The organism is Methylobacterium sp. 17Sr1-1, assembly GCF_003173775.1.
In the GTDB taxonomy this organism is placed as follows: Bacteria; Pseudomonadota; Alphaproteobacteria; order Rhizobiales; family Beijerinckiaceae; genus Methylobacterium.
This window is the reverse complement of record NZ_CP029552.1, coordinates 6,310,663-6,538,086: the sequence shown is the minus strand read 5'-3', so window position 1 is coordinate 6,538,086 and position 227,424 is coordinate 6,310,663. Positions and strand designations below refer to the sequence as shown.

190 protein-coding genes, 1 tRNA gene and 7 pseudogenes (2 of these 198 cut by a window edge) are annotated in these 227,424 nt (G+C 71.5%); 86 read left to right on the top strand and 112 right to left on the bottom strand.

Annotated elements, in window-relative coordinates; translation table 11 throughout:
* The 3 genes from DK412_RS29865 to DK412_RS29855 all read left to right on the top strand — a co-directional run.
* Positions 1-474, top strand: the 3' portion of a protein-coding gene (locus DK412_RS29865) for a hypothetical protein (protein ID WP_109974964.1). 309 nt of this gene lie to the left of the window's left edge; the window shows 474 of its 783 coding nt (coding positions 310-783); its start codon lies beyond the left edge, outside the window; its stop codon occupies positions 472-474.
* Between the two features lie 53 nt (positions 475-527).
* Entirely contained in the window at positions 528-1,637 is a 1,110-nt protein-coding gene (locus DK412_RS29860) for a GTP-binding protein (protein WP_109974963.1), read from the top strand.
* A gap of 118 nt (positions 1,638-1,755) precedes the next feature.
* The gene (locus DK412_RS29855) at positions 1,756-2,712 is read left to right on the top strand and encodes a GNAT family N-acetyltransferase (protein ID WP_109974962.1); all 957 of its coding nucleotides are present in this window, start codon (positions 1,756-1,758) and stop codon (positions 2,710-2,712) included.
* A gap of 14 nt (positions 2,713-2,726) precedes the next feature.
* On the opposite strand, the gene DK412_RS29850 is transcribed toward DK412_RS29855, so the two are convergent.
* The 5 genes from DK412_RS29850 to DK412_RS29830 all read right to left on the bottom strand — a co-directional run bounded on the left by DK412_RS29850 (position 2,727) and on the right by DK412_RS29830 (position 6,765).
* Positions 2,727-3,056 carry an HPr family phosphocarrier protein gene (locus DK412_RS29850; RefSeq protein WP_099904387.1) on the bottom strand — a complete coding sequence of 110 codons (330 nt, stop codon included), beginning with the start codon at positions 3,054-3,056 and terminating at the stop codon, positions 2,727-2,729.
* A gap of 166 nt (positions 3,057-3,222) precedes the next feature.
* Positions 3,223-3,624, bottom strand: coding sequence for a PTS sugar transporter subunit IIA (locus DK412_RS29845; protein ID WP_093570933.1), 402 nt, complete (start codon positions 3,622-3,624; stop codon positions 3,223-3,225).
* 88 nt (positions 3,625-3,712) lie between these two features.
* Positions 3,713-4,162 carry an HPr kinase/phosphatase C-terminal domain-containing protein gene (locus DK412_RS29840; protein WP_109974961.1) on the bottom strand — a complete coding sequence of 150 codons (450 nt, stop codon included), beginning with the start codon at positions 4,160-4,162 and terminating at the stop codon, positions 3,713-3,715.
* Between the two features lie 4 nt (positions 4,163-4,166).
* Positions 4,167-5,876: a sensor histidine kinase gene (locus DK412_RS29835; protein WP_245572002.1), complete on the bottom strand. Its 1,710-nt coding sequence runs from the start codon at positions 5,874-5,876 to the stop codon at positions 4,167-4,169.
* A gap of 172 nt (positions 5,877-6,048) precedes the next feature.
* Positions 6,049-6,765, bottom strand: a complete 717-nt coding sequence (locus DK412_RS29830) for a response regulator transcription factor (protein WP_048430384.1) — start codon at positions 6,763-6,765, stop codon at positions 6,049-6,051.
* Positions 6,766-7,075: 310 nt separating this feature from the next.
* Between DK412_RS29830 and DK412_RS29825 the strand changes: the two genes are divergently transcribed.
* From DK412_RS29825 to DK412_RS29815, 3 genes are all read left to right on the top strand, one after another.
* Positions 7,076-7,843 carry a DUF2470 domain-containing protein gene (locus DK412_RS29825; RefSeq protein WP_109974960.1) on the top strand — a complete coding sequence of 256 codons (768 nt, stop codon included), beginning with the start codon at positions 7,076-7,078 and terminating at the stop codon, positions 7,841-7,843.
* 227 nt (positions 7,844-8,070) lie between these two features.
* On the top strand, positions 8,071-9,681 hold the full coding sequence (locus DK412_RS29820; RefSeq protein ID WP_109974959.1) for a phosphoenolpyruvate carboxykinase: 1,611 nt from the start codon (positions 8,071-8,073) through the stop codon (positions 9,679-9,681).
* Positions 9,682-9,778: 97 nt separating this feature from the next.
* Positions 9,779-10,864, top strand: a complete 1,086-nt coding sequence (locus DK412_RS29815; protein WP_109974958.1) for an NAD(P)/FAD-dependent oxidoreductase — start codon at positions 9,779-9,781, stop codon at positions 10,862-10,864.
* A gap of 46 nt (positions 10,865-10,910) precedes the next feature.
* On the opposite strand, the gene DK412_RS29810 is transcribed toward DK412_RS29815, so the two are convergent.
* Both DK412_RS29810 and DK412_RS29805 read right to left on the bottom strand, forming a co-directional pair.
* Entirely contained in the window at positions 10,911-14,459 is a 3,549-nt protein-coding gene (locus DK412_RS29810; protein WP_109974957.1) for a molybdopterin cofactor-binding domain-containing protein, read from the bottom strand.
* On the bottom strand, positions 14,456-15,001 hold the full coding sequence (locus DK412_RS29805; RefSeq protein WP_109974956.1) for a (2Fe-2S)-binding protein: 546 nt from the start codon (positions 14,999-15,001) through the stop codon (positions 14,456-14,458). The genes DK412_RS29810 and DK412_RS29805 overlap by 4 nt, the downstream gene beginning before the upstream one ends.
* Before the next feature lie 238 nt (positions 15,002-15,239).
* On the opposite strand from DK412_RS29805, the gene DK412_RS29800 reads away from it, so the two are divergent.
* From DK412_RS29800 to DK412_RS29780, 5 genes are all read left to right on the top strand, one after another.
* A complete protein-coding gene (locus DK412_RS29800; protein WP_109974955.1) occupies positions 15,240-15,473 on the top strand; it encodes a type II toxin-antitoxin system Phd/YefM family antitoxin in 234 nt (77 codons plus the stop codon).
* Positions 15,470-15,853 carry a type II toxin-antitoxin system VapC family toxin gene (locus DK412_RS29795; RefSeq protein ID WP_109974954.1) on the top strand — a complete coding sequence of 128 codons (384 nt, stop codon included), beginning with the start codon at positions 15,470-15,472 and terminating at the stop codon, positions 15,851-15,853. The genes DK412_RS29800 and DK412_RS29795 overlap by 4 nt, the downstream gene beginning before the upstream one ends.
* Positions 15,854-16,309: 456 nt before the next feature.
* Entirely contained in the window at positions 16,310-16,846 is a 537-nt protein-coding gene (locus tag DK412_RS29790) for a hypothetical protein (RefSeq protein ID WP_109974953.1), read from the top strand.
* A gap of 176 nt (positions 16,847-17,022) precedes the next feature.
* Positions 17,023-17,787 (top strand): histidine phosphatase family protein, encoded by a 765-nt coding sequence (locus tag DK412_RS29785; RefSeq protein WP_109975568.1) that lies wholly within the window; start codon positions 17,023-17,025, stop codon positions 17,785-17,787.
* Positions 17,784-18,674, top strand: a complete 891-nt coding sequence (locus tag DK412_RS29780) for an NAD(P)H-hydrate dehydratase (protein WP_109974952.1) — start codon at positions 17,784-17,786, stop codon at positions 18,672-18,674. The genes DK412_RS29785 and DK412_RS29780 overlap by 4 nt, the downstream gene beginning before the upstream one ends.
* A gap of 782 nt (positions 18,675-19,456) precedes the next feature.
* Here DK412_RS29780 and DK412_RS29770 read toward each other — a convergent pair.
* The gene (locus DK412_RS29770) at positions 19,457-21,127 is read right to left on the bottom strand and encodes a methyl-accepting chemotaxis protein (RefSeq protein WP_109974950.1); all 1,671 of its coding nucleotides are present in this window, start codon (positions 21,125-21,127) and stop codon (positions 19,457-19,459) included.
* Between the two features lie 334 nt (positions 21,128-21,461).
* Between DK412_RS29770 and DK412_RS29765 the strand changes: the two genes are divergently transcribed.
* Positions 21,462-21,743 carry a hypothetical protein gene (locus DK412_RS29765; RefSeq protein WP_109974949.1) on the top strand — a complete coding sequence of 94 codons (282 nt, stop codon included), beginning with the start codon at positions 21,462-21,464 and terminating at the stop codon, positions 21,741-21,743.
* A 43-nt stretch (positions 21,744-21,786) separates the two neighbouring features.
* Here DK412_RS29765 and DK412_RS29760 read toward each other — a convergent pair whose 3' ends face one another.
* Positions 21,787-22,488 (bottom strand): alpha/beta fold hydrolase, encoded by a 702-nt coding sequence (locus DK412_RS29760; protein WP_109974948.1) that lies wholly within the window; start codon positions 22,486-22,488, stop codon positions 21,787-21,789.
* Positions 22,489-22,568: 80 nt separating this feature from the next.
* Positions 22,569-23,732: an acyl-CoA dehydrogenase family protein gene (locus tag DK412_RS29755; protein ID WP_109974947.1), complete on the bottom strand. Its 1,164-nt coding sequence runs from the start codon at positions 23,730-23,732 to the stop codon at positions 22,569-22,571.
* Between the two features lie 334 nt (positions 23,733-24,066).
* Here DK412_RS29755 and DK412_RS29750 point away from each other — a divergent pair, with 334 nt between their 5' ends.
* Positions 24,067-25,116 (top strand): PAS domain-containing protein, encoded by a 1,050-nt coding sequence (locus DK412_RS29750; RefSeq protein ID WP_245447352.1) that lies wholly within the window; start codon positions 24,067-24,069, stop codon positions 25,114-25,116.
* Positions 25,117-25,225: 109 nt separating this feature from the next.
* On the opposite strand, the gene DK412_RS31490 is transcribed toward DK412_RS29750, so the two are convergent.
* From DK412_RS31490 to DK412_RS29730, 4 genes are all read right to left on the bottom strand, one after another.
* On the bottom strand, positions 25,226-27,190 hold the full coding sequence (locus tag DK412_RS31490) for an acyltransferase family protein (RefSeq protein ID WP_162596349.1): 1,965 nt from the start codon (positions 27,188-27,190) through the stop codon (positions 25,226-25,228).
* A 618-nt stretch (positions 27,191-27,808) separates the two neighbouring features.
* The gene (locus tag DK412_RS29740) at positions 27,809-29,896 is read right to left on the bottom strand and encodes a carbohydrate porin (RefSeq protein ID WP_109974945.1); all 2,088 of its coding nucleotides are present in this window, start codon (positions 29,894-29,896) and stop codon (positions 27,809-27,811) included.
* A 134-nt stretch (positions 29,897-30,030) separates the two neighbouring features.
* Positions 30,031-31,236 carry a fumarylacetoacetate hydrolase family protein gene (locus DK412_RS29735; protein ID WP_109974944.1) on the bottom strand — a complete coding sequence of 402 codons (1,206 nt, stop codon included), beginning with the start codon at positions 31,234-31,236 and terminating at the stop codon, positions 30,031-30,033.
* 208 nt (positions 31,237-31,444) lie between these two features.
* On the bottom strand, positions 31,445-33,418 hold the full coding sequence (locus DK412_RS29730) for an EAL domain-containing protein (RefSeq protein WP_109974943.1): 1,974 nt from the start codon (positions 33,416-33,418) through the stop codon (positions 31,445-31,447).
* A gap of 260 nt (positions 33,419-33,678) precedes the next feature.
* Here DK412_RS29730 and DK412_RS29725 point away from each other — a divergent pair, with 260 nt between their 5' ends.
* Together DK412_RS29725 and DK412_RS29720 are read left to right on the top strand one after the other, a co-directional pair.
* On the top strand, positions 33,679-33,942 hold the full coding sequence (locus DK412_RS29725) for a hypothetical protein (RefSeq protein ID WP_109974942.1): 264 nt from the start codon (positions 33,679-33,681) through the stop codon (positions 33,940-33,942).
* Positions 33,943-34,093: 151 nt separating this feature from the next.
* The gene (locus tag DK412_RS29720; protein WP_109974941.1) at positions 34,094-34,678 is read left to right on the top strand and encodes a metallophosphoesterase; all 585 of its coding nucleotides are present in this window, start codon (positions 34,094-34,096) and stop codon (positions 34,676-34,678) included.
* Between the two features lie 212 nt (positions 34,679-34,890).
* On the opposite strand, the gene DK412_RS29715 is transcribed toward DK412_RS29720, so the two are convergent.
* Positions 34,891-37,182, bottom strand: a complete 2,292-nt coding sequence (locus DK412_RS29715) for an NADP-dependent malic enzyme (RefSeq protein ID WP_109974940.1) — start codon at positions 37,180-37,182, stop codon at positions 34,891-34,893.
* A gap of 244 nt (positions 37,183-37,426) precedes the next feature.
* On the opposite strand from DK412_RS29715, the gene mutS reads away from it, so the two are divergent.
* Positions 37,427-40,204: a DNA mismatch repair protein MutS gene (mutS, locus tag DK412_RS29710; protein ID WP_109974939.1), complete on the top strand. Its 2,778-nt coding sequence runs from the start codon at positions 37,427-37,429 to the stop codon at positions 40,202-40,204.
* A 130-nt stretch (positions 40,205-40,334) separates the two neighbouring features.
* Here mutS and DK412_RS30485 read toward each other — a convergent pair whose 3' ends face one another.
* The 4 genes from DK412_RS30485 to DK412_RS29695 all read right to left on the bottom strand — a co-directional run bounded on the left by DK412_RS30485 (position 40,335) and on the right by DK412_RS29695 (position 43,850).
* Entirely contained in the window at positions 40,335-40,577 is a 243-nt protein-coding gene (locus tag DK412_RS30485) for a hypothetical protein (RefSeq protein ID WP_162596348.1), read from the bottom strand.
* Positions 40,578-40,845: 268 nt separating this feature from the next.
* Positions 40,846-42,171: a S8 family serine peptidase gene (locus tag DK412_RS29705; RefSeq protein WP_109974938.1), complete on the bottom strand. Its 1,326-nt coding sequence runs from the start codon at positions 42,169-42,171 to the stop codon at positions 40,846-40,848.
* Positions 42,172-42,399: 228 nt separating this feature from the next.
* On the bottom strand, positions 42,400-42,816 hold the full coding sequence (locus DK412_RS29700; protein ID WP_109974937.1) for a response regulator: 417 nt from the start codon (positions 42,814-42,816) through the stop codon (positions 42,400-42,402).
* A complete protein-coding gene (locus tag DK412_RS29695; RefSeq protein WP_280954000.1) occupies positions 42,813-43,850 on the bottom strand; it encodes a PAS domain-containing protein in 1,038 nt (345 codons plus the stop codon). Before DK412_RS29695 ends, DK412_RS29700 begins: the two co-directional genes overlap by 4 nt.
* Before the next feature lie 334 nt (positions 43,851-44,184).
* On the opposite strand from DK412_RS29695, the gene DK412_RS29690 reads away from it, so the two are divergent.
* Positions 44,185-45,522, top strand: coding sequence for an AmpG family muropeptide MFS transporter (locus tag DK412_RS29690; protein WP_109974935.1), 1,338 nt, complete (start codon positions 44,185-44,187; stop codon positions 45,520-45,522).
* A gap of 83 nt (positions 45,523-45,605) precedes the next feature.
* Positions 45,606-46,579, top strand: a pseudogene (locus tag DK412_RS29685) (EcsC family protein).
* 6 nt (positions 46,580-46,585) lie between these two features.
* Here the strand turns inward: DK412_RS29685 and DK412_RS29680 are convergent.
* From DK412_RS29680 to DK412_RS29665, 4 genes are all read right to left on the bottom strand, one after another.
* Positions 46,586-47,962: a leucyl aminopeptidase family protein gene (locus DK412_RS29680; RefSeq protein WP_245447350.1), complete on the bottom strand. Its 1,377-nt coding sequence runs from the start codon at positions 47,960-47,962 to the stop codon at positions 46,586-46,588.
* A 130-nt stretch (positions 47,963-48,092) separates the two neighbouring features.
* Complete coding sequence (locus tag DK412_RS29675; protein ID WP_109974933.1) at positions 48,093-48,794, bottom strand: tRNA (guanine(46)-N(7))-methyltransferase TrmB; 702 nt, start codon at positions 48,792-48,794, stop codon at positions 48,093-48,095.
* Positions 48,795-48,952: 158 nt separating this feature from the next.
* Positions 48,953-50,131, bottom strand: coding sequence for a methionine adenosyltransferase (gene metK / locus DK412_RS29670; RefSeq protein WP_109974932.1), 1,179 nt, complete (start codon positions 50,129-50,131; stop codon positions 48,953-48,955).
* Between the two features lie 98 nt (positions 50,132-50,229).
* Complete coding sequence (locus DK412_RS29665; protein WP_109974931.1) at positions 50,230-50,679, bottom strand: helix-turn-helix transcriptional regulator; 450 nt, start codon at positions 50,677-50,679, stop codon at positions 50,230-50,232.
* A 232-nt stretch (positions 50,680-50,911) separates the two neighbouring features.
* On the opposite strand from DK412_RS29665, the gene DK412_RS29660 reads away from it, so the two are divergent.
* On the top strand, positions 50,912-51,316 hold the full coding sequence (locus DK412_RS29660) for a diguanylate cyclase (protein WP_109974930.1): 405 nt from the start codon (positions 50,912-50,914) through the stop codon (positions 51,314-51,316).
* Positions 51,317-51,408: 92 nt separating this feature from the next.
* Complete coding sequence (locus DK412_RS29655; protein ID WP_109974929.1) at positions 51,409-51,879, top strand: MgtC/SapB family protein; 471 nt, start codon at positions 51,409-51,411, stop codon at positions 51,877-51,879.
* 43 nt (positions 51,880-51,922) lie between these two features.
* Here DK412_RS29655 and DK412_RS29650 read toward each other — a convergent pair whose 3' ends face one another.
* Both DK412_RS29650 and DK412_RS30480 read right to left on the bottom strand, forming a co-directional pair.
* Positions 51,923-52,165 (bottom strand): hypothetical protein, encoded by a 243-nt coding sequence (locus DK412_RS29650; protein WP_109974928.1) that lies wholly within the window; start codon positions 52,163-52,165, stop codon positions 51,923-51,925.
* Between the two features lie 130 nt (positions 52,166-52,295).
* Entirely contained in the window at positions 52,296-52,646 is a 351-nt protein-coding gene (locus DK412_RS30480) for a hypothetical protein (RefSeq protein ID WP_162596347.1), read from the bottom strand.
* A gap of 423 nt (positions 52,647-53,069) precedes the next feature.
* Here DK412_RS30480 and DK412_RS29640 point away from each other — a divergent pair, with 423 nt between their 5' ends.
* The 4 genes from DK412_RS29640 to DK412_RS29620 all read left to right on the top strand — a co-directional run bounded on the left by DK412_RS29640 (position 53,070) and on the right by DK412_RS29620 (position 57,998).
* A complete protein-coding gene (locus DK412_RS29640) occupies positions 53,070-53,450 on the top strand; it encodes a hypothetical protein (protein ID WP_109974926.1) in 381 nt (126 codons plus the stop codon).
* 2,111 nt (positions 53,451-55,561) lie between these two features.
* Positions 55,562-56,365: a DNA-binding protein gene (locus DK412_RS29630; protein WP_109974924.1), complete on the top strand. Its 804-nt coding sequence runs from the start codon at positions 55,562-55,564 to the stop codon at positions 56,363-56,365.
* A gap of 5 nt (positions 56,366-56,370) precedes the next feature.
* Positions 56,371-57,849 (top strand): M48 family metalloprotease, encoded by a 1,479-nt coding sequence (locus DK412_RS29625; protein WP_109974923.1) that lies wholly within the window; start codon positions 56,371-56,373, stop codon positions 57,847-57,849.
* A 75-nt stretch (positions 57,850-57,924) separates the two neighbouring features.
* Positions 57,925-57,998: transfer RNA gene (locus DK412_RS29620), tRNA-Gly, on the top strand.
* 170 nt (positions 57,999-58,168) lie between these two features.
* On the opposite strand, the pseudogene DK412_RS29615 reads toward DK412_RS29620, so the two are convergent.
* Positions 58,169-59,456, bottom strand: a pseudogene (locus tag DK412_RS29615) (transposase).
* 781 nt (positions 59,457-60,237) lie between these two features.
* On the opposite strand from DK412_RS29615, the gene DK412_RS29605 reads away from it, so the two are divergent.
* Positions 60,238-60,462 carry a hypothetical protein gene (locus DK412_RS29605; RefSeq protein WP_109974921.1) on the top strand — a complete coding sequence of 75 codons (225 nt, stop codon included), beginning with the start codon at positions 60,238-60,240 and terminating at the stop codon, positions 60,460-60,462.
* A 280-nt stretch (positions 60,463-60,742) separates the two neighbouring features.
* On the opposite strand, the gene DK412_RS29600 is transcribed toward DK412_RS29605, so the two are convergent.
* The 23 genes and pseudogenes from DK412_RS29600 to DK412_RS31600 form a co-directional block, all read right to left on the bottom strand.
* Positions 60,743-61,552 (bottom strand): ABC transporter ATP-binding protein, encoded by an 810-nt coding sequence (locus tag DK412_RS29600; RefSeq protein ID WP_109974920.1) that lies wholly within the window; start codon positions 61,550-61,552, stop codon positions 60,743-60,745.
* The gene (locus DK412_RS29595) at positions 61,546-62,541 is read right to left on the bottom strand and encodes an ABC transporter permease subunit (protein ID WP_109974919.1); all 996 of its coding nucleotides are present in this window, start codon (positions 62,539-62,541) and stop codon (positions 61,546-61,548) included. Before DK412_RS29595 ends, DK412_RS29600 begins: the two co-directional genes overlap by 7 nt.
* A gap of 10 nt (positions 62,542-62,551) precedes the next feature.
* On the bottom strand, positions 62,552-63,628 hold the full coding sequence (locus tag DK412_RS29590; protein WP_109974918.1) for an ABC transporter substrate-binding protein: 1,077 nt from the start codon (positions 63,626-63,628) through the stop codon (positions 62,552-62,554).
* Positions 63,629-63,671: 43 nt separating this feature from the next.
* Positions 63,672-64,220, bottom strand: coding sequence for an OsmC family protein (locus tag DK412_RS29585; protein ID WP_109974917.1), 549 nt, complete (start codon positions 64,218-64,220; stop codon positions 63,672-63,674).
* A 267-nt stretch (positions 64,221-64,487) separates the two neighbouring features.
* Positions 64,488-64,770, bottom strand: a pseudogene (locus DK412_RS31285) (helix-turn-helix domain-containing protein); the annotation flags it as partial.
* Between the two features lie 185 nt (positions 64,771-64,955).
* A complete protein-coding gene (locus DK412_RS29575) occupies positions 64,956-65,936 on the bottom strand; it encodes a cysteine synthase family protein (protein WP_109974916.1) in 981 nt (326 codons plus the stop codon).
* 95 nt (positions 65,937-66,031) lie between these two features.
* Positions 66,032-67,063 (bottom strand): LLM class flavin-dependent oxidoreductase, encoded by a 1,032-nt coding sequence (locus tag DK412_RS29570; RefSeq protein WP_109974915.1) that lies wholly within the window; start codon positions 67,061-67,063, stop codon positions 66,032-66,034.
* Between the two features lie 4 nt (positions 67,064-67,067).
* A complete protein-coding gene (locus DK412_RS29565; protein WP_109974914.1) occupies positions 67,068-68,027 on the bottom strand; it encodes an ABC transporter substrate-binding protein in 960 nt (319 codons plus the stop codon).
* A 16-nt stretch (positions 68,028-68,043) separates the two neighbouring features.
* A complete protein-coding gene (locus DK412_RS29560; RefSeq protein ID WP_109974913.1) occupies positions 68,044-68,967 on the bottom strand; it encodes an ABC transporter substrate-binding protein in 924 nt (307 codons plus the stop codon).
* A 37-nt stretch (positions 68,968-69,004) separates the two neighbouring features.
* Positions 69,005-70,771 carry an amino acid ABC transporter permease/ATP-binding protein gene (locus DK412_RS31485; protein WP_109974912.1) on the bottom strand — a complete coding sequence of 589 codons (1,767 nt, stop codon included), beginning with the start codon at positions 70,769-70,771 and terminating at the stop codon, positions 69,005-69,007.
* 37 nt (positions 70,772-70,808) lie between these two features.
* Complete coding sequence (locus tag DK412_RS29550; RefSeq protein WP_109974911.1) at positions 70,809-71,330, bottom strand: GNAT family N-acetyltransferase; 522 nt, start codon at positions 71,328-71,330, stop codon at positions 70,809-70,811.
* A gap of 20 nt (positions 71,331-71,350) precedes the next feature.
* Positions 71,351-72,529: a M20 aminoacylase family protein gene (locus DK412_RS29545; RefSeq protein WP_109974910.1), complete on the bottom strand. Its 1,179-nt coding sequence runs from the start codon at positions 72,527-72,529 to the stop codon at positions 71,351-71,353.
* Entirely contained in the window at positions 72,526-73,872 is a 1,347-nt protein-coding gene (locus DK412_RS29540) for an LLM class flavin-dependent oxidoreductase (RefSeq protein ID WP_109974909.1), read from the bottom strand. Before DK412_RS29540 ends, DK412_RS29545 begins: the two co-directional genes overlap by 4 nt.
* Before the next feature lie 17 nt (positions 73,873-73,889).
* Entirely contained in the window at positions 73,890-74,879 is a 990-nt protein-coding gene (locus tag DK412_RS29535) for an MsnO8 family LLM class oxidoreductase (RefSeq protein WP_109974908.1), read from the bottom strand.
* A gap of 384 nt (positions 74,880-75,263) precedes the next feature.
* Positions 75,264-76,580: an NtaA/DmoA family FMN-dependent monooxygenase gene (locus tag DK412_RS29530; protein WP_109974907.1), complete on the bottom strand. Its 1,317-nt coding sequence runs from the start codon at positions 76,578-76,580 to the stop codon at positions 75,264-75,266.
* A 78-nt stretch (positions 76,581-76,658) separates the two neighbouring features.
* Positions 76,659-77,279, bottom strand: coding sequence for a GNAT family N-acetyltransferase (locus DK412_RS29525; RefSeq protein WP_109974906.1), 621 nt, complete (start codon positions 77,277-77,279; stop codon positions 76,659-76,661).
* A 572-nt stretch (positions 77,280-77,851) separates the two neighbouring features.
* Complete coding sequence (locus DK412_RS29520; RefSeq protein WP_109974905.1) at positions 77,852-79,225, bottom strand: LLM class flavin-dependent oxidoreductase; 1,374 nt, start codon at positions 79,223-79,225, stop codon at positions 77,852-77,854.
* Positions 79,226-79,349: 124 nt separating this feature from the next.
* Complete coding sequence (locus tag DK412_RS29515; RefSeq protein ID WP_109974904.1) at positions 79,350-80,222, bottom strand: ABC transporter permease; 873 nt, start codon at positions 80,220-80,222, stop codon at positions 79,350-79,352.
* Entirely contained in the window at positions 80,222-81,025 is an 804-nt protein-coding gene (locus DK412_RS29510) for an ABC transporter ATP-binding protein (RefSeq protein WP_210207991.1), read from the bottom strand. The genes DK412_RS29515 and DK412_RS29510 overlap by 1 nt, the downstream gene beginning before the upstream one ends.
* Before the next feature lie 74 nt (positions 81,026-81,099).
* Positions 81,100-82,134 (bottom strand): ABC transporter substrate-binding protein, encoded by a 1,035-nt coding sequence (locus tag DK412_RS29505; RefSeq protein WP_109975565.1) that lies wholly within the window; start codon positions 82,132-82,134, stop codon positions 81,100-81,102.
* Positions 82,135-82,317: 183 nt separating this feature from the next.
* Entirely contained in the window at positions 82,318-83,523 is a 1,206-nt protein-coding gene (locus DK412_RS29500) for a YeeE/YedE family protein (protein ID WP_109974903.1), read from the bottom strand.
* Positions 83,520-84,506 carry a sulfurtransferase gene (locus tag DK412_RS29495; RefSeq protein ID WP_245447349.1) on the bottom strand — a complete coding sequence of 329 codons (987 nt, stop codon included), beginning with the start codon at positions 84,504-84,506 and terminating at the stop codon, positions 83,520-83,522. Before DK412_RS29495 ends, DK412_RS29500 begins: the two co-directional genes overlap by 4 nt.
* A gap of 421 nt (positions 84,507-84,927) precedes the next feature.
* Positions 84,928-85,020 (bottom strand): annotated as a pseudogene (locus DK412_RS31600) (ABC transporter substrate-binding protein); the annotation flags it as partial.
* Between the two features lie 636 nt (positions 85,021-85,656).
* Here DK412_RS31600 and DK412_RS29485 point away from each other — a divergent pair.
* The gene (locus DK412_RS29485; RefSeq protein ID WP_109974902.1) at positions 85,657-86,514 is read left to right on the top strand and encodes a hypothetical protein; all 858 of its coding nucleotides are present in this window, start codon (positions 85,657-85,659) and stop codon (positions 86,512-86,514) included.
* Here the strand turns inward: DK412_RS29485 and DK412_RS29480 are convergent.
* Together DK412_RS29480 and DK412_RS30475 are read right to left on the bottom strand one after the other, a co-directional pair.
* Entirely contained in the window at positions 86,498-86,950 is a 453-nt protein-coding gene (locus DK412_RS29480) for an Rrf2 family transcriptional regulator (protein WP_109974901.1), read from the bottom strand. The two genes, DK412_RS29485 and DK412_RS29480, sit on opposite strands and share 17 nt — an antisense overlap.
* Before the next feature lie 97 nt (positions 86,951-87,047).
* Positions 87,048-87,449, bottom strand: coding sequence for a hypothetical protein (locus DK412_RS30475; protein WP_162596057.1), 402 nt, complete (start codon positions 87,447-87,449; stop codon positions 87,048-87,050).
* On the opposite strand from DK412_RS30475, the pseudogene DK412_RS31260 reads away from it, so the two are divergent.
* The 5 genes and pseudogenes from DK412_RS31260 to DK412_RS29450 all read left to right on the top strand — a co-directional run.
* Positions 87,382-87,549, top strand: a pseudogene (locus DK412_RS31260) (monooxygenase); the annotation flags it as partial. The gene DK412_RS30475 and the pseudogene DK412_RS31260 sit on opposite strands and share 68 nt — an antisense overlap.
* A gap of 176 nt (positions 87,550-87,725) precedes the next feature.
* Positions 87,726-88,703 (top strand): ABC transporter permease, encoded by a 978-nt coding sequence (locus DK412_RS29465; RefSeq protein WP_109974900.1) that lies wholly within the window; start codon positions 87,726-87,728, stop codon positions 88,701-88,703.
* Between the two features lie 23 nt (positions 88,704-88,726).
* Positions 88,727-89,617, top strand: coding sequence for an ABC transporter permease (locus tag DK412_RS31255; protein ID WP_109974899.1), 891 nt, complete (start codon positions 88,727-88,729; stop codon positions 89,615-89,617).
* Positions 89,614-90,588 carry an ABC transporter ATP-binding protein gene (locus DK412_RS31250; RefSeq protein WP_109974898.1) on the top strand — a complete coding sequence of 325 codons (975 nt, stop codon included), beginning with the start codon at positions 89,614-89,616 and terminating at the stop codon, positions 90,586-90,588. Before DK412_RS31255 ends, DK412_RS31250 begins: the two co-directional genes overlap by 4 nt.
* Complete coding sequence (locus tag DK412_RS29450) at positions 90,585-91,604, top strand: oligopeptide/dipeptide ABC transporter ATP-binding protein (RefSeq protein ID WP_109974897.1); 1,020 nt, start codon at positions 90,585-90,587, stop codon at positions 91,602-91,604. Before DK412_RS31250 ends, DK412_RS29450 begins: the two co-directional genes overlap by 4 nt.
* On the opposite strand, the gene DK412_RS29445 is transcribed toward DK412_RS29450, so the two are convergent.
* Entirely contained in the window at positions 91,582-93,168 is a 1,587-nt protein-coding gene (locus tag DK412_RS29445; RefSeq protein ID WP_109974896.1) for an ABC transporter substrate-binding protein, read from the bottom strand. The genes DK412_RS29450 and DK412_RS29445 overlap by 23 nt on opposite strands.
* A 118-nt stretch (positions 93,169-93,286) precedes the next feature.
* Between DK412_RS29445 and DK412_RS29440 the strand changes: the two genes are divergently transcribed.
* Positions 93,287-93,703, top strand: a complete 417-nt coding sequence (locus tag DK412_RS29440; protein WP_109974895.1) for an OsmC family protein — start codon at positions 93,287-93,289, stop codon at positions 93,701-93,703.
* Between the two features lie 13 nt (positions 93,704-93,716).
* Here DK412_RS29440 and DK412_RS29435 read toward each other — a convergent pair whose 3' ends face one another.
* From DK412_RS29435 to DK412_RS29405, 7 genes and pseudogenes are all read right to left on the bottom strand, one after another.
* A complete protein-coding gene (locus DK412_RS29435) occupies positions 93,717-95,309 on the bottom strand; it encodes a rhodanese-like domain-containing protein (RefSeq protein ID WP_109974894.1) in 1,593 nt (530 codons plus the stop codon).
* Positions 95,310-95,349: 40 nt separating this feature from the next.
* Positions 95,350-96,594 (bottom strand): acyl-CoA dehydrogenase family protein, encoded by a 1,245-nt coding sequence (locus tag DK412_RS29430; RefSeq protein WP_109974893.1) that lies wholly within the window; start codon positions 96,592-96,594, stop codon positions 95,350-95,352.
* A gap of 99 nt (positions 96,595-96,693) precedes the next feature.
* Positions 96,694-98,061: an NtaA/DmoA family FMN-dependent monooxygenase gene (locus DK412_RS29425; protein WP_109974892.1), complete on the bottom strand. Its 1,368-nt coding sequence runs from the start codon at positions 98,059-98,061 to the stop codon at positions 96,694-96,696.
* 34 nt (positions 98,062-98,095) lie between these two features.
* On the bottom strand, positions 98,096-99,109 hold the full coding sequence (locus DK412_RS29420) for an NrtA/SsuA/CpmA family ABC transporter substrate-binding protein (protein ID WP_109974891.1): 1,014 nt from the start codon (positions 99,107-99,109) through the stop codon (positions 98,096-98,098).
* A gap of 35 nt (positions 99,110-99,144) precedes the next feature.
* Positions 99,145-99,840, bottom strand: coding sequence for an ATP-binding cassette domain-containing protein (locus DK412_RS29415; RefSeq protein ID WP_109974890.1), 696 nt, complete (start codon positions 99,838-99,840; stop codon positions 99,145-99,147).
* Positions 99,837-100,697 carry an ABC transporter permease subunit gene (locus DK412_RS29410; protein WP_109974889.1) on the bottom strand — a complete coding sequence of 287 codons (861 nt, stop codon included), beginning with the start codon at positions 100,695-100,697 and terminating at the stop codon, positions 99,837-99,839. The genes DK412_RS29415 and DK412_RS29410 overlap by 4 nt, the downstream gene beginning before the upstream one ends.
* Positions 100,698-101,067: 370 nt before the next feature.
* Positions 101,068-101,889 (bottom strand): annotated as a pseudogene (locus DK412_RS29405) (NAD(P)H-dependent oxidoreductase).
* 91 nt (positions 101,890-101,980) lie between these two features.
* On the opposite strand from DK412_RS29405, the gene DK412_RS29400 reads away from it, so the two are divergent.
* A complete protein-coding gene (locus DK412_RS29400; RefSeq protein ID WP_109974888.1) occupies positions 101,981-102,901 on the top strand; it encodes a LysR family transcriptional regulator in 921 nt (306 codons plus the stop codon).
* A gap of 73 nt (positions 102,902-102,974) precedes the next feature.
* Here DK412_RS29400 and DK412_RS29395 read toward each other — a convergent pair whose 3' ends face one another.
* The 4 genes from DK412_RS29395 to DK412_RS29380 all read right to left on the bottom strand — a co-directional run bounded on the left by DK412_RS29395 (position 102,975) and on the right by DK412_RS29380 (position 107,821).
* Entirely contained in the window at positions 102,975-104,936 is a 1,962-nt protein-coding gene (locus DK412_RS29395; RefSeq protein WP_109974887.1) for a family 2A encapsulin nanocompartment cargo protein cysteine desulfurase, read from the bottom strand.
* Positions 104,923-106,314, bottom strand: a complete 1,392-nt coding sequence (locus tag DK412_RS31480; RefSeq protein WP_109974886.1) for a family 2B encapsulin nanocompartment shell protein — start codon at positions 106,312-106,314, stop codon at positions 104,923-104,925. The genes DK412_RS29395 and DK412_RS31480 overlap by 14 nt, the downstream gene beginning before the upstream one ends.
* Before the next feature lie 403 nt (positions 106,315-106,717).
* Entirely contained in the window at positions 106,718-107,587 is an 870-nt protein-coding gene (gene cysE / locus DK412_RS29385; protein WP_109974885.1) for a serine O-acetyltransferase, read from the bottom strand.
* A gap of 27 nt (positions 107,588-107,614) precedes the next feature.
* Complete coding sequence (locus tag DK412_RS29380) at positions 107,615-107,821, bottom strand: hypothetical protein (RefSeq protein WP_109974884.1); 207 nt, start codon at positions 107,819-107,821, stop codon at positions 107,615-107,617.
* Positions 107,822-108,091: 270 nt separating this feature from the next.
* Between DK412_RS29380 and DK412_RS29375 the strand changes: the two genes are divergently transcribed.
* The 5 genes from DK412_RS29375 (at position 108,092) to DK412_RS29355 (ending at position 110,922) form a co-directional block, all read left to right on the top strand.
* The gene (locus DK412_RS29375) at positions 108,092-108,520 is read left to right on the top strand and encodes a YeeE/YedE thiosulfate transporter family protein (protein ID WP_109974883.1); all 429 of its coding nucleotides are present in this window, start codon (positions 108,092-108,094) and stop codon (positions 108,518-108,520) included.
* Positions 108,520-108,951, top strand: coding sequence for a DUF6691 family protein (locus tag DK412_RS29370; RefSeq protein WP_109974882.1), 432 nt, complete (start codon positions 108,520-108,522; stop codon positions 108,949-108,951). Before DK412_RS29375 ends, DK412_RS29370 begins: the two co-directional genes overlap by 1 nt.
* 29 nt (positions 108,952-108,980) lie before the next feature.
* Positions 108,981-109,274 carry an oligopeptide/dipeptide ABC transporter ATP-binding protein gene (locus DK412_RS29365; protein WP_109974881.1) on the top strand — a complete coding sequence of 98 codons (294 nt, stop codon included), beginning with the start codon at positions 108,981-108,983 and terminating at the stop codon, positions 109,272-109,274.
* A gap of 193 nt (positions 109,275-109,467) precedes the next feature.
* On the top strand, positions 109,468-109,689 hold the full coding sequence (locus DK412_RS29360; RefSeq protein ID WP_109974880.1) for a hypothetical protein: 222 nt from the start codon (positions 109,468-109,470) through the stop codon (positions 109,687-109,689).
* A gap of 285 nt (positions 109,690-109,974) precedes the next feature.
* Positions 109,975-110,922, top strand: coding sequence for a sulfonate ABC transporter substrate-binding protein (locus DK412_RS29355; RefSeq protein ID WP_109974879.1), 948 nt, complete (start codon positions 109,975-109,977; stop codon positions 110,920-110,922).
* Between the two features lie 25 nt (positions 110,923-110,947).
* Here DK412_RS29355 and DK412_RS29350 read toward each other — a convergent pair whose 3' ends face one another.
* Complete coding sequence (locus DK412_RS29350) at positions 110,948-112,300, bottom strand: LLM class flavin-dependent oxidoreductase (RefSeq protein ID WP_109974878.1); 1,353 nt, start codon at positions 112,298-112,300, stop codon at positions 110,948-110,950.
* 421 nt (positions 112,301-112,721) lie between these two features.
* Between DK412_RS29350 and DK412_RS29345 the strand changes: the two genes are divergently transcribed.
* Entirely contained in the window at positions 112,722-113,672 is a 951-nt protein-coding gene (locus DK412_RS29345) for an aliphatic sulfonate ABC transporter substrate-binding protein (protein ID WP_109974877.1), read from the top strand.
* A gap of 189 nt (positions 113,673-113,861) precedes the next feature.
* Here DK412_RS29345 and DK412_RS29340 read toward each other — a convergent pair whose 3' ends face one another.
* Positions 113,862-114,467, bottom strand: coding sequence for a TetR/AcrR family transcriptional regulator (locus tag DK412_RS29340; protein WP_109974876.1), 606 nt, complete (start codon positions 114,465-114,467; stop codon positions 113,862-113,864).
* A gap of 76 nt (positions 114,468-114,543) precedes the next feature.
* Between DK412_RS29340 and DK412_RS29335 the strand changes: the two genes are divergently transcribed.
* Positions 114,544-115,497, top strand: coding sequence for an alpha/beta hydrolase (locus DK412_RS29335; protein WP_109974875.1), 954 nt, complete (start codon positions 114,544-114,546; stop codon positions 115,495-115,497).
* A 39-nt stretch (positions 115,498-115,536) separates the two neighbouring features.
* Here the strand turns inward: DK412_RS29335 and DK412_RS29330 are convergent, their stop codons facing one another.
* From DK412_RS29330 to crtD, 14 genes and pseudogenes are all read right to left on the bottom strand, one after another.
* A complete protein-coding gene (locus DK412_RS29330) occupies positions 115,537-116,916 on the bottom strand; it encodes an FAD/NAD(P)-binding protein (protein WP_109974874.1) in 1,380 nt (459 codons plus the stop codon).
* A 13-nt stretch (positions 116,917-116,929) separates the two neighbouring features.
* Positions 116,930-117,055, bottom strand: coding sequence for a hypothetical protein (locus DK412_RS31475; RefSeq protein ID WP_280953966.1), 126 nt, complete (start codon positions 117,053-117,055; stop codon positions 116,930-116,932).
* A 65-nt stretch (positions 117,056-117,120) separates the two neighbouring features.
* Positions 117,121-118,743 (bottom strand): chaperonin GroEL, encoded by a 1,623-nt coding sequence (gene groL, locus DK412_RS29325; protein ID WP_109974873.1) that lies wholly within the window; start codon positions 118,741-118,743, stop codon positions 117,121-117,123.
* A 30-nt stretch (positions 118,744-118,773) separates the two neighbouring features.
* Positions 118,774-119,064, bottom strand: coding sequence for a co-chaperone GroES (gene groES, locus DK412_RS29320; RefSeq protein ID WP_109974872.1), 291 nt, complete (start codon positions 119,062-119,064; stop codon positions 118,774-118,776).
* A 558-nt stretch (positions 119,065-119,622) separates the two neighbouring features.
* Positions 119,623-120,978: a metallophosphoesterase gene (locus DK412_RS29315; protein WP_162596346.1), complete on the bottom strand. Its 1,356-nt coding sequence runs from the start codon at positions 120,976-120,978 to the stop codon at positions 119,623-119,625.
* 328 nt (positions 120,979-121,306) lie between these two features.
* Positions 121,307-121,633: a hypothetical protein gene (locus tag DK412_RS29310; RefSeq protein ID WP_109974870.1), complete on the bottom strand. Its 327-nt coding sequence runs from the start codon at positions 121,631-121,633 to the stop codon at positions 121,307-121,309.
* Between the two features lie 83 nt (positions 121,634-121,716).
* Positions 121,717-122,628 carry a lipase family protein gene (locus DK412_RS29305; RefSeq protein WP_109974869.1) on the bottom strand — a complete coding sequence of 304 codons (912 nt, stop codon included), beginning with the start codon at positions 122,626-122,628 and terminating at the stop codon, positions 121,717-121,719.
* Positions 122,629-123,225: 597 nt separating this feature from the next.
* The gene (locus tag DK412_RS29300) at positions 123,226-125,298 is read right to left on the bottom strand and encodes a pyridoxamine 5'-phosphate oxidase family protein (protein ID WP_109974868.1); all 2,073 of its coding nucleotides are present in this window, start codon (positions 125,296-125,298) and stop codon (positions 123,226-123,228) included.
* 60 nt (positions 125,299-125,358) lie between these two features.
* A complete protein-coding gene (locus DK412_RS29295) occupies positions 125,359-125,973 on the bottom strand; it encodes a glutathione S-transferase (protein ID WP_109974867.1) in 615 nt (204 codons plus the stop codon).
* A gap of 574 nt (positions 125,974-126,547) precedes the next feature.
* The gene (locus DK412_RS29290) at positions 126,548-126,865 is read right to left on the bottom strand and encodes a cell wall-binding protein (protein WP_109974866.1); all 318 of its coding nucleotides are present in this window, start codon (positions 126,863-126,865) and stop codon (positions 126,548-126,550) included.
* On the bottom strand, positions 126,862-127,194 hold the full coding sequence (locus DK412_RS29285; RefSeq protein ID WP_109974865.1) for a hypothetical protein: 333 nt from the start codon (positions 127,192-127,194) through the stop codon (positions 126,862-126,864). The genes DK412_RS29290 and DK412_RS29285 overlap by 4 nt, the downstream gene beginning before the upstream one ends.
* A gap of 543 nt (positions 127,195-127,737) precedes the next feature.
* Positions 127,738-128,265, bottom strand: a complete 528-nt coding sequence (locus DK412_RS29280) for a phosphate-starvation-inducible PsiE family protein (protein WP_109974864.1) — start codon at positions 128,263-128,265, stop codon at positions 127,738-127,740.
* A 59-nt stretch (positions 128,266-128,324) separates the two neighbouring features.
* Positions 128,325-129,218 carry a carotenoid 1,2-hydratase gene (locus DK412_RS29275; RefSeq protein ID WP_109974863.1) on the bottom strand — a complete coding sequence of 298 codons (894 nt, stop codon included), beginning with the start codon at positions 129,216-129,218 and terminating at the stop codon, positions 128,325-128,327.
* Between the two features lie 2 nt (positions 129,219-129,220).
* Positions 129,221-130,701: pseudogene (gene crtD / locus DK412_RS29270) on the bottom strand (1-hydroxycarotenoid 3,4-desaturase CrtD).
* A 113-nt stretch (positions 130,702-130,814) separates the two neighbouring features.
* Between crtD and DK412_RS29265 the strand changes: the two are divergent.
* The 13 genes from DK412_RS29265 (at position 130,815) to DK412_RS30740 (ending at position 142,639) form a co-directional block, all read left to right on the top strand.
* A complete protein-coding gene (locus tag DK412_RS29265) occupies positions 130,815-131,690 on the top strand; it encodes a polyprenyl synthetase family protein (protein WP_109974862.1) in 876 nt (291 codons plus the stop codon).
* A gap of 313 nt (positions 131,691-132,003) precedes the next feature.
* The gene (locus tag DK412_RS29260) at positions 132,004-133,158 is read left to right on the top strand and encodes a methyltransferase (protein ID WP_204165467.1); all 1,155 of its coding nucleotides are present in this window, start codon (positions 132,004-132,006) and stop codon (positions 133,156-133,158) included.
* Between the two features lie 110 nt (positions 133,159-133,268).
* Positions 133,269-134,204 (top strand): chlorophyll synthesis pathway protein BchC, encoded by a 936-nt coding sequence (gene bchC / locus DK412_RS29255; protein WP_109974860.1) that lies wholly within the window; start codon positions 133,269-133,271, stop codon positions 134,202-134,204.
* Positions 134,201-135,205 (top strand): chlorophyllide a reductase iron protein subunit X, encoded by a 1,005-nt coding sequence (locus tag DK412_RS29250; RefSeq protein ID WP_109974859.1) that lies wholly within the window; start codon positions 134,201-134,203, stop codon positions 135,203-135,205. The genes bchC and DK412_RS29250 overlap by 4 nt, the downstream gene beginning before the upstream one ends.
* A gap of 2 nt (positions 135,206-135,207) precedes the next feature.
* The gene (gene bchY, locus DK412_RS29245; protein ID WP_109974858.1) at positions 135,208-136,755 is read left to right on the top strand and encodes a chlorophyllide a reductase subunit Y; all 1,548 of its coding nucleotides are present in this window, start codon (positions 135,208-135,210) and stop codon (positions 136,753-136,755) included.
* Complete coding sequence (gene bchZ, locus DK412_RS29240; protein WP_109974857.1) at positions 136,755-138,230, top strand: chlorophyllide a reductase subunit Z; 1,476 nt, start codon at positions 136,755-136,757, stop codon at positions 138,228-138,230. Before bchY ends, bchZ begins: the two co-directional genes overlap by 1 nt.
* An 89-nt stretch (positions 138,231-138,319) precedes the next feature.
* Positions 138,320-138,529 (top strand): hypothetical protein, encoded by a 210-nt coding sequence (locus tag DK412_RS29235; protein WP_109974856.1) that lies wholly within the window; start codon positions 138,320-138,322, stop codon positions 138,527-138,529.
* Positions 138,530-138,753: 224 nt separating this feature from the next.
* Positions 138,754-138,984 (top strand): light-harvesting antenna LH1, beta subunit, encoded by a 231-nt coding sequence (pufB, locus tag DK412_RS29230; RefSeq protein ID WP_093569676.1) that lies wholly within the window; start codon positions 138,754-138,756, stop codon positions 138,982-138,984.
* 16 nt (positions 138,985-139,000) lie between these two features.
* Positions 139,001-139,183, top strand: coding sequence for a light-harvesting antenna LH1, alpha subunit (gene pufA, locus DK412_RS29225; protein ID WP_109974855.1), 183 nt, complete (start codon positions 139,001-139,003; stop codon positions 139,181-139,183).
* Positions 139,184-139,287: 104 nt separating this feature from the next.
* A complete protein-coding gene (gene pufL, locus DK412_RS29220) occupies positions 139,288-140,112 on the top strand; it encodes a photosynthetic reaction center subunit L (protein WP_109974854.1) in 825 nt (274 codons plus the stop codon).
* Between the two features lie 49 nt (positions 140,113-140,161).
* A complete protein-coding gene (pufM, locus tag DK412_RS29215) occupies positions 140,162-141,142 on the top strand; it encodes a photosynthetic reaction center subunit M (RefSeq protein WP_109974853.1) in 981 nt (326 codons plus the stop codon).
* Complete coding sequence (gene pufC / locus DK412_RS29210) at positions 141,139-142,185, top strand: photosynthetic reaction center cytochrome PufC (RefSeq protein ID WP_109974852.1); 1,047 nt, start codon at positions 141,139-141,141, stop codon at positions 142,183-142,185. The genes pufM and pufC overlap by 4 nt, the downstream gene beginning before the upstream one ends.
* 277 nt (positions 142,186-142,462) lie before the next feature.
* A complete protein-coding gene (locus tag DK412_RS30740) occupies positions 142,463-142,639 on the top strand; it encodes a hypothetical protein (protein WP_177303150.1) in 177 nt (58 codons plus the stop codon).
* A 193-nt stretch (positions 142,640-142,832) separates the two neighbouring features.
* Here DK412_RS30740 and DK412_RS29205 read toward each other — a convergent pair whose 3' ends face one another.
* Complete coding sequence (locus tag DK412_RS29205) at positions 142,833-143,855, bottom strand: alpha/beta fold hydrolase (RefSeq protein WP_109974851.1); 1,023 nt, start codon at positions 143,853-143,855, stop codon at positions 142,833-142,835.
* Positions 143,856-144,070: 215 nt separating this feature from the next.
* Here DK412_RS29205 and meaB point away from each other — a divergent pair, with 215 nt between their 5' ends.
* Positions 144,071-145,048 carry a methylmalonyl Co-A mutase-associated GTPase MeaB gene (meaB, locus tag DK412_RS29200; protein WP_109974850.1) on the top strand — a complete coding sequence of 326 codons (978 nt, stop codon included), beginning with the start codon at positions 144,071-144,073 and terminating at the stop codon, positions 145,046-145,048.
* Positions 145,049-145,249: 201 nt separating this feature from the next.
* On the opposite strand, the gene DK412_RS29195 is transcribed toward meaB, so the two are convergent.
* Positions 145,250-145,858, bottom strand: a complete 609-nt coding sequence (locus tag DK412_RS29195; RefSeq protein WP_109974849.1) for an NAD(P)-dependent oxidoreductase — start codon at positions 145,856-145,858, stop codon at positions 145,250-145,252.
* Between the two features lie 135 nt (positions 145,859-145,993).
* Here DK412_RS29195 and DK412_RS29190 point away from each other — a divergent pair, with 135 nt between their 5' ends.
* Complete coding sequence (locus tag DK412_RS29190) at positions 145,994-146,356, top strand: helix-turn-helix domain-containing protein (protein WP_245447345.1); 363 nt, start codon at positions 145,994-145,996, stop codon at positions 146,354-146,356.
* A 284-nt stretch (positions 146,357-146,640) separates the two neighbouring features.
* On the opposite strand, the gene DK412_RS29185 is transcribed toward DK412_RS29190, so the two are convergent.
* A complete protein-coding gene (locus DK412_RS29185; protein ID WP_109974847.1) occupies positions 146,641-147,690 on the bottom strand; it encodes a hypothetical protein in 1,050 nt (349 codons plus the stop codon).
* A 163-nt stretch (positions 147,691-147,853) separates the two neighbouring features.
* Between DK412_RS29185 and DK412_RS29180 the strand changes: the two genes are divergently transcribed.
* The 6 genes from DK412_RS29180 (at position 147,854) to DK412_RS29155 (ending at position 153,891) form a co-directional block, all read left to right on the top strand.
* Positions 147,854-149,170 (top strand): replication-associated recombination protein A, encoded by a 1,317-nt coding sequence (locus tag DK412_RS29180; RefSeq protein ID WP_109974846.1) that lies wholly within the window; start codon positions 147,854-147,856, stop codon positions 149,168-149,170.
* Positions 149,171-149,274: 104 nt separating this feature from the next.
* A complete protein-coding gene (locus DK412_RS29175; RefSeq protein WP_109974845.1) occupies positions 149,275-150,105 on the top strand; it encodes a ParA family protein in 831 nt (276 codons plus the stop codon).
* 79 nt (positions 150,106-150,184) lie between these two features.
* The gene (locus DK412_RS29170; protein ID WP_109974844.1) at positions 150,185-151,753 is read left to right on the top strand and encodes an RluA family pseudouridine synthase; all 1,569 of its coding nucleotides are present in this window, start codon (positions 150,185-150,187) and stop codon (positions 151,751-151,753) included.
* A gap of 156 nt (positions 151,754-151,909) precedes the next feature.
* On the top strand, positions 151,910-152,347 hold the full coding sequence (locus tag DK412_RS29165; protein ID WP_109974843.1) for a hypothetical protein: 438 nt from the start codon (positions 151,910-151,912) through the stop codon (positions 152,345-152,347).
* Positions 152,348-152,396: 49 nt separating this feature from the next.
* Positions 152,397-153,059, top strand: coding sequence for an HAD-IA family hydrolase (locus tag DK412_RS29160; RefSeq protein ID WP_109974842.1), 663 nt, complete (start codon positions 152,397-152,399; stop codon positions 153,057-153,059).
* Between the two features lie 43 nt (positions 153,060-153,102).
* Positions 153,103-153,891: an ATP12 family protein gene (locus DK412_RS29155; RefSeq protein ID WP_109974841.1), complete on the top strand. Its 789-nt coding sequence runs from the start codon at positions 153,103-153,105 to the stop codon at positions 153,889-153,891.
* Between the two features lie 174 nt (positions 153,892-154,065).
* Here DK412_RS29155 and DK412_RS29150 read toward each other — a convergent pair whose 3' ends face one another.
* Entirely contained in the window at positions 154,066-154,356 is a 291-nt protein-coding gene (locus DK412_RS29150) for a hypothetical protein (protein WP_109974840.1), read from the bottom strand.
* A gap of 89 nt (positions 154,357-154,445) precedes the next feature.
* The gene (locus DK412_RS29145) at positions 154,446-154,763 is read right to left on the bottom strand and encodes a hypothetical protein (protein ID WP_245447344.1); all 318 of its coding nucleotides are present in this window, start codon (positions 154,761-154,763) and stop codon (positions 154,446-154,448) included.
* Positions 154,764-155,208: 445 nt separating this feature from the next.
* On the opposite strand from DK412_RS29145, the gene DK412_RS29140 reads away from it, so the two are divergent.
* The 8 genes from DK412_RS29140 (at position 155,209) to DK412_RS29105 (ending at position 165,760) form a co-directional block, all read left to right on the top strand.
* Entirely contained in the window at positions 155,209-156,399 is a 1,191-nt protein-coding gene (locus tag DK412_RS29140) for an aminotransferase class V-fold PLP-dependent enzyme (protein ID WP_109974839.1), read from the top strand.
* Positions 156,400-156,729: 330 nt separating this feature from the next.
* Entirely contained in the window at positions 156,730-157,668 is a 939-nt protein-coding gene (locus tag DK412_RS29135) for a D-2-hydroxyacid dehydrogenase (RefSeq protein WP_109974838.1), read from the top strand.
* An 80-nt stretch (positions 157,669-157,748) separates the two neighbouring features.
* Positions 157,749-158,609: an NADP-dependent methylenetetrahydromethanopterin/methylenetetrahydrofolate dehydrogenase gene (locus tag DK412_RS29130; protein ID WP_109974837.1), complete on the top strand. Its 861-nt coding sequence runs from the start codon at positions 157,749-157,751 to the stop codon at positions 158,607-158,609.
* Positions 158,609-159,259, top strand: a complete 651-nt coding sequence (fchA, locus tag DK412_RS29125) for a methenyltetrahydrofolate cyclohydrolase (protein ID WP_109974836.1) — start codon at positions 158,609-158,611, stop codon at positions 159,257-159,259. The genes DK412_RS29130 and fchA overlap by 1 nt, the downstream gene beginning before the upstream one ends.
* A gap of 127 nt (positions 159,260-159,386) precedes the next feature.
* Positions 159,387-160,556: a malate--CoA ligase subunit beta gene (locus DK412_RS29120; RefSeq protein ID WP_109974835.1), complete on the top strand. Its 1,170-nt coding sequence runs from the start codon at positions 159,387-159,389 to the stop codon at positions 160,554-160,556.
* An 11-nt stretch (positions 160,557-160,567) separates the two neighbouring features.
* On the top strand, positions 160,568-161,467 hold the full coding sequence (sucD, locus tag DK412_RS29115; protein ID WP_109974834.1) for a succinate--CoA ligase subunit alpha: 900 nt from the start codon (positions 160,568-160,570) through the stop codon (positions 161,465-161,467).
* 314 nt (positions 161,468-161,781) lie between these two features.
* The gene (locus DK412_RS29110) at positions 161,782-164,541 is read left to right on the top strand and encodes a phosphoenolpyruvate carboxylase (RefSeq protein ID WP_109974833.1); all 2,760 of its coding nucleotides are present in this window, start codon (positions 161,782-161,784) and stop codon (positions 164,539-164,541) included.
* Positions 164,542-164,818: 277 nt separating this feature from the next.
* Entirely contained in the window at positions 164,819-165,760 is a 942-nt protein-coding gene (locus tag DK412_RS29105) for a metal ABC transporter substrate-binding protein (protein WP_109974832.1), read from the top strand.
* 9 nt (positions 165,761-165,769) lie between these two features.
* Here DK412_RS29105 and DK412_RS29100 read toward each other — a convergent pair whose 3' ends face one another.
* From DK412_RS29100 to uvrC, 4 genes are all read right to left on the bottom strand, one after another.
* Entirely contained in the window at positions 165,770-166,813 is a 1,044-nt protein-coding gene (locus DK412_RS29100; protein WP_109974831.1) for a DUF3616 domain-containing protein, read from the bottom strand.
* A gap of 179 nt (positions 166,814-166,992) precedes the next feature.
* A complete protein-coding gene (gene moaD, locus DK412_RS29095) occupies positions 166,993-167,244 on the bottom strand; it encodes a molybdopterin converting factor subunit 1 (RefSeq protein WP_109974830.1) in 252 nt (83 codons plus the stop codon).
* Positions 167,245-167,251: 7 nt separating this feature from the next.
* On the bottom strand, positions 167,252-167,851 hold the full coding sequence (pgsA, locus tag DK412_RS29090; RefSeq protein ID WP_109974829.1) for a CDP-diacylglycerol--glycerol-3-phosphate 3-phosphatidyltransferase: 600 nt from the start codon (positions 167,849-167,851) through the stop codon (positions 167,252-167,254).
* Between the two features lie 79 nt (positions 167,852-167,930).
* Positions 167,931-169,982, bottom strand: coding sequence for an excinuclease ABC subunit UvrC (gene uvrC / locus DK412_RS29085; protein ID WP_109974828.1), 2,052 nt, complete (start codon positions 169,980-169,982; stop codon positions 167,931-167,933).
* Between the two features lie 108 nt (positions 169,983-170,090).
* Here uvrC and DK412_RS29080 point away from each other — a divergent pair, with 108 nt between their 5' ends.
* Entirely contained in the window at positions 170,091-171,200 is a 1,110-nt protein-coding gene (locus DK412_RS29080) for a glycosyltransferase 61 family protein (RefSeq protein ID WP_109974827.1), read from the top strand.
* Between the two features lie 246 nt (positions 171,201-171,446).
* Here the strand turns inward: DK412_RS29080 and DK412_RS29075 are convergent, their stop codons facing one another.
* Positions 171,447-172,163: a chemotaxis protein gene (locus DK412_RS29075; RefSeq protein WP_109974826.1), complete on the bottom strand. Its 717-nt coding sequence runs from the start codon at positions 172,161-172,163 to the stop codon at positions 171,447-171,449.
* A 257-nt stretch (positions 172,164-172,420) separates the two neighbouring features.
* Here DK412_RS29075 and DK412_RS29070 point away from each other — a divergent pair, with 257 nt between their 5' ends.
* The gene (locus tag DK412_RS29070) at positions 172,421-173,371 is read left to right on the top strand and encodes a L,D-transpeptidase (protein ID WP_245447343.1); all 951 of its coding nucleotides are present in this window, start codon (positions 172,421-172,423) and stop codon (positions 173,369-173,371) included.
* A 127-nt stretch (positions 173,372-173,498) separates the two neighbouring features.
* Here DK412_RS29070 and DK412_RS29065 read toward each other — a convergent pair whose 3' ends face one another.
* Positions 173,499-174,251 carry a DUF2076 domain-containing protein gene (locus DK412_RS29065; protein WP_109974825.1) on the bottom strand — a complete coding sequence of 251 codons (753 nt, stop codon included), beginning with the start codon at positions 174,249-174,251 and terminating at the stop codon, positions 173,499-173,501.
* 268 nt (positions 174,252-174,519) lie between these two features.
* Between DK412_RS29065 and DK412_RS29060 the strand changes: the two genes are divergently transcribed.
* Positions 174,520-176,694, top strand: a complete 2,175-nt coding sequence (locus tag DK412_RS29060; RefSeq protein WP_109974824.1) for a malate synthase G — start codon at positions 174,520-174,522, stop codon at positions 176,692-176,694.
* Between the two features lie 295 nt (positions 176,695-176,989).
* Here DK412_RS29060 and bcsS read toward each other — a convergent pair whose 3' ends face one another.
* The 6 genes from bcsS to DK412_RS29030 form a co-directional block, all read right to left on the bottom strand.
* Positions 176,990-177,727: a cellulose biosynthesis protein BcsS gene (bcsS, locus tag DK412_RS29055; protein WP_245571998.1), complete on the bottom strand. Its 738-nt coding sequence runs from the start codon at positions 177,725-177,727 to the stop codon at positions 176,990-176,992.
* A gap of 264 nt (positions 177,728-177,991) precedes the next feature.
* Positions 177,992-180,466: a response regulator gene (locus tag DK412_RS29050; RefSeq protein ID WP_109975561.1), complete on the bottom strand. Its 2,475-nt coding sequence runs from the start codon at positions 180,464-180,466 to the stop codon at positions 177,992-177,994.
* 171 nt (positions 180,467-180,637) lie between these two features.
* Positions 180,638-180,961: a transcriptional regulator gene (locus DK412_RS29045; protein ID WP_109974822.1), complete on the bottom strand. Its 324-nt coding sequence runs from the start codon at positions 180,959-180,961 to the stop codon at positions 180,638-180,640.
* Between the two features lie 67 nt (positions 180,962-181,028).
* The gene (locus DK412_RS29040; protein WP_162596345.1) at positions 181,029-182,267 is read right to left on the bottom strand and encodes a UDP-phosphate alpha N-acetylglucosaminyltransferase; all 1,239 of its coding nucleotides are present in this window, start codon (positions 182,265-182,267) and stop codon (positions 181,029-181,031) included.
* Positions 182,264-184,267, bottom strand: a complete 2,004-nt coding sequence (locus DK412_RS29035) for a GumC family protein (protein WP_162596344.1) — start codon at positions 184,265-184,267, stop codon at positions 182,264-182,266. The genes DK412_RS29040 and DK412_RS29035 overlap by 4 nt, the downstream gene beginning before the upstream one ends.
* Positions 184,268-184,499: 232 nt before the next feature.
* Entirely contained in the window at positions 184,500-185,678 is a 1,179-nt protein-coding gene (locus DK412_RS29030) for an acyltransferase (RefSeq protein WP_162596343.1), read from the bottom strand.
* Positions 185,679-185,897: 219 nt separating this feature from the next.
* Between DK412_RS29030 and DK412_RS29025 the strand changes: the two genes are divergently transcribed.
* Positions 185,898-186,152 carry an acyl carrier protein gene (locus tag DK412_RS29025; protein WP_109975560.1) on the top strand — a complete coding sequence of 85 codons (255 nt, stop codon included), beginning with the start codon at positions 185,898-185,900 and terminating at the stop codon, positions 186,150-186,152.
* A gap of 273 nt (positions 186,153-186,425) precedes the next feature.
* Here DK412_RS29025 and DK412_RS29020 read toward each other — a convergent pair whose 3' ends face one another.
* From DK412_RS29020 to nth, 5 genes are all read right to left on the bottom strand, one after another.
* On the bottom strand, positions 186,426-186,803 hold the full coding sequence (locus DK412_RS29020) for a hypothetical protein (RefSeq protein WP_204165466.1): 378 nt from the start codon (positions 186,801-186,803) through the stop codon (positions 186,426-186,428).
* A 23-nt stretch (positions 186,804-186,826) separates the two neighbouring features.
* The gene (locus DK412_RS29015) at positions 186,827-189,964 is read right to left on the bottom strand and encodes an efflux RND transporter permease subunit (RefSeq protein ID WP_109974818.1); all 3,138 of its coding nucleotides are present in this window, start codon (positions 189,962-189,964) and stop codon (positions 186,827-186,829) included.
* Between the two features lie 13 nt (positions 189,965-189,977).
* Positions 189,978-191,720, bottom strand: coding sequence for an HlyD family efflux transporter periplasmic adaptor subunit (locus DK412_RS29010; RefSeq protein WP_109974817.1), 1,743 nt, complete (start codon positions 191,718-191,720; stop codon positions 189,978-189,980).
* Between the two features lie 87 nt (positions 191,721-191,807).
* On the bottom strand, positions 191,808-192,254 hold the full coding sequence (locus tag DK412_RS29005) for a hypothetical protein (protein WP_109974816.1): 447 nt from the start codon (positions 192,252-192,254) through the stop codon (positions 191,808-191,810).
* Positions 192,255-192,303: 49 nt separating this feature from the next.
* Positions 192,304-192,990 carry an endonuclease III gene (gene nth / locus DK412_RS29000; RefSeq protein ID WP_109974815.1) on the bottom strand — a complete coding sequence of 229 codons (687 nt, stop codon included), beginning with the start codon at positions 192,988-192,990 and terminating at the stop codon, positions 192,304-192,306.
* A gap of 104 nt (positions 192,991-193,094) precedes the next feature.
* Here nth and DK412_RS28995 point away from each other — a divergent pair, with 104 nt between their 5' ends.
* Positions 193,095-193,631 (top strand): DUF2244 domain-containing protein, encoded by a 537-nt coding sequence (locus DK412_RS28995; RefSeq protein ID WP_109974814.1) that lies wholly within the window; start codon positions 193,095-193,097, stop codon positions 193,629-193,631.
* 277 nt (positions 193,632-193,908) lie between these two features.
* Here DK412_RS28995 and DK412_RS28990 read toward each other — a convergent pair whose 3' ends face one another.
* The 3 genes from DK412_RS28990 to DK412_RS28980 all read right to left on the bottom strand — a co-directional run bounded on the left by DK412_RS28990 (position 193,909) and on the right by DK412_RS28980 (position 197,919).
* Complete coding sequence (locus tag DK412_RS28990; RefSeq protein WP_109974813.1) at positions 193,909-196,203, bottom strand: ATP-dependent RecD-like DNA helicase; 2,295 nt, start codon at positions 196,201-196,203, stop codon at positions 193,909-193,911.
* An 81-nt stretch (positions 196,204-196,284) separates the two neighbouring features.
* Entirely contained in the window at positions 196,285-197,130 is an 846-nt protein-coding gene (locus DK412_RS28985) for an FkbM family methyltransferase (protein WP_109974812.1), read from the bottom strand.
* Positions 197,131-197,277: 147 nt separating this feature from the next.
* Positions 197,278-197,919 (bottom strand): DedA family protein, encoded by a 642-nt coding sequence (locus tag DK412_RS28980; RefSeq protein WP_109974811.1) that lies wholly within the window; start codon positions 197,917-197,919, stop codon positions 197,278-197,280.
* A 289-nt stretch (positions 197,920-198,208) separates the two neighbouring features.
* On the opposite strand from DK412_RS28980, the gene DK412_RS28975 reads away from it, so the two are divergent.
* The 8 genes from DK412_RS28975 (at position 198,209) to DK412_RS28940 (ending at position 213,261) form a co-directional block, all read left to right on the top strand.
* A complete protein-coding gene (locus DK412_RS28975) occupies positions 198,209-199,603 on the top strand; it encodes an MdtA/MuxA family multidrug efflux RND transporter periplasmic adaptor subunit (protein ID WP_109974810.1) in 1,395 nt (464 codons plus the stop codon).
* A 223-nt stretch (positions 199,604-199,826) separates the two neighbouring features.
* Positions 199,827-202,946 carry an MdtB/MuxB family multidrug efflux RND transporter permease subunit gene (locus DK412_RS28970; protein ID WP_109974809.1) on the top strand — a complete coding sequence of 1,040 codons (3,120 nt, stop codon included), beginning with the start codon at positions 199,827-199,829 and terminating at the stop codon, positions 202,944-202,946.
* A gap of 205 nt (positions 202,947-203,151) precedes the next feature.
* On the top strand, positions 203,152-206,436 hold the full coding sequence (locus tag DK412_RS28965; protein ID WP_109974808.1) for an efflux RND transporter permease subunit: 3,285 nt from the start codon (positions 203,152-203,154) through the stop codon (positions 206,434-206,436).
* Positions 206,437-206,674: 238 nt separating this feature from the next.
* Positions 206,675-208,132, top strand: coding sequence for an efflux transporter outer membrane subunit (locus DK412_RS28960; RefSeq protein WP_245447342.1), 1,458 nt, complete (start codon positions 206,675-206,677; stop codon positions 208,130-208,132).
* A 73-nt stretch (positions 208,133-208,205) separates the two neighbouring features.
* Positions 208,206-209,825, top strand: coding sequence for an ABC transporter ATP-binding protein (locus DK412_RS28955; RefSeq protein ID WP_109974806.1), 1,620 nt, complete (start codon positions 208,206-208,208; stop codon positions 209,823-209,825).
* Positions 209,822-211,030, top strand: a complete 1,209-nt coding sequence (locus DK412_RS28950) for a phosphopentomutase (protein ID WP_109974805.1) — start codon at positions 209,822-209,824, stop codon at positions 211,028-211,030. The genes DK412_RS28955 and DK412_RS28950 overlap by 4 nt, the downstream gene beginning before the upstream one ends.
* A 125-nt stretch (positions 211,031-211,155) precedes the next feature.
* On the top strand, positions 211,156-212,541 hold the full coding sequence (locus DK412_RS28945) for a cytochrome P450 (RefSeq protein WP_245447341.1): 1,386 nt from the start codon (positions 211,156-211,158) through the stop codon (positions 212,539-212,541).
* Positions 212,542-212,622: 81 nt separating this feature from the next.
* Entirely contained in the window at positions 212,623-213,261 is a 639-nt protein-coding gene (locus tag DK412_RS28940) for a TetR/AcrR family transcriptional regulator (protein ID WP_109974804.1), read from the top strand.
* A 165-nt stretch (positions 213,262-213,426) separates the two neighbouring features.
* On the opposite strand, the gene DK412_RS28935 is transcribed toward DK412_RS28940, so the two are convergent.
* A complete protein-coding gene (locus tag DK412_RS28935) occupies positions 213,427-214,902 on the bottom strand; it encodes a SulP family inorganic anion transporter (protein ID WP_109974803.1) in 1,476 nt (491 codons plus the stop codon).
* 576 nt (positions 214,903-215,478) lie between these two features.
* Complete coding sequence (locus DK412_RS28925; protein ID WP_109974802.1) at positions 215,479-218,124, bottom strand: MMPL family transporter; 2,646 nt, start codon at positions 218,122-218,124, stop codon at positions 215,479-215,481.
* A gap of 403 nt (positions 218,125-218,527) precedes the next feature.
* Here DK412_RS28925 and ispH point away from each other — a divergent pair, with 403 nt between their 5' ends.
* Positions 218,528-219,493, top strand: coding sequence for a 4-hydroxy-3-methylbut-2-enyl diphosphate reductase (gene ispH, locus DK412_RS28920; RefSeq protein WP_245447340.1), 966 nt, complete (start codon positions 218,528-218,530; stop codon positions 219,491-219,493).
* Positions 219,494-219,615: 122 nt separating this feature from the next.
* Entirely contained in the window at positions 219,616-220,770 is a 1,155-nt protein-coding gene (gene hpnH / locus DK412_RS28915; RefSeq protein WP_048449925.1) for an adenosyl-hopene transferase HpnH, read from the top strand.
* Here hpnH and DK412_RS28910 read toward each other — a convergent pair.
* From DK412_RS28910 to DK412_RS28900, 3 genes are all read right to left on the bottom strand, one after another.
* Positions 220,693-221,433 (bottom strand): phosphorylase, encoded by a 741-nt coding sequence (locus tag DK412_RS28910; RefSeq protein WP_109974800.1) that lies wholly within the window; start codon positions 221,431-221,433, stop codon positions 220,693-220,695. The two genes, hpnH and DK412_RS28910, sit on opposite strands and share 78 nt — an antisense overlap.
* Before the next feature lie 107 nt (positions 221,434-221,540).
* Positions 221,541-221,747: a hypothetical protein gene (locus DK412_RS28905; protein WP_109974799.1), complete on the bottom strand. Its 207-nt coding sequence runs from the start codon at positions 221,745-221,747 to the stop codon at positions 221,541-221,543.
* Positions 221,748-221,846: 99 nt separating this feature from the next.
* Positions 221,847-222,740, bottom strand: coding sequence for a 3'-5' exonuclease (locus tag DK412_RS28900; RefSeq protein WP_109974798.1), 894 nt, complete (start codon positions 222,738-222,740; stop codon positions 221,847-221,849).
* A gap of 471 nt (positions 222,741-223,211) precedes the next feature.
* On the opposite strand from DK412_RS28900, the gene ada reads away from it, so the two are divergent.
* Together ada and DK412_RS28890 are read left to right on the top strand one after the other, a co-directional pair.
* Positions 223,212-224,330, top strand: coding sequence for a bifunctional DNA-binding transcriptional regulator/O6-methylguanine-DNA methyltransferase Ada (gene ada, locus DK412_RS28895; protein WP_109974797.1), 1,119 nt, complete (start codon positions 223,212-223,214; stop codon positions 224,328-224,330).
* Positions 224,331-224,554: 224 nt separating this feature from the next.
* Positions 224,555-224,770, top strand: coding sequence for a hypothetical protein (locus tag DK412_RS28890; RefSeq protein WP_109974796.1), 216 nt, complete (start codon positions 224,555-224,557; stop codon positions 224,768-224,770).
* Between the two features lie 10 nt (positions 224,771-224,780).
* On the opposite strand, the gene DK412_RS28885 is transcribed toward DK412_RS28890, so the two are convergent.
* The 3 genes from DK412_RS28885 to DK412_RS28875 all read right to left on the bottom strand — a co-directional run.
* Positions 224,781-225,497: a ribonuclease activity regulator RraA gene (locus DK412_RS28885; RefSeq protein WP_109974795.1), complete on the bottom strand. Its 717-nt coding sequence runs from the start codon at positions 225,495-225,497 to the stop codon at positions 224,781-224,783.
* A gap of 472 nt (positions 225,498-225,969) precedes the next feature.
* Positions 225,970-226,446, bottom strand: coding sequence for a hypothetical protein (locus DK412_RS28880; protein ID WP_109974794.1), 477 nt, complete (start codon positions 226,444-226,446; stop codon positions 225,970-225,972).
* Positions 226,447-226,527: 81 nt separating this feature from the next.
* On the bottom strand, positions 226,528-227,424 hold the 3' portion of the coding sequence (locus DK412_RS28875; RefSeq protein WP_109974793.1) for a dipeptide ABC transporter ATP-binding protein. The gene runs 717 nt beyond the window's last position; only the last 897 of its 1,614 coding nucleotides appear in the window; the start codon falls outside the window, past its right edge; it ends in the stop codon at positions 226,528-226,530.

Genomic DNA, 227,424 nt, shown 5'->3' with positions numbered 1-227,424 from the left:
TGGGACGTCGCCGCGCGCCGTGCCGGTCGCCTGCATGCCACCCTGTGCGGCTCGCTCGCGGTCGGTCCGGCGGCGGAGCCGGCGCTCACGCCGGCGCAGCGGACGGCGCTCGCCGGCTTCGGTCCGGTCACGGTCGAACTGCGCGGCCTGTTCTCGGGTAATGTCAATCTCGGGCGGCTCTACCTGCGGGTCTATCCCGAGTGCCGCGACGGGGTGGACCGGCTGGCGGACATCCAGCGGATCATGGGCCGCCCGCCGAGCGGCCTCTACGTCGTCGGCCTGCACGCGCTGACGGACGACCTCGATCGGCGTGAGGCCGCGAGCCTCGCCGCGCTCATCGAAAGCTGGTGGGACCGGCCGATCCTGCGCCTCACGCTCGACGCGCTCTGGCTGCTCTGGGCCACCGACGACCAGGTCCTCGACGGCGGGGTGCTGGAGCGGGTGCCGCTCACCGGTACCGCGGACCGGGATTGACGTTCCGCGGCCGGATGCGCAGTTCGCGGAGTCACAGTCCGACGAGACCACCCATGACCGACGCCTCCGGCCGCCCGGCCCCGATCCCGCTCACAATCCTCACCGGCTTCCTCGGCGCCGGAAAGACCACTTTGCTCAACCGGCTGCTGCGCGCGCCGGAACTCGCCGACACGGTGGTGATCGTCAACGAGTTCGGCGAGGTCGGGCTCGACCACCTGCTGATCGAGACGGTGGACGAGGGGATGATCCTGCTTGGGGCCGGCTGCCTGTGCTGCACCGTGCGGGGCGACCTGATCGCGACGCTGGAGGACCTGCTGCGCAAGCGCGACAACGGTCGCATCCAGCCGTTCCGCCGGGTGGTGATCGAAACCACCGGCCTCGCCGATCCGGCGCCGATCCTGCACGCGCTGCTCTACCACCCCTACGTGGCGATGCGGTACGCGCTCCAGGGCGTGGTCACGGTGGTGGACGCGGTCAACGGCGACGGCACCCTCGACGCGCATCCCGAGGCCCTGCGCCAGGCCGCCGTGGCGGACCGGCTGGTCGTGACGAAGGCCGACCTCGCGGGCCACGAGGCCGACGCCCTGCGCGCGCGCCTCGCCCGGATCAACCCGGGGGCCACGATCCTGGCACCGGACGCGCCGGCGGACGCGCTGCTCGGCGGATTGTTCGACCTCGACGGCAAGGTCGCCGACGTGCGGGCCTGGCTCGGGGCGGAGGACAGGCACCACGACCACCACCATCACGGTCACGACCACCATCACGGCCACCACCATCACGACGTCAACCGGCACGACGCGGCGATCCGGGCCTTCCACCTGGTGAGCGACGAGCCGGTGCCGCGGGCGGCCTTCGAGATGTTCCTCGACCTGCTGCGCTCGGCCCACGGCCCCAAGCTCCTGCGCCTGAAGGGGCTGGTGGCGCTCGCCGACGATCCCGGCCGGCCGGTGGTGGTGCACGGGGTGCAGCACGTCGTCCACACGCCCGCCACCCTGCCGGCCTGGCCCGACGGCGACACCCGCTCGCGGCTGGTCTTGATCGTGCGCGACCTCGACCCCGCCTTCGTGCGCCGGCTGTGGGACGCCTTCCTGGGCCGGCCGGCGATCGACGCGCCGGACGCCGCGGCGCTGACCGGCAACCCCCTGGCGATTCCGGGCGGCTGATCGCGGGGGGCTGATCCCGCTCCGGGCCGGCACGGCGCTTGAACCGTCTCGTCCGGCGCGGCCGCTGGGGCCGCGCCGCCGTCCCATTTCAGGACGGGTGACCCGGAACGAGGCTGCGATGGGCACTTCCTTGACGCTGATCGAGGGCGGGCTGACCGGTGCGGTGGGCCTGCGGGCAGAGCTGCGCCACCCCGCCTCGCTGCGCGAGCCCGAGGTCGAGGCGTGGCGCAGCCTGATGGCGAGGTCGCTCGAGCCGAGCGTCTACGCCGATCCCGACTTCACCCTGACGATGGCGCAACACCTCGCCGACGGGCAGACCCTGGTCCTGCTGATGGTGTGGCAGGACGGCCTGCGCGCCCCGACCCTGCGCGGCGTGCTGCCGCTGCGGCTGCCGGCGCGCCAGGGCCTCGCCGGAAGCGCCCGGCTCTGGCGCCTGCCGCTCGCCGGCACCGCCGAGGCGGCGGTCGATGCCGGCCACGCCGCCGCGGTGCTGCGCGCCGCCCTCGACCACCTGCGGGGATCGCGGCTGCGCCTCGTCGACCTGCACTGGCCGGACCTGCGGCCTGTTTCAGGGCTGGCGGTCGCCCTCGGCGAGGCCGCGGGCGCGACCGGACGGCGCCTCGCGATCACCGACCAGGCCGAGGCACCCGCGCCCGAGCCGGTCCCCCTGACCCTGCCGGCCGGCCGGACCTCGCTGGAGCGGGTACGCGATCCGGCGCGCCTGCGCGACGCGGTCGAGCATTTCCTGGTACTCGATGCGCGGCGCGGCACCGGCAGCCTGCTCGCCGAGCCCGCGGCGGCGACGGCGTTCCGGGTGGTGACCCGGCGCTTCGCCCACCGCCGGCAGGCCTGCGTCGATCTGGTGCGGCGGGACGGGGAGGTGGTGGCGGCGGCCGTGCACCTCGCGACCGGGCGGCACGACACGATCTGGCGCCAGGCGGGCCTGTGCCTGGCGCAAGGCCCGGTGCCGATGAAGGCGCCCGCCCGCGTCGAGGCCGTGGTGACGGTGGAGGCGCTGGCCGCCGTCCGGCCGAAGCCGACGGGCCTGCACCGCCTGATGCGCCTGCGGGCCTGAGCAGGCGGTAAAGGCTACTCGTCCTCGCCGAAGCGGTTGGCGAGGAGGGCGGTGATCGCCTCCATGCAGGAATCCTGGTCCGGCCCGAGCGCCGTGACCCGGATGCTGGTGCCCTGCGCCGCCCCGAGGGTGAGCAGGCCCATGATCGAGCGCCCGCCCACCGTCTCGCCACCCCGGCTCACCGTGACCTCCGAGCCGAATTTCTCCACCGTCTGCACGAACTTGGCGGAGGCCCGGGCGTGCAGGCCGCGGCGGTTGATGATCGGCAGGTCGCGGGCGCTGGCGCCCTCGGGCACCGGCGGCAGCTCGCCGTCCTCGTCGTCTGTGTCGGCAAAGGGCGTCATCGTGGGGGGCACCTGCTCGGACCCGGTTCGGACCTGCCTGAGGGTCGTCCGGCTCTCGCGCGCATCATCGGGAAACGGCCGGTCACGGTAACCGGACGCCCGCAGAAAGCTAGAGCGGATGGCGCGGGAATCGAGGCGGGGGCGATGGCGCAGCCGCTCGCCCGGCCTACTTGCCGGCGAGCACCCGCGAGGCGACGTTGATGTACTTGCGCCCCGCCTCCTGGGCGTGGAGCACCGCCTCGCCCAGGGATTCCTCGTCGCGCACGCTGGCGAGCTTGATCAGCATCGGCAGGTTGATGCCGGCGACCACCTCGACCGAGCCGCCGTTCATGCAGGAGAGGGCGAGATTCGAGGGCGTGCCCCCGAACATGTCGGTCAGCACGACGACGCCCTCACCGGTATTCACCCGGCACACCGCCGACATGATGTCCTTGCGACGGACCTCCATGTCGTCCTCGGGGCCGATGGTGATGGTCTCGAGCTGATCCTGCGGCCCCACGACGTGCTCCAGCGCGGCCTTGAATTCCGTCGCGAGCAGGCCGTGGGTGACGAGCACCATTCCAATCATCGACACGAGTTCCGACGCCCCGTTGGAGCCGAGCCGCCATTTTGTGCAGCGCAAAGGCGAGCGCAAGAGCAATGCGGCGAAATCCGCATCAATCGGTCATCATCATGACACGGAGGCGGCGCCAGCGCCACATCACCGTTGCGGCCCGGCCGGGGTCCGGCGACAGGACCATTCTCGGGAGGGCCACTCCCTGGAGACGGATCGTCTCCGCCCCCTCCTCGGGCATCCGCGGGGCGGCCTCCTGGAGGTCGACGACGAGGCGCAGGACCGCGGAAGGCACCGTGGCGTCAACGGGTTGCAGGCCGAGGCCGCGGATCTCCAGGAGCCCCGCGAGAGCCGGGTGCGGGGCGGCGACGAGGCGTCCGTGCCGCGGCGTCAGGGTCACGCGGTCGTCGCCGACGAGAGCCGCGAAGACGCCGGAGATAGCGCCGAGTCCCAGGAGGTCACGCACCAGGGTCGATTTGCCGCTCCCTGCCGGCCCCCGGATCAGGATGCCATCCTCGCCCAGCACGACGCAGCTGGCGTGAACGGCGCCCACGGCGCTAGCGGCTCCGGGCCGGGATGCGGACGATGAAGCGGGCGCCGAGCAGGGCCGGCTCGCCGTCCTCCCCGAGCGGCCCGAGGCGGTTCTCGGCCCGGATCGTGCCGCGGTGGGCCTGGACGATCTGGCGGGAGATCGAGAGGCCGAGGCCCGAATTCTGGCCGAAGCCCTGCTCCGGCCGGTCGGTGTAGAAGCGCTCGAAGATCCGCTCCAGGGCGTGGGGCGGGATGCCCGGCCCGTCATCCTCCACGGTCAGTTCGACGGCGTTGCGCCGGCGCCGCAGCGCCACCCGGACGCTGGCGCCCTTCGGCGAGAACGAGCGGGCATTGTCGAGCAGGTTGTTGACCACCTGGCCGAGCCGGCTGTCGTGGCCTAGGATCGCGAACGGATCGTCGAGGCCGGCCGGGGCCGGCTCGACCGTGAGGTCGATCGCCGCGTCGCCCCGGCGCCGGCGCTCGTTGGCGACCGACACCACCGTGGTGATCAGCTTCTTCAGGTCGACGCGGCCGGCCTCGGCCCGGGCGAGTTCCGCGTCGAGGCGCGAGGCGTCGGCGATGTCGCTGATCAGCCGGTCGAGGCGCTTCACGTCGTGCTGGATCACCTGCATCAGCCGGCCGCGCGATTCGTCGGTCTTGGCGAGCGGCAGGGTCTCGACGGCGCTGCGCAGGGAGGTCAGCGGGTTCTTCAATTCGTGCGAGACATCCGCCGCGAAGTTCTCGATCGCGTCGAGGCGGCGGTAGAGCGCCTGGGTCATGTCCCGCAGCGCCCCCGAGAGGTGGCCGATCTCGTCGGTGCGCCGGGTGAAATCGGGGATCTCCTGGCGCGACTTGATGCCGGTGCGCACCCGTTCCGCGGCTTCCGCCAACCGCCCGACCGGGCCGACGATCTGGCCGGCGACCAGCATCGACAGCACCACCATCACGAGCGCCGCGATGATGAAGACCTGCAGGAGCGAGAAGCGCTCGGCGGCGATGATCTTGTCGATGTCGCCTTCCTGGGTCGAGAGCAGCAGGGCGCCCCGGACGGTGCGGCCGCGCTGGATCGGCACCGCGACCGACACGATGGTCTCGCCCGGGCCGTTGCGGCGCACCAAAGTGCCGCGGGCGCCGGCCAGCGCCCGCTGCACCTCCGGCAGGGTGCGCCCGTCGGCGGGGCCCGGCTCGTCGGCGGAGGAGGGGCGGCCGAGGCCCGGCACGTGGCTGCGCACCGCGTTCCAGGCCTGCTCGATCAGGTTCGGGCTGTCCTTGCGGGCTGGCGGCGGGTCGCGGCTGAGGTCGCCGCGGATGTAGAGGCCGCGCGAATCGATCAGCATCGTGCCGTCGCGGTCGTAGACCCGGGCGCGGGTGCCGGTCGGCGTGATCAGGCGGCGCAGGAGCGGGGCGACCCGCTCCGGGTTGAGGGAGAATTCCAGGCCCGACGGGGCCTCGTCGCCGTAGGCCCCTGCCTCGCCGGCCTGGAGCTGGAGCAGGCGGTCGGGATCGATGGTGATCGCGTCGGTGTCGACGGTGGCCGAGGCCGCGATGGCGCCGGCGATGATGTCGCCCTGCGTCAGCAGGCTCTGCACCCGCGCCTCGATCAGGCCCTGGCGGAACTGGTTGAGGTAGAGGAAGCCGATCAGCAGCGCGATCAGCCCGGCGAGGTTCAGGACCACGATGCGCCGGGTCAGGCTCGAAGCGAAGCGCTGGGCGATCCAGCGCCGGACCGTCCGCAGGCCGAACGGCTCGCGCGCGGCCTCGGCGTCGGGGTCGATCTCGCTCGACGGCCTCGGGCCCGCACCGCCGAGGAGGCGGCCCCGGGTCAATCCCTTGTTGGCGAGCAGGCGGCGCACGGCGCCGAGAGCCGATCCGTCGCTCACGCGGTCACATCTCTGCTGGTCAAGCGACTCACATTTCCTTGAAACGGTAGCCGACGCCGTACAGCGTCTCGATCATGTCGAAGCTGTTGTCGGTCACCTTGAACTTCTTGCGAAGGCGCTTGATGTGGCTGTCGATGGTGCGGTCGTCGACGTAGACCTGGTCGTCGTAGGCCGCGTCCATCAGGGCGTTGCGGCTCTTCACGACGCCGGGGCGCTGGGCCAGAGCCTGCAGGATCAGGAACTCGGTCACGGTAAGCGTCACCGGCTCGCCCTTCCATGTGCAGGTGTGGCGCTCCGGGTCCATCATCAGCTGGCCGCGCTCGAGCGAGCGGGCGGCGGCGGCCTCCGCCTCGCGGGCCGAGGCGCCGGGCCCGGCCTCCTTGGCGGCGAAGCGGCGCAACACCGCCTTGACCCGCTCGACCAGCAGGCGCTGCGAGAACGGCTTCCGGATGAAGTCGTCGGCGCCCATCTTGAGGCCGAACAGCTCGTCGATCTCCTCGTCCTTCGAGGTCAGGAAGATCACCGGCAGGTCGGATTTCTGGCGCAGGCGGCGCAGGAGCTCCATCCCGTCCATGCGCGGCATCTTGATGTCGAAGATCGCGAGGTCGGGCGGCGAGTGCTTCAGCCCGTCGAGGGCGGAGGCCCCGTCGGTGTAGGTCTGGATCCGGTAGCCCTCGGTCTCCAGGGCGATCGACACGGAGGTCAGGATGTTGCGGTCGTCATCGACGAGGGCGATGGTCGGCATGGGCGTTCCCTGGGGCTCGGGCGTCGCTCGCAGGACATACCGGCCCTGCTGAACGCCACCCGACTGAAACCGGTTCCGGGGCAGATCTCGTGAGCCGCCGCCCCCGTCCGGAAAAAGGCTGGACAGTGGCGACGACGCCACGATTCGGACTCCCTTAAGGCCATCCCGCCGAAAAAGCGAGCACCCGTGGCGAGGCGGCCACAGGCGGAGCAGGTCCGGCCCGGCTCGCCGCGGCGTCCCGCGGCCTGGACGGGCCCGTCCGCCGACGCCAAGGTAGGGCACGAGGCACGCAGGGCGCGAGAGGGACGACATGGCGGAGGGAGAGAGGAAGCAGGCCGCGCCGCTGCCGGCCGCCGAGGCGCCGTTCGACGCGATCGGCCTCGCCAAGTCCTTGCTGCGAACAGTGCGCTCGGGCGCCCTCGCGACCCTGGAGCGAGAGGGCGGCGCCCCCTTCGCGTCGCTCGTCACCGTGGCGACGGATTCCGACGGGACGCCGCTCCTGCTGCTCTCGCGCCTCTCGGCCCATACCCTCAACCTGGAGGCCGATCCGCGCTGCTCGCTGCTGCTGAGCCCGGGCGGCAAGGGCGATCCGCTCGCCCATCCGCGCCTGACCGTGACGGGCGTGGCGGAGCGGACGACCGAGGCGCGGGTGCGGACGCGCTTCCTCGCCCGCCACCCGAAGGCCGCGCTCTACGCCGATTTTCCGGATTTCGCGTTCTTCCGCCTCGCGGTCCGGGCCGGCCACCTCAACGGGGGCTTCGCCCGGGCCGCGACGCTGACGGCTGGGGAACTCCTCACCGACCTCTCGGGGCTCGACGGGCTCGCCGAATCCGAGCCGGGCGCCATCGCCCACATGAACGAGGACCATGCCGACGCCGTCGCGCTCTACGCCACGCGGCTCGCCGGCGAGGAGCCCGGACCGTGGCGCCTGACCGGGTTCGACCCGGAGGGGCTCGACCTGATGGCCGGCGACCGCACCGCCCGGGTCGTGTTTCCGGAGCGCCTGGCGAGCCCCGCCGCCCTGCGCCCCACCCTGGTGGCGATGGCGGCGCAGGCGCGCGCCGTCCCCGGCTCCTGACACAAAGTCGAGCCTGTCAGGGGCGCTCACGGCGAATTCGATTGAACCGTGAAGGTTCGCCACCTACTAAAGCAGCCTATCGAGGCCCCTTGATCGGCCTCGGCGCGGGGGCGCGCGACCTGCTAGGACAGGCACGGTCGCCGCGCCGGACGCGAGCGTGAAGTCATTCGGCCCGATCCGGACCGGCGACGCCGGGTTCTCCAAGGTCGGCGCCAGGAGGAACAGGCGTGAACGACATCGGCGTATTCAACGAGGCGTTCGGCGCCGACAAGATCGGCTTCCGCAACCTCAAACGCGTCAACTGGAACCTGGAGGCCCCGAGCCTCTACGAGCACGCGCTGCAGCGCGGCGAGGCCCAGCTCGCCGCCGGCGGTGCCCTGGTCGCCGAGACCGGCATCCATACCGGCCGCTCGCCCAAGGACAAGTTCGTGGTCCGCGACGCGGACACCGAGAACGAGGTGTGGTGGGAGAACAACGGCGGCATCACCCGGCCCCAGTTCGAGACCCTGCTCGAGGATTTCCTGGCCCATGCCGAGGGGCGTGAGCTCTTCGCCCAGGATCTCGTCGGCGGCGCCGAAGCCGGCCACCGGGTCCGCGCCCGGGTGTTCACCGAGTATGCCTGGCACTCGCTGTTCATCCGCAACCTGCTGATCCGCCCGGAGCGCGAGACCCTCGCGAGCTTCGAGCCGGAGCTGACCATCATCGACCTGCCGAGCTTCCGCGCCGACCCGGCCCGGCACGGCTGCCGCACCGAGACCGTCATCGCGGTCGACTTCTCGCGCAAGATCGTGCTGATCGGCGGCACCTCCTACGCCGGCGAGATGAAGAAGTCGGTCTTCACCTACCTGAACTACGTGCTGCCCAAGGCCGGCGTCATGCCGATGCACTGCTCGGCGAATGTCGGCCACGAGGGTGACTCGGCGCTGTTCTTCGGCCTGTCGGGCACCGGCAAGACCACCCTGTCCTCCGACCCGAACCGGGTGCTGCTCGGCGACGACGAGCACGGCTGGAGCCCGAAGGGCATCTTCAACTTCGAGGGCGGCTGCTACGCCAAGACCATCCGCCTGTCGAAGGAGGCCGAGCCCGAGATCTACTCCACCACCGAGCGCTTCGGCACCGTGATGGAGAACGTCGTCATCGATCCGGTCACCCGCCTGCCGGATTTCGACGACGCCTCGCGCACCGAGAACACCCGCTGCGCCTACCCGCTGCCCTTCATCAGCAATTCGAGCGCCACGGGCCAGGCCGGGCACCCGAAGAACATCGTCATGCTGACCTGCGACGCCTTCGGGGTGCTGCCCCCGATCGCCAAGCTGACCGGCGCCGAGGCGATGTACCACTTCCTCTCGGGCTACACCGCCAAGGTGGCCGGCACCGAGAAGGGGCTGAAGGGTCCGGAGGCGACCTTCTCGACCTGCTTCGGCGCGCCGTTCATGCCGCGTCACCCCTCGGTCTACGGCAACCTGCTGCGCGACCTGATCGCCCGCCACCACGTCGATTGCTGGCTGGTCAACACCGGCTGGACCGGCGGCGGCGTCGGCACCGGGCGGCGCATGCCGATCCGCGTCACCCGCCGGCTGCTGACCGCGGCTTTGGACGGTTCGCTCGCCAAGGCGGATTTCCGCCGCGACCCGTATTTCGGCTTCGCCGTGCCGACCTCGGTGCCGGGCGTCGAGCCGCACATCCTGTACCCGGTCAAGACTTGGGCCGATAAGGCCGCCTTCGCGGAGACGGCCAAGAGCCTGGTCGAGATGTTCCAGAACAACTTCAAGCGCTTCGAGGCCCACGTCGATGCCGACGTGCGCGCCGCCGAGCCGACCATGTCGATCGCGGCTTAAACAGCCGGGGTTCGGTGAACCTGAGGGCCCCTCTCCCCTGGAGAGGGGCCCTTTTGCGTCGTAGAAGCCCACACGAAGAAACAGGGAGGAGCGGCCGATGATGGTGCTCGTCGTCGGTGCCGGCGTGGTCGGCCTCGCGATCGGTCGGGAACTGGCCCTGCGCGGCCACGAGGTGATCGTCGCGGAGGCGGAGGGCGGCATCGGGACCGGCGTGTCCTCGCGCAATTCCGAGGTGATCCATGCCGGGATGTACTATCCCACGGGCTCACTCCGGGCGCACCACTGCGTCGAGGGCCGGCGCCGGCTCTACGCCTTCTGCCAGAGCCACGGGGTGCCGCACGCGAAGATCGGCAAGCTGATCGTCGCGGCGACCGAGCCCGAGGGGCCTAAGATCGCGGCGATCCACGCGCAAGGCGTCGAGAACGGCGTCGAGGGCCTGTCGCTCCTCGACGGCCGGCAAGCGCGGCGCCTCGAGCCGAACCTGACCTGCAACGCCGCGCTCCTCTCGACCGAGACCGGCATCGTCGACAGCCACGCCCTGATGCTGGCGCTGCAGGGCGACATCGAGGATGCGGGCGGTGCCCTCGCCTTCAACACTCCGATCTCCCGTCTGACCCGCCCGGGCGAGGGCTGGACCGCACATTTCGGCGACGACGCCCTCGCGGTCGACGCCGTCGTCAACACCGCGAGCTTCGGCGCGCAGACCCTCGCCCGGGCGACCGAGGGCTACCCCGAAGCGCGGGTGCCGCGCCTCGTGCTCGCCAAGGGCAATTACTTCGGCTGCACCGGGCGCCCGGCCTTCTCGCGGCTGATCTATCCCGCCCCGGTCGAGGGGGGATTGGGCATCCACCTCACCCTGGATCTCGCCGGCCGGATGCGTTTCGGCCCCGACGTCGAGTGGATCGACGCGCCCGATTACGAGGTCGATCCCGGCCGTGGCGCCTTGTTCTACGCCGCCATCCGCCGCTACTGGCCCGCGCTCCCCGACGGCGCCCTGGTGCCCGACTATGCGGGCATCCGCCCAAAACTGTCCGGCCCGGGGGAGGGGGCCGCCGACTTCCTCATCGACGGCCCGGCCGAGCACGGGCTGCCGGGGCTGGTGCACCTGTTCGGCATCGAGAGCCCGGGGCTGACCTCGAGCCTGTCGCTGGCGCAGGACGTGGCGGACCGGCTGGGGGCGTGAGGCGGCCTGTCGCGGGGAGCGCCCGTCACCCCGGCGCGGCGAACCGTCACCACGCGGCGTGCGGCTTCAATCCCCGCACCCGCGCCACCGCTGCTTCCAGCCCCGGCCATTCCGGCGCATCCGGCGCGTAGCGGGCGCGGGTATAGGCGACGACCTCCGCCACCTGCCGGTCGGTGAAGGTGTCGCGGAAGGCCGGCATCGCGGCGGGGGGCGCCGAGGGGTCGGGGGCGGGGAAGCGCTCGGCGGCGGCCGCGATGCCGTTGAGCACCGCCTGGATCAGGTTGTCCGGATGCGCGCTGTGGACGGCCGTGACGAGGCCGAGCGGCACCAGCTCCCCGCCGGCCCCGCCCTCGTGGCAGGAGGCGCAGGCGCCCTGGAACAGGGACGAGGCGCCGGGCGCAGGTACGCTCGCGCTCGCCGCGACAGGGCCGGGGGCCGCGCGGGCGAGGCTCGCGAGGTAGATCGCCATGGCGCGGATGTCGGAATCCGGCAGGGGGCCTAAGGAGGCGACCACGTCGGCCATCGGGCCGGCGGCGCTGCCGTGGCGGGGCGAGCGGCCCGTCCGCAGGTAGGCGAAGAAGTCGTCCTCGCTCCAGGGCAGGGGCGAGCGGGACAGGCCCGCGAGGGCCGGCGCCTCCCAGCCGTCGGCGAAGCCGCCGGTGAGGCGCGCCCCGTCCCGGCTCTCCGCCCCGAGCGCGTTGCGCGGGGTGTGGCAGGCGCCGCAATGGCCCAGGGCCTCGACGAGGTAGGCGCCGCGGTTCCAGTCCGGGCCGCGGGCCGGATCGGCGAAGGTCGGCGGGCGGTGGAAGAGCGCGTTCCAGCCCGCCATCAGCGGCCGGAGGTTGAACGGAGCCCGCAAGGCGGTCTCGGGAACCGTCGCCGCCACCGGTCCTTGCGCCATCAGGTAGGCGTAGAGCGCCTGCAGGTCGCGCTCCGAGACGCCGGCGAAGCTGGTATAGGGATGGGCCGGGTAGAGGTGGTGCCCGTCCCGCGACACGCCCTCGCGCATCGCCCGCGCGAAGGCGGGGTAGGACCAGGCGCCGATGCCGCTTTCCACATCCGGCGTGATGTTCGAGGCGTAGACGAGGCCGAACGGCGTCTCCAGCCCGCGCCCGCCGGCGAAGGACCGGCCGTCGGGCCCGACATGGCAGACGAGGCAGGCGCCCGCCGCCGCGACGAGGCGCCCTTGCGCGATGGTGGCGGCGGAATAGGCCGCCGGGTCCGGCCGCTCGATCGACGGATAGGCCGGGCGCCAGGGCAGGAGGGTGGTGGCGAGCGCGAGCGCCCCGGCGCCGGCCCCGAACAGGCCGGCGAGGACGCCGCGGCGGCGGCGCGGCGCGGGATTGTCGGGCCCGGCGATCCGCGGCGGGTTGAGGGCGGCGCGGACGGCCTCGGCCGTGAGCGGGAGTTCGCGGAAGCGGATCCCGGTGGCGTCGAACAGCGCGTTGGTGATCGCTGCGGCACTCGGCACCGAGGCGGATTCACCGGCCCCGAGCGGCGGCTGGTCCTGGCGCGGCAGCATCAGCACGTCGATCTCGGGGACCTGCGGGAAGGCGAGGATCGGGTAGCTGCCCCACTCGCGGCTCGTCACCCCGGTGGCGTCGAAGCCGACCGATTCCTTGAGGACCCGGCTCGTCGACTGGATGACGTTGCCGTGGATCTGGTGGCGCACCCCGTCGGGGTTGATCATCAGCCCGGAATCCTGGCCCACCACCACCCGGGTCACCGCGACCTCGCCGGTGACCCGGTTGACCGCCACGTCCGCCACCCAGGCGGCCCAGGCCGCGGCCTTTCCGGGGAACGGCCCGTGGACGTAGACCGCGTAGGCGAAGCCCCGCCCGTAGAGGATGTCGCCGGATCCGCCATGGGTGCCGGGCACCGTGTGCGGCACCCAGGCCGCCCGCTCGGCCACCGCCCGGACGAGGTCGGCGGCGCGGGGATCGCCCAGGTAGCGGAGGCGGTACGCGATCGGGTCGACGCCGGCGGCAGTGGCGAGTTCGTCGATGTATGATTCGTGCGCGAAGGTGTTGGGCAGGGCCGAGACGCCGCGCATCCAGGAGGCGCGGGCGATCGGCGGCATGTCGTGCACCGTCACCCGGGCGTGGCCGAAGGCGTAAGGCGGCACCGCCGTGCGGTCGCCCATCGGGTAGGTCGCCGGCGTCGCCGACACCTTGCCGGTGAGGATCAGCGCGAGCGTCGGCGCGCCGTTCGAGGGGTAGCGGGTCTCGAAATCGTAGGCCGCCGGTCCGCCCTCGGCATCGAGGCCGCCGCGCACGTCCATCACCTGCGCCGCGCCCTTCGGCTCCCAGGCATGCTCCTGCTCGCGGGTGAGCTGCACCCGCACCGGCCGGCCGACCGCCCGGGCGAGGAGAGCGGCGTCGGCCGCGACGTCGTCGGCGCAGTTGCGGCCGTAGCAGCCCGCCGCCTCGTGGCGCTCGATCGCGATCCGCTCCTCGGGCAGGTCGAGGAGGAGCGCGAGGTCGCTTTGCAGGACGTGCGGGTTCTGGGTGCCGGACCACACCACGAGATCGCCGTCACGGAACTCGGCCACGGCGCAGGACGGGCCGATCGAGCCGTGCATCTGGTAGGGCCAGACATAGGTCCGGTCGAGCCGCGCCTCGGCGTGGGTCAGCGCCCGCTCGACGTCGCCGCGGTCGAGGAGCCTGCGCGCCGTGGCGGGGTTGGCGCGCAAGGGCGCCTCGGGCCGGTTGAGGTCGGGGAGGTCTTCTCCGGGCCGCCAGGTCACGGACAGGCAGCGCGCGGCTTCCGCCGCGTTCTCCTCGCGCGCGGCGACCACGCCGACGAAGTCCCCGACGACGACCACCGCGATGAGGCCCGGGATATGGGCGACCGAGGCTTCGTCCACCGAGACCAGCATCCCGCCCAGACCCGTGTCGACCCCGGCACAGGGCGGCCGGACCACGCGGCCATGCACCATGCCGGGCACCCGCACGTCATGGACGTAGGTCCAGGCGCCGACGGCCTTGTCCGGGATGTCGACCCGCGGCACCGGCCGGCCGACGAGGGTGTACTCCGCCACCGGCTTCACCGCCGCATCGGGATCGAGGGTCACCTCGGTGCGGCTTCCCCGCACCAGCGCGCCGTAAGCGATGCTCAGGTCCGGCTCCGCCGCGACCCGGACGGTGCCGGCCTCGACGACGAGTTCCGCGACGCCGCGGTTGAGCCGGCGCGAGGCCGCCTCGACGAGGTGGCGGCGGGCGGTGGCGGCGGCCAGGCGCAGGGGAATGGCGGCGATCTGGATCGTCTCGCTCGCGATGGTGCCGCCCTGGTCGGGGGCGGTGGCGGTGCTGCCGAGCTCCATCGCCACGTGGGCGAGCGGCACGTCCAGCTCCTCGGCGACGATCTGGGCCAGAGCGGTACGGATGCCGGTGCCGAGATCGACGTGGCCGTTGAAGGCGGTGACCCGGCCCTCGGCATCGACCGCGAGGTAGAGCGCGCGCTGCGGCCCCACCGCCAGCGCCGCACCCGGCGCATCGCCGAGGCGGGGCGGGCGGCCCATCGTCTCGCGGTAGACCAGCAGCAGGTCGTCCGCCTCCTGCCAGTGGCGACGGTCGCTTGCGGGCTCCCGGGTCATGCCTCGTCTCCCAGGGATCGGGATTGTGCGTCGGTCCGCATCCGCGATGCTGCGGCCTGCACGGCGCGCAGGATCTCGATATGGGTGCCGCAGCGGCACAGGTTGTTCTGGAGGCTGGCTCGGATCTCGGCCTCGCTCGGGTCGGGATTGGCCGACAGGAGCGCCACGGTGGTCATGATCATGCCGTTCAGGCAGTAGCCGCATTGCGCGGCGTTCTCGGCGATGAAGGTCTCCTGCACCGGGTGCAGCCGCCCGCCCTGCGCCAGCCCCTCCAGGGTGGTGATCCGCCGCCCGACCGCGGCGCGCAGCGGAATCGCGCAGGAGCGCAGGGCCCGGCCGTCGACCAGCACCGTGCAGCTGCCACACTGGCCGAGGCCGCAGCCGTATTTCGGTCCGTTCAGTTCCAGGTCGTTGCGCAGGACGTAGAGGAGGCGGGTGCCGGGGGCGGCCTCCACCGCCACGCTCCGGCCGTTGACGGTGAGCACGTGGCGGATCGCCGCCAGCCGCGCGTCGTTGGCGATCGGCCGCCGATCGTCCTGCATGAGGTGCCTGCCCCGCCCCGGCCCCGGCTGTCCCGCCGGCTGCCGCTTGTTCTCACAGATTTCGGCGGGGTCCGGAACCCCGCCGCGCCTGTCGCAGCTTGCAAGAGCTTGGCCAGATCGGTGCAGGGGGCGGCGATCCTTCGCGGCGATCCGCCGGCATGTGGGCCGGTCCATGATCAGCTAACTTGACCAACTCAAGCCTTCGATAAGAGCCTGCTCGCGGATCAGGATCCCCGGCATGAGGCAGGTCACCGTCCACGCGGCCAAGACCCATCTCTCGAAGCTCATCGAGGCCGCGCTCGGCGGCGAGGACGTCGTGATCGCCAAGGGGCGCAAGCCGGTTGTCCGCCTGGTGCCGATTCCCCAGCAGCCGTTCAAGATCGGCCCGCTGGAGGGCGAGCTCGGGCACGGTCCTGATTTCTTCGAGCCGATGCCCGACGACGAGCTGGATCTCTGGGAAGGGGACCGGTGACGTCGGTCCTGCTCGACACGCATGCCTGGGTCTGGAGCCTGTCCGGGGACGAGCGCCTGTCGAGCCGGGCCACCGCGGCGATCACGGCGGCGGAGCGGGTCTTCGTCAGCCCGATCAGCTTCTTCGAGATCGCCCGGAAGGTTCGGATCGGCAAGTGGCCCGGGATGGAGCCCCATGTCGCGCGACTGGCCGGGCTCCTCGGCCAGCAGGGCGGCCTGGCGATCGCGCTCGATCCGGACATCTGCGTCGCGGCCGGCCTGATGGACTGGGCCCACCGCGACCCGTTCGACCGGTTGCTCGCCGCGACGGCGCGGCACCACCGCCTCCCGCTCGTCTCGGCCGACGCGATCTTCGACGGCATCCTCACCCGCGTGTGGTGAGGGGAGCGCCCGACAGCCCGCATCCCGTGGCGACGATACGGGAGCCGGCGGATCGCTCGGTCCTGTCGTCGCCCCGCGACGCCGTTGCGCGCAGGCTCGGAGCCTGCTCGGTTCACCCGACAGTATTGATACCCGCCGGGTCATTCCGGGGCCGGGAAAGCGGAGCCCGGAATCCAGGCACGCAGGTCATGCAGATGGAAGCGAAACGTCGTTCGCCCTCTTCCGAGACGTCAGCGGCTCTGGATTTCGGGCTCCGCTACGCGGCCCCGGAATGACCCTGAGCGCGTTAGACCTGTTGCCATCATCTAAATAGGCTTTTGCGCAAATTAAGGACAATATTAAAACTGCAGCAGTCTTCGCGCCGCAGTACGACTTAAATATGTTAATGAATTACGGTTAAACCAATGTAAAATTTCACAAAAAGCAATCGATCATCATGATATTGGAGGATGAAGAGTGTCCAGCGAACTCACCCAAAGTGGTACGCCGGAAGGCGAGCCCGAGGTCGCGGCGGCCGATGCCGGCGACGCGGGGGCGGGCAGCATCGCCGTCGGCGAGGACGGCGTCTCGGTCTCGGTCGCCCCCGACACGGCACCGCCGAGCCTGTTCCGCCCGACCATGCGCGACGTCGGCGCCTCGGCCTCGGAGGTCGGCACCACGGTCGCGCCGCAGCCGCTGATGCCGTTGGCGCCCGTCGACGACGAGGCAGCGCCCTGCCGCGAGCCGGACGCGGCGGCCGACCAGGCCCTGATCCTCGGCTCATCGGACGCGCAGGAGACCGGCACCACGGGCCCCGTCGCGGAGGCGGAGGGCGGCACGCCGGCCCTCGCGCCGACGGAGGTTCTGGCCGACGGCACCAACCTGTTCGGCGACCGGGCGGCGATGTGGTCGGGCGACCCGTCCGAGGTCGGGACGGCGTACGGCCTCGATCCGGCGCACGAGGAGGTCTGCCTGTGCGACGAGGTCACCCTGGCGGCCGCCGAGACCGTCTGATGCCCTCGCTCCGGCGCTGATCCCGCCGGGACGGGGAGCGGGGAGACCGCCGCGACCGGCGGTCTCCCCGCGCATGACGACGCCGCAGGCCGCGGGCGAAAGACGCCGCAGGCCGCGGGCGCTTGCGGAGCGCCCCGCCTCCGCTACCTCCCCGAGGCTTGAGGGGGGTTATGTCCATGCAGCAGCGCTGGCCGGACCGGATCTGGATCGTGCGGCACGGCGAGAGCGCCGGCAACGTCGCCCGGGACGCCGCGGACGCGGCGGGACACACCCATATCGACATCGCCGAGCGCGACGTCGACGTGCCGCTGAGCCCGCTGGGCGAGCGCCAGGCCGCGGCGGTCGGGCGGTGGTTCGCCGAGAAACCGCTGTCGGAGCGGCCCGACGTGGTGCTGACCTCGCCCTACCGCCGGGCCGAATCCACCGCCCGGCTGATCCGCGACGCCGGCGGCGTCGCCGATCCCCTGCTCGACTACGTCGCCGACGAGCGCCTGCGCGAGAAGGAATTCGGCATCCTCGACCGGCTCACCCGCGAGGGCATCACCCAGCTCCATCCCGAGCAGGCCGAGCTGCGCCGCCTCCTCGGCAAGTTCTACCACCGGCCGCCGGGCGGGGAGAGCTGGTGCGACGTGATCCTGCGGCTGCGCAGCGCCCTCGACACGGTCTCGCTGCACTACGGCGGCCGGCGCGTGCTGGTGGTGGGCCACCAGGTCGTGGTGCTGTGCCTGCGCTACCTGCTCGAAGGGATGACCGAGGACGAGATTCTGGGCGTAGACCGCGAGGGCGACGTCGCGAACTGCTCGGTCACCGAATACGCCTTCGACCCGAGCCTGGGCAGCAGCGGCAAGCTCGTGCTGCAGCGCTACAACTTCGTCGCGCCGCTGACCCGGGCCGGCGCCCCGGTGACGGCCGAGCCGGACGCGACGGGAGCCGCCCGATGACAACTGAGATCACCGCCGAGGCCCTGCGCGGCCTGCCCCTGCCGGACCCGTCGGGCGGCAGCAAGGAGGCGCGCGGCAGCGCCCTCGTCATCGCCGGCTCGGTCGAGGTGCCGGGTGCGGCGATCCTGGCCGGCACCGCGGCGCTCCGGGCCGGCGCCGGCAAGCTGCAGATGTCGATCGCCGCGAGCACGGCGCCGCACGCCGCGCTCGCGGTGCCGGAGGCCCTGGTGGTGCGCCTGCCGGAGGGGGAGGGCGGCCATGTCGACCACGCGCAAGCCGCCGCGGTGCTGCTGCCGCGCACCGAGCGGGCCGCCGCGATCCTGATCGGTGCCGGCATGGCCTCGGGCGAGCCGACCCGGGCGCTGACCGCCGCCCTCCTGACCGGCCCGGCGGACGGACCCTTCGTCCTCGACGCGGCGAGCATCGACGGGCTGTGCGAGCAGGCCGACGCGGTGCGCGCCCGCGGGGGCCGGGTGGTGATCACGCCGCATGCCGGTGAGATGGCCCGCTGCCTCGGCTGGGAGCGCGACGCCGTCGAGGCCGATCCGCTCGCGGCGGCACGCCGGGCCGTCGAGCTCCTCGGCGCCGTCGTGGTGATGAAGGGGGCCGAGACCTGGATCGTCGATCCGGCCGGCGACGTCCGGCACTATCGCGGCGGCGGCGCCGGGCTGGCCACCTCGGGCTCGGGCGACGTGCTCGCCGGGATCATCGTCGGGCTGCTCGCCCGCGGAACCCCGCCGGCCGAGGCCGCGGCCTGGGGCGTCTTCCTCCACGGCGAGGCGGGGCGGCGCCTGGCGCAGAGGGGCGGTCCGATCGGCTTCCTGGCCCGCGAGCTGCCCGGCGAGGTGCCGGGGCTGATGCGGGACGTGGCGGAGGGCAGGGCGTGAGGCACATTCCGGCGACGACTTTACCGAAAGATGAATTTGACAATCGAGCCTAGGACATATCCCATGATGTAGAGAATGCTGATGGTCGCTGGAACGAATATGACGTAAGCAGAGAGCCAGCTGATGTTTCGCAAAAATTGCGACATGCCGACGCTGTCGAGAAGTGCCATCATGGGGATAAGTGGCAATTGCAGAAAGACGAAAGCGCCCTTCGGATCGGATGCCGCTGCGAAAGCTATCACGGTGCACAAAATTGTGATCGTTGCGTAAAGTACGCATAAAATCACGCCCGTGTACGATATTGCTGCTTTTGGGAGTTTCATCTGACTGATTTAATCTCTATGGCGATATTTTGATCGCGATATTTTGCGGCGGAAATGTGAGTTTTTCGAGAGCTTGTTTGATTGAGTCTCAAAGAAATCGCACCCTCAACACCATTTGGGGTCGTGCAGCAGATACAAGAATGATCATTGAGTGTGTTCAGACTGTCTTGCCAGTCACATGGGCTCTCTAGAGCATTTTCCGACCAAGTGACCTCCGGTTGGGCGAAAGAAATGCAGCAAAATCACGAATCTAGAGCGGTGCCCAATTGCAACGTGATCGGGCGCTACTCTAGGAAGACTGGTGAAGCCTGAGCTGACTGCATGAACGTCCAAGATCGTCTTGCGCAGCGAAGCCGGCTTCAAGTCTATGAAGCCGGTCGAGGGAAAGGCCCGGCGAGGTGCCGGGCCTAGTGTGCGACGTGGCGGAGGGGGCGATCTGACGCCGGCGCGGGTCGCCGCTCAGGCCGCCCGCACCGTGGCGAGGAAGCGGTGCACCTCCGCCGAGAGGTGCTCAGATTGCCGCGACAGGTCCGCGGACGAGGCGAGCACCTGATGGGCTGCCGCGCCCGTCTCCTCGGAGGCCTGCGCCACCCCCGCGATGGTGTGCGTCACCGCGCCGGCGCCGGTCGCGGCCTCGGCGACGTTGCGCACGATCTCCCGCGTCGCCGCCCCCTGCTGCTCGACCGCGCTGGCGATGCCCGCCGTCACCGCGTCGATCTCGCGGATGCGCCCGGCAATCGTGCCGATCGCCGCGACGGCCTGATCGGTCACCCCCTGGATCTCGCCGATCTGACCGGTGATCGCCTCGGTGGCCCGTGCGGTCTGGTCGGCCAGCCCCTTCACCTCCGCGGCGACCACCGCGAAGCCACGGCCGGCCTCGCCGGCGCGGGCGGCCTCGATCGTGGCGTTGAGCGCCAGGAGGTTGGTCTGCCGCGCGATCGTGGCGATCAGGCCGACCATCTCGCCGATCCGTCCCGACGCGGTCTGCATCACCCCGACGAGTTGCGCGGTCTCGTCGGCCTCGGCGACGGCGTGCCGGGCGAGGCCGGTCGAGCCCTGGACCTGCCGGCCGATCTCGGCCACCGACGCGCCGAGCTGCTCGGTCGCCGCCGCCACGGTGGTCACGTTCGCGGCGGCCTCCTCCGCCGCGGCGGCGACCGTGCCAGATCGCGCGGCGGTGTCGGCCGCGGTCCCGCTCATCTGCTCGGCCGTGGCCTGCAGCTCCGTGGCCGCCGACGAGACCAGGGTGACGATGCCGCCGACTGCCGCCTCGAACCCATCGGCCATCTGGCGCATGCCGGCCTTGCGCTGCTCCTCGGCTGAGGCCCGCGCCAGTGCCGTCTCCTCCTCCAGCTGCCGCATCCGGACCATGTTCGCGCGGGATGCCTCGATCCCGCCCGCGATGGCGCCGACCTCGTCGCCGCGGCCGAGATGGGGCACCGGCGCGGCGAGGTCGCCGGCGGCCAGGCCGTGCATCCGCCGGACCAGGCGCTCGATCGGCCGCACCACGGCGACGACGATGGAGGCGACGCCGGCGAGGCCGATGACGAGCGCCACGGCGCAGAGCAGGCCGGTCAGCCGGAGGGCGTCGGAATAGAGGGTCGCGGCCTCGTGCCGCGCCCGGTCGCTGCCGGCCATGTTCAGCGCCGCGCCGTGGTCGAGGCGGTCCAACGCCGCGTCGAACGGCCGGCGCGAGGCCTGGAAGAGGGCGTTGAGCGCGGCCGTGTTCCGCTCCCGGGCGGCGGCGACGATCCGGTCGCGGGTGGCTAGGTACTCCGCCCAGTGTTGCCGGAACGCGGTCCAGAGGGTCCGCTCCTCGTCGCTGGAGATCAGCGGCTCGTAGCGGCGCGCCACGGCCTCCACGTCGTCGAGGCGCCGGCTCGAGACGGCGTCGAGCTCCACCACGGGTTCGATCGCCGTGACGTAGCGGGCATCGACCAGGCGCAGGCGCGTGACCTTGTACTTGAGCTCGCCGAGGTCGCGCACGCTCGGCAGCCAGTTCTCGGAGATCTCCAGGGCCTGGGCATTGACGCGGCGCAGCTGCGTTACGCTCAAGATCCCCTGCGTCAGAAGGCCGAAGGCGAGCAGGGCGATCAATCCGCCCAGCGCGTGAGAGAGTCTGATTGCCATCGCCCTGCCTTGGTGACCGGACATAAACTGCTCATCTCGCGATAAACATTCGGTAAAGCGGGTGCGGATGACGTCAATTTAGTTCTGAATGTAGGAAAATTTGCACGCCTGGCGTCGTCGTTGCTACGGATCGGCGGCGATGCGCCGGCTGGTTCCGGTTCATCCCGCGCGAGGGATCGCCGAGGCGGCGTCTTGCGCGACACGAGCCTGTGGCCGGCCTCGTTGCTCGCGGACAGGACGATCCCGGGACGGCCGCGCCGCGAAGTCCCGGGCTTCGCCGAACCCGGGCGGCGCCCGGGTGTTGACGGCCGACCGCTTCCGCACGGACAGGCCGATGATCAGACTCACTCTCGCGCTCGCCCTCACGCTGGGCGCCCTCGGCGCCGCCGAGGCCCAGACCGCCCGGGTGCCGCCGGCGAGCGACGCCGTCGGCGCGCCGGGCCCCGGCACCGGGACGAAGCCGCCCGCCTCGCGCCCGACCACCACTCTGCCGGGCAACCCGAGCGGCAATTCCGTGCCCGGGACCAATCCGGGCGTATGGATCGGCGGCAGCCCGACCGCGGGCCCGCCCGGCTCCGGCGGCACCGCGGGCGGGCCCGCGGCGGGGAACCGCTGAGGCCGGCCCGGGAGAGACGGTCGGCCGAGCCGGACCCCGCGCCTCAGGCCGCCAGCCACTCCCGCAGCAGCGCGCTCGTCTCGTCGGGCCGCTCCAGGGGCGGCAGATGCCCGCATGCGGGCAGGACGTGCAGGTGCGCGCCGGCGATGCCCTGATGGATCTCGCGGGCGAGGGCCGGGGGCGTCAGCACGTCGTCGGCGCCCACCGCCACCAGGGTCGGCACCCGGATCGTCGCCAGGACCGAGCGGCTGTCGGGCCGGTCGAGGATCGCGCGCTGCTGGCGCAGGAAGGCGGCGCCGCCGACCCGCTCGGCCATCGCCTTCACGGCCTCGCCCACCGGCCCGTGCACGTGCGAGGCGTGGACGAGCCGCGGCAGCAGGCGCGTCGTGACTCCGGCGAAGCGACCGACCTTGAGCTGATCCATGCCCTGGCGCCGCGTGGCGGCGCGCTCCTCGTTCTCCGGACCGGCAGCGGTGTCGAACAGGGCGAGCCGGGTGACGCGCTCGGGCGCTTGGCGCAGGATCTCGAAGGCGACGTAGCCGCCCATCGACAGGGCGACGAGGCCGAAGCGCGGCGGCGCGGCGGCAAGCGTCCGCCGCGCCATCGCCGCGACGTTGTCGTCGAGGGTCAGGTCCGCCACCGCGGCGGCGGCCCTGTCGGCGAGCGCGTCGATCGGCGCGCGCCACAGCACGGCGTCGTTGAGGAGGCCGGGCAGGAACAGCAGCGGGGCGAGGTCCGGGGTCATGGTTTGCCCCTATGGCCGGATCCCCGCTCCGGCGCCACCGGGCTTTTTTCTCGGACGATGAGCCCGGCGGCGCCGATCGATCAGTACGACCGCGGCATGCCGAGCACGTGCTCGGCGATGTACGACAGGATCAGGTTGGTGGAGATCGGCGCCACCTGGTAGAGCCGGGTCTCGCGGAACTTGCGCTCGACGTCGTATTCCTCGGCGAAGCCGAAGCCGCCGAAGGTCTGGATGCAGGCATTGGCCGCCTCGAACGAGGCGTCGGCGGCGAGCATCTTGGCCATGTTGGCCTCCGCCCCGGGATTCGCCCCGGCCTCGTAGAGGCGAAGCCCCTCCTGCACCATCAGCTCGGCGGCGCGCATGTTGGCGTAGGCCTTGGCGATCGGGAACTGGATGCCCTGGTTCTGGCCGATCGGCCGACCGAAGACCTGGCGCTCGCGGGCGTAAGCCGACGCCTTGGCGATGAACCACTTGGCGTCGCCGATGCACTCGGCGGCGATGAGCAGCCGCTCGGCGTTCATGCCCGACAGGATGTAGCGGAAGCCCTTGCCCTCCTCGCCGACCAGGTTCTCGGCCGGCACCTCCATGTTGTCGAAAAAGACCTCGCAGGAATTGTGGTTCATCATCGTGCGGATCGGCCGGATGGTCAGGCCGCGCCCGAGCGCCTCCCGCATGTCGACGATGAAGGTGGAGAGCCCGTCGGTCTTCTTCGCGACCTGGTCGCGGGGCGTGGTGCGGGCAAGGAGCAGCATCAGGTCGGAATGCTCGGCCCGGCTGGTCCAGATCTTCTGGCCGTTGACGACGAACTTGCCGCCCTCGCGCCGCGCGGTGGTGCGCAAAGCCGTGGTGTCGGTGCCGCTCGTCGGCTCGGTGACGCCGAAGGCCTGGAGCCGCAGGCGCCCGGCGGCGATCTCGGGCAGGTAGCGCTCCTTCTGCGCCGGCGTGCCGTGCCGCAGCACCGTGCCCATCGTGTACATCTGGGCGTGGCAGGCGGCACCGTTGCAGCCGGAGCGCTGCACCTCCTCCAGGATCGCGGCGGCGGCCGAGAGCGGCAGGCCGGAGCCGCCATACTCCTCCGGGATCAGCACCGAGAGGTAGCCGGATTCGGTCAGCGCATTCACGAAGTCGGTCGGGTAGGCGCGATCAGTATCGAGCCGGCGCCAGTACTCGTCGGGAAAACGGGCGCAGAGCTTGGCGACCTCCTCGCGGATCTCGGGGTGCTGGAGTGCGTCGGTCTCGGTCATCGGGCGTCTCCATCCTGGCGCGGCGCTTGCGCGGGCGCTGCGTCCCATCGGTTCGTTGCCGTCAGGCTACACAATCCGCGGCCGCGGGTGTCATGCCATGAGGACCTGTCTGCTATCACGGGCCGCATCGGCCGCCACGAAGCCTGCCGCCGCAGGCGAAGCGTCGATGCCACAGGCCAGGTTTGCGAGGCCAGGTCCGCGAGGCCACGTCTGCGACGACAGTCCAAGCCGGGCGGTCTTGCCCCGCGGGGCGGCATGGCCTGTATTTATTCCTGCGGGCGACGGCGCGGTGAAGCGGCGAGCCATCGGGCGGGGACAGACCCGGCGAGGATCCATGCGGCAGGACCCGATGCGGCGACAGGCGATGCGGGCGCCCGATCCGTTCTTCGCGCCCGCCGATTTCCTCCGGCTGACCGAGACGGCCGGCCTGACCGGAAGCTGGGCCTGGCTCTTCGCCTCCGACCGGCAGACCTGGTCGCCCGGCCTGTTTCGCCTGCTCGGGCTCGACCCCGCGCGGACGCGGCCGAGCTACGACCTGCTCACCGCGCTCGTCCATCCCGACGACCGACCCAACCTGGCGAGCGCCGCCGACCTGGTTCAGGGCCACGCCCTGCCCGAGCGCCAGATCCGGATCGTGCGGCCGGACGGGACCCTGCGCACGCTCACGATGCGCACCGAGATGCACCTGACCGCGGAGGGCCGGCCGCGGGCGGCCGCGGGCCTCGTCCTCGACGTGACCGACTCGGCGGCCCTGCTGCGGCTGCGCCGGATCGACCAGCGCCAGCGCAGCGCCTGGTTCGCCGCGACCCGCATGCTGTTCGTCCCCGTCGACCTCGACGGGCGCTTCCGCTTCCCGCCCGAGGCGGCGCAATTCGCCGGACGCCCGATCGAGGAGCTCGACGCCGATCCCTTCGCCGACGTGGTGCCGGAGGAGCGCGCGGCGTTCCGCGAGAGCGTCGCGCGCCGCGCCGCCGGAGGCGTGTTCCACGCCGCGCCGCTGCTCCACCACCGCAACCGTCAGCCCGAGCGGTACCGGGTGCTGTCCGTTCCGGTCCACGACGAGCGCGGCCGCCTGGTCGAGCGCCACGGTCTCGTCTACCCCGCCGCCCTCGCCGCCCCCCTGATGGCGCCCGAGCCCCTGCGCGAGGGCCTGGAGCAGGCGGTGGCGGGCCACCACCTGCGCGCCGCCCGGGCGCTGCTCGACTGGTCGATGACCACCCTGGCGGAGGCGAGCGGCCTGTCGCTCTCGACGGTGCGGCGCCTCGAGGAGGATGCCGAGGGCAACGGCGCCCGCTCCCGCCACAAGGCGATCGCGGCCCTGCGCGGCGCGGGCATCCGCTTCCTCGTCCTCGACGACGGCGCGGTCGCCGTCGCCCGTTCGTGATCCTAAGCAGACTTGCGTTGGCAGGCCAACGCTTCGCCCGCTTAGCTTCTTGTTTTGTCGCAGATTTTTGTCGCAAAACCGGCGGCCACTTTTGCGAAATCTGCTTAGGTCACGGGACGGCCGCGGCGGAGCGGGCCGGGGCGAGCAGCCCGGCCGCGAGGAGGCGCTCGACCGCGAGCGCCGCTCCGGCCGAGGAGAAGTGGCCGGAATCGGCGTAGAGGAACGTATCGCCCTGGGCATAGGGGCAGGTGTCGCCCGCGCAGAGGGCGGCGCGCGGATCGACGAAGGTCGCGCCCGCCGGCAGCGCCGCCCGCAGGGCCTCGTTCAGGGAGCCGGTCTCGACCGGGCGCCAGCGGCCGGCGGCGTCCGGCGGGTCGTGGCGCTGGTGATAGGCCATGAAGGCCGGGTCGAGAGGGAATTCCGGCGATTGCCCGACGACGTGGACGCGGGCCCCGAGGGCAGCGATCTGCGCCACCGTCTCGCGCAGGCGCTCGGGCACGGAGCGGTCGCGCTGCGCGCCCCAGCGGGCCGCCAGCACCACGTGGCGGATCCCGAGCCGGCGGATCAGCGCCAGGGCGTTGTCGTTGAAGGCGCGGCAATGCGGCACGACGTGCGAGGCGGTGCCCAAAGTCGGCTGGCACCCGGCCGCCGTGTACTGGACGAGGCGGCCGGGCAGCCGATCGGCGTGGCGGATCAGGCCCGGCACGTAATGCGCCGCGAAGCTGTCGCCCCACAGCAGCACGCGGTCGTTCCCCGCCATGCCGTCCCCGGCCGCGGTGCGGGTGCAGCCCTCCAGGTCCCAGGCCTGCCAGGTCTGGTCGGCGAACAGGAAGCAGGTGCGGTGGTTCCAGGTCTCGGTGCCGGGGATCGACCGAAGGCGGAAATCCGGGAAGCGGCCGGGCAGGCCGCCGCTCGCCACCCCGGCCCAGCCGAGGCCCGCCATCGCCAGGGTGGCGAGGAGGCCCGAGGCGAAGACCGGGCCGAGCCGTCGCGGCTGCGATCGCACCGGCAGGTGCGGCCGCCGGAAGGGCTGCTCGACGAAGCGGTACGACAGGGTGGCGAGGACGAGCGTCGCGGCAATCACCGCGACCGTCTCGGGGGTGGTGAAGTCGCGCATCAGGGCGATCCGGCCGAGCACGATCAGCGGCCAGTGCACCAGATAGGCCGAGTAGGAGATCAGCCCGACGGCGACGAGGGGAGGGAGCGCCAGCAGGCGGGTCGCCGCCGCGCGGGGGCCCTGCGTCTCGCCGAGGCGGATCAGCAGGGCGGCGCCGAGGCAGGGCGGCAGGGCGCCCGCGCCGGGGAAGGGCGTGGCCTCGGTGTAGAGCAGGGACGGCGCCAGGATGCCCGCGAGCCCGGCGAGGCCGGCGAGCTGACGCAGGACCGGGTGGCGGAGACGCGCCGGCAGCGGGCGCGTCGCGGCGTGCGGCGCCATCGCCAGCAGGGTGCCGACGAGGAGTTCCCAGGCCCGGGTCGGCAGCAGGTAGAAATTCGCCGTCGGCGCGTGGCGGCCGGCATAGAGGCTCAAGCCGAACGAGAGGAGGGCGATCGCCGCGAAGGGCAGCCAGAGCCGTCGCACCCGCAGGCGCACCAGCAACAGCAGCGACACCGGCAGGACGAAGTAGAACTGCTCCTCGACCGAGAGCGACCAGGTGTGCAGCAGCGGCCGGTACAGTGCCGCGGCGTCGAAATAGCCCGAGGCGCGCCAGAAATACAGGTTCGCCACCGACAGGGCCGAGGCCGCCGCGCTGCCGGCGTATTCCTCGAGCTGCGGCGGCAGCAGGATCCAGTACGCCGCCAGCGAGGTCAGGACGAGGGTCGCGACCAGGGCCGGCAGGATGCGCCGGATGCGCCGCGCGTAGAAATCCGCGAGGCCGATCCTGCCGCCGGCGGCCTCCCGCATCAGCCCGCGGGTGATGACGTAGCCGGAGATGACGAAGAACACGTCGACCCCGACGAAGCCGCCCGGCATCCAGGGCGCGCCGACATGGTAGAGGATCACTGCCAGCACGGCGACGGCGCGCAGGCCGTCGATGTCGGGCCGATAGCCCGCGGCCGTCGTCTGCCCGGTCATAGCAGGTTGCATGGTTCGCGCCCTCGAATGACGGCCCGTTGTCGTCGTCCTGCCATGAGTGCGGATTTTCGCTCTCGGCGAGCGAAGGTGTTCAAGCAGGTGTCCGACACGTGCGGGCGTTTTGCTCGTCCTCGGCAGCCGCAATCTAGAAAGATCGTGGGCAAGATGCAGTGCATCCTTTGTTAGTAGGGCGGTCCGGGCTGCGGGATCGTCGATCGTCGATGATGCAGGGTGTGCGGCGCGGATCGGCAGACTGTCCGCATGCGACGAGGCGGAGTATTCGGACACCCGGCGATGCCGGCATCGCAGCGAAACACGCCCGCTCTCCTGCGCGCGGCAGCATTCGGGAGCGGGGGTGAGCGCTCGTGCAGGTGAGCTCAGGCCGATTCGCCGCGAGCTTGACGGTCGAGGTCTGGTCCGGGCCGTCACGACCCCCGCGCGGAATCTTCGTCCCCGGTGTCCTCGTCCGGCTCGGGAGAAGGAAACCTGCTGCATGTCGTGATCGACGAGCTGGAGCGGCCCGGCGCTCCGCAACGGGCTCGGACGAGGACCGGGTCCCGCGCGGCGGCAGGACGGGGTCGACTGCCCGCGGCTTCATCCCCCGAAAGGTGCAGGCCTTTAGAAGTCCGCGTGCAGGCGGGTGCCGAAGAAGTTGGCGGGGCCGCGGTCGCGGTTATAGGCGGGGTTCACCACCAGCTGATAGTTGAACGACACCGTCACCGCCTTGGTGAGGCTGAGCGCGTAGTAGGTCTCGAGGGCGCGCTCCGTCCCGTAGTTCAGGCGCCCGTCGCCGATCAGCAGGCCGAGGCCCCCGTTCGCGAAGAACGCCCGGTGCGACGGCGACAGGCCGTTGATCGCCGCGCCGATGCCGAGCGTGTCGCTGGGCCGCTCCCAGGCGGTGCCCTTGAGCGAGAACCCGCCCGACAGGCTGCGGTCGATGTCGGTGAAGGACAGGCTCTCGTTGCGCCCGTCGGAGACGCTGGCCCGGGCGAACAGGCCGAGATCCGGCGTCAGCGCCTGCTCCAGGTTGATGTAGGCGCCGGTCTTGCGCCGGGGCCGGCGCGTCGCGGCCGCCGCGTCGTTGATGTCGTCGTAGAGCCCGCTCTGGGTCAGATCGACCACCTGGCGGTAATTGGCGGTGTTGCCGACATTGCTGAACAGGCCGATGCGCAGCTTGCCCGGCTGCTCCAGCCCGGGCAGGACGTGGCGCTCCTCGAACTCGATGTTGGTGCCGGCGCGCTCGAACACCCGCGGGTCGAGCACGTCGTTCGAGGGCTGCTTGGGCACCTGGGTGTAGGCGGCCCGGATGGCGAATTCCGGCCTGTTGTACTCGACCATCACGCCTTGGGTGAATCCGGGGAGGTTCGCCGGGAAGTCCCAGGCCGAGGAGCCCCAGATCGACCAGTTCATGAAGTCGACCCGCGGGTCGTGGGCGTAGACGTTGCCGTCGAAGAAGTCGCCCAGCGCGAACTTGCCGGCCACCACCGTGACCCGCTCGATATCGCGGGTCATCGCCACCTGGTTGACGCCGTCCGGCACGTCCTCCGTCGCGCCGCCGAGGCCGAAGGTCTGGCGGACGAAGTAGCGGTTCGAGCGCAGCTTGGGGAACGGCGCGCCGGCCTTCTGGGCCTCGCCGTTGACGAAGCCGGCGACGCCGAGCGTGCGCGACAGGCCGAAGCCCTGGGAGAATTCCGGGTTGTAGTAGAGCTCCGTGCTGTCGGTCAGCTTCACGCCGAGGAACAGGGTCGCGGTGGTGGTGGACTGGACCTGGTTCGGGACCAGGCTGTTCTCGCCGCGATAGGGCGCGCGGAAGCCCGGCACGCCCTGGGTCACGAAGGTGGTCTGGCCGTGGAAGGAATAGCGGCCGGTGTCGCGGCTCGCCGGCGCGTCCTCGGCCACCTCCGCCGGCAGCTTCAGGCCGTAGGGATACCAGGACAGCCGCGCCATCATCTGGTGCGAGGAGAAGGCGGCCTGCGTCGTCACGGGCCCGAGGCCCGGCACGCTGCCCAGATCGAAGCGGCCGGAGCGGCCGAGATCGACGTAGCGGTAGTCGAGGCCGAGCGCGAGGTTCGGGGTGATGGCGTATTGCACGCCGGCGCCGAGGGTGAAGCCGAGGAACGACAGGTCGCGCCGCGCGCTCGCCACCGCGCCGGTGGCGAGGTCCGGATAGGTCGCCAGCACCCGCGCATTGGCCCCGGCGAGCCCGAAGGTGGCGTAGACGAGGTAGCTTTCGAACGAATAGCCGAGGCGGGCGCGGAGCGCGCCGTAGAGATCGGTCTTGCCGCGGATCACGCTGAAGGGCGGGTCGACATCCTCGTAGCCGAAGCCGACGACCGTCGAGGGCACCGGTCGCTTGAGGTTGGCCCCGTAGAGGTCCGCCTCCAGGCCGTAGAGATACGGCCCCGTCTGCCAGTTGTAGCCGCCGAACAGCCCGCCGACCGCCGTGGTGGCGGTGCGGCCGGTATCCGAGCGCCGCGTCGAGTCGCCGCTCTGGAAGGCCGGGATGGTCCGGCCGCCGATCGTGCTCGGCCCGAAGCGGTAATTGCCGAACGAGGCGCCGGCGCTGCCCTCGATCCCGAGATAGGGGCCGGACCAGTCGACGAAGGTGGGCGTGGCAGGGGCGGGAGGGCGCAGGTCGGCCGCCTGCGCGAGGCCCGCGCAAAGCCCGAGTGCCACCCCGATCCCCGCTCCGCCCATCCGCCGCATCGCCCACGTCCCCTGCTGTTCCGGCGCCAGGTATAGCCAATGCTATAATCCTGGCAACCGGCCACGCTTGTCCGGGATGGCGTCTACGGTTTCCGTGACGGGAATGTCACGGCCGCGCCGTCATGAACGGCTTCTCAACCGTTCAGGAGCCCGCGGGCGGCGAGGTTGCGCATCAGCGCCGCCGCCCCGAAGGTCCAGGGCTCGCAATCCTGGCAGTGGCGCATGCGGTTGACCAGCGCCCCGAGGCCCGGGCTGCGGATCACCACCCGGTCGCCGACCTTGTGGGTGAAGCCCTGGCCCGGGGCGCCGCGGTCCTCGACCGGCGCGAACATCGTGCCGAGGAAGAGCACCGCGCCGTCCGGGTACTGGTGGGTCCCGCCCATCATCGCCGCGACGAGGTCGGCCGGGTCGCGGCTGATCTCGGCGAGGGGCGAGGTCCCGGCGAGGGTGAACCCGTCCTCGCCCGTCACCTCCAGGCTCACCACCGTGCGGCGGACATGGTCGAGGCTGAAAGCCTCGTCGAACAGGCGCACGAACGGCCCGAGCGCGCAGGAGGCGGCGTTGTCCTTGGCCTTGCCCAGCAGCAGGGCCGAGCGGCCCTCGAAGTCGCGCAGGTTGACGTCGTTGCCGAGCGTCGCCCCGACGATGCGCTGGTCGGAGGCGACCACCAAAGCCACTTCCGGCTCCGGGTTGTTCCACTGCGAGCCCGGATGCAGGCCCGCCTCCTGGCCGCAGCCGACGGAGGAGAGCGGCTGCGCCTTGGTGAAGATCTCGGCGTCGGGGCCGATGCCGACCTCGAGGTACTGGCTCCAGGCGCCTTGCGCCACGAGCACGCTCTTCAGCGCCATCGCCTCGGGCGAGCCGGGCTTCAGCCGGCGCAGGTCGTTGCCGACGAGGCGCCCGACCTCGACCCGGATCGCCGCCGCGGCGTCCGGGTTGCCGCGGGCCCGCTCCTCGATCACCCGCTCCAGCATCGAGACCGCGAAGGTCACGCCGGCGGCCTTGACCGCCTGGAGGTCGATCGGCGCCAGGAGCCAGGGCTTGGAGGCGTCGCGGGTGTCCGGGGGCGTGTTGGCGAGCACCGCGTCGAGGGGGCCGACCGTCTCGCCGGCGGCGCCCCGCAGGGCGCTCGCCGGGTCGGGCGTCTCGCACAGGTCGCGGATGGTCGGGAAGGCGCGGGTGATGTCGACGAGTTCCGGCCGCCCGTCGGCGCCCGGCCGCACCGCGACGGTGCTCGGGCCGTTCAGCTCCGGCCGCCAGACGCGGCCGGCCAGCGCACCGGCGAGGCCGTCCTCCGGCAGAATGGCGTGGGCATCGAAGGTGTCGAGAATCGGCTGCATGGTCTGGTCTCCTCCCGGGGCCGGCGCCCGTTCGGCGGGCGCGCGGCATCGAGAGGAGACCTAAGCCGATCGGGTGCGGCGGGAAAGCGGATCCTGCCGGCTTCTCCCGACGGAATCGACGCCCGCGGTCGTCCCGGCGCCGCGGCCGCCGCGCACGGGCCATGAAACACCCGGGCTGGACTTCACCGGGGATGGGCGACGGATGTGGTCAGGCCGCGTCCGGGCGGCAGGCCAGGACCTGCCGGAGCGCCTGATCGGCGGGGACCGGGCGGCCGAGATGGTAGCCCTGCACGAACGGGCAGCCCAGAATCCGCAGGCTGGCGAGGTCCTCGGCGGTCTCGACGCCCTCGGCCACCACTTCGAGGCCGAGGGCCCGGCCGAGACCCAGCACCGCCTGGACCAGCCCGCGCTTGTCGTCCGAGGCCGACAGGCCGGTAACGAGGCTGCGGTCGATCTTGACCCGGCCGGCCCGCAACTGGCGCAACGAGGCCAGCGACGAGTAGCCGATGCCGAAATCGTCCAGCGCCACCCGGATCCCGGCACGGGAGAGGGCCGCGAGCTTGCCCTGCACCGCCTCGATGTCGAGGGCGGTCTCCTCGGTGATCTCGATCTCGAGGAGGGCGGGGGCCAGCCCGAGCGCCCGCAGGCGGTCGAGCACGATCTCGTCGACCGGGATCTGCGCCATCTCCCGCGGCGAGACGTTCATCGCCACCCGGATGTCGGGGACGCCGCCGGCCCGCAGGGCCTGCATCGCGCCGCAGACCTGCTCCAGGATGAAGCGCAAGAGCGACTCGGTCAGGCCGGCCCGGGCGGCGGCGGCGACGATCTCGCCCGGCGGGATCCAGCCGTGGACCGGGTGGTTCCAGCGCACCAGGGCCTCGAGGCCGGCGACGCGGCGGCCGCCCTCGCCGAAGATCGGCTGGAACCAGACCGCCAGGCCGTTCTCGGCCAGCGCGTGGGAGAGGTCGCGCTCGCTGTCGCGCCGCATCTCCAGGCGTCCGCGCAGGCCCTCGTCGAAGATCCGGAAGCGGTTCCGCCCGGCGGCCTTGGCGGCGTAGAGCGCCTCGTCGGCGCAGGTCAGCATCTCGGTCAGGCTCGGCCCGTGGGCGTGGCACAGGCCGATGCTGATGCCGAGGCGGCCGGTATCGAAGCTCTCGAACGGCTCGACCACGGCCTGGATCAGCGCCGCCGCGAGATCGGCCGGCGACGGGCCGGCGGCGGGATCGTACAGGACCGCGAACTCGTCGCCGCCGAAGCGGGCCGCCAGCGCCTCCGCCGGCAGGGTCCGGCGCAGGCGCCGCGCCACCTCGATCAGCACGCGGTCGCCGGTCGAGTGGCCGTAGACGTCGTTGACCGACTTGAAGCCGTCGAGGTCGAGCAGCATCAGGCAGGCCGCCGGCCCCGGACGCAGGATCCGCGCTTCCGCTCCTTGCGCGAAGCCGGCCCGGTTCATCAGCCCGGTGAGGGCGTCGTGGGTGGCGCGCCGGCGCATCTCGTCGGCCAGCGCGCTCGCGGCCGCATGCGCCTCCTGGCGGGCGCGGGCGAGCGCCGTCGCCTCGTTCTTCAGCCGGGAGGTGCGGCGAAAGCCCCGCTCGGTCTCGACGGCGCTGCGCAGGAGCGCCGCGAGGTAGAGCAGCACCGTGAAGGCGAGTCCGATCCGGTCGATCTCGCCGGCGACGGCGAGGCAGCCGGCCACCGTCAGGAGCGGCGGCGTGATGAAGCTCGCGGGAATCGCCGCGAAGGCCATGCCGTGGGTGACGGCTCCGGCGGTGATGCCGCAGACGACCACGAGGTAGAACAGGGTCTGGGGCGCCGTGTAGCCGTCGCACAGGAGCGCCACCAGCGACCAGACCAGGCCCGACAGGAAGGCCGTCAGGGTAGCGAGGCGCAGGTGCCGGTCGATCGCGCGCGCACCGGCTCGTACCTGCTCGGGCGGCGCGCCCTCGGGGACGGCGAGGCCGGCGCAAGGGGCCCGGCACAGGCCGAAGCGGGTGAGGTTGACGACCGACGACACCGCGAACCACGCGAGGCCGGCGGCGGCGTGCCCGGCCTGCGCGGCGACGAGGGCGCTGGTGGCGCCGAGGATCGCGTTGACCGGCATCGCGTGCCGGACGCTGCGGCGCACCGCGTCGAGCTGGTCGCGCCGGATCGAGGCGCGCAGGTCCGGGCCGTCGCCCGGCATGTCGGAGCCTGGTCCCTGGCTGCCTGGTCCTGACATGTCACCTCGGTGGGTCAACCCTGCTGCCGTAACAGCGGATGGTAAAGAATCGTTGACCACGGTTCGGGTCAAGCCGGCCGGGGTCAATACGGCCAAGGTCATGGCACCAGGCGTCACCGTACCGGAGCGAGGACCGCCCCTGGCATGGCCCGTCGCGTGATGCCGCGGCGGAACGGTGGCCGAGCCTGGCGGTTAATTGCATCACGAGAGCGCGAGGAGGCATCATGCGGAACGTGGCGAAGGCGGCTGTGGTGGCGGTCGTGACGCTGATGGGCGTCGGCGCGGCCGAGGCGAAGGGCTGCATCAAGGGCGCGATCATCGGCGGCATCGCCGGACATTACCTGGCCGAGCGCGGCGTCGTCGGTGCGGTGGCGGGCTGCCTCGCCGGCCGGGCGCTCGCCAAGCGCGGGGCCCAGCGCGACGTCGATTACGGCGCCCGCGTGCGCCCGCGCGACGGCTACGGCCCGGCCCGGGGCTACAATTACTGAGGCTCGGCGTCCGGCGGTCCCTCGACCGCCGGGACCACCCGCCCTGCGATGGCGGGCGGCGAATCCGCCGGCGCGGCGATCCGTCCCGTGCCGGCGCGTCCGCTCGCCCCATCTGTTCCCGCATCCGTCACGCGGGCGAACCTGAACACGCATGGCCGTCTTCTTCACCGCCGACACGCATTTCGGCGATGCCCACATCCTGCGCCAGCGCGGCCGCCGGTTCGCCTCGCTCGCGGAGCACGACGAGACCCTGGTGGCGAACTGGAACGCCGTGGTCGGGCCCGAGGACGAGGTCTGGCACGTCGGCGACTTCGCGGCCCATGCCGAGCGCGAGCATTGCGCGGCGGTCTTTTCCCGGTTGAACGGCGTCAAGCGCCTGGTCCGCGGCAACCACGACAGCAATCGCGTGCTCGACCTGCCCTGGGCCGACCCGCCGGTCGAGAGCGCGCGGATCACCCTGCGGGAGGACGGCCGCGAGTGGCGGCTGTTCCTCGCGCACTACGCCCACCGGGCCTGGCCCGGCCTGTGGCGCGGCACCCGGCACCTCTACGGGCACACCCACGGCACGCTGCCCGACACCATCCGCTCCTGCGATGTCGGGGTCGATGCCTGGGAGTACCGTCCGGTGCGCCTCGCGGCGCTCGCCGCGCGCCAGGACGCCGCGACGCTGGTGCCGGAGGAACTGGCCCGGGACCGGGCGCGGGAGGAGGCCGCCCGCGCGGCGGGCGGCGATTGAGAGTGTCGAGTCAAAGAGTTTTTCCCCACCCACGACCTCATCCTGAGGCGCCGCGTAGCGGCCTCGAAGGAGGCCTCCAGAAGCCTCTGCGATCCCTGGAGGCCTCCTTCTAGGTCAGTCGATCTGCGATCGTGCGCGATCTCCGATCGCCGACACCTCAGGATGAGGGGGTGGATGGGGGAAACGGAGCCCATCGGGCTCCGGGCCGGCGATCACCCGCCGATGTTGTACGCCGCCAGCGCCGCCATGTTGACGAGGTCGGAATCGGTCGCCCCGAGCGGGACGATCTGCACCGCCTTGTCGAGGCCGACGATCAGCGGCCCGAGCACCTGGGCGCCGCCGAGCTCCTGCAGCATCTTGGTGGAGATCGAGGCCGAGTGGAAGGCCGGCATCACCAGGACGTTGGCCGGCTGCTTGAGGCGGCTGAACGGATACTGGGCGAGCAGGTCCTTGTTCAGCGCCACGTCGGCCGCCATCTCGCCGTCATACTCGAAGTCGACCCGCATGCCGTCGAGGATCTTGACTGCCTCCTGCACCTTCTCGGCGCGCTCGGCCTTGGGGAAGCCGAAGGTCGAGAAGGACAGCATCGCCACCCGCGGCTCGTAGCCGAGGCGGCGCGCCACGCCCGCCGCCTCGATGGCGATGCCGGCGAGCTCCTCGGCGCTCGGCATCTCGTGGATCGCCGTGTCGGCGACCAGCACCACGCGGCCGCGGGCGAGGCAGAGCGAGATGCCGATCACCCGGTGGCCGGGCTTGTGGTCGATGACCCGGCGCACGTCCTCGAGGGCGATCGAGTAGTTGCGGGTGGTGCCGGTCACCATCGCGTCGGCGTCGCCGAGGGCCACCATCGAGGCGGCGAAGTGGTTGCGGTCCTGGTTGATCAGGCGCTGGCAGTCGCGGAACAGGTAGCCCTTGCGCTGCATCCGGGCGTAGAGGAACTGCGCGTAGACGCTGTTGCGGTGCGACTTCGCGGCGTTGTGGATCTCGATGTTGTCGCGGCCCGAGAGGTCGATGCCGGCGGCCTCGGCGTTCGCCATCACCCGGTCCTCGCGGCCGACCAGGATCGCGGTACCGAGGCCCTGGTTGACGAACGACACCGCGGCGCGGATCACCACCTCCTCCTCGCCCTCGGCGAAGACGACGCGCTTGGGGAACTTGCGCACCCGCTCGAACACCCGGTTGAGGGTGCCGGCGACGGGGTCGCGCCGCGCCGAGAGCTGGGCCCGATAGCGGTCCATGTTGTCGATGGGCTTGCGGGCGACGCCGGTCTCCATCGCGGCCTTGGCCACCGCCGGCGGCACGGTGTGGATCAGGCGGGGATCGAACGGCACCGGGATGATGTACTCGCGCCCGAAGCGCGGCCGCGCGCCCTGGTAGGCCGCCGCGACCTCGTCCGGCACGTCCTCGCGGGCGAGCGCGGCGAGCGCCTGCGCCGCCGCGATCTTCATCTCCATGTTGATCGTGGTCGCGTGCACGTCGAGCGCGCCGCGGAAGATGTAGGGGAAGCCGAGGACGTTGTTGACCTGGTTCGGGTAGTCCGAGCGCCCGGTCGCCACGATGGCGTCGTCGCGGACCTGGGTCACCTCCTCGACGGTGATCTCCGGATCGGGATTCGCCATCGCGAAGATGATCGGCTGCGGCGCCATCGAGGCGATCATCTCAGGCGTGAAGGCGCCCTTGACCGACAGGCCGAACACGATGTCGGCGCCGTCCATCGCCTCGGCCAGCGTGCGCTTCGAGGTCGCGACCGCATGGGCCGACTTCCACTGGTTCATGCCCTCGGTGCGGCCCTGGAACACCACGCCCTTGGTGTCGCACAGGATCACGTTCTCGGAGCGGAAGCCCAGCGCCTTGACGAGCTCGATGCAGGCGATGCCCGCCGCCCCCGCGCCGTTGACGACGAGGCGGGCCTCGGAAATGTCGCGGCCGGTCAGGTGCAGGGCGTTGATGATGCCCGCCGCCGAGATGATCGCGGTGCCGTGCTGGTCGTCGTGGAAGACCGGGATGTCCATCAGTTCCCGCAGGCGCTCCTCGATGATGAAGCACTCGGGGGCCTTGATGTCCTCCAGGTTGATGCCGCCGAAGGTGGGTCCGAGGTAGCGCACGCAGTTGATGAACGCGTCGGCATCCTCCGTCCCGACCTCGAGGTCGAAGGAGTCGATGTCGGCGAAGCGCTTGAACAGGACCGCCTTGCCCTCCATCACGGGCTTCGAGGCGAGCGCGCCGCGGTTGCCGAGGCCGAGGATCGCGGTGCCGTTCGAGATCACCGCCACGAGGTTGCCCTTGGCGGTGTAGTCGTAGGCCAGCGCCGGATCGTCGGCGATGGCGAGCACCGGCACGGCGACGCCGGGCGAATAGGCGAGCGACAGGTCGCGCTGCGTCGCCATCGGCTTCGTCGCCACCACCTCCAGCTTGCCCGGGCGGCCCTGCTGGTGGAATTGCAGCGCCTCCTGGTCGGTGAAGGTCGGGCGCTTGCGGCGGGTGACGGGACGGGACTCGCTCATGCCAAGCTCTTCTTTCGGCGACGGTTCACGCTGACGGCGGGACCCGTCCCTTAGGGCCATGATCCGACCGGCTCAAGCGGAGCTGCGGCGCCGACGAGCAGTCTGGCGCTATTTTCAGCGGGGACGACCATCCCCATCTTCCCCGTAGTGCCGGCCTGGAGCCTGGCCGCCGGCCTCTGTTAGTCTGGCCGACTAGGATCGCCGCGGATCCGATTTCAGCCCAAGGTCACCGGCCCGAGATCTCATGACGATGGACAGCGACACCGGCCGCCTCCTGCGCGACGAGCCCTTCGACTTCGCCGAGGCCCCGCCGCCGCCCGCCCGCGGCCGGCGCGCCGCTCCCGCCGACGACCAGGCCAAGGTCTCGCCGATGATGGCGCAGTACATCGAGATCAAGGCGGCGAACCCCGATTCCCTGCTGTTCTACCGCATGGGGGACTTCTACGAGCTGTTCTTCGAGGATGCCGAGATCGCCTCGCGGGCCCTCGGCATCGTGCTCACCCGCCGGGGCAAGCATGGCGGCGCCGACATCCCGATGTGCGGCGTGCCGGTGGAGCGCTCGGACGATTATCTCCAGCGCCTGATCGGGCTCGGCCACCGGGTCGCGGTCTGCGAGCAGACCGAGGATCCGGCCGAGGCGAAGAAGCGCGGCGGCAAGTCGGTGGTGCGGCGCGAGGTGGTGCGCCTCGTGACGCCGGGCACCATCACCGAGGACCGCCTGCTCGATCCCGGCCGGGCCAACGTGCTCCTGGCGCTCTCGCGCCGGCGCGCCTCGGATTCGAGCTGGGCCTACGGTCTCGCCGCCGTCGACATCTCGACCGGGCGTTTCTCCCTCGGCGAGGTCGAGGGCACGGGGCTTTCAGCCGAGATCGCCCGGCTCGACCCGCGCGAGATCGTGATGGCCGACGCCATCCACCAGGATCCCGACCTCGCGCGCCTGTGGCGCGACACCCGCGCCGCCGTGACGCCGGTCGGCCGCGGCGACGTCGATCCGGCCTCCGCCGAGCGGGCGCTCAAGGAGCAGTTCGGCGTCCAGACCCTCGACGGCTTCGGCACCTTCAGCCGGGTCGAGATCGCGGCGGCGGGCGCCGTCCTGCACTACATCGCCCGCACGCAGCTCGGCGCCAAGGTGACCTTGAGCCCGCCGGCCCGCCAGGCCGCCGGCGCGAGCCTGATGATCGACGCGGCGACGCGCCAGAACCTCGAACTCACCCGCACCCTGTCGGGCGAACGGGCCGGGAGCCTGCTCGCCGCCATCGACCGCACGGTGGGCGGGGCCGGCGCGCGACTCTTGGCCGAGCGGCTCGCCGGTCCCTCGACCGACCTCGCGCTGATCCGGCGCCGCCACGACGCGGTGGAGTTCCTGGTGGGCGAGGGTGGCTTGCGGGCCGAACTCCGGGCCGAGCTCGCCCGCGCGCCCGACATGGCCCGGGCGCTGACCCGGATCGGGCTGGGCCGCGCCGGTCCCCGCGACCTCGCGGCGCTCCGCGACGGGTTGCTCGCCGCCCGCGGCATCGCGACGGCGCTGGCCGGGGCCGGCGCGCTGCCGGGCGAGATCGGCAAGGCCGCCCGCATCCTCGCCGGGCTCGACGAGGGGCTCGCCGACGAGCTGGCCGGCGCGCTCGCCGACGACCTGCCGCTCCAGCGCCGCGACGGCGGCTTCGTGCGCGAGGGCTACCGGGCGGAACTCGACGAATCCCGCACGCTCCAGCGCGATTCGCGCCAGGTGGTGGCCGGGCTCCAGGCCCGCTACGCGTCCGAGACCGGCTGCCGGACGCTCCGGATCAAGCACAACAACCTGCTCGGCTACTACATCGAGGTGCCGCAGGCCTTCGGCGAGACCCTGCTGAAGGATCCCTGGCGCGCCACCTTCGTCCACCGCCAGACCATGGTGGACGCGATGCGCTTCACCAGCGTCGAGCTGGGCGAGCTGGAGACGAAGATCGCCAACGCCGCCGGGCGCGGCCTTTCCCTCGAACTCGAGATCTTCGAGACCCTGTCCAAGGCCGTGATGGCCGAATCCGATTCGATCGTCGCGGCGGCGAGCGCGCTGGCGGCCCTCGACGTCGCCGCCTCGCACGCGGAACTCGCCGTCGAGCTGAACTGGACGAGGCCGGTCGTCGACGACGGGCTCGCCTTCCGGATCGAGGGCGGGCGCCACCCGGTCGTCGAGGCGGCCCTGACCCGTGCCGGCGAGGCGTTCATCGCCAATGCCTGCGATCTCTCCGGCGACAAGGCCGGTCAGATCCTCCTCGTCACCGGCCCGAACATGGGCGGCAAGTCGACCTTCCTGCGCCAGAACGCGCTCATCGCCGTGCTCGCCCAGATGGGCGCCTACGTGCCGGCGGCCTCGGCCCATCTCGGCCTCGTCGACCGGCTCTTCTCCCGCGTCGGCGCCGCCGACGACCTGGCGCGCGGCCACTCGACCTTCATGGTCGAGATGGTCGAGACCGCCGCGATCCTCAACCAGGCGACCCGCCGCTCGCTCGTGGTGCTCGACGAGATCGGCCGCGGCACCGCGACCTTCGACGGCCTCTCGATCGCCTGGGCCTGCCTGGAGCACCTGCACGGCGCCAATGGCTGCCGGGCCCTGTTCGCGACGCATTTCCACGAGCTGACCGCGCTCGCCCAGCGCCTCGACCGGCTCTCCAACGCCACCCTCAAGGTGACCGAGTGGAAGGGCGACGTGGTCTTCCTGCACGAGGTGGTGCCTGGCGCCGCCGACCGCTCCTACGGCCTCCAGGTCGCACGGCTGGCCGGCCTGCCGGCACCGGTGATCGCGCGCGCCAAGGCCTTGCTCGCCGAGCTGGAACGGGGGGAGGGCGGTTCCGGCCGGCGGAAAGCCCCCGCCGACTTGCCCCTCTTCTCCGCGATGCCCGCCGCCCCGCCGCCGGCCCCGGTGGTGGTGGAGACGCCCGACCCGGTCGGCCTGATGCTCGACGGGATCGACCCGGATTCCTTGAGCCCGCGGGAGGCGCTGGACACGCTCTATCGGCTCAAGGCGGCGCGTCGAGAGGGGTGAGCGGAGTGCCTCTGATGGGTGCGGCAATCACCGCCGTCCCCACCCGGCCGCGCTGCGGCCGGGTGGCTCCGTCGCATCGATCGTACACCGTCGTTGATGACTCGTCATTTGATCGATCGCAAAATAGTGTCTATTGCGGGATTTGATCGTCCATTGGCGGTAACTGAAAGTTTTCCTGCGGTCGAACCGCTTCGACTCCTGCAACGCTCTTGAAGGCCGCGATCTGCCCAATATCGCTTGTGCCAAAAATTGTCCTGAAGCGTGGAATTGTCTTTAGTATGTGCAGCCCTTTAGCTTCAAGAGACTTGGCAACCTCCTTGATGTCGGCGTGATTTTCATCTTCGACCATAATGACCATTCCAATGTCTGTCATGGCAGTTCTCCATCTTGACATGGCATATAGCGTCAATGTCGGTCGATTCGACCCCGCGCGCAAGCTGGCGCGAGGCCTCATGCTCGTTTGCCCGACTCGATCTCTCGCGTCGTCCGTCGGCTGGCCGTCGGCGCGGGCGAAGCGTGTCTCACGCGACGATCTTCGACCGGTGACGGCGAGAGGGAGTTTGGATGCGGTCGGGCGCGCGGAGCCACGCGCTCCGCGCGGGTTCAACGAAAGATGACGGCGATAACCTTCGGAATCCCTATCAGACGCCGACGCTCCGGAGAGCCTGGACGAGGCCGTGGCCATAATCGCGCGCCGGGCCGATCTCACGTGCGGCGGCGATCAGCGCCTGCCGCAGGCTGGCACCACGCAGGGATGGGCTCGACTCGGCGAGCAGCGCCGCGACGCCGGCGATGTGCGGGCAGGCCATGCTGGTGCCCTGTAGGGTACGCGACTGTCGGGGCTCGGGGAAGGCCGAGTAGACCGACATGCCCGGCCCGACGAGATCGAGCGCCTTCCCGTCCTCGTTCACCGCTCCGCAGGAGAAGGGGGCGACCTTGAGCCTTGGATCGACGGCTCCCACGGCCATGATCGACGGGGAGTTGGCTGGCGCACCGATGGGGGCGATGTAGCCGTAGTCGCGGGCGCTCTCGTTGCCGGCGGCCGCGATGATCAGGCAGTTCTCCTTGAGCGCCGCGCGCCCGGCGCGCTCGTAGAGGGAGTCGAAGGTTTCGTTCGGCCGCGTCGGCCGGCCGGCGGACATCGAGATGACGGCGCATTTCTGGTCGATCGCCCAGTTCATGCCGTCGACGACATCGAACTCGGCCCCGGCGCCGCGATCGTCGAGGACCTTGCCGATATGAAGTTCGACGTCCGGCGCCACGCCGTAGCGCCGGCCGACCTTCGACACGGCCGGCCCGGCGAGGGTGCCAGCCGTATGGGTGCCGTGTCCTTGAACGTCCTGTACCGAGTGGTCCGGTACGAAGCTCTGGCTGACGATCGCACGCCCGGCGAAATCGGGATGATGGAAATTGAGACCGGTAGCGAGGACCGCCACCCGCACCCCCTTGCCGGTGTAGGGCGTGCGATCGGCGCCGACGGCCTGAAGACCCCAAGTGAACTGGTCGGTGTCGGCAAAGGCCGCCGCCTCGGCTGCCGCCCTCTCGGCCGCTGCTGTCACGGGTGCAGCCGCCTCGGGAAAGCCGTTCGCCAGGATCGAGAGCCCCTCCCGAACCCACGCCGCGTAGCGCCGCTCGAGTTCATTGATCGCGAAGAGATAGAATTCCGGTCGCACCTCCTTCACGCCGCTCTCGGCCCGGAGGCTCGCCATGCGTGCGCCGATGCCGTCCTGGGGTTGGATGACCGCGACCTTGAATCGTTCGATGATAGCACCGCCCTCCGGAGCGGCGGCGCCTGGCTCCTGTAGTCGCGTATCCCCGATCTCGCGCATGTCGAATGTGCGGATGCCGGTTCGGTTCTCGATGAGTGTCTGCGCCTGTGCCGTTTCGATGCTGGTATCGAAGGTGACGATGTAACGTCCAGTTGGCTGCGGACGGGGCGGTTCTGGAAAACTGTTTTTCAAAGTCATAGCTTGATCTCTTTCGTCAATAAATTGACGGAAGATGCGATATCATGCTGATATTATGTGCATCAAGTGAAAAACAATTAGATTTATTACTTGATTATATTAGAGATATAGATAGTATTTGATATCTAGAAAATGAAGATGGAGAGAAAATATCTTATCATCGGTCCGTATTGATCTTTATATTGATAATAATCAAAAGAGTTCGATCACATCTGTTGGGCTCGCGACCTAAGGCGCCAGGACCACCCCATCCGGCGCCTCCGTCGGCGCCCCGCCGTGATACCGCCCCGCCACGTAGGCCAAAGCCGCGCGGATCACCCGCTCGGAATAGGGCTTGGCGATGATCCCGGCCGCTCCCGCGAAATCCGGCGGCACGCGCTTGGCGTTGGCGGTGGTGAAGAGCACCGTGGTGCCCGCCTGCGCGCTCAGGGCCTGCGCCACCGCGACGCCGGTCGGGCCGTCGGCGAGGTGGATGTCGACGAGGGCGATGTCGGGGGAGAGGTCGCGGGCGAGCGCGATCGCCTCGCCCGAGCGGGTCGCGACGCCGACCGGGACGTAGCCGGCCTCCTCCAGCAGGCATTCGAGTTCGAGGGCGATGAACGCCTCGTCCTCGACGATCAGGACCCGCAGGCCTCCCGCGCTCAATGCCCGCCGCCCAGCGGGAGGACCACCTGGGCGCGTGTGCCGGGCTCCAGGTCTTCGAGAGTGAGGCTGCCGCGCAGCTGGCGCACCAGCATGCCGACGAGGTCGCGGCCGAAGCCCTCGGGATTGTCGGGTTGGCTCCCCAAGCCGACGCCGTCGTCGCGGACCTCGAGGATCAGGCGCTCGCCCTCCGCCCGCGCCGTGATGGCGACGTGGCCGCTCCGGTCGCCCGGGAAGCCGTGCCGGACCGCGTTGACGGCGAGCTCGTGCACCAGGAGGGCCAGGGGCGCGGCCATCGAGGCCGGCACCGCCACCGCCGCGACGTCGACCGTGAGGGCGATGCGGTCCGGGTCGAGCCCGGCTTCGAGGTCGGCGGCGAAATCGGCGGCGAAGTCGCGCAGGTCGAACCGGGCGACGTCGCTCACCGCGTAGAGCAGGCGGTGGGCGGTGGCGAGCGCGCCGATCCGGTCGGCCATGCTGCGCAGCACGTCGCGGCAGGCCGGGTCGCGGGCCCGCCGCGCCTTGAGCAGCACGAGGGAGGAGATGACCTGGAGGTTGTTCTTCACCCGGTGGTCGACCTCGTGCAGCAGGGCGGTCTGCTGGTCGAGGGCGGTCTGGAGCGCCCGGTTGCGCGCCTCGAGGTCGTGGGCGAGGCCGTCCTTCTCCCGCGACAGCGTCCGCTCGGCCTGGCGGGTCCGGGTGACGTCGGTGAGCACCGCGAAGTAGGAGCGCAGGGCGCCGGTCTCGTCCCGCACCGGGGTGAGGGTCATGTCGTTCCAGAACGGATGCCCGTCCTTGCGGTAGTTCAGGAGATCGACCCGCACGGGCTCGCCCCGGGCCACCGCGTCCCGCACCAGGTCGATCACCGAGGGGTCGGTGTCGGGACCCTGCAGGAAGCGGCAGTTGCGGCCGATCACCTCGTCGGCCGCGTAGCCGGTCAGTCGGCAGAAGGCGTCGTTGGCGAACACGATCGGGTTGTCGGGGAGCGCGGGGTCGGTCATCACCATCGGCGTCGCACTGGCGCGGAAGGCGGCCAGGAAGGGCGCATCCGCGGAGGATGCATCCCGGGACGACGCCCCCGGAAGTGATGACTCGTCCCCGCGTATCGTCCTCGTCCCGGCCTGCCTCGGAGCGTCCAACCCGATCATCCGCAACCCGCCCGTCCGCGGCTCGGCTCCGCCGGGACGATCCGCGGCGGAGCGGGGCCGTGGCCCCATCCGACTCAGCGAACCCGCGACCCGGGGCGGGGTTCCCGATGGTCACGTAAGCTGCGGTGGACGCAATGTTAATTCTTCATCCATCATGATCCCGCCCACATGCTGGGGTCGACTCCGCGGCGTTGGCCGCAGGCCGAAGAGGACGACGAGCGCGATGACCAAGACGGCCGGGAGAGAGGGCACGGGCTGGCTCGCCCGCACCCGCGCCACCCTGCGGGACGTGGCGGCGGACCGGCGGATGGCCCTGATGCTGGTGCTCGGCTTCGGTGCCGGGCTGCCGATCCTGCTCGTCTTCGCCACCCTGTCGGCCTGGCTGCGCAGCGCCGGCATCGAGCGCTCGAGCATCGGGCTCCTCAGCTACGTCTCGCTCGCCTACACGCTGAAGTTCCTCTGGGCCCCCGTCATCGACCGGATCGACCTGCCGGTGCTGTCGCGCTGGCTCGGCCGGCGCCGCGCCTGGATGCTCGTGTCGCAGCTCGCGGTGGCGGCCGGCCTGATTGCGATGAGCCGGGGCGATCCGGCGGGCGACCTCGGCTACACGGTGCTCTGCGCCCTCGTCATCGCCTTCGCCTCGGCGACGCAGGACATCGTGGTCGACGGCTGGCGCATCGATTCCGCCCCGACCGAGCGGCAGGGCATGATGCTGGCCTCCTACCAGCTCGGCTACAGCCTCGCCCGCATCTGCGCCGGGGCGGGCGCGTTGTTCGTCGCCGACGCCTTCGGCTGGGCGCCGGCCTATGGCAGCATGGCGCTCCTGATGGGGCTCGCCATCGCCGGCACGCTCGCGGCGCCGAAGGTACCGGGACGGGATCCCGGGCCGCGGCGCGGCTGGCGCCACTCCTTGCGCGAGGCGGTGGTCGATCCCTTCGCCGACCTGATGCGCCGCAAGGGCTCGGGGCTGGTCCTGATCCTGGCGCTCATCACCGTCTACCGCCTGCCCGACATCGTCTCGGGCATCATGGCGAACCCGCTCTACATCGACATGAAGTTCTCGCTCTCCGAGATCGCCACGGTCTCGAAGGTCTACGGCGTCTGGGTCGGCATCGCCGGGGCCTTCGCGGGGGGCATCGCGGTGAGCCGGCTCGGCCTCTACCCGGCGCTCCTGATCGGCGGCATCGCGGCCTCGGCCTCGAACCTGATGTTCGCCTGGCTGGCGCTGGCCGGCCACGACCTGCCGCTGCTCGTCGCCAGCATCAGCATCGACAATTTCGCCGGCGCCTTCGCCGGCACGGCGCTCATCGCCTACATGTCGAGCCTGACCTCGCCGGCCTTCGCGGCGACGCAGTACGCGCTGCTCTCCTCGCTCTACGCCCTGCCGGGCAAGTTCGTCGGCGGCCTGTCGGGCTTCGCCGTCGAGTCGCTCGGCTACCCGGCCTTCTTCGTCATGACCGCGGCCGTCGGCATTCCGGTGACCGTGCTGTGCCTGGGGCTTCGGATGCTGCCCGGGGAGGTGGAGCCGGCGCCGCCGGAGGAACTGCCGGCCCGGGCCTGACGGGCTGGGCGGCGCCCCTTGCGGAACCCGCCCCCGGCGCCCCAGCTTTAATCCCGAGCCTGTTTGTCCGCGAGGGAGCGCCCGTGTCCGAGATCGTCGCCGTCGAGCCCGCCCCGTCCCCCGTCCCGGTCGGGGCGCCGGAGCCGTTGAGCGCCGAGGACCGCGGCGCCTTACGCCGGGCGGTCGCGTCCCTGGAGCGCCCGAGCCTCGCCGGCCGGCTCTCGGCCATGGCCGGCGCCCCTCTCGACCTGATCACCCGCGCCCTGCCGACCCCCGTCGTCGACGCGGTCGGCCACGCCACCGAGACGGCGATGCGCGGCGCCCTGCACGTGGCGCTCGCGACCCTGCCGAAGGCGGCCGATGCCGCGTCGGAGGGGGCCTCATCGGAGGGAGCTTTGGCGCCCCTCGGCCCCGACCTGTCGCCGTCCTGGCGCGCCAAAGCGATGGAGCTTCTGGAGCGCTTTCCCCCCGGCGACCGCGGCCACAAGGCGCTGGCGGCGGTCTCGGGCGCCATCGGGGGCGCCTTCGGCCTCTCGACCCTCGCCGTCGAACTGCCGCTCTCCACCACCCTGATGCTGCGCTCGATCGCCGAGATCGCCCAGCGCGAGGGCGAGGATCTGGGCGATCCGGAGGCCGCGCTCGCCTGCATGCAGGTCTTCGCGCTCGGCGGCCGCGGCTCGACGCAAGCCGACGGCGCGGCCGGGAATGCCGCCGAGAGCGGCTACTTCGCGGTGCGCGGCGCGCTCGCCAAGGCGATGTCGGAGGCGGCCCGCTACGCCGCCGGCCGCGGCCTCCTCGACGAGAGCGCCCCGGCGCTGATGCGCTTCGCCGGCCAGGTCGGCGCCCGCTTCGGCGGCGTGGTGTCGCAGAAGCTCGCCGCCCAGGCGGTTCCGGTGCTCGGCGCCCTCGGGGGGCGGCCGTCAACACCGCCTTCATGGACCATTTCCAGGCGATCGCCCGCGGCCACTTCACCGTGCGGCGGCTGGAGCGCCGCTACGGCAAGGCGGTGGTGCGGGAGGCCTACGAGGCGGAGCGGGCCGCGCTCGGCGCCGCGTAGCGGCTCCTACCCGCGCGCGCCGTAACGATCCTTCAGCAGGGCGTAGACGAGCCGAGCGGTCTGCACCTCGCCACCCTCCGGCCGGCCGGGCTTCGTGCTCGGGTTCCAGCCGTAGAGGTCGAGATGGACGTGGGCCTTCGCCGCCGGCGCGAAGCGGCGCAGGAACAAGGCCGCCGTCACCGCCCCGGCGAAGGGGCCCCCCGAGACGTTGTTGAGGTCGGCGATCTTCGAATCGAGCAAGGCGGCGTAGGGCGCCCAGAGCGGCATGCGCCAGACCGGATCGTGGACCGAGAGACCGGTGGCGGTCAGCTCGGCCGCCAGCGCGTCGTCCTCGGTGAAGAGGGCCGGCAGGTCGGGGCCGAGCGCCACCCGGGCGGCGCCCGTCAGCGTCGCGAAGTCGAAGACCAGTTCGGGCGAATCCTCGTCGGCGAGGCTGAGCGCGTCGGCGAGGATCAGCCGCCCCTCCGCGTCGGTGTTGCCGATCTCGACGGTCAGACCGCGCCGGCTCGCCAGCACGTCGCCGGGGCGGAAGGCGTCGCCGGCGACCGCGTTCTCGACCGTCGGGACGAGCACCCGCAAGCGGATCGGGAGCCCGGCCCCCATCACCATCTCGGCGGCGGCGAGCGCCACCGCGGCGCCGGCCATGTCCTTCTTCATCAGCAGCATCGCGGCCGAGGGCTTGATGTCGAGCCCCCCGGTATCGAACACCACGCCCTTGCCGACGAGGGTGACGCGCGGCGCCGCCGGATCGCCCCAGGTCACGTCGATCAGGCGGGGTGCCCGCGGCGAGGCCCGGCCGACCGCCGCGATGAGCGGGAAACCCTGCTCCAGCGCCTCGCCGGAGATCACCGCGATGGACGCGCCGAAGCGCTCGGCCAGGGCGCGAGCCGCCGCCTCGATCTCCGCCGGGCCGAGGTCGTTCGCCGGCGTGTTGACGAGGTCGCGGCCCGCCGCCACCGCGTCGGCGATGCGGTCGATCTCGGCGGCATCCACGCCGTCGGGCGCGACCAGCCGGGCCTTCACGGCCGGCCGCTCGCGGTAGCGGCCGAAGCGGTAGCCGGCGAGCCGCCAGGCGAGCGCCGCGAGGGCCGGATCGCCGGGCGGATTCTCGAGGCGGTAGGTTCCCGCGGGCAGGGCATCGGGCAGGCGTCCGATCGCGAAGGGATCGGCCCGGCCGGCCGCCTCGACCCCGAACAGCACCAGGGCCAGCGCCCCGTCCGGCCCCGGCAGCAGGGCGGTTCGGCCGGGCTTGGCCTCGAACCCGGACGCCGCCGCGAAGGCCGCGGCCAGCGGCGGCAGCGCGGCGGCCACGGCCGGCCATCCGGCGGCGTCGACGCAGCGGATCGGGATGGCGTCCTCGGTCGCGGGCAGGAGCGTGGTCACGCGGGGCATCCCCTCCATCGAAAGGCCGGAGGGGGAGCCAAGACGCGACGCTTGTCAATGCTCGGGCCGCCCGCGCCCGGAGCGTGAAGCAAGCCGTCGCAGGACCGCCCTGGCGTGGTCCCGCCGCCCCCTAGACCCGCTCGAAGGTCAGATAGGTGGGCCGCCGTCCCTCCGCCGTGGTCTTGGCCTCGTAGCGGGTGCCGGGCCATTCCGGCCAGGGCGTGGTCCAGTCGGCGCTGCGGGTCGCGGTCCAGCGCAGGGCGCGGCAATTCGCAGCGCGCACCAGGGTCCAGCCGGCGTAGTCGTCGATGTCCGAGGCGAAGCGGAACTCGCCGCCGGGCACCAGCACCCGGGCGATCTCGCGCAGGGATTCGTCCGAGACGAAGCGGCGCTTGCGCTGCCGGCGCTTCGGCCAGGGATCGGGATAGAGCAGGAACACCCGCCCGATGCTGGCATCGGGCAGGCGCGGCAGCAGCTCCATCGCGTCCCGGTCCCACAGCCGGACGGTGTCGATCGCCTCGTCGTCGAGGGTGCGCAGGAGTTTCACCAAGCCGTTGACGAAGGGCTCGCAGCCGATGATGCCGGTGCCCGGATTGAGCCGGGCCTGGGCCGCGAGGTGCTCGCCGCCGCCGAAGCCGATCTCGAGCCAGGTCTGCGTGACCGGGCGGGGGAAGAGGGCGGCCGGATCGAGGGCGCCGCTCTCGGGCAGGCGCAGGCGGGGCAGGAGGGCGGCGAGGCGCTCCTCCTGGCCGGGACGCAGGCGCTTGCCCTTGCGCCGGCCGTAGAAGGCGCGGGCCCGCTCAGGCGCCGCGTCGGTATCGTGGTCGTCCATGGTGTCCCGGTGCCGAAATGGGTGTGTGGACGCCCCGTTAATGCATTTTCCGACCAAGTGGATACCGGTTGGGCGAAGAAAATGCGGCAAAATCAAAGACCGAGAGCAGCGCCCGATCGCAACGTCATCGGGCGCTGCTCTCGCACCGGGGCGCCGGATCAGGCGAGCGCGCTCTTGAGCTGGCCGATGAGGTCGGTGCGCTCCCACGAGAAGCCGCCGTCGGCATCCGGCTCGCGGCCGAAATGGCCGTAGGCCGAGGTGCGGGCGTAGATCGGCTTGTTGAGGCCGAGATGGGTGCGGATGCCGCGGGGCGACAGGTCGACGAGCTGGCCGAGGACCGATTCGAGCTTGGCCTCGTCGACCTCGCCGGTGCCGTGCAGGTCGACGTAGATCGACAGCGGCTTGGCGACGCCGATGGCGTAGGCGAGCTGGATCGTGGCCTTGCGGGCGAGGCCGGCGGCGACGACGTTCTTGGCGAGGTAGCGCGCCGCGTAGGCCGCCGAACGGTCGACCTTGGTCGGGTCCTTGCCCGAGAAGGCGCCGCCGCCGTGGGGGGCCGCACCGCCGTAGGTGTCGACGATGATCTTGCGGCCGGTCAGGCCGGCGTCGCCGTCGGGGCCGCCGATCACGAACTTGCCGGTCGGGTTGACGTGCCACACCGTCCCGTCGGTGATCCAGGACTCAGGCAGCGCCGCCCGGATGTAGGGCTCGACGATCGCGCGCACGCCGGCCGAGTCGAGCGACTCGTCGAGGTGCTGGGTCGAGAGCACGATCTGGGTCGCCTCGACCGGGCGGCCGTCGACGTAGCGCACGGTGACCTGGCTCTTGGCGTCCGGGCCGAGCTTGGCCGCCGCGCCGACCCCGCTCTTGCGGGCATCGGCCAGGTCCTTGAGGATCTTGTGGGCGTAGTAGATCGGCGCCGGCATCAGGGCGGGGGTCTCGTCGGTCGCGTAGCCGAACATGATGCCCTGGTCGCCCGCGCCCTCGTCCTTGTTGCCCGCGGCGTCGACGCCGACGGCGATGTCGGCGGACTGGGCGTGCAGGTAGATGGCGACGTCGTTGTTCTTCCAGTGGAAGCCGTCCTGCTCGTAGCCGATGTCCTTGACGGCCGCGCGGGTCAGCTCCTCGAGGTCGCGGAAGGTGACCGAGTCGGGGCCGCGCACCTCGCCCGCGATGACGATGCGGTTGGTGGTCGCCAGGGTCTCGACGCCGAGGCGCGCCTCCGGCATCACCGCGAGGTAGGCATCGACCACGGTGTCGGAGATGCGGTCGCAGACCTTGTCCGGATGGCCCTCGGAGACCGACTCGCTCGTGAACAGGTAGTTGGAACGCGGCATGGCGTGCGGAGCCCTCAACGATCTCGTCGAGCGCGGCGCGCAGGCCGACGAAGCCCGACACTTCGATCGCGGGGTTCTGGCAGCCGGAATTCCGAACGTCAATCCGACGGACCGGAGTCGTTCGCTTTATCGAACGCTTGTTGCCCGGACAGCGCATGGTCGACGGCGCGCACGAGGCTGCCCAGGGCCTGGCGGCGCTCCCCGTCGAGATGGGTGTCGGCGGCCCGGGCCACGGCCTCGGCGAAGTCGGTCCAGGCCTCCAGCGTCTCCAGCCGCGCCTGCGGCCGGTCGCTGAGCCCGGGCTGGGCCGATTCGCGGCCCGGCATGGTCTCGAAGAAATACCCGACCGGCACGCCGAGCACGCGCGCGACCACGTCGAGGTCGGTGGCGCTCAGGCGATTGGCGCCCTTCAGGTATTTGCCGAGCTGCGAGAGCGAGACGTCGAGCGGGGAGGCGAGAGCCTCCCGGCTCAGGCCGGCGCGCAGGCGCCGCTCCTCGATCAGTCCGCCGATATGGACGTCGCGGTGATCCGCAGGTTTCCCGGCCATCTCATCGGCTCGCAGGTCTGCCCGCGCGTCGCGCCGCGGCATGGAAGACGACGCGGTGATTGTTGATTCCCGATCGTTGCAATCGCGTAAATGCCCGCGTTTTCGGCGAACGCTTCATTCGTCATAGCGGATGGCGGCGCCGACGGCGGCGCGCGGGGCGGGCCCATACCCGGCCTTAACGACTGGGCGGGAAGACTAGGCAGCGTGCCGCCCGGAGCCGATCCGCCCAACGATGCCGTCCCTGCCGGATATCGCGACCCTGCGCCTGTGCAGCTCGCTCGCCACCAGCGCCCTCGCGGCAGTGTTCCTGGTGCCGTGGGCCGGCCGCCGCGACGAGACGCACTGGCCGTGCCGGGCGGCGGGGGCGGCCGCCTACGCAGCGATCCTCGCTGGCTTCGCGGCCTCCACCCACCACCTCGTCACGGCCCGGCTGCCCTCGCCGCGCGACCTGGCGGTCCGGCTCGGCGGCGACGGGTTCGCGATCGCGCCCCGCGAGGTGCCGGGCCTGCCCGCCTGGACGGCGAGCCTCGGCGTGGCGTTGAGCCGGCCGGACGACCGGACGCTGGCGGACACGATGGCGCGGGCGGACGGCGCCCTCTACCGCGCCAAGGCGACCGGTCGCGACAGGGCCGGGTGAGGATCGTCATGGTGAGAATCGTCATGGTGAGAATCGTCTTGGCGCATCCCGCTCTCCTCCCCCGTCCGTCCGCGTCCCGGCGGTCCTGAGCGATGCTCTCGACCACCGAGATCTGCCTGCGCCTCGGCGCGGCCGTGCTCGCCGGGGGGCTGGTCGGCATCAACCGCGAGATGCATTCGAAGCCGGTGGGCGTGCGCACGCTCGGCCTCGTCGCCCTCGGCGCGGCCTTGGTGACCCTGGCGGGGTCCGGCTTCTCCGGCGACGAGACCGACGCGAATGCCAGCCGGGCGATCCAGGGCACGATCACCGGAATCGGCTTCCTCGGCGCCGGCGTGATCGTGAAGCGCGAGGGCGGCGGCCGGGTGCACGGCCTCACCACCGCGGCGGCGATCTGGGTGACGGCGGCCCTCGGCATCGTCTGCGGCCTCGGCGCCTATCGTCCGCTGGCGCTCGGCACGGGCTTCCTCCTCGCCACCCTCATGCTCGGCGGCGTCATCGACCGGGCCATCGATGCGCGGCGGAGGCGGGACGGGGTGGAGGAACGAGCGGCAGACCACGATTGACGCATCCCGTGCGCGGCCGGGATCGCCCCGCGGGCGGCCGACGTCAGGCCGCGGCCGGCGCCTCCGTGGACATCGTCAGGACGAGGGAGGCCTCCAGCACGCGCCGGCCCGACGCGTCCCGTACCGCGGCGCGGCAGCGCGCCTCTCCGATCCGTGATTCGGCGTTCATCATGTCTGTGAGCACAGCGCGAACGTAGTCGCGCGCCGCGTTCAGATCAGGCAATTCGACCCCTACGTCGTCGAAGACCACGATGCCATCGAACCTGTCGACGTAGTAGCAGGGCATTGAGTCAACCTTCGGCGAGTGTCCGCTATATGACTCTACCGACCACGCGGAGAAAGGTTCCCGACGCTGCGGAAGGTAACTGGGTCGACCGGCCGGGCGCCGACGACCGCGGCCGGACCGGCGCCGACGGTCAGCCGCGGGGCTGCTGCAGGTTCAGGCTCAGGTCGATCAGCTCGCGCTGTACCTGCCGGTCGACGTCGCTCGGCGCATCTCCGGCGATCGACACGACGATGCGCTGGCGGGCCGCTTCCAGGAAGGCCTCGGCCTCCGCGCGGTCGCCCCTGAGATACAGCGATCCGAGCTTCTTCTCGCGCCAGACGACGGAGATGATGAACTCGCCCGGCGCGACTTCCTCCAAATCGACTTGGAGCGTGGCTCCTTGGAGCGTTGTTCCCGAAAGGGAAGGGCCGTCGTGCACCATGATGGCGAGAGCAACAAGCTTGAGAGAATCGGCCGGGACCGGCACCGCTTCGCTGCCCATAGCGCGAAATCGCGCCGCCGGGTACCGCGATCTCACGGTGCGATGACCGGATCCCTGTCCGCCGGTTCCGGCCCCCTCGCGACAAAAAGGAAGCCGCTCTCTCGAGCGGCTTCAGTCGGGGAGGAAACGCCCTAGGAGGGCAGCAGCGCCGCGGGCCAGCCGCGATGCTGCAATGCACCAACTCATGTTGCATCGCATCGTTCCGTCCGGACCGGCGCTTTCGCCGCACGGAGCTTGACCGTCCGTACCCTCCGTCCGGAGGGAGGCGGGCGGTCGTCGTGCCGCAGGGCGCCTGCAGTCCCGCTCCGAACTTCGCAGCGCGGCAAGCGTAGTCCCGCCATAGCCGTCCTCCCGAGCCTCGAGTCCGTTCTCGATCGGGGGGCGACGGCCGGCCCCATATGCCAGAGCTAAGGAGCGAGCAGCATGAGCTACGACACCGACATTCCCCCGCACCTCTCGGCGCAGCGCGCCGACCCGCCGGCCCCGGTCGACGCGCCGAAGCCCAACACGGCGATGCTCAAGGGCGACATCGATTCCGGCCGCAGCGGCGACAAGGTCGAGGTGTTCGATCCCGGCATGGCGATGCTCGGGACCTGCGAGGAGGCGGGCGGCAACGCCCTCTCGCCGAAGGACATCGCCCGGGCCCGCTTGGCCGAGATCAAGGAAAGGTGGCGCCTGTCCCCGCGCAAGCCGGGCTACGCGCACGACCGGGCCGACCCGACCCTGGCCCTGTATCTCGGCTTCATCGGCGTCGCGGGCGTCGGCCTCTCGGCGGCGATCTGGCTCGCCCGGGCCGGCTTGTGAAAAAAGTGCGCGGCCCCGTCTCGACGGCGCGGCCCGCCCGGTGAGGGCGGCGCGGATCGGGGCGGGGCGGCGTCAGGCCCGACGGGAGGCCAGGGCCGCCCGGAACGGCGCCGCCACCAGATTGAACAGCGCGCCGACCGTCAGGACGAGGATGACGGAGAGGAGAGCGCCGAAGATGCCGATGAAACGCATGGTGCCGCCTCGCTGGAAGGGTTCGGGCCGCGTCGCCGGCGGCCGTGTCGGGAGACACGAGGCGCCGCAAACAAGGCGGGAGTGAGGACTCGGGGCCACGCTCAAGCTCGAAACGCGAGGGTTGCGACCGTCGGCCTCAGGGACTGACACCGGCGGGTCGCCGATTGCCGTGAGAGGTGGTTCGCAGTGAGCGACCCGGGAGGCCGAACGGTGCCTCTCCCGCGATCGCGCCGCCGGACCATCGCCGTGACACGCAGAACGCCCGCCGGAGGGTTAGGACCTCGGCGGGCGCGCTGTCATCGGGGATTGGGGAATCCGCTGCTGTCCTGGAAACGTGCGGCCGGCCGACGGGTTCCGGGCCCGGAACGTAACAGCTGAGATGCGCAATCCTCGCTGGTGTCGCGAGGAGACGGGCTCGCTCGCCGCGACGTCCCATCGCACCGGAGACCAGGGGTCACGGACCAGCAGTCATGGGTGATCGGATCATGGGCTATTGTCGACCGCGAGGAAGGGCTGGAGCGCATCGCCCTGGGACCCACTCTCTCGCGACATGAGAAGCATTGATACCGGCTTCGGCCGGGCTAAGGCCGATCCGATTGTCCAAGTCACCGTATGATCGATCGCCGCATGATAGATCGGGGGCGGCCGCATTCATTTGCAGACCGGGAAGCCATTCGAGTCGAGATGTCCACGCCGGACCTCGCTATGGCCCGTCACTGGATTTCTCCAGGTTATGGCAGTGCAACCCCTATAACTGACCTGCTCCAAACCCTGTCCCGATAGATCGTTGCTCACGACAGGGGCGAATAGTGTATATATTGATGCGAGCATCAATGCGAGCAGCATCATTTTCCAGTTGGCGCCAATCGATAAAATCGTTCGATGGACCATCGAGATCGCCTTGCAGCAGAGCAATGACATTAGTCTGGGCGCGACTGAAGCTTTGTCGCGCGTAAGGCTCCCGGACGATCCAGCGAGGATTCCAGCCTGTCGCGAAAATAAGTGGGACTTTTTCCCACGTCAAGCTGGTGCGTCGAGACCCGGTGTGCGGCACCATCCGGCCAGTGTCGGATTTTCATGGGTGCCCGAGGCCCGCTTCATCGGCGGCTCGCTCTTTGATCGGCGCTCGACCTGCTGCACCCAGAGTTCGATGTCCGCGTGGGTGGGCGGCGGCTCCGCGAGCCCGCTCGCCGGGATCCTCGCCCCTGGTCCACCCGGCTTCCTCGACGTCAGACCCGCAGCGGGGCAGGAGGCGGGCGTGGGCCCGCTCGGCAGGACCGGGGTCTTGGCGCGGAGGCTCCCCGTCCTGGCCGCCTTCCCGGTCCATGGATGGGCATGAAAGGTCGCAGCTCGGCCGGGACGACCTGCCGGACATATCACGTGCCGTGCCTGACTCGCAGGACGTCGTTCATTGCGCCCATGGTCCGCTCGCACCAGCCGTTTGCATCACCGGCGATGCGCAAGGCACTGATTTCAGCGGAGTGTCAGCCCGAACCAGGGCTCAAGAAGGCGTGGCGTCCCCGGCAGGGCTCGAACCTGCGACCCCAGGTTTCGTACCACTTCGGCTTTCGCCGCCGCCGCGAGGCGTTCGTGGTCTGGACTATCCCTTCACCGTAGTCCCGCAAGATGCCTTGCCGGAGCCCTTAGGTGCCGCCCGTCTAGTCTCTACACCTTCCCGGCCTGGCGGGCCGGGCTTGGCTCGGGATCGGCGTGAGCCGCGAGAGGGCTCGACGCTTTCCCCGACTTTGAGCGGATCCGCCGCGCGGTTTCCCGGCGCGACGCCCAATTCGGTTTAGGAAACCTGTGCTCTGTCCAGCTGAGCTACGGAGACCCACGGCGAGCCTCTTACCATCCCGGCCCGTTTCCGCCAACCTCGCCGTGGGCGAGGCGGCCGGATCTCCACCACGGGCTTTTGCAGCATGAGAGGACCGATCGCGGCGGGTTTCGGCCTCGCGCTCCTCGCCGGGGCCGGGGCGGCGGAGGCGGCGGCACCGCGCGGGCGCGAGCCGCCGGCCTGCCGCGGGCGCATCGCCGGGCAGGACCGGATCGAGGATGTCGCCGCGCGGGGCGAGCTCGTCCTCGCCTCCGGCCGGCGGGCGCGCCTCGACGGCCTGCGCTGGCCCGACGACCCGGCGGCGGCGGAGGCCGCGCGGTCCTGGCTCGCCGGGCTCGCCGGCCGGGCGCTCGCCACGCGGGAGGCGCCGGAGCCGGATCGCTGGGGCCGAATCATCCTGGACGCCGCCACCGGGGATGCGGCCCCGATCGACCTCGCCGGCGGGCTCGTGGCGGCGGGCCTCGTCCAGGTCGATGCCGGGGAGGGCGACAGCCTGTGCCGTCCCGGCCTGCTGGCGCTCGAGGACGCGGCCCGCCGCGCCGGGCACGGGCTCTGGGCCGGGGCGCCGCCGGTGCCGACCGAGGAGGTGGCGCGACTCAGGGAGAGGGCGGGCCGGTTCGCGGTGGTGGAGGGGCGGGTGCGCAACGTGGGCGAGCGCGAGCGCCGGACCTACCTCAACTTCGCCCCTTTCGGCACGGAAGGTGTTACGGTCACGGTGTCGAAACGCACTTGGCGGATCATGCTCGAACGTGGTTTCTCTTCCTCAGCGCTTCGGGGGCGGCGCGTGCGGGCTCGCGGCATCGTCGAGCTGTGGCGCGGGCCGACCCTGGATATCGGCGCGGCCGAGATGATCGAGTTGCTGGACGAGGAGCAGGCGCCGCGGCGCTGATCGTCATGGGGTGGTCTTTCACGCGAACACAGCCGGCCCGGCGCCGGGCGGCCGTCCTGCCCGCAGCGGCGCTCGCCCTGCTCGTCGGCGCCTGCACGGCCGACCAGACCGGCGCTCTGGCGCCGGTGGCGGCCGTCGTGCCGCCCGAGGCGCCGCGCACCACCGGGCGCGACCGGCCGGCGAACGACGCCGACCACGCCAAGCTCGTCGCCTCCTTCGGCGGCGAGTACAAGGCGCCGTCGGCGCTCCGCCTTGTCAGCGACGTCACCGACCGCCTGGTCAAGGCGACCGAGCGGCCGGACGAGACCTACGCGGTGACGCTGCTCGATTCGCCGGTGGTCAACGCCTTCGCGCTGCCGACCGGCCGCCTCTACGTCACCCGGGGGCTGCTCGCGCTCGCCGACGACACCTCGGAACTCGCCGCGGTGCTCGCGCACGAGATCGCCCACGTGACCCTGCGCCACGCCAGCGCCCGCACCGAGATGGCGCTCCGCTCCGAGCTCGTCAGCAAGGTCGTGGCCGACGTGCTCAACGACCCGGCGACCGGCGCCCTGCTGCAGGACCAGTCCCGCTTCGTGCTGGCCCGCTTCTCGCGCACGCAGGAATTCGAGGCCGACCAGACCGGGGTGCGCACCCTGGCCCGCGCCGGCTACGACCCGTTCGGCGCCGCGCGCTTCCTCACCGCGCTCAACCGCACCACGGCGCTCCGCGCCGGGGCCGGGCTCGCCTCCGAGCCCGACATGCTGGCGACCCACCCGAGCACGCCCGAGCGCATCACCCAGGTGACGCAGGCCGCGCGCCGCATCGGCGCGCCCGGCCTCGGCGTCGACGACCGCAACCGCTACCTCGCGGCGATCGACGGCATCGCCTACGGCGACAACCCGGCCGACGGGCTGATCCGCGGCCGCCGCTTCATCCATCCGCGCCTCGGCGTCGCCTTCGAGGCGCCGGAGGGGTTCGGGCTCGACAACACCGCCCGCGCGGTCCTCGGCACCACTCCCGACGGCAACCGCCGCCTGCTGTTCGACGCCGTCGAGACCAATGCCGGCCAGGGCCTCGAGGAGGTGCTGAAGGCGACCTGGAACGACGCGATCGAGACCGGCAGCTTCGAGAACCGGATGCTGAACGGCTTCCCGGCGGTCACCGCGGTCTCGAAGGGCAAGGAGTGGTTCTTCCGCCTCGCCGCGGTGCGGGTCGGCACCAACACCTTCCGGATGATCATGGCGGCCAAGGGCAATGCCGATCCCGAACCGGCCTTCGGCCGCTGGCTGTCGAGCATCGCCCTGGTCACGCCCGAGGAGGCGCGCAGCCTCAAGCCCCTGCGCATCCAGATCGTCACCGCCGCGCCAGGCGACACCCCCGAGAGCCTGGCCCAGCGCATGACCGCGGTGGATCGGCCGCTCGAGCGCTTCCAGGTCCTCAACGGGCTCGACAAGGGCGTGCCGCTGCGGGCGGGCCAGCCCTACAAGCTGGTGGTGGAGTAGGGGAGGCGGCGCGGCCCGATTCCCCTGCCGCCCCGCTTCTCAACCCGGACCGACCGTGCTATCTGGGCAGCCGCCGCGGGTGTAGCTCAATGGTAGAGCAGCAGCCTTCCAAGCTGAATACGAGGGTTCGATTCCCTTCACCCGCTCCACTTCCCCCTGAGCCTTTTCCTGAAGCCTCAGCAGGCGCTTAGCTCCCGCGTAGCTTCGGCTCGTGTCGAAAACCCTGCGATACAACATCGATACAACACGCGGCGCAGGCTGCTGTGCCCGTGCGATTCATGGGGATAGCGCGACACTCGAGGCGTTAGAGGCATGCCTTCTAAGGTGTTTTCTTAGCCATTAGCTTGGCCTTTTCGAGCACCCTGGCGGTGGCTAGATGCGCACGGGCGGTGGCCGCCGGCACATAGGGCTTGTCGCCCTTGCGCTAGGGACCACGTGGGCTGGTTGCAATCCGACCTGGGTCGACGTGCTCGGCCAAGGCGAGCAAGCGGGCTGCGACGCCCGCCGCATCCTCCTGGCCCGTCAACACGAGGCCGCGCCCCAGCGCCACCATCAGCCCCTCGTAGCCGGCACAGATCTGGCGGCCCAGGTGGAACATCGAGACCCGCGGCTCGGGCCCGTGCACGCGCTCAACAGGCTCAGCACGTTGTGCGCCAGAACGGCAGACGCAAACCCCAGAAGCGCCGCCCGCGGGCGACCCAGGCGACCGGCCTCGCTGTGCGGCACCCGTTCCAGACGCAGGAACAGCCCCTCGACCCGCCAACGTGGCCAATACACCTGCGCGATCTGCGCCGCGCTGACGCTCGGGGGCAAGTTGCTCCACAGCCAGATCGTCTGGTCGCCCTGCGTCGTCGGCGTCGTCAGGCCGAGGGCGATGCGCCGCCAGGAGACCTCGCTCCCCTCCAGGGTGATGCTCTGCTCGCGCAGCGTGCCGGTCTCGCAGGAGCCGCACGCCTGCCAGCCCTCCTGTGCCTTCAGGCGGGGATGGTTGAGGTGCTCACGGTGGCTGTCCGCCGCGACCAGCCCCTCCAGCCAGGTCCGGACACAGAAGTGCCGGTCCGCGACCCAGACCTGGCCAGGCGTGGCGGCGTCCGGGAGATCCCGGGCCAGCGTCCGCTCGTCGGCATAGGCATCTTCGCCCGCCACCAGGTCGACGGCCAGGCCGGTATCGGGATCGTAGACCACCAGGGTCTGCCCCGGCAGGGCTGCGCCGCGATGTGCGCGCAGAGGCTACAGGCGCTTCTCGCTGCCGGGCAGATGGTTGCCGTCCAGCACGCGCAGGGCAAAACCCGGCAGGCTCGGATGGCCGGTGCCCGCCGCGGTCATCACCGGGGCCAACCGGGCCGCGCTGCCGCGCACGAGGGCGCGCAGGAGGTCGGGCTCGGTGCGGTTGACCTTCTCTGAGAGGGCAGGAAGTAAGACCGTCAGATCCTCGGCTTCGCGCGCCGCCAAATGCAGGGAGGAGCGCAGGCCGAGCGCGACGAGCATCATCAGCCGACAACGGTGGGGAACGGCAACTCCCGCGTGTATTGCCGCTGACTGTGCTGCTCGAACACCTCGTCGACCCAGCGGGCTGGCAGCGCGAGCTCCAGGGCCGTGCGGGCCATCAGGCTCGTCGGCGCATGCCTCTCGAACCGTTCGATGACAGCAGACCGGAGCGGGTCTGGTCCTTGCAATGCTTCAATCGTCGCAAAGATATAGTTACAAGCACTGCACTTTAGAAGGCACGCGCCTTGGACGGACTACTGGATTCGCAGGGAGATCCCCGTGGGGCAGCGGTCCCTCGTCTAGCGCGAGAGCCTGCGGGGGCGGGTGCCGGAGACCCGGCACAGACTGCTCTCGGCGTTTCTCACGTCGTCGCTGGTGACGAGGGCGCTGCCGAGTATCTGGCGCCCTTCGACGGGCCTATTGCCCTCGCTAATGAACCACATATTAACCATCCTGGCGGAGGTCCCGATGGTTATCATGACATGCGAAGGCATCCGCGATAGGGTTATCGAATATGGATGGATTTTCCTCCTTCGCATGGGGCGTGTCGCCCCTGCGTGGGAGCTTTGACGTCGCGGAACATGGATCGCGCCGGGAGCGGTACCCGGTCGGCGACTTCGTCTGGACTGACCTGAGCGAGGCGGAGCGCGCCCATCTCCGCCGGTTCGCGCGACGCAGACGAGCGTGACGAGGGATACTGCGCCCTGGGAGACGCGGGCCTCAGCGTGCCTGGCGAACCCGGCGAGCCTGTCGAGGATGGGGACCTGCGCCTCCTGCTGGAATACATGTCGTCTGCGCGCCTCATCGACGTCCCGACTGACGAGGGCGACTGGTACGTACATCCTCGGTCTCGCGACCCCGACTGAGGAATCGCAAGACCGTCTCGGGCGCCTGTACGCGTTGGCCACCGCCATCGACGATGACGAGGCCTTCGACGAGGACGAGCGGTCGGAGCGCATCGTGGAGTGGCCGCGGCAGTGTGCTCGGCTCCGGGCGCTCGGGCGGCTGGGCTATCTCGACCCGGAAGGGCCGGCGCGGCCGGCCCTTATGCGGTGGGCCGAGGAGGGCAGTCCGATTCCGGTTGTGGGCAACGGGAGCGCGCAACTCGACCTCAAGGGGGAGTAGCTCCCCTACACCGTGCCATTGGCACGGATAAACCATCGTGCGCGATTCCACCGGTTGGATGTCCGACCCCGTGCCAAGTGCACGGACAAACCCTCCTTCACTTCCGCGGCAACTACCGCGAACCCCCGCGCCAGGAACACGGATTCCAGGGCTCTGCAGGGCCCATGGTCACTCCGTGGAGCCGCCCTCGGGAAACGTGGTTTGGATCGCGCTGCCCACCGGGAGGCCCTGCGGCGCGGTCGAAAACGAACAACCTACAAGTTCGACCGATATGAACTCCTCAGGCGGTTCCGAGAAGATCCAGGATAGTGCGCCGGTCGGCGACCACACCCGGGTCCTCGCGGTGGCGCGGATAGGGCCGGTCGCAAGGGATGTCGGCCCGGATGCGGGCCGGTCGGTCCGAGAAAACCAGGATGCGCTGGGCGAGCATCAGGGCCTCCTCGACGTCGTGGGTGACGAGCAGCGCGGTGAAGCCCTTGTCCTGCCACAGCCGCACCAGTTCGGCCTGCATCGTCAGGCGGGTCAGCGAATCGAGCTTGCCGAGCGGCTCGTCGAGGAGAAGCAGCGGCGGCGCGTTGACGAGGGCACGGGCCAGCGCCACCCGCTGCGCCATGCCGCCCGAGAGCTGGTGCGGAAAGGCGTCGCCGAAGCCCGACAGCCCGACGAGGGCCAGCGCCTCCTCCACCCTGTCGCGTTCCGCCCGGGCGCGCCCGCGGGCCTCCGGCCCGACCGCGACGTTGCCCAGAACGCTGCGCCAGGGATAGAGCGTCGGGTCTTGAAACACGAGGCCGCGGGAGGGATGGGGGCCCTGCAACGGGGCGCCGTCGACACTGATCCGACCTTCGTTGGGCGGCTCGAGCCCGGCGACGAGGCGCAGCAGCGTCGACTTCCCGCAGCCCGACGGCCCGAGCAGGGCCACGAAGGCGCCGGATTCGACGTCGAACGACACGCCGTCGAGGACCGGGAGTGGCGCCTTCTTCAGTGCGAAGGCGTGGTGCACGTCGCGCAGCGCGAGGGCGGCGCCGCGGGCGGGAGCCTTCGCAGGGACGAAAGAGGGCGCTTCGGAGCGTGCGATCAGGCCGGCTACCATTGGACGAGGCCCTTCTGCCAGGACAGGAGACGGTCGCGCAGCCGGAACAGCAGGGTGATCAGGCCCGAGCAGGCGAGCGCCATCACGGCGAGCGCCGCGTACATGTTGGCGTAGGCCGCCCAGCCTTGCGCCCATTGCAGGTACCAGCCGAGACCCGCCTTCACGCCGAGCATCTCGGCGACCACCAGCACCGCGAAGGAGCTGCCGAGCCCCATGAACAGCCCGACGAAGACGTGCGGCAGGGCCGCCGGGATCGCCACGCGGAGGATCAGGAATCCCTCGCGGGCCCCCAGCGTCCGGGCGACGTCGTAATACGCCTTGTTGACCCCGGCGATGCCCGACCAGGTCAGCACGGTGACGGGAAAGCCGGTGGCGAGCGCGACGAGGAAGGTCGAGGCCGAGCCGCTCGACGGAAAGACGAAGAAGGCGAGGGGCAGCCAGGCGGTGGCCGGGAGCGGGCCGACGAAGCGCAGAACCGGATGCACCCAGTAGCCGACGCTCCGCGACCAGCCGACCGCGACGCCGAGGGTGAAGCCGGCGAGCGCCCCGAGGACGTAGCCCCCGGCCAGCAGCCGCAGGGAATGCCAGACGCTGTCGGCGAGCCGCGCGTAATCCTCGACGAAGACCTCCAGGATCGCCTGGGGCGGCGGGAAGAACGGCATCGGCAGCCAGGCGCGCTTGGCCGTCGCCACCTCCCAGAGACCCAGCAGGGCGGCGAGCACGATCAGCCAGGGCGACCAGCCCTGGATCCGCCGGGCGAGGCCGGTCTCGCCCGGGCGCAGGAAGCCCGCCGCCAGGACGACGGCCCCGAACCCGGCGAGGCCGATGGCAAGCTCGCGGGTGAGGCCGAAATCCCCGAGGTCGGGCGGCAGGGCGACGAGGGCGGAGAGCCCGATCCAGGCGGCGGAGGCCGCGACCGAAGCCGGGGCGGGAAGGAAGGCGGGGCGCCGGACGGCGCCCTCCGCCCGGGGAAGCGCGATGTCGCTCATGGATGCCGCCTCAGCTCAGGACGTCGGCGTAGACGCGCTCGGCGAATTGCTTCGCGTCGGTGCGGGCACGGATCACCTTCACGGTCTTCAGCTCGTCGATATAGGCGGCGATCTGCTGCTTCAGCTCCGCCCCGAGGGGGTGGTGGTGATGGGTGTGGCTGCGCAGCATCGCGGCGAGCTCGTCCACCGAGCCCTTGCCGCCGTAGCCGGCATAGACCTTGGCGGCGTAATCGGGATCGTGCGCGACCCGGGTGCCGGCCTCGAGCAGCGCCCGGGTGAGGGACGCCGCCACCGGGCGCTCGTCGCGCACCAGCGAGCCGCGCAGCGCGAGGATGCAGCAGGTCCGGTCGTGGTACTCGGCCGAGAGATTGTTGGCGATTTCGGTCAGGCGGGTGTCCTTCGCCCACAGGAAGGTGCGCGGATCGCCGTCGGCGAGCGCCTGGGCTTCGCCCTTCTCGACCGCGAGGTTGAGGAGATCGAGGGGATAGACCCGCCACTCGACCTCGCGCTCGGGATCGATGCCGCGCTTGGCGAGAAGCAGGCTGAAGAAGTTCTTGGCCGGCGAGGCTTGGTCGCTCACCGCGATCACCTTGCCCTTCAGCGATTCCAGGCTCGTCGCTCCGGCCGACCTCGCGCCGAGCAGCCGCATGCAGCCGCCGTGGATGCCCGCCGTGACCTTGACGTCGAAGCCCTGCTCCAGGGGCTTCAGCCAGCGCAGGGCCATGCCGATGCCGGCATCCGCCTTGCCGGTCGCGATCGCCTCCAGCAGCTGCTCGGTCGAGCCGCCGAAATTGACGAATTCGACGTCGAGCCCGTACCGGGCGAACACCCCGCTCTCCTTGGCGACGGGGGCGGCGGCGGTGCAGATCGCCGAGGCGTTCCAGGCGAGCTTGATCGGGCGCGGGGCGCCGATGGCGGCCGGCCCCTCGGCCGCGACCCGGCAGATCGGCGCGCCGGCGAGGTCCGGCACCGGCAGGAGCCCGGCCGAGGAGGGCGAGCCGACGAGGCCGAGCGGCGCGGCAAGACCGAGGGTGCCGGCGCGGGCGAGGAAGCGGCGGCGGGTGTGGGAGAGGGGAGGGAGCGTCATCGTCCGGGGGCTTGTCGGGGAGGCTTCGGCGGGGGTGAGACCGTCAGGCGGCTTGCGCGGGTGCGTCGGGCGCGCGGTGATCGAGCGTGCCGCGCACGGTCTGCGGCGAGCGCAGGAGGTTGAGGATCGGGCAGGCGCGATCGACCTCGGCCTCGAGGCGGGCCACCGCCTCGCGGGAGGCCGGCGAGACGATCCGCACGGTGTAGGCCAGATCGTGCGGGCTCACCGGCACCGCCTCGTAGCCGGGCCGGCCGGCCCGGGCATCGAGCTGCCCGCTCACCGTGACGTCCACCGCGTCGAGGGGCACGCCGAGGCGAGCGGCCTGGATCAGGTAGGAATGGGCGAGGCAGCTGCCGAGGATGCCGAGCTGCAGCTCCGGCGAGCCGGGGCCGAGGTCGTAGCCGGCGAAGTCCGGCGGGGAATCGGTGACGACCTGATGGTCGCGGATCCGGATCCGGCGCACGCCGCTGCGGCCCTCGACGCTGACCTGCGCGGAGAGCGGAACCGCCCCCAGGCTCCCGCCCTCGATCCGCCTCTCCCGCGCCGCCACGGCCGCGCGCTTCTCCACCAAGTATTCGTTAAGCGACGTCATGCCGACCTCATGCGTGCAGCGCGCGGCTGCCGTTCGCGCCAGATCTGTTGCGAGGCGGTAATTGTGTCTTTGCTGGTGGTGGACGTCAACGAAACGAGATTATTTTATATTTGAATTTCTAGAAACAAGTATTCGAAGCGCGGCGGGAGGACAGGTAAATTCTTCTCCCCGGGCCGCGTCCGCCATGTGAATGGGCAGACCCTCGCGCCAAGGCCTTTGCGAGGCGGTGGTGCCACCTCGTGCTGCCGTTCCGAGACGGACAGCCCTGAGCACGCGGACCGCGTCCGGCAACGACGGTGCCGACCGGATCGCCGCCCGATCCAGGCCCCCCGGGTCTCCTCGTAGCGCTCCACCGCCCGCCGGTAGAGGTCCGCCTTGCTGCCGAAGGCGGCGTAGAGGCTCGGAGGGGCGATCCCGATCGCCTTCGCCAGATCCCGATCGAGACCCCCTCGTAGCCGTGGCGCCAGAACAGCAGCATCGCGGTGTCGATCGCGGCGTCCCGGTCGAAACTCCACGGCCGCCCGCCGCGCGCTCTCGCATCCTGTTTCATAGCGATTACCGAGAAGGGTCAGGGCCACCGCGGCGTTCTCGCATCGTCGTCGCCGGGATGGCCGTCGGCATCGCGGGCGTGGCACTGACGCGGGGGGCCGTGCCCGCGAGCGCCGCTTCCGCAAGCCGATGACGATGTCCGATTCACCGGACGAGCCTTCGGCGGCGTGAGCCGGTAGGAAGTGCCTAGGGCCGTTCGACCGCCGATGCGATCTCGTCCGCCCGATCCTGCGACAGGTAGCGCTCGCCGCCATCGGCGAAGATCGCGACGATCGTTCGCCCGGCATGCTCCCGGCGTCCGGCGAGCACGGACGCGGCGTGCAGGACCGCACCGGAGGAGGGCCCGGCGAACAGGCCCTCCTCGCGGGCGAGCGCTCGTGCCGCCGCCCGTGCCTCGCGGGTCTCGCACGGGATGAAGGCGTCGACGACGCCCGCGTCGAAATTCGCCGGCAGCAGGCTCGCCTCGACTCCAGTCACGCGGTGCACGCCCTCGACGGTGTCGACCTGCGGATGCTCGCGCGTCGGGACCGACCCGGGTGCCGGCTCGACCGCCACCACCGTCACGCCCGGCTTGCGCGCCTTGAGGAAGCGGCCGGTGCCCGAGATCGTGCCGCCGGTCCCGATCGCCGCGACCAGGATGTCGACGGCACCGTCCGTGTCGCGCCAGATCTCGGGGCCGGTCGTGTCGTGATGGATGCGGGGATTGGCCGGGTTGGCGCGCTGGTCGGTGTAGAAGGCGTCGGGATTGTCGCGCCGCACGCGGTCGATGATCGCGTCGACCCCGCCGGGTGCCAGGAACTCCGCATCGTCGATCAGAACGGTCGCGGCGCCGTAGCGGTGGATGATCGCGACCTTCTCAAGGCTTGTCGAGGCGCGCAGGTAGAACTTCGCCCGGTAGCCCCGGGCCGCGGCGAGCGCCGCGAGGCCGATCCCGGTATTGCCGCTGGTGAGGTCGACGAGGAGTTGCCCCGGTACCAGCCGGCCCTCGGCCTCGGCGGCGCGGATAATGCCCCAGGCGGTGCGGTCCTTGATGCTGCCCGCCGGGTTCAGTGCCTCGACCTTGGCCAGGATGCGGGCCCGAAGGCCCCGCCGCTCGCAAAAGCGCCGCAGCTCGAGGAGCGGCGTGTCGCCGATGAGGGCGCCGAAATGGTCGCGCGGATCGTCCATGATCTCTCCTTGGACCTCTCCTTGTCGTGCCTCGCGCCCGGAATCTTCGGACCGCTTCTCGCCTCGGCGACCACCGGTCCGGGCAGCGGGCCGGATCACGCCGCCGCCCAGCCGAGCCTGGGCGCGACGAGGGACGCGACATCGGCGAGGATCTGGCGATAGTCGGCGGCCGCGAAGTTGTAGGGCAGCTCCACCCGCAGGGTGTCGGCGAAGGGGAGGATCGGGTCCGCGCGCAGCCGCTCGACCAGCTCGGCCGCGGGGCCGACGAGGTCGGGCGCGAACAGGGTGCGGCGCTCGCCCTTCGCCTGCCCTCCTTGCGGGGCGAGGGTGCGGGCATGGCGGCCGGCAGCGAAGGCCCGGTACCGCTCGCGCGTCGCGGCGTCGGCGCCGTCGGTCGGCAGGATCACCCGGCCGACCGCGATCCGGGGAGCGCCCGCGCCGCGCCAATGCGCCCGGAAGGTCGCGACATGACGGGCCTGTACGTCGAGGAAGTCGTCGGCCTCCTCCGCGATGTTGATGTTGCCGACGAGAAGATGGAAGCCGTTCTCGGCCGCCCAGCGCACCGAGTGCAGGGATCCGGCGCCGTACCACAGCCGCTGGCGCAAGCCCGGCGCGTAGGGCCGCAGGCGGGGCCGGTGGCTGCCGGCGGCCGAGGTGATGCGGGTATCCGGCTCGCCGAGCCAGTCGCCGTCGAGGTTGGCGGCAAGGCGCCCGACGCGGCCGTGCGAGACATCGACTGCCGTGGGCTCGCCGTCGTGGAAACGCTCGCCGAGGAGGCTCCCATGCGGCGGCGGTCCGGCGCTGAGACCGACCTCGAGCCGGCCTCCGGACAGGACGTCGACGAGGGACAGGTCCTCGGCCAGCCGAAAAGGATTCTCGTAGCCCATCTGGATCACCGCGACGCCGAGCCCGATGCGCCGCGTGCGCTGCGTCGCGGCGGCCAGGAACGTCGCCGCCGAGGAGATCCCGGGCTCGAGGTGGCGCTGCCGCACCCAGGCGCCGTCGAAGCCGAGCGCTTCGCCTTCGGCGAGGAGCGCGAGGGTCTCCTCGAGCCCTGTGCGCGGATCGGCATCGTCGTAATTGCCTGGTACCAGGAAGGCGAGGCGCGGCACGGCGAGGGGCGCCATCGCGTCAGTACTTCGGCAGGCCGGGCGGGTTGGTCTCGGAGCGCGGCAGCGCCTCCTCCTCCAGGCCCCACCGCGCCAGGGCCTGGCGATACGTCCCGTTCGCGATCAGGCCGTTCGTGGCCTGCGTCAGCGCATCGACGAGGCCGCTGCCCTTTCGGGTCGCGATCGCCACGTCGGATGTGAGCGGCCAGCCGGCGCTGAGCGTGCCGACCCGCCGGATGTCCCGGTCGCGGGCTGCCACGAAGACGAGCTGTGCGTGAGGCTGCACGACCGCGTCGGCCCGGCCCGATCGCAGGGCGACGAGGCGTTCCGCCTCGTCGTCGAAGAGCTGCAGGTCGATGGGCTTGAGGCCCGCCGCGACATTCTGCCGGCTCCACTCGACCAGGATGCGCTCCTGGTTGGTGCCGCCGCCGACGCTGATCGTCAGACCCGCCGCGTCCTTCGGCTCGCGGATCTGGTCGATCTTGCTGTCGGTGCGCACGAAGAAGCCGTGCAGGCCCTGCCGGTAGGTCGAGAAGTCGAATTTCTCCTTGCGCTGCTCGGTGACGCCGACATTCGAGATCACGGCGTCGTAGCGGCCCGATGCGAGGCCGAGCGGCCAGTCGGCCCAGGCCACCGGGACGAGGGCGAGCTTGAGGCCGAGGCTGTCGGCGACGAGCTGGGCGAAGTCGGGATCCGCGCCGACCACGGTCTTCGCATCGGTCGCGTAGGTGCCGAGCGGTGGCGAGCCGGGGTGGATCGCCACCGTCAGGGTCCCCGGCGCGACGAACCGGTATCCCTTGGGGATCCGGGCGATCGCCGCCGGGTCGGCCTCGGCGCGGATCCGCCCCGGCTGCTCGGGGCCAAGGTCGAAAGGGGTGTTCTGCGCCGCAGCGGGCAGGATCGCGCCGGCGCAGGCCGCGCCGACGAGGAGCGACAGGAACCGGCGCCGCACGCGCAGGGAGAGGCTCTTGGGGAGGCTCATGGGGGATCTCCGGCTCTCAAGCCCGCGGCAGGCCGGGCGGGTTGGTGCGCGATTCCTCGATCGCCTCGGCCGAGAGGTTCCAGCGCGCGAGCGCCTTGGCGTAATTGCCGTTGCGGATCTGGGTGTTGATCGCGTGCGTGATGCCCTCCGCGAGGCCCGCCCCCTTCCGGGTCGTCACGGCGATCTCGGCCGCCACCGGCCAGCCGCCGCTGAAGTTGCCGGCGAGCCGCGTCTTGCCCTCGCGGGCCGCCTTGAAGCTCAGAAGGGCGTTGGGGCCGAGATAGGCGTCGGCACGGCCCGATTCGAGGGCGAGATAGAGCACCACGTCGTCGTCGTAATACTGCACCTCGATCGGCTTGAGGCCGGCCTTCACGTTCTGGTCGTTCCAGCGCAGCAGGATCTGCTCCTGGTTGGTGCCCGATCCGACGATGACCTTGAGCCCGGCCACGTCCTTCGGCTCGCGGATGACGAGGGGATTGCCCGCCTTGACGTAGAAGCCGAGCAGGTCCTTGCGGTAGGTCGAGAAGTCGAACTTCTCCTTGCGCTGCTCGGTGACGGTGACGTTCGAGATCACCGCGTCGAACCGGCCCGAGGCGAGCCCCAGGGGCCAGTCGGCCCAGGAGGTCGGGACGATCTCGAGCCGGCGGCCGAGCGCGTCGGCGACGAGCTGGGCGAGGTCGATCTCGGCGCCGATCACCGTCTTGGTGTCGCTGGCATAGCCCGCGAAAGGGAGACGCCCGGTGTTGTTGCCGACCGTGAACACGCCGTCATGGGCGAACCTTGCGTCCTTGGCGATCAGCCGGATCGCCTCCTCGTCGCGCGGGGCGCGGACGCGGCCGGGCTGCTCGGGGGAGAGGTCGACAGCCTGCGCGAAGGCACGGCCGGAGAGGAGGGCGGAGGCGGCAGCGAGAAGGGCGAGCGAGTCGCGACGGGTCGGCACGGGACGAGGTCCTTCGGGGGAGGGGGCGAGGGGAAAGTCAGAGCACCTTGGCGAGGAACTCGCGGGTGCGGGGATGCTCCGGCGCGGCGAGCACGCGGGAGGGCGGGCCCTGTTCGAGGATCCGGCCGTCCTCCATGAACACCACCTGGTCGGCGACCTCGCGGGCAAACCCGATCTCGTGGGTGACGATCACCAGGGTGGTGCCGGAGAGGCTAAGCTCCTTGATCACGTCGAGCACCTCGCCGACGAGCTCGGGGTCGAGGGCGGAGGTCGGCTCGTCGAACAGCAGCACCTTGGGCCGCAGCGCCAGCGCCCGGGCGATGGCGACCCGCTGCTGCTGCCCGCCGGACAGCTGGCGCGGATAGGCGTCGGCCTTGTCGGCGAGACCGACCCGGGCCAGCAGTTCGCGCGCCTCGGCGACCGCCTGCACCCGGGGCAGGCCACGGACGGTGACCGGCGCCTCGACGATGTTCTCGATCACCGTGAGGTGCGGGAACAGGTTGAAGCTCTGGAACACCATGCCGACATCGACGCGGCGGGCGAGGATGTCCTTCTCCTTGAGCTCGTAGAGCGTGTCGCCGTCCTGGCGGTAGCCGATCAGCTCGCCGTCGATGGCGATGAAGCCGGCATCGACCCGCTCGAGATGGTTGATTGCCCGCAGGAGCGTCGACTTGCCGGAGCCGGACTGGCCGATGATCGCCGTCACGCTGCCCGGCCGCAGGGCGAGGCTGACCTCGTCGAGCACCTTGAGGGTGCCGAAGCTCTTCGAAACGTTCGTGATGCGGATCTCGCCGCCCTGGCGGGCGGGCAGGACCGGCGGAGGCGAGACGGCCGGGACGGCGGATTGTGCAGGAGTGCCGGCCCGGTGCAGGCGCTTGAGCGCGGTACCGATCAGCGAGGGCGGCGGGTTCCGCAGCGCGCCGCGGGCGTAGTAGCGCTCGACGTGGCGCTGGACGAAGGACAGGACGCTGAGGATCACCAGGTACCAGACGGTCGCCACCATCAGGAGCGGGATCACCTCGAGGTTCCGCCGGTAGATGACCTGGATCGTGTAGAACAGCTCGGGCAGGGCCAGGATGTAGACCTGCGAGGTGCCCTTGGCGATGCTGATGACCTCGTTGAAGGCGGTCGGCAGGATGGTCCGCATCGCCTGCGGCAGGACGATGCGCGAGACCTGCCGGCGGCGCGGCAGCCCGAGCGCCGCGGCCGCCTCGTGCTGGCCCTGGTCGACCGCCAGGATGCCGCCGCGCACGATCTCGCAGGAGAAGGCGGAGGCGTGCAGCGTCAGCCCGAGCACGGCGGCGAGGAACGGCGTGATCGCTTGCGTCGTCTGCCACGAGGCGAGCGTGATCCCGGTGAACGGCACGCCGATCCAGATCGTGTCGTAGAGGTAGCCGAGATTGTTGAGGATCAGGAGCAGCACGATCAGCGGGATCGAGCGAAAGAGCCAGACGTAGCTCCAAGCCAGCCCCGAGAGCAGCGGCGATCCGGAGACTCGGGCGAGCGCGAGCAGCGTGCCGAACAGGAAGCCGAGGACCGTGCCGAGCGCCGTCAGCAGCAGGGTGCGCCCGAGCCCGACCAGCACCGGCTCGGCGAAGAACCACTCGGCAAATACGTCCCAGCCCCAGCGCGGGTTTGTGAGGACCGAGTACAGGACGCCCGCGATGACGAGCCCGGCGAAGATCGTGCCAATTGTGCGGGCGGGGTATCGGGCCGGGACGACGCGAAAGCCGCTGAAGTCGCGACCGGGGGAGGCGGCGCGGGCCTGCGCGGGCAGGTCCGCCACGTTGGCGGCGAGGGGCATGGGGGATCGGGCTCGGATACAGTGAGGGATCGTTCGATCAGGCGGCTGTGCGCTGCGGGCCGGTATGCGTCAGCGCGGCGCCCGGCAGCGCCTTCTCGAAGGGCAGGATGCCGTAGGTCTCGGGATCGGCGTCGACGTCGAACAGGGGCGTGTAGCCGAGGCCGAGATAGAGCCCCTTGGCCTCCGGCTGGCGAAAGCCCGTCGTGAGGTAGGCCCGCGCGTAGCCCTGCTGCACGGCCTGGGCCTCCAGTTCCGCGACGACCCGGCGCGCCAGGCCCTGGCGGCGAAAGGCTGTGTCGGTCCAGACCCGCTTCAGCTCGGCGGTCCGCGCGTCGAGGCGCTTGAACGCGCCCCCGGCGATCGCGACGCCGTCGCGCAGGAGGAGCAGGAAGTGCCCGTCCGGGGCCGCGAAGACCTCGGGCGGGTAACGGGTCATCTCGGCGCCCGGCGGATCGCCGAAATAGCTGCCGTAGCGGGTAACGTATTCCTGCGTCAGCTGGTCGACGAGGGGCTTCGCCCGTGGGTCGAGGGGCGTGGTCGAGACGAACAGGTCGGGCATGGGCCGCTCCGGTCGCGGGATCAGGCGAGGAAGGTTTCGGCGAGGCGGACCCAGTAGGTCGCAGCGGGCGCGATTAGGGCGTCGTCGAAATCGTAGTCCGGGCTGTGCAGCGGCGGCCCGTCGCCGTTGCCGACGAAGAGGAAGCTGCCGGGACGCGCCGCCACGAGGTGGGCGAAGTCCTCGCTCGCCATCCGCGGGCGGAAGTCCTCCGCCACGCGCTCCGGCCCGAAGGTCGCGAGGGCGACGTCACGGGCGAAAGTCGTCTCCGCCGGGTGGTTGCGCAGGGGCGGCAGGCCGCGGCGGTAGTCGACCTCTGCCTGAGCGCCGTAGCTCTCGGCCTGGGCGCGGGCGATCGCGGTGACCCGTTCCTCCAGCCGGTCGCGCACGGACGGGTCGAAGCTGCGGATGGTGAGCGTGAGGTCGACGCTGTCGGGGATCACGTTCGACGCTTCCCCGCCGTGGATGGCGCCGACGCTGACGACCGCCGCTTCGCGCGGATCGACGTTGCGCGACACCACGCTCTGCAGCGCGAGCACGAGGGAGGACGCCGCCACCACCGGATCGACGGTCTCGTGGGGCGAGGCGCCGTGGCCGCCGCGGCCGACGATCCGGATCGTCGCCTTGTCCACCGCCGCCATCGCCGGCCCGGCGACGAAGCCGAACTGGCCGCGCGGGACGCCGGGCCAGTTGTGCAGGCCGAACACCGCGTCGACCGGGAAGCGCTCGAACAGGCCCTCGCCGAGCAGCGTGCGCGCCCCGGCGCCGATCTCCTCGGCCGGCTGGAAGATCAGCGTCAGCGTGCCGGAGAACTCGGCCTCGGCGAGGCGCCGGGCGGCGGCGAGCAGGATCGTGGTGTGGCCGTCATGGCCGCACGCATGCATCGCGCCGTCCGTGGCGCTGGCATAGGGCAGGCCGGTCCGCTCGCGGATCGGCAGCGCGTCCATGTCGGCCCGCAGTCCGAGCCGGCGCGCGCCGTTTCCCTTCCGCAGGATCCCGACCACCCCGGTGCCACCGAGCCCGGTGGTCACGGAGTAGCCCCATGCGTTCAGCCGCTCGGCCGCGAGCCCGCTCGTGCGGGCCTCCCGGAAGGCGAGTTCCGGATGCCGGTGCAGGTCCCGGCGCAAGGCCGTGAACTCGGAGAGCGTTGCGAGGATGCCGGGATCGATTCCGCGTTCCGCCTCGACCGAGATGCTCGTCATCGCGCGCCCACCCGGTGCGCCGGTACCGTGTCCTCGACGGCGTAGCGGCTCTCGCGGCGGGGGAGGCCCAGATGGTCGCGCAGCGTCCGTCCCGGCAGCGCGCGGTCGTAGACGCCGCGCGCCTCCAGCACCGGGATCACGAGGTCGACGAAGTCGTCGAGGCCCTGGCCGATCACCGGAAAGCCCAGGACGAAGCCGTCCGCGGCCCCCTGCTCGACGCGGGTGATCAGCTCGCCGGCGACCTCCTCGGCCGAGCCGATCAGGTCGGTGCGCGGGGTCGCGGCTTCGAGCGCCGCCTCGCGCAGGGTCAGGCCCTTCTCGGCGGCGTTGCGCTTGATGCGGTCGGTGGTGGAGCGGAAGCTGTTGCGGCCGATCTCGCCGAGATCGGGGAAGGGGGCGTCGAGCGGGTAGGCGGAAAAATCGTGGTGGTCGAAGAAGCGGCCGAGATAGGCGAGCGCGTCGTCGATCGAGATCAGGTCGCGGATCGCCCGGTACTTCTCCTCGGCCTCGGCCCTGGTCCGCCCGACGATCGGACCGGCGCCGGGGAAAACCTTGAGGTCGTCGGCCCGGCGGCCATGGGCGACCGCGCTCGCCTTGAGGCTGCGGTAGAGGCTCTGCGCCTCGGGGAGCGGCACATGATTGGCGAAGACCGCGTCGGCGTGGCGCCCGGCGAGCCCGATTCCGGCCTCCGACGAGCCGGCCTGGAACACCACCGGCTGGCCTTGGCCTGAGCGCTGGATGTTGAGCGGGCCCTCGACCTGGAAGAAGCGCCCCTTGTGGTCGAGGCGGTGCAGCTTGTCGGGATCGAAGAACCGGCCGGTCTCGCGGTCGCGCGGGAACGCGTCGTCGTCCCAGGAATCCCACAGGCCCTTCACGACGTCGAGGTGTTCGCCCGCGATCTCGTAGCGCAAGCCGTGCTCGGGATGCGGCCGGCTGTAGTTCCGCCCCGAGCCTTCGAGCGGCGAGGTCACGGCGTTCCAGCCGGCGCGGCCGCCGCTGATCAGGTCGAGCGAGGCGAATTGCCGGGCGATCGTGAAAGGGTCGCTGTACGAGGTCGAGACCGTGCCGACGAGGCCGAGTTTCTCGGTGTTCGCCGCCAGCGCCGACAGGATGGTCAGCGGCTCGAAGCGGTTGAGGAAGTGCGGGATCGACTTCTCGTTGATGTAGAGCCCGTCGGCCACGAACGCGAAGGCGATGCCGTTCCGTTCCGCCTTGCGAGCGTTGCGGACGAAGAAGTCGAGATTGACGCTGGCGTCGACCGGGTTGCTCGGGTGGCGCCACGCATTCATGTGGCTGCCGCCGCCCTGGAGCATCAGGCCGAAGGTGAGACGGGTCTGGGTCATCGTGGGGCTCTCGAAGGTCAGGCCGCCAGCGCCGGGGCGCCGCCCGCGAGGAGGGTCACGGAGGCGAGGCGTCGGCCCGTCGCGGAAGGCGGCGTGTCGATCACGAATTCCTCGATGCCGAAGCGGGCATGGAGCCGGTCGAGTTCGGCCCGGACCTCCACGGACGTGCCCGACAGCACGTGCGGCCGGCGGGCCTCGGTCCGGTAGGAGGCGGCGCCGGCCTGCCGGGCGAATTCCGCGGCTTGCGCCTCGCTGCCGAGGTTGACGCTCTGGCCGTCGGGCAGCGTGACCCGCACCACCTGAAGCGGGTCGGTGAGCGCCCGGGCCTCCTCGGTGGTCGCGGCCGCGAGCGCGGTGACGGCGAGGAGGGGCGGGGCCGCAGCACCGGCCTGCGCGTAGGCGTTCAGGCTCGCCTCGGTCGCCCGCGGGTCGCCGTTGAGCTGGCCGGCATAGACGAAGCGCCAGCCGAGGGCTGCGGCCGTGCGCGCGCTGTCGGGGCTGGCCCCCAGGAGGAAGCGCTCCGGGGAAGCGGGCGGCGTCGGCAGGGCGCGCAAGGATCCCGTCTCCGGGGGCGCGAGGTAGCGGTCGAGTTCGGCGAGGAGGTCGTCGAAGGCGGCAAGCTCGGCCGGATCGTGCCGGCGCCGCAGGGCGCGGGTGGCGTCGGGCAGGCCGCCCGGGGCCTTGCCGATGCCGAGGTCGATCCGGTTTGGTGCCAGGGCGGCGAGCAGGTTGAAGGTCTCGGCGACCTTGTAAGGGCTGTAATGCGGCAGGAGCACGCCGCCGGAGCCGAGCCGGATGCGCTGGGTGCGGGCGGCGAGATGCGCGATCAGGATCTCGGGCGCGGTGCCGGCGAGCCCCGGATTGGCGTGGTGCTCCGCCACCCAGAAGCGCGCGTAGCCGAGGCGTTCCGCGGCTTGCGCCAGCACGATCGTGCGCTGCAACGCGGCGGCGGCCGGCTCGGTCGGGAGCAGCGGGCTCTTGTCGAGGAGGCTCAGGCGGTAGCTCATCGGGAACTCGGGTCGTCGGGGCGGATCGGCGCCGGACGGGCCCTGCATCGGCCGTCGCGATCGGATGGGGCGGGACCGATCTCGGCCGGAGGTGGGCGGCGCGGCGCGGCGATCGACGTCAGGAGGGCGATCAGGATCATGGATTCTTGTCCGGTCGCCCGAGCCACGATCGTACAGGTGAGATCGGCCAGCGGCGAGATGATCGCGAAAGAAGATCGTGCTCTGTTGCGAACGATCATGCACTACAGCACGGACTTTCCTCCGCATCGGAGGTTCCCGTCAATGAAATCCGCTTCCAAAGATCTTGCAAGCCGAGGAAGGGTGCTTCTCCGGAGACGGAGGCGCCGGCAGGATCTTCTCCCGGACGCCTCGGCCTCGCCGGACTCACGCGATCCGCGCCCGCGCGGTCGCCTCGTGCAGCGGCGGCAGTTCGAGGTTCTGGCGGAAGTCGTCGCCGACATAGTCGGGATCGATCAGGCCGCGCCGCCGCAGCTCGGGCAGGAGGCCGTTGACGAGCCTATCCTCCTGATCGGGATTGCCGAGACCGTGCAGGGTGACGACGTCGAGGATCCCGGCGCGGTAGCGTTCCTCGAGGGCGTCGGCCAATTGCTCGGGCGTGCCGGCGACCGACCAGTGACCGGTCTCCTGGGCCTCGATGATGAGCCGGCGCAGCGGCAATCCCTGCTCGGCGTAGCGGCGGAAGATCTCGACCCGGCCGCGCCGGCGGTTGATGCGCGTCACTTCCGGCAGGAGCGACGCGGGCAGGGGCGCGTCGAGGGGAAGCCCCGACAGGTCGATCTCTCCGCCCAGCATGTCGGCGAGCTTGAGCCGGCCCTGGTCGTAGTCGATCCGGGCGTGCTTCTCGGCGAGGCGCCGGCCGACATCGGCCTCGGACTCGCCGATGAGGCAGTGGAAGGAGTTCATCACGAAGGGCAGCCCGCTCCGGCGCCCGAAGGCGGCGGCGCGCCGGCGCAGCTCGGTCGCGAAGGCGACCGCGCCTTCGAAGCTCGGCTGCGAGGTGTAGACCACCTCGGCATGAGCGGCACCGACGGACACGCCCGCCTCCGACTGCCCGGCCTGGAACTGGACCGGGCGCCCCTGCGGCAGCGGCGGCACGTTGAGCGGACCAGCGACGGCGAAGTGCCGGCCGCGATGGTCGATGCGGTGAAACTTCGCCGGATCGACCGCGATCGCGCCCGACGCCTTGCGGGCGACCGCGTCACGCGCGTTGGCGTCGAACAGGGCGTTGACGACCGCGATGAACTCGGCGGCCCGGTCGTAGCGCGCCTCGGGGCTCGGCAGGGACTCGCCGAAGTTCTCCTCGCCCACCGAGGAGGTCACGGCGTTCCAGGCGGCGCGGCCGCCGCTGACGTGGTCGAGGGTGGCGAGCTGCCGGGCGAGGTTGAAGGGGTGCTGGAAAGTGGTCGAGACCGTCGCCACCAGGCCGATCCGGGAGGTCGCCTGGCTGAGCGCGGCGAGCGCGATCAGCGGCTCCTGCACGCCGGCCGTTCCGGCGAGGCCCGCGGGGTCGATCTGCAGCAGGTCGGCGGTGAACAGGCCGGTGATCCGCTCGGCCTCGGCCTTGCGGGCGAGCGCGACGGCGCGACGCAGGCCGTGGCCGGGATCCGCGTCGTTTCCCGCCGCGACGAGAGTGGGCGCGCCGACGAGGGTCTTGAGCCGGCGGGGACGGGGCAGGGCCATGAGGGGGTCCGGGCGAGGCCCGCCGGCGATGCGGCGGGTGGGCATGCGGATGGACGTGACGGCGGCGAGACGGCGGGGTCAGGCGGCCCGCGCCTGATGCGCCGCGATGCGGGCGAGGAGCCGTTGCTCCTGCTCCGCCTTCAGGGCGTTCACCCGGGCGGTTGCCGCCTCGAACGACGCGGCGGGTGGATGGACCGGCGTGACGGGAGCAATGGCCGAACCCAGGTTCTTCTCGAACGGCAGGGAGCGGTACAGCAGCGGGTCGGCGTCCAGGTCGAAGAGGGGCCTGTAGCCGAGGGAGATGTAGAGCGCCGTCGCCTCGGGCTGGCGAAAGCCCGTCGTCAGGTAGGCTCGGGCGTAGCCGAGCCGGACGGCTTCGTCCTCGAGCGCCTGGACCACGCGCTTCGCGAGCCCCTGGCGGCGCAGGTCGGGCCGGGTCCAGATCCGCTTGAGCTCGACCGTCACGTCGTCGTGGCTCATGAACGCGCCGCCGGCGATGGTCTCACCGTCGCGCACGACGAGCAGGAAGTTCCCGAGCGGCGGGCGATAGGCTTCGGCGGGGTAGCGCAGGATCTCGGCTCGGGCACCGCCCGGCCGATTCACGGCGCCGTAGCGGCCGTCATACTCGGCCACCAGCCCGTCGAGGAGGGCTTGAGCGGCGGGTTCCAGGGGAGACGAGCGGACGATGACGTCGGGCATGGTAGGCTCCCGGATCGAGGAATTCGGCGCAGGATCGCGCGCCCGACATGGTCTTCGGACGACGTCGACCGACGCGTGTCGTCACGCCGAGTCCAAGTTGGTGATGTTCATCACGGACCGGCCAGGTCGTCCCTCACACTTGGCGCGGTCGTTCCTGGATCAAGTCTGCGATATAGACGTTGTTCGCCGAGTATATTCAGCCGCGAGCCTGGGTCGCGTCAATGAAAGCGATCTCTCTTTTTGCGTGGGTTCGAAGGACGAATAGGCCGCCGGCACGGCAGCAGGTGGCAGATTCGCCATCCGTCCGCGACCGGCGGGCGGCGCAGAGCCTGTTTGATTGGCTTCTACAGATATCGAACCCTCAGAGTCATTCCGGGGCCGCGTGGCGGAGCCCGGAATCCAGAACCGCGGGACGTTCAGAATGAGGCGGAACGGGAGGCACCACGTTCGACTCCACCCGCGTGTCTGGATTCCGGGCTCCGCTACGCGGCCCCGGAATGACGTGGATGGTGGCAACACTGTCCAGCAAGTCAAACAGGCGCTCAGACGGAGGAGCGCGCGTCCGCAGCGCCTCATCGGGCAGTCCGGCGAAAGCCGGCGCCGGGATGGCTGTCGGCCAGGAACGCACCGCGTCCGGAAAACAGCTTCTCCCGCAACGTCCCCTCGCGATACGCGGTCTTGAACACGCCGCGGGCCTGCAATTCGGGCACGAGCAGGGTCACCACCGCGTCGAGCGATTCCGGCATCACCGTGCGCACGAGATTGAAGCCGTCGACGTCGGTCTCCGCCACCCAGGACAGGAGCTCGTCGGCGACCTCGCTGGCGGAGCCGACCACGACCGCCGCCCGGGCGCCGGCCGGCGTGAAGTCGAGGAGGTCGCGCACCAGGGTCGGGCGCTCGGCGCGGGTGAGGTTCTCCACCGTCGAGCGGATCGCGTTGGTGCGCCGGAAGGCGAGGGGATCGTCGAGGGACAGGCTAGACAGGTCGATCCCGGTCCAGCCGGACACGAGCGCCAGCTGACCCGCCGCGTCGACATAGCTCCGGTACTCGTCGCGCAGGTCGCGGGCCTCGGCCGAGGTTGCTGCGACGATCACGGTGGCGCCGAGGAAGGTCAGGATATCGTAGGGATCGCGCCCCGCCTCCCGGGCCGCCTCACGCACGCTGCGGACCGCCTTCGCGGCGGCGGGCTTCGTCGGGCCGTTGAGGAAGACGCTCTCGGCATGGCGCCCGGCGAAGCGCACGCCACGCTCCGACGTGCCGGCCTGGTAGAGGACCGGCGTGCGCTGCGGCGAGGGCTCGGCGAGGTGGCGCGCATCGACCTTGTAGTACGGGCCGTCATGCACGACGCGGTGCACCTTGTCGGGCCGCGTGAACACGCCCGCCGCCCTGTCCCGCACGACCGCGCCGTCCTCCCAGGAGCCCTCCCACAGCTTGTAGACGGCCGCCATGAAGTCCTCAGCCGCCTCGTAGCGCTGGTCGTGGTCGCGCGAGACCCGCAACCCCATGCCGCGGGCGCCGCTGTCGAGGTAGCCCGTCACGATGTTCCAGCCGAGGCGGCCCCCGGTGAGGTGGTCGAGGGTGGTGAAGCGGCGGGCGAACTGGAACGGGTGATCGTAGGTCAGGTTCGAGGTGATGCCGAAGCCGAGATGGCGTGTGACGTGGGCCATCGCCGAGACGGCGAGGACCGGGTCGGCGTTGGGCGCCTGGGCGCCGGCGCGGAGCGCGGCGTCGCCGTTGCCCGCATAGACGTCGTAGAGACCGAACACGTCGGCGATGAACAGCCCGTCGAGGAAGCCGCGCTCCGCCGTCTGCGCCAGGTCCGTCCACCAGGACAGGGTGTTGTAATCAGCCTGGGTGTCGCGCGGATGGCGCCACAAGCCGGCCCAGTTGTGCGACGGGGCGGCCATCTGGAAGGCGTTGAGGCGAAGCTCGCGGCGGGACGTCATGGTCTTCCTCTCGCCGTCTCGGGCCTCTCGCCGCGGGTGGTTCCCGCGGCTCCCGGCTCGTGTCACCCGTGGCGGCCCCAATGTCAAATTAGTTGATAAAATTTATGTACTAATCGGGCTCCGACTATCGCACCTGGCCCCAGCGTCGGACCGTCACCCGCTCCAGGCTCGCGAACACCACCGTCTCGACCAAGAGGCCGATGGCGATGACGAGGAGCAGGCCGGCAAAGACCCGGTCGGTGTAGAGCTCGTTGCGGTTCTGGAAGATGTACCAGCCGAGGCCGCCCCGGCCCGACGAGGCGCCGAAGACCAGCTCCGCCGCGATCAGCGTGCGCCAGGCGAAGGCCCAGCCGATCTTGAGCCCCGACAGGATCGCCGGCAAAGCCGCCGGGACCAGGATCTGGCCGACGTAAGCGAGCCCTTCGAGCCCGTAGTTGCGCCCGGTCATGCGCAGCGAATCCGGCACGGCCTGGAAGCCCGCATAGGTGTTGAGCGCGAGCGGCCACAGCACCGCGTGGACCAGCACGAAGATCAGGCTGCCCTGGCCGAGCCCGAACCACAGCAGCGCCAGCGGCAGGAGGGCGATCGCCGGCAGCGGGTTGAACATCGCGGTCAGCGTCGAGAGCAGGTCGCGGCCGAACTGCGTCGAGACCGCCAGCGAGGTCAGCCCGAAGGCGAGGAGGACGCCTAAGCCGTAGCCCTGCGCCAGCACGGTCAGCGAGATCCGCGTCCGCTCCAGGATCTCGCCGGTCGCGAGCCCGTCGACCAGGGCCGACAGGGTGGCGCCGAAGGTTGGCAGCAAGAGGTCGTTGTCCTGCCAGCGCGCCAGCCCTTCCCAGAGGAGAGCGAGCGCGACGAGGATCAGGCCGCGGCGCAGCCAGCCCTGCTGCCACAGGCGCGTCGGCAGCGGCAGGCGGCGCTCGACCGGGGCCTCGACGAAGGGCGGCAGGACCCGATCGTATTCCGGACGGATCGGCGGCGAAAGAACCTGATTCATCACGCGGCCGCTTCGGGAGCGGGCTCGAACAGCCGGTCGTGCAGGCGCTGCACCGCCGCCTGGAAGCTCTGGCTGCCGAGGCTCGACAGGTCGTACTCGTGGCAATTGTACTCGCCGCGCACCCGGCCGGGATGGGGCGAGAGCAGCGCGACCCGGTTGCCGATCACCAGGGCCTCCTCGATCGAGTGGGTGACGAAGAGCAGCGTCATGCGGGCCTCGTCCCAGAGCGCCAGCAGTTCCTCCTGCATCTTGCGCCGGGTGAGCGCGTCGAGGGCCGCGAAGGGCTCGTCCATCAGGAGCACCTTCGGCTGCATGGCCAGCGCCCGGGCGATGGCCACGCGCTGCTTCATGCCGCCGGAGAGCTGGTGCGGGTAGCTGGCGGCGAAGGCCGTGAGCCCGACCTTGTCGATCGTGGCGCGCGCCCGCTCCAGCGCCTCGGCGTGCCTAAGCCCGCGGGCGGTGCGCAAGGGAAAGGCGACGTTCTCGACCACGGTCTTCCAGGGCGGCAGCTGGTCGAATTCCTGAAACACCACGATCCGGTCGGGGCCGGGCTTGCGCACCGGCACGCCGCCGAGCGTGATCTCGCCCTCGACCGGGGCGATGAAGCCGGCCACGGCCTTCAAGAGGGTGGACTTGCCGCAGCCCGACGGTCCGAGCAGCACGAAGCGGTCGGCCTCGTAGACGTCGAGGTCGATCCGGTGGGCCGCCCGCACCACGCGGCCCGGCGTGCGGTACTCGAGCGACACGCCGGCGATGCGCAGGAGCGGGTCGGGCAAGGAGCGCAGGATCTCGGGGCGCAGCATCTCGTCGCGCGGGGCCGCGGGCGGTTGCGGCGCCGCCACGGTCGGCTCCATCACCAGCGTCATGGAATCCGCCCTCAGCTGCCCGCCGCCACGCGTGGGTTGACGAAGAAGTAGTCGTTCAGGGCTTTCGGCTCGTTCTTGATCGCGCCGACGCGGTGCATGAACTGGCCGAGGCCGAGCGTGTTCTGCGGCTCGATCTTGAAGCTCACCTCGGGGCTCTTGATGACCTTCAGCAGCAGGGCGCGGTCGATGCGGCTGCCATTGGCCTTGAGGTAGATGTCGGCGGCCCGCTCCGGATTCGCGGTGATGAAGCGCGCGGCCTCGTCCAGGGCGTCGACGAAGGCCTGGTAGGTCTTCGGGCTGTCCTTGTAGAACTTCTCCGTCGCGTAGAGCACGGTCGAGGAGGCCGGCCCGCCCTGGACGTCGTAGGAGCTGAGGATCACCCGGGCGTTCTGGTTCTCGGCCAGTTCCTGTTCCTGGAACGGCGGATTCCCGAAATGCGCCGTGATCTCGGTGCCGCCCTTGATGATCGCGGCCGCCGCCTCGGGGTGGGGCACCGCCACGCTGTTGCGGTCGAGGCGGGCGAAGTCCTTGTCGCCCCACAGCTTGGCCGAGGCCATCTGCAGGATGCGGGCCTGGACCGAGACGCCGACCGCCGGCAGGGCGATGCGGTCCTTGTCGGTGAGGTCGGCGATCGACTTCACCTCGGGGCGGTTGCTGACGAGATAGTACGGGAAGTTGCCGAGCGAGGCGACGCCGCGGACGTTCTGGCGGCCACGGGTGCGGTCCCAGAGGGTGAAGAGGGGGCCGACACCGGCGCTGCCGATGTCGACACTGCCCGACAGGAGCGCGTCGTTGACCGCCGAGCCGCCGGAGAGCTGCAGGTACTCGACCTTGATGTCGAGGCCGGCCTGCTGACCGTGCTTCTCGATCAGCTTCTGGTCCTCGGCGACGTTGAGGAGCAGGTAAACGACGCCGAATTGCTTGGCGATGCGCAGCTGTCCCTCGGCCGCAGCAGCCCGGCCGGCCGGCAGCGCCGCCAGCAGGGCCAGGCCTCCGAGCAGGGCGGCGGCGTGCCGGCGCAGGAGCCGGGCGCGTTGCTTGATCATCACCATGGTCTCGTCGCTGGCGGGGGCTGGATACGCTCGATCCGGCACGGACTATCTGGCGTTCTCCGGTGACATCGTCAACCGGAAGCTTATTTTACGTTTTTGCCGATGAAGAGATCGGACTTGTTCTCTTTGCACGCGTTGCAAGGATATTATTTTTGTTCCTGCGCCGCTCGCAGCGCGTCACGCCAGAAGCCGGAGGCTGCGGCCGCAATGGAGCGTGACGGTGATGCCGACGAGCATCGCGATCCCGAACACCCAGCCCGATAGGGCGCCCGCCATGATGCCGGAGAGCAGCGTGCCGATGCTGCAGCCGAGCCCGGTCATCGCGCCCCAGCCGAGGAGGAGACCGCCGGACAGGCCGCGCAGCACGTGGCCCCGCCCGGGGCGGGCCGGTTGGAACTGGCCGGCCGCGAGCGCCGCCGCGAAGGACGCCACCACGAGCCCGCCGACGAACAGGCCGTTCGGGGTGAGGAGCCCGTCGCGCAAAGCCGTGGCGCAGCCGCGGAACCCGTCGAGCCCTTCCAGCCGCTCCGGCAGCAGCCCGAGGGCGGAGGCCGCCTGCCGGCTGCGCCCGCCGATCTCCGCCGTGACCCCGAGGGGACCCAGCCGCAGGTAGCTCAGCGTCGCGATCGCCCCGACGGCGAGGCCGCCGAGCCAGGTCGGCCAGCGCGCCACGAACACGGCGTGGAGCGGATCGGTGACGGCGGCCGACGGTGGGGGAGGGGGCGGCCAGCGCCGCAGCAGCCACAGGGCGCCGCCCCCCAGCACCGCGAGCCCCGCGACGAGGCTGCCGCCATAGCCGAGATAGCGCGGCAGCCAGACCACCGGCGCCTCGGCGATCCCCGCGAGGTAGAGCGGGTTCCAGGTCAGGAATCCCAGGACGAAGCCGAGGGCGGAGCCCAGGAGCGCGAACGGCGCCGTGGCCGAGCCCTCGCCAAGCCGGTACAGGTGGGCGCTCAGGCACGAACCCGAGACCGCCATGCCGGCCCCGAAGGCGAGGCCGGCGAGCGCCAGGGCCGGCCCGACCGGCCCGATATGGGCGCCGGGCGGCAGCCGCGTGCCGGACGGGTCCGGCAGCCAGGCGCCGAACACCACGGCGTAGCCGGCTATCCCGGTGGCCAGGGCGGCAAGGATGCCCAGGACCCCGCGCGGGTCGCCCCGGTCGAGGAAGTCCCGCCAGACGCACAGGAAGCAGAAGCGCGAGCGCTGGAGCACGAATCCGAACAGGGCCCCGAAGACCAGCGAGAGGGCGAGGCGGCTGCCGCCGGCCTCGCCCGAGAGGTGCCAGGCGCTCCCCGCCAGCAGCGCGGCGAGGCTCAGGGCTAGGCCGGCGCGGAAAGCCGCGCCGGCGGGGGCAGCCGCGGGGACCGCCGCGCTCGCCGTCATTTGCCGCCCCAGACCGTGCCGGCGAGGTTGACGACCGGCACGCCGACGGCGTTGCCGTACTCGGTCCACGAGCCGTCATAGTTGCGGGCCGGGTAGCCGAGCACCCGGCTCAGCACGAACCAGGAATGGCTCGACCGCTCGCCGATCCGGCAGGAGGTGATGACCGGCTTCGTCCCGTCGATGCCGGCCTCGGCGTAGAGCGCCTTCAGCTCCTCGACGGACCTGAGGGTGCCGTCCGGGTTCACGGCCTTGGCCCAGGGCACGTTGACCGAGCCCGGGATGTGGCCGGCCCGCACCGCCAGTTCCGGCACGCCCGCCGGGGCGATGATCTTGCCGGCGAACTCATCGGGCGAGCGGATGTCGAGGATTTTGTCATCCCGCTCCTTGCGCGCCACCGCCAGCACGTCGGTGAAGCGGGCCCGCAAGGAGGTAGAGGCCGGGGCGACGGCGAAGGTGGACGCCGCGACCTCCGGCGTACGGGTGTCGAGCGGGCGCTTCTCGGCCTCCCACTTCTTGCGCCCGCCGTCGAGCAGCTTGACGGTGTCGACGAGGCCGTACTGCGCGAAGACCCAGGCGCCCCAGGCGGCGAACCAGTTGTTGTTGTCGCCGTAGAGCACCACGGTGGTGTCGCGGTCGACGCCGAGGCGGCGGGCGAGTGCCGCGAACTTTTCCGGCCCGGCGATGTCGCGGCTCACCGTCTCGACGAGGTCGGTGTGCCAGGCGGCGTTGTGGGCGCCCGGGATGTGGCCGCGCTCGTAGACGCCGGGATCGACGCTGACCTCGACGATGCGCAGCTTCGGGGAGTCGAGGTTCTTCTCCAGCCACCCGGTCGAGACCAAGGGGCTCTTCTCGGCGTCGCGAAGCGGCACCGTGGCGGAGGTCGCGCCGGCATTCGCCGACGCCGGCACCGCGGGTAGCAGCAGGGCCGCCAGGGCGGCGCCGGCCAGGATCGGTCGAAACAGGATCTTGCGCATCGTGGTCATCCCCCAGGGATCCTCCGGCCCGCCGGGATCCCGCATCTGGCCTTGCTTGCCGATTTTGATCTTGCCCGAAGCGATTGCTATTCTCGGAGGCATTGAATATCCCGATGGTTCCCTCAATTTTCCCGAGGAATCAACAGGGGTAGTATTTTTAATTTTTGCCTTGAGAGAGATGATCCTTGCTTCGTCATCATCGAAATCGGTGAGGATTATCTTGACGTTTCGCCCGTGCGGCCGCTCGGGTGGGCCCGGCCCGGACATCCGGGGTGTCACGGTGTCGTCGCGGACGGCAAGCAGCGCGCCCGGCGCGCTGCCGATGAAGACGTTGAGGAGCACGCTCGCTCTTCACCTTGCGGTGCGCCACGATGATGCCGCAGGGCGCGATCAGGTCGACCGGCGGCAGGTCGGCCCGGATGCGGCGCTGGAAGGCCACGTCGGCGGCGGTGAACGGCGTGCCGTCGTGCCAGGTCACCCCGCGCCGCAAGCCGAAGCGGTAGCGCAGACCGTCGGGGCTGATCGCCCGCCCGTCGCGAGGTTCGGTGACGGGGTCATGTCGATGGCGTAGCGCGGCAGGCCCCCGTCGATCTTGCTGCCGATGATCTGGCCGGCTCTCGAGGGTGTGTTGATGGCGATGATCGCCTGTGGCTCGGGGAAGAACACCCGGTTCGGCGTGCCGCCGTGGATCGGCGTCTCGGCCGGGGCCGCGAGGGACGGGGAGCCGGACGGGACCACGGACAGGGCGGCGCTCCGGGATGAGTGGGATTTGCAGTTTGTTCTTTCAAGCGAACACGTCCCGGCGATCCACAGCCGGATCGATTGGCACATAATCGCCCCACTGGGTGGAAAATCTCAATTAGGGCAATATCGGCGAATATTTCCTGCGTAGATCGCCTCGGAAAGAAGGGAATTTTTTCCTGAGTTGTTCTATAAAGAGAACATTCTCGTTGACCGGCCGGCCTGGCGCGCAGAGACTGACAACGGTGAGAGCCTGCCCAACCGCGCGGGAGCGATCGATGCCGGACACGCAGCACGCAGGAACCCCTCGTCCGGATCCCGGGCCCGCACCGGCCGCCCGCGGCCGCCATGTCCTGGTGATCGGGGCGAGCGCGAGCGGCTTAGCGTCGCCTCTCACCTGCTGCGCCGCGAGGCGCGGGTGCAGGTCACCCTGATCGAGGCGCAGGGCTCCCGCTGTCGCCGCCTGCGCCGGGCTGAGTTCGCGCCCCTGCTGGCCGAGGAGACCGGCCCGCTGCCTCTGGCCCCCCTGCACCTCGTCGAAGCGCTGCGGCAGCATGCGGGGCGTCTCCACGTCGCCGAGACGACCTGCCTGTCCGTGGCGTCCACGCCGCAGGGCGTGGCGGCGCGGACGGCCGACGGGACCACCTATCTCGGGCGCGCCGCGGTGCTGGCCTTCGCCCTGCAACCGCCGGCCTCAGGCGTTCCGCCGCGGGAGAGGAACGCCGCCATCCGCGCGCTGCGTCTCGACCCGGCCGACCTGCCCCTCGGGACCGGCGCCGCCGCCCTGGTGCGGTCCTTACGGGCGCTGGTGCGGGAGGCGGAAGGCCGCGGGGTCAGCCGCGACGTCGCGGTGGCGGGCCTGCGCTTGAGCGCCCCCGCCCTCTGGCACGATCTGCCCGACGAAGCGCGCGAGCGCCTCCTGCGCCACGGCCGACGGGTGTGGGACCGGATCCTCGGCGGCGGGACGGACGGCCCGGCGACGCGCCGCGACGCGCCACGGCCGGGCGCCCTCCTGCGCGACCTCGTCGGGCGTGGGCTGCTGCTGCCGCGCGCCAGCGGCCTCTCCGTCGCGCCGGGGGCGGCCGACCGGCTCTTCGCCGGTCATCCGGCGGACCTGATGCCCTACGCGGCACCCCGCCTCCTCGACCTCGACGCCGCCTGCGCCTGGCTGGCCGGGCGCGTCGCCCATGCCGGGCGCGTCGGGGAGGGGGCCGTCGCGTCGGCGGAGGCACGAGGCCCTGGGTGCGAGGACGCGGCGCTCAGATGTGGTAGGTGAGGCTGGCCTCGGCCTCCGCCTGCGGCATCGCCCGCATCTGCTCGAGCGTCAGGGTGTCGAGGATGCCCGCGATGCTGTTGCGCACCGCCAGCATGGCGAGGCGCACCGGGCAGGCCGCCTCGTCGGCGCAATCCTCGCACGGGCGGTAGGCGGTGCGGCTGGCGCAGGGAAGCGGCGCGAGCGGGCCGTCGAGGGCGCGCACGACGTGGCCGATGCGGATCTCGTCGGCCGGGCGCGCCAGGGCGTAGCCGCCGCCGGGCCCCTTCTTGCTGTGCACGAAGCCGGCATTGCGCAGGTCGCCCAGGATCGCGTCGAGGAATTTTTTGGGGATGCGGTGCGCCTCGGCGATCTCGGCGACGCCGATGCGGGCGCCCGGGGGCAGGCCTGCGAGGTGGACCATCGCCTTGAGCCCGTACTTGCCCTTGTTGGTCAGCATCGTCGTCCTGCGTGTGGCGGGGGTCTGCGGAGGAAGGCGGGCCGGCAAGCGGTGCCGGAGGGACGGGGAGTTGTCGATTGGCGCAGCAGACTTCCTTTCACCTCGATGCCGGTGCGGCAGGCCGGAAGGTGGCAGTGGCCTCCGACTTTCGATATAATACATAAAAATGATTGTTTAAGTGGACACAGACCGTGAGACCGGTGCGACCGGCGGGTGCGATCCGCCTCCTCCGCGCGAGGCTGACGGCAGGGCGGGTCGCGACGGCACCCCGCATCTGGGCGCGTTCCTGCATCCAGGCGGCCACCACGTCGGCCTGGCGCTCTCCCGCCGCCAAGGCCGATGCCGCGGTATCGACCACGCTCATCACCGGCGTCTGGCGCAGGTCGCGGAGGCGGCGAAGTTCGATCTCATCGTCCTCGCCGACGGCGTCAGCATCCGGCGCGTCGTCGACCCGGCGCGGTCTCGCCCTCGACCGGACATGGCGCAACGCCCGCACCATCGCGACGCATAACCCCCGCATCTACCGCGACCGCACCGTCGGCGACTTCGCGGTCAACGGCGCGGCCCCGCCGCGGCAGTATCGCGTCGGCGAGGCGTGAGCCGCTTGTCCCTGATGTCGCCGCGCACCAGTGCGGCGAAAAAATCCGCGTTGCGCTTGCGGGCGCGCGACGGCTGGCGATGATGGCCGGGCTTCCCGCTTGCCGGGCCGTGCGGTCCGGTCAACGCTCCGGGTGCCGCACGCGGCCCGGATCCCCGTCCCGCTCAAGCGAAGGCCATGGCCGAGCTCCTGTTCCGGCGCCTCATCCAGGCCGCCACCGTCATGCTGGCGATGTCGATGCTGGTCTTCGCCGGCGTCTACGCGATCGGCAACCCGATCGACGTCCTGATCGGACCGGATGCCAGCCAGGCGGTGCGGGCCGAGGTGATCGCCCGCTACGGCCTCGATCTGCCGCTCTGGCGGCAATATCTCGGCTTCCTCGACCGCCTCCTCCACGGCGACTTCGGGCGCTCCTTCGTCTACGGCGTCCCGGTCCTCGACCTCATCCTGGTCCGGCTTCCGGCGACGCTGGAACTGACGCTGTCGGCGATCCTGATCGCCGTGACGGTCGGCGTGCCGCTCGGCATGTATGCCGGGTACCGGCCCGGCAGCCCCGCGGCGCGGGCCGTGATGGCGGCCTCGGTGGTCGGCGTCTCGGTGCCGACCTTCTGGATCGGCCTGATCCTGATCCTGGTCTTCGCGGTCTGGCTCGGCTGGCTGCCGGCGGGCGGGCGCGGCGAGACCGTGCGGGTGCTCGGCACCGAATGGAGCATTCTCACGCCGGACGGCCTCGCCCACCTGGTACTGCCGGCGCTCAACCTCGCCCTGTTCAAGCTCGCGCTGATGATTCGCCTCGCCCGGGCCGGGACGCTGGAGATCATGCTCGGCGACACGGTGAAGTTCGCCCGCGCGGCCGGCCTGTCGGAATGGGCGGTGCTGCGCCACCATGTGCTTCGCCTGATCGCGATCCCGCTGGTGACGGTGCTCGGGCTCGAATTCGCCTCGACGGTCGCCTTCGCGGTCGTGACCGAGACGATCTTCTCCTGGCCCGGCCTCGGCAAGCTGATCATCGACTCGATCACCTCCCTCGATCGGCCGGTGATGGTGGCCTACCTCGTGCTGATCTCGCTCCTGTTCACGCTGATCAACCTCCTGGTCGACCTCGCCTATGCCGCCCTCGACCCGCGGCTGCGCCGCGCGAGGAGCGCCGCGTGACGCCACAAGTGACGCCGCAAGAGATGCCGCAAGTGACCACCCACGAGACGCCGCTTCGCCGCTTCGCCGGCGAGTTCCGCGAGAACCGGGTCGCGCTCGCCGCCCTCGCGGTGGTGGCGGGAATCGTGCTCCTCGCGATCCTCGCGCCCCTCGTGGCGCCGCAGGACCCCTACGACCTCGCCGCCCTATCGCTGCGCGACGCGCGGCGCCCGCCGGGCTTCGTCGGCTCGGGCGGGACCACCCATTGGCTCGGCACCGACGCCCAGGGGCGCGACCTCGTCTCGGCGATGCTCTACGGCCTGCGCATCTCCCTCGAGATGGGTCTCCTCGCCGGGGGGCTGGCGCTCGCCATCGGCACCGCCGCCGGCGTCACCGCCGCCGCGCTGGGCGGCCGGATCGGCGGAGCGATGATGCGCCTCGTCGACCTCCAGCTGTCGTTCCCGGCGATCCTGCTGGCCTTCGTGCTCTCGGCCTTGCTCGGGCAGGGCAAGCTCCAGCTCGTCGCCGCCCTGGTGGTGGCGCAATACGCCTACGTGGCGCGCACCGCCCACGGCGCGGCGGCGGCCGAGCGGCACAAGGACTACGTCGTGGCCGCCCTCTCGACGCCGCTCTCGGGCGCGCGGGTGCTGTGGCGCCACATCCTGCCCAATGCCCTGCCGCCGGTGATCGTGGTGGCGAGCGTGCAGGTCGCGAGCGCCATCTCGCTCGAGGCGACCCTGTCCTTCCTCGGCGTCGGACTGCCGCCGACCGAGCCGTCGCTCGGCACGCTGATCGCCAATGGGTTCCAGTACATGCTGTCGGGCCGCTACTGGATCTCGGTCTTCCCCGGCCTCGCCCTCGTGATCCTGGTCACGGCCGTCAATATCGTCGGCGACCAGGTCCGCGACCAGCTCAATCCGCGGCTGCGCCGGTGACGGACGAGCCCGCCCTCGCAGTCGTCGACCTGCGCACGCACTTCCCCACCCGGGCCGGGCTGGTGCGGGCGGTCGACGGCGTCTCCTTCACCCTCGGGCGCGGCGAGGTGCTGGGCCTCGTCGGCGAATCGGGCTCGGGCAAGAGCATCACCGGCTTCTCGATCCTGGGCCTCGTGGACCCGCCGGGGCGGATCGTCGGCGGCTCGGTGCGCTACCGCGGCCGCGAGCTGGTGGGCCTGGGTCCCGGCGACCTGCGCACGTTACGCGGGCGCGAGATCGCCATGGTGTTCCAGGACCCGATGGCGACGCTCAATCCGATGCTCACGGTGGGGCGCCAGATGGACCTCGTGCTCGCGGCCCATGGGCGGGTCCGGGTCCCCGAGCGGCGGGCGCGCTGCCTCGACCTGATGACCCGCCTCGGCATCCCCGCGCCCGAGAGCCGTCTCGCCGCCTACCCGCACGAGCTCTCCGGCGGCCTGCGCCAGCGCGTCGCCATCGCGGTCGCCCTGCTCAACCGCCCCTCCGTCGTCATCGCCGACGAGCCGACCACCGCCCTCGACGTCTCGATCCAGGCTCAGATCCTGCGCGAGATGACCGGCCTCGTGCGCGAGACCGGTCTGGCGATGATCTGGATCAGCCACGACCTCGCGGTCGTCTCGGGCATCGCCCAGCGGGTCGCGGTCATGTATGCCGGGCGGATCGTCGAGGACGGCCCGGTGCGGACGGTCTTGCGTGCCCCCCGCCATCCCTACACGCGTGGCCTCCTCGACAGCCTGCCGGCCCAGGCGCGGCCCGGCGAGACGCTGGCCCCGATTCCCGGGACGACGCCCTCGCTCATCGCACGCCCCGAGGGCTGCGCCTTCCATCCCCGCTGCGCCCGCGCGACCGCGCTGTGCCGGACCCTCGATCCGGAGCGGCGCGAATCGGACGGGCACGGCTTCCGCTGTCACCACCCGCTGGAGGCGGCATGACCCCGCCGCTCCTCGCTCTCGAAGGCGTCACGCAACGCTTCCCCGTCCCAGTGCCGCTCCTCGCCCGGCTGGGGGCGCTGCTCGGTCGGCCCGCCCCGGATCGCGCCGTCCACGCCGTCGAGGCGGTGGACCTCGCGGTCGCCCGCGGTGAGACCCTCGGCCTCGTCGGCGAATCGGGCTGCGGCAAGTCCACCCTCGGCCGCATCGCGGCCGGGATCGCGACGCCGACCCGCGGCGCGGTCCTGCTCGACGGCGAGCCGGTGCGGGTGGCCGGGCGCAAGCGCACCACGCGGGTGCAGATGGTGTTCCAGGACCCCTACGCCTCCCTCGACCCGCGCATGCGGGTGGGCGAGACCCTGGCCGAGGGTCCGCTCGCCCACGGGCTGACGCGGCCCGGCGAGGCCCGCGCCACCATCGCCGGCTGGCTGACCCGGGTCGGCCTCGATCCGGCCGCGGCCGACCGCTTCCCGCACCAGTTCTCGGGCGGCCAGCGCCAGCGCATCGCGATCGCCCGGGCCCTCGCGATGCGGCCCGACCTCCTGGTCTGCGACGAGCCGGTCGCCTCCCTCGACGTCTCGATCCAGGCCCAGATCGTCAACCTGTTCCTGAGCCTGCGGCGCGAGTTCGGGCTGACGATGGTGTTCATCAGCCACGACCTCGGCGTGGTGCGCCACCTCTGCGACCGGATCGCCATCATGTATCTCGGCCGGATCGTCGAGATCGGCCCGGCGGCGGAGATCGCGACGGCCGCGCGCCATCCCTACACGCGGGCGCTGCTCGCCAGCGTGCCCCGGCTGGTGACGGAGGAGGGCGAAGCTTCCGCCCTGGAGCCGATCCACGGCGACCTCCCCTCGCCCCTCGACCGTCCGGAGGGCTGCCCCTACCGGACCCGCTGCCCGCTCGCCGTCGCGCGCTGCCGCACCGAGCCGCCGCGCCTGCGCCCCCTCGGCGCGGTGGAGGTCGCCTGCCACCGCGCCGAGGAGGTGGGGGGTTTTAGCGCCCCCCGGCCGGCTTGATGTTCATCGCGAGCGTGTCCTCGTCGACCCGCGGCGTCACCGTGACCTTCGCCTTCTGGGCGGCCCAGGAGGTGCCGATGACGACGAGGGGCAGGCGCGGACGGTCCCGGGCCGTCAGCGCCAGCGCCTCCTGCAACAGGCCGCGCCGCTTGCCCTCGTCGAGGGCGACCGCCGCCTGATCGATCAGGCCGTCGAGGGCGGGGTTGCTGTAGCCGACGACGTTGTAGTTGCCGGCGCCCTTCGCGGCGTCGAAGGTGTGGGTGAGCGAGGAGAGCGTGTAATGCGCCTCGCCGGTCGAGGTCGCCCAGCCCCACATCGCCAGGGAGTACTCGCCGCGCTGGCGGGCGGGGAAGAACAGGGCGGTCGGCTGGGCGTTCGCCGCGACCGCGATGCCGATCTGCGCCAGCATCTGGGCGAGGGTCGTGCCGACCTCGCGGTCGCCCGGCAGGCGGTCGCTGGTGAAGCTGAGCGTCACCTTGAACCCGTCCGGGTAGCCGGCCTCGGCCAGGAGCTGCTTGGCCCGCTTCACATCCGGCTTGGTGGCCGCGATGCCCGGGTTGTAGCCGAAGATGTTCGGCGTCACGAGCTGGGAGGCGGGCTTGGCCTGCCCCTCGGTGGCGAACTCGGCCAGGGCCTCGCGGTCGATCGCGAGGTCGAAGGCCTCGCGCACCCGGGGATCGAGGAACGGGTTCTTCGCCAGCGGCGATCCGTCCTTGGCGGTGACCTGGGGCGGCTTCTCCCGGAAGTCGAATTCGAGGTTGAAGACGTAGATCGTGCCGGTCGAGACGATCGCGAGCTTCGGGTCGCGCGAGAGCGTCGCGACGTCGGAGGACGGGGTGCGGGCGATCACGTCGACCTGCCCGGCCTTGAGCTGCGCCACCCGGGCGGCATCGTTGCTCAATTCCTTGCGGACCACCCGCTGCCACGGCTCGCGCCCGCCCCAGAAGCCGTCGAACCGCTCGAGCACGAGCTGGTCCTTCGGCACCCAGGACACGAACCGGTAGGGGCCGGTCCCGATCGCCGCCTTGCCGGAGTTGAAGCCCGGATTGGCGGTCTCCTGGGTCGAAAAATCCTTCGCCGCCTTCTCGGACACGACGAAGACGCGCACGAAGTCGTTCGGCAGGGTCGGGGCCGGGCCGTTGGTGGCGACGCGCACCGTGAGGGGATCGACGATCGTCACCTCCTTGACGCGTCGGACGTAGACCGAGGTCGGGTTCGGTCCGCTGATCCTGCGCGAGCGCTCGATCGAGAACTTCACGTCCTCGGCGGTCAGGTCCGACCCGTCGTGAAACTTGACGCCGGGCCGCAGCTTGAACTCCCAGGTGGTGTCGTCGACGAGCCGCCAGCTCTCGGCCAGGCGCGGCTGGAGCTCCAGGTTGTCGCCTGCCCAGACCAGGGTGTCGAAGACGTGCTTGAGCGTCTCGGCATGGGTACCGGTCGAGGTGTAGTGCGGGTCGATCGATTCCGGCCCGGCCCGGACGCCGATCGTGAGCGTCTGCGCGAAGGCGCCGCTGGCGCCGAGCGTGACCAGCGCGGCGAGGCCGAGGGAGTACAGAGGACGCATGCGGGGCGGGCTTCCATGGTTGGCGTGGTAGTCTACGGAGGCTGTCTGTTATTTCAACGGCCGAGCCTCGCAGGCCCCCGGGCCGGGGACAGGACGAGCGACCAGGGGACGAGCGACCATGAGCGAGATTCAGGCCATCACCGCCCGCACCACCGGGGAGGCGGGCCGCTACGTGCTCGAAGGGACGGGCAAGGTGTTCCTGTCCGACTCGGCGATGATCCGGCGAGTGCCGTCGGTGGCGCCGAACCCGATCGAGTTCCTGGTCTCGGCGCTGGCCTCCTGCGCGCTCGCCAGCGTCGAGAGCGACGCGCGTGACTTCGGCATCGTCGTCCGGGCCGCCTCGGCCGAGGTCACGGCGGTTCGGGACGAGGCCGACGAGAGCCGTTTCAGCAGCATCCTGGTCACGCTCGCGGTCGAGGGCGTCGATCAGCCGACCGCCGAGCGGCTGACGACGCACTTTCGCGACCACTGCCCGGTCTACAACACCATCCGGCGCGGCGGACCGATCACGGTCAAGGTCGAGGCCGTCGCCTGAGGCGAGCCGGCCTCTATGCCGGCCTGACCTCGTCTCCGGGGGAGCGGACGACACGGAACCGCGCGATTCCGTCATTGGCGAGCTGGGCCACGAGCTGCAATTCCCAGTCGATGTAGCCCTGCATGGCGGCCCGGGCGTTGTCGGTGCCCTCGTAGGGACGCTTGTAGACGTCGATCGGCTCCGACACGAAACGCCCGTCCGTTTCGAGCGGCCGGCCGGCTTCCGTCCATGCCCGTGTTCCGCCCGCGAGGAGCCACACCGGGCGCGTCGTCGCCTCCTGCGCCTCGGCGAGATTCGCCGCGGCCACCCTCCCGTCCGGCGAGGTCAGGACGATCGGGCCGTCGCCCGGCAGGGCGGCGAGATCGCGTGCCAGCGCCGGCCCGGAGGCGTGCCAGGCGCCCGGGACATGGCCCCGGCGATAGGCCGGGCTGCGGGCGAGATCGACGATGGTCGCGTCGGTCAGGCCTGCGAGATCGCCGGGCGTCAGCGACGGCTCGGTCGGAAGGAGCACCCGGGGCGATTCCGGTGCCGGAAAGGCGTCGGGGAGCGCCACGCCCTCCGCCAGGACGCTGGCGTCCCACCCCATCTGGACGAGCCAGGACGCCGCCATCCGGGCGCGCACGCCGTCGTCGTCGTAGAGCACGACGCGGGCGCCGCGTACGCCGAGCCACTCGTCGGTCGCCTGGACGAGCTGCCCGCCCGGCGCCGAGGCGAAGCCCGCCGGGTGGCCGAGGGCGTGCTCGGCGGGATCGCGCACGTCGAGGGTGTAGAGCGTGCGGCTCTCGGCCTCGGCGCGGAACCGCGCGAGGTCCTCCGCCCCGATCACCGGCACGCCGACATGGATGGCCCAACTCCCCGCGCGCTCGCGGGCCCAGGCGCGCGTGGCGTCGGACGGCTGTGCCACCTGCTCGGTGCGGCGCGTCGCGAGCGAGAGACCTTCCAGCGTCCAGCCGATCGTGCCGTTGCGCAACGCCACGACGCGGTTCGGCAGGCCGGCATTCACCAGGCTCTGGGTGCCGATGATGCTGCGGGTGCGCCCGGCGCAGTTGACGACCACCAGGGTGTCGGGGGAGGGCGCGGCCTCGCGGATGCGGAGGACGAGTTCGCCGCCGGGCAGGCTGCGCCCGCCCGGAATGCTCATGGTCGAGAATTCCTCGAAGCGGCGGGCATCGACCACCACCACGTCCGCCTCCTCGTCGAGGATGCGCCGGACCTCGGCAGCCGGCAGGGACGGCGTGTGCCGGATCGCCTCGACCAGCTCGCCGAAGGCCTTCGAGGGCACGTTGACATCGCGATAGACCTCGCCGACGCGGGCGTAAGATTCGAGCCCGCCCTCCAGGATCGCGACGTCGCGGTAGCCCAGGGCCGTGATGCGCCCGGCCGCCCGCGCGGCGTAGCCCTCGCCGGAATCGTAGACCACCACCGGGGCCGAGAGGCGCGGCACCAGGGCCGGCAGGCTCGTCTCGATCTCGCTGACCGGCACGCTGAGGGCGAAGAGCGGATGCGCCTCGGCGAACGGGCCCTCCTCGCGCACGTCGAGGAGGGCGATCTCCCGGCCCTCGGCCCAGTGGGCGCGCAACTCTTGCGCGGTGATGGTCCTGGTCATCGGGATCCCTTGGAGGTCATGCGCGTGCGGAAGGCCCGGCTCAGAAGAACGCCCCGGTCGGCGGCAGGGCGCCGTTGAGGTAGTGGTCGCCGACCACCCGCTCCTTGTAGATCCGCGGGTTGTGCGCGGCGATGACCTTCAGGTTGCGCCAGTGGCGGTCGAGGGCCCGCTCGGTCGCGACGGCGCTGCCGCTGCCGACGTCGAGGAGCAGGCTCGCCAGCGTCGCCGCGACCTCGTCGGTCACGATCTTGGCCTCGGCCGCCGCGATGCTGGCGGCGATCGACAGGGCTTCGGCGTCGGGCTGCGCCGCCCGCGCCCAGGCACGGTCGAGGGCGGCGACCGCCCGGTCGGTCACCGCGAGGATCGCGGCCCGGTGGGCGGCGATGCGGCCGATCACCGCCTGGATCTCCGGCTCTTGCGAGGGGTGCTCGGCGAGCGCGTGGTAGTAGTTGCGCGACCGGCCCCGCACCAGCGCCAGGGCGTCCTGGAGGATGCGGGTGACGATGCCGGAGATCACCACCGTGAGATAGACTTGGTGGAAGGTGAAACCGTAGAGATGTGGCTCGCCTTCGGCGCGCTCCGGCAGTGCGAACAGGTCCTCGGGTGCGACCCGAACATCCTCGAACACCGTGGTGCCCGAGCCGGTGAGCTTCTGGCCGAAGCCGGTCCAGTCGTCGTCGAGGATCACGCCCGGCGCCTTGGTCGAGACCAGGAACTGAACGGTGCGGCCCGTCTCCTCGTCCAAAGCCGAGGCGAAGAGGTGATCGGCATACATGTTGCCCGTCGAGTAGATCTTGCGGCCGGAGACCCGATGGCCGTCGCCGTCGCGCGCGAGCCGCGCGCCCGGCACCTGGTTCCGGCTGCCGGCCGGTCCTCCGCCGGCCTCGGAGACGGCGTTGCCGAACATCCGGCCCTCGCCCGCCAGCGCCAGGATGCGGGCGGAGAAGGGTGCGTCGGGCGTCTTGCGATGCTGCTCGACCGCGAAGAAGTGGTTGCGGAAGACGTGGGCGATGTTCGGGTCGGCGCTGGCAAGGTCGCGGGCGAGCGCGAACAGCTCGGGTAGGCTTACGCCGGCGCCCCCCATCTCGTAGGGGAGCCGCACCGCGCCGAAGCCGCGCGCTTTCAGCGCCGCCGTCTCGGCGGTGAGCGGGCGGCGCGCGACGTCGCGGGCGGCCGCACCTTCGGCGAATCCTGAGAAGAGCGCGTCGAGGCCGAGGCGGCGGGTGATCTCGCTCCAGCCCGGCCGGGTCGCGGCGGCCGGATCGAGACTCTGTCCCTGGATCATCGCGGGCTCCTAAGCATCATTCGCCGAAGTGGCTTCCGGTTCGGCGAAACAATGATGCGAGAACAAGAAGCTAAGCAGAGTTGCGCCATGCAACTCTGCTTAGCGGCCGGTGCCGGTGCGGCGCAGGGGCTCGGCGTCGCGCGGGTCGAGTGAGGGAGCGAGGCCGAGATGGTGGCGCAGGGTCTGCCCGGTATACTCGTCGCGGAACCGCCCGGCCTTCCGCAGCAGCGGCAGCACGAAGTCCACGATGTCCTCGAGCCCGCTCGTCTGGACGTCGATGTTGAGGTTGAACCCGTCCGCCGCGCCCGTATCGAGCCAGTGCAGGATGTCGGCGGCGATGACCTCCGGCGGGCCGACGATCATCCGGTGGCCGCCGACGATGTTGCTGAGTGCGGCCTGGCGCACCGTCCAGCCGTGCTCGACCGCCTCGGCGAGGATCTGCTTGCGCGGCCAGCGCGAGGCGATCGGCACGCGCGGCTCGGCCGCCTCGATGAGGTCGTAGGGCAGGGGAGCGTCGAGCGGCAGGTCGTCGGGATCGAGGGCGAAGTGCCGGGCGAGCTCGGCCCGCAGGAAGTCGACGTCGAGGCCGGCATCGAGGTCGGCCTTGCGCCGCAGGGCCTCCGCTTCCGTGCTACCGACGATCGGAAACAGGCCCGGCATGACGAGGAGCTGGTCGGGATCGCGGCCGTGGCTGCGCGCGAGCGCCTTCACGTCGGCGTAGAACTTTTGGGCCGGCCCGATCAGGCGTTGCCCGGTGAACAGCGCGTCGGCGTAAGCCGCGCCGAACGCCTTGCTGTCCTCCGACTGCCCGGCCTGGAAGATCACCGGCCGCCCCTGCGGCCCGACCGGGGCCGACAGCGCGCCGCGGCTGCTGAAGTGGCGGCCCGCGACGGCGATGGGCCGGACCAGCGCCTCGTCGACGAAGACGTGACGGTCGCGGTCGGCGACGATCGCCTCCCGGGGCAGGGAATCCCACAGGCCGGTGACGATCTCGACGAACTCCGTGGCGCGCCGGTAGCGCTCCTCCTGGTCGAAGCCGTGGGGAAGCCCGTAGGCGGCGAGCGCCACTGGGGTCTGGCTGGTGATGATGTTCCAGGCCGCCCGGCCTTTGCTGATGTGGTCGAGCGAGGCGATCTGGCGGGCGACCGTGTAAGGGTGGCCGAAGATCGTCGAGGTGGTGGCGACGAGGCCGATATGGGTGGTGGCCTGCGCCAAGGCGGCGAGCAGCGTCACCGGGTCGAGGGCGCGCCAGGGCCGGTGCAGAGCCTCGTCGACGAGGCCGCCGGGCCCGTCGGCGAGGAAGAGCGCGTCGATCTTGCCCTTCTCGGCCACCCTGGCGATGCGCAGGAAGGCGTCGATGTCGGTCGGCAGCGAGGCCGGATCCGAAAAGGTCTTCCAGGCGGCGTCGTGGCGCCCGGAGGCGAGGACGTTGACGCCGAGGCGGACGGGCTTTTTGGGAGAGGGCACGGGCGCGCTCCGGGCGTAGGTGGTGGAAAGGGCCTCAGACCCGGACGGAATGGTCGGCGACCTTGACCCGCTTCGGCAGGATCGCCCGGTCGGCGAGCCAGTCGGCCGCCTTCTGGAAGCCGGCGAGGAAGGCGGCGTCGTCGGTCTCGTAGAAGCGGTTCTGGCGCTTGAGGCCTGCGAGGTGGTCGCGCACCGCGTCGCCGTACTTGCCCTCCTTCTGGGCGATGGTCTCGGCCTCGACCGGGTTGTCGCTGATCCACTGGCCCTCGCGGGCATAGGCGTCGATCACCGCGCGCACGAGGGCGGAGTTCTTGGTGGTGAAGTCGCGTAAAGACACGAGGGACGAGTAGTCGATCAGGAAATCGAGGTCGGTGCCCTCGAAGAAGATGTTTTTGGCGTCGTACTGATCGCGGGCGATGTCGACCGCGGGCGTCCACATCGACCAGGCATCGACCCGGCCCTGGCCGAAGGCCGGCGAGGCGTCCGGCGGGTTGAGGTACACGACCTCGACCGTCTTGCGATCGACGCCGTGCTTCTCGAGGGCCGCGACCAGCAGGAACTCGCCGAGTCCCGAGCGGTTCACCGCGACCTTCTTGCCGGCGAGATCCTTGACCGAGTCGATGCCGGAGTTCTTCTTGACGATGATCGCGGTCGAGCGCGGTGAATAGACGTTGTAGTTGGTGAAGACGAGCGGCGAGCCGGCGATGATGGCGGCGAGCGCCGGGGTGGTGCTGCCCCAGAAGCCGAAATCGGCGCTGCCGCCGACCACCGCCTGCAACGAGGGCGCGTGGTTGGGGAAGGGGCCGACCCACTTCACCGTGATGCCCTGGTCGGCGAGGCCCTTCTCGAATTCCCCGCGCTCGCGGGCGATCAGCGGCAGGCCGCCGCGCCCCCAGCCGAGGCGGACGGTGTCGGTGTTGCGGGTTCCGACAGGGCCGGGACCTTGCGCCCGGGCCGGGTCGAGGCCGAGGGCGGCAGCACCGATCGCCAGCCCGGCGCCCTGGATGAGCCGGCGCCGGTCGAGACCGGGAACGTCTGAGCGGGTCATGACGAGGAAGTCCTGTGCGTTCGGTGTTCCGGGGATCAGGCGGCGCGGTCGTGGAGGGTGACGCCGAGTTCGCCGAGGAGCTTGCCGCGTAGGAGGCCGGGTCCGGCCGCCGTCTCGGTCGCGACGTCGTAGGCGGCGGCGATCCGGCCGCCGCGCATCACCAGGATGCGGTCGGCGATGGCGATGGCCTCGTCGACGTCGTGGGTGACGAGGAGGACGCCGGGCTGGTGACGGGCCACCAGGTCCTTGATCAGCTCGTGCATCTTGATGCGGGTCAGCGCATCGAGGGCCGCGAAGGGCTCGTCGAGGAGCAGGAGCCGCGGCTCGCGCACCAGGGCGCGGGCGAGCGCCACCCGCTGCGCCTGGCCGCCCGAGAGGTTGCGCGGCCAGTCGGTCTCCCGCCCGGCCAGGCCGACCTCGCGCAGGGCCGCGACCGCCTGGGGCTTCGCCCCCGGCGTCTCGATCCCGAGGGCGACGTTCTGCCAGAGCGGGGCCCAGGGTAGCAGCCGGTGCTCCTGGAACACCACCGCCGGCTGGGCCGGGCCGTCGATCCGACCTCCATCGACCGGGTCGAGGCCGGCCAGCGCCCGCAGCAACGTGGTCTTGCCGCAGCCGCTCTCGCCCAGCATGGCGACGAACTCGCCGGTCTCGATGCGCAGGTCCAGGCCCTCGATGACGACCCGCTCGCCGTAGCGGCGGCGCAAAGCCCGGACGGTGACGGCGGCGCTCATCGGCGTTCCTCCTTGGCGTAGTTCGGGTGCCAGGCGAGCAGCCGGCGCTCCAGGCCCCGGGCGATCCCGTCCGCGATCACGCCGATCGCCGCATAGATGACGATGGTCAGCACGATGACGTTGGTCTGCAGGAACTCGCGGGCGTCCATCGCCAGGAAGCCGATGCCCTTCGTCGTCGCGATGGTCTCGGCGACGACGAGGGCCAGCCAGGCGACGGCGAGCGCGTAGCGCACGCCCGTCAGGATCGACGGCATCGCGCCGGGCAGGATGATCTTCGTGATGCGGCCGCGCAGGCTCAGGCCCGTGACCTTCGCGACCTCGAGCAGCTTCGGGTCGACCTGGCGGATGCCGAGCACGGTGTTGATGTAGATCGGAAACAGCACGCCGAGCGAGACGAGGAAGATCTTGCCGGCCTCGTCGACGCCGAACCACACGATGACGAGCGGCAGGAGAGCGAGGAAGGGGATCGCCCGGATCATCTGGATCGAGCGGTCGAGCAGCGCCTCGGCGAGGCGCGAGAAGCCGACGAGCAGGCCGAGACCGAAGCCGATGCCGCCGCCGATCAGAAAGCCGGTCGCGGCGCGCAGCAGGCTGTAGCCGAGATGCACGACCAGCGAGCCGTCCGCGACGAGCGACCCGGCGGTGGCGAGCACCGCGCTCGGCGCCGGCATGACCTGTTTGTTCACGCCGCCGAACCGGCACAGGGCCTCCCAGGCCAGTGCGAACAGGACGGGCGCGAGCCAGGAGAGAACGGTCAGCTCGCGCTCGCTCCGGGGCCGTCGGTTGGCCTTGCGCGATGTCGTATGAAGCGTGCCCGACAGTGCCCGGGGCGCCTTTGTGGAGAGTTCGACCGCCATGAATGCTCGCTGTGCGTGCGCGGCGCCGGGCAACCGCGGCGCGCCGGGTGCAGCCCCGTCGCTCCCGCCTGTTATTTTATTCGATCGATTTTGTAAACTAATATCCCGAAGCTCCGGTGGGACGCGGTGAGACGGAACGGCATGGCCCCGCCCTGCGCGATGATCAGAAGCCCGGCCGCAGCGGGCGGCGCGATGACGGGGGCGGCCCGTACCCCGCCGCGGTCGTGTCGTCGGCCGATACCGGCCGCAGCGCTGACGATCTCCGGAGGCCCGGGACGCACGCCGAGGGCCAGGTTGCACGCGTGACTCGGGCCTGGCTCGCCGCGGCGGCGGGATCCCGGGATGGATGGCGTCGCCCGGCTTCGGAACCTCAGCGGCTTGGCCGCCCGGCCTGCTCGACGCCGTGATCCGGCCGCTCGATATGGGCGGCGAAACCGGTGAGATCCGGCCCGACCCTCTCGGGCCGCAACTCCATCGACGGAATCGCGTAATCCCCGCCGTTCTGGCGGCGGAACGGAATCGGCGGTGTCTTGAACAGACGTCGCATCCGGATCCTCAGTGCAGCCGCTAGTTCGTCGAACGTCGCCTCGTCCGTCCTGTCGGCGCGATACACCACGAAGGGCGGCAGCACGTCGTAGCCCGGATAGAACAGCACCCCGTGATGGATGGGGAAGAGCAGGTCGTCGATCGGCCCGTTGATCCCTCTGGGACCATAGTGGGAGGGCCAGCCTCCGGCCGTCACGATCAGCATCGCGCGCTTGCCCGCGAGCGTGCCCTCTCCGTAGCGGTCGCCCCAGCGCGTCTCGCTGTGTTCGCCGACGCCGTAGGCGAAGCCGTACGCGTAGACCCGATCGATCCACCCCTTCAGGATCGCCGGCATCGAGAACCACCAGAGGGGAAACGCGAGGATGAGCGCGTTGGCCTAGAGCAGGTCTTGCTGGGCGGAGACGACGTCCGGCGTCAGGCTCCCGGTGGCGAAGGCCTCGCCCGACGCGGCCGGTACCCTCAGGGGCGCGGAGGCGGGCAGGGCGGGGAAATCGAGGCGGTCGACCTCGGATTTCCAGCCGATCGCGTAGAGGTCGGTCACGCGGACCGCGTGACCCTCGGCCCGGAGTTCGGCCACGGCCACGTCGCGGAGCGCGTTCGTCAGCGAGGTCGAGGCGGGATGGGCGGAAACGACGAGGATGTTCATGCGTGCGGCTCACCGGAGGAAGGAGCCGCGAAGCTAGGCGCGGCCCGATCCATCCGGTAGCTGAGAGAAACGGATAGGATCATGCCGCGGAATGGATAGATCGGGCGTCACCCTGGAGCGGATGCGCAGCTTCGTGCGCGTCGCCGAACGCGGCAGCCTGTCGGCGGTGGCGCGCGAGCAGGGCGTGGGACAATCGACCGTCTCGCGGCACGTGGCGGACCTCGAGGGCGCCCTCGGCGTCACGCTCCTCAACCGGACCACCCGGCGCCTCACCCTCACCGACGAGGGGCGGCGCTACCACGCCGAGGCGCGCACCATCCTGCGGCTGGTGGACGAGGCGACGGACGGGGCGCGGCGTGCCGGCAGCGGCCTGACCGGGACGATCCGCATCTCCTGCACTGCGGCCCTGGGGGTCCGCCACGTATGCCGGATGCTCTTCTCCCTCCAGGACCTTTATCCGGAGATCGTGGTGGACCTCAGCCTGTCCGATGCGCGCATCGACCTCGTGCAGGAGGCGGTCGACGTCGCGATCCGGCTCGGGCCCCTCGCGGACAGCACCTTGCAGTGCCGGACCCTCGGCCGGTCCCGCCGCATCCTGGTGGCGTCCCGCGCCTATCTGGCGGAGCGGGGGCGCCCGGAGACGCCCGACGACCTCGCCGCCCATGCCTCGATCCGCATGAGCAACCTCACTGGGGGCGGGACGCTGTCGTTGCGCGGACGGGACGGCTCGGCGGTCCTGATTCCGTTCGACGGCCGCCTGCGGGTCGATCACGGCCTGGCGGCCCGCGAGGCCCTGGTCCAGGGACGCGGGATCGCGGCGGCGCATGTCTGGCTCATCGACGATCTGCTGGCGGCCGGATCGGTCGAGCAGATCCTGCCCGATTTCACGCCCGAGCCCGTGCCCCTGTCCCTGCTCGTCGTGCCCGGCCGGACGCGCATCAAGCGCGTCCGAATGCTGGTTGACGCCCTGGCCGCTTCGCTCGCGACCCTGCCCGGCCTCGACCGGCAATGACGTGCATGCTCGCCTCGGCGGTCCTCGGTAGCGGTCACCCGGCGCGGCAAGACGCCGGGCGACCGTGCGAGGATCAGCGCCGCGGCAGGGTGTGCAGCGCCTTGAGGAACACGTCGACGTCCTCGCGGGTGTTGTAGAAGGCGAGCGAGGCCCGGATCGACTGGTCGACGCCGAAGCGGCGCAGGGCCGGCAGGGCGCAATGGTGGCCCGAGCGCACCGCGATGCCGTGGCGGTCGAGATGGTGGGCGACCGTCTCGTTCTCGTAGCCCTCGATCACGAACGACATCACGCTCGCCTTCTCGCGCGCCGTCCCGATCAGGCGCAGGCCCTTCACCTCGGCCAGGCCCTCCTGCGCGTAGTCGAGCAGGTCGTGCTCGTAGGCCGCGATTCCCGGAAGGCCGACGCCCTCGAGGTAGTCGAGGGCGGCCCCGAGACCCACCGCGCCCGCGATGTCCGGGGTGCCGGCTTCGAATTTTTCCGGCGCGCCCTTGTAGACGGTCTTCGTGAAGGTGACGTCCTCGATCATGTGGCCGCCGCCCTGCCAGGGCGGCATCTGTTCGAGCAGGTGGCTCTTGCCGTAGAGTGCGCCGATCCCGGTCGGGCCGAACACCTTGTGGCCGGAGAAGACCAGGAAGTCGGCGTCGAGCGCCTGCACGTCGATCGGGATGTGCGGGGTCGATTGCGCGGCATCGACCAGCACCGGCACGCCGTAGGCGTGGGCGAGCGCGATGATCTCCCGGACCGGATTGACCGTGCCGAGCGCGTTGGCGACGTGGGTCACCGAGACGATCTTGGTGCGGCCCGACAGCAGGGCGGCGTATTGCTCGAAGATGATCTCGCCGCGGTCGTTGACCGGGATCACCCGGATCGTCGCCCCGGTGGCCTGCGCCAGGAGCTGCCAGGGCACGATGTTGGCGTGATGCTCGATGGTCGAGACGATGATCTCGTCGCCCGGGCCGATATGGGCGCGGCCATACGAGTTGGCGACGAGGTTGATGCCCTCGGTGGTGCCGCGCAGGAAGACGATGTCGTCCTTCGACGGCGCGTTGAGGAAGCGGCGGGTCTTCTCGCGGCCGCCCTCGAACAGGTCGGTGGCGCGGGCCGCCAGGGTATGCGCCGCCCGGTGGATGTTCGAGTTGTGGCGGCCGTAGAAGTCGCTCGTCGCGTCGATGACGCTCTGCGGCTTGTGGGTGGTGGCGGCGTTGTCGAGCCAGACCAGCCGGTGGCCGTTGACGCTCTGGTGCAGGGCCGGGAAGTCCCGGCGCACCCGCTCGACGTCGAAGGGCGCCGCGACCGGGCTCGACCCGAGGGCGAGCGCCCGCGGGGCCGGGCCGTCGTGACGCGACGGCTCGACGCGCGGCCGGGCTGCGGGCCTGCCGCCGCGCGCCGGGGCGGGCGACGGGTTCAGGAAGTAGTAGTCGGACGCCGCCGAAGGGGCCGAGGGCACCACGTTCCCATGTGCCTGGTCCCCATGGGCCCGCGGCGGATCCGCCGGAACGAAGGCGGGCGCCAGCGCCTGCGCGAAGGCGGTGGCGCGCGGATGGTCGGCGGCGATCTGCCGGTAGAGGTCGGTGCCGCCGGGAAGGCCGGCCGCGACTTGGGCCAGGTTCGGCACCGAGTATTCGGGCAGGCTTTTGGGGCGCAGCGGGTCGCTCAGCGGATGCACCGGGGCGATCGCGCCGAGATCGAGGACGTTGGCGCTGACCGGGGTCGGCGTCGCTCCGACCGGATTGGCGACCGAGGGGCCAGTCACACCCGGCAGGCCGACCGGCGGCGCTCCGAAGGAGCGGGCGCCGAGGGCGGACAGGCCGGGCTCGACCCCCGAAGGGGTGGCCCCGGCCGGAGCCGGGGTCGAGGGGAGGGAGTCGAGCGCCTGCGGGACCTGAGGTCCCGCCGGCAGCACCGGCGCGAAGGGGGCGCTCAAAGCCTGGCCCTGCCCGTAGATCTCGCGGGCGAGGCGCCCGACGAGATCCGCGTGGGCGAGTTCGGCCGGCGTCCCGGAGGGGAAGCCGGACGGCGCCTCAAGCATAGTCATGGTAGTTGCCGAGCAGCACGTTATCGAGACGGGCGATCGCGTCCTCGACCAGCACCGCGGCCGAGAAGTAGCGGGTCACGAGGTGCGAGGCGATCGAGTGGTCGTTGGTGCCCATGTAGCGCACCGACAGGCCGGGCTCGATCTCGCCGGTCACGCCCGACTTGTGCAGGCCGACCACGCCCTGCTCGCCCTCGCCGACGCGCAAGAGCAGGATCGAGGTGGTCTGGGCCCCCGTCACCGGGTCGATGTCGATCGGCAGCTTGTCGCTGGGGACGAGCGGCACGCCGCGCCAGGTGATGAAGGGCGCGCCGAACAGGTGCACCACCACCGGCGGCACGCCGCGGCGGGTCGCCTCCCGGCCGAAGGCCGCGATGGCGCGCGGGTGGGCCACGAAGAAGGCGGGCTTCTTCCACACCAGGGTCAGGAGCTCGTCGAGGTCGTCCGGGGTCGGCGGACCGCCGCGGGTCGGGATGCGCTGGCGCGGCGCCACCTCGTTGAGCAGGCCGAACTGCGAGTTGTTCAGAAGCTCCCATTCCTCGCGCTCCTTCACGGCATCGACCGTGAGGCGGATCTGCTCGCGCAGCTGATCGATCTCGTTGGAGTAGAGGTCGGTGACGCGGGTATGGGTGTTGAGGATCGTCTGGATCGTCGAGAGGTGGTACTCGCGCGGGTCGATCTCGTAATCGACGAAGGTGGTCGGCAGGCGCGGCTCGCCGGCATGGACCGCCAGCAATTCGATGCCCTGCTCGCCGTGGGAGTTGGTGTGGCCCTTGAGCCGGTCGCGCTCCTCGCGGTGTTGGGCGATGCGCGAGGCGATGGCCTCGTCCTCGATCGCGGCGCGGTCGAGGGTCAGCAGCGTCACCGCCGAGAGCGCCTTGACGGCCGGGGCAGGACCCGGCTCGCCGACGAGGTCGCCATCGCCGAAATGATCACCGCGGGTGGCGAGCCCCTGACGCAGGCGGCCTTTATAGGGGCCCGACAGGGTCAGCTCGACGGTGCCGTCGGCCACCACGACGAGGCTGCGCCCGGTCGAGCCCTCCTCGGCGATGACCTCTCCGGCCTGGTGCCGGCTCTCGGTGAACTTGCCCGCCAGCGCCGCCAGCTCGGCGTCCCCGAGGCGGCTGAACAGCGGCACGGCGCGCAAGGATCCGGCCTTGACCGTGCGGGTCTCGCCCTCGGTCGCGAGGTCGATGCGGCCGGGCTTGGCCAGCACGACGGCGCGGCGGTTGACCCGGTAGACGCCGCCCGGGACGTCGACGAAGGGCAGCAGCCGCAGCAGGAAGCGCGGCGTGTTGGCCGCGTTCTGGACCGAGGTGACGGTCGCCGTGGCGAGATTGCGTGCGGCTGAGGCGCTGACGCTCAAACCCGGTCCGCTCATCGAGATTCGTCTCCGTGTAGCCGGTGCGGGCCGGTCCCGGCCCGATAGTCTTGCGCATTCGACGCCAGCAGCGCTCACCATCCGCACAGGACGGCAAGTTGCGAAAGATGGTCGTGAGCCGACCATCTTGCCTGTTCTGGCGTCTCGACATCGGCGATGGCGGCGGTCACTTCGGAATACGGACCGTCCTGCTTCGCTGACGCAGCGATAGCGGCGATCAGCCGCGAGGGTCAATAGAATGTTTTTTCGATTATCGTGGCGTTCGGCGCCAATTTTTCTCCCGCCTTACCGTTAAACAAAAATAATCTCTAAAAATAGCCGCATATCTAGAAAAAAACTCCACGGAACCGCGGCCGTGCGGCGATCCGGCGATGAACCCTCTCCGAAAGGGATTTTCAGGTCGTCAGATCCCGTCGCCGAAGAACTGGTCCATGGTCAGGGCCGGCTCCTCGTTGCGCGGGATGCGCGACACCACCCGGGCCGGCACGCCCGCCACGGTGGTGTGGGGCGGGACCTCGTGCAGCACCACCGCGGCGGCCGCGACCTTGGCGCCCTCGCCGACCCGGATGTTGCCGAGCACCTTGGCGCCGACGCTGAGCAGGACCCCGCGCTCGATTTTGGGGTGGCGGTCGCCGCTCTCCTTGCCGTTGCCGCCGAGGGTCACCGATTGCAGGATCGAGACGTCGTCGGCGACCATCGTGGTCTCGCCGATGACGACGCCGGTGGCGTGATCGATGAACACGCCGGATCCGATCCGCGCCGCCGGGTGGATGTCGCAGCCGAACACCTCGGAGATCCGGCTCTGGACGTGGAGGGCGAGCGTCATCCGGCCCTGGTGCCAGAGCCAATGGGCGACCCGGTAGCCTTCGAGGGCGGCGAAGCCTTTGTAGAACAGGAACGGGTCGAGGTAGCGGCGGCAGGTCGGGTCGCGCTCGCGAATCGCGATCAGGTCGCGCACCGCGTGGGCGCCGGCATGCGGATCGGCCTCGAAGGCGGCGAGGCACAGGTCGCGCATCGACAACCGGGCGAGGTCGCCGTCGCCGAGCCGGTGCGCGAGGCGGTAGGCCAGCGCCTGGGCGAGGCTGCGCTGGTCGAGGATCGTCGCCTGGATGATCCCGGCATAGAGCGGCTCCTCGATCAAGGCCGCCTCCGCCTCGGCGCGCAACTCGGCCCAGACGTCGGCCTCCGCCGTGCAGTGGCTCGTCGCGCGCAAAGGGGGCTGTCGCAACGTGGAGGCGCCCGCCCGAAGGGCGGGCGGCAGGGCCGCATCCATGCCGGGGGTATCTCCGTGATGAAAGTGTTACTGCACGCGCCGGAACAGGTCCGGCAGGTAGCGCTGCAGGATCTCGTGGCCGTCGAACACGACGTCGATGGTCGGCGTGCGGCCGTCCTGGCCGTGGATGCCGACGACCCGTCCCTTGGCGTTGCGCCAGATCCCCAGTGCATCCGCGAGGTCGAGCCGGTCGAACACCACCTCGTCGCCGCGTGTCATGGTCGCTGAAGCCATGGCGTGATCCTCCGATGCGGCCAGCGAAGATCCCTGCCATGCGCCGCGGATCTTCGGGTGGGAAGAACCTCCCTCGTTTCCGGCCAGACCGGAGAAGGCCATGATCGCGAACGGCGCCGACAAGAGCATATATTTCGCCAACCCATTGATTTATCTACATAATCAACGAAACAACCACGTGCCGCAAGCCTTGTTCCGCGCTTTTCCCTCCGCTACGGCATGAGGCACGCCGGAGATCCGGCAGCCCCCGCCTCGAACCCGGGCCACCCGATGAGCATCGTCGCTTCCGCCTTCGCCGGCGGGCTCCTGATCGGCCTGTCGGCCGCCCTGTTCCTCCTCCTCGACGGCCGCATCGCCGGGATCAGCGGCCTCGTCGCCGGCCTCGCCCGGCCGGCCGGCGAGGGTGCCGCCGGAGAGTCCTGGCGCACCGGACTCGCCTTCCTCGCCGGCCTCGTCCTCGGCCCGCCGGTCTTCGCGCTCGCCGCCGGCGGCTGGCCCGCGATGCGGATCGAGGCGAGCCTGCCGGTGCTGGCGCTCGCGGGGCTGCTCGTCGGCTTCGGCACGCGGCTCGGTTCGGGCTGCACCTCCGGCCACGGGGTCTGCGGCCTCGCCCGGCTGTCGCCGCGCTCGGCCGTGGCGGTCGCGGTGTTTCTGGCAAGCGGGATGCTCACGGTCGCCCTCGAGCGGGTGCTGGCGTGATGCCGATGCTCCGACTCTTCGCCGCCCTTCTGTCCGGTCTCCTGTTCGGGCTCGGGCTCGCCCTGTCCGGCATGCTCGACCCCGCCCGGGTGCGCGGCTTCCTCGACGTGACCGGCGCCTGGGACCCGACCCTCGCTGTCGTGCTCGCCGGGGCCGTCGCGGCCTCGACCCTCGGCACCGCGCTGGCGCGCCGCCTGCGCCGGCCGCTCCTGGCGGAACGGTTCGACTGGCCGACCCGGACCCGGATCGACCGGCCCCTCGTCCTCGGCGCCGCCCTGTTCGGCGTCGGCTGGGGCCTGTCGGGCTTCTGCCCCGGGCCTGCGGTGGCGGCGCTCTCCACCGGGCTGCCGCCGGTGATCGTGTTCGTCGTCGCGATGCTCGTCGGGATGGCGGCGCACGGCGTCCTGCGTCGCGTGCGGCCATCCCGATAGCCCGTCACGCGGCGAGCCCAGTCGCCGCGATGCTCGGCGGACACCTGGTCGGGACCGGGCCGCAGGCGCGGCTCGCCGGGAACCCCCTCCATCCCGACATGCAGGACCTCCTCGGCGCGGTGCCCGGCCATCGCGATCACCCGCATGTCCGGCAAGAAGCGTGCGAGAAGCCCGACGACGAGGCCGGGGCGGCCGGGGAAGGGGGATGCTCGTTCGTGCCCCGCTGCACCCTGGCGACCGGGCAATGCCGCGCCGAGGCCCCGCCTCTGCGCTCTGCTGCCAGCGGGAGCCTCGCGTGCCACCACGTCGCTCTCGCGGCGTGATCCGGGGCGCATCCCGGCCGTGCTTCCGGTGCGGGCGCCGCGAGGAGAAGCGCATGCCTGGAACGACGACGCCTCGAAAAGATCGCCTCCACTTCCCGCCGTATAAAGAAATATAAATCTATCGACTTGCGTCTTTCTTCGAATTTATCATGGCGACAAAGCGAGCCTGCGCCGTCCTTGTTCGGGAAGAGGAATGATCACGATGAGCCTGTGGTCGCGCCAGACGGCCGGGAGGTCCGACATAGCGCCAGGCAGAAGCGTCGGCGGGCTCAAGCCCGGCGATGCGGCCCGGCACAACGCCGCCGATGACCGGAGCACCGCCCGGCGGGGAGACGGGGCGACCGACGACGACCGGCAGCGGTCGCAGCGGCTGGCCGCCGCCAAGCAGTTCGACCTCGACGGCCAGATCGGCTGAGCCGGTCCCAGCCCACTCCCTCGATGCGATCCGGGCCCTCGGCAAATGCAGGGCTGTCCTGGAAACAGGAAAAGGCGCGGGTTTCCCTTCTTCCCGCAGGCACAGGTCTGTAGGCGGAAAATCCCTTCTAGAATCAAGCGCGGGATCTTCGATCCCCACGGCCCCTCTCCCACACGGGAGAGGGGAGATGCGCCCCTTCTCTTTCCCGGGACAGCCCTGCGGCGAACCGGACTTCGTCCGCCCCGGTCCCTCACCGATGCCCGCAACCATGGAAGTTCGTCCGACATGACGCTCACCAGACGCGCCTTCGCCACCGGAACGGCTGCGACCCTCGCGGCGCTCGCGACCGGGAGCCCGGCCCGGGCCGATCGCGTCCTGCGCGTCGGCTACCAGAAATACGGCACGATGCTCCTGCTGAAGGCCCGCGGCAGCCTGGACGCGGCACTCAGGCCCCTCGGCGTCCGGGCCGAGTGGCGGGAATTCCCGGGCGGGCCGCAGCTCCTGGAGGCACTGAACGCCAAGGCCGTCGACATCGGCGTCGTCGGCGAGACGCCGCCGATCTTCGCCCAGGGCGCCGGCGCGCCCCTCGTCTACCTCGCCCACGAGCCGCCCGCCCCGAAGAGCGAGGCGATCGTCGTGCGGAAGGACAGCCCGATCCGCTCCGTCGCCGACCTGAAGGGGAAGAAGGTTGCGCTCAACAAGGGCTCGAACGTCCATTACCTCCTCGTGCGCGCCCTGGAAGAGGCCGGCCTCGCCTACACGGACATCCAGACCGTCTTCCTCGCTCCCGCCGACGGACGGGCGGCGTTCGACGGAGGGTCGGTCGATGCCTGGGTGATCTGGGACCCGTTCCTGGCCGCCGTCGAGGTGTCGAGCGGCGCCCGCGTGCTGCAGGACGCGACCGGGCTCGCGGCCAACCACCAGTTCTATGTCGGCGAACGCTCCTTCACCGAGTCGCAGCCGCAGGCCATCGACGCGGTGCTGGCGGCGATCGCCGTGATCGACCGCGAGACCAACGGCGTCACCGAGGCGGCGGCGCGCGAGCTGAGCCCGGCGGTCGGCATGCCGGTGCCGATCCTCGCCAAGGCGCTCGCCCGCCAGAGCTGGGGCGTCGCCCCGCTCGGGGCCGACGTCGTCGCCGGGCAGCAGCGCATCGCCGACACGTTCCTGCGCCTCGGCCTGCTGCCGCGGCCGATCCAGGTGGCGGACGCCGTCCGGCAGGCGCGCTCGTAGGGCATGGATTCGTCCCCGCGCCTTCTCAGGCGTGGCGGTGGCGTGCGGCCGGGTGGGTCGTCTCGACCCGGTCGCGCCCGAACAGCTTTCGCCGCAGCGGGCCGTCGCGATAGGCGGTCGGATAGCGCCCGCGCCGCTGCAGTTCGGGGACGACGAGCTCGACGATGTCGGCGAAGGTCTCGTGCGCGACCACGTAGGCGAGGTTGAACCCGTCGATGCCGGTCGCCGCCGCGAAGGCTTCGAGCGCGTCGCAGACGGTGGTGGGCGAGCCGCAGAAGACCGGCCCGATCCCGCCGATCCCGACATGCTCGGCCACCTCCCGCACCGTCCAGACCCGGCTCGGATCGGCCCGCGTGACGTTGTCCATCGCCGAGCGCCCGGCATCGTTCTCGACGTGCCGGACCTGCGCGTCGAGGTCGAGCGTCGAGAAGTCGACCCCGGTCCAGCCCGACATCAGGGCGAGCGCGCCCTCGTGGCTGACATAGGAGCGGTACTCGGCGAGCTTGGCCCGCGCCCGCGCGTCGGTCTCGGCGACCACGAGCGTGGCGAGCGCGTAGATCAGGAGGTCGTCCGGCGCCCGGCCCTCCTCGCTCGCCGCCTGCCGGAGCGCGGCGACGCGTGGGGCGATCACCTGCGGCGAGGGGCCCGACACGAACACGCATTCGGCGTGGCGAGCCGCGAAGCCGCGCCCCTTCGGCGAGGTGCCGGCCTGGTAGATCACCGGGGTGCGCTGCGGCGAGGGCTCGCCGAGATGCACGCCCTCGACCCGGAAATGCGGACCCTCGTGCCGGATCGCCCGGACCCGGGCCGGATCGGCGAACACGCCCGCCGCCCGGTCGCGCCTGACCGCGCCGTCGTCCCAGCTGCCCTCCCACAGCTCGTAGACGACCGCCATGTACTCCTCCGCGAGGTCGTAGCGGTCGTCGTGGGCGCGCTGGCGGTCGAGGCCCATCGCGCGGGCGGCGGAATCGAGGTAGCCGGTGACGACGTTCCAGCCGATGCGGCCCGCCGTCAGGTGGTCGAGCGTCGTGAAGCGCCGCGCGAGCAGGTATGGCGCCTCGTAGGACAGGTTCACGGTGACGCCGAAGCCGAGATGCTCGGTCACCGCCGCCATCGCCGGCACGACGAGGAGCGGATCGTTGACCGGCACCTGCGCGGCATGCCGCAGGGCCGCGGCGGGCGAGCCGCCGTGGACGTCGTAGAGCCCGACCACGTCGGCGAGGAACACGCCGTCGAAGCAGCCCCGTTCGAGCAATCGGGCGAGGTCGGTCCAGTAGGCGAGGGTGTTGTAGTCGGCCGAACGGTCGCGCGGATGGCGCCACAGGCCGGGCGACTGGTGCCCGACGCAATTCATCTCGAAGGCGTTGAAGCGGATCATGGCTCGGCTGGCGCGGCGGGAGGGCAGGGAGATTGCGCGACGTTGTCACGTCGGCGTCCTCGGGCTGGCGCGTGATCGCGCCGGAGCGGGGGCGAAAGCCGTCGAGCGTTGGACGCATCATCCATACTGAGCCAGCCCGTGAGATCGGGCCATTCCAAAGCCGGCGATCGAAATAAAAGATTGTTCTTATTCTTACGGGGGCGAGGAGAAAATAATTCTGGTGCGGTCGTATGCCAGGTGTCCGGCCGCTCTCTCCATCGAAATGCGCCAGCGCGACTGAAGAGATGTTCGGAGAGGCAAGCGATTTTTGCCGCTGCACCCTTGGACGGCCGGACAGACTGTGATTGATAGGTGCCGGCCCCACACCGACGAGGCGCGAGCTCTTTCACGCCCCGGCACTCCCGCCCGAGGATTCGATCCGATGTCGACCACCCGTCGAACCGTGCTCGCGGGCCTCGCCGCCTCGGCCGCCTTGAGCCGCCCCGCCCGAGCCGCCGCGCCCCTGCGCATCGGGTACCAGCGCTCCTCGACGCTGATCGCGCTGCTGCGCCAGGACGGGAGCCTGGAACAGGCGCTGTCGGCGCAGGGCGTCGGCCTGTCCTGGCACGAATTCACCAGCGGCCTGCCGATCATGGAGGCGCTCAACGCGGGCTCGATCGACGTCTCGGCCGATGTCGCCGACACGGTGCCGGTCTTCGCGCAGGCGGCCGGCGCACGCATCACCTACGTCGCGCAGGAAGCGCCCTCGCCCGAGGCGCAAGGAATCCTGGTGCCGAAGGATTCAGGCCTCCGCTCCGTGGCCGACCTCAAGGGCAAGCGGATCGCCGTCACCAAGGGCGCGGGCAACCACTTCCTGGTCCTCGCCGCGCTCAAGGAGGCCGGCCTGTCCTTCCGCAGCATCGTGCCGGCCTATTTGACCCCGGCCGACGGGCGAGCCGCGCTGGAGAGTGGGGGCGTCGAGGCCTGGGCCGCCTGGGACCCGTTCCTGACCGCGGCGCAGAAGCAGGCGGGCGCGCGCGTTCTGCGCGACGGGGCCGGGCTGTCGCTCTACAAGCGCTACTACCTCGCGGCCGACGCTTACGTGGCGGCGAACGGGCCGGTGCTCGGCCTTCTCTTCGGCAAGCTGGCGCAGACCGGGGCCTGGGTGAAGGCGAACCCGGCCGAGGCCGCCGCGCGGCTCGCCACGCTCTGGAAGCTCGATCCCGAGATCGTCCTGGCGGCGAACGCCCATCGCAGCTACCGGGTCGAGCCCGTCACCCGGGACGGCCTCTCCGAGCAGCAGACGATCGCCGACGCGTTCCGCGCCGAGGGGCTGCTGCCGCGCGCCGTCGACACCGCCGCCCTCGGGATCTGGGTGCCCCCTGTTCGCTGACCGGTCCGACGTTTCAGAGGCGGCCCGGGAGCCGGGCTTGGTTCGGACTGTGCCTGAGAGGTACAGGATGGTCCGGCGCTCGTCGACGTCCTGCCCGCCTCCGCCGAGGGGCTGCGGCAAGGTTGATCTCGCGTGGCCCTGAGCCCGCGCCGCCGCCGTTCCACGCAGCGCCCTCAACCCTCGGGGGCCTCAACCCTCGGGCAAGCGCGCCGCGATGCCGGCCACGACCTCCTCGACGATGTCGTAGAGTTCCGACGGCGCCACGCCGTCGCGCGCCTGGATCGAGAGGCCCTGCATGATTGCGGCCAGATGCCGGGCCAGCTTCTCCAGGCGGTCGCCCCGGGCGTGAGGAGACAGGGCCTGCACGATCCTCCCGCGCAGGGCCTCCCGCCGCGCGGCGGCGTCGCGGGCCAGGTCGGCGTGATCGGGATGGCAGGCGACGAGACCGCTCGAGATCATGCAGCCTCTCTCGTCCTGGCGCTGCGTCACGGCGGTCACGGCACCGGTGAGCAGCACGCGGACCGCGTCCGGCAACGACGGTGCCGATCGGATCGCCGCCAGGTCCAGGCCCCCCCGGGTCTCCTCGTAGCGCTCCACCGCCCGCCGGTAGAGGTCCGCCTTGCTGCCGAAGGCGGCGTAGAGGCTCGGAGGGGCGATCCCGATCGCCTTCGTCAGATCCCCGATCGAGACCCCCTCGTAGCCGTGGCGCCAGAACAGCAGCATCGCGGTGTCGATCGCGGCGTCCCGGTCGAAACTCCACGGCCGCCCGCCGCGCGCTCTCGCATCCTGTTTCATAGCGATCACTAAACGACGCTTGACGGCCGTGGTCAAGATCGTAGGATAGTGATCGCTAAACAAACGGACGCACGCCATGGACTACGCCCGCCGCCACCTCGTGACCGCCCTTGCCGTCCTCGGCGCGGCGGCCCTGCCGCCTCGGATGGCCCAGGCCGGCGCACCCGCGCGGGCCGCTACCGGCGATGCACCCCGGCCGGGTGGCCGCGAGGCGTTCGTCGCCCGCTCGGCCGACGGGACGACACTGGCGGGCGAGGCCGCAGGCGATCCGGGCGCGCCCGAGGTCCTCTTCATCCACGGCCTGCGTCAGAGCCGGCTGAGCTGGGACAGGCAATTCGCCGATCCGGCGTTGGGGGCGTTTCGCCTCGTGCGCTTCGACCTGCGCGGGCACGGCGATTCCGACAAGCCCGATGCCCCCGCTTCCTATGCCGACCCCGACCTCTGGGCCGACGACGTCGCAGCGGTGATCGCCGCGGCCAGGCTGCGCCGTCCCGTCCTCGTCGGCTGGTCGCTCGGCGGCTACGTCGCCGGAGCGTATCTCCGCAAGCACGGTCCCGCGGGGATCGCCGGCATCAACCTCGTCGACGCCGTGACGCGGCTGTCGCCCGACCTGCTCACGCCGCTCGCCGGCTCCTTCACCGTAACGGCGACCTCGCCCGACCTGGCGACGCGTGTCGCCGCAACGGCCGACTTCCTCGCCGCCTGCTTCCACCGCCCGCCGTCCGACCGCGACTTCCAGCGGATGCTCGTCGTCAACGGCATGACGGCGCGTGCGGCGAACGAGGGCTTCGTGAGGACCCCGGTGCCCGATCTCGAGCCCGTCTTCGCGGCCTATGCGGGTCCGGTCCTGCTGACGCACGGCGCCCATGACCGCCTCGTCCGCCAGGCGATGGCGGAGCGGATCCAGGCGCTCGGGCCCGGACGCCGTCTTTCCGTCTTCGGGGAGAGCGGGCACAGCCCGTTCTACGAGGAGCCGGAGCGCTTCGGGCGCGAACTGGCCGCCTTCGTGGCCGCCGCCGCCAAGGCCTGACGGACGCGCCGTGCGGGTTCGCTCCCGGCCCCCGCCACGTCACGCCGGGAGCCTGAGCCTGCGGCCGAGGTGACCGACCTCCGCCGCGACGAGGGTGGCGACCTCGGCGGCCTGGCTGCGGATGTCCGGCACCGCGACGCATTCCCACAGCGTGCAGCGCAGGAGCGGGCCCAGCGTCCAGAGCCGCTCCGACCGCCCGGCGCGCAGGCGGTAATCGTCGCCGGCCGCGAGGCCGAGCCCGAACGGGTCCGGCCGCGCGAGGCCGCGTGAGGTGAGGCGGCGCAGCAGCGGGTCGCCGGTCTCGTCGATGCGCCCGATCCCGGTCGCGTCGATGATCCCCTGCACCGCCAGGGTCTCGTCCGCGGTGCCGCCCCGCGTCCGGATCGTCACCGCGGCCTCGCCGGGGCCGTCCGCGATGGCGAGGATGCGCCCGGCCCGCACGTCCAGGGTGCCGGCGGCGATCTCCGCGGCGATCGCCGCGGCGGCCGGCGGGGCGGTGCGGTGGCGATGCACGTCCCAGAACGGCCGCAGATGGCGCAGGAAGCGCGCCCGCTCGGGCCTCGGCAGGCTGCGCCAGAGATAGCCGATGATCGGGCGGAGCGCGTCGATCACGTCGCGCCAGTCGTGCCCGGCGCGCGCCGCCGCGGCGATCTCGGCCCGGATCCGCCGGGTCAGCCGGGTCAGGGAGCCGAGATCGGCGGCCGTGAGATCGGGGACCGGCCAGGCTGTCGTCGGCGCGTGGACATTCGGGACCAGGCCGCGGCGCGACAGGGCGACGATCCGGCCGGAAAAACCCCGGCCCCGGAGGGAGGCGACCGCGTCGACCATGGTGAGACCGGTTCCGACGACGAGGATCGGCCGGTCCGGGTGCAGGCGGCCGAAATCCTCCGGCCGCCACGGATCGAGCCGGTGGCGGCTCGGCGGCGCGCCGAAGCCGGTGAGGTTGCCCATGGCGAGCACCGCGCCGGCCACCGCGTAGGAGGCTCCGCCCTCGGTGCGCAAGGAGTAGCCGCCCGCCACCGGAACGAGATCGGTGACCGCGTCGTGGACGAGGTGCAGCCGCGGCGCGCCCTCGGCCACGACCGCCTGCGTGAGCAGCTCGCCCAGGTAGCGGCCGTAGAGCGCGCGGGGCGCGAAGGTGCCGGCCGGCGTCGCCGCGACGCCCGCCCGCTCGTCCTCCGGCAGTCCGCCGAGCCAGGTCGAGAAATGCTCCGGCCGGTCGGGATAGGCGCTCATGTTGGCGGCGCGCAGGTTGAGCAGGTGGGCCGGCGCGTCGGTGCCGTAGGCGAGGCCACGCCCGAAGCTGTCGGCCTTCTCGCACAGCAGCACCGACCAGGACCGGGGCAGGGCGGAGAGGAGGTGGAGCGCTGCCATGCTGCCGCTGAAGCCGGCGCCGACGACGGCGATGACCGGGTTCATCGAGGAAGACCCGTCACGCCGCGCGCAGCAGGACCGCGAAGGCGGCGAGGATCAGGGTGATGCAGAGGGCCACGACGACGAGGCCCGGGCTCGGCTCGGAGGGGTGGAACGGCACGGCCGGATCGGGGAACTGCGGCATGGTTGTCCTCGCGCGACGAGTGGGGAATGACGCGCCCCGGGTCCGGCCCAGGGCGCGGCGAGGGGTCAGAAGTCCGGGGCGGCCGGAGCCGGCGGGGCGGCCTTGTCCTTCGGCCGGTCCGCGACGAGCGCTTCCGTCGTGACGAGCAGGCCGGCCACCGAGGCCGCGTCCTGAAGCGCCGTGCGCACCACCTTCACCGGGTCGACGATGCCGGCCTCGATCAGGTCGAGATAGGTCTCGGCCTGCGCGTCGAAGCCGTAGGTGTCGGAATCGCTCTCGCCCACCTTGGCGACCACGATCGAGCCCTCGACCCCGGCATTGGCGGCGATCTGGCGGATCGGCGCTTCGAGCGCCCTCAGGACGATCTTGATGCCGGCGGTCACGTCCGGGTTGCCGCCCTGGAGCGCCGCGACGGCGCCGCGGGCGCGCAGCAAGGCGGTGCCGCCGCCCGGCACGATGCCCTCCTCGATCGCCGCCCGGGTGGCGTTCAGCGCGTCGTCGACCCGGTCCTTGCGCTCCTTGACCTCGACCTCGGTGGCGCCGCCGACCCGCAGCACCGCGACGCCGCCCGCGAGCTTCGCCAGGCGCTCCTGCAGCTTCTCGCGGTCGTAGTCGGAGGTCGTCTCCGCGATCTGCCCTTTGATCTGGGCGACGCGGGACGCGATCTCGGACGCCTCGCCGGCGCCGTCGACGATCGTGGTGCTCTCCTTGTCGATCCGCACCCTCTTGGCGCGGCCGAGCTCGGCCAGCGTCACGCTCTCGAGCTTGATGCCGAGCTCCTCCGAGATCGTCTGGCCCTTGGTGAGAATCGCGATGTCCTCGAGGATCGCCTTGCGCCGGTCGCCGAAGCCCGGCGCCTTGACGGCCGCGACCTTCAGGCCGCCGCGCAGCTTGTTGACGACGAGAGTCGCCAGCGCCTCGCCCTCGATGTCCTCGGCGATGATGAGGAGCGGCCGGCCCGACTGGACCACGGCCTCCAGCACCGGCAGCAGCGGCTGGAGCGAGGAGAGCTTCTTCTCGTGGATCAGGATGTAGGGCTCGTCGAGCTCGACCGTCAGCTTCTCGGCGTTGGTCACGAAGTACGGCGAGAGGTAGCCGCGGTCGAATTGCAGGCCCTCGACCACGTCGAGCTCGGTCTCGGCGGTGCGCGCCTCCTCGACCGTGATGACGCCCTCCTTGCCGACCTTCTCGACGGCCTGGGCGATCAGCCGGCCGATCTCGGCATCGCCGTTGGCCGAGATGGTGCCGACCTGGGCGATGGCGTCCGATGCCGTCACCTTGCGGGCGCGGCCGGCCAGGTCCTGCACCGCCGCCGCCACCGCGAGGTCGATGCCGCGCTTGAGGTCGAGGGGATTGAAGTTGGCGGCGACCGCCTTCGCGCCCTCCTTGACGATGGCCTGGGCCAGCACCGTCGCGGTGGTGGTGCCGTCGCCGGCGAGATCGTTGGTCTTCGCGGCGACCTCGCGCAGGAGTTGGGCGCCGAGATTCTCGAACCGGTCCTCCAGCTCGATCTCCCTGGCGACGCTGACGCCGTCCTTGGTGATTCGGGGCGCTCCGAAGCTCTTCTCGATCACGACGTTGCGGCCCTTCGGGCCGAGCGTGACCTTCACCGCATCGGCCAGGATGTCGACGCCGCGCAGCAGGCGCTCGCGGGCATCCGCCGAAAACTTCACGTCCTTGGCAGCCATGGGATTGTGTCCTTCTCGATTATCCGGAGATCAGGCCGCGATCACCCCGAGGATGTCGGCTTCCTTGAGGATCAAGAGGTCCTCGCCGTCGATCTTCACTTCGGTGCCGGACCACTTGCCGAACAGCACCCGGTCGCCCGCCTTCACGTCGAGGGGCGTTTGCGTGCCGTGATCGTCCCGGGTGCCGGGGCCGACGGCGACGACCTCGCCCTCCTGCGGCTTCTCCTTGGCGGTGTCGGGGATGATGATGCCGCCCTTGGTGGTCGCCTCGCCGTCGAGGCGGCGCAGCAGCACGCGGTCATGCAGGGGCCGAAAGGCCATCGGGGAAGCCTCCTGGTCGGGGATGGGGATCGGAAGGCCCGCATCCGGGGCCGCATCCGATGGTCCGAAGGTGTCCGGAAGCGTTCGCCAAGTCAACGAGATTGTTCTTTTTAAAGAACGATCTCGCGGAGATCATCGATCTGGAACGGGCGGCGGAGCGAGAAGATTCTCCGCGGCGATCCAGGCTTACAGCGGAGCTGACGGGCCAAACGCGATATCCGGCGGCAGGGCTGGCGTCCGGCTCGTCCGGGCGATGGTGCCTCGTTCGGTATCCCGAACGCGTGCGGGTTCGGAAGGCCCGAGCTTGTCACGGCGATGCCGGCGTCACCCGGTGCATGCTCGGCGGACGCCGCTGCGGCAGGCGGGAGACTGCGGGGGCGGTTGGGCGGTTGGGCGGCGGCGGTGGCGGCAGAACGCCCGAGCGCCTCCTCCCTCCGTCACGATCTGCCCGACGAGGCGCGCGAGCGACTGTTGCGCCCGGGTCGCGGGTAGGGGACGGGATCCTCGGGCGGCGGGTCGGCGACGCGCCGCGACGCGCCGAGGCCGGCCCCGGAACCGCTACAGCGTTTCGGAATAGGTCTGCACGGCGACCCCGTCCCGGTCCTCGAAATAGGCGGCGGATCCCGTGCCGTCGGCCTCCAGCGTCAGCATCGCGAAGCCGTGCCGATAGTAGCTCCCGTCGTGGGAGAGCTGCGTGCGGGGGACGAGCGTCGGCGGGACGCTCACCTCCGCGAGGGGCTCGTAGGGATCCTCCTCGACGAAGACCGGGACCGCGCCGTGGCCGATGCAGCGCCCGCGCTTCAGCCCGGCATAGGGTTCGTAGATGCACAGGTTGTGCTCGTGGCCCCAGAACCAGGCCGCGACGCGGTCACGGCCGCCGCCGAAGCCGTCATACATCCGCAGGAGAAGGGGATTCACCGGATCCGCCCGGCCGGCCGCGTCCTTGGGCCCGATGCGGGAGAAGGCCGAGAACAGCTGATGGTGCGACAGCAGGATGGTGCGCCCGGCGAACTCGTCGATGCGCCGCGTCAGCCAGGCCTGCTCGTCAGCCTCGACGAAGGTCACCGCATCGGCGACGCCGAACGGGCTGTGGTCGTGCAGGCCGGTATCCATCGCCAGGATCTGCCAGCCCGCCTCGACGCTGCGCAGGCAGAAGAAGCTCGCCGGCTGGACCTGCGGTGCCCGGTTGAGCGCCTTGATCAGGCCGTAATAGCCGACGCCGCCGCAATACATGTCATGATTGCCGGAGAGCGTGAAGATCGGGATGCGCGTCTTCTTCGCCCCGAAGGCGGCGACCATCTCGGCTTCGAACTTCCTGGCGCATTCCTCGGGCGTGCCCGAATAGTAGATGTCGCCGAGATGGATCAGCAGGTCCGGCTTCTGGGCCGCGACGAGGCCGAGCAGACGTTTGGCAGGGCCGGCGCCCGTCCCCCAATCCCCGATCAGCCCGATCCGGCAGCCGGCCTTGAGCGGCAGGACGCCCTCGCCGGCCTGCGCCGGCGTGGTGTAGAGCGGCGCCCGACGCTGGCCGCCGATGCCGAAATACTCGGAATACGCCTCGATCGTCGTCGCCCAGCCGGGATCGCATTTGCCGGCCTTCAGCTCGTCCTTCAGGCGCGCCAGCGTCGCATGATCCCCCAGCACCTTCGCGCGCAGCATCTGCAGCGCCAGCGAGGCGCAGCGCTCGCCGTACTCGACAGGCGTCAGCGACTCGAGGGCGGCACCGCCGCCCGCCGGAACCTCAGTCAGCCCCACGTGGCGCGCCGCGGCCACCCTCTCGGCCGCGAGGATGAGGGCGGGCTCCGGAGGCGCCTCCAGGCTCTCCGTCTTCACGGATCGGCGCGCGACCTCTTCGGCGATGGACTGGTAGAGCGACAGGAAGGGATCGCGGAAGGTCAGAGGCCCCTCGGCCACGGCCTGACCGTCGCGGACCGGCGGCATCGGCTTCGGGGCCGCCGCCTCGACCGCCGCGGCTCCCTCGGCCCGCGCGGACGCACGGACGCACGGACGCCGTCATTCGCCGAAGGATCGCCGAGCGACACCGTGATCTGTAGCGGGATCGTCACCGTTACGGCACCGGCCGCGGCTGCGGGGGCCGACAATGCGGGGGCGGGTGGAGCGGGTGCTTTGGGCGTGGCCGGCGAGGCCTCGCCGGCGCGCGTCGTCCCGGGCTTACGTTCGTCCGTCATCGTCTACCACCGTTGATAGGGATCGGTGCCGCGCGCGGGCGTCGGCGCGAAGGTCACGCCGGCATCGACGACGCGCGGGTCCCGCGCGAGATCGGCCGCCTCATGACGACCGAGACGTGCTGGTCATGCAGCACGCTCGCTTCGCCAATGCCGTCGTCGACGGTCAGCACGTCCCCTGCTGCCCGCGTCACCCGCGGCAGCGGCACCGCGAAGCCCGGGCCGAGGATGTCGGCGCGATAGCCGTCGCGGTCCCGGTACTCCCGTGCGACGGCCTCGCTCGCCGCGGGGGCGGGGCGCGTCGTCTCGACGGAGGCCGGCCCGAGCGAGACGCTGAGGCGCAGCGGCAGGCTCACCACCGCGACGCGGATCCCCTCGTCCATCCTGCCTCCCTTCTCCGCCGGGCGTCCCGGTCTCGCACCGTCCCCGCCGAACCCGGGCGCCCTCGGACCGGCACCGGGCCCCCTCACGGCGAACACGCGGTACAGTACCGGTCGGGGAGATGGTCGGCGACCTTCGCGGGCAGCAGCCCCGTGGCGAGGCCGACGGGGTCGCGGCGCAGCGTCTCGAAGGCCGGCAGCACCCACCCCGGGGCATCCGTGAAGAGGCCGGGGAGCGTCCGCGGCGGGAGCGGCTCCTCGTCGCGCGCGGCGGCCGTCGCGGCCGGATCGAACCGCGCGCGGTGGGCGCAGCTGAGGCGCCGTCCGACGTGCCGGAAGCCGATCCGGTCCGGCGGCAGCCGGGGCACGACGTCGTAGCCGTGGACCAGCCGGAACGTCCGGGCGCCGAGCAGCGCCTCGTACCGCGCGGCGAAGGCCTCGCCGCCGACCCGCGGCATGCCGAAGGCGTAGACGGCCTCGGGCGTCAGATCGAGCGTTTCGCAGGCGCGCAGGGCGGCGAGCGCCGCGACCGCCGCGCCGAGGCTGTGGCCGACGACCCAGACCGGCCCCGTCCGGCCATGCAGCACCGGCGCGAGGTCCGGCCAGGCGGCATCGAGCGCGGCGAGGAAGCCGGAATGGACGCCGCCGGCGGCCGGCATGACGGTCAGGTTCGTCACCCAGTTGGCGAACCGCAGCGGATCGGTGCCGCAGACCGTGACGACCGACGGGCCGGCCGTCCCGCCCGCGGGCTCGAGCACGTGCAGCCGCGTCTCGGGCTGCCAGGGCAGGGCGAGCACCTGCGGCGCCCGGCTGAGGATGCGGCGGAGCGACCAGTCCCGGGCGATGGAATCGACCTTGTTCTCGTCGTCCTCGTAGGCGAGCTGTGCCAGCCACGCCGCGGCGCGCAGGCGCCCGCGCGCATCGCCCGCGATGCCGGCCAGCGCATCGGCCGGATACTGCTCGCGCGGGCGCGTGACCAGGAACGTCACGGCGCGCACGCCCGGCGCCGAGTCGCGCGCGACGGGCCCGCGGCGGCGGGCCGCCTCCGGTCGGTCGCAGCCCGCGACACACCGCCAGTGTCGCAGCTGTCGGACGGACTCGCCGCGAGTAGACCGCGCCCGGCGCGGCCCAAGTTTTCATGATGGAATTTGCGCTGCATGGCACAATCCCGGAAACGAGCGGGCCGTGACAAGTAAAATCATACGGCGGTACTGACCGGCCCGCAAGCCGATATTCTGCTACGGTGACGAGTATCGCCGACATCGCCGGCGCTCCGTGATGATCGGGGCTTGAGCCGTCAGAGAAGTTGCTTGACGGGAGGTGGCGGCACAAGGTGTCGTCGTGCAAGATTTTTAAAATCTTCGATCGTTCGAGACGGCACCGCGCAGTGCAGCGATGTGTTTGATTGTTCGTAAAGTCTACGACGCTGGCATAAGCCGAGATTTCTGCGCGACAAAGACTTGCTCACCAGCGAATTCGTTCCGCTCTTTTCCCCCTTGCCCGGACGATTGGAACAAAGTGGAAGTGGCTCAGGGATCCATCATTGCCGATAGCGCCGGACATCACGATCCGCAGTCCCGTCCTCGCACGCCGCCCTACAGCGCCAGCTGGACGGGGCCGCTTCCCGCGGCGGGCACCGCGCAGCAGATCAGGACCTCGTCGGCGGCGACTGGAGCCGTGGGCTTGCGCCGGTAGGTGACCGTCCCGGCGAGGAGCCGGGTCCGGCAGGTGCCGCAGGTGCCGGCCCGGCAGCCGAAATCCGGGTCGAGGCCGCAGCCTTCCGCGAGTTCCAGGAGCGTCCCGGATCCCGGTGACCAGCGCGCCTCCTTGGACGAGTCCAGGAAGGCGACCGCCACCGGCTCCTCCGATTCCGGTGGCCGCTCCGGCGCTGCGGCGGCGGGAGCGTCCCGCACCAGCGCCGAGGGGCCGAACGCCTCGGCGTGGATGCGGTCGTCGGGGATGCCCAGGCCGCGCAGGCCGTCGTAGAGCGCCTGGGTGAAGGCGGGCGGGCCGCACAGATAGGCGTCGGCATCCCCCGAGGGCAGGATCCGGGCGAGGAGAGCCCTGTCGATCCGGCCCGCTTCCTCGTAGTCGACGCCCGCGACCGCGTCGCCCGGGTCGCTCAGCACCCGCACGATCCCGACCCGTCCGCCCGACGCGGCGGCGAGATCGGCCAATTCCCGCCCGAAGGGCATCTCGTCCCGGTTGCGGGCGGCCAGGACCAGGGTGGCCGGCCGGACGTCGCCGCGGCGCAGGCCCGCGTGGACGAGGTGGCGCAGCATCGCGAGGAGCGGCGTGACGCCGACGCCGCCGGCGAGCAGCAGAGCCGGGCGCGGCGCCCGCGGGTCGAGGGTGAAGCCGCCCTCCGGCCCCCGCGCCTCGATCGTGTCGCCGACCCGAACACGGTCGTGCAGGTGGCCGGACACCGCGCCGTCGCGCTTGACGCTGATCCGGTAGATCCCGTCCGAGGGCGCGCCCGACAGGGTATAGGTGCGCAGGACCGGCCTGTCCGCGCCGGGCAGCGTCACGCGGATCGGCAGATGCTGCCCCGCCCGGTGCGGGACGAGCCCCGCCCCGTCCGCCGGCAGGAGGTGGAAGGAGCGGATCGTCCGGCTCTCGTCGACGATCCGGGTGACCGTGAACGGGCGCCACCGCGTCGCGACGTCGGCGGCGCGCAGCCGCGCGGCGGCCTCGCGCCAGTCGCCGGTCGCCAGGGCGTTCGGCGACCAGCCCTCCGCCCGCAAGCTCCAGCGCAGCGGCAGCGCCCCCCGCCGGCGCACGACCCGGCGCGGCCGGAAGGTCCAGAGCCGCTCGGCGCCCCGGAAGGCGGCGATCTCCGGCGAGGACAGGATCACCTCGGCCTCGCCGGTCATCTGCAGCAGGTCGCCGGTCGCGAAATCGGCGAAGACCAGGCCGGCCTTGCCGTTCGTCAGGATGTTGCCGAGCGTGGCGAAGAAGAGGTTGCCGGCGAAGTCGGGAATCGTCAGCGTGCCGTCGGCGGCGACGCGCACGAAGCCGGCCTTGCCGCCGCGATGCGAGACGTCGACCTGACGCCGACTTTGGCCGTCCTCCGCGCGATCGACGTAGGAGGCGACGAAGAAGGTGTCGGCGGCCTCGACCGTCGCCCGGGCCTCCGCGTCGAGCCCGTCGCGCCCCTCGACCTCGCCCGTGAAGGGCGTGCGCGGATCGCGGATAAGGGCGGCGTCGCGCTGCTGGATGTATTGCGGGCAGTTGCCGAAGCTCTGATCGACCGCGATTTCGAGACCCTCGTCGGTCGCCGCGCGGACGAGGCCGTTGAGCCTGTTGCGGCGGCGGGTGTGCGGCTCGATGCCCAGCAGCCCCACGGCCTCCCCGGCGCGCAGGCCCGCGCCCGCCGGATCGGCGGGATCCGCCGGCGCCGCGAGGGTGAGGACGCGCGGGTCCGGCGCGGCGAGGAAGCCCGGCACGCCTGCGAGGATCGTCGCCCAGGCGTCGCCCCCTCCGTCGACGCTGCCGACGACGACGAAGGGGATCTGTTCGAAGAACGCGCGGTGCTGCGCGGGCATGTGGTCCCGCACCACGCGCCGGCCGACCTCCTCCATGCGGACGGCGACGCCGACCTGCGCCTGGATCGCCCGCTCGCCCGGATGCCAGACCGGCAAAGCCGGCAGGCTCGGATCGTCGCTCATGCTGTCCTCCTCCGTTCCGTTCTCCTCGCGGGCGCGCCTGCGGGACGCGCCCGGGCGTGCTCACGCGGCGGTGAGGCCGGCCGGCGTCTGGGCGAAGGGCAGGAAGCCCGGCAGGGCCTCGATCCGGCGCAGATACGCGCCGACTTGCCTGTAGCCCGACAGGTCGACGTTGCCCTCGGGCGCGCGCGCCACGTAGCTGTAGAGCGCGACATCCGCGATGGTCGGGCGCTCGCCCACCAGCCAGTCCCGGCCGGCGAGGTGGGCCTCGAGGCGCCGCAGCAGCGTGTGGGCCCGGCCGATCACCTCCTCGGGGTTGAACGCGGCGCCGAACACCGTGACGAGCCGCGCGGCGGCCGGGCCGTACGCCACCTCGCCGGCCGCGACCGACAGCCAGCGCTGGACGGCGGCCGCACCGGCCGGGTCCTCCGGCAGCCAGTCGGTCCGCCCGAGCGCCTTGGCGACGTAGACCAGGATCGCGTTCGAATCCGCGACGACCGTGCCGTCGTCGTCGAGCACCGGCACCTGCCCGAACGGGTTCAGGGCGAGGAAGTCCGGCGCCTTGTGCGCTCCCGCCGCGAGATCGACCTCGACGGCCTCGTGCGGCACGCCGACGAGCGACAGGAACAGGCGCGCCCGGTGGGCGTGGCCGGACAGGGGATGGTGGTAGAGCTTCATGACCGTGCTCCCTTGGGGGACCGGGCCCGTCCCGATCCGCGAGGAGCACGATGATCCGATCAGGCGGCGCGGAGAATGCGCGCCGTTTGCACTTCATCGTTGCGGAGAGCGGAATAATCAGGCGGAGCGTCCACGCCTGGGATGGATGCGCCTGCCGTCGCGCAGCTTGCCTCGCCCTTGAGCCTGTTCGACGGGTTCCGAAAGATGTCACGCTCTTCGTCGTCATCACGGGAGCGGGTCGCAGAGACTGCAAGGAACACGACACGGCGTCTGACACGTGCCGCACGGGCCGCCGGGTCTTTGTAAACCACGGCCCTTTCCCGGACGGCTGTAACGAAGTGAAAGGAGATCCGGGATCCAGCAGAAAAAGTCGCCAAGCGTCTCTATGTCTGCAACGTTGCATAGATGGAGCCGCTTCGCGGCACTTCTTGTGCCGGATCCCGGATCTCCTTCCGCTGTCGCTTCAGTCGTCCGGGAAAGGGGAGTGGCTCATGACACGCGGCGTGGTCGGGCGTGGCTCCGGATGAGGTGAAACGCGACGGCGAAGTTGGGCGATCCCGGCCCGACCGCCGCGTCACCCGTCCTCCGGCGCGAGGCCGACGGGCGGACCCGGGCGCATGGCGCCGGCGATGATCGCCTCCCAGGTCTTTCCCTGAGCCCGCAGGAACGCGATCGAGGGCCCCTCCGGATTGCCGTAGACCCGGGTCGTCCGCGCGGCGATGCGGCTGCGGTACGGCTCCGGCGTCAGGTCCTTGTAGTGGATCGCGAGGCGGCGGCGCTCGGCGTGGGCCGCCCGGGCGATGGCTTCGGGCGGCAGGCCGTCGCGGCGCAGGGCGGCGACGTGCTCCGCCAGGCCGCGCACCGCGGCCTCGTAGCGGTCGCGCAGGGTCATCGGCCGGCGCCGGCGCGCGGCGGCGCCTCGCAGGCCCGCGCCCCCGCCCAGGCGATCGCGAAGCCTGGATGAATGACGAAGGCGGATCCCTCCCGCCGGTACCAGCCGTTCGCCGCCGGTACGTGGCCCCGCCCGTGGACCGCCGTGGTGACGTGGCCGAGGATCGCCGCGACGGCATCCGCCGTGCCGTGCCGCAGCATCTCGGCCGGATCCAGCGTGCCCTGTGCCGCGAAGGCGTCGATCAGCGCGAGGGACCGGTCTTCCGGGATCGTGCGCCTGCGGGCCGCGAAGAGCCGGCGCGCCCGGTAGGCCGCCGCTGCCCAGTCCATCGCCGTGTCCGCCTCCGCCTGCCGCCCCCGCGAGCATCGGCCGGGCGGCGGCGATGTCAAGCACCCGCGCCCTCACGGTGGTGGCGCGGCAGGTTGACGACCGGGAGCGTCGCAGCCCCTTCCGCGGGACGAGGTGACGCCGGCGGGCGTCCCGATCGACCGCACGCCGGCCGTCGGGCCCGACCACCACGGGGAATCGCCGCGCAACGGGTGAGCGGCACGCCGGCCCGAGACGGCCGGCGCGCCCAGGAGCATCGTCCGACGAAGTGGAGACCGGTTCGCCGCGGACGATGCGGCACAATCGAAGACCTGGAGCGCCATCCCATCGCAACGCGATCGGATGGTGCTCCAGCGCCTCAATACGGCTTCGGCTTCATCAGCGTACCGCGGGTGGAAAGGAACGCCACGACGATCCACGGACAGACGAACACCAGGAAGAACAGCAAGCCCATCACGAGCCTCCTCTCGGTTGTGTCACGCTCAACCCCATCAATGCCGCGCGGCTGCCCGGGGTTGCACGCCGGCCGCGCGACGAGAGCCGGGCTACTCGCTCCCGGCCGGCTCGTCGGTGTCCCGGGCGCGGTGGAGCAGGAAGATCGACACCACCATCACCAGGATCAGCCCGGCGAGCACCCCGAGCTCGATCATCGAGGCGCGGAACAGCGCCTCCTTCTGCGGGGTCCAGGCCGATTCGTGCATCTGCTCGGCGGTCTGCAGCGTGAGGACGAGGACGCGCCGGATCGAGGCGATCAGCCCGACGATCAGGAACGGCTCGCAGGTCAGCCGTCCTGAGCGCATCGACACCCGCACCGTGTGCAGGATCTCGACCAGCATCAGCAGGAACAGCAGCCGGTCGACCACGTCGAGGAGCTGCGCGGCAGCTCCCACCGCCGTGACCGCCTTCAGGGTCATGCCGGCGGCGTCGACCAGCGCCATCACGGCAGTGAGCGCCAGGAGCACGCCGAGGGCGGCGTAGATCGCGTGCTCGGTGTGCAGGAAGACGAAGGCGGAGAGCCGCGTCAGGCGCCCGCCCTCGGCCTCGGCCTTCTCCAGTTTCGCGGTCTCGACCATGGCTGTCTCCGGAGGGGGCGGCGCGTCGGGGTCAGCGCAGGGGGATCAGCGCAGGGAGGTCAGCGCACGGCTCTGGGCATGCGGAACGGCAGCATCAGGCGCACCAGCGGGTTCGTGAACCGGTCGAGGTCGAGGGCCTCGTGCACCGGCCGCACCGCCTCGCCGCAGATCCGCGCCGAGAGCAGCGAGCGGGAATAGAACGGCGCGTCCTCGAACCGGCGCACCACCGCGGCCCGGCCGTCGTCGCTGCGGGTGGCGCGGGGGAGGCGCCACAGCGTCGGCGGCAGGGCGGCCGGAACGGGCGGCTCGATCGGGCGCGGGGTGCCATCGGGGTCGAAGCGCAGCGACAGGTCCTGGCGGCTGCCGTCGCGGCGCTCGACGTCGTAGAGGATCGCCGCGCCGCGCGTGAGCGTCGAGCGCGACCAGGTCCAGCTCCGGAACGAATCCTCGAGAGGGACGTCGCCGTCGTTGGTGTCGAAGTAGGCGTGGCCGTTCCACTGCAGGCCCGGCCGGTCGAGCGCCACCTCGATCCGCGAGGACGGCGCGAGCGGCCACCAGCGGTGGCGGCCCTCCGCGTCGAGGGTGAAGGGGCCCGGCGTGATCCCGGCCGGCCGCACCCGGATGGTGCCGGAGAGCCGCGAGGGCAGGGGGTTCGTCACCTCGTCGACCCGGATGGTCAGCATCGTGCCGTCCCACTCCATCGCGCTCGGGCCGATGGCGAGCGAGGTGGCGGTACGGGCGACGCTCGCGCGGCCGCGCTCGGTCATCGCCCAGGCCTTGGGCCGGCCGTACAGCACCACGTTGACGGCCGAGTGGTTGATCGGGTCCCCGCGCCCGCTCCAGGCGTAGTAGGGCGAGAACACGCTGCCGAGGAACGCGATGACGGTGATCCCGTGCTGCCCGTCGTCGCTGACGCCGTCGACGTACCACCAGGCGTAGCCGCCGGGCGGCACGCTCAGGTCGAACCGAGGTCCCGCAGGACGCTCGCCGCCGCGAGCCGGCCCGATTGCGCCGCCATCGGCACGCCCGGCCCCGGATGGACGCTGCCCCCGCGAGGTACAGCCCCGGCAGGCGCGTGCGCGCCCCCGGGCGGCGGAACGACGCCATCCAGCCGTGCGAGGCCCGGCCGTAGAGCGCTCCGCCCGTCGCCGGGAACAGCGTCTCGAACTCCGCCGGATTCGTGGTCGTCCGCGCCGTCTCGGCGATCGTCAGGCCGCAGGCGGAGAGCCGCCGGCTCATCGTGTCGTGGCATCGGGCGATCTCCTCAGGCAGCAAGGCGGCGCCGCGGGCGGGCGCGTTGACGAGGCAGAGCAGGGCTTCCGGAGACTGCGACGGCACCGCATCGTCGTGGCGGTCCTGCGCGCAGACATAGACGGTGGGGTCCCGCGGCAGGCGGCCGGCCCGGGTCAGGTCGGCGAACTCGGCCCCGTAATCGGGCGAGAAGAACACGTTGTGGCGCACGAGGTCGAAGCCCGCAGGCCGGCCCGCCACCGCGAAGGTCACGGCCGAGAGCGAGCGCCCGCCCGCCGGCACCGGATCGACCGCCCGGGCCGGTTCCCTCCCGAACAGCCCGCCGGCGAGCGCCGCCGCGTCGGCATTCGCCACCACGCGGGTCGCCGCCAGCCGCTCGCCGGTGTCGAGGGCGACGCCGGTCACGCGCCCGCCCGCGACGACGATCTCCGTCGCGGCCGCGCCGTAGCGCAGGACGGCCCCCCGCTCGGCGGCGAGATCCGCGACGGCGGCGGCCAGCCGCGACAGCCCGCCCGCGACGGTCCAGACCCCCTCCATCTCGACATGGGCGACGAGCATCAGCGTCGCGGGGGCCGCGTAGGGCGAGGAGCCGCAATAGGTGGCGTAGCGGCCGAAGAGCTGGCGCAGGCGCGGATCGCGAAAATGCTCGCCGAGCGCGGTCCAGAGCGTGGTGAAGGGCTGGATCCGCATCAGCCCGCCCAGGCCCCTGGGCCCGGCCCGCATCGCGAGGTCGACCGGGCTCGGCCGCTGGCCGCGGATGAACAGGCCCTCCAGGGTGCGGTAGATCTCCGCGGCCCGATCGCGAAAACGCCGAAAACCCTCCGCCTCGCGCGGGCCGGCGAAATCCGCGATCGCGGCCTCGGAGCGGGCGGGATCGGCGAAGAGGTCGAGGCGCTCGCTTCCGCTCCAGGCGTGGCGGGCGAGCACCGACGCGGGGGCGAGGGCGACGCGGGAGGCGAGATCGGCGCCGCACTCGGAAAAAATCTCGTCGAAGACCCAGCGCATGGTGAAGACCGTCGGGCCGGCCTCGACCGCGAGCGGTCCCGCCTGGACCCGGCGCATCTTGCCGCCGGGCGTCGGTTCCTTCTCGACCAGCGTCACCGGCAGGCCGGCGGCGGCGAGCTTCAGGGCGGCGACCAGCCCGCCGATGCCCGCCCCGATCACCACCACGCGTTCGTCCGCCACGCCGTTGATCTCCCGAGGCAACGGTGTCAATCTAAATTGACAGTCTGAGATGTTCAAACGAAATGACATCCGGGAGAGACGTCATGATCGCGGGAATCGGAGCGAGGGGAACCGTGGACCACGGGCGGCGCATCGAGCGGGCGCTCGACGTGGCCGTGTCCTACGCGGAGGCGCCGGGCGCGCCGCCACGCCTGGCGGAGGCGATCCGCTACGCGGTCTTCCCGGGCGGGCACCGGATCCGGCCCCGCCTCTGCCTCGCGGTCGCCCGCGCCTGCGGCGACGACGACCCCGCCGCCTCGGACGCGGCGGCCGCCGCCATCGAGCTCCTGCACTGCGCCTCGCTGGTCCACGACGACCTGCCCTGCTTCGACGACGCGGCGCTCCGGCGCCAGAAGCCGACGGTCCACGTCGCCTATGGCGAGCCGGTGGCGCTCCTGACGGGCGACGCGCTGATCGTGCTCGCCTTCGAGACGCTCGCCCGCGGCGCAGCGAGAACCCCGACCCGGCTCGCGGCTCTCGTCGGGCTGGTGGCCCGGGCGGTAGGCTCGCCCGCCGGCATCGTGGCGGGGCAGGCCTGGGAATCCGAGCCGCAGGTCGGGCTCTCGGTCTACCAGCAGGCCAAGACCGGCGCGCTCTTCGCCGCTTCCACGGTGACGGGTGCGGCCGCCGCCGGGGCCGAGCCGATGGGCTGGCGGCTGCTCGGCGAGTATCTCGGCGAGGCCTACCAGGTCGCCGACGACCTGCGCGACGTCGCCTGCCGCCAGGAGGAGATCGGCAAGCCGGTCGGGCGCGACGTGACCCTCGGGCGACCGAACGCGGCGGCCTTGCTCGGCATGGACGGGGCGCTTCGCCGCCTCTCCGACCTCGCCCACGAGGCGATGGCGGTGATCCCCGACTGCCCCGGCGTCGCGGCCCTGCGCGAGGAGATCCTGGCCCAGACGCGGCTGTTCCTGCCGGCCCGGCTGGCGCAGAGCCTGGTGGTGGCGTGAACGCGATGGCCGGGAGAGCATCCACCGACGGGGCGCCGCGCGCCCTCGACCCTCCCCCCTCTGCGCAGTGCTGTCCGGAGAAAATCCCTTTTAGAATCAGGCGCGGGATCCCCTCTCCCGATTGGGAGAGGGGTAGGGGTGAGGGTGACACGCTTCCGAGTGAGGCACTGAACGTTGAGCTGCCAGCACCACGCTCAGAGGTTTATACTGAAGCGTGTCACCCTCACCCCCGACCCCTCTCCCAAACGGGAGAGGGGAGGCGCGCCATTTCTTTTACCCGGACAGCCCTGCCCTCTGCCGGGGAGAGAGGGTGATGAAGCCCGGCCCGCGCGCCCTTCCGGCGACCCCTGTCGCTTCTCCCCCCTGGCGCGACCGCCTCCTCGCCTGGCGCCACCGCCTGATCGCGAGCCCCCGCTTCCAGCGTTTCGCCGCCGCCTTCCCGCCCACCCGCGGCATCGCGCAGCGCAACGCCCGGACCCTGTTCGATCTCTGCGCCGGCTTCGTCTACGCGCAGGTGCTCGCCGCCGCTTTGCGCCTCGACCTGTTCCGGATCCTCGCCGACGGCCCGCTCGCGCCCGAGGATCTGGCCCGGCGCCTCGACCTGCCGCCGGACCGGGCGCTGTGCCTGCTGCGCGCCGCCGCCTCCCTGGGCCTCCTGACGGCCCTGCGCGACGGGCGCTTCGCCCTCGGCGACCTCGGCGCCGCGCTCCTCGGCAACCCGTCCGTCGCCGCGATGGTCGCCCACCACGCCATGCTCTACGACGACCTGCGCGATCCCGTAGCGCTGCTGCGCGGCACCGGCGGACCGACGCGGCTCTCCGGGTACTGGGCCTATGCGGGCACCGACGACCCGGCCGGGATCGACGAGGACGCGGTCGCCCCCTACGGCGCGCTGATGGGCGCCTCGCAGGCGCTCGTCGCCCGCGACATCCTCGACGCCTATCCGCTTGGCCCTCACACCCATCTCCTCGATGTCGGCGGCGGCGAGGGCGCCTTCGCGGTCGAGGCGGCGCGGAGCGCCCCGTCCTTGCGCGTCACCCTGTTCGACCTGCCGCCGGTCGCGGCCCGCGCCGGGCGCCGCTTCGCCGCGGAAGGGCTCTCGGGGCGCGCCACGGCGGGCGGCGGCAGCTTTCACGATGGATTGCCGCCGGGAGCCGACGCAGTCTCGCTGGTGCGGGTCGTGCACGACCACGACGACGGGCCCGCCCTCGCCCTCCTCAAGGCGGCCCGCGCGGCCCTGCCGCCCGGCGGCACGCTGCTCCTCGCCGAACCGATGGCCAACACTCCCGGTGCCGAGCCGGTCGGCGACGCCTATTTCGGCTTCTACCTCCTCGCCATGGGGAGCGGCCGGCCCCGGACCGCCGCCGAACTCACCGCGATGCTCGAGAGCGCCGGCTTCGCGCGGGTGCGCGAGCACCGGACGCGACGCCCGATGCTGGTCCGCCTGCTCGTCGCAACCGCGCCCTGACGGTTCACGCGTACAAAAAGTGTAAAGTAAACTTGACGAAGGTTGTCGTCCATCTAAGATGACGAGTGCCGCGCGAAGCGGCAGTTTTCCGCGAGAGGGGGCCGTACCGCATGCACGCGCAGGCCGTGATCCTCGACCGTCCCGAACGGCTCGGCCTCGCCCGGCTCGCTCTCGACGCACCCGGGCCCGCCGATGCGACCGTCGAGGTCGCCTGGAGCGGCATCAGCACCGGCACCGAGCGCCTGCTCTGGTCGGGCCGGATGCCGGACTTCCCCGGCATGGGCTACCCGTTGGTCCCGGGCTACGAATCCGTCGGCCGCGTGGTCGAGGCGGGCCCCGAATCCGGTCGCCGGGTCGGCGAGACGGTGTTCGTGCCGGGCGCCCGCTGCTTCGGGCCGGTCCGCGGGTTGTTCGGAGGCGCGGCCTCCCACCTCGTCTCCGCGGGCAGCCGGCTGCGGCCGATCCCCGAGACGCTGGCTGAGCAGGGCATCCTGCTGGCGCTCGCCGCCACCGCCCGTCACGCGCTCGCCGGCAGCCCGGGGTCCGGGCGCCAGCTCATCGTCGGCCACGGCACCCTCGGGCGCCTGCTGGCCCGCCTCGCCCGGATCGACGGCCTCGACCCGGTGGTGTGGGAGCGTGATCCCGCCCGCCGCGACGGTGCCGAGGGGTACGAGGTGACCGACCCGGAGCAGGACGAGAGGCGTTACGCCCGCATCATCGACGCGAGCGGCGATGCCGGCCTCCTCGACACGCTGATCGCCCGGCTCGCGCCCGGCGGCGAGGTGGTGCTGGCCGGCTTCTACGAGGCGCCGCTCTCCTTCGCCTTCGCGCCGGCTTTCCTGCGCGAGGCGCGCATCCGCGTCGCGGCGCAGTGGCAGCCCGGCGACCTCGACGCCGTCGCGGCGCTCGCCGGCAGCGGCGTCCTGTCGCTCGACGGCCTCGTCACCCACCGCCGCCCGGCGGCCGAGGCGTCGAGCGCCTACCGCACCGCCTTCGGCGATCCCGCCTGCCTCAAGATGGTCCTCGATTGGAGCGCCCGCCCATGAACGCAGTCCTCAACGGCGCCGCTCTCCAGGCCTCCGCCACGCTGCTGCGCGCGGAGGCCGCGATCCCGCCGGATCCGGTCCCCACCACGGCGACCCGCGAGACGCAAGTGATCGCGATCTACGGCAAGGGCGGCATCGGCAAGAGCTTCACGCTCGCCAACCTGTCCTACATGCTGGCGCAGCAGAGCAAGCGGGTGCTGCTGATCGGCTGCGACCCGAAGAGCGACACGACCTCGCTGCTGTTCGGCGGCCGGGCCTGCCCGACGATCATCGAGACCTCGACGAAGCGCAAGCTCGCCGGAGAATCCGTGGCGATCGGCGACGTCTGCTTCAAGCGCGACGGCGTGTTCGCGATGGAGCTCGGCGGGCCGGAGGTCGGCCGCGGCTGCGGCGGGCGCGGCATCATCCACGGCTTCGAGCTGCTGGAAAAGCTCGGCTTCCACGAATGGGGCTTCGACTACGTCCTGCTCGACTTTTTGGGCGACGTGGTCTGCGGCGGCTTCGGCCTGCCGATCGCCCGCGACATGTGCCAGAAGGTCATCGTCGTCGGCTCGAACGACCTGCAATCGCTCTACGTCGCCAACAACGTCTGCTCGGCGGTGGAGTATTTCCGCAAGCTCGGCGGCAATGTCGGCGTCGGCGGCCTCGTCATCAACAAGGACGACGGCACCGGCGAGGCGCAGGCCTTCGCCGAAGCGGCCGGCATCCCGGTCCTCGCCTCGATCCCCGCCGACGACGACATCCGCAAGAAGAGCGCCAACTACGAGATCATCGGCCGGCCGGACGGGCGCTGGGGCCCGCTCTTCGCCGAACTGGCCGAGAACGTCGCCGGCGCCCAGCCGCACCGGCCGAACCCGCTGACCCAGGACGCGCTCCTCGGCCTGTTCAAGGGCGAGGCGGTCGGGCGCGGCGTGGTGCTGGATCCGGCGAGCGACGAGGACATGCGCGGCAAGCCCGTCGTGCAGAAGCCGTCCCTCGAAGTCGTCTACGAGGCGGTCTGACCATGGGCGCCTCCCTCGACCTCGCGGCGCTCCGCGCAAGATCACCTGTTGACCTCGCACCCGTCGAGACTCCGGTCAACCTTGCGGCGACCCGCCAGGACGGGCTCGGCTGCCATTCCGGCAAGGAGACGATGCGGCAAGCCGCGCAAGCCGCCGGCATGGGCGAGACCCTGGAGGCCCTGAAGCGCGACTATCCCACCGGCCCGCACGACCAGCCGCAGAGCATGTGCCCGGCCTTCGGCTCGCTGCGGGTGGGCCTGCGGATGCGCCGCACGGCGACGATCCTGTCGGGCTCGGCCTGCTGCGTCTACGGCCTGACTTTCACCTCGCATTTCTACGGCGCGCGGCGGACCGTCGGCTACGTGCCGTTCAATTCCGAGACGCTCGTCACCGGCAAGCTGTTCGAGGACATCCGCGACGCGGTCCACGCCACCGCCGATCCGGCGCTCCACGACGCGGTCGTGGTCATCAATCTCTGCGTGCCCACGGCGTCAGGCGTGCCGCTGCGGCTCCTGCCGCGGGAGATCGACGGGGTGCGGATCATCGGCATCGACGTGCCGGGTTTCGGCGTGCCGACCCATGCCGAGGCCAAGGACGTGCTCGCCGGCGCGATGCTGAAGGTCGCCCGCACCGAGGCCGAGCACGGCCCCGTCGCGGCGCCGCGCCAGCCCCGGGACGGGCGCCCGGCCGTGGCGCTGCTCGGCGAGATGTTCCCGGCCGATCCGATGCAGATCGGCGCGCTCCTCGAGCCGCTGGGCTTGAGTGCCGGCCCGGTCGTCCCGACGCGGGAATGGCGCGAGCTCTACGCTGCCCTCGACTGCGCGGCGGTGGCGGCGATCCACCCGTTCTACACCGCGTCCTTGCGCGAGTTCGAGGCGGCGGGCCGCCCGGCGGTCGCCTCCGCCCCGGTCGGCCACGACGGCACCGCCGCCTGGCTCGACGCGATCGGGGCGGCCTGCGGCGTCGCCCCGTCCGCGGTCGCGGCGGCCAAGAACCGGTTCCTGCCGGCGATCCGCGGCGCCCTGTCGGCGAACCCGATCCGCGGCCGGATCACGCTCACCGGCTACGAGGGCTCGGAATTGCTGGTGGCCCGCCTCCTCGTCGAGAGCGGCGCCGAGGTTCCTTACGTCGGCACCGCCTGCCCGCGCACCCCGCATTCCGAGGCCGACCGCGACTGGCTCGAGGCGCGTGGCTGCCGCGTGCAGTTCCGCGCCGCCCTGGAGCAGGATCTCGCCGCCGTCGAGGAAGTCCGGCCCGACCTCGCCATCGGCACGACGCCGGTGGTGCAGAAGGCCAAGGAGCGGGCGATTCCCGCCCTCTACTTCACCAACCTGATCTCGGCCCGCCCGCTGATGGGCGTCGCCGGCGCCGGGTCGCTCGCGCAGGTGGTCAACGGCGCCATGGGGCAGCGCGAGCGCTTCGCCGCAATGCGCTCGTTCTTTGCCGGCGTCGGTACCGGCCACGCCGCCGGGATCTGGGAGGACGTGCCGCAGAAGCGCGCCGCCCCGAAGCGGCCTGCGCCCGAGACGCCGATCGGGGAGGCGGTCTGATGCTCGTCCTCGATCACGACCGCGCCGGCGGCTACTGGGGCGCCGTCTACGTCTTCACCGCGGTGAAGGGGCTCCAGGTCGTCATCGACGGTCCCGTCGGCTGCGAGAACCTGCCGGTGACCTCGGTGCTGCACTACACCGACGCGCTGCCCCCGCACGAACTCCCGATCGTCGTCACGGGGCTGGCGGAAGAGGAACTCGGCCGCCACGGGACGGAAGGCGCGATGCGTCGCGCCCACGCGACGCTCGATCCGACGCAGCCGAGCGTCGTCGTCACCGGCTCGATCGCGGAGATGATCGGCGGCGGCGTCACGCCCGAGGGCACCAACCTCCAGCGCTTCCTGCCCCGCACCATCGACGAGGACCAGTGGCAGGCGGCCGACCGCGCCATGTCCTGGCTCTGGCACGAATACGGGGCGAAGAAGGCCGCCAAGAAGGGGGTGATCCCGCCGCGGCCCGAGCGCGCGCCCGGCGACAAGCCGCGGGTCAACCTGATCGGCCCGGCCTACGGCACCTTCAACATGCCCTCCGACCTCGCCGAGATCCGGCGCCTCGTCGAGGGCATCGGCGCCGAGGTGAACCTGGTCTTCCCGCTCGGCACGCATCTGTCCGACATCCCGCGCCTCGTCCAGGCCGACGCCAATATCTGCCTCTACCGCGAGTTCGGGCGGCTGCTCTGCGAGGCCCTCGACCGGCCCTATCTCCAGGCGCCGATCGGCGTGCACAGCACGACGAAGTTCCTGCGCGCGCTCGGGGAGATTCTCGGCCTCGATCCCGAGCCGTTCATCGAGCGCGAGAAGCACACGACGCTGAAGCCCCTGTGGGACCTCTGGCGCTCGGTGACGCAGGACTTCTTCGCCTCGGCGAGCTTCGGGGTGGTGGCGACCGACACCTACGCGCGGGGCCTGCGCCACTTCCTCGAGGACGAGATGGGCCTGCCGTGCCGGTTCGCGGTCTCGCGCAAGGCCGGCGCCAAGCCCGACAACGCGGCGGTCCGAAAGGCCATCCGCGAGACGCCGCCGCTGGTCCTGTTCGGCTCCTACAACGAGCGCCTCTACCTCGCCGAGTGCGGCGGGAAGGCGGTGTTCATCCCGGCCTCGTTCCCCGGCGCGGTCGTGCGGCGCCATACCGGCACGCCGTTCATGGGCTACTCGGGCGCGACCTACCTGGTGCAGGAGGTCTGCAACGCGCTGTTCGACGCGCTCTTCCACATCCTGCCGCTGTCGCGGGACATGGACGCCGTCGAGGCGACGCCCGCCCGCACCCCGCATTCTTCCATGACCTCGGCGCTGCCCTGGGACGACGAGGCGCGCCTGCGCCTCGACGCCTCGGTCGAGGCGAGCCCGGTCCTGGTGCGGATCTCCTTCGCCAAGCGCCTGCGCGACGCCGCCGAGCGCGAGGCGACCCGGGCCGGGTCCGAGCGCGTGACCGAGGTTTGCGTCGAGCGCGCCCGCGTCGCGCTCGCGGCGGCCTGAGCGCCGACACCCATCCGGCGCGGCCCCCGCCGCGCCGGCCATCGAGACGCCTCGCGGATTCCCGCGGGTGAGGGAGGAGAGCTGAGACCATGTCCCGTCCGTTCGTCACGGTTTCGCGGTCCCGTTCGGAAGCGGTCCAGTTCCGGGCCATCCTGGCGGCGACCTACCCGGTCTTCCTGGTCGCCGCCTTGCTGCAGCGCCTGCGCCCGGGGCCCGCCGCCCCCGGGCCGCGGCGCTCGGTCTTCGGCGAGGCGCGGGCGATGGCGCTCTCGGCGATCCCCTTCGCCTTCATGGGTTAGGCCCGATCCCTCGAGCAGACTTGCGTCGGCGAACCGACGCTTCGTCAACTCAAGCTTTCGTTTTGTCGCAGATTTTGCCCGCAAGACCGGCCGCCACTTTTGCGAAATCTGCTCAGGGCCCGAGTTTCCGCCGCGTCCCGTGCGGCGGAGAGACCGCCCGACCGTCACGGCCGGGCAACCCCGCGCGGGAGCCCCCGCGTGGATCCGCATCCGGAGGTTCGGCAATGGCCAACGGCATGGACAAACCCAGCGTACTGTCAGGACTCACCGAAGAGGAGGCGAAGGAGTTCCACGGCATCTTCGTCACCAGCTTCATCATCTTCACGGCGATCGCGGTCGTCGCGCACTTCCTCGTCTGGCTGTGGCGGCCCTGGCTGCCCGGGCCGAACGGCTATTCCGCGCTGGAGGACGGCGTGAAGGTCGCCGCCCACGGCATCCTGCCCTTCATCTCTTGAGGCGAGGACTTCCGCCATGCACAAGGTCTGGCTTCTGTTCGATCCGCGGCGCACGCTGGTGGCCCTGTTCACCTTCCTGTTCGTGCTCGCGCTGATCATCCACTTCATCCTGCTCAGCACCAACCGGTTCAACTGGCTGGAGGGCCCGGCGGCGAAGAGGGCGGAGGCGATCCCCCACAGCCTCGTCCTGCCGACCTGACGGGACACAGGACCCGCGCCCTTCTCGGGCGTCCTCGCACCGCGGACGGGCGTCGAGCCGCGCCCGCGGCCACCACGCTTTCGCGGACGGGGAGGGCCGCGCCCATGGCCATGCTGAATTTCGAGCGCAAATACCGGGTCCGCGGCGGCACTCTGCTCGGCGGCGACCTGTTCGATTTCTGGGTCGGGCCGTTCTACGTCGGCTTCTTCGGGGTCACGGGCCTGTTCTTCACCCTGCTCGGCACCGGCCTGGTCGTCTGGGGCGCGGCGCTCGGCCCGACCTGGAACGTCTGGCAGATCAACATCGCGCCGCCCGACCTCAAATACGGACTGGCTCTGGCGCCGCTCCGCGAGGGCGGGCTGTGGCAGATCATCACCTTCTGCGCCATCGGCTCCTTCGGCTCCTGGGCCCTGCGCGAGGTCGAGATCTGCCGCAAGCTCGGCATCGGCTACCACGTCCCGGTCGCCTTCTCGGTCGCGATCTTCGCCTACGTGACGCTGGTGGTGGTCAGGCCCCTCCTGATGGGCGCCTGGGGCCACGGCTTTCCCTACGGGATCCTCAGCCACCTCGACTGGGTGTCGAACGTCGGCTACCAGTATCTCCACTTCCACTACAACCCGGCGCACATGCTCGGCGTGACGTTCTTCTTCACGACGACCTTCGCGCTGTCGCTGCACGGCTCCCTGATCCTGTCCTCGACCAACCCGCCGAAGGGCGAGGTGGTCAAGACGCCGGAGCACGAGGACACCTATTTTCGCGATACGATCGGCTACTCGATCGGCACGATCGGCATCCACCGGCTCGGCCTGTTCCTCGCCCTCTCGGCCGGGTTCTGGAGCGCGGTCTGCATCGTCATCAGCGGCCCGTTCTGGACCCGCGGCTGGCCCGAATGGTGGGGCTGGTGGCTGAGCCTGCCGATCTGGCGCTGAGTCTCACCCGTGTCCCCGCGACATCACCCTTCAGAAGGCATCCGCCGCCATGGGGTATTACCAGAACATCTACACGCAGGTGCAGGTCCACCCGCTCCATCCGGAGGCCGGCGTCGAGATCCCGGAGATCGAGAACCGCGTCGGCCAGGGCGGCTTCAACTACCTCGCCGGCCTCGTCGGCAACGCCCAGATCGGGCCGATCTATCTCGGCACCCTCGGCACGCTGTCGCTCGCGAGCGGGTTCATCGCCTTCGAGATCATCGGCCTCAACATGTGGGCCTCGGTGAACTGGGATCCGGTCCAGTTCATCCGCCAGCTGCCCTGGCTCGCCCTCGAGCCGCCCCGACCGGAATACGGGCTCAAGATCCTGCCGCCGCTCGCCGAGGGCGGCTGGTGGCTGCTCGCCGGCTTCTTCCTCACCGCCTCGATCCTGCTCTGGTGGGTGCGGCTGTTCCGGCGCGCCCGGGCGCTGGGTCTCGGCTACCACGTGCCCTGGGCCTTCGCCTCGGCGATCTGGCTCTACCTGGTGCTCGGCTTCATCCGGCCGATCCTGATGGGGAGCTGGAGCGAGGCGGTGCCGTTCGGGATCTTCCCGCACCTCGACTGGACCGCGGCGTTCTCGCTGCGCTACGGCAACCTGTTCTACAACCCGTTCCACATGCTCTCGATCGTCTTCCTGTACGGGTCGACGATGCTGTTCGCCATGCATGGCGCCACCATCCTGGCGGTCAGCCGCTACGGCGGCGAGCGCGAGATCGAGCAGATCGTCGATCGCGGCACCGCGACCGAGCGCGCCGCCCTGTTCTGGCGCTGGACCATGGGCTTCAACGCCACGATGGAATCGGTCCATCGCTGGCTGTGGTGGTTCGCCTTCCTGACGACCCTGACCGGCGGCATCGGCATCCTGCTCACCGGCACCGTCGTCGACAACTGGTACCTCTGGGCGGTCAAGCACGGGGTCGCGCCGCACTACCCGCAGATCTACGGCCCGGTGGTGGATCCGCTCGCCAGCCCGGGAGGCTCGCCATGAGACTAGCGCTCCAACTCCTCGGCGTCGTGGTGGCGGTGCTGCTCACCGGCGCGATGTTCGGCACCGCGGGCTGGACCCGGCCCCCGGTCCGCTCCGAGCAGACGGGTTTTCGCGGGACCGGCATGGTGCAGGTGCAGAATCCCCGCACCCTCGACGCCCGGATCGAGGCCCAGGCCGCGCCCGCGCCGCAGGATCCCGCCCCGCCCGGCGGCGAGCCGGCGACGCAGACCTACCAGAACGTCAAGGTACTGACCGACCTCTCGACCGACCAGTTCAACCGCGTGATGGCCTCGATCACCGAGTGGGTCGCCCCCGAACAGGGCTGCGCCTATTGCCACAACGTCGAGAACATGGCCGACGACAGCGTCTACGCGAAGACCGTGGCGCGCTCGATGCTCCGGATGGTCCGGCACATCAACGCCGACTGGAAGAACCACGTCGGCGAGACCGGCGTGACCTGCTACACCTGCCACCGCGGCAACCCGGTGCCGCAGGCGGTCTGGCACAACAATCCCGGACCGCCCCACGCGCAAGGCTTCGCGGCCCGCGACGGCGGCCAGAACCACCCGGCGCCGGAGGCCGGCCTGACCTCGCTGAACTACGATCCCTACAAGGACCTGCTCGGCGACAAGGACGTCGACCAGAACGCCGTGCGGGTCGCGGCGAAGACCGCCCTGCCGACCAGCCCCTCGAAGCCGCTCCAGACCACCGAGCGGACCTACGCCCTGATGATCCACATGGCGGAGGGTCTGGGGGTCAACTGCACCTACTGCCACAACAGCCGCGCCTTCTTCTCCTGGGAGGAGAGCACGCCGAAGCGCGTCACCGCCTGGCACGGCATCCGGATGGTGCGCGACATCAACGGCAACTTCATCGAGCCGCTGACGCCGGTGCTGCCCGAGGCCCGGCTCGGGCCGGAGGGCGATCCGCCGAAGGCCAACTGCACCACCTGCCACCAGGGCCTGGCCAAGCCCCTCAACGGCGCGCAGATGCTCAAGGACTACCCGGAACTCGCCGGAGGGCCGATGCCGAAGGCGCCGTGACGCCGGCCTCCGCGAGAATCACCGAAAGAGCCCCGGTTCCGAGAGGAGCCGGGGCCTTCCTGCGTCGTCCGGGCGATGACGCCAATCGATTGCCTGCGACCGGAAGGTAGTTCTGGGATTCGGTACCGTTCGCGGATTGTCTCTCATCTCATGACGATTTGCCGCATCGGCGAAATCCAGGTCTCGCGGAGTTGGACTGACACGTGCGACGGCGGTCTCTCGCCCGTGCGCCCGTCAACCCGCGCCCGTTCCAGGGCGTCTCACGGAGGTAACGGCCATGGGCGATTCCGGCCTGATCTACATGCTCGCCTTCACGACCTTCGCGCTGGTCATCCTGTTCCTGATTTGGCAGCGGATGCGTGTCCAGCGCGCCAAGGAGACCGGCGAGCGTTCGAGCTTCACCGACCACCACGGCGGCGCGCCGCGGCCGCACCAGGGGGTGGATCCGCGGTAGGGGAGGTCGTGACGCGTCTCGCGCGTCATGACGCTCGGAGCCAGCCTGGCTTTGTCGACGGTCTTGACACCTGCCATCGTCATCCCGGGTTCTCGACTTCGTCGAGCCCCGGGATGACGTCGAGAATTGTCGGCAGGGCTGCCGGGTTCATCGATGCAGCCGGTCAGACAGGCTCTGGAAAAGCAGCCCCCATTCACCGCCCGTCCGCCCGAGCCACCGCGCGCTTGATCACCTGCTGCACCTCGACGTTCGACAGGAAGAGGTCGTGGTTGATGAGGCCGCTGCCGTATTCCGACGCGTCGGCGACGCGCACGCCGAGCGCTTCCAGCCGGCTGCGGTCCGCCGCGCCCGCCCGCACCACGCCGCCCGCGATGGTGCTCGACAGTTCGAGCGCCCGGTCGTTGGTCGAGGAGATCACGGTGATCTTCTGCGCCGCGGTGCCGAGGCGCTCGATGCCGTTGGTGAACAGGTCGATGTCGATGTCGGGCGCGGCGAGCACGATCGCGCCGATCCGGTCCAGCGCCGCCTCGCCGGCATCGGCCCGCAGCATGCGCAGGGTCTCGAGGGTGAGCAGCGTGCCCATCGAGTGCGCCACGATGTGGATGCGCCCGCCCTGCGCGGTCGCGAGCGCCCGCAGCAGGTCCTCGAAGGCGTCCCGCGACCACAGCGCGCTCTCGCGGTCGTAGCCGTAATCGAAGGTCTTGCCCGCCGAGGGCCAGGTGAACAGGCCGGAGACCCCGCGGAAGCGGATGCCGTCGGAGAGCTGCGCCGCGCTCACCGCCGCGGTCTCGAACGATTCGCGGTAGCCGTGGACGTAGAGCAGCACGTCGCGGCCGAGCGCGGCTTCGGCAAAGGCGGTGGCGGCCTCGGGGCCGGTCACGACGCGGGGAGCGGAGGCGATGCGCCAGTCGCCCGTGACCACCGACGACACCTTGCCGATCAGCGAGCGGTCGGGCGCCGAGAGACGCACGGTCGCGAAGGCGAGGCCGCGGCCGCGCTGGTCGGTGAAATAGGGCGGGCGGCCGGCGGGATCGGCCGGGCGGCGGGTGGTGGCGACGAGGAGCACCGGGCTGACGTCGAGGGCCGATTGCTTCTCCGGCCCCGCCGAATCACCGATCAGTCCGTCGCCGAGGCAGCCGCCGAGCGACAGGCCGGCGAGGGCGGAGAGGCCGAGGCGGGCCAGGGTCCGGCGCGTCGGCGCGGCATTCGCTGTCATGTCGTCCCACTCGTCGCCGGCGGCGCCGGCCTTGTGCCCGCGCTTTCAGGCCGGCGATGCGGCATGATCGTGGCCGTGGCGCGTCGCCTCCCGGCAGAATGGCGCGTCGCGCCTTGGCAAAGCCGCGCCTGTTGCCCGCAGGTCACGCGTCGTCCGTCCTTCGTCCACAGCCTTAAGCCCTCGACGGACGGGCGGCGAGCCGGCAGAACGCTCTCATGACCGTTCCGGCCCCCGACCTCGCCCAGCTCCTGTCCGGCAACCGCGCCGCCCTCGCCCGCGCCATCACGCTGGCCGAGTCGAAGCGGGCCGATCACCGGGCCGCCGCCCGCGAACTCCTCGACGCCGCCCTGCCGCATGCCGGCAAGGCGGTGCGGGTCGGCATCACCGGCGTGCCGGGGGTGGGCAAGTCCACCACCATCGACGCGCTGGGTGCCGCCCTGACGGCGCGGGGCCACAAGGTCGCGGTGCTGGCGGTCGATCCGAGCTCGTCGCGCACCGGCGGCTCGATCCTCGGCGACAAGACCCGGATGGCGCGGCTCGCCGTCGATCCCAACGCCTTCATCAGGCCCTCGCCCTCCTCGGGCACCCTCGGGGGCGTCGCCGCCAAGACCCGCGAGACGATGCTGCTCTGCGAAGCCGCCGGCTTCGACGTGGTGCTGGTCGAGACCGTGGGCGTCGGCCAGTCCGAGACCGCGGTCGCCGACCTGACGGACTTCTTCCTGGTGCTGATGCTGCCGGGCGCCGGGGACGAGTTGCAGGGCATCAAGAAGGGCATCCTCGAACTCGCCGACATGATCGCCGTCAACAAGGCCGACGGCGAGGAGGGGATGCGCCGCGCCACCGCCGCCGCCGCCGAGTACCGGGCGGCGCTCCACATCCTGACCCCGGCGAGCGCCACCTGGGCGCCGCCGGTCACCACGATCTCGGGATTGTCCGGCCAGGGGCTCGACGCCTTGTGGGATTCGGTGCTCGACCACCGCCGCAAGCTCACCGCCACCGGCGAGATCGCCGCGAAGCGCCGCGAGCAGGACGTGAAGTGGATGTGGGCGCTCGTCCACGAGCGGCTGCACCAGCGCCTCACCGGCAGCGCCGAGGTGCGCCGGCAGACGGCGGAGGCCGAGCGGATGGTGGCGGCGGGCGAGCGCTCGCCCGCCGCGGGGGCCGACCTGATCGCCGAGACGGTCGGGCTGTAGAGCGTTGTCCGACGAACCGGAAACCGGCTCGTCGCAGAAAATGCGGAAAAATTTTACGCTTAGAGCTTATTTGACCGGTTGCATTGGTTGAGCCGCCACGCACCCGGACGATTCTCGACGTCATCCCGGGTTCCGCTGCGCGGCCCCGGGATGACACGCGGGGTGTCACCTAGGTGGGGCCCAATCAAGCAGGTTCTGGCATCAGTAGCCGACGGTGAAGCGCCGGCGGATATGCGCCGGACGCTCGATCTCGTCGGCGAGGGCGACGGCGTAGTCCTCGTATGAGATGCGGCTGCCGTCCTCGCCGACGAGCAGCTGGTCGCCGCCGAGGCGGAACCGGCCGGTGCGCTCGCCCGGCCCGATCAGCGCGGAGGGCGACAGGAAGCTCCAGTCGAGATCGGTCACGCCGCGCAGCGCGTCGAGGAAGGCCGCGCCGCGCAAAGCCTCGTCCTTGTAGGCGGCCGGAAAGTCGGGCTGGTCGACGAGCCGCTGTCCCGGCGCCACCTCCAGCGAGCCGGCGCCGCCGACGACGAGGTAGCGCGCGACCCCCGACCCCCGCACGGCGCCGATCAGCGCCTGCGGATCGGTGTCGCCGAAGCGCACCGCGCTCACCACCGCATCGTGGCCGGCGAGGAGACGACTCAAGCCCTCGGGCTCGCGCACGTCGCCGGCGACCGCCTCGACCTGCGGAGACGGTGCCTTCGTGGGATTGCGGCTGATCGCGGTGACGCGATGACCCCGTGCGACCAGTTCGGCGACGAGGCGCGCGCCCACATTCCCGGTCGCGCCGATGACGGCAACCTTGGCCATGATCCACTCTTGGTTCGATTTCGCGATCTGGTCTATGTTCGAGACCGAAGACAGAGCTAGTCCGCAGCGACCGACCGCGCAAGACGTCATCGTCGCGAGACCAGGTCAGCGGGCGGTGACCAGGGGATGAGACACGTGCTCGACGAGATCAGGCCGACCGATGCACAGAACAACGCTTGCCCGATCCGCGACGTGCTGGACCGGATCGGCGATCAGTGGAGCCTCCTGGTGCTGGCGACGCTGGATCCGGGGGTGAAACGGTTCAGCCAGCTCGAACGCGAGATCGGCGACATCTCGAAGCAGATGCTGTCGAAGACCCTGCGCCGGCTGGAGCAGGACGGCTTCGTGGCGCGGGAGGTCCATGCCGAGGTGCCGCCCCGGGTCGAGTACCGGCTGACGGCGCTCGGGCGCTCGTTCCTGGAGCCGATGCGCGGGCTGATCCGCTGGGCGGAGGCGAACCAGGCGGCGATCGTGGCGGCGCGGCGGGGAGCCCGGTAGCCCGCCGAACTGTCGCCGGGTTCGGGTTCGCGGTGCCGGCCGGTTCCTGCCGGTGACGAAGACGGCGGACCCGTCGGCGCTTGTCACCGGGCAGCCAAGCGTCTGCTCACCTGCGTCCGCTTCCTCCTCTTTCCCGGACGACTGTAACGAAGTGGAAGGAGATCCGGGAAAGGGGAAGAGGCAAAAGCAGAATGTCTTCTCGATGGATCTTAGCCGCTCTCAATCTTGGCTGTGTCGAACCTTCGCTCTGTGCCCGTGTCGGGTACCGTAGCCGGGGCAGGCCCTCACGCCTTCTCCCACTGGCTCTCGATGACGGTGTAGACCTTGTCGCTGAGATTGATGTCCATCTCGACGAGGCCGAGCGTGGCCTTCACCCGGCTCAGGGTCTCGGCGAGTTCCAGCACCGGCTCGGGCACCCGGCGCTCGGGGAGGGCGGGGCCTGAGATCTGCAGCACGTCTGTCAGCATCGCCGTGTAGGCGCCCCAGAAATGCTGGTGGCCGATGACGTGGAAACGCGACAGCGCCTCGATCGCCAGCGTCCAGTGCCCCGGCTTCATCGCTTCGCCCGGAAAGGTGCAGGAGAGGTCGCGGGTGAGCGGGTTTTCCAGCCAGGCGAAGGTCTCGAGGTCGATCCGGTCGAAGCCCTTGCGCAGGGCCGAGAGGCTGCCGAGGTCGAGGCCGGACGCGAACGCGCAGGGGCCCTGCAGGTGGTCGACGCGCCAGCTCTGCACCGGGTCCTTGCCGATCTCGGCCATCCGGCGCAGGTACAGGATGCGCTTGGCGAGCTCGACATACGGATCGACGACCAGGATCGTCTTCACGTACTCGCCGGCCTGGATCACGTCCTCGTAGCGCTTCACGAGCAGGCTGCCCTGCAGCAGCATCGAGTCGCTGTACTTGATGTCGATGATGCAGCGCAGGAGGTCGAAATGGATGTCGTGGACGCCGAAATACGCCATGGCGAATTCCGGAAACAGCATGTCGCGGGCGGCGTTGTCCTGGTTGATCGTGTAGTCGAGGGCGAGGACGCGGGCCGGGCGGTAGGCGGCGTCGGCGCGGTGGCGGTAGAGCAGGATGTTGGTGTCGGCGTCGTAGATGTCGTAGCGCCCGGCCTGGTCGAGGCCGGGGCAGCTCGCGCCGTCGAGCTTGAAGCCGCAGGTGCCGTGGGCGTGCCAGCCGAATTCCTTCAGCTGCGGGTAGTGGACCCATGCCTCGATCACGGTTTCCCGGGTCCGGTCCATGACCACGCGGACGCGCGGCGTGCGGCGCATGTCGTCGGGGGCGATCCAGAGCTCGAAGCTCGCCGGGCCGACGACGTTGAAGTTGAATCGCATGCTGCTTGCTAGGCTGAAGACGGCGTCGCGGCAAGGTCACGGCGTGCATGCCGGCGCGACCCCGACGCGCGCCCGGCAGCTTCGGCACGCGGGATCATCCTCGCGGTGGGCAGGCGGGCCGAGGCCCCTTGCGGCGTCGGGCCCCGCGGGTGTTGATGCGGCCATGTCTGACCTGTTCGCCTCCGCCGGCCTCGACCGCGACGCGCCCCGTCCCCTCGCCGACACCCTGCGGCCGACGAGCCTCGCCGAGGTGGTGGGGCAGGAGCACCTGACGGGGGAGGGGGGCGCGCTGACCCGGCTCCTGCGCGGGCGCAACCTCGGCTCGCTGATCCTGTGGGGCCCGCCCGGCACCGGCAAGACCACGGTGGCGCGCCTGCTGGCCGGCGAGACCGACCTGCATTTCGAGCAGATCTCGGCGATCTTCTCCGGCGTCGCCGAACTCAGAAAAGTGTTCGAGGCGGCGCGGGCCCGGCGGGCGGCGGGGCGGGGCACGCTGCTCTTCGTCGACGAGATCCACCGCTTCAACCGGGCTCAGCTCGACGCCTTCCTGCCGGTGGTCGAGGACGGCACCGTCACGCTCGTTGGCGCCACGACCGAGAACCCGTCCTTCGAGCTGAACGCCGCGCTCCTCTCCCGCGCCCGGGTGCTGGTCTTCCGCGCCCTCGACGAGGCGGCGATCGCCCGGCTCCTCGACCGGGCCGAGGCGGTGACCGGCCGGGCGCTGCCCCTCGACGCGGAGGCCCGCGCGGTGCTGGTGCGGATGGCCGACGGCGACGGGCGGGCGGCCTTGACCCTCGCCGAGGAGGTGTGGCGCTCGACCGGTCCGGACGAGATCCTGGACGCCGCCCTGCTGCAGGAGCTGATCCAGCGCCGGGCCCCCGTCTACGACAAGGCTCAGGAGGGTCACTACAACCTCATCTCCGCCCTGCACAAGACGGTCCGCGGCTCGGACCCGGACGCCGCCCTGTACTATCTCTGCCGCATGCTGGATGCCGGCGAGGATCGCCTGTTCATCGCCCGCCGGCTGGTGCGGATGGCGGTGGAGGATATCGGGCTCGCCGACCCGCAGGCGCTGGCGGTGGCGAACGCCGCCAAGGACGCCTTCGACTTCCTCGGCTCGCCGGAGGGCGAGCTGGCGCTGGCGCAGGCCGCAATCTACCTCGCGACCGCCCCGAAATCGAACGCGGTCTATACCGCCTACAAGGCCGCGACCCGGGTGGCCAAGGAGCACGGCTCGCTGCCGCCGCCCCGCACCATCCTCAACGCGCCGACCAAGCTGATGCGCAAGCTCGGTTACGGCGAGGGCTACCGCTACGACCACGACGAGCCCGACGCCTTCTCGGGCCAGGATTACTGGCCGGAGCGCCTCGGCAGGCAGCAATTCTACGCGCCGACCGACCGGGGCTTCGAGCGCCGCGTCGCCGAGCGCCTGGACTGGTGGGAGGCGCGGCGCCGGGAGCGCAGCGGCGAAGATTCGTGACGGTTATGTGAACAACCTGACTAATAGCCGTTGACGTAGCGGTCGTCCCTCGGTCAGCTTGGGGGCATGAAGCCGATTCTTTCCGTCTCGCCCGGTCCGGCAGGATGACCGCGCGAGTTCTCTCCATCGCCAATTGCAAGGGCGGCACCGGCAAGACGACGTCGGCCGTCAACCTTGCGGCCGAGCTCGGCGCCCGCGGCTACCGGGTCCTGGTGGTCGACCTCGATCCGCAGGGCCATTCGGGACTGGGGCTCGGCGTCACGGCCCGGCTCGGCTTCCCCAACGCCCACACGCCGCTTTTGCGTCGTCAGACGAGCTTCGAGGGCGCCGCCCAGGTCACCGACGAGGACAACGTCTCGGTGGTGCCGGCCGACCGGAGCTTCGACGGGCAGCTCGGCCACGGCGACATCCGTTGCCTCTCCGACGCCCTCGCGCCCCTGCGCCACGTCCACGACCTGGTGCTGATCGACGTGCCGCCGTCGGCGGCGGCGCTCACGGTCTGCGCCCTGATGGCGAGCGACGGCGTGGTCGTCCCCACCACCCTCGATCCCCTCGGCCTCGAGGGCGTGCGCCAGTTCGCCCGCTCCTACCACGACACGATGCTGCGCTTCCGTGCCGCGCCGCTCGGGCTCGCCATCGCGCCGATGCGCATCGACCTGCGCACCAATGTCGAGCGGGAGACCTTGGGGGCGCTCCGCACCGCCTTCGGGCCGGGCCAGATGGTGCGGGGCGTACGCACCGACGTGGCGGTGAGCGAGGCTTTCGCCCAGCGCCGGCCGGTGCGGCGCTACCGCCCCCGCGCCCGCGCTGCCGAGGATTTCTCCGGTCTCACCGACGACCTGGTGCAGCGCTTCGGCATCGACTGCACCGCCGCCTTCGCGGAGCCGCCCTACAGCCGCCATGAGGGGTTTTCGCGCGGGATCTCCTGGCGCTGACGGACTATGCCGGCGGTGCAGGGCGGGCGGTGATTCGCCGGGCGTGACGGGGAGGGCCGCGGATGCTACGAGCCGCCGCATGACGAAGCCTCCTTCTCGCGGCGGTTCCGGGCGGTCGCGGACCGGCCCGGGCGGACCCGCCTCGGGCCGCCCGCCGCGGGCCCGCACCGGACCGCGCAACACCGCCCGCGACGCCGCCGAGCGCGCCGCCGGCCTGGTGGTCTCCAACCGGGCTGCGCCCAGCAAGTCCGGCAATGGCAAGTTCGCGCCCGCGAAGTTCGCTCCTGCCGGAGCCGCTCCTGCGCGCCCCGCCTTCGGCCGCGACATGGGCGACACCTCGCCCTGGGAGCGGGACGAGGGCCCGGCCCGCGCGCCGGCCGGCAAGTTTCCGGCCAGGCCCAAATCGGACAAGCCCAAATCGGACGGGCCCCATTCCGGCAAGCCGAGATCGGATCGTCCGCGCACCGGCGCGGCGGCCCGGACCGGCACCGGGGACCGCGCGCCGGCCCGGCCGCACCGCGACGAGCGTCCGGATTCCGCCGAGGTCCCGCGCAGCCGCGGACCGGCGGAGCCCAAGGCCGCGGCAACCACAGCCCCGGCCGCCAAGGCCCCGACCCGGCGCGCGTTGCGCGAGGCGACCGCCGAGGCGCTGGCGACCGGCGTGCAGACCCTGGAGGTGACGCCGGACGAGGCCGGGATGCGGATCGACCGTTTCCTCTCGGCCCGCTTCCCGCAATTGCCCTTCACCCGCATCCAGAGCCTGGTGCGCAAGGGCGAATTGCGCGTGAACGGCAAGCGCGCCAAGGCCGCCGACCGGGTCGAGCCCGGCGCGAGCGTGCGTGTGCCGCCGCTGAGCCTGGAGGCGCGCCCGCCGGCGCCGAACTCCCCCCGCACCGAGGGCGACCTCGCCTTCCTGCGCTCCCTGATCCTCTACGAGGACCAGGACATGATGGTGCTCAACAAGCCCTTCGGCCTCGCGGTCCAGGGCGGCTCGGGCACCACCCGCCACGTCGACGGCCTGCTCGAGGCGATGCGCGACAAGGACGGCCAGAAGCCGCGCCTCGTCCACCGCCTCGACAAGGACACGGCGGGCTGCCTCATCATCGCCAAGACCCGGCTCGCCGCCGCGACCTTGGCCAAGACCTTCCGGTCGCGGGCGGCGCGCAAGATCTACTGGGCGCTGGCCGCCGGCGTGCCGAAGGTGCGCCAGGGTCGGATCTCGACCTACCTCGCCAAGGAGGAGATCGGCGACGCCGATGCCCGCATGCGGGTCGCCAAGCACGGCGACGAGGGGGCGAGCCACGCGCTGACCTACTACGCGGTCGTCGACCAGGCCGGGCAGAAGCTCGCCTGGCTGTCGCTGAAGCCGGTCACCGGGCGCACCCACCAGCTGCGCGCCCACGCCGCCCATATCGGCCACCCGCTGGTCGGCGACCCGAAATACTTCGACATCGAGAACTGGGAGCTGCCCGGCGGGCTTCAGAACCGCCTGCACCTGCTCGCCCGGCGCATCGTCATCCCGCATCCGCGCACCGCCAAGCCGGTCGACGTGACGGCGCCGTTGCCGCCGCACATGGCGCAGAGCTGGAACCTGCTCGGCTTCGACGCGTCCCGATACGACCCGATCGTCGAGGCGCCGGAGGCGTGACGCGGCGGCCGTCCGGTCTAGGCCGACCCTTCGGGACCGGCCCTTCGAGACCGGCCCTTGGCAGGACGGCCGCGCGCCTTATTCTCAAGGTGGGCCGCCACGGTCGCGGCACCAGCGCGGGCCATCAGCGGTCCGTCCGGGAGTGAGACAAGCCAGATGAGACCCGCCGCGCTCGCCAGCCTCGGCCTGATCGGATTCCTCGCCTGCGCCGGAACGGCGCTGGCCCAGACCGCCCCCGCGACCCCCGCCCCCGTGCCGGCCCCGGCGGCCCCTTCTGCCTCCCCGACGGGGGCCGCGACCTCCCCGGCGGCGCCCGCCGCCCGCCCGGACGGCAAGCCCGCCGCGGTCCGGCCCGACGGGCGCCACCAGGACGGCCGTGCGGCGCCGGCGGAGGGGAGCGCCCCGACCGCCCGGCCGGCGGCGCCCGAGCGCGCGGCGACGCCCCGGCGTCGGCGCCCGAGCTACGCCGCCTGCAACCGCGCCTCGCAAAGGCGCAGCCTCAAGGGCGGCGCGCGTCGCCGCTTCCTGATCCGCTGCCGCCTGGGCTATGAGCGGATCCAGCCGGGCCAGCAGCCGGCCCGCGCCAAGCCCTGAACGGCCGCCCGGGCCGCCCCCGGCGCGACAGCGAGGCGGCCCGTACCCCATGATTCTGATCGTCTTCGACGTCGACGGCACCCTCGTCGACAGCCAGCACTTGATCGTGGCGGCGCAAAAAGAGGCCTTCGCGTCAGTCGGCCTGCCGGCGCCGAGCCGGGAGCGCTCGCTGTCGGTGGTCGGGCTGTCGCTGCCGCAGGCCTTCACCGCCCTCGTCGGCGCCGACGGGCCGGTGGTGGCGCTCTCCGAGGCCTACAAGCAGGCCTTCGGCCGGCTGCGGGCGCAGGCCGAGATCCGCGAGACGCTGTTTCCCGGCGCCGCCGGGCTGCTCGCGCGCCTCAACCGCGAGCCGGCGGTGCAGCTCGGCATCGCCACCGGCAAGTCCCGCCGCGGCGTCGATCACCTCCTCAGCCTCTACGGCTGGGAGGGCTGGTTCTCGACCGTGCAGACCGCCGACGACGCCCCCTCGAAGCCGCATCCGGCGATGCTCGAACAGGCGATGGCCGAGACCGACGCCGCGCCGGCCGGGACGATCATGATCGGCGATTCGACCTACGACATGGTGATGGCGCGGGGCGCCCAGGTCTCCGCCCTCGGGGTCGCCTGGGGCTACCACACGCCAGAGGCCCTGCGGGCCGCTGGGGCGCATGCGGTGATGGAGAGTTTTGCCGAGCTCGAATCCGCCCTGTTCGCCCGGATCGCGGCGGCCTGAGAGCCGTCTCGCAACCGCCGCCCGGAGACCCTATCTTCGTCCCATGACCAACGACGTGACCCGCGACTGGCTCGGGGATCCGGAGGCTCAGCCCGATCCGGTCCGCGCCGCCCGCCAATCGGCCAAGCCCGCGCTGCCGAAGCGCTTCTACACCGAGGCCGGCATCGCCGAGGCCGAGGACGGCTACCGCCTCGTCCTTGACGGCCGCCCGGCCCGCACCCCCGCCCGCCGCCGCCTCGCGGTGCCGCAGGCGGCCCTCGCCGCGGCGCTCGCCGAGGAATGGGGGGCGCAAGGTGAGTTCATCGATCCGGCGGGGATGCCGCTCACCCGCCTCGTCAACTCGGCCCTCGACGGCGTGGCCGAGCGGCGCGAGGCGGTGATCGACGATCTCTCGGCCTATGCGGGCACCGACCTCGTCGTCTATCGCGCCGGCGATCCGGCCCGCCTCGTGGCGGCGCAAGCCGCGGCCTGGGACCCGGTCCTCGACTGGGCGCGGGAGGCGCTCGGCGCCCGGTTCATCCTGAGCGAGGGGGTGATGCACGTCACCCAGCCGGCGGAGTCGGTCGCGGCCCTGCGGCGCGCCATCGAGGCGGTCGAAACCCCGACCGCGCTGGCCGGCCTGCACTCGATGACGACGCTGACCGGCTCGCTGCTGATCGCCCTCGCCGTCCTCCACGGCCGCCTGACGCCGCAGGAGGGGTGGGCCGCCGCCCATGTCGACGAGACCTTCCAGGCCGAGGTCTGGGGGCAGGATGTGGAGGCCGAGGAGCGCCTCGCCAAGAGGCGGGCGGAATTCGAGGCCGCGGCGCGGGTGGCGGCGCTCAGCGCCTGACACTCCGCTCGATGGAAGCGTACCGCAATGCAGCCCTCCCCGTCATCCCGGGTTCTCGCCTTCGGCGAGCCCCGGGATGACGGGGAGAGATGTCGGTATGCGTATTGGTCCGACCGACGCAGCCGGTCAGACAGTCTCCGAGTGACCCGGGCGAGGCGCCTTGGTCGAACTTCGTCACTTCTTCAGCGTACCGGTGGCGATGTCGGCGTTCGGGTCGATCATCTGCGGCACCGACGGGCCGAAGGCCACGAGGCCGCTGGCGTCGATGCCGCGCACGTCCACCTCGGCGCCCGGCGCCATGCGGGGCAGGGCGGCAAAGAGCGGCATGCCGGCCGGCACGCTCTCGGTGAAGCCCGGGACGTCGAGGGCCGGGATGCCGGCTTGGTCGAGGCTCGTGCCCTCGGCGCGCGCGGCGGCGGAGCCGGCCAGGACGAGGCCGGCCGCGATGACGGTCTTGAGAAGCATCTCGGGCACTCCGGTGCGGGGCGTGTCTTGCGAAAGCGTTGCTTGCCAAGACAATGCGCGAACCCCGGCTCCGGTTCTCACGAAAAAGCTTATCCGGCGGCCCGCCACCTGTCCTCGGGTGCCGCCGCGACGGCCGGCAGCTGGTGGAACAGGTGGAAGCCGCAGGTCTCGGCGCCGCGCTCCGCCATCTCGGCCGAGAACCCGGGCGGCGCCGCGGACGGGGCGTCGATGCTGCCCGCGAAGGTCCAGGCCTCGCCGGTGACGAAGGCCGGCACCGGAAAGTCGTTCGGCACTGCGCAGACCAGGTCCGGCTCCGCGCGCCGGCGAAACAGGTTGTAGGTCGGCCAGCGCCGCACCGTGCGCGGCCGCGTGCGTGTGAATCCCGAGATCACGCTGGTCGCGGTCATGGTTAGTCTCCCCCCCGGGTCCGACCCGTTGCATCGTTGGGCCGATGCATATCCGTCGTGATCGGAACCGCTGATCACATTCGATAATGTCTGCGGCTTTTGTGAGCAATACTGCCGATACGGCGAAGCCTAGATTGGGCCGTGCGGCGGAAGGCGCAGCCGCCTACCTCTTTCGGCCAAGCTGTCGGACAGGTTTCAAATTTTTGGAAGGTGAGGCTCAGTTTTTTCAGTTTTCCTTGTCGCGCGGGCGCCCGCATAGTCGCCCTCGACACGGCGATCCGGGGCAGCGGGCGGCGGCGAGACGCCGCCTGCTCTTCCGGTCTACCGCGCCCGCGCCGATAGACCCGAGCGATCCGTCACGAGATGGCCGGCGGCGCGCACCACATTCACGACACCGGACGGGCCACGTCCGGATGGGTCAGCCCGCAGGGCCGGAGGAGACACCATGGCTGGATCGAGACGCCCGGGACGCAACTTCCTTTTCGTTCCGGGCCCGACCAACGTGCCGGAGCGGGTCCAGCGCGCGATGATCGTGCCGATGGAGGACCATCGCTCGCCCGTCTTCCCCGAGCTGGTCCTGCCGCTGTTCGAGGAGACGAAGAAGATCTTCAAGTCCCGCGACGGCCAGGTCTTCCTGTTCCCGTCGAGCGGCACGGGCGCCTGGGAGGCGGCGCTCACCAACACGCTCTCGCCAGGCGACCGGGTGCTGGCGCCGCGCTTCGGCCAGTTCAGCACCCTGTGGATCGATCTCGCCAAGCGCGTCGGCCTCGACGTCGACGTCCAGGACGAGGAATGGGGCCGCGGCGCCGATCCGGCGCGGATCGAGGAGGCCCTGCGGGCCGACCGCGAGCACCGGATCAAGGCCGTGCTGGTGGTCCACAACGAGACCGCCACCGGCGTCACGTCCGATATCGGCGCGGTGCGCCGGGCGATCGACGCGGCGGGCCATCCGGCGATGCTCTACGTCGACGGCGTCTCGTCGATCGGCAGCATCGACTTCCGGGCCGACGAGTGGGGCGTCGATTGCGCCATCACCGGATCGCAGAAGGGCCTGATGCTGCCGGCGGGCTTAGGCATCGTCTGCGCCAGCAAGCGGGCGCTGGAGGCGGCGAAGACCGCCGAGTGCCGCCGCGCCTATTTCGAGTTCTCGGACCAGACCAAGGCCAACGCCACCGGCTACTTCCCCTACACGCCGCCGCTGCCGCTGCTGTACGGCCTGCGCGAGGCCCTGCGCTGCCTCGAGGAGGAGGGGCTGGAGCAGGTCTTCGCCCGCCACCGGCGGCTCGCCGACGGCGTCCGCGCGGCGGTGCGGGCCTGGGGGCTGACCCTGTGCGCCAAGGACCCGAAGTGGTACTCCGACACCGTGAGCGCCGTGATGGTGCCGGAGGGGATCAACGGCGCCGAGGTGATCGGCCTCGCCTATCGCCGCTACAACCTCGCTCTCGGAGCTGGCCTGTCGCAGGTGGCGGGCAAGCTGTTCCGCATCGGCCATCTCGGCGATCTCAACGAGCTGATGCTGCTCGGCGCCCTCTCAGGCTGCGAGATGGCGATGCGCGATGCCGGCATCCGCATCGAGCCCGGCAGCGGCGTCGCGGCGGCGCAGGAGCACTTTCGGAGCACGCGGGTGGACGGGTGAGGCGCGGGCTTCTTCCCTCCCCCCCTCTGCGGGGGAGGGTGCCCGGCGGAGCCGGGCGGGAGAGGGGCGGCGCGACGCTGTTCCAGGCGGCGCCCTTCACGACGGCTCCGCCATAGTCGGAAGCGGCGTCCCCTCTCCCGGCTCGCTGCGCTCGCCACCCTCCCCCGCAGAGGGGAGGGGTAAACTCGCGCCACTCCTTTCCCCGCACAGCTCTGCCGCCCGCGGGGAGAGGAGAAGCCCGCGCCAGACGTTAGACCGACTGCCCCACCCCCACCCGCCGTGCCATTCTGCCGTGCCATGCCCCGCCGGACCGGGGTGCCGGAGACCGACATGTCCCACCGCATCGTCTTCCTCGACCGCGAGACCCTGGATGCCGAGTTGCGGCGCCCGAGCTTCCCGCACGATTACGTCGAGCACGCCGTGACGGAGCCCGGGGAGATCGTCGCGCGGCTGCAAGGGGCCGACATCGCCATCATCAACAAGGTGCCGATGCGGGAAGACACCTTGAGCCGGCTGCCGGACCTGAAGCTGATCGCGGTCGCCGCCACCGGCACCGACGTGGTCGACAAGGCCGCCGCCAAGGCGCGCGGCATCACGGTGGTCAATGTCCGCAACTACGCCTTCAACACCGTGCCGGAGCACGTGATCGGGCTGATCTTCGCGCTTCGCCGCGCGATCGTTCCCTACGCCAACTCGGTCCGGCGCGGCGACTGGGCCAAAGCGCGGCACTTCTGCTACTTCGACTATCCGATCCGGGACGTCGCCGGGTCGACCCTCGGCATCGTCGGCTACGGGGCGCTGGGCAAGTCGATCGGCCAGCGGGCGGAAGCGCTTGGCATGCGGGTGATCGCCACCGACGTGATGCCCCAACCCGGCCTCGTCGACCTCGACACGATCCTGCGCGAGAGCGACGTGATCACCCTGCACGCGCCGCTGACGCCGCAGACCCGCAACATGATCGGCCGGGACGAGCTGGCGCGGATGAAGCGCGACGCGATCCTGATCAACACCGCCCGCGGCGGCCTCGTCGACGAGGCGGCCCTCGCCGAGGCGCTCACCGCCGGCACGATCGGCGGCGCCGGGTTCGACGTGCTCACCAGCGAGCCGCCGCGGGACGACAACCCGCTGCTCGCCCTCGACCTGCCGAACCTGATCATCACCCCCCACGTCGCCTGGGCGAGCCGCCAAGGGATGCAGATCCTCGCCGACCAGGTCATCGACAACATCGAGGCCTTCGTAGCCGGCCGGCCGCAGAACGTGGTGGAGTAGGGCGGGACGGAGCGCTAACCCGCTCTCGCAACCAACGGAGACCCCGCGCAGGCGGCACGCCCGCGGCGGAGAGGACGACGATGAAGAAACTTCTGTTCCAGTTCGACACCGACCCGATGCCCAGCGTCTTCGACGTGGTGGTGGGCTACGACGGCGGCGCCGACATCATCACGGGCTATCCCAACGTGACCCCGGACAATGTCGGGGCGCTCGTCGACGGCACGATCTACACCCGCGGCGGAGCGGAGAAGAAATCGACCGCGATCTTCGTCGGCGGCGGCAGCATGGCGGCCGGCGAGGCGGTGTTCAAGGCGGTGCGCAAGCGCTTCTTCGGCCCGTTCCGCGTCTCGTGCATGCTCGATTCGAACGGCTCGAACACCACCGCGGCGGCGGGCGTGGCCCTCGTCGCCAAGGCGGCGGGCTCGCTCCAGGGCAAGCGCGCGGTGGTGCTCGCCGGCACCGGCCCAGTCGGCATGCGCTCGGCGGCGCTCCTCGCGAAGGAAGGCGCCAGCGTGACCCTCGCCGGGCGCCAGCTCGCCAAGGCGGAAGAGGCCGCGAAGGCCATCGAGACCCGGTTCAAGGTCGCGATCCGGGCGATCGAGACCCCGGATGCGGAATCCCGCGGTGCGGCGGTCGGCGAGGCCGACGTCGCGTTCTCGGCCGGCGCGATCGGGCTGGAGCTGGTCTCCGAGGCGCAGTGGCAATCCGCCCAGAGCCTCGCCTTCATCGCCGACTACAACGCCCAGCCGCCGCTCGGCTTCGGCGGGATCGAGGCTACCGACAAGGGCAAGGAGCGCCACGGCAAGACCGTGTTCGGGGCGCTCGGCATCGGCGGCCTGAAGCTCAAGCTGCACCGGGCCTGCATCGCCAAGCTGTTCGAGAGCACCGACCTGGTCCTCGACGCGGAAGAGATCTACGCGCTCGCGAAAGAGATGGCGTGATGGCCCAGGATCTTCGCCAGGATCTTCACTCCGAGGACACGATCCCGGGCTTTCTCGACGCGCTCGCGAGCGAGCGCCCGACCCCCGGCGGCGGCGGCGCGGCGGCGATTTCCGGCGCCATGGGGGCCGCCCTGGTCTCGATGGTCTGCAACCTCACCATCGGCAAGAAGAAGTACGCCGAGGTCGAGGCCGAGATGATCGCGACCCGCGACCGCGCCGAAGCCTTGCGGGCGGAGCTCACCGGCATGATCGCCGAGGACGTGAGCGCCTTCAACGCGGTGATGGGCGCCTACGGGCTGCCGAAGGCGACCGACGACGAGAAGGCGGCCCGCGCCGCCGCGATCCAGGACGCCCTGCGGCTCGCCACCGACGTGCCGCTCGCCTGCGCCAGAACCTGCCGGGCGGTGATCGATCTGTGCGAGGGGATCGCCGAGCGCGGCAACCTCAACGTGGTCAGCGACGCGGGCGTCGCGGTGCTGGCCGCCCAGGCCGGCCTGCGCAGCGCCGCCCTCAACGTCTATGTGAACGCCAAGGCCATTGAGGACCGGACCTTCGCGGAGGGCCGCCTCGCCGACCTCGCGCGGGCGCTCGACGGGGCCGACGCCCTGACCGAGCGGGTCTACGGCCTGGTGAAGTCGAAGCTGACCTAATGGTCGGCGTGGCTCGATAGAGTCATCGGGCCGAACACTCGAAGCAACGCACCGAGCTTTCAGCCGGGCGCGGGGAACCCCCTCGCGCCCGGACCGGGAAGCCTTTGCCAACATCCAGGAGGACGCCATGGACGTGCACGAATACCAGGCCAAGGAGCTGCTCGCGAGCTTCGGCGTGCCGATCCCGAAGGGCGCCGTCGCCTTCAGCCCCGATCAGGCGGTCTACGCCGCGACCGAGCTGGGAGGCGGGCACTGGGCGGTGAAGGCGCAGATCCATGCCGGCGCCCGCGGCAAGGCCGGGGGCATCCGGCTGTGCCGCACCACCCACGAGGTCCGCGATGCCGCGACCGACCTGTTGGGCCGTCGCCTCGTCACGCAGCAGACCGGCCCCGAGGGCAAGCCGGTGCAGCGGGTCTATATCGAGACCGCCGACCCGTTCGAGCGCGAACTCTATCTCGGCATCGTCCTCGACCGGAAGGTCGAGCGGGTGCGGGTCGTGGCCTCGAAATCCGGCGGCATGGACATCGAGGAGATCGCCGCGACCGATCCGGAGGCGCTGCTCCAGGTGGTGGTGGAGCCGGCGGTCGGCCTCCAGCCCTTTGAGGCACGCGAGCTCGCCTTTCGCCTCGGCCTCAACATCAAGCAGGTCGGCGCCGCCGTGAAGACGATCATGAGCGCCTACCGCGCGTTCCGCGATTGCGACGCCGTGATGCTGGAGATCAACCCGCTGGTCGTGACCCGGGACGACCGGGTGCTGGCGCTGGACGCCAAGATGTCGTTCGACGACAACGCGCTCTTCCGGCGCCGCGCCATCGCCGACATGCACGATCCCTCGCAGAGCGACCCGCGCGAGGCCCAGGCCGCCGAGCACAACCTGAACTACATCGGCCTCGACGGCGAGATCGGCTGCATCGTCAACGGCGCCGGCCTCGCCATGGCGACGATGGACATGATCAAGCATGCCGGCGGCGAGCCGGCGAACTTCCTCGATGTCGGCGGCGGCGCCTCGCCGCAGCGGGTCGCGACCGCCTTCCGCCTCGTCCTCTCCGACCCGAACGTGCGGGCGATCCTGGTCAACATCTTCGCGGGCATCAACCGCTGCGACTGGATCGCCGAGGGCGTCGTCCAGGCCGCCCGCGAGGTGAAGATCGGCGTGCCGCTGGTGGTGCGGCTCGCCGGCACCAACGTCGAGGCCGGCAAGGCGATCCTGGAGCAGAGCGGCCTCGACCTCATCACCGCCGACACCCTGACGGAGGCCGCCGAGAAGGCGGTGGCCGCCATCCGCACCCGGAACTGAGGATTCGCCCGATGAGCATCCTGATCGACGAGACGACCCGGATCCTGGTCCAGGGCATCACCGGGGACAAGGGCAGCTTCCACGCCCGCGAGATGATCGAGTACGGCACGCGGGTCGTCGCCGGCGTCACTCCGGGCAAGGGCGGGCGCACAGAGCACGGCGTGCCGGTCTTCGACACGGTGCGCCAGGCGGTGCAGGAGACGGGGGCCGAAGCGAGCATCACCTTCGTCGCCCCGCCGTTTGCCGCCGACGCCATCATGGAGGCGGCGGATGCCGGCATCCGGCTGATCTGCTCGATCACCGACGGGATTCCGGCCCAGGACATGATGCGGGTCAAGCGCTACCTCCGGCGCTATCCGCGGGAGCGCCGGCCGATGGTGGTGGGGCCGAACTGCGCCGGCATCATCTCCCCCGGCAAGGCGATGCTCGGCATCATGCCGGGCCACATCTACCTGAAAGGCAATGTCGGGGTGATCTCGCGCTCCGGGACGCTCGGCTACGAGGCCGCGGCGCAGATGAAGGCGGTGGGCCTCGGCATCTCGACCTCGGTCGGCATCGGCGGCGATCCGATCAACGGCTCGTCGTTCCTCGACCACCTCGCCCTGTTCGAGGCGGATCCCGACACCGCCGCCGTGTTGATGATCGGCGAGATCGGCGGGCCGCAGGAGGCCGAGGCCGCTTCGTGGATCCAGGCGAACATGAGGAAGCCCGTGGTCGGCTTCGTCGCCGGGCTCACGGCGCCCAAGGGCCGCAAGATGGGTCACGCCGGCGCGATCATCTCGGCGGCCGGCGACAGCGCCGCCGAGAAGGCCGAGATCATGCGCTCCTTCGGCCTCACCGTGGCGCCGAGCCCGGGCGCCTTCGGCACCACCATGGCGCAGGTGATGGCGGAACGCCGCAAGGCGGCGTGAGCCGGCTTATCGGTTCTGCGGCGACCCGTGTGCATTCCTCCTCTTCCCATGGGCGGCAGAGCTATCCGGGGAAAGAAATGGCGCGGGATTTTCTCCCTCCCCCCTCTGCGGGGGAGGGTGCCCTGCGAAGCAGGGCGGGAGAGGCGACGCCGCTTCCGGAGGGGTCGCGACCATTCTGAAGGGCGCCATGTCCGTAGGCGTCGCGCTGCCCCTTTCCCGGCTCGCTCCGCTCGCACCCTCCCCCGCAGAGGGGGGAGGGAAAAGCCCGCGCCCTTCTCGACACCCCTCCCTCGATCCCCACGGGGAGCCCTTTGATGATCCACACTCCCGTCCCCAACACCTCCTTCGTCCCGCCGCTCATCACCGGCACCGACGACCGCGTCGCCCTCGACGTGCTGTTCCGCTCGCTGGTCGATGTCTGCCGGCGCCACCAGCCGGAGCTGGAGGCGGTGTTGCGCGGGCAGGCGGACATCGCCGGTCTGTCGCCGGAGCTGACCGCGCGGGCGCTGCAGGTCCGGGGCATCTGGTTCCAGCTGATCGCCATCGCCGAGCAGAACACCGCCATGCGCCGGCGCCGCCACGTCGAGCGCGAGGCGGGGCGCGACCGACTGAAGAACGCGTTCAGCGCCGTGCTCGCCCGCGCCGCCGCGCGCGGCGTGCCGGCCGAGACCGTCCACGCGCTGCTGGCGTCGCTGCGCGTGCGCCCGACCCTGACGGCGCACCCGACCGAGGCCAAGCGGGTCACGGTGCTGGAGAAATTCCGGCGGATCTACCTGATCCTGAAGGAGCTGGAGATGCCGCGCTGGACCGAGCGCGAGCGCCAGGCCCTGATGGACGACCTGCGCGACGAGATCGAACTGGTCTGGATGACCGGGGAGCTGCATCTCGAGAAGCCGACCGTCGACCGGGAGGTGGCCTGGGGGCTGCATTTCTTCGACGAGACCCTGTTCGAGATGCTGCCCGAGACCCTGGCCTCACTGGAGGAGGCGCTGGCCGGCGCCTATCCGGGCGCCCGGTTCGAGGTGCCGGCCTTCTTCCAGTTCGGCTCCTGGATCGGCGGCGACCGGGACGGCAACCCCTTCGTCACCGCCGAGGTGACGCGGCGGACGCTCCGGCAGAACGCGCTCGCCAGCCTCCGGCGCTACCGCGATCGCGTCGACGGGCTCGCCCGCACCCTCTCGATCAGCGCCCGCGCCCTGCCGGTCGCCGACGGCTTCGCGGCCGCGCTCGCCGACCAGCTCGCGCTCCAGCCGGATGGGGAGGCCATCGCGCGGCGCAACCCGGGCGAGCCCTACCGCCAGTTTCTGACATGCCTGAGCCGGCGCCTCGCCGCGACGATCGCCGGGCTGGAGGACGAGCCGGAGCAGGATCCCACGGGCCCCGGCTACGCCGACGCCGACACGCTGATCGCCGACCTGCGCGCCCTGGAGGAGGGCCTGACCGCCGCGGGCTGCCCCTCGCTGTCCGCCAACCGGGTGAGGCCGGTGCGCCGGATGGTCGAGATCTTCCGCTTCTCGACCGTGCGGCTCGACATCCGCGAGAACACCACCCGCACCACCCGGGCGCTCCAGGCGCTGTGGCGCCAAGGTCCAGGATCCACGCAGGAGGGCGAGCCGCCGGACGTCGACGCCCCGGCCTGGACGCAATGGCTGGAGGCCGAGCTCGCCCGCCCTCTCGACGGCCCGCCCGATCTCTCCGGCCTGCCCGACGAGGCGCGGGAGACGCTCTCGACCTTCCGGCTGGTGGCCGAGATGCGCGGCAGCCTCGACCGCGAGGCGTTCGGCGCCTTCGTCCTGTCGATGACCCATTCGGTGCCCGACATCCTGGGCGTCTACCTGCTGGCGAAGACGGCAGGCGTGTTCCTCGACGCGGCCGGAACCGAGATCTGTCCGCTGCCGATCGTGCCCCTGTTCGAGACCATCGACGACCTGCGCGCCGCACCGGCGATCATGCGGGCGCTGCTCAAGGTGCCGGTGGTGCGCCGCTCCGCCCGCCAGCAGGGCGGGGTGCAGGAGGTGATGATCGGCTACTCCGATTCGAACAAGGACGGTGGCTTCGTCGCCTCGAACTGGGAGCTGGCGAAGGCGCAGCGGCTCCTGACCCAGGTCGGCGAGCAGGCCGGGATCGGCATCGCGTTCTTCCACGGCCGCGGCGGCTCGGTCAGCCGGGGCGGCGCGCCGACCGCCCGGGCCATCGCCGCCCAGCCGCCGGGCTCGATCCGCGGCCGGTTCCGCACCACCGAGCAGGGCGAGGTGGTGTCGTTCAAGTATGCCAACCGCGGCACCGCCGCCTACCAGATGGAGCTTCTGGCCTCCGCGGTGCTCGCCCACGCCCTCGACGGCGCGGCCCCCGGGACTCCTGCGGCGAACCCGGACTTCGACGATGCGTTGGAGGCGTTGTCGGGTGCCTCGCGGGCGGCCTATGCCCGGCTCCTGACGCATCCGGATCTCGTGACCTATTTCGGCGCCGCGAGCCCGCTCGACGAGATCGCGCTCCTCAACATCGGCTCGCGCCCGTCCCGCCGCTTCGGCGCCCGCAGCCTCGCCGACCTGCGGGCGATCCCGTGGGTCTTCGCCTGGAGCCAGAACCGCCACGGCATCACCGGCTGGTACGGGGTCGGCAGCGGGGTGAAGAGCCTCCTCGACGTGCGGGGTGAATCCGGCCGGGCGCTGCTGCGGCGAATGTTCTCGGAGTCGCCGTTGTTCCGCCTGATCATGGACGAGGTCGAGAAGACGCTCCTCACCGTCGATCTTGGGCTCGCCCGCGACTTCGCCGGCCTGTGCCCGGACGAGGGCGCGCGCGAGGCGGTCTTCGCGATGATCGAGGCGGAGTACCGACTCACCTGCGCGATGGTCCTGGAGGTGAGCGGGGCCGCCAGCCTCGCCGAGCGCTTTCCACTCTATCGCGGACGGCTCGCCGAGCGGCTGCCGGTGCTCAACCAGGTCAGCCGCGAGCAGGTGAACCTCCTGCGCCGCTTCCGGGCCGAGACCGACGAGACGGCGCGCGAGGCGCTGAAATCCGCCCTGCTCCTGTCGATCAACTGCGTCGCCACCGGGTTCGGGGCGACGGGGTGAGGCGGGAATGGCGAGAAAAGAGAGCAGCGGGCCGGGGCATCCCGCTCGCGCATGATGGTCCGGCCCGCCGGTGACACCGTCCGAGCGGGAGCGGCAGGAACGGCGTGACGGCCGCGACCCTGGACGCGCCGCGCCGCCCTGTCCTCGCTCCAGGTTAACTCCGCGGCAGACTCCCGGACCACCGGAGCGGACCCCAGCCCACCGGTGGTGTAACAATGTTGCAATCTTCCCCGCGCCGGCCTAGGTGAGGCACGTCGTCGAGCGAGGGATTGTGGTGATGGGCAGGCTGGGAATCGGAACGCTGCTGCTGGCTCTGGGCCTCGCCTGGATCGTCCCGGCGCGGGCACAGGAGCCCGCCCGGCAAGAACCCGTCCAGCAAGAGACCGTCCGCGTGGTGGCGACCTTCTCGATCCTGGGCGATCTCGTGCGGCAGGTCGGGGGATCGCGGGTCGCCGTCACCACGCTCGTCGGGCCGAACGGCGACGCGCACAGCTTCGTGCCGGCCCCGGCGGACGCCCAGGCCGTGGCGGCGGCGCGGCTCGTGGTGGTGAACGGCCTCGGCTTCGAGGGCTGGATCGACCGGCTGATCAAGGCCTCCGGCACCAAGGCCAAGGTCGTCGTCGCCGCGAAGGGCATCGTCCCGATCGAGGAGGACGACGACGGCCACGGCCCGGATCATGGGCATTCGCACGCCGCCGATCCGCATGCCTGGCAGAACGTCGCCAATACCCGGACTTACGTCGCCAATATCCGCGACGGGCTGGCGAGCGCCGATCCCGAGGGCAGGGCGGCCTACCAGGCCAATGCGACGGCCTACCTCGCGCAGCTCGACGCCCTCGATGCCGAGGTGCGCAAGGCGGTCGCCGGTATTCCGGAGGCGCGCCGGCGCATCGTCACCACCCACGACGCCTTCGGGTACTTCGCCAGGGCCTATGGGCTACGCTTCGTCGCCCCCCAGGGCGTGTCGAGCCAGAGCGAGGCCACCGCCCGCGACGTCGCGGCGATCGTGCGGCAGGTCCGCCGCGACAGGATCCCGGCGGTGTTCCTCGAGAACATCTCCGATCCGCGGCTGATGCAGCAGATCGCCCGGGAGGGCGGCGCCAAGGCGGGCGGCCGGGTCTTCTCCGACGCCCTGTCCGAGCCCGGCGGCCCCGCGCCGACCTATCTCGAGATGATGCGCCACAACGTTCGGGAGTTCGTGGCGGCCCTGGGCGGGTGAGGATGCGCCCTACTTCAGGTCGAGCGTCAGGCTCCGGAACCGCTTGCCGTCCCGCGACTCCTCGCACGGCCTGCCGTCGGAGCCGAGGGCCTCGCCGTCGTCGCTCAGCACCTGGACCCGGTCGCCGGCCGGGCTGACCAGCAAGGCCTCCGGCTGAAAATCGGGAATCGGCGCGAAGGCCGCCGCGGCACCCTCGACCCGCGCGGGCCTGTCCGCCGGATCGCCCGACCAGCGGTAGAGGTCGAACGGCTCGCCGCCGCCGCCGGCTCCGCCCGCCAGGATGAAGTAGGTCCTGGCCTGGGGCGCGTAGGCGATGTCCCGGATGCCGCGGCCCTTGAGATCCAGCGCGACCGGGGTGCCGAGGCGCGGGGCGGCGCCGGCCACCGCTTCGGCCGGGTTCTCCAGCGCCACCAGCAGGGCGTTGGCGTCGGTGTCGAGGGGGTTGCGCAGGCCGAGCCAGAGCGACTTGCCGTCCGGCCGCGGCGCCATCCCCTCGATGTTGAAGCCCTTGCGCTTGGGGTCGAGGTCGTCCCGGGCCGATACGTCGAGCCCGATCCGCTCCGCGAACAGGGGCGACAGGGCGGCGAAGGCCTGCGGCAGCCCCTTCACCGCGCGGCCCTTCGGGGCGAGGCCGGGGCCGTCCGTGTCCGCCACCGTCACGGCGGCGAGGCGGCCGCGGCCGGGGCTCTGCTTGCCGCCGCGCCGGCGGCTGTGGGAACCGAGCACGTAGAGGTCGGAGCCGAGCCAGGTCGCGGATTCGAGGTCGGCCTTGCGGTCCTCTGGCCCGAGGCCGAGTTGCGGACCCAGATCGCTGCCCGCCAGCGGCAGCGCGTCGCCGCTCGCCCCGGCCCGGTAGAGCATCACCACCGTCGATTCGTCGTCGACCACCAGGAACCGGTCACCGAAGCTCCCGCGCGGATACGGCACCGCGCCCGAGGCCTCGCACATCCCGCGATGCTCCAGCAGTGGCCCCACCTTCACCGGCTCGGCCGAGGCGGCGGAGACCGCGAGGGACGAGACCAGGAGCGCGAGGAGCGGCAGGGGGCGGGGCATCACGGGTCTCTGGGTATTTGGTCGAAATGCGGAAGCCGGTCGGATGGGCGCCTCGACCAACGACCCTCCGCATCATCCCGGCCTCCGCTACGCGGCCCCGGGATGACGCGGAGGGTGACAAAACTGTTGTGGAAGCCGAACAGAGGCTCGCGGAGGACGATCCGGCCCCACGAGCCGCCTCACCCCCCGGTCATCGGCGGGAAGAACGCCACCTCGCTCGCGCCGGCGAGCGCGGTCCCGGGCTTGGCATGGACCCGGTCGACGGCGGCGCGGACCACGCCGTCCGTCTCGAAGGCGTAGGCGTATTCCTCGCCGCGGCCCCTCAGCCACGCGACGAGGTCGGCGACCGTCGTCACCTCCGGCGGCAGGTCGAGGGTTTCCTCGGGGCGGCCGATCCGCTCGCGGACCCAGGCGAAATAGACGAGCTTCATCGGGGGCTCATCTCTCGTCGTCGATGACGTGGCGGATGCCGGAGCGCATGTAGTCGTAGCCCGTGTAGAGCGTCAGCGCCGCGGCGAGCCAGAGCAGGACGAGCCCGAGCGTGCCGTTGCCCGGCAGCACCCGCTCGCCGGCGGGGCCGGCGATCAGCACGCCGAGGGCCACGAGCTGCACCGCGGTCTTCCACTTGGCGACCCGGCTCACCGGCACGCCGACCTTCAGCTCGGCGAGGTACTCGCGCAACCCTGAGACCAGGATCTCGCGGCACAGGATCACGATCGCGGCCCAGAGCGACCAGCCGCGGATCGTCCCGTCGGCGCAGAGCATCAGCAGGCTCGCGGCGACGAGCAGCTTGTCGGCGATCGGGTCGAGCATCCGCCCGAGCGCCGAGCTCTGCGAGTAGGTGCGGGCGACGTAGCCGTCGAGGTAGTCGGTGATCGCGGCGGCGACGAAGACGGCGACGGCGATCCAGCGCGCGGTGTCGTCCTGCGGCCAGAACAGCAGCGCCACCACCACCGGCACCGCGACCAGACGGCCGTAGGTCAGGAGGTTCGCGAGGTTCAGGGCCGTCGAGCGGCGCCGGGGTACGACCACGTTCATCACCGTCGGTGAAACCACGCGGGGGGAGGGGGCGTCAACAGAACTCGACCCGGACTCGACGTCACGCATCGGCGATTCGTCACGCATCGGTATGGAAGAAGTCGTAGACCGCCCGGGCGGTGGCGGCATTGACGCCCGGCGCCTTGGCGAGATCCTCCAGGGCCGCCCGCTCGATCGCCTTCACCGTCCCGAAATGGTGCAGGAGCGCGCGCTTGCGGGTCGGGCCCACCCCCGGGATCTCGTCGAGGGGGTTCTTCACCATCTCGCGCTTCCGCTTGGCCCGGTGCGCCCCGATGGCGAAGCGGTGGGCCTCGTCGCGCAGGCGCTGGACGAAGTAGAGCGTCGGATCCCGCGGCGGCAGCCGGAACGGCGCCTGGCCGGGCACGAAGAAGGTCTCGCGGCCCGCGTCGCGGTCGCGCCCCTTGGCGATGCCGACGAGCGGCACGTCGGTCACCCCGACCTCGTCGAGGGCCTTTCGGGCCGCTTCGAGCTGACCGCGGCCGCCGTCGATCAGCACCAGGTCGGGCCAGGCCGGAAACACGTCCGGGTCCGCCGGATCGGGCGCCGGCTCCGGCTCTGCCGGCCCACCCTCGGCAGCGGCCATCGCCGCCTCCGCCTTGGTGCGCGGATGCTCCTTGACCAGGCGCGCGAAGCGGCGCTGCAGCACCTCGCGCATCATGCCGTAATCGTCGCCGGGCTTCACCTCCTCGGACTTGATGGTGAAGGTGCGGTAATGGGTCTTCATGAAGCCGGTGGGGCCCGCGACGATCATCGCGCCGACGGCGTTCGTCCCCATGATGTGCGAGTTGTCGTAGACCTCGATCCGCCGCGGCGCCGCGGCGAGGTTGAACGACGTGCCGAGGGCGGCGAGCAGCTTGCCCTGCGAGGCGGTGTCGGCGAGGCGCCTGCCCAACGCCTCGCGGGCGTTGCGGGCGGCGTAGTCGACGAGGTTCTTGCGCTCGGCGCGCTTCGGGGCGTGGATCTCGACCCGGTTCTCGGCCCTGGTCGAGAGCGCGGCGGCGAGCAGCTCCGCATCCTCGATCTCGTGCGAGGTCAGCACGAGGCGGGGCGCCGGCTTGTCGTCGTAGAACTGGGCCAGGAACGAGGCCAGCACCTCGGCCGGGCTCATGCTGCGGTCGGCCTTCGGAAAGTAGGCCCGGTTGCCCCAGTTCTGCCAGTTGCGGAAGAAGAACACCTCGATGCAGAACTGGCCGGCCTGCTCGTCGAGGGCGAAGACGTCGGCCTCCTCGATCCCTTGCGTGTTCACGCCCTGCACGCCCTGGATGGCGGCGAGCGCGGCGATGCGGTCGCGGTAGCGCGCCGCCTTCTCGAACTCCCAGGCGTCGGAGGCGGCCTGCATCTCGGCGGCCATGCGCTCCTTCACGGCGTTGGACTTGCCCGAGAGAAACCCCCGCGCTTCCGCGGCGAGGCCGGCATAGTCCTCGACCGAGATCTCGTTGGTGCAGGGGCCCGAGCAGCGCTTGATCTGGTAGAGCAGGCACGGCCGCGTGCGGTTCTCGAAGTAGCTGTCGGAGCAGGAGCGCAGCAGGAAGGCGCGCTGGAGCGCGTTGACCGTGCGGTTCACCGCCCAGACGCTGGCGAAGGGGCCGTAATAATGGCCGGCGCGACGCCGCGCCCCGCGATGCTTGACGAGCTGCGGCGCGTTGGAATCGGCGGTGAGCAGGATGTAGGGCAGGGACTTGTCGTCCCGCATCAGCACGTTGAAGCGGGGCTTCAGCTGCTTGATGAGGTTCGCTTCGAGCAGCAGCGCCTCGGTCTCGGTCGCCGTGGTGACGAACTCCATCGAGGCCGTCTCGGCGATCATCCGGGCGATGCGGTTGGTGTGCGCCTGGCCCCGCGCGTAGGACCCGACGCGGTTCTTCAGGTTCTTGGCCTTGCCGACGTAGAGCACGTCGCCCTTGGCGTCGAACATCCGGTAGACGCCCGGCGAAGTCGGCAGGGTGGTCCAGAACCGACGGATCACCGCGGTGCCGGCCTGGATCGCGCCGGCGCCGGCATCGAGGTCGAAGTCGATCTCGGGGGCGGTGTCGAGGGCGTCCACCGCCTCGTCGTCGTCCTCGATCGTGTCGAGGGCGTCGGGCGGCACGTCGTTCCCAGGCTGTCGGCTCATGAGGGCGATGTAGGCGGCCTTCCCGCCGCTGGAAAGACCGGCCCTAGGCGCTAAAAGGCCTCCCTCACGCCCGCGCCGAAGGACCACCCCCGTGACACCCCGCCCCGCATGACGCTCCGCGCCTGCCGGACGCCCCGGATCCCGCGTCTCCGGCCCGACCTGCCGGCCGTACGGATCGTCGAGGACGTCCTCTACCTGCCGCACAGCGAGGCACGGGGCCAGCCCTCGGCCCTGTTCGACGCCGCCCGCCGCTTCATCCCCGAGAGCGTCGACATCCGCGGGAGCGGCACCACCCCGTCCTGGCAGCGCACCGACTGGCCCGAGGCGTGGCCGGACGGCCTGCCGGCGGCCATCCCGTACGCGCCGGAGGAGACCTACCTGTTCCTCGGCGGTGCCCACCTGCATTACGGGCACTTCCTGGTCACCACCCTGCCGCGGTTCTGGCCGCTGCTGCGGGCTCAAGCCCCGGCGCCGATCCTGTGCTACGCCCCGGCCCACGAGGGCCTGTGGCAGCCCTACCGCTTCGCCGTCGACATCCTGGCGCGGCTCGGCCTCGCGGTCCGCGACGTCCACGCCTTCGAGGCGCCGATGCGCCTGCGCCGCGCGATCGTGCCGGCTCCCGCCTTCCAGGAGGAGGGTTTTGCCCACACGGTCTTCCGCGACCTGTGCCGGGAGATCGGAGCGGGCTGCTACGCTCTGGACGAGGTCGATGCGGACGACCGCCCGGCCTACCTCGCGAAGACGCGGCTCTCGGGCGGCGTGCGCCGCTTCGCCAACGAGGAGGCGGTGACGGAGATCCTGGCCCGGGAGGGCGTCGAGATCCTGCACCCGGAGGCGATGAGTTTTTCCGAGCAGGTCCGGCTCTTCGCCCGCCGGCGGGTGGTCGCGGGCTCGCTCGGCTCGGCCCTGCACACGGCTCTGTTCGCGCCGCCTCGCCGGCGGGTGGTGGCGCTGAGCCCCGGCCCGGTGATCAACCCGACCTTCCTGCTCGTCGACGCGCTCTGCGGCAACGCGGTGACCTATCTCCACCAGCCCGGCACGGCGGAGGCGGAGCCGGGCGCCTTCGGCAGCCAGCAGGCCCTCGCCGACCCGCGCGCCGCCGCGGACGGGCTGCTGCGGGGAATCGCCAGGATGGCGGCCATGCCGGATCCGGGGCGGGGCGTGCTGTCGGCGGCGTGGTCGCGGCTCGGGCGGATGGCCGGGCGGGGGCCGGTGTAGCTCCCGTATCGCTCTCGCCACGATGCCGACACCCTCCGGGTCGTCCCGGGGCCGCGAAATCCGAACCCGGGATCCATGACCACCGACGGTGCGGGATGAGGCGGAACGCGATCCGCCTCTCTCTTCCGACCTCGGCGGTTATGGATCCCGGGTTCTCGCCTTCGAGCCCCGGGATGACGTCGAGGGTACGAAATTCGCCGGCTGGCCCTTGAAGCGCCGGCGCCCCGCCGCTGCCCGCCCCACCCGTCAGTCGAACAGCGCGTCGATGTCGGTCTGGTCGACGTGGCCCGGATCCTCGTCGAGCTTAGGCCCGTTGAGCAGGCTGCTCTCGTCGTCGATGCTGACCCCGGCGCGCTCGCCGATCAGGTCCTTGAAGGCCTCCAGGCCGCCCCAGGCCTCGATCATCCGGTCGATGTGGTCCTCGACGAACTTCAGCACGCTGACGATCTTGCTGATGCGCTGGCCGGTCAGGTCCTGGAAGTTGCAGGCCTCGTAGAGCACCACGGTGCGCTCGAGGATCGCGTCGACGTCGGAGTGATCCTTCAGGCCACCGGTCGAGCGCAGCACCGAGGCGTGGGTCTCGATGTCCTCGACCGCCGCCAGGATGGTGGTGGTGGCCCGCTCGGTGGCGTCGACCACGGCGTCCAGCTCGCCGGCGGCCCGGCGCACGCCCTTGCCGTCGAAGTCCTGCCGGTGCAGCACCGCGATCTCGTGCTTGGTCCGGCCGATCGCGGCCTTCATCACGTCGAGCTCGTTGCGCATGCCGTAGATCTCGGCCATCTCCCGCCGGCAGGCGTCGATCACGTCGCCGGTGGTGGTCTCGGTCAGGCGCTTGAGCTCGTTGACCGTCGCCAGGATCTCGGAGATCCGCTCGTCGTTGGGCGAGACCGGCGGGGGCGCCGCCTCGACGGGAACGGAAGCAACCCCGAGACTGTCCTCGATGCGGAAGCGCTTGTTCTTCATGGGTCCGAGAGAGCCTGCAGCCGCGGCCGCATCGCACGGCCCACACGGGCCAATGTCCCCAACATTGATTGCGATTTGCTGAATGCCTGCCGGAGGCTGCGCCCGCGGTGACGAACGATTCACCGTGAGGCCGAATTAATGATTCGTCGCAAGGATTTAGCGAAACGCTCACCACGTTCCTTCACCGCCCGGTCCCGGGGTCCCTGCTCTCCTGGCGCCATCGCCGGGATGCGGCAGGGGTTGCGGGGACGGGTGCGATGGTGGTGCGCGGGATGGTGCTGGCCGGGGCGATCGCGGCCGGTCTCGGGGCGGGTCTCGGACCTCTGCCGGTCCTGGCGCAGGGAGCGCCCGGATCCTATGGCGGCGGCTTCATCGAGTACCTGATGACCGGGCAGGACCCGACCTACGCCGCCCGCCCGCTGCGCCCGGCGCCGGTCGCCCCGGACGGCACGATCCTTGCGGGCCGCGGCTACCGGCAGGCCGGCACCGCTGCCGGTCCTTACGGGGCGCCGCCGGCCTATGCCCGCACCGCGGGCTACGCCGCCGCCGGCACGTCGGGCGCCCAGATCGGCTACGAGCCGGTGGTGCCCCGGCGATACCCGCATTCCGGCGACCCGCTACCGGCACAGACCTACGCGCCGCAGGCCTATGCGCCGCCCGCAGCTCCCCAGGCCTACGCGCCCGACCCGTTCGAGGCGCCCCGCGGCCGACCGAGCCCGGCGGTGATGCCGGAGGCCCGGGAGGAGGGGATCGGCCGGGCGATGGATCCGCGCTTCCAGCGCCAGGAGGTCGCCTATGACGGAGGCCAGAGGCCCGGCACCATCGTGATCGATACGCCGTCGCGCTTCCTCTACCTGGTCCAGCCCGGCGGCCGAGCCCTGCGCTACGGCATCGGCGTCGGCCGGCCGGGCTTCACCTGGTCGGGCATGAAGACGGTCAGCGCCAAGCGCGAGTGGCCGGACTGGACCCCGCCGGCCGAGATGCTGCGCCGCCGCCCCGACCTGCCGCGCCACATGGCCGGCGGCCCCGCCAACCCGCTCGGCGCCCGCGCCCTCTATCTCGGCTCGTCGCTCTACCGCATCCACGGCACCAACGAGCCGCACACGATCGGCCAGTCGGTCTCCTCGGGCTGCATCCGGATGATGAACGAGGACGTGACCGACCTCTACGAGCGCGTGCCGGTCGGCGCCCGCGTGCAGGTGATCTGACGACCAAGTGTGATCTGACGACCAAGCGATCTGACGACCAAGCGATCTGACGACACGGGATCCGACATGACGAGGGCCCCGCCGCGTCGCCGCGGCGGGGCCCCCTCAGAACCGGTGCGACGGCTGATCAGACCCAGTCGTCGCTGCCGCCGTCGCCCATGTCGCCGTCGAAGGAGGCGTCCTGGAAGCCGGCATCGTCGCCGCCGAGGGGGGCACCGAAATCCTCGCTGCCGCCCTGGTTGCCGAAGTAGTTGTTCTCGACGACCGTGCCGCCCGCAGCGCCGGCGCCCCCTAAGCCCGCCATGCTGCCGAGCGACGAGTGGCCGCCCGCGAAGGCGTTGCTGAGCGCGCTGCCGAGCAGCATGCCGCCGGCCGCACCGGCCGCCATCGGCAGCGCCGTGGCAAGGAAGCCGCCGCCGCTGCGCTGCGGCGCCTGCTGACCGCCCCAGGGACCGCCCTGTTGCGGGCCGCCGTAGCCGGGTTGCTGCGGCGGATAGCCCTGCGGGCCGCCGTAGCCGGGCGGGGGCTGCTGGCCGTAGCCGCCCTGGTTGCCCCAGGCGCCGGCGCGCTGCGGCGGTTGCTGCGGCTCGGGCCGCGACCCGCCGCCGAAGATGCTGGAGAAGAAGCCGCCGCCGGAGCCCTGGCCAGCACCCTGGCCGCCGCGCTGGGCCTCGGCCCGGGCCTGCTCGAGCTGCTGGTTGAGGCTCTTGATCGCCTCCTCCTGCACGTAGACGAGCTGCGCCATGGCGTAGGGGGCGTAGGGCTGGGCGCGGATCTTGTCGGCGATGAAGCGCTCCGCGTCGGCATCGCGGGGCTGCTGCGCGGCCTGCTCCAGTCGCTGGAATATGCCGTTGATGACGTCGCGTTCTTCGCTGTTCATGGAGCCGTACTCCTTCGGTTGCCGGCGGACCGGCGCCCACGAGATGGGAGGGGGGCCGGCGTTTGTCACGGGGAGGCAACGCCCGAGCGGGGCATTTTCGCTCCCACAGAACATTACGTTTTCGACAGGTCGTCTCATCCCGGGATGACGCCCGGCCGGCGCGACGGGCGCCGTTCTGCGCCCGCGCGCCGGCTTTCTGGTCTCCGCATCCCCTGTTAAGGGGGGCGCGAAGACGCGGCACGTGCGGATGCCCGCGGGAGGAAGTCGGATGGATCGCAAGACGGTCGGTGGCGTGTCGGTGGCCTCGGTGCTGCACGATTTCGTGGTCGAGGAAGCCCTGCCGGGGACCGGGATCAGCCCGGAGACCTTCTGGAACGGCCTGTCGGCCATCGTGCGCGACTTAGGGCCCCGCAACCGCGCCCTGCTCGAGACCCGCGACGCGATCCAGGAGAAGATCGACGCCTGGCACCGCGAGCGGGTCGGCAAGCCGGTGGACGAGGCGGCCTACAAGGCGTTCCTCACCGAGATCGGCTACCTTCTGCCCGATCCCGGCCCGGTCCAGGTGCGCACCGACGACGTCGACGACGAGATCGCCACCATCGCCGGACCGCAGCTGGTCGTCCCGACCTCGAACGCCCGCTACGCGCTCAACGCCGCCAATGCCCGCTGGGGCTCGCTCTACGACGCGCTCTACGGCACCGACGCGGTGTCGGAGGAGGGCGGCGCGACCCGAGGCGGCGGCTACAACCGCACCCGCGGCGCCCGGGTGGTGGCGCGCGCCCGCGCCTTCCTCGACCGCACCCTGCCGCTCGCCGGCGGCCGCCACGCCGACGTGGTGACCTACGCGGTGGAGGGCGGGCAGCTCGTCGGCAACATGAACACCGGCGACACCATCCCGCTCGCCCGGCCCGAGGCCTTTGCCGGCTACCGCGGCAAGGCCACCTCGCCGACGGCCCTGCTGCTGCGCCACCACGGCCTGCACGTCGAGGTCGTGCTGGACCGCACCCACCGGATCGGCCGCTTCGACGCCTCGGGCGTCGCCGACATCGTGATCGAGTCGGCGGTCTCGACCATCATGGATCTCGAGGATTCGGTCGCGGCGGTCGATGCCGACGACAAGGTCGTGGTCTACCGCAACTGGCTCGGCCTGATGAACGGCAGCCTCTCGGCCCCGGTCGAGAAGGACGGCCGCCGCTTCGAGCGCAAGCTCAACCCCGACCGCACCTACACCGCCCCCGACGGCCAGGGCGAGGTCAGCGTGCCCGGCCGCTCGCTGATGCTGGTGCGCAATGTCGGCCACCACATGTTCACGGATGCGGTGCTCGACGAGAGCGGCGCCGAGGTGCCGGAGGGCATCCTTGATGCCGCCGTCACGGCGCTGATCGCGATCCACGACCTCAAGAGCACGTCCGGCATCCGCAACAGCCGCCGCGGCTCGGTCTACATCGTCAAGCCGAAGATGCACGGGCCGGACGAGGTCGCCTTCGCGGTCGAGCTGTTCGGGCGCGTCGAGGCGATGCTGGGTCTCAAGCCCAACACCCTCAAGATGGGCATCATGGACGAGGAGCGCCGCACCACGGTGAACCTCGCCGCCTGCATCAAGGCGGCGGAGGAGCGGGTGGTGTTCATCAATACCGGCTTCCTCGACCGCACCGGCGACGAGATCCACACCTCGATGGAGGCGGGCCCCGTCATCCGCAAGAACGACATGAAGGGCACGCCCTGGATCAAGGGCTACGAGGAGAACAACGTCGATGTCGGCCTCGCCTGCGGCCTGCTCGGCCGGGCGCAGATCGGCAAGGGCATGTGGGCGGCGCCCGACGCCATGGCCGACATGCTGATGCAGAAGGGCGCCCACCCGAAGGCCGGCGCCTCGACCGCCTGGGTGCCCTCGCCGACCGCCGCGACGCTGCACGCGCTGCACTACCACGAGACCGACGTGAAGGCCCGCCAGCAGGAGCTGGCGCGCCGGCCGCGCTCGGCCCTCGACGAGATCCTGCAGGTGCCGCTCGCCCGCTCGAACTTCGCCCCCGACGACGTGCAGCAGGAGATCGACAACAACGTCCAGAGCATCCTGGGCTACGTCGTGCGCTGGATCGACCAGGGCGTCGGCTGCTCGAAGGTGCCGGACATCCACGACGTGGCGCTGATGGAGGACCGCGCCACCCTGCGGATCTCGTCCCAGCACATCGCCAACTGGCTGCACCATCGCGTGGTGTCGGAGGCGCAGGTGATGGAGACGATGAAGCGGATGGCCCAGGTGGTCGACCGCCAAAATGCCGGCGACCCGCTCTACCGGCCGATGGCGCCGGGCTTCGACGGGCCGGCCTTCCAGGCAGCCTGCGACCTGGTGTTCAAGGGCCGCGTCCAGCCGAACGGCTACACCGAGTACGTGCTGCACGCCCGCCGCCGCGAGGCCAAGGCGGCCGGCGCGCCGGCCTGATCGGACGGGGGAGGGGCGTCCGGACAGCCGGGCGCCCCCGCTTCGTTCGAGAGAGCGGGCAAATGAGGTAGAGGGCTTGTCAGGCTTGCTCGACGGTCCTGGTACCCGCCAGGTCATTCCGGGGCCGCGAAGCGGAGCCCGGAATCCAGAGCCGCGGATCGTTCGGGACAAGGCGCAGATCGTTCCGCTTCCTTCCGAAACACCTGTGTTTCTGGATTCCGTGCTCCGCTGCACGGCACCGGAATGACGCAGAGCGTGATCAGTCTGTAGTGGCTGATCGAACAGGCTTCGACATCTAAAAATTCGCCCGCGCCTCGATGCTCGAATAGTACCCCGAGCCCTGGACCCGGTCCTGCACGTAGCCCGCCGCCAGCGACATCTGCACCGGCCCGAACTTCACGCCCGAGAGATGGGCGCCGATCCGGTACTGGCGGAAGAAGTCGTCGCCGAGGAACAGCGCCTCGGGGCCGATATAGACGCCGTCGGCGACCATGTAGCCGACGCGCAGGCGCGAATAATAGGCGTTGAACTTGGTCGAATACGAGCCGTAGGCCGACACCATGGTGCGGTCGGTCGGGTTGGCGTAGAAATTCGCGGCGACGCGCAGGCCGATTCCGGTGCCGACCACCGGGTTGCCGGGATCGGGGATCGAGAGCTGGTTGCTGCGCACGTTGAAGCCGATGAAGCCGGCGAGCGCCGCGTCGCGCCACACCCACTCGTAGCCGGCCATCGCCGATCCTTCCTGCTGGTAGCCCGTCACCCGCGAGGCGACGGCCTGGCCCGGATAGGAATAGGTGCCGGCGATGGCCTCGACCCGCACCCGCGGACCGCTCTGGGTCGGCGAGCCGGCGAGCGGCGCCGTCACGGTGATCGAGCCGAAGGCCGAGCTGTTCGAGGTGACGCTGGTCGAGCCGTCGACGGCGACCGCCCAGCTGTCGTCGACCGCTTGGGCTGGCGCGCCGGTGTACCAGTCGGCGTCGGTGCTCGGCGCCCTCAGGTCCGCCGCCCGCGCCGTACCCGCCGCTGCGAGCACGGCCAGGCTCACGCCGCCGACGAGGCCGAGTGTTCGTGACTGAATCGAGGCAATCAACGCCGCCTCCTGAACTGGTTACCAAAACTTTGTGCACTGATTTATGCAACGAGACGGTTAAAATTTATTGTCCTGCAACGGAGATTAAGTCGGCAATTTTTGCCTAGACGGTATCCGACGGTGGCGCGATCGCATACCGCTCTAGGTCTTTGAATTTGTCGCATGACTTCGGTGAACCGGACCCCGCTTCGTTGGGCGAGGCGCCGGTCAGGCGGCGCGGGCGGCCAGCACGGCGGCAAGATCCTCGCGCCGGAACGGCTTGTCGAGCTGGAGGAAGCGGCGGGCCGCCTGGGGCAGCTGGCCGTGCGGGCTCGCCAGGATGACGCGGATGCCCGGATGCCGCTCGACCACCGTGGCGGCGAGCTGGAGGCCGGTCATCACCGGCATCGCCTGGTCGGCGATCATCGCGTCGAAGGCGGCGTCGTGGGCCAGAAGCCCGAGGGCGTGCTCGCCGGAAGCGGCCTGGACCACTTGATGGCCGAGCTCGGCCAGGGCCTCGACGAGGCTGGCGCGCACGAGGCTGTCGCTCTCCACGAGCAGGATGCGCAACGCGGCCTGCGGCGCCGGACCGGCAATGGCCGCCTGGCGCGGGTCGGCGCGGCCGGCCGCGGTCTTCCGCGCCTCGGCCGGGTGCGTCTCGGCGGGCAACCACGCCTCGGCCAGGAAGGCCTCCTCGCCGCACCCGTCGCTGAGGACGCGCCAGCCCCCGCCGCCGGCGCGCAGGAGCCGCCCGACGGTCTCGAGCGCCTGGACCTGCGGCCGCGTGGCGGCGCCCGGGGGGCGGCGCCCGCTCGCGAACAGCACGCGCAGAGCCGGGCCCTCCGGCATGCCGGGCACCGGGGCCAGATCGGCCGCGTGCTCGGCCGCCCCGACCGCGAAGCCGTGCAGGCCGAGGTCGCGGATGTGGAAGGCGAGGTTGAGGAGCACCAGTTCGACCAGCCGCTCGCCGCAGGCCGCCTTGGGCAGGTCGTCGGGGATGCGGGTGACGAGCGGCGCGTCGCGCAGGACGTTGGCCTGCAGGAAGGGCAGGAACGCCGCCACGGTCGCGGCGAGGTCGCAGGAGGCGAGCTCCGCCGGGGGGCCGTCGCCGGCGAGGTCGCCGCCGCGCACCAGGCCGAGCAGGCGCCGGGTGAGCGCCGCCCCGCGCTGGGCGCCGGCGAGCGCCGCGTCGGTCAGGGCCGCCTGACGCGGATCGAGGCCGGTCTGGCGCCGCAGCACGCCGAGATTGACCAGCACCACCGTGAGCACGTCGTTGAAGTCGTGGACGATGCCGTCGGTGACCCGGCGCAGGACGACGTTGCGCCGCCGCTCGTTGGCGCCCGCCGGGGTGTCGGCGGGCTCGCCCTCGCGGATCGTCCGGCTGAGGGCGTGGACCCGGATCCGGCCGGCGGCGTCGCGGCCGCGCAGGAGCCGCACCAGCAGGCGGCGGCCGGATTCGGGTCCCGGCCCGCTCGTGCGCAGAACCACGTCGTGGGGGCCGTCCGCCCCGAGCGCGGCCTTCAGGGTGAGGTCGAGGAGGGGGCGGTCGGCGGGTTCGAACCGGGCGGCGAGGTCGGCCATCGTCGCGACGCGGTCGGCGCCCGCCAGGACGCCGGCGCCGTCGGGATCCGACCACACGACCTGCCGGGTCTCGGGGTCGATCTCCCAGCAGGTCCAGCCCGACATCGCCTCGAAGGTGTGCAGGCGGCCGCGCACCCGGTCGAGGCCGGTCCCGGCCCCGGCGAGCCGGGCGTCGAGGCTCTGGGCCCGGTCGCGGACGGTGCCGGCGATCGCCGCGATCTCCCGCACCCGCGACACCGGGGCCTCGCCGCCGGTCTCGTCGGCGGTGCCGGCCTCCTCGGCCAGTCGGCGCAGGCGCGCCGAGACCCGCCCGCCGAGGGCGTAGCCGAGGCCGCCGGCGGCGAGCACCAGGGCGAGGCCGAGGGCGATCAGGCGCGGGTCGGGCCCGGTGGGCCGGAGCGGGATCGCGGGCGCGGAGGCGGTGACGAGCCAGCCGGGGCTGGCGATGTCGCGGCTGCCGCGGGTGGGCGCGGCCTCGTGCGGCCGGGGATCGTCCGCAGCCGGCAGCGAGCCGACGAGCGCCCGCCCGTCCGCCCCCGCCACCGCGAAGCGGAGTGCCTCGCCCGCGCCGAGGGCCCGGCGGACCCGCTCGCCGATGCCCTCGAAATAGGCCGGGCTCGCGCGCAGCACGAGGCGGTCCGACCGGCCGGGCTGGCCGAGCGCCAGGGTCAGCGCGAAGGGCGCCTCCTCGGGGCCGGCCGCCACCGCGACCTGTGCGTTGCGGGCGACGACGCGATCGATCCGCGTCCCGCCGGGCCCGCCGGCGGCGCGCAAGGAGCCGTCGGGGCCGAGCAGAGCGGCGTCCCGGTAGCGCGGGTTGAGGGCGAGCCAGTCCTGCAACCGGCCCGCGCGCCAGGAATCGGCCAGGGCGGCATCGTCGAGGCGCAGGAGCAGGGCGGCGTTGCGGGCGTCGTTGATCGAGGCGCTCAGCTCCTCGTCAAGAGCGTCGGCATAGGCCCGGGCCGCCTGGACGAGGTTCCGGGCGAGCGCCGGCCGCTCCGGCGTCGGCGCGGCGCCGGAGAGGGCGCCGCCGAACCAGGCCAGCCCGAAGGCGGCCGCCGCCACCGTGGCGAGCTGGGCCGCGTTCAGCACCTTGAGCGAGATCCGGACCGAGTCCAGCATGAACGGGTTCCACGGCGCGCCCGCGGCCACCGGCCGGACGGACGGGACCCACGCGCCGTATCCTGGGCGGATCTGTGCTTAAGACGGAGTTAACGCCGCTCCGTCCGCTGTGTGGACAGCGGTCCCGTCGCAGGTTTCGTCGACCGGCTCCCCGGGCCGGGCGGCAACAGTTCAGCCGCTTGCGCTCGCGGAGGCGACGAGATGCCCGCCCGTCGTCTTCTGGACGGCGTGCAGCACGCCGAACAGATTGCTGGCGGTCGGATTGCCGGCCGGGCTCAGCATCCGCATCAGGCTCTTGGAGGAGGTGCCGGTTTCCTCGGCCAGGCGCTCGAAGCCGATCGTCGCGTTGATAGTGCAGCGCAGGACCGCCTTGCCGGTATCGAGATCTCCGGCGAGCAACTGGTCGACGGCTTCGGTGAGCAAGGCATCGCGGAAGGCAGGATCGCGCTCGGCGCGCGCCTTGATCGTGTCCTCGAAGCTGCGGGTCAGGGCCATCACACCTCCGTCCTCCGTCGTTTGTACTCTGTCCAGTGCGGTTGCTCGGTATCTTAACCGTGATCAATCAGGCCTCGGCCAGCCGCCCCGTCTCCGGCTCCACCCCGTCCGCCGCCCCCATCATGAACCACGCCAGCGCCGCGGTCTTGATCGAGTACGGCGAGTCGCTGATGACGAGGAGCAGGCAGAGATAGATCGCCATGGCGCAGCGCAGGCGCCAGCCGTCGGGGTTGCGGGCCGGCATCAGGACGAACAGGCCCCAGGCCACCAGCGCGCCCGCCACCCCGAGCTGGGTGAGGGTGTAGGCGTAGCCGGAATCCGACAGGAACATCTTGTCGGGCATGATCCCCCACACGCCCTCGGGCGGCAGGGAGGTGATGAGGAGCGCGGCCCAGAGCAGGCGGCCCGCCATGTCGTTCTGCCAGCTCGTCTGCACGCTCTCGAAGCCGTAGACCGCGAGGGCGAGCAGGATCGTGAAGGGCAGGGCGAACCACAGCAGGCGCGGCAGGCGGTATCCCACCAGCATCGCGCCGGCGATCGCCACGCAGACATAGGCGCCGAAGCGCGCATCGGCCAGGATGATGGTGACGGCGGCGCAGAGGAACAGCCAGGTCCGCCCGCGCATGGTGCGGCGGTAGAGCGCCCAAGCGAACAGGACGGCGCCGAAATTGCCGGCCGAGACCGGCTCGAGGAAGACCGACGAGACCCGGTGCGGCCCGAGGAAGGGCAGGATGGCGCGCGAATCCGGCCGGATGCCGCTGGTGAACAATGAGCCGGTCAGCTCGCTGATCTCCGCCGCCGACATGCTGCCGCGGGCGACGTAGTAGCGCACGATGTTGAAGTATTGCTGGTAGACGTCGAACAGGCCGTACTCGAACACCCCCATCACCACCACGATGACGCCGCTCGCCAGCACCGCCCGGTCGGCGTCGCGTAAGGAGGGGCTGCGGGTGCCGAGGCAGTAGAACACGACCGGGATCAGAAAGTCGCGGATGCCCTTGACGTCGGCGTTGCCGCGCAGGGTGACGAGCAGGAGCCCGTAGGTCACGAGCCCGGCGAGGACGAGCCACGGGCCCGGCCGCTCGTCGAGGGCGAAACCGAGGGTGACCGCGATGATCGCCACCTCGGCGCCCATGACGGTGCCGCCGGTGACCGGGACGCCGGCGGTGTTGAGGAAGCAGAGGGCGGCGTTGAAGACCAGCGCGCCGACCAGCACCACGGAGGCGACCCGGCCCTGGAAGGGCGCGCGCCAATCGGCGGCGGGCGAGGCCGCCGGATGCAGGCCGGCCGTCATGCCGCTCGTCATGCCGCCCGCACCTGCCCGGTCACTTGCCCGGTCATTTGCCCGGTCACCTGCCCAGCCACCTGCCGTGCCGGCGCCCGCCTGCGCGGGGCCAGGGCCCGCCACGGCTCGACCGTGACGAGGCCGAGCAGGCCCGTCGCCCGGAAGCGGCCGGCGCCGTCCAGGGTCTCGAGCAGGCGCTCCAAGCGGCCGCGGGTCATCCGGCCGGGGGCGACGACGAGCAGGATCGCGTCGGAGGTCTCGGGAATCGAGAGCCAGCCGTCGCCGCGGGCGAGGTCCCGCTCCGCCACGATGATCTCGGGCCGGGCCAGGCGCTCCACCCCGCGGCCGGGGTCGATGACGGCGAGCCGGCCGCGCAGGGGCGCGTCGGTGTGCGGGCCGTCGCCGAAGCCGAGGCGGGCATGGGCCTGCTCGGGCACCATCAGGGCCGGCTCGCCGAGGCGGATCAGCAGGTCGGTGAGGATCTCCGCCGCGTGCAGGCGCTCAGGCCCGAGCCCGTCCGCGGCCACGGTGACGATCACCGGCTGGCCGCGGCCGGCGAAGCGGTTGCGCAGCTCGCGCGCCGCGGTGACGAGCGCCTCCTCGGCGCTGGCGCCGCCGCGGCCCCGCCGCTGCAGGCGCGCCCAAACCGGCGCCGCCGCGCCGAAACCCGAGACCGTCGTGATGTTGCCGCGCCAGAGGTCGTAGAGGAAGGCGAGGATCAGCCCGAGCACGGCGCCGAACAGGCCTGCGGCCACCACCACGACCGGCGCCGGGGTGTCGGAGGGCTTCAGCGGCGGGGTGGCGCGCGACACGATCTGCGAGTTGCTCGGGTTGATCGATTGCTGCTGCTCGAGGTCCTTCGTCCGGTCGAGGACGAGGTTGTAGGTGCGTCGGATCGCCTCCGCCTCGCTCTCGAGCTGGCGCAGGCGGATGCCCTCCTGGTTGCTGCTGGTCTGGTTCTGGATCAGCCGCTCGGCGCGGGCCCGCAACTGGCGCAGGGATTCCTCGGCCCGGCGCAGGTCCTCCTCGATGGTGCGGCGGATCCGGTCGGCCTCCAGGGCGATCAGCCGCGCGGTCGCGGCGCGCTGGGCGGCCAGCGCGATCATCTGCGGGTGGTTCGGCCCGAGGCTGCGCGACAGGGTCGCGGTCTCCTGGAGGGTCTGGGCGTATTGGGTGCGCAGCGAGACCATGACCGGCGACGTGTCGGTCTCCGGCACCGCCTGGACCTGACCGTCGGACGCCCGCAACTGGCGCACCTGCTCGCGCCGGGACGAGAGCCGGGCGACGTTGGTCTCCGCGACGGTGATCTGGGCGTAGAGCTCCTTGAGCTGCTGCGACACCAGGAGGCCGGCCTCCCCGGAGCCGATCAGGCCCTTCTCGGCCCGGTAGCGCTCCACCGCCACGTCGGCCCGGTTGAGCTGGGCGCGCAGGTCGGCGGCCTGGGTCAGCAGCGTCTCGTTGGCCCGGCGCACCACCGAGACCCGGTCCCGGGCGCCGACCTCGAAGAACTGCGCCGCGACGGTGTTGGCGATCTCGGCCGCGCGCCGCGCATCCGGGTAGGCGACGGTGAGCTGGAAGTTGAACGAGGTCTCGACCCGGCGCACCACGATGCGCTTCCGCAAAGCTTCGAGCGCCACCACGGCCGGATCGGCGCCGGGCGGGGCGCCGCGGATCAGCACCGGGTCCTCCGCCAGCCCAAGCTGCGCGATCACCGGGTCGAGGAGCTTGCCCGAGAGCAGGACCAGCCCCTGGCTCTCGAGATTCGCGAAATCGAGCTGGGCCGGCGCGTCCGGGCGAGACAGGCCGCGCCCGACGATCTGGAGCGCCTGCGGGTCGATCAACAGCTCGACCGTGGCACGGTAGGTCGGCACCTGCCGGAGCGCGTAGAGCCCGCCCAAGGACGCCATCACGCCGGCGCTCGCGACGATCCACATCGCGCGACGGCGGGCCGATCCCCACAGATCCACCAGCGTGCCGCCGGTCCTGCGAGGGGTGAGCGCGGCGGACTCTGCCGTCGACATCTGATGTCCCTGCCTCATGCGACTTGCCTGTCCGGCACTGCGGAAATCAACTCCGCTCATCCGTCACGCGGGCCGATCGCGGGCTCCCTCGAAAAGTCGTCTCCCGACGGGGCCCGCTCGTCGACCATCCCTGAACCGGCAGGGCACAGTGAGGAACTTAGTCGCGGTTCGGTTACCGATCCGCCAGCCGATTCCGCCGCCGGGCCATCCCAAACTGAGACAGGGATCTCTCCTAGCGCGGGGCCAGGGCGGCCACCGCCGCAGGGGCGGCGGGCGCGGCGAGGCCGGCATCGACGCGCTTGAACCAGGCGAGCGACGGGCGCTCGACGACGCGGTGGGTGAGGGCGGCCAGCGGCACCGTCAGCGCCACCAGGGCGGCCGCGGCCGCGAGGTTGGCGGGGCCGGAGCCGAGATCGACGAGGTGCTCGTGCCCGAGGACCGCCGTGAGGGCGAGGCCGGTGCGCGCCTCGACCGCGTGGACCGCCGTCACGAAGACCTGGATCACCGGCAGGTGCAGGAGGTAGAGCGAGAACGACCACTGGCCGAGGCGCTGGGGGGCCCGCGCGCGGGTGAGGTCCGATACGGCGCCGCCCTGGTGCGAGAACAGCGCGATCGCCGCGGCGAAGACGAGGCTCGCGCCGTAGCCGAGGGGGCCGGGGCTCGAGAGCAGCACCAGGGCCGGCAGGGCGAGGAGGGCCAGGAGCTCGGCCGGGGTCGCGAGGCGGCGCGGCAGGCGCAGCGCGTCGCGCAGGGTGTAGGCGAGGCAGCCGAGAAAAAGGTCGAACAGGCAGCGCACGATGCCGAAATTCTGGATCACGAACAGCGTGCGCGGGCTCACCCACCACAGGGCGAGCGCGCTCGCACCTGCGAACCCAGCGAAGACGAGGCGGCGCCAAGGGCCCGCCGCCATCACGGTCGCGGCCAGGACGAGCGAGGCCCAGAACTCGACCGCGATGCTCCAGGACGGGAAGTTCCAGCTATACTCGCCGAAGGTGCGGAAGTTCTGCAGGAACAGGAGGTGGGTGACGATCTCCACCGGTCGGTGCTCGGGCCCGAAGGGCGGCGTCGCGCCCGGCGTGCCGGCATGGTGCGAGAGGGAGAGGAAACGCACTCCTTCGATCAGGACCAGGAGCCCGAGCGTCGCGGCGTGCAGCGGCCAGAGCCGGCCGACCCGCATCAGCCCGAAGCGAAGAACCTGCCGGCCCGTCGCCAGGCGGTCGCCGTAGGCGTGCAGCAGCACGAAGCCCGACAGCACGAAGAAGACGTCGACGCAGAGTTGCAGGTTCGGGAACCAGGCCTGCTGCTGCCACGGATGCGCGAGCGGCATGTGGAAGAACGCGACCGTGAGCGCGCAGACGCCCCGCCCCGCATCCAGCGCCTCGAACCGGTCAGACCCCTCGCGCCCGCGCATCACCTGCCATCCGTGCCGTTCTCGAACGAACCTGTCCGGTCCGGGGATGCCGGGCCGAGGCTCGCGCCTCGACGCGCAGGATCGATGCCGGATCCGCCTGTTGCGAGTGCTAACAAGATGGTCACCATAGTACTCGGCGCTTCGCCGGCATCGCGGATAGCGTTTGATTTCCGATTTGTATCTCTCTAACGCTGGACCAGCGCAGAGTGAGGTCGAGCAATGGCGTCTGCTCAGGACATCCGGACGATTCTGGCCCAGCATGGCGGGCTCGCCCGTACCATCGACCGCCTTTCGGACGATGATTGCTTGTTCGACAACGGCCTCGACTCGTTCGGCGCGGTCCAGGTGATGATGGACCTGGAAGAACACTTCGGGGTCGAGTTCCCGGAGCATCTGCTCAGCCGCGAGTCCTTCTCGACTGTGGGCAGTATTCAGGCTCTGGTGGCGGAACAGATGTTGCGTCGGGCGGCGTGAGCGGGTTTCCGCGGCTGAAATCCGGGAGATGCGGAATCTCGATCAGGAAAGGGGCGCCTTGTCGAGGCGCAGTCCGTCACGCGAATTTGCCCTTGCTCGCTGTTCTTCACGACCCGGTACGGGTGGCTTGCTGGCCGAACCACGCCTGACAATCTCCGCCCTTTCCCGGATCTCCTTCCACTCCGCTTCAGTCGTCCGGGACAGGGAGGGGCGGCGATAGGTGAGCACGAGGGGCCGGAGCCCCCGGCGCTCCCACCCGCCGGAGGCCCCCGCTCAGTTGAACTTGCCGCTCGCCGCCGCGCCGTCCGGCCCGGTGATCTGCACCACGCCCTTCGGGGTCGCGCCGAGCGCCACCTCGGCCTCGCCGGTGAGCCGCGCCGCGGCGGGCGTCAGGACCACGCGGGCGGGCTTGCCGCCCACGACCAGGATCGCCGTGCCCTTGAAGCCGGCCGGGGACACCGCCTTCTCCTTGGCATCGTAGATCGTGACCTCGACCGTCCGGTCCTTCGTCACCAGTTCGATGTGGTAGGGCCCGGCATCGGCGATCCGCCCGCCATTGTGCCCGGTCCCGTCATGGGCGCAGGCGTGGCGTGCGCAGAGCGGCAGGGCGAGGGCCAGGGCGCCGGCGGCGAGGATCTTTCGAATCGGCATCGTGTCTCTCTCGGTGAGGGAAATCAGTAGAGGTCGGCCGGCGTGGCGCCCGTGGGCGCCGTCCTCGTCGCGGTCTCCCGCGCCGCCATCAGGCGCTCCAGGGGCTTGCGGCCGAAGCGCAAGAGCAGCACCGGGGTCAGCAGCGCGTCGAGGAGGGTGGCGCTGACGAGCCCGCCGAAGATCGTCACCGCGACCGGGTGCAGGATCTCCTTGCCGGGGCTCGCCGCGTCGGTGAGGAGCGGCACCAGGGCGACGCCGGCGGAGAGCGCGGTCATCAGCACCGGGGTCAGCCGTTCCAGGCTCGCGCGCACCACGAGGTCGGGCCCGAACGGCACACCCTCGTGCAGCGCCAGGTTCAGGGTGTGGCTGACCTTGAGGATGCCGTTGCGGGCCGCGATGCCGGTGAGCGTGATGAAGCCGATCATCGAGGCGACCGAGAGCGGCTGACCGGCGAGCCACAGGGCCGCCACCGAGCCGACCAGCGCCAGCGGCACGCTGCCGAGGATGATCAGCGCCAGCGCGCCCGAGCGGTAGCGGCTGGTGAGCAGCGCGAAGATCAGCCCGAGGGAGACCAGTGACAGCGCCCCGATGGTCCGGGTCGCCTCTTCCTGCGCCTGGAACGTGCCCTCCAGGCTGGCGAAGACGCCCGGCGGCAGGGTCTCGGCCGCGACCGCCGCGCGGATCGCCGCGACGATTCCCGTCATGTCGGACCCGGCGGTGGTGTTCGCCATCACGACGAGGCGCCGGCGGCCGTTCTCGCGCAGGATCTGGTTCGGGCCGTCGGTCTCGCGGATGTCGGCGACCTGGCGCGCCGGCACCCAGCCCGACGGCGTCTCGATCAGGAGGTCCCCGAGCCCCGCGGTGGTGCGCTGCGCCTCGGGGAGGCGCAGGACCACCTCGAAGCGACGGTAGCCGTCGACCACCGTCGAGACGAGGCGGCCGTTGGAGAGCCGGCTGATCTGCTCGACGATCGCCGCCGGCTGCACCCCGTAGAGCGCCGCCCGTCCGTAATCGACCCGGATCTCGAGCTGCGGGATCCGCACCTGCTTCTCGACCTGGAGGTCGGCGAGGCCGGGAATCGCCCGCATCCGCTCCTGCAGGCTCGCCGCCACGCGGCGCAACGAATCCAGGTCCTCGCCGAAGATCTTTAGAGCGATCTCGGCCCGGACGCCGGACAGCATGTGGTCGAGCCGGTGCGAGATCGGCTGGCCGACATTGACCGAGACCGGCAGCACCGCGAGCCGGTTGCGGATCTCGGCCACGAGCTCTGCCTTCGGCCGGCCGCCGCCTTTGAGCGCCACCTCCAGATCGGAGGAATGCACGCCCTCCGCGTGCTCGTCGAGCTCCGCCCGGCCGGTGCGCCGGCCGACCGCCGCGACCTCCGGGATCTCCATCAGGAGGCGCTCCGCGATCGCGCCGACCCGGCTGCTCTCGGGCAGCGAGATGCCGGGGGTGAAGGCCATGGTGACGGTGAAGGAGCCCTCGTTGAACGGCGGCAGGAAGGCCCGCGGCAGCTGCGAGGCGGCCAGGCCCGCGCCGACCACCAGCGCCGCCACCGCGCCGACGAGGATCCGCTGGCGGCGGAACACGATCCTCAAGGCGGCGGCGTTGGCGCGCTTGAGCGCGCGGATGAAGCGGCTCTCGTGCTCCTCCAGGCTCTTCATTCCGGGCAGGAGCCAGGAGGCGAGGACCGGCGTCAGCGTGATCGAGACGACGAGGCTCGCCAGGATCGACACGATGTAGGCCTGGCCGAGCGGCGCGAAGAGCCGCCCCTCGATGCCGGACAACGCGAAGAGCGGCACGAAGACCAAGACGATGATCGCGGTCGCGTAGACGATGCCGGAGCGCACCTCGTTCGAGGCCGCGACCACGACGTCGAACACCGAGCGCGGATTGCCGGCGGCCCGGTTCTCGCGAAGCCGCCGAAAGATGTTCTCGACGTCGACCACCGCGTCGTCGACGAGCTCGCCGATCGCGATGGCGAGGCCCCCGAGGGTCATGGTGTTGATCGACAGCCCGAGGAGATGGAACACCAGCGCCGTCGTCAGGATCGAGACGGGGATGGCGGTCAGCGAGATCAGGGTGGTGCGGACGTTCAGCAGGAAGCAGAACAGCACGATCGCCACCACGGCGATCGCCTCGACCAGGACCCGCTCGACATTGGCGATCGAGGTCTCGATGAAGTCGGCCTGACGAAACAGGATCTTGTCGGCGGAGATGCCGGCGGGCAGCGAGGGCGCGATGTCCTTCAGTGCCGCCTCGATGGTGCGCGTCAACGCCACGGTGTCGACGTCGGGCTGCTTCTCGACCGAGACGATCACCGCCGGCCTGCCCTGGTAGCCGCCCTCGCCGCGCTTGGCCTTGGCCGCGAAGGAGACCTCGGCGACCTGGCGCAGGCGCACCGGGGCGTTCCCGGTGGCTCCCACCACAAGGTCGCGCAGATCCTCCAGGCTCATCGTGCGGGCGATGTTCCGGATCAGGTATTCGCGCGAGTACTGGTCGGTGAAGCCGCCGCCGGCATTGGTGCCGAATTGCTGGAGCGCCGCGTCGAGCTGGGCGTTGCTGACGCCGAGCGCCCGCATCGCCGCCGGGTTCGGGGCGACGCGGAACTGGCGCACCTCGCCGCCGATCGGGATCACCTGCGCCACGCCCGGCACGGTGAGCAGGCGCGGGCGGAGCACGAAATCGGCGGTCTCGCGCAGCTCCATCGGCGACAGGGTCTCGCCCGTCACCGCGATCAGGAGCACCTGGCCCATGATCGAGGAGACCGGGCCCATCTGCGAGGTCACCCCGCGGGGGAGCTGATCCTGGACCAGGGCCAGCCGCTCGGCGACCTGCTGGCGGTTGCGGTAGATGTCGGTGCCCCAGGCGAACTCGACGTAGATCACCGACAGGCCGACGCCCGAGACCGAGCGTAGCCGGGTCACCCCGGGCAGGCCGTTAAGCCGGGTCTCGATCGGGTAGGTCACCATCTGCTCGACCTCCGGGGGCGCGTAGCCCTCGGCCTCGGTCATGATGGTGACGGTGGGACGGTTGAGGTCGGGGAAGACGTCGACCGGCAGCCGCGTGAGGCTGAACGCGCCGTAGAGCACCAGCACGGCGGCCGCCGCCAGGACCAGCAGGCGGTTGCGCAGGGATTGCGTGACCAGGAAGGAGAACATCTCGGGTCTCTCCTTACCGGACCTGGTCCAGGAGCTCGGCGCCCTGGACCACCACGCGGGTGCCGGGGGCCACCCCGGCCTCGACCAGCACCCGCGCGCCGTCGAGGGGCGCGACCCGCACGGGCCGCGCCTCGTAGCGCTCGGCGGCGGTGTGGGCGTAGACCACGTCCTGGCCGTTGGCGGTGCGTACCACGCTCGCCCGCGGCAGGGCGAGACCGCTCTGCTCGGCGTCGGTGGCGGCGAGCACGGTGACGAACTGGCCGACCCGCAGGCCCTCCGACCCGCCCCGGATCGCGAACTGGACCGGGATCGCCTGGTTGCGGTCGGCGAGCCCCGCGCCCTGGTAGGCGAGGGGCAGGCTGCGCCCGTCGGCGAGCCGCGCGGTGGCGTCGGCGGCCGGCGTCAGGGCGTCGAAGCTCAGCGCCTCGACCCAGAGTTTTCCCGGATCGACGATCTGAAACACCATCTGGCCGGAATTGGCCATCTGGCCGGCGACCGCGGCGGCTTCCGCGATCACTCCGCCGACAGGGGCCGTCAGCACCTCGGGCTCCTGGCGGATGCGGTCGAGGGCGCCGCGGCGGTCCTTGAGGCCTTTCAGCTCGTCCTGCGCCTCGTCGAGCTGGACCTGCGAGACCGCGCCGCCGGGGGCGAGCTTGAGGTAGCGGTCGACCCGGCGCTGGACGATGGCGATCTGCTGGTCCAGTTCGCCCTGGCGCTGGCGCATGTCGGAGAGGTCGACCCGCTGCACCGGCGGGGTGACGAGGGCCAGGACCTCGCCCGGGCGGACCTTGGTGCCGAGGCGCGGGAAGCTGCCCGAGGGCGGCGGCGCCAGGCGCCCGCCGACCGAGGATTGCACCACGCCGCTGGCATTCGGGTCCGGGATGATCCGGCCGGGCAGGGAGACCGTGCGCCGGAACGCGCCCTCCGCCGCCATCTGCGTGCGCAGGGAGAGCAGGCGCTGGGTGGGCTTGGGCACGAACACCGCCCCGTCGGGGAGGCGCTGCGCGAGGTCGGTCGGGGGCGGGACGAAGGCGGCCCGGGCCTCCGGATGCTCCCCCGAAGTTTCTTGTTTCTCATGCGCGAAGGCGGTGGCGCCCAGCACCAGGGTCGCGGCCAGCACCAGCACGGCGAGGACAGGCGCGCGGCGCCCGGCCCGCATCAGCCCCATGGCGGCGAGGCCGAGCACGAAGCCACCCGCGGCGGCGAGGCCGGCACCGGGATCGCGGGCGGCGAGCCGGTCGGTCAGGCGCTCGGTGAGCGTGTGCAGCCAGCCTTCGCCCTCGTGCTCGTGCCGGGCTTCAGCCGTCTCGGCGGATTTCGGCAGCGCGACGGTCAGCGGCAGCACGTCCACGTCGGACCCCGCCGTCACCGTGACGACGAGGTCGAGGTGGTCCTCTTTCGGATCTCGCTTCGCGAGCCAGGGTGCGGGGAGGCGGTAGCTGCCGTCAGGGGCGGCCTCGGCCGTCGCGGGGCCGGCCGGCGTCTCGACCTCCAGCGTGGCGTCGGCGACCGGTTCGCCGGTGGCGAAGCGGTCGAGGTAGAGCACCAGGGCGTCGCCCCGGGGAATCGCCACCAGCTCGAAGGCGGCGGAGGCCGCCTCGCCGCGGGGCGCGATGGTCTTCGAGACCGGCGCGGCCGGCGCACCGTGGTCGTGGCCCTCGTGGGCCTGTGTCTGGGCAGACAGGAACGGCAGCGCCGCGAGGGCGAGCACCACGGCCGGCACGCGCAACGCGGACGGCAACCGGAACGGAAACATCGGAGGAGGAACCTTCGCGAGCGGACGTCGAGGAGCGCCACGGACGGCCTGCCCGTCAGGGCGGCGCGCCGGCGCGGGACGCGGGCGTCAGGCGAAGGGTCGTGGCGGTCTCGCGGGGGAATCCGGCGCGATGCCGGCGGGCAGCGCGTCCTCGGCCGTCGCGAGGCGGCGGGCCGGCCGGGGGCTGGGGAACGCCGCCGGGCTCTCGGGCAGCAGGCCGGGCACGCAGCAGGAAGCGCCCATCAGGCAGCACAGCCCGTTGCAGGGCCGGGCGGCGGGCGCCTCGTCGGGGTTGGCGGCGGTCAGACGCTGACCTTGGGAGGCGACGCGCGCCTCGGTGAGCGTCAGCGCCGTCGCGGCGGGCGCGTCCAGGGACGGGCCGTGATGGGCATGACCCTGATGCGCGTGACCCTGGTGGGCATGTCCCTGATGAGCTTGCGCCGACGACACCCCGACCAGCGGCGCGCCGAGGCACGCGGCGATCATCACGATCACCACGGCGAGCAGGCGCACGAGGGGGCGGGGCGGGGTCATGGCGCCAGGATAGCAGATTCCAGGTCGGAAGGAAGCGCGGGCGGGGGCCTCAGCCGGGACCGGGCGTCTTGTCCGGGTAGCGGCAGAGGTCGGCGATCGGGCAGCGCCAGCATTCGGGCTTGCGCGCCTTGCAGACGTAGCGCCCGTGCAGGATCAGCCAGTGATGGGCGTTGAGGCGGTAGGGCTCCGGCACGATCGCCTCCAGCCCGGCCTGGACCTTGTCGGTGGTGGAGCCGGGGGCCAGTGGCACCCGGTTCGAGACCCGGAAGATGTGGGTGTCGACCGCGATGGTCGGCTCGCCGAACGCGACGTTGAGCACCACGCTCGCGGTCTTCTTGCCGACGCCGGGCAGGACCTCCAGGTGCTCGCGGGCGCGGGGCACTTCGCCGCCATGCTCCTCGATCAGGATGCGCGAGAGCGCGATGACGTTCTTGGCCTTGGTGTTGAACAGACCGATGGTGCGGATGTGATGCCGCACCGTCTCCTCGCCGAGCGCCAGCATCGCCGCCGGATTGTCGGCGAGGGCGAAGAGCGGCGCGGTGGCGAGGTTGACGCTCTTGTCGGTGGCCTGGGCCGAGAGCACCACCGCGACGAGCAGCGTGTAGGGGTTGATGTACTCGAGGTCGGAGCGCGGCTCCGGGTTGGCGGCGCTCAGCCGCGCGAAGATCTCGGCGAGCGTCGCGGCGTCGACCGGCTCCGGCGTGGTCGCACCAGAGGTCCCGGCACGCGCGGTCATGGGCTTGACCAGCCCTGCTTTCGCAAGTCCCGCCTTCACAGGTGCGGTGATTTTGTCGGGGACGGGCGGCTTCCGGCGAGTCATGCGCGCCTTATATTGTGCGCATGGCAAGCGGCAAGGCACCGGACGACGCAGGCGCGCGGCACCCCTACGGGCGCGACCCGGACGCGATCGAGCGCCCGGTCTTCTCGGCGACCATCCGGCCGCATTGCTCGCTGTCGCGCCTCGGCTTCCGGGTCGTCATGGTGGCCTGCGGGGGCGTCGCGCTGGTGACGGGCATCGCCTTCCTCCAGATGGGGATGTGGCCGGTCACCGGCTTCTTCGGCCTCGACATCGCGGCCCTGTGGCTGGCGCTGACGCTGAACGCCCGCCGCGGCCGCTCCTTCGAGGAGGTGGTGATCAGCCAGATCGAGGTGCTGGTCGCCCGCGTTAGCCATCGCGGCGAGCGGGCGGAGTGGCGCTTCAACCCGCTCTGGACCCGGCTGCACAAGGTCGAGGACGAGGAATACGGGCTTCTGTCGCTCTCTTTCGTCTCGCGCGGCCAGCGCGTGCTCGTCGCCCGCGACGCCTCGCCGACGGAGCGGCAGGTGGTGGCCGACGGGCTGACGCGGGCCCTGGCGGAAGTCAAGAAGGGGTATTGACGGAGTCGTCTCAAGCGTCGGCGTGGTGAGATCCAGAACTAAAAAACGAGGCGGAGGCAAAACCCTCCCCCCTCTGCGGGGGAGGGTGGCGAGCGGAGCGAGCCGGGAGAGGGGCAGCGCGACGCCTAAGGACATGGCGCCCTTCAGAATGGTCGTGACCTCTCCGGAAGCGGCGTCCCCTCTCCCGCCCTGCTTTGCAGGGCACCCTCCCCCGCAGAGGGGGGAGGGTTGGGTCGCGCCTATCCGGCAGGGATACGATCCGCCCGGGTCTATGCGATCAGCGGTCATGACTGGTCTGCGAAACCTCCCCCGCTTCGCTCCAGTCGTCCGGGAAGGGGGAGGGGGTGGTCGCGGCGACGCTCCGTCGGGAGCCGCCGGCCCGCTTCCTTGCCGGCTTCCGCAACCACTCCGCCAGCTTCGTGTGCCGCGGCCTCGCCCCACCCCGCACCGCGATCGCGACCGCCCGCGTCTGCGCCACCAGCACCACCAGCCGCTTGCCCCGGGTCACGCCCGTATAGAGCAGGTTGCGGGCGAGCATCGTGTAGTGCTGGAGCGCCACCGGGATCACCACGGCCGGATATTCCGACCCTTGCGACTTGTGGATCGTGATCGCGTAGGCCGGGCTCAAGGCGTCGAGTTCCTCGAACGGCCACGTCACCTCGCGACCCTCGAACCCCGCCGTGAGCAGGCCTTCCTCGGGATCGACCCGCAGCACCACCCCGAGATCGCCGTTGAAGACTTCGCGGTCGTAATCGTTCTGGCCCACCATCACCCGGTCGCCGGGGGCGAAGACCCAGCCGAACCGCTCGACCGAGACGGCCGGGTTCGGGTTCAGCACCCGCTGGAGCGCCTGGTTGAGGTGGCGGCTCCCCAGGGCCCCGCGGGTCATCGGGCAGAGCACCTGCACGTCCCGGACCGGATCGAGGCCGAAGCGGCGCGGGATGCGGCGGGTGACGATCTCGACCAGCTTGTCCGCCCCGATCTCGGGATCGTCGATCCGCACCACGAAGAAGTCGCCGTCGGGGGTGTCGGCGCCCTCCGGCATCTGCCCGGCATTGATCCGGTGGGCGCCCGTGACGATCCGGCTCTCGGCCGCCTGGCGAAACACCTCCGTGAGGCGGGCCACCGCGACGCGGCCGGAGGCGATCACGTCGGCCAGCACCCGGCCCGGACCGACGGAGGGCAACTGGTCGACATCGCCGACGAGCCAGAGGGCGGCGTGGCGCGGCAGGGCCCGGGTGAGGGCGTTCATCAGCGGCACGTCGATCATCGAGGCCTCGTCCAGCACCAGGAGGTCGCAAGCCAGCGGGCTGTGCTCGTTCCTCTGGAAGCCGCCGTGGCGCGGGTCGATCTCGAGCAGGCGGTGGATGGTCCTCGCCTCGCGCCCGGTCTGCTCGCTCATCCGCTTGGCGGCCCGGCCGGTGGGGGCGGCGAGCAGCACCCCGGCCCCCGCCTCGTCGAGCATCCGCAGGAGCGCGTCGAGGGTGCTGGTCTTGCCGACGCCGGGACCGCCGGTCATCACCGCGACCTTGGCGTTCATCAGCGTCGCGGCGGCTACCCGCTGCGAGGGCGAGAGCGGCCGGCCGGTCGCGGCCTCGACCCGCGCCAGCGCCGCCGGCGCGTCGATCTCGTCCCAGGGCAGGGGCGCATCGTCGAGGGCGACCAGCCGCTCGGCGATCGCCTGTTCCGCCGCGTGCAGGCCGCGCAGGAACAGGTGGGGCACGTCGGCGATCGTGTCCATCACCACCGACTCGCCGCCGATCTCCTCGACGAGGGCGGTGCGCAGCAGGCTCGCATCGACCGCGAGCAGATCGGCCGCGCGGGTGATCAGGTCCGGCACCGGCAGGGCGCAATGGCCGTCGTCCATCGCCGCCTGGAGCGCGTAGGCGAGGCCCGCGCGCAGGCGCTCGGGCGCGGTCGGCGGCAGGCCGAGCTTGGCGGCGATGGAATCCGCGGTGCGGAAGCCGATGCCGCGCACGTCGCGGGCCAGGCGATAGGGATCCTCGGTCATCACCTGGACCGAGTCGGTGCCGTAGGTCTTGTAGATGCGGACCGCCCGGGCGGTGCCGACGCCGTGGGCGTGCAGGAAGACCATGATCTCCCGCACCACCTTGTGCTCGGCCCAGGCCGCCGTGATCCGGGCGGCACGGGTCGGGCCGATCCCCGACACCTCGGTCAGGCGCTCAGGGTTCGCCTCGATCACCGCGAAGGTGTCGGCCCCGAAGGCCGCGACGATGCGCTTGGCCATCTCCGGGCCGATGCCGCGCATCTGGCCCGACGCGAGATAGCGGCCGATGCCCTCGACGCCCGTGGGCGGCGTCGCCGCCAGGGTGTCGGCGCGGAATTGCAGCCCGTGCTCGCGGTCGCTGACCCAGGCGCCGGTCGCGGTCACCCACTCGCCCGCCGCCACCGCCGGGGCGTGGCCGATCACCGCCACGAGGTCGCGCCGGCCCCGCGCCTTGACCTTCAGGACGCAGAACCCGCTCTCGGCGTTGTGGAAGGTGACGCGCTCGATCGACCCGGCGAGGGCGTCGGGGGAGCGGGAGCGCGGGGGAGCGGCGAAAGCGGCCATCGGCACGCCTTCAGATCGGATGGGGCCGAGGGACCCGCAAGGCCCGGACCCGCAAGGGCCGGACCCGCAAGGGCCGGCCCGCTACCCCTCCCGCGCGAAGATCAGGTTCAGCCGGGTCTTGGCGATGCGGCGATAGCCGTGGCGGGTCAGGAGGGCGGCGAGGTCGGTCTGCCACAGGTCGGTGCCGTCCTCGACGACGAGGAGGCGCGGAAGCAGGGACGGGGGCGCCTGGCGCAGGAACGGCTCGAGGATCAGATCCTCGGCGCCCTCGACGTCGAGCTTGATCGCGTCGATCCGCGTCAGGCCCTCGCCGCGCACGAGATCGAGGAGCGAGACCGCCGGCACCCGGATCGCCGCGCCCTCGCTGGTGCCCACCACCTTCAGGCTCGATTCGCCGCGGTTGCGGGGATCGACGAACAGGGTCATCTCGCCGGCCTTGTCGGCCACGGCGCAGGCCACCGCCTTGATGCTCCCGAACGGGTTCTGGGCGATGTTGAAGGTGAGCTTGTCGAAGATGTCCGGCTGCGGCTCCACCGCCAGGATCCGCGCCCCGGGGCCGGCGGCGGCCGCCACGAACAGCGCGTAGGCGCCGACATTCGCCCCGATATCGAGGAAGACCCAGTCCGGCCCGGTCCGCTCGGCCAGCTTCTCGGCCAGGATCCTTCTCTCCAGCGGATCGAAGAATTGCGGCGTGAAGAGCACCTTCTTCTCGCAGTTGTTGTTGTAGGGATGCAGCCGCATGCGGGCGCCGTAGCGCTCGACGTCGAGGGGCCGGCCGCGCAGCAGGCGGATGGCGCAGCGGCGCAGGAGCAGGGCGAGGCGCCGGGCGCGCCAGCTCTCGTCGGGCAGGCGCTCGGTGCGCGAGACGATCCAGCGCACGAGCCCGGCGGGCGCGTAGGTGCCGAAGGGATGGGTGGTCTGTGTCATCGGGCCGGTTCGACGCCGCGGCACGCCGCGGCCGCCCCGCGCGGCGGCGGGGCGGGTGGGGGAGTATCAAAGCGCGCCTCATGCCACCCGCGGGCGCGGGCGGCAATGCGCGATGCCACCCCGCAGGCGAGGCGGCCATGCGCGGCGTCAGGCGAGGGGGCCGGGAATCGCCGCTTCCGCCTCGTTCGTCAGCCGCGCCTCGTGCCGGCGCACGAACAGCCACAGGGCGATGCCGCCGAACACCACGAAGGCGAGGAGCCCGAGGCCGATCGGCCCGACGACGTGCTCGATCGAGCGGCCGCACAGATAGGCGCCGAAGCCCATCAGCGAGGCCCAGGCGATGCCGCCGGCGGCGTTGAACAGGAAGAAGCGGCGGGCGTCGAACTGGTTCACCCCGGCGAGCAGGGCCGCGTAGGCGCGCAGCATCGCGGTGAAGCGGCCGAAGAACACGATCTTGCCGCCGTGACGCCGGAACAGGTACTGGCCGAGCTTGAGCCGGCGGTGATCGAGGGCGATCTTCGACCCGTGCTTGAGCAGCAGCGGCATGCCCCAGCGCCGGCCGACCCAGTAGCCGACATTGTCGCCGATGATCGCCGCCAGGGCCGCCGCCAGCACCACGAGACCGATGCGCAGCTGCCCGGTCGAGCCGGCATAGACGGCCGCCGAGATCAGCGCGGTCTCGCCCGGCATCGGCACGCCGGCGCTCTCGAGGGTGATGACGAAGAAGATCGCCCAGTAGCCGTACTGGGAGATCAGGTCGGCGATCGGCAGGTCGTGGAGGAAGTGCATTCTGGTACCGTGGACGATCGATGCAGGGCGGCGCCGTGTCGCGCCCCATCCCCTCAGATAGGCGTGGGGATCGTGGCTCTTCCAGGGCGTCGCTCGGGCGGCGTTCAGCAATCGTGAGGCAACATCGCGGTCGTACTGGCGACGCATTGCCGTGCGGAAAGGCGGGGCAGGGCTTCGTCGGCGGGGCTTCGGGGGCGACGTGCCGCAGGCGTCGACCGCGCTGCCGGTACGACATGAGGGGCATCGCGGGGGCGCTGCGTCAGGTTTCCAGTTCGGGTTGTCCAGGTCGATGAACGAATTGTCTCCCATCCGCACCGACGACGCGGTCGAGGCGCCGCGCCGCCGGCGCGGCCGCGGGCTGGTCTGGTTCCTGGTGCTGCTGGCGCTCGCCGGCGGCGGGTACTGGGCCTACCGGACCTACGTCCCGGACGGGTTCAAGAAGCCGCAGGCGCAGCAGGCCGCCACCGGACGGCGCGGCGGCGGTCGCCGCGGCGGGGGCGGGGAGGGGCCGCAGGCGGTCGGCGTCGCCACGGTGCAGAAGGGCGAGATGCCGGTGGTGCTCTCAGGCCTCGGCACCGTGACCCCGCTCGCGACCGTGACGATCCGCTCGCAGGTGAGCGGCTACCTGACCCAGATCGGATTCCGCGAGGGCCAGACCGTCAAGGCCGGCGACTTCCTGGCCCAGATCGACGTGCGCCCCTACGAGGCACTGCTCGCCCAGTACCAGGGCCAGCTCCTGCGCGATCAGGCGCTCCTGCAGAATGCGCGCCTCGACCTCGTCCGCTACCAGACCCTGAACCGGCAGGATTCGATCTCGAAGCAGAACGTCGACACGCAGGCCGCGACGGTCAAGCAGTACGAGGGCGTCGTCGCCTCCGACCAGGCGCAGATCGACCAGCAGAAGCTCAACATCAACTACGGCCGCATCACCGCGCCGGTCGAGGGCCGGGTGGGTCTGCGCCAGATCGACCAGGGCAACTACGTCACCGCCGCCTCGACCGGCATCGTCGTCGTGACCCAGCTCCACCCGATCTCGGTTTTGTTCACCCTGCCCGAGACCGTGTTGCAGCGGGTGATGGATCGCCTGCGCGCCGGCGCCACCCTGCCGGTGCGGGTCTTCGACCGCTCCGACACCACCGAGATCGCGCGGGGCACCCTCGACACCGTCGACAACCAGATCGACGTCACCACCGGCACGGTGAAGCTGCGGGCGTTGTTCCCGAACAGGGACGACCGGCTGTTTCCCAACCAGTTCGTCAATGCCCGCCTCGACGTGGACACGGTGCGCGACGCGGCGCTCGTGCCGGCGGCGGCCGTCCTGCGCGGCACGCCCGGCACTTACGTCTATCTCCTCACGGCTGAGGACAAGGTCGCAGTGCGCCCGATCGAGATCGGCGAGAGCGACGGGGTTCGGACCGTGGTGACGAAGGGGCTCGCGGTCGGCGACCGGGTGGTGGTCGACGGGACCGACCGGTTGAAGGATGGAGCGCAGGTGCGGGTGACCGGCGGGCGGCCGGAGAAGGCGGCTGGGCCGGAGGCGGAGGCCAGGCCGGCGACGGAGGGTGAGGGCGCTACGGCCCCTGCACGTTCGGAAGGGCCGCGCCAGGAGGGTCAACGTCCGGACGGCCAGCGTCCCGAGGGCGAGCGCCCGCATCGCCGCCGGCAGCAGAGCCAGAATCCGTGACCATGACGAGGCACGCCGCCCATAACCCTCCCCCCTCTGCGGGGCAGGGTGCCCCGCGGAGCGGGGCGGGAGAGGGGAACCCCCTTTCCGGAGAGGTCGCGCGCGCCATGCAGGGCGCCATGCTCAGCACCGTCGCGCCGCCCCTCTCCCGGCCTGCTCCGCAGGGCACCCTCCCCCGCAGAGGGGGGAGGGGCGCGCGCGCGCGCCTCGTGGGAGACGGCGCATGAACCCCTCCCGCCTGTTCATCCTGCGCCCGGTCGCCACCACGCTGCTGATGCTGGCGATCCTGCTGACAGGCATGATCTCCTACTTCAACCTGCCGCTCTCGGCCCTGCCCTCGGTCGATTACCCGACGATCCAGGTGCAGACCTTCTATCCCGGCGCCAGCCCCGAGGTGATGACCTCGGCGGTGACGGCGCCGCTGGAGCGGCAGTTCGGCCAGCTCGCCAACCTCAACCAGATGACGTCGCAATCGTCGGCCGGCGCCTCCGTCATCACGCTCCAGTTCAGCCTCGATCTCGGCATCGACATCGCGACGCAGGAGGTGCAGGCCGCGATCAACGCCGCCGGCAACCTGCTGCCGAGCGACCTGCCGGCCCCGCCCGTCTACGCCAAGGTCAATCCCGCCGACGCGCCGATCCTGACGCTCGCGCTCACCTCCAAGACCCTGGCCCTGACGCAGGTCCGCGACCTCGCCGAGACGCGGCTCGCCCAGAAGATCAGCCAGGTCTCCGGCGTCGGCCTCGTCTCGATGGCGGGCGGGCAGCGGCCCGCGGTGCGGGTGCGCTTCAACGCCTCGGCCCTCGCCGCCTACGGCCTCAACATCGACGACCTGCGCACCACCATCAACAACCTCAACGTCAACACCCCGAAGGGCTCGATCGACGGGCCGACCCAGTCCTTCACCATCAACGCCAACGACCAGATCCGCGATCCCGCCGCCTATCGCGACGCGGTGATCGCCTACCGCAACGGCGCGCCGGTGCGGCTCTCGGCGGTGGCCGAGGTGGTGGAGGGGGCCGAGAACACCCAGCTCGGCGCCTGGATGGACACCACCCCGGCGGTGATCCTCAACATCCAGCGCCAGCCCGGCGCCAACGTCATCGCGGTGGTCGACCGGATCAAGGCGCTCCTGCCCCAGCTCCAGGCGACCCTGCCGGCGGCGATCCAGGTGACGCCGCTCACCGACCGCACGGTGACGATCCGCGCCTCGGTCGAGGACGTGCAATTCGAGCTGCTGCTCGCCATCGCCCTCGTGGTGCTGGTGATCTTCCTCTTCCTGCGCTCGCTGCCCGCCACCCTGATCCCGAGCCTGTCGGTGCCGCTGTCGCTCGTCGGCGCGCTCGCGGTCATGGACCTGTGGGGCTTCTCCCTCGACAACCTGTCCTTGATGGCGCTCACCATCGCGACCGGCTTCGTCGTCGACGACGCGATCGTGGTGATCGAGAACATCGCCCGCCACGTCGAGGAGGGCGACAGCCCGATGGAGGCGGCGCTCAAGGGCTCGCGCGAGATCGGCTTCACCATCATCTCGCTTACCGTGTCGCTGCTCGCGGTGCTGATCCCGCTCCTGTTCATGGGCGAGGTGGTCGGCCGGCTCTTCCACGAATTCGCCATCACGCTGGCGGCCACCATCGTGATCTCCGGCGTCGTCTCCCTGACGCTCGTGCCGATGCTGTGCGCGCGGCTGCTGCGTCACCAGCCGGCCCAGGCGCGCGCCGCCGGACGGATCGCCAGCGCCGGCCGCCGGCTGATGGAGGGCGGCATCGCGTTCTACGGCCGCACCCTGCGCGGCGTGCTCGCCTGGCAGGGCCTCACGCTGCTGGTGGCCCTCGGCACGCTCGCCGTCACGGTCTACCTCTACGTCGTGATCCCGAAGGGCTTCTTCCCGGTCCAGGACACGGGACTGATCCAGGGCATCACCCAGGCCGACCAGACCGTGTCGTATCGTGCCATGGCCGAGCGCCAGCAGCGCCTGGCCGAGGAAGTGCTCAAGGATCCGGACGTGGTCAGCCTGTCGTCGTTCATCGGCGTCGACGGCCAGAACGTGACGCTCAATTCCGGCCGCTTCCTCATCAACCTGCGCCCGCGCGAGGAGCGGGCGGAGAATGCGAGCGCGATCATCCGGCAAATCTCCGCCCGGGTCGCCGACGTGCCGGGCATCGCGCTGTTCATGCAGCCGGTCCAGGACCTCACCATCGACACCGCGGTGAGCGCGACGCAGTACCAGTTCATCCTGGAGAACCCGGATCTCGGCGCCTTCGACACCTGGGTTCCGCGCCTCGTCGAGCGCTTGAAGCAGATCCCGGACCTCGCCGACGTGGCGAGCGACCGGCAGGCGAGCGGGCTGGCGGCCTACGTCACCATCGATCGCGCCACGGCGGGCCGCTACGGCATCACCCCGGCTTCCGTCGACAACGCGCTCTACGACGCCTTCGGCCAGCGCATCATCTCGACGATCTTCACCCAGTCGAACCAGTACCGGGTGATCCTGGAGGCCGATCCCGACCTGCACCGGACGCTGGACTCTCTTCAGAGAATCTACCTGCCGTCCTCGACCGCCACCAACGGCCAGGTGCCGCTCACCGCCATCGCCCAGGTGAGCGAGCGGCGGGCGCCGCTTCTCATCAGCCATCTCGGCCAGTTCCCGGCGACCACGATCTCGTTCAACCTCGCGCCCGGCGCCTCGCTCGGGCCGGCGGTGGCGGCGATCAAGGCGGCGGTAGCGGAACTCGGCATGCCCGACAGTTTCCGGCTGATCTTCCAGGGCTCGGCGCTCGCCTTCCAGGCCTCGCTCGACAACACCCTGTTCCTGGTGCTCGCCGCCATCGTGACCGTCTACATCGTGCTCGGCGTGCTCTACGAGAGCTTCGTCCACCCGATCACGATCCTCTCGACCCTGCCGTCGGCCGGCATCGGGGCGCTGGCCGGCCTGATGCTGTTCGGGCACGACCTCGACATCATCGGCATCATCGGCATCGTGCTGCTGATCGGCATCGTGAAGAAAAACGCCATCATGATGATCGATTTCGCGCTCCAGGCCGAGCGCGAGGAGGGCATGACCCCGCGGGACGCGATCTACGAGGCCTGCATCCTGCGCTTCCGGCCGATCATGATGACGACCTTCGCGGCCCTGTTCGCGGCGATCCCTCTGATCCTCGGGACGGGCACCGGCTCGGAGCTGCGCCAGCCGCTCGGCATCTCGATCGCCGGCGGTCTGATCGTGAGCCAGGTGCTGACGCTCTACACCACGCCGGTGATCTACCTCGCCTTCGACCGGCTCGGGCGGCGGCTCTCCGGGCGGCGACGGAGCGGGCTGGCGCCCGGGGAGGCGGTGCCGTGAGGGGCGCGACACCCATAACCCTCCCCCCTCTGCGGGGGAGGGTGTCCCGCGAATGCGGGGCGGGAGAGGGGCGGCGCGACGCTGGTCCAGACGGCGCCCTTCAGAACGGCTCCGACTTATCCGGAGCCGTGGTTCCCCTCTCCCGGCTCACTCCGTTCGCCACCCTCCCCCGCAGAGGGGGGAGGGTTGAGGGCGGGGCCACCCCGTGAACCTCTCCGCCCCCTTCATCCTGCGCCCGGTCGCGACCACGCTCCTCACCCTGGGTGTGCTCCTCGCCGGCCTGTTCGCCTTCGTGCGGCTGCCGGTGGCGCCGCTGCCGCAGATCGACTTCCCGACCATCCTGGTCCAGGCGCAGATGCCCGGCGCCAGCCCCGACACCATGGCGACCACCGTGGCCGCGCCCCTGGAGCGGCGGCTGGGCCAGATCGCCGATGTCGACCAGATGACCTCGACGAGCTCGGTCGGCTCGACCCGGATCGTGCTGCAATTCGGGCTCGACCGGGACATCAACGGCGCCGCCCGCGACGTGCAGGCGGCGATCAACGCCGCACGCGCCGACCTGCCGACGGCGCTCCGCCAGAACCCGACCTACCGCAAGTTTAACCCGGCCGACGCGCCGATCGTGATCATCGGCCTCACCTCGAAGACGCTCAGCCCCGGCACGCTCTACGATTCCGCCGCGACCGTGCTCGCCCAGAAGCTGTCGCAGCTGGAGGGCATCGGCAACGTCGAGATCGGCGGCTCGTCGCTGCCGGCGGTGCGGGTCGAGCTCGATCCGCACGCCCTGTTCAACTACGGCATCGGGCTCGAGGGCATCCGCGCGGCGCTCGCCAGCGCCAACGCCAATTCACCGAAAGGCGCGATCGAGGCCGGCGAGCGGCGCTACCAGCTCTACGCCAACGACCAGGGCCGCAAGGCCGCCGATTACCAGGACATCGTCGTCGCCTACCGCAACGGGGCCGGCGTGCGTCTGCGCGACGTCGGCCAGGTGATCGACGGCGTCGAGGACCGGCGCAACCTCGGCCTCGTCAACGGCCAGCGCGGCGTGCTGCTCATCGTCTACAAGCAGCCCGGCGGCAACGTCGTCGAGACGATCGACCGCCTGAAAGAGGCGCTGCCGCAGCTCAAGGCGGCGCTCCCCGGCGACACCGAGCTGATCGTCACCGGCGACCGCTCGCTCACCATCCGGGCGTCGCTGGCGGAGGCCGAGCGCACGCTGATCATCTCGGTTGGCCTCGTGATCCTGGTGGTGTTCGGCTTCCTGCGCTCCGCCCGCGCCACCCTGATCCCGGCGGTGGCGGTGCCGATCTCGCTGGTGGGCACCTTCGCGGCGATGTGGCTGTGCGACTACAGCCTCGACAACATCTCGCTGATGGCGCTCATCATCGCGGCCGGATTCGTCGTCGACGACGCGATCGTGGTCTTGGAGAACATCCAGCGCCACATCGAGGACGGGCGCTCGCGGGTCGAGGCGGCCTTGCTCGGCGCCCGCGAGGTGGGGTTCACGGTCCTGTCGATGAGCCTGTCGCTCATCGCGGTGTTCCTGCCGATCCTGCTCGCGGGGGGCATCATCGGGCGGTTCTTCCAGGAATTCGCCGTCGTCCTGTCGCTGGCGATCCTGATCTCCCTCGTCGTCTCGCTCACCACCACGCCGATGATGTGCGCCCGGTTCCTCAAGGCCGAGGTCCACGGCGCGAGGCCCGGCCTGCTGGCGCGGATCCTCGAAGGCGCGTTCACGGGGCTCCTGTCGGGCTACCGCGTCACCCTCGACTGGGCGCTGCGCCACGGCGTGACCGTGATGCTGGTGCTGCTCGCGGCGGTGGTGCTCAACGTCTACCTCTACGTCATCGTGCCGAAGGGGTTCTTCCCGCAGCAGGATACCGGCCAGATGATCGGCGGCATCCAGGCCGACCAGCGCATCTCGTTCCAGGCGATGAGCGCCAAGCTGCGCCGCGCCGCCGCGATCGTCCAGGCCGACCCGGCGGTCGAGAGCGTGGTCGGCTTCACCGGCGGGCGCGGCACCAACTCGGCCAACGTGTTCGTGGGGCTCAAGCCCTTGGGAGCGCGCGACCCGATCAGCGACGTGATGGGCCGCCTGCGGCCGAAACTCTCGGGGATCCCGGGCGCCCGGCTCTACCTGTTCCCGCGCCAGGACTTCATGGTCGGCGGGCGCCAGAGCTTCTCGCAATACCAGTACACCCTCCAGGGCGACACCAGCGAGGACCTCTACACCTGGACCCCGAAGCTGCTGGAGGCCCTGCAGAAGGACCCGACCTTCACCGACGTCACCTCCGACCAGCAGCAGGGCGGCCTCGAGACGCGCCTCGTCATCGACCGGCCCACCGCCTTCCGCTACGGCCTGACCCCGGACCAGATCGACAACACCCTCTACGACGCCTTCGGCCAGCGCCAGGTCTCGACGATCTACAATCCGCTCAACCAGTACTACGTCGTGATGGAGATCGCGCCGCGCTACCTCGACAACCCGGAGACCTTGAAGCTCATCTACGTCTCGACCTCGGGCGCCCGGGCCCGCGGCTCGGCCACCTCCAACGCGGTCGCCGGCACCGTGGCGAGCGCCGCCACCGCGACGACCGATGCGACCACGGCCGCAGCCCAGGTCGCGACCGATTCGGCCCGCAACGCCGCGACGAACTCCATCGCCTCGGCCGGGCGCTCCAGCGCCTCGTCGAGCGCTGCGGTCAGCAGCGCCAAGGAGACGATGGTCCCGCTCTCGGCCTTCGCCAGCTTCGAGGCCGGCTCGACCCCGGTCCAGGTCAGCCACCAGGGCCTGTTCGTCGCCACCACGCTCTCGTTCAACCTCGCGCCGGGCAAGAGCCTGAGCGACGCCACCGCGGCGATCGACGGCCACATGCGCGACCTGCGGATGCCGGCGACGATCCACGGCGAGTTCGCCGGCGCGGCAAAGAGCTTCCAATCCTCGTCCTCGCGCCAACCGCTGCTGATCCTGGCGGCCCTGCTCGCCGTCTACGCCGTGCTCGGCATCCTGTACGAGAGCTGGGTCCATCCGCTGACCATCCTGTCGACCCTGCCGTCTGCCGGCATCGGGGCGATCCTGGCCCTGATGCTGGCCGGCGAGGAGTTCGGGGTGATCGCCCTCATCGCGGTGATCCTGCTCATCGGCATCGTGAAGAAGAACGCGATCATGATGATCGACTTCGCCCTCGACGCCGAGCGCACCCGCTCCTTGAGCCCGCGGGAGTCGATCCGCGAGGCCTGCCTCTTGCGCTTCCGGCCGATCATGATGACAACCCTGGCCGCGCTGCTCGGCGCGCTGCCGCTGATTCTCGACGGCGGCGAGGGCTCCGAGCTGCGCCGTCCCCTCGGCATCGCCATCGTCGGCGGCCTCATCGTGAGCCAGGTCCTGACCCTCTACACCACCCCCGTCGTCTACCTGTACCTCGACCGGTTCCGGCTCTGGGTCGGCCGCCGCCGGGGCTCCGCCACGCGGGCGCTGCCGGCCGAATGACTGTCTTCGACGATCGAATGATGCTGGACGGCGACGCGCATCCGAACCCTCCCCCCTCTGCGGGGGAGGGTGCCCCGCGGAGCGGGGCGGGAGAGGGGAACCCCGTTTCCGGAGAGGTCGCGCCATTCACGACGGGCGCCGGCTGGATCAGCGTCGCGCTGCCCCTCTCCCGGCCCGCTTCACGGGCCACCCTCCCCCGCAGAGGGGGAGGGTTTGGGGTGGCGCCCTGCATCTGGCGGTGGCGACTCTGCTCCCCCTTCTCCTCGCCGGCTGCCTCGTCGGCCCCGACTATGCCCGTCCCACCGTCGAGACGCCCCCCGCCTTCAAGGAGGGCGGTGCCCGGCCGATGCCGCCGCGCAACTGGCGGCCGGTGCGGCCCCTCGACGAGGCGGAGCGCGGCGACTGGTGGCGCGTCTTCCGCGATCCCAGCCTCGATCGGCTGATCCGCCTGATCGACGTCGACAACCAGAATCTGCGCGCCCAGGTCGCCGCCTACCGGCAGGCCCGGGCCCTGGTGCAGGAGGCCCGCGCCCAGCTGTTTCCGACAGTGCTCGGCGCACCCTCGATCAGTCGCGCCAGCACCGGCGGGGTCGAGCGCACCACCGTGACGCTGCAAGGCTCGGCGACCTGGGAGCTCGACCTGTTCGGGCGCATCCGCCGTACGATTGAGAGCGACGTCGCCGCCGCCCAGGCCAGCGCCGCCGACCTCGCCTCCGTGCGCCTCGCGCTCCAGACACAGCTCGCCACCGCCTATTACCAGCTGCGCTACCAGGAATCGCTCCAGAGCCTCTTGGAACGCACCGCCCGGGCCTATCAGCGCTCGCTCGACATCACCCAGAACCAGTACAATGCCGGCGTCGCCGCCCGCTCCGACGTCATCACCGCCCAGACCCAGCTCCAGACCACCCAGGCCAACGCCATCGCGGTCGGGCTGCAGCGGGCGAACCTGGAGCACGCGATCGCGACGCTGATCGGCCGCCCGCCCTCCGAGGTGTCGCTCGCCCGCGGCAGCCTGCCGGCGCGCCCGCCCGCCGTGCCGGTCAGCCTGCCCTCCGACCTGCTGGAGCGCCGGCCCGACATCGCGCTCGCCGAGCGGACCGTGCAGTCGCAGAGCGCCCAGATCGGCGTCGCCGTGGCGGCGTTCTTCCCGACCGTGACCCTGTCGGCGAGCGGCGGCATCGCGGGCGATCCGGCGCGCAACTTCTTCGCCGCCGCCAACTCGTTCTGGTCGGTGGCGGCCTCCGGCAGCCAGGTGCTGTTCGACGGCGGCGCCCGTACGGCGGCCCTCCAGGCGGTCGAGGCCGCCTACGATGCGGCGGTCGCCAATTACCGCCAGACGGTGCTCACCGCCTTCCAGCAGGTCGAGAACGGTCTCGCCGGCCAGCGCATCCTCGCCCGCCAGCAGGCAGCGCAGGAACTGGCCGTGCAATCCTCGCGCCGGGCGGTCGAGATCGCGCTGAACGAGTACCGGGCCGGCACCCAGAACTACACCACCGTCGTCACCGCCCAGGCGCTGGAGCTCAACAACGAGGTCACGGAGCTGCAGGTCCGCCTCAGCCGCTTCACCAACGCGGTGTCGCTGATCGGCGCGATCGGCGGCGGCTGGGACACGCGCAGCCTGCCGAGCGGCGAGGAGCTGAAAGCTTTCCGGCCGCTGCCGATCGACAGCGGCCAGGCCCCGCGGGTGGATGAGTAGCGCGGTTGTTTGCGCGCGCCGGGGAATGACCTAAACCGGTCCACCGGCGCGCCGCCGCCCTATCTCCGAGCCGATGACCGACCTGCTCCTCTCCGTCCAGGACCTTTCCGTCGCCTTCCGCCAGGGCGGGCGCGAGACCCGCGCCGTCGATCGCGTCTCCTTCGCCATCGCGCCGGGCGAAACCGTGGCCCTCGTCGGCGAATCGGGCTCCGGCAAGTCGGTGACGGCATTGTCGATCCTGCGCCTCGTCGACGGCGCGGTGCCGGAGGGGCGGATCCTGTTCAAGGGCCGTGACCTGCTGACGCTCGCCGAGCCGGAGATGCGCGCCGTGCGCGGCGCCGACATCACCATGGTGTTCCAGGAGCCGATGACCTCGCTCAACCCGCTGCACCGCATCGCCGAGCAGGTCGGCGAGGTGCTGCGGTTGCACAAGGGGATGAGCGGCGAGGCGGCCCGCGCCCGCACCCTGGAACTCCTGAACCTCGTCGGCATCCGCGATGCGGAACGGCGGCTCGGCGCCTATCCGCACGAGCTGTCGGGCGGGCAGCGCCAGCGGGTGATGATCGCGATGGCGCTCGCCTGCGAGCCCGACCTGCTGGTGGCCGACGAGCCGACGACGGCCCTCGACGTCACCGTGCAGGCCCAGATCCTCTCGCTGCTCGCCGATTTGAAATCGCGCCTCGGCATGGCGATGCTGTTCATCACCCACGATCTCGGCATCGTGCGCCGCGTCGCCGACCGGGTCTGCGTGATGCTCCAGGGCCGCATCGTCGAGACCGGCCCGGTCGCCGAGGTCTTTTCGAATCCGCAGCACGACTACACCCGGCGCCTGCTCGCCGCCGAGCCGCGAGGCCGCGGCAACCCGGTCCCGGACGGCGCCCCGATCCTGGTCGAGGCCGGGCCGATCCGGGTCCACTTCCCGATCAAGACCGGGCTGCTCCGGCGCATCACCGGCCACGTCAAGGCGGTGGACGGGGTCTCGGTGAGCGTCCGCGAGGGCGAGACGGTCGGGGTCGTCGGCGAATCGGGTTCGGGAAAGACCACTCTGGGTCTCGCGATCCTGCGGCTGACCGCCTCGGAAGGGCCGGTGGTCTATCTCGGCCGGCGCATCGACGGCCTGTCATCCCGCGCCATGCGGCCCCTGCGGCGCGAGATGCAGGTCGTGTTCCAGGATCCCTACGGCTCGCTCTCGCCCCGGATGTCGGTGGCCGAGATCGTCGCCGAGGGGCTGGAGGTGCAGGGGACCGGCCGCAGCGACGCCGAGCGCCGCGGAATCGTCGCCCGGGCGCTCGACGATGTCGGGCTCGATCCGGCGGCCATGGACCGCTATCCCCACGAATTCTCCGGCGGCCAGCGCCAGCGCATCGCCATCGCCCGGGCCATGGCGCTCGATCCGCGCTTCGTCGTCCTCGATGAGCCGACCTCGGCCCTCGACATGTCGGTCCAGGCCCAGATCGTCGAATTGCTGCGCGAACTCCAGCGCCGGCGCGGCCTCGGCTACCTGTTCATCAGCCACGACCTGAAGGTGGTGCGGGCGCTCGCCAACCGCGTGATGGTGATGCAGGGCGGCCAGGTGGTGGAGGAGGGCGCGGCCGAAGACATCTTCGCCAGCCCCCGCACCGAGTACACCCGCGCCCTGTTCTCCGCCGCCTTCGACCTCGCCGCGGCCCCGGTGGGGGCGGTGCGCGAATGAGCCGGGCGCTCCTCATCGTCCTCGATTCGGTCGGGATCGGCGGCGCGCCGGACGCGGCCGCGTTCGGCGATGCCGGCGCCGACACGCTCGGCCACATCGCCGAGGCCTGCATCGAGGGGCACGGCGACCGGGCGGGATTGCGCGCCGGCCCCTTGCACCTGCCGCACCTCGCCGGGCTGGGCCTCGGGCTCGCGGCGGAAGGAGCGAGCGGCCGGATGCCGCCCGGCCTCAGCCCCTCCGGACCGGTCGCGGGCGCGTGGGGCCACGCGGTCGAGCGTGCGCAGGGCAAGGACACGGTCTCGGGCCACTGGGAGATCGCCGGGGTGCCGGTGGACTTTTCCTGGGGCCATTTCCCGGCGACGCGGCCGGCTTTCCCGGCCGAGCTGACCAAGGCCCTGATCGAAGAGGCCGGGCTGCCGGGCATCCTCGGCGATTGCCACGCCTCCGGCACCGCGATCATCGAGGAGCTTGGCGCGGAGCACGTCCGGACGGGCAGGCCGATCTGCTACACCTCGGTCGACAGCGTGTTCCAGATCGCCGCCCACGAGGAGGCATTCGGGCTCGACCGGCTCTACGCCCTCTGCGCGGTCGCGCGCCGGCTCTGCGACCCCTACCGGATCGGCCGGGTGATCGCCCGGCCGTTCATCGGTGATGCCGCGTCGGGCTTCGCCCGCACCGCGAACCGGCGCGACTACGCCGTGCCGCCGCCCGCCGACACGCTCCTCGATCGCCTCGCCGCCGCCGGGCGGCCGGTGGTGAGCGTCGGCAAGATCGGCGACATCTTCGCCCACCGGGCGACCGGCCGCGAGATCAAGCCCGGCGGCAACGATGCCTGCCTCACCGCCGCCCTCGACGCCCTGACCGACCTGCCCGGGGGCGGCCTGGTCTTCGCCAACCTCGTCGAGTTCGACACCGAGTACGGTCATCGCCGCGACGTACCGGGCTACGCCGCGGCGCTCGAGCGCTTCGACGCGCGGGTGCCGGAGATCCGGGCGGTCCTGCGGCCCGGGGACCTCTGCCTCGTCACCGCCGATCACGGCAACGACCCGACCTGGAGCGGCACCGACCACACCCGCGAGCAGGTGCCGGTGATCGTCTTCGGGCCGGGCATCGCCCCCGGTCCCCGCGGGCAACTGGGCTTCCCGGAGATCGGCCGGATGGTGGCGCGTCACCTCGGCGTGGCGGAAGCGGAGCGGCTCGCTTAAGTGTCTCTCACGACATTCCCGAACGCCGTCGTCGCTCGCTGCGGCGACGACAGCGCAGCGGGAGTTTCGTGAGGTGCACTCAACCCTCGCGGGCCCGCCGTTCGGGCGCACCGGAGAACCGCCCCTTGTCCGATGCCCTCTCGTCCCTGACGGCGCCCGGCTACGTGCCGCCGGTGCCGCCCCTCGCCGAGCGGGTCGGCTGGCTCCGGCTCCTCGGCGCCTTCCGGCGCAACACCCTGGAGGCGTTTCCCCGCGCCTGCCTCGACGCGCCGGCGGTGACGATCCCGCTGCCCGGGGGTGGGCGGATGGTGCTGCTCTCGACCCCGGCCGGCGCCCGGCAGGTCCTCCTCACCGCCACCGAGGACTTCGCGCGCCTGCCCGCCGGCCGGCGGGTGATCGGGCCGATCGCCGGGCGCGGCCTGGTCCTCGCCGACGGCGAGGCCTGGCGCCACCAGCGCAAGGTGCTGGCCCCGGCCTTCACGCCCCGTACTCTGCCGATGATGCTGCGCTTCGTCGCCCGCAGCGCGGAGGAGTCCTGCCGCCGGCTGGAGGCCGGCCTCGGCGCACCCGCGGATCTGCGCAGCGAGATGCAGCGCGTCGCCCTCGACATCGCCACCACCTCGATGTTCTCGCTGGAGACCGGGGCGCTCGGCGCCGAGATCCGCTCCCTCGTCTCCGGCTACCTCGACCGGCTGGGCAAGCCGACCGTGGCCGATTTCCTGCTGCCGCCGGGCTGGCCGACCCCGTCGAGCCCGCGCCGGGCGCTGTTCCGCCGCCGCTGGCTCCGGCTGGTGCGGGCGGTGCTGGAGGCGCGGCGCGAGCAGGGAGCTCAAGGATTCGGGGCGCAGGGCGCGCCGCGCGACCTGTTCGACCTCCTGATCGAGGCCCATGGCGACGCGCCGGGCGGGCTCCTCGCCGACGAGGTCGGCACCCTGATCGTCGCCGGCCACGAGACCACCGCCTCGACCCTGTTCTGGGCCTGCACCCTGCTCGCCCGCGAGCCGGGGATGCAGGACGCGCTGGCCGAAGAGGCCGCCGGGCTCGACCTGTCCGAGACGGGCGCCGCCGGGGCGCTGCCCGCGCTACGGCTGGCGAAGGCGGTGGCGCAGGAGACCCTGCGGCTCTATCCCCCGGTCTACGTCATCGCACGCCGCGCCGCGCGGACGAGCGTGGTCGAGGGCACCGAGATCCCGGCCGGCAGCATCGTGATGATCCCGACCTGGGTGCTCCACCGCAATCCGCGCTGGTGGGACCGGCCGGAGACCTTCGACCCGGGACGCTTCCTCGACCGCCCGGAGCCCGACCGCTTCGTCTACCTGCCGTTCGGCGCCGGCCCCCGGATCTGCATCGGCGCGCAGCTCGCCTTGTCCGAGGCGACCCTGGTGCTGGCCCGCCTCGCCCGCGCGTTCCACCTGCGGCTCGCCGACGACCGGCCGGTCCTGCCGGTGGCGACAACGACGGTGCGGCCGGACCACGTGCCGCGCTTTCATCTGGCGCGCCGCGCCGGTTGAGCCTGCCGCCCGCGCGAAAATGCTCTATGGGGCTGTGCAGGCGGCCGGTCGTCGGCCCGGCGATCGAGAGACAGTGACACGGTGCGACCCTGGCGCAGCGGCCCGTCCGACCGGCGCGGCTACCATCACGGCAACCTCAAGGAGGCCCTGATCGAGGCCGCGCGCCGCTTCATCGCGGAGCGCGGGATCGGCGGCTTCACCCTGGTCGATGCGGCGCGCCTCGTCGGCGTCTCGCCGGCGGCGCTCTACCGCCACTTCCGCGGCCGCGAGGCGCTGCTGGAGGAGGTCGCCGAGCGCGGCTTCACCGAACTCGCCGCCCGCCTCGCCCGGGCGCTCCGCGGCCCCGGCACGCCGCTGGAGCGCTTCACCCGCATGGGCGAGGCCTACCTGACCTTCGCCGAGGAGGAGCCCGGCTACTACGCGGCGATCTTCGAGGCCCGGCCCCTCGGCCCCGACGGTTGCCCGCCCGCACAGGCCCCACGCGACCGCGATGCCTTCGGCCTTCTGGTCGAGGCCCTGAAAACTACGTTCCCGGACGGATTCGCGGCCGGGGTCGATCCGCGCTTCATCGCCCTGGAGGTCTGGGCGCTCTCCCACGGCATCGCGACCCTGTCCGCCGCCGGCCGGCTGCCGACGGGCCCGGGACTGCCGACGAAGTACGATCTGCTGCGCGCCGGCGTGCTCGCGATGGTGCACGGGGCGACGGCCCGGGCGGGGTAGGGGCGGCGGCCGGTCGTTCCCGAGGCATCGGCGCAGGCCGGTACGAAACGGCAGACTTGATTCCACAGACAGGAGTCAGACCCTCCAGGTCATTCCAAGCTCCGCTGCGCGGCCCCGGAATGACCCTGTGGGTATTGTGTCTGTGGTGTCACGTCGAACAGGCGCTCAATGCCCCGACGCCAGCGCCGCCCCCGGCTTGTCGTGGGTCCCGAGCGTCTCGACCAGCGTCGCCGAGGCCGCGTTGAGCCCGGCGATCTCCACCGGCACGCCGTGGTGGCGGAACTTCAGCACCACCCGGTCGAGGGCGTTGACGGCGGTGAGGTCCCAGAAATGGGCCTGCGTCACGTCGATCACGACGCCCAACAGATCCTCCTCGCGGAAGTCGAAGCCGGCGTGGAAGGCCTCCGCCGTGGCGAAGAAGATCTGACCGGTGACCCGGTATGTGCGGGTTCCGCCCTCGCGGGTCGAGGCGACGGCGAAGAAGCGGGTGACCTTGTGGGCGAAGAACAGCCCGCTCAGGACGACGCCGAACAGCACGCCCTTGGCGAGGTCGTGGGTCGCGACCACCACCGCCACGGTGCCGAGCATCACGATGCTCGACGTGGTCGGGTGGGTGACGAGGGTGCGGATCGAGCGCCACTGGAAGGTGTTGATCGACACCATGATCATCACCGCGACGAGGGCCGCCATCGGGATCTGCGCCACGTAGGGGCCGAGCACCACGATCAGGAACAGCAGGAAGGCGCCGGCCCACAGGGTCGAGAGCCGCCCGCGTCCGCCCGACGAGACGTTGATCACCGACTGGCCGATCATCGCGCAGCCGGCCATGCCGCCGAACAGGCCGGCGGTGACGTTGGCGAGGCCCTGGCCGGCGCATTCGCGGTTCTTGTTCGAGGTGGTGTCGGTGCGCTCGTCGACGATCGCGGCGGTCATCAGGCTCTCGAGCAGGCCGACCATGGCGAGCGTCAGAGAATACGGCAGGATGATCCGCAGGGTCTCGAGGGTGAGGGGCACGGAGGGGAGCGCAAAGGCCGGCAACTCGCTGGGCAGCGCCCCCATGTCGCCGACGGTGCGGATCCCGAGGCCGAGGCTCATCGAGACGGCGGTGAGCAGCACGATGGTGACGAGCGCCGACGGCACCGCCTTCGTCAGGTACGGCAGGCCGTAGATCAGCGCGAGGCCGGCGGCGGTCATCGCGTAGACGACCGGCCCGCGGCCGATCAGCTCCGGCATCTGCGCGAGGAAGATCAGGATCGCCAGCGCATTGACGAAGCCGGTGACGACCGAGCGCGAGACGAAGCGCATCAGGTTGCCGAGCTTGAACGCCCCGGCGGCGATCTGGATCAGGCCGGTCAGGATCGTCGCGGCGAAGAGGTGGCCGAGCCCGTGATCCTTCACCAGCGTCGTCATCACCAGCGCCATCGCGCCGGTGGCCGCCGAGATCATCGCCGGTCGCCCGCCGGCGATGGCGGTGACGACGGCGATGCAGAACGAGGCGTAGAGCCCGACCTTCGGATCGACCCCGGCGATGATCGAGAAGGCGATCGCTTCCGGGATGAGGGCGAGCGCCACGACGGTGCCGGCCAGGATTTCGCGCGTGACGTCGGGCGCCCATTCGCGCCGCAGGCGGACGAGATTCATGAGGAGAGCTTTCAGGGTGGCGCGACGAAGCGCGCGAGACCAGCCGGCCGCGGGCAGCGGACGGGCACGAGAGACCAGACGTGCGAAGAGGACGCGGGAGAGCGGGGCGCTACGGCGGCGTGGGCCGCGAGACCGGTATGGCTCGATCCTGCATCATGATTCGTGGCCTAGCACGGAGTTTCGCTGCGCCGCAACCGGGCGGGGGGATTAAAGTTTTGGCCACGGGCGTAGCACGACACAAGGGAACAACCACAACGGGAATGGCACGGGTTTCGCCCTCCCCCCTCTGCGGGGGAGGGTGCCCCGCGAATGCGGGGCGGGAGAGGGGAGCCACGTTTCCGGAATAGACTGAACCGTTCTGAAGGGCGCCACCTAGATCAGCGTCGCGGTCCCCTCTCCCGGCCTGCTCCGCAGGCCACCCTCCCCCGCAGAGAGGGGAGGGGGAAGCCCGCGCCCTTTCTTTCCCGGAAGCCCTGCACGGGCGGGTTGAGGGGAGAAGCCCCCGCCATGTATGAAAAAGGCCCGCCCCTCGACGGAGGGACGGGCCTTGTCGATGCAGAGCCTAGCTCGGCCCTCTCAGGCCGGGATCAGCGGATCCCGCCGGGCCGCGTTCTCCGGCACGCCGTCCTTGGCCTTCTGCTTCGGCGGCGGGCCGAGGAAGGCCGGCACGATGAAGAACGCCGCGACGAGGGTGAAGAACAGCGACAGGGCGAGCAGCTTGCCCATGCTGGCGGTGCCCGGGTGGCTCGACAGCACCAGCGAGCCGAAGGCGGTGCCGGTGGTGAGCGCCGAGAAGAAGATCGCCCGGGTCAGGCTCGAGGCCAGCATGTCGGCGACGCCGGCCCGCCAGGCGATCACGTAGTAGATGTGGAAGGCCACGCCCACCGCCAGCATCAGCGGCAGCGCGATGATGTTGGCGAAGTTCAGCGGCATGCCGATCAGGTAGAGCGCCTCCAGCGTCCACAGGGTGGCGAGCACCAGCGGTCCGAGGGCCATCGCGACGTCCCAGGGCCGGCGCAGCGCCACCGACAGGATGATGAAGATCGAGAGCAGCGCCAGCAGGCCCGCCTCGATGAAGGCGCCGAGGATGGTGTGGCTCGACCGGGTGGTGGCGACCGGCGCGCCGGTGGCGTGCGGCGCGACGCTCAGCACTTCTTTCGAGAAGCGCCGCAGCACCGCGTTGTCGTTCGAGTTGCCCTTCGGCTGGACCTCGATCCGGGCCTTGCCGTCGGCGGCGACCCAGTCGGAGCGGATCTGCGCCGGCAGATTCTCCAGGGTGATCTTGGCCGGCGCGAGCAGGCTGCGCAGGCGGGTGAGCAGCGCCTTGAGGTTCGGCACCACTGCGTTGGCGGCGGCCTCGCGCACCGACGGCTCGGCGCCGGCGAGGCGGTCGAGGGTGTCGGTGAAGCCCTGGATCGTGGCGAGCGGGCCGGCGGCATTCGCTGCCCCTTGCGCGCCCTGCGAGATGCCGCGCAGAGCCGTCACGGCGTTGCGGATCGCCGTCACCACCTCGCGGTCATTCGGCGCCGGCGCCACGCGGGGTGGATTGAGCACCGGCCCCATAACCTGCGCGGCGTCCTCGATGGTCGCGAGCTTCTGGTCCTGGTCGGCGGGCACGAAGGTGTCGATGTCGATCACCCCGGCGACGCTCGGCAGCGCCATCAGCTTCTTGACCATCGGGGCGATGGCGTCGCGGTTGGGCACCACCACGTCGATGGTGTTGGGGCTGGTCTTCGGATCCTTGGTCAGGTCGAGATAGGTCGCAACCGATTCCACCTTCGCGCTGCGCAGGTGCATCGGGTTCGAATCGAACGGCAGCCAGTAGAGCAGCGGCAGGCCCGCCACCGTGACGAGGCCGGTGAGCACCAGGACCAGCTTGCGGTTGGCGAGGATCCAGTGATCGACCGAGGCCATGCTGGCGGTGCCGACCTCCTGCTTCTCACCCGGCGGCCGCAGGACGGCGATGAGCGCCGGCAGCATGGTGAGGGAGGCGAGATAGGCGACGATCATGCCGACGCCGGCGATCAGGCCGAGCTCGGACACGCCGCGGAAATCGGTCGGCAGGAACGAGAAGAAGCCGGCGAGCAGCGACACCGCCGCCAGCGTCAGCGACCAGCCGACGCCGCGGGCCGCCGAGCGGATCGCCTGGACGAGGTCCGATTCGGCGAAGCGGTCGGCGCGGTAGCGCACGGCGAACTGGATGCCGAAATCGATGCCGAGGCCGACGAACAACGCCGCGAAGGCGACCGAGATCGGGTTCAGCTCCCCGACCATCAGGAGGCCGAGGGCGGCGGTGACGATCAGGCCCGCGAAGGTGGTGATGAGCACCGCGATGACGAGGCTGCCCGAGCGCAGGGCCAGCCACAGGAACAGCACGATGGCGCCGCCGGTGACCGAGTAGTTCAGGCCCGCATCGTCGGCGAGGGTCGCGAACTCGTCGTCCGCCACCGCGACCTGTCCGGTGAGCCGCACCCGCACGCCGTTGGCCTCGGTCAGGCCGAGGTTGCGGGCGGTCTCGCGGATTAGCTGGGTCGCCTTCTCGCCGGGCTGGAGGGCGTCGTAGTCGAGCACCGGCTGGGCGATGACGAAGCGGCGCAGGTCGCTCGGCTCCGCCTTGCCGCCGGCGAGCAGCAGCTGCCACGAGAGCTGCGCCGGCTCGCCCTTGAGAACCTTGTCGAAGACATCCTTCATCTGGCCCATCGGGCCGACGAGGTCGTCGGGCTTGGCCTGGCCGGCCTTCACCCCCTGGGCCCCCATCACCATCGCCTGCATGATGCCGCGCAAGGATGGGTCGGCGGCGAGCGGCCCGAGCAGGCCCTGCTGCTGGATCAGCTTCTCGGTGGTCTGCTCCAGGTCCTTCTGGGGCATCAAGAGCAGGCCGTTCTTGTCGAAGAAGGGGCCGCCGTCGGGCCGGTAGACCACCGGCAGCAGGTCCTTGCGCGAGGACAGGGCCTGGGTCAGGCGGTTCGCCGCCTCCTCGGCCTGTTCCGGCGTCTGCCCGTCGATGACGGCGACGAGCAGGTTGCTGCGCTGCGGAAACGTCTTCTCGAACTGGATCTCGTCCTGGCGCCAGGGCACGTCGGGCGTGATCAGGCGCTCGACGTCGGTGTTGATCCGGAAGAGGTGCGCCGCCGTGACGGCGCTCGCGACGGTGAGCAGCAGCGCCGCCACGAGGACGAGCCAGCGCCGGTGTACGGAAAACGCCACGAGCCGTTCGATCACGATGCGAAGCCTGCCTCTAGCTCGCGGGCCACGCGGCGGCCCGGTGAAATCCTGATGATCGGCCCGACGGCCCCACCGGGACCGCGGTGTCCCGTGCAAGGCCCGCACCGGCCGGGACCAAGATAGCGCGCGGGGCGGCGGCGCCCATGGTCGCGGGGTGCATCGGCGTCACGGCCACGCTCGAAGGAGCCCGTCCGTGGCGCGCTAGGTAATGACCCGCAGGCCCGATTGCAACGCATTGGTCCGAAACGGATCCCCGAGCCGGGGCGCGTCCGTCGCCCACAGGAGCCGCGTGGGCTCGGCTTTACGCCGTCGCGGCGGGCGCCCTACACCTCGGGGCGGAAAGGGCTTTCGGCCAGGGCCGAGCCCGGACCGGGATCGCGGCGAGAGGGATGGAGGAAAGGTGGCGGGAAGGGGTGAGAACGGGCTCGACCTCGTGCTGGCCCAGCCGAGGGGCTTCTGCGCCGGGGTGGTGCGGGCGGTCGACATCGTCGAGCGAGCGCTCGCCCAGGGTGATCGCGCCGTCGGCGATCCCGCGGTCTATGTCCGCCACGAGATCGTCCATAACGGCCGCGTCGTCGCCGACCTGAAGGCCAAGGGCGCCCGCTTCGTCGAGAGCCTCGACGAGGTGCCGGATGGCGCCACCACGATCTTCTCGGCCCACGGCGTGTCGCGGGCGGTGGAGGCGGAGGCCGCCCGCCGGGGGCTGCCCGTCATCGACGCGACCTGCCCGCTCGTCGCCAAGGTCCACAAGCAAGGGCAGCTCTACGCCGCGCAGGGGCGCACCGTGATCCTGATCGGACATGCCGGCCACGCCGAGGTCGAGGGCACGCTCGGGCGGATCGACGGCGCGGTCCACCTCGTCGGCAGCGCCGCGGAGGCGGAGAGCCTCGATTTGCCCGCCGACACGAAGCTCGCCTACGTCACCCAGACGACGCTCAGCGTCGACGACACGCGGGCGATCATCGCGGTGCTGGCCCGGCGCTTCCCCGACCTCGTCGGACCCGAGACGAAGGACATCTGCTACGCGACCCAGAACCGCCAGGCCGCCGTGCGGGCGCTCGCCGAAATCGCCGACGTGATCCTGGTGGTCGGCGCGCGCAACTCCTCGAACTGCAACCGCCTGCGCGAGATCGCCGCCGAGGCCGGCCGGCCGAGCCATCTCGTCGAGGGCGAGGAGGATGTGGATCGAATCGATTTCGGCGCCGCCCGGACCCTCGGCCTCACCGCCGGCGCCTCGACGCCGGAGGTGGTCATCGCCGAGGTGATTGCTGCGCTGCAGCGTCGCACCCCCCTGCGGATTTCTACTCTCCCGGGCGTTATCGAGAGCGTGAACTTCCCGCTCCCGTCGAGTTTGGGCCACACTTAGGCGCTTCCGCACCCAGCCTGGACCCTTTCGAACCTAGCTTGCTGGAAATTCGCCGCTTTTCGGGCTAATCAGCCCGCTTGGCACAGCACTCGACACGAACCACGACACAAGGAGCCTTGGTCTTGGGCATTCCTCTCCGGTACGTCGCGAAGATCGGCGGCTACATCCTCAAGCAGCACCTCACCGGCCGCAAGCGCTACCCGCTTGTCATGATGATGGAGCCGTTGTTCCGGTGCAATCTCGCCTGCGCAGGCTGCGGCAAGATCGACTATCCGGACGAGATTCTCAACAAGCGCCTGCCGGTCGACGAAGCACTCGAGTCGGTCCGCGAGTGCGGTGCACCCGTCGTGGTCATCGCCGGCGGCGAGCCGCTGCTGCACAAGGACCTGCCGCAGATCGTCGAGGGCATCATCGCCCAGAAGAAGTTTGCGATCGTCTGCACCAACGCGCTGCTGCTCGAGAAGAAGATCGCGCAGTACAAGCCGAGCCCGTATTTCACCTGGTCGATCCATCTCGATGGCGACAAGGAGATGCACGACCAGTCGGTGTGCCAGCGCGGCGTCTACGACAAGGCGGTGGCGGCGATCCAGAAGGCCAAGGAGATGGGCTTCCGGGTCACGATCAACTGCACCTTCTTCAACAACTCCTCGGCGGACAAGATCGCCGACTTCTTCGACAGCGTGACCCGGATGGGCATCGACGGCATCACCGTCTCCCCCGGCTACGCCTACGAGCGCGCCCCCGACCAGCAGCACTTCCTCAACCGCCGGGCGACCAAGGACCTGTTCCGCGGCGTGTTCCGCCTCGGCAAGGAGAAGGGCCGCGAGAAGTGGACCTTCCAGCAGTCGGGCCTGTTCCTCGACTTCCTGGCCGGCAACCAGACCTACCACTGCACGCCGTGGGGCAACCCGACCCGGACGGTCTTCGGCTGGCAGAAGCCGTGCTACCTGCTCGGCGAGGGCTACGCCAAGACCTTCAAGGAGCTGATGGAGACCACGGACTGGGACGCCTACGGCACCGGCAACTACGAGAAGTGCGCCGACTGCATGGTGCATTCGGGCTACGAGGCCTCCTCGGTGGTCGATTCGGTGAAGAAGCCGTGGAAGCCGGTGATCTACGCCCTGCGCGGGATCAAGACCGAGGGCGAGATGGCTCCCGAGATCTCCCTCGAGAACCAGCGCCCGGCCGAGTTCGTGTTCTCACGCAACGTCGCGCAGAAGCTCTCCGAGATCCGGGACGCCAAGGCCGACGCCAAGAAGCGCGCGACAGCGGCCTAACGCGGCGAAGGCCGCCGACGAGTCGCGGGCGAGGCGAACCAGCCCGCCCACGCTCGCCGAGCGGCGCGCCAGAGCCGCCAGGACGGCGAGGATATCGGGCTCGCCGTCAGGCTTGAGGGCCTTGGCGATCGCCGCCGGCAGGGCGCGGTCGGCGGGGTCGCACACCACCCGCACGGCGCAGAACGGCAGGCCGTGCGCCTCGGCGAAGGCCGCCGCGACCTGCGATTCCATGTCGACCGCCGCGGCGCCGGTCTCGGCGCGAAGAAGCGCCTTGGCGTGCGGCGACAGCACCGCCGCCTCCACGCCCGCCACATCCGCCCGGATCACCCGCACCGGCGCGTCCGCCAGCCGCCGGGCCAAAGCCGCGACGACCTGGGGATGCGCGGCGATCCGCTGCCCGCCGGCCACCACCCCGGTCGCCACCACGACGTCGCCCGGCACGAGGTTGGGATCGAGCCCGCCGGCGATGCCGATGCTCATCACCGCCCGGCAGCCCGGGCCGTCGCGCCCCTTCAACAGGTCCCGCAATCGCTCCGGATTGCCCCCGGCCCCCACCGTCGCCACGCCGGGACCGGCGGCGAGCCGCGCCTCGCGGGCAAGCCCGGTCACGGCCAGCACGGGATGCGGCCCGTTCGGACCCTTGGTGTCCTCGACGACGATCATGCGGGGCTCTTGAGGAGATTCGGCAGGGGAGGGAGGGTGCGAGGCATCCCTCATACCAGAGCGGGTGCGGCGGTCCTGTGGCGCCGGTGTCACGGATCGGGCCCGGGTCAGGCCGTCTCATAGAACAGGACCCGCCCTTCGGGTCGCAACTGCTGCAAGCAGTCGAAGTCGACGACGTTCGCGGTGAGCAGGGCGCAGCCGAGCCGGCGCGCCTGAAAGAACAACGTGCAATCATGCAGCGCCTTCATGCGCTTGTCCTTGGCGTAGCCCTGGAGGCGGCACAGGATTCCGGCATAGACCGCGGCGTCGGTCATCACGTCCCTGGCGGGCAGGTGCAGGCGGTGCGGGGGGATCCCGTCGAGGATTTTGCGGATGGCCGCGACGTTCGCCTTCTTGCGCGACCCCGCACCACGTCACGATTCCGGATCGGCCCTGGTCGAGAACCGGTCGCGGGCGGTGAAGCGGTCGGCCGGCAGGCCGGAGGGCAGGGTGCCGCGGTAGATCTCGCGCGAGAGGAACGAGCGCTCGATCTCGATCTGCTCCTCGTCGAGGTCGACGTACCAGCAGCGGCGCCGGGGCGACCAGCGGTAGTTGCGGTCCTTGAGCCGGTCCTTGAGGGCGATCGGCGCGTCGGAGGCCCAGAGCCGCACCGTCGGCCGGCGTGCCGCCTCGAGGAGAGCGGCGAGCGCCAGGCGTCCCGAGGCGCGCAAGGGGCGTGCGAGGATCGCCAGCAGCGCCTCGCAATCGTCGATCGCCCGGTGGCCATTGTGGAAATGGCCGTGATCGGCGAGCAGGTGGCCGAGCCGCATGCCCTCGTGCCCTTCGTTCCGCCACGGGATCTGGTGGCAGGAGCAGGCCCAGTTGCGCGAGACGAAGATCGGCCAGCGCCGCTCGCACATCTGCCGGTCGAAGCGGGCATTGTGGGCGATGACAACGCGGGCCTCGGCGGCCAGCGCCGCCACCGCCGCATCGTCGATGTGCTGGCCGGCGACGTCGGCGTCGGTGATGCCGGTGAGGCGCACCACCGCCTCGGGGATCGGGCCGGAGGGCTGGTGGAGCTGGTTGAACCGCTCCAGCACCCGGTAGATCCGGCCGCTGGCGCCGTACTCGAACTTGATGATGCCGAGCTCGATCACCTCGTCCGCCGCGACGTCGATGCCGGTGGTCTCGGTGTCGAGGATCAAACCGACGAAGGTCGGCTCGTCCGGCGTCTCGTCCGGTGGTGCGAAGGGGCCGAGACGGCGCAGCACCCGGTACTCGCCGGTGCGCTCCAGGATGGCGGCGATGTCGTCGAGCGCGTCGGTCAAGCGGCGTCTCACCCTGGCCTGAACGGCCGCGCGGCGGCGGCGCGTGTCGTTGCTTGCAAGCCGGATTAAACCCGCGCCCACCGCCGGGCCAAGAGCCCCGCCGCCACGCTCCACCGTATTCGCATCCGGCAAACGAACCGTCGCCGCCGCCGCGACCGGACGCCCGATCACGAAAAAAATGCCCCGCGGCCATGCGGCGGCGGGGCAGTCGAGGAGATCCGAGAGATGAGCGCCGGCAAGGGAGGGGGGAGGGCCGGCGGGTGCGACCGGCCGCCTCCTGCCGCCCGATCGAGGGTCCAACCTCCCGCCGCTGGCCCGGTTTCGGGGGGCGGCGCGGGAAACGCGTCCGGAGTAAACCTGTGGCAAGACGCGGACGGAATCCTGCGCGGAATTCGGCAGCAAGCGCCGGGATGCGCGGGCGGGCCGAGCCGGGCGAGGATGGCGCCATCGCCAGACAGGGAGGCAGACGTCATGCGCAACCCGGAGACCGACCTCGCGGCTGTGAGCGCGAGTATTGGCGCGGCCCCGGGCAGCGCCCCGTCCCTCGACGACGCGGCGCGCTTCGCCGCCATCGCCCGCCGCGACCGGGCGGCGGACGGCCTCTTCGTCTACGCGGTGCGCAGCACCGGCGTGTATTGCCGGCCGAGCTGCGCCGCCCGCCCAGCCCGGCCGGACAATGTCAGCTTTCACCCGACCTGCGCGGCGGCGGAGCGCGCGGGCTTCCGGGCCTGCCGGCGCTGCCGGCCGAACGAGGCGAGCCTGGCCGATCGCCAGGCCGAGGCGGTGGCCCGGGCCTGCCGGCTCATCGAGGCGGCGGAGACGCCGCCGGCGCTCGCCGACCTCGCGGCGGCGGCGTCCTTGAGCCCCTACCACTTCCACCGGGTATTCAAGCAGGTCACCGGGGTGACGCCGCGGGCCTACGGCGCGGCGCATCGCGCGGCGCGGGCGGCGGAGGGGTTGCGCCAGGGTGGGACGGTGACCGCGGCGATCTTCGAGGCCGGCTACGGCGCGGCGAGCCGGTTCTACGCCGCCGCGCCGGCACGCCTCGGCATGACGCCCACGGCCTATCGCCGGGGCGGGGAGGGGGCGGCGATCCGCTTCGCGGTCGGCGCCTGCTCGCTCGGCCACGTCCTCGTGGCGGCAACGGAGACCGGCGTGTGCGCGATCCTCCTCGGCGACGATCCCGACGCCCTGCTGCGCGACCTCCAGGACCGCTTTCCGAAGGCGGCCCTGACCGGCGGCGACCACGAGTTCGAGGCCGTGGTGGCGCAGGCCGTCGGTCTCGTCGAGGCGCCCGGCCAGGGCACGGCCCTGCCGCTCGACATCGGCGGCACCGCCTTCCAGCAGCGGGTGTGGCAGGCCCTGCGGGCGATCCCGCCCGGGCGCACCGCGACGTACGCGGAGGTCGCCCAGGCGATCGGCGCGCCCGCGGCGGCCCGGGCGGTCGCGCTCGCCTGCGGCGCCAACCCGATCGCGGTGGCGATTCCCTGCCACCGGGTGGTACGGCAGGACGGCAGCCTCTCGGGCTACCGCTGGGGCGTCGACCGCAAGCGGGCGCTTCTCGATCGGGAGCGGGCGGACAGGGCCTGATCGCGGACCGCTCCCCGGACGCCGCCTCGCCGTCCCGCCCGCAATGCGGGACGGCTCAGGCGGCAGCCTGAGCCTTCCTTTAAGGAACACGGAATGGAATTTGCGCCGGCGACGGATCGACGGGCCGGGACCGGCGTTCTGTTCCTGACCCCTTCCGCAAAGGTCGTGGCCGGGGTCGAGGGGAGATCCACCGCGCGAGCCTCCCCGCTTGGAGCGCCCAACCCATGTCGTGCCGCCACAACGCCGTCGCTCCCCTGCCGCACATGATCGCGTCGGCGCCGTCGCACCTGCGCAAGTGGCGCCGCTTCCCGCGGACCTTGCCGCCGGCGGCCAACGACAACGTGCGCCGGGGCAGCGCCGCCGAGGCCGGCTTGTGGGCCGCGGCGCTCGGCGCCACCGCCACGATGGTGGCGGTGCTGCTCGTCGGGATGATGGTGTGAGGGGTCCGGCTCAGCGGCCGGTCTTCTGCCGCCAGGCCGCGAAATCGGCCTTGGCCTGCTCGTCGATCAGCGGATAGAGGCCGATCACGGCGCGGCCGTTCTGGACCTCCTCCAGCACGAAATCCTCGAACACCGTCATCTCGGCCGCTTCCGCCGCGACCTCGTCGGCGATGTTCGCCGGGATCACGATCACGCCCTCGGCGTCGCCCACCACCACGTCGCCGGGCCACACCGCGACGTCGCCGCAACCGATCGGCACGTTGATGTCGAGGGCCTGGTGCAGGGTCAGGTTGGTCGGCGCGGAGGGGCGGTTGTGGTAGGCCGGGAAGGGCAGGGCGCCGATCTCGGGCGAATCGCGAAAGCCGCCATCGGTGACGACGCCCGCCGCGCCGCGCTTCATCAGCCGCGTTACCAGGATCGCCCCGGCGGAGGCCGCGCGCGGGTTCTTGCGGCTGTCCATCACCAGCACCGCACCCTCGGGGCACTGGTCGACGGCGACGCGCTGCGGGTGGGTGGGATCACGGAACACCGCGAGCGTGTTCAAGTCCTCGCGGGCCGGGATGTAGCGCAGGGTGTAGGCCTCGCCGACCATCGTCCCGGCATTCGGGTTGAGGGGGCGCACGTCCTGGATGAACTGGTTGCGCAAGCCGCGCTTGTACAGGGCGGTGGCCAGGGTCGCGGTGCTGACGGATTTCAGCGTCGCGCGGGTCTCGGGGCTCAGGGGCATCGTTGCTCTCCGGTCGGGGGCGCGGCCGGGGACGATCCGGGAAGTCCGGCCTTCGCAGGCTGTACCGCCCGCGTCCGCTCCTCCCCACCGCGCCGGACGGCTTCGCCGCTCCGCGGCCACCCGGGGGTGGCCTGTTGACGCGCGCATTGAAGCACTAATGTTTTAGTACATCAACCGAGTTGTCGGGGGCGAGCACAACTTGAGCCCTTCCCCTCCACGGGGGAGGGTTGGCCCCCGCCTCCAGCAGGGGCAGGGAGAGGAGAACCCGCTTCCGGAGAGATCGCGGCCGTCACGAAGGCCGCGAACTGGATGAGCGTCGCTCTTTCCCACTCCCGGCCTGCTTCGCAGGCCACCCTCCGCCGATCCAAGTCGGGCTTGGCCGACATGGGCAGGTGGATGCGGATCTCCGGCAAGCCCGAGTTCCGTGGGGGGAAGATTCCATCCGCGCCTTATCCGGTGATGGGCGCCCGCCTCACTTCTTGCGCGGCGCTGGCGGCGGCGGGGTCGGAGGCTCGTCGCCGCCCTCGTCGGCCTCGCCGCCGCCGATGGTGGATTTCAGCGCGAAGGCGACGAGGGGGCTCGCGACGTCGACCACCTCGGCCTTGGTCAGGCCGTCCTTCGGGTCGTAGGTGCCGACGAGCATCACGGTCCGGTTCTCGGTCTTGGCGAGGTCGAGCCCGTCGCCGGCGACCGCCATCGGCTTGCCGGCGATCTCGTCGGCCTTGCGGTCGTTGGTGAACAGCACCGTGACCTTGCCGCCCTTGACCACGCCGACGTAGCAGGTCTCCTCCGGCGTGCGGCAGGGGAAGAGCATCGCGGCGGCCGGATCGGGCTGCGGCGTCTCCTTCGGCGGCGGCGCCTTCGGAGGCGGGCCCTTCGGCGCCGGCTGGGCGGCGGCCGGGATCGCGGCGGTGAGCGCGAGCAGCGTGAGGGCGAGCGCAGAGCGCATGAGTCTTTTCGTCTCCAGGAATGCCCCTTCGGAAGCCGCGAAGTGGCGCGTGCCTCCGGGAGGGTCAAGGCTCGGGAGGGCTCACGCCTGCGCGAGACCGCCGTCGAGATCGGCCGCGGCGACGAGGTCCCGGGTATAGGCCTCGCGCGGGCGCTCCAGCACGGCGGCGGTCGGGCCGCGCTCGACCACGCGGCCGTTCCGCAGCACCAGCACCGTGTCGGCGAGGGCCCGGACCACCGCGAGGTCGTGGGAGATGAACAGGTAGGCGAGGCCGTGCGCCGCCTGGAGCTCGCGCAGCAGGGCGACGATGTCGCGTTGCACGGTGCGGTCGAGGGCCGAGGTCGGCTCGTCGAGGACGACGAGGCGCGGGCGTAGGGCCAGGGCCCGGGCGATGGCGATGCGCTGGCGCTGACCGCCCGAGAAGGCGTGCGGGAAGCGGTGGCGCCAGGCGGGATCGAGGCGCACCTCGGCGAAGGCCGCCGCCGCCCGGGCGTCGCGCTCGGCCGCGCTCAGATGAGGCTCGTGCACCCGCAGGCCCTCCGCGACGATCTCGCCGGCGGTGAGGCGGGGCGAGAGCGAGCCCATCGGGTCCTGGAACACCGGCTGGAAGCCGCGGCGCAGGGGCCGCAAGGCGGCGCGGTCGAGCGCCGTGAGGTCGCGGTCCTCGAACCGTACCAGGCCGTGGGCGGCGGGTTCGAGGCGGATCAGCGCCCGGCCGAGGCTCGACTTGCCCGAGCCCGATTCGCCGACGATGCCGAGGGTCTGGCCGGCCCGCAGGGTGAGGTCGATGCCGGAGACCGCGAGGCGCGGCGCCGCCGCCCGCAGGAATCGCCGCCGTCCCGGATAGGCGACCGACACGCCCCGCGCCTCCAGCACCACCGGGGCCGTGTCGGGCACCGGCGCCTTCCGGCCGGCGGGCTCGGCGCCGAGGAGGTCGCGGGTCTCGGGCGCCCGCGGGGCGCGAAACAGCTCCGCCGT

Excerpts from the sequence above, each read along its gene's own strand:
- DK412_RS29665 (WP_109974931.1), bottom strand. The coding sequence starts at position 50,679 with ATGGCCGGGAAACCTGCGGATCACCGCGACGTCCATATCGGCGGACTG.
- DK412_RS29550 (WP_109974911.1), bottom strand. The coding sequence starts at position 71,330 with ATGCCCGACCTGTTCGTCTCGACCACGCCCCTCGACCCACGGGCGAAG.
- DK412_RS28955 (WP_109974806.1), top strand. The coding sequence starts at position 208,206 with ATGACCGACCTGCTCCTCTCCGTCCAGGACCTTTCCGTCGCCTTCCGC.
- DK412_RS29375 (WP_109974883.1), top strand. The coding sequence starts at position 108,092 with ATGAGCATCGTCGCTTCCGCCTTCGCCGGCGGGCTCCTGATCGGCCTG.
- DK412_RS29195 (WP_109974849.1), bottom strand. The coding sequence starts at position 145,858 with ATGGCCAAGGTTGCCGTCATCGGCGCGACCGGGAATGTGGGCGCGCGC.
- DK412_RS29250 (WP_109974859.1), top strand. The coding sequence starts at position 134,201 with ATGAACGCAGTCCTCAACGGCGCCGCTCTCCAGGCCTCCGCCACGCTG.
- DK412_RS30475 (WP_162596057.1), bottom strand. The coding sequence starts at position 87,449 with ATGGTGCGGGCGTTGCGCCATGTCCGGTCGAGGGCGAGACCGCGCCGG.
- DK412_RS29205 (WP_109974851.1), bottom strand. The coding sequence starts at position 143,855 with ATGACAGCGAATGCCGCGCCGACGCGCCGGACCCTGGCCCGCCTCGGC.
- moaD (WP_109974830.1), bottom strand. The coding sequence starts at position 167,244 with ATGAAGCTCGTCTATTTCGCCTGGGTCCGCGAGCGGATCGGCCGCCCC.
- DK412_RS29060 (WP_109974824.1), top strand. The coding sequence starts at position 174,520 with ATGGATCGCAAGACGGTCGGTGGCGTGTCGGTGGCCTCGGTGCTGCAC.
- DK412_RS29440 (WP_109974895.1), top strand. The coding sequence starts at position 93,287 with ATGAGCGAGATTCAGGCCATCACCGCCCGCACCACCGGGGAGGCGGGC.
- DK412_RS29515 (WP_109974904.1), bottom strand. The coding sequence starts at position 80,222 with ATGAATCAGGTTCTTTCGCCGCCGATCCGTCCGGAATACGATCGGGTC.
- DK412_RS29530 (WP_109974907.1), bottom strand. The coding sequence starts at position 76,580 with ATGGCCCTGCCCCGTCCCCGCCGGCTCAAGACCCTCGTCGGCGCGCCC.
- DK412_RS29420 (WP_109974891.1), bottom strand. The coding sequence starts at position 99,109 with ATGACCCGCTCAGACGTTCCCGGTCTCGACCGGCGCCGGCTCATCCAG.
- DK412_RS29365 (WP_109974881.1), top strand. The coding sequence starts at position 108,981 with ATGCTCGGCGGACACCTGGTCGGGACCGGGCCGCAGGCGCGGCTCGCC.
- DK412_RS28980 (WP_109974811.1), bottom strand. The coding sequence starts at position 197,919 with ATGCACTTCCTCCACGACCTGCCGATCGCCGACCTGATCTCCCAGTAC.
- DK412_RS29340 (WP_109974876.1), bottom strand. The coding sequence starts at position 114,467 with ATGAAACAGGATGCGAGAGCGCGCGGCGGGCGGCCGTGGAGTTTCGAC.
- DK412_RS29765 (WP_109974949.1), top strand. The coding sequence starts at position 21,462 with ATGATCAGACTCACTCTCGCGCTCGCCCTCACGCTGGGCGCCCTCGGC.
- DK412_RS28910 (WP_109974800.1), bottom strand. The coding sequence starts at position 221,433 with ATGATCGTCGTCGAGGACACCAAGGGTCCGAACGGGCCGCATCCCGTG.
- DK412_RS29435 (WP_109974894.1), bottom strand. The coding sequence starts at position 95,309 with ATGACCAGGACCATCACCGCGCAAGAGTTGCGCGCCCACTGGGCCGAG.
- DK412_RS29850 (WP_099904387.1), bottom strand. The coding sequence starts at position 3,056 with ATGACGCCCTTTGCCGACACAGACGACGAGGACGGCGAGCTGCCGCCG.
- DK412_RS31490 (WP_162596349.1), bottom strand. The coding sequence starts at position 27,190 with ATGACCGGGCAGACGACGGCCGCGGGCTATCGGCCCGACATCGACGGC.
- DK412_RS29260 (WP_204165467.1), top strand. The coding sequence starts at position 132,004 with ATGAAGCCCGGCCCGCGCGCCCTTCCGGCGACCCCTGTCGCTTCTCCC.
- DK412_RS29625 (WP_109974923.1), top strand. The coding sequence starts at position 56,371 with ATGGGGTGGTCTTTCACGCGAACACAGCCGGCCCGGCGCCGGGCGGCC.
- DK412_RS29675 (WP_109974933.1), bottom strand. The coding sequence starts at position 48,794 with ATGGACGACCACGATACCGACGCGGCGCCTGAGCGGGCCCGCGCCTTC.
- cysE (WP_109974885.1), bottom strand. The coding sequence starts at position 107,587 with ATGGATGCGGCCCTGCCGCCCGCCCTTCGGGCGGGCGCCTCCACGTTG.
- DK412_RS29155 (WP_109974841.1), top strand. The coding sequence starts at position 153,103 with ATGACCAACGACGTGACCCGCGACTGGCTCGGGGATCCGGAGGCTCAG.
- DK412_RS29815 (WP_109974958.1), top strand. The coding sequence starts at position 9,779 with ATGATGGTGCTCGTCGTCGGTGCCGGCGTGGTCGGCCTCGCGATCGGT.
- DK412_RS29690 (WP_109974935.1), top strand. The coding sequence starts at position 44,185 with ATGACCAAGACGGCCGGGAGAGAGGGCACGGGCTGGCTCGCCCGCACC.
- DK412_RS29135 (WP_109974838.1), top strand. The coding sequence starts at position 156,730 with ATGTCCCACCGCATCGTCTTCCTCGACCGCGAGACCCTGGATGCCGAG.
- DK412_RS31485 (WP_109974912.1), bottom strand. The coding sequence starts at position 70,771 with ATGCCCCTCGCCGCCAACGTGGCGGACCTGCCCGCGCAGGCCCGCGCC.
- DK412_RS29810 (WP_109974957.1), bottom strand. The coding sequence starts at position 14,459 with ATGACCCGGGAGCCCGCAAGCGACCGTCGCCACTGGCAGGAGGCGGAC.
- DK412_RS29730 (WP_109974943.1), bottom strand. The coding sequence starts at position 33,418 with ATGCCGGGCGACGGCCCGGACCTGCGCGCCTCGATCCGGCGCGACCAG.
- DK412_RS28890 (WP_109974796.1), top strand. The coding sequence starts at position 224,555 with ATGTCGTGCCGCCACAACGCCGTCGCTCCCCTGCCGCACATGATCGCG.
- DK412_RS29330 (WP_109974874.1), bottom strand. The coding sequence starts at position 116,916 with ATGAACCCGGTCATCGCCGTCGTCGGCGCCGGCTTCAGCGGCAGCATG.
- metK (WP_109974932.1), bottom strand. The coding sequence starts at position 50,131 with ATGCCGCGTTCCAACTACCTGTTCACGAGCGAGTCGGTCTCCGAGGGC.
- DK412_RS29590 (WP_109974918.1), bottom strand. The coding sequence starts at position 63,628 with ATGACGCTCCCTCCCCTCTCCCACACCCGCCGCCGCTTCCTCGCCCGC.
- DK412_RS29770 (WP_109974950.1), bottom strand. The coding sequence starts at position 21,127 with ATGGCAATCAGACTCTCTCACGCGCTGGGCGGATTGATCGCCCTGCTC.
- DK412_RS28995 (WP_109974814.1), top strand. The coding sequence starts at position 193,095 with ATGGCAAGCGGCAAGGCACCGGACGACGCAGGCGCGCGGCACCCCTAC.
- DK412_RS29510 (WP_210207991.1), bottom strand. The coding sequence starts at position 81,025 with ATGCTGCGCCCCGAGATCCTGCGCTCCTTGCCCGACCCGCTCCTGCGC.
- DK412_RS28975 (WP_109974810.1), top strand. The coding sequence starts at position 198,209 with ATGAACGAATTGTCTCCCATCCGCACCGACGACGCGGTCGAGGCGCCG.
- DK412_RS29760 (WP_109974948.1), bottom strand. The coding sequence starts at position 22,488 with ATGACCCCGGACCTCGCCCCGCTGCTGTTCCTGCCCGGCCTCCTCAAC.
- pufB (WP_093569676.1), top strand. The coding sequence starts at position 138,754 with ATGGCCAACGGCATGGACAAACCCAGCGTACTGTCAGGACTCACCGAA.
- DK412_RS29400 (WP_109974888.1), top strand. The coding sequence starts at position 101,981 with ATGGATAGATCGGGCGTCACCCTGGAGCGGATGCGCAGCTTCGTGCGC.
- DK412_RS29445 (WP_109974896.1), bottom strand. The coding sequence starts at position 93,168 with ATGCGTCCTCTGTACTCCCTCGGCCTCGCCGCGCTGGTCACGCTCGGC.
- DK412_RS29350 (WP_109974878.1), bottom strand. The coding sequence starts at position 112,300 with ATGATCCGCTTCAACGCCTTCGAGATGAATTGCGTCGGGCACCAGTCG.
- DK412_RS29600 (WP_109974920.1), bottom strand. The coding sequence starts at position 61,552 with ATGGTAGCCGGCCTGATCGCACGCTCCGAAGCGCCCTCTTTCGTCCCT.
- DK412_RS29830 (WP_048430384.1), bottom strand. The coding sequence starts at position 6,765 with ATGCCGACCATCGCCCTCGTCGATGACGACCGCAACATCCTGACCTCC.
- meaB (WP_109974850.1), top strand. The coding sequence starts at position 144,071 with ATGACCGTTCCGGCCCCCGACCTCGCCCAGCTCCTGTCCGGCAACCGC.
- DK412_RS29025 (WP_109975560.1), top strand. The coding sequence starts at position 185,898 with ATGGCGTCTGCTCAGGACATCCGGACGATTCTGGCCCAGCATGGCGGG.
- DK412_RS29005 (WP_109974816.1), bottom strand. The coding sequence starts at position 192,254 with ATGACCCCGCCCCGCCCCCTCGTGCGCCTGCTCGCCGTGGTGATCGTG.
- DK412_RS29845 (WP_093570933.1), bottom strand. The coding sequence starts at position 3,624 with ATGATTGGAATGGTGCTCGTCACCCACGGCCTGCTCGCGACGGAATTC.
- DK412_RS29735 (WP_109974944.1), bottom strand. The coding sequence starts at position 31,236 with ATGCAGCCGATTCTCGACACCTTCGATGCCCACGCCATTCTGCCGGAG.
- DK412_RS28970 (WP_109974809.1), top strand. The coding sequence starts at position 199,827 with ATGAACCCCTCCCGCCTGTTCATCCTGCGCCCGGTCGCCACCACGCTG.
- pgsA (WP_109974829.1), bottom strand. The coding sequence starts at position 167,851 with ATGAACGTGGTCGTACCCCGGCGCCGCTCGACGGCCCTGAACCTCGCG.
- DK412_RS29140 (WP_109974839.1), top strand. The coding sequence starts at position 155,209 with ATGGCTGGATCGAGACGCCCGGGACGCAACTTCCTTTTCGTTCCGGGC.
- DK412_RS29570 (WP_109974915.1), bottom strand. The coding sequence starts at position 67,063 with ATGGCGCCCCTCGCCGTGCCGCGCCTCGCCTTCCTGGTACCAGGCAAT.
- DK412_RS29565 (WP_109974914.1), bottom strand. The coding sequence starts at position 68,027 with ATGAGCCTCCCCAAGAGCCTCTCCCTGCGCGTGCGGCGCCGGTTCCTG.
- fchA (WP_109974836.1), top strand. The coding sequence starts at position 158,609 with ATGGCCCAGGATCTTCGCCAGGATCTTCACTCCGAGGACACGATCCCG.
- DK412_RS29595 (WP_109974919.1), bottom strand. The coding sequence starts at position 62,541 with ATGAGCGACATCGCGCTTCCCCGGGCGGAGGGCGCCGTCCGGCGCCCC.
- DK412_RS29780 (WP_109974952.1), top strand. The coding sequence starts at position 17,784 with ATGACAACTGAGATCACCGCCGAGGCCCTGCGCGGCCTGCCCCTGCCG.
- DK412_RS29395 (WP_109974887.1), bottom strand. The coding sequence starts at position 104,936 with ATGACTATGCTTGAGGCGCCGTCCGGCTTCCCCTCCGGGACGCCGGCC.
- DK412_RS29345 (WP_109974877.1), top strand. The coding sequence starts at position 112,722 with ATGTCGACCACCCGTCGAACCGTGCTCGCGGGCCTCGCCGCCTCGGCC.
- DK412_RS28885 (WP_109974795.1), bottom strand. The coding sequence starts at position 225,497 with ATGCCCCTGAGCCCCGAGACCCGCGCGACGCTGAAATCCGTCAGCACC.
- DK412_RS29360 (WP_109974880.1), top strand. The coding sequence starts at position 109,468 with ATGATCACGATGAGCCTGTGGTCGCGCCAGACGGCCGGGAGGTCCGAC.
- DK412_RS29040 (WP_162596345.1), bottom strand. The coding sequence starts at position 182,267 with ATGACGAGCGGCATGACGGCCGGCCTGCATCCGGCGGCCTCGCCCGCC.
- DK412_RS29720 (WP_109974941.1), top strand. The coding sequence starts at position 34,094 with ATGGCCGTCTTCTTCACCGCCGACACGCATTTCGGCGATGCCCACATC.
- DK412_RS29505 (WP_109975565.1), bottom strand. The coding sequence starts at position 82,134 with ATGATCAAGCAACGCGCCCGGCTCCTGCGCCGGCACGCCGCCGCCCTG.
- DK412_RS29355 (WP_109974879.1), top strand. The coding sequence starts at position 109,975 with ATGACGCTCACCAGACGCGCCTTCGCCACCGGAACGGCTGCGACCCTC.
- DK412_RS29310 (WP_109974870.1), bottom strand. The coding sequence starts at position 121,633 with ATGGACGAGGGGATCCGCGTCGCGGTGGTGAGCCTGCCGCTGCGCCTC.
- DK412_RS29020 (WP_204165466.1), bottom strand. The coding sequence starts at position 186,803 with ATGCCGATTCGAAAGATCCTCGCCGCCGGCGCCCTGGCCCTCGCCCTG.
- DK412_RS29070 (WP_245447343.1), top strand. The coding sequence starts at position 172,421 with ATGGTGGTGCGCGGGATGGTGCTGGCCGGGGCGATCGCGGCCGGTCTC.
- DK412_RS29370 (WP_109974882.1), top strand. The coding sequence starts at position 108,520 with ATGCCGATGCTCCGACTCTTCGCCGCCCTTCTGTCCGGTCTCCTGTTC.
- DK412_RS29715 (WP_109974940.1), bottom strand. The coding sequence starts at position 37,182 with ATGAGCGAGTCCCGTCCCGTCACCCGCCGCAAGCGCCCGACCTTCACC.
- DK412_RS29295 (WP_109974867.1), bottom strand. The coding sequence starts at position 125,973 with ATGAAGCTCTACCACCATCCCCTGTCCGGCCACGCCCACCGGGCGCGC.
- DK412_RS29300 (WP_109974868.1), bottom strand. The coding sequence starts at position 125,298 with ATGAGCGACGATCCGAGCCTGCCGGCTTTGCCGGTCTGGCATCCGGGC.
- DK412_RS29545 (WP_109974910.1), bottom strand. The coding sequence starts at position 72,529 with ATGACGAGCATCTCGGTCGAGGCGGAACGCGGAATCGATCCCGGCATC.
- DK412_RS29050 (WP_109975561.1), bottom strand. The coding sequence starts at position 180,466 with ATGCTGGACTCGGTCCGGATCTCGCTCAAGGTGCTGAACGCGGCCCAG.
- DK412_RS29855 (WP_109974962.1), top strand. The coding sequence starts at position 1,756 with ATGGGCACTTCCTTGACGCTGATCGAGGGCGGGCTGACCGGTGCGGTG.
- DK412_RS29185 (WP_109974847.1), bottom strand. The coding sequence starts at position 147,690 with ATGCGATTCAACTTCAACGTCGTCGGCCCGGCGAGCTTCGAGCTCTGG.
- DK412_RS28905 (WP_109974799.1), bottom strand. The coding sequence starts at position 221,747 with ATGACCGACGCCGCGGTCTATGCCGGAATCCTGTGCCGCCTCCAGGGC.
- mutS (WP_109974939.1), top strand. The coding sequence starts at position 37,427 with ATGACGATGGACAGCGACACCGGCCGCCTCCTGCGCGACGAGCCCTTC.
- DK412_RS29705 (WP_109974938.1), bottom strand. The coding sequence starts at position 42,171 with ATGACTTTGAAAAACAGTTTTCCAGAACCGCCCCGTCCGCAGCCAACT.
- sucD (WP_109974834.1), top strand. The coding sequence starts at position 160,568 with ATGAGCATCCTGATCGACGAGACGACCCGGATCCTGGTCCAGGGCATC.
- DK412_RS29410 (WP_109974889.1), bottom strand. The coding sequence starts at position 100,697 with ATGGCGGTCGAACTCTCCACAAAGGCGCCCCGGGCACTGTCGGGCACG.
- groL (WP_109974873.1), bottom strand. The coding sequence starts at position 118,743 with ATGGCTGCCAAGGACGTGAAGTTTTCGGCGGATGCCCGCGAGCGCCTG.
- ada (WP_109974797.1), top strand. The coding sequence starts at position 223,212 with ATGCGCAACCCGGAGACCGACCTCGCGGCTGTGAGCGCGAGTATTGGC.
- DK412_RS29335 (WP_109974875.1), top strand. The coding sequence starts at position 114,544 with ATGGACTACGCCCGCCGCCACCTCGTGACCGCCCTTGCCGTCCTCGGC.
- DK412_RS31480 (WP_109974886.1), bottom strand. The coding sequence starts at position 106,314 with ATGAGCGGACCGGGTTTGAGCGTCAGCGCCTCAGCCGCACGCAATCTC.
- DK412_RS29825 (WP_109974960.1), top strand. The coding sequence starts at position 7,076 with ATGGCGGAGGGAGAGAGGAAGCAGGCCGCGCCGCTGCCGGCCGCCGAG.
- DK412_RS29525 (WP_109974906.1), bottom strand. The coding sequence starts at position 77,279 with ATGCCCGACGTCATCGTCCGCTCGTCTCCCCTGGAACCCGCCGCTCAA.
- groES (WP_109974872.1), bottom strand. The coding sequence starts at position 119,064 with ATGGCCTTTCGGCCCCTGCATGACCGCGTGCTGCTGCGCCGCCTCGAC.
- bchY (WP_109974858.1), top strand. The coding sequence starts at position 135,208 with ATGGGCGCCTCCCTCGACCTCGCGGCGCTCCGCGCAAGATCACCTGTT.
- DK412_RS29535 (WP_109974908.1), bottom strand. The coding sequence starts at position 74,879 with ATGAGCTACCGCCTGAGCCTCCTCGACAAGAGCCCGCTGCTCCCGACC.
- DK412_RS29650 (WP_109974928.1), bottom strand. The coding sequence starts at position 52,165 with ATGCCCTGCTACTACGTCGACAGGTTCGATGGCATCGTGGTCTTCGAC.
- DK412_RS28935 (WP_109974803.1), bottom strand. The coding sequence starts at position 214,902 with ATGAATCTCGTCCGCCTGCGGCGCGAATGGGCGCCCGACGTCACGCGC.
- DK412_RS28880 (WP_109974794.1), bottom strand. The coding sequence starts at position 226,446 with ATGCGCTCTGCGCTCGCCCTCACGCTGCTCGCGCTCACCGCCGCGATC.
- DK412_RS29725 (WP_109974942.1), top strand. The coding sequence starts at position 33,679 with ATGCGGAACGTGGCGAAGGCGGCTGTGGTGGCGGTCGTGACGCTGATG.
- DK412_RS29480 (WP_109974901.1), bottom strand. The coding sequence starts at position 86,950 with ATGCTGACCAACAAGGGCAAGTACGGGCTCAAGGCGATGGTCCACCTC.
- DK412_RS29415 (WP_109974890.1), bottom strand. The coding sequence starts at position 99,840 with ATGAGCGCCGCCGTCACCGTCCGGGCTTTGCGCCGCCGCTACGGCGAG.
- DK412_RS29465 (WP_109974900.1), top strand. The coding sequence starts at position 87,726 with ATGGCCGAGCTCCTGTTCCGGCGCCTCATCCAGGCCGCCACCGTCATG.
- DK412_RS29575 (WP_109974916.1), bottom strand. The coding sequence starts at position 65,936 with ATGGACGATCCGCGCGACCATTTCGGCGCCCTCATCGGCGACACGCCG.
- DK412_RS29290 (WP_109974866.1), bottom strand. The coding sequence starts at position 126,865 with ATGACCCTGCGCGACCGCTACGAGGCCGCGGTGCGCGGCCTGGCGGAG.
- DK412_RS29130 (WP_109974837.1), top strand. The coding sequence starts at position 157,749 with ATGAAGAAACTTCTGTTCCAGTTCGACACCGACCCGATGCCCAGCGTC.
- DK412_RS29500 (WP_109974903.1), bottom strand. The coding sequence starts at position 83,523 with ATGACGGCGAGCGCGGCGGTCCCCGCGGCTGCCCCCGCCGGCGCGGCT.
- bchZ (WP_109974857.1), top strand. The coding sequence starts at position 136,755 with ATGCTCGTCCTCGATCACGACCGCGCCGGCGGCTACTGGGGCGCCGTC.
- DK412_RS29285 (WP_109974865.1), bottom strand. The coding sequence starts at position 127,194 with ATGGACTGGGCAGCGGCGGCCTACCGGGCGCGCCGGCTCTTCGCGGCC.
- DK412_RS29030 (WP_162596343.1), bottom strand. The coding sequence starts at position 185,678 with ATGCGCGGGCGCGAGGGGTCTGACCGGTTCGAGGCGCTGGATGCGGGG.
- DK412_RS28985 (WP_109974812.1), bottom strand. The coding sequence starts at position 197,130 with ATGACACAGACCACCCATCCCTTCGGCACCTACGCGCCCGCCGGGCTC.
- DK412_RS29080 (WP_109974827.1), top strand. The coding sequence starts at position 170,091 with ATGACGCTCCGCGCCTGCCGGACGCCCCGGATCCCGCGTCTCCGGCCC.
- DK412_RS29235 (WP_109974856.1), top strand. The coding sequence starts at position 138,320 with ATGTCCCGTCCGTTCGTCACGGTTTCGCGGTCCCGTTCGGAAGCGGTC.
- DK412_RS29160 (WP_109974842.1), top strand. The coding sequence starts at position 152,397 with ATGATTCTGATCGTCTTCGACGTCGACGGCACCCTCGTCGACAGCCAG.
- DK412_RS29280 (WP_109974864.1), bottom strand. The coding sequence starts at position 128,265 with ATGGTCGAGACCGCGAAACTGGAGAAGGCCGAGGCCGAGGGCGGGCGC.
- uvrC (WP_109974828.1), bottom strand. The coding sequence starts at position 169,982 with ATGAGCCGACAGCCTGGGAACGACGTGCCGCCCGACGCCCTCGACACG.
- DK412_RS29120 (WP_109974835.1), top strand. The coding sequence starts at position 159,387 with ATGGACGTGCACGAATACCAGGCCAAGGAGCTGCTCGCGAGCTTCGGC.
- nth (WP_109974815.1), bottom strand. The coding sequence starts at position 192,990 with ATGACCGCGCGTGCCGGGACCTCTGGTGCGACCACGCCGGAGCCGGTC.
- DK412_RS29065 (WP_109974825.1), bottom strand. The coding sequence starts at position 174,251 with ATGAACAGCGAAGAACGCGACGTCATCAACGGCATATTCCAGCGACTG.
- DK412_RS29150 (WP_109974840.1), bottom strand. The coding sequence starts at position 154,356 with ATGCTTCTCAAGACCGTCATCGCGGCCGGCCTCGTCCTGGCCGGCTCC.
- DK412_RS29110 (WP_109974833.1), top strand. The coding sequence starts at position 161,782 with ATGATCCACACTCCCGTCCCCAACACCTCCTTCGTCCCGCCGCTCATC.
- DK412_RS29660 (WP_109974930.1), top strand. The coding sequence starts at position 50,912 with ATGCCGTCCCTGCCGGATATCGCGACCCTGCGCCTGTGCAGCTCGCTC.
- DK412_RS29585 (WP_109974917.1), bottom strand. The coding sequence starts at position 64,220 with ATGACGTCGCTTAACGAATACTTGGTGGAGAAGCGCGCGGCCGTGGCG.
- DK412_RS29750 (WP_245447352.1), top strand. The coding sequence starts at position 24,067 with ATGCGGCAGGACCCGATGCGGCGACAGGCGATGCGGGCGCCCGATCCG.
- DK412_RS29450 (WP_109974897.1), top strand. The coding sequence starts at position 90,585 with ATGACCCCGCCGCTCCTCGCTCTCGAAGGCGTCACGCAACGCTTCCCC.
- DK412_RS29075 (WP_109974826.1), bottom strand. The coding sequence starts at position 172,163 with ATGAAGAACAAGCGCTTCCGCATCGAGGACAGTCTCGGGGTTGCTTCC.
- pufA (WP_109974855.1), top strand. The coding sequence starts at position 139,001 with ATGCACAAGGTCTGGCTTCTGTTCGATCCGCGGCGCACGCTGGTGGCC.
- DK412_RS29520 (WP_109974905.1), bottom strand. The coding sequence starts at position 79,225 with ATGACGTCCCGCCGCGAGCTTCGCCTCAACGCCTTCCAGATGGCCGCC.
- pufM (WP_109974853.1), top strand. The coding sequence starts at position 140,162 with ATGGGGTATTACCAGAACATCTACACGCAGGTGCAGGTCCACCCGCTC.
- bchC (WP_109974860.1), top strand. The coding sequence starts at position 133,269 with ATGCACGCGCAGGCCGTGATCCTCGACCGTCCCGAACGGCTCGGCCTC.
- DK412_RS29860 (WP_109974963.1), top strand. The coding sequence starts at position 528 with ATGACCGACGCCTCCGGCCGCCCGGCCCCGATCCCGCTCACAATCCTC.
- DK412_RS30480 (WP_162596347.1), bottom strand. The coding sequence starts at position 52,646 with ATGGGCAGCGAAGCGGTGCCGGTCCCGGCCGATTCTCTCAAGCTTGTT.
- DK412_RS29755 (WP_109974947.1), bottom strand. The coding sequence starts at position 23,732 with ATGACCGAGACCGACGCACTCCAGCACCCCGAGATCCGCGAGGAGGTC.
- DK412_RS29630 (WP_109974924.1), top strand. The coding sequence starts at position 55,562 with ATGAGAGGACCGATCGCGGCGGGTTTCGGCCTCGCGCTCCTCGCCGGG.
- DK412_RS29165 (WP_109974843.1), top strand. The coding sequence starts at position 151,910 with ATGAGACCCGCCGCGCTCGCCAGCCTCGGCCTGATCGGATTCCTCGCC.
- DK412_RS29805 (WP_109974956.1), bottom strand. The coding sequence starts at position 15,001 with ATGCAGGACGATCGGCGGCCGATCGCCAACGACGCGCGGCTGGCGGCG.
- pufL (WP_109974854.1), top strand. The coding sequence starts at position 139,288 with ATGGCCATGCTGAATTTCGAGCGCAAATACCGGGTCCGCGGCGGCACT.
- DK412_RS29035 (WP_162596344.1), bottom strand. The coding sequence starts at position 184,267 with ATGTCGACGGCAGAGTCCGCCGCGCTCACCCCTCGCAGGACCGGCGGC.
- DK412_RS29380 (WP_109974884.1), bottom strand. The coding sequence starts at position 107,821 with ATGGCTTCAGCGACCATGACACGCGGCGACGAGGTGGTGTTCGACCGG.
- DK412_RS29045 (WP_109974822.1), bottom strand. The coding sequence starts at position 180,961 with ATGGCCCTGACCCGCAGCTTCGAGGACACGATCAAGGCGCGCGCCGAG.
- DK412_RS29105 (WP_109974832.1), top strand. The coding sequence starts at position 164,819 with ATGGGCAGGCTGGGAATCGGAACGCTGCTGCTGGCTCTGGGCCTCGCC.
- DK412_RS29145 (WP_245447344.1), bottom strand. The coding sequence starts at position 154,763 with ATGACCGCGACCAGCGTGATCTCGGGATTCACACGCACGCGGCCGCGC.
- DK412_RS29640 (WP_109974926.1), top strand. The coding sequence starts at position 53,070 with ATGAGCTACGACACCGACATTCCCCCGCACCTCTCGGCGCAGCGCGCC.
- DK412_RS28990 (WP_109974813.1), bottom strand. The coding sequence starts at position 196,203 with ATGGCCGCTTTCGCCGCTCCCCCGCGCTCCCGCTCCCCCGACGCCCTC.
- DK412_RS29800 (WP_109974955.1), top strand. The coding sequence starts at position 15,240 with ATGAGGCAGGTCACCGTCCACGCGGCCAAGACCCATCTCTCGAAGCTC.
- pufC (WP_109974852.1), top strand. The coding sequence starts at position 141,139 with ATGAGACTAGCGCTCCAACTCCTCGGCGTCGTGGTGGCGGTGCTGCTC.
- DK412_RS29785 (WP_109975568.1), top strand. The coding sequence starts at position 17,023 with ATGCAGCAGCGCTGGCCGGACCGGATCTGGATCGTGCGGCACGGCGAG.
- DK412_RS29540 (WP_109974909.1), bottom strand. The coding sequence starts at position 73,872 with ATGACCCAGACCCGTCTCACCTTCGGCCTGATGCTCCAGGGCGGCGGC.
- DK412_RS30485 (WP_162596348.1), bottom strand. The coding sequence starts at position 40,577 with ATGACAGACATTGGAATGGTCATTATGGTCGAAGATGAAAATCACGCC.
- DK412_RS29015 (WP_109974818.1), bottom strand. The coding sequence starts at position 189,964 with ATGTTCTCCTTCCTGGTCACGCAATCCCTGCGCAACCGCCTGCTGGTC.
- DK412_RS30740 (WP_177303150.1), top strand. The coding sequence starts at position 142,463 with ATGGGCGATTCCGGCCTGATCTACATGCTCGCCTTCACGACCTTCGCG.
- DK412_RS29655 (WP_109974929.1), top strand. The coding sequence starts at position 51,409 with ATGCTCTCGACCACCGAGATCTGCCTGCGCCTCGGCGCGGCCGTGCTC.
- DK412_RS29175 (WP_109974845.1), top strand. The coding sequence starts at position 149,275 with ATGACCGCGCGAGTTCTCTCCATCGCCAATTGCAAGGGCGGCACCGGC.
- DK412_RS29010 (WP_109974817.1), bottom strand. The coding sequence starts at position 191,720 with ATGTTTCCGTTCCGGTTGCCGTCCGCGTTGCGCGTGCCGGCCGTGGTG.
- DK412_RS29180 (WP_109974846.1), top strand. The coding sequence starts at position 147,854 with ATGTCTGACCTGTTCGCCTCCGCCGGCCTCGACCGCGACGCGCCCCGT.
- DK412_RS29430 (WP_109974893.1), bottom strand. The coding sequence starts at position 96,594 with ATGATCCAGGGACAGAGTCTCGATCCGGCCGCCGCGACCCGGCCGGGC.
- DK412_RS31475 (WP_280953966.1), bottom strand. The coding sequence starts at position 117,055 with ATGCCGCAGTTCCCCGATCCGGCCGTGCCGTTCCACCCCTCCGAGCCG.
- DK412_RS29100 (WP_109974831.1), bottom strand. The coding sequence starts at position 166,813 with ATGCCCCGCCCCCTGCCGCTCCTCGCGCTCCTGGTCTCGTCCCTCGCG.
- DK412_RS29740 (WP_109974945.1), bottom strand. The coding sequence starts at position 29,896 with ATGCGGCGGATGGGCGGAGCGGGGATCGGGGTGGCACTCGGGCTTTGC.
- DK412_RS29495 (WP_245447349.1), bottom strand. The coding sequence starts at position 84,506 with ATGACCACGATGCGCAAGATCCTGTTTCGACCGATCCTGGCCGGCGCC.
- DK412_RS29170 (WP_109974844.1), top strand. The coding sequence starts at position 150,185 with ATGACGAAGCCTCCTTCTCGCGGCGGTTCCGGGCGGTCGCGGACCGGC.
- DK412_RS31255 (WP_109974899.1), top strand. The coding sequence starts at position 88,727 with ATGCCGCAAGTGACCACCCACGAGACGCCGCTTCGCCGCTTCGCCGGC.
- DK412_RS28950 (WP_109974805.1), top strand. The coding sequence starts at position 209,822 with ATGAGCCGGGCGCTCCTCATCGTCCTCGATTCGGTCGGGATCGGCGGC.